Origin of the sequence: Thermosporothrix hazakensis (assembly GCF_003253565.1) — a bacterium.
Lineage (GTDB): Bacteria > Chloroflexota > Ktedonobacteria > Ktedonobacterales > Ktedonobacteraceae > Thermosporothrix > Thermosporothrix hazakensis.
Window position 1 is genome coordinate 57196 of record NZ_QKUF01000006.1, and the last position, 225756, is coordinate 282951.

Annotated in this window: 199 protein-coding genes, 1 pseudogene and 1 riboswitch (1 of these 201 only partly in view); of the genes and pseudogenes, 110 read left to right on the forward strand and 90 right to left on the reverse strand. The window is 53.0% G+C overall.

Annotation, left to right across the window (positions count from 1 at the left end):
* Positions 1-77, reverse strand: partial view of an RNA polymerase sigma factor gene (locus EI42_RS10955; protein WP_346268189.1) — the start only. 820 nt of this gene lie to the left of the window's left edge; 77 of the gene's 897 nt are visible here — the first part of the coding sequence; it begins with the start codon at positions 75-77; its stop codon lies beyond the left edge, outside the window.
* A gap of 165 nt (positions 78-242) precedes the next feature.
* Entirely contained in the window at positions 243-410 is a 168-nt protein-coding gene (locus EI42_RS32445; RefSeq protein WP_170142541.1) for a hypothetical protein, read from the reverse strand.
* 380 nt (positions 411-790) lie between these two features.
* Between EI42_RS32445 and EI42_RS34310 the strand changes: the two genes are divergently transcribed.
* Both EI42_RS34310 and sugE read left to right on the forward strand, forming a co-directional pair.
* Complete coding sequence (locus tag EI42_RS34310; RefSeq protein WP_281279027.1) at positions 791-922, forward strand: hypothetical protein; 132 nt, start codon at positions 791-793, stop codon at positions 920-922.
* 259 nt (positions 923-1181) lie between these two features.
* Complete coding sequence (gene sugE / locus EI42_RS10960; RefSeq protein WP_111321798.1) at positions 1182-1505, forward strand: quaternary ammonium compound efflux SMR transporter SugE; 324 nt, start codon at positions 1182-1184, stop codon at positions 1503-1505.
* A gap of 58 nt (positions 1506-1563) precedes the next feature.
* Here sugE and EI42_RS10965 read toward each other — a convergent pair whose 3' ends face one another.
* Both EI42_RS10965 and EI42_RS10970 read right to left on the reverse strand, forming a co-directional pair.
* Positions 1564-3711 carry an argonaute/piwi family protein gene (locus EI42_RS10965; RefSeq protein WP_211326119.1) on the reverse strand — a complete coding sequence of 716 codons (2148 nt, stop codon included), beginning with the start codon at positions 3709-3711 and terminating at the stop codon, positions 1564-1566.
* 113 nt (positions 3712-3824) lie between these two features.
* A complete protein-coding gene (locus tag EI42_RS10970; protein ID WP_111321801.1) occupies positions 3825-4799 on the reverse strand; it encodes a helix-turn-helix transcriptional regulator in 975 nt (324 codons plus the stop codon).
* 169 nt (positions 4800-4968) lie between these two features.
* Between EI42_RS10970 and EI42_RS33850 the strand changes: the two genes are divergently transcribed.
* Together EI42_RS33850 and EI42_RS32450 are read left to right on the forward strand one after the other, a co-directional pair.
* The gene (locus EI42_RS33850) at positions 4969-5889 is read left to right on the forward strand and encodes a Rid family hydrolase (protein WP_246046531.1); all 921 of its coding nucleotides are present in this window, start codon (positions 4969-4971) and stop codon (positions 5887-5889) included.
* Between the two features lie 251 nt (positions 5890-6140).
* Positions 6141-6350, forward strand: coding sequence for a hypothetical protein (locus EI42_RS32450; RefSeq protein WP_211326120.1), 210 nt, complete (start codon positions 6141-6143; stop codon positions 6348-6350).
* A gap of 2 nt (positions 6351-6352) precedes the next feature.
* On the opposite strand, the gene EI42_RS10990 is transcribed toward EI42_RS32450, so the two are convergent.
* Complete coding sequence (locus tag EI42_RS10990; RefSeq protein WP_111321807.1) at positions 6353-7579, reverse strand: cytochrome P450 family protein; 1227 nt, start codon at positions 7577-7579, stop codon at positions 6353-6355.
* A gap of 284 nt (positions 7580-7863) precedes the next feature.
* Complete coding sequence (locus EI42_RS10995; RefSeq protein ID WP_111321809.1) at positions 7864-8604, reverse strand: GNAT family N-acetyltransferase; 741 nt, start codon at positions 8602-8604, stop codon at positions 7864-7866.
* Between the two features lie 236 nt (positions 8605-8840).
* Between EI42_RS10995 and EI42_RS11000 the strand changes: the two genes are divergently transcribed.
* Entirely contained in the window at positions 8841-9077 is a 237-nt protein-coding gene (locus EI42_RS11000; RefSeq protein ID WP_111321811.1) for a hypothetical protein, read from the forward strand.
* A 99-nt stretch (positions 9078-9176) separates the two neighbouring features.
* Here the strand turns inward: EI42_RS11000 and EI42_RS11005 are convergent, their stop codons facing one another.
* Together EI42_RS11005 and EI42_RS11010 are read right to left on the reverse strand one after the other, a co-directional pair.
* Positions 9177-10064, reverse strand: a complete 888-nt coding sequence (locus EI42_RS11005; protein ID WP_111321813.1) for an LLM class flavin-dependent oxidoreductase — start codon at positions 10062-10064, stop codon at positions 9177-9179.
* Positions 10065-10234: 170 nt separating this feature from the next.
* Positions 10235-10669, reverse strand: a complete 435-nt coding sequence (locus EI42_RS11010; RefSeq protein WP_111321815.1) for a hypothetical protein — start codon at positions 10667-10669, stop codon at positions 10235-10237.
* A gap of 236 nt (positions 10670-10905) precedes the next feature.
* On the opposite strand from EI42_RS11010, the gene EI42_RS11015 reads away from it, so the two are divergent.
* Together EI42_RS11015 and EI42_RS11020 are read left to right on the forward strand one after the other, a co-directional pair.
* A complete protein-coding gene (locus EI42_RS11015) occupies positions 10906-12267 on the forward strand; it encodes a hypothetical protein (RefSeq protein WP_111321817.1) in 1362 nt (453 codons plus the stop codon).
* Between the two features lie 200 nt (positions 12268-12467).
* The gene (locus EI42_RS11020; RefSeq protein WP_211326121.1) at positions 12468-13535 is read left to right on the forward strand and encodes an AI-2E family transporter; all 1068 of its coding nucleotides are present in this window, start codon (positions 12468-12470) and stop codon (positions 13533-13535) included.
* A gap of 3 nt (positions 13536-13538) precedes the next feature.
* Here the strand turns inward: EI42_RS11020 and EI42_RS11025 are convergent, their stop codons facing one another.
* From EI42_RS11025 to EI42_RS11035, 3 genes are all read right to left on the reverse strand, one after another.
* On the reverse strand, positions 13539-14477 hold the full coding sequence (locus tag EI42_RS11025; protein WP_246046529.1) for an ADP-ribosylglycohydrolase family protein: 939 nt from the start codon (positions 14475-14477) through the stop codon (positions 13539-13541).
* Between the two features lie 119 nt (positions 14478-14596).
* Positions 14597-15301, reverse strand: coding sequence for a DsbA family oxidoreductase (locus EI42_RS11030; RefSeq protein ID WP_111321820.1), 705 nt, complete (start codon positions 15299-15301; stop codon positions 14597-14599).
* A 230-nt stretch (positions 15302-15531) separates the two neighbouring features.
* Positions 15532-16692 carry a serine/threonine-protein kinase gene (locus tag EI42_RS11035; RefSeq protein ID WP_137686398.1) on the reverse strand — a complete coding sequence of 387 codons (1161 nt, stop codon included), beginning with the start codon at positions 16690-16692 and terminating at the stop codon, positions 15532-15534.
* A 693-nt stretch (positions 16693-17385) separates the two neighbouring features.
* Between EI42_RS11035 and EI42_RS11040 the strand changes: the two genes are divergently transcribed.
* The 3 genes from EI42_RS11040 (at position 17386) to EI42_RS11050 (ending at position 21393) form a co-directional block, all read left to right on the forward strand.
* Complete coding sequence (locus EI42_RS11040) at positions 17386-18855, forward strand: APC family permease (RefSeq protein WP_170142544.1); 1470 nt, start codon at positions 17386-17388, stop codon at positions 18853-18855.
* A 148-nt stretch (positions 18856-19003) separates the two neighbouring features.
* Positions 19004-20446 carry an APC family permease gene (locus EI42_RS11045; RefSeq protein WP_111321826.1) on the forward strand — a complete coding sequence of 481 codons (1443 nt, stop codon included), beginning with the start codon at positions 19004-19006 and terminating at the stop codon, positions 20444-20446.
* Between the two features lie 14 nt (positions 20447-20460).
* Positions 20461-21393, forward strand: a complete 933-nt coding sequence (locus tag EI42_RS11050) for an acetamidase/formamidase family protein (RefSeq protein ID WP_111321828.1) — start codon at positions 20461-20463, stop codon at positions 21391-21393.
* Between the two features lie 52 nt (positions 21394-21445).
* On the opposite strand, the gene EI42_RS11055 is transcribed toward EI42_RS11050, so the two are convergent.
* On the reverse strand, positions 21446-22282 hold the full coding sequence (locus EI42_RS11055) for an aminoglycoside 6-adenylyltransferase (protein ID WP_111321830.1): 837 nt from the start codon (positions 22280-22282) through the stop codon (positions 21446-21448).
* Positions 22283-22555: 273 nt separating this feature from the next.
* Here EI42_RS11055 and EI42_RS11060 point away from each other — a divergent pair, with 273 nt between their 5' ends.
* The gene (locus tag EI42_RS11060) at positions 22556-22972 is read left to right on the forward strand and encodes a hypothetical protein (protein ID WP_111321832.1); all 417 of its coding nucleotides are present in this window, start codon (positions 22556-22558) and stop codon (positions 22970-22972) included.
* A gap of 326 nt (positions 22973-23298) precedes the next feature.
* Here the strand turns inward: EI42_RS11060 and EI42_RS11065 are convergent, their stop codons facing one another.
* Positions 23299-24630, reverse strand: a complete 1332-nt coding sequence (locus tag EI42_RS11065; RefSeq protein WP_111321834.1) for an alkaline phosphatase — start codon at positions 24628-24630, stop codon at positions 23299-23301.
* A gap of 191 nt (positions 24631-24821) precedes the next feature.
* Here EI42_RS11065 and EI42_RS11070 point away from each other — a divergent pair, with 191 nt between their 5' ends.
* Complete coding sequence (locus tag EI42_RS11070) at positions 24822-25277, forward strand: GNAT family N-acetyltransferase (RefSeq protein ID WP_111321836.1); 456 nt, start codon at positions 24822-24824, stop codon at positions 25275-25277.
* A gap of 53 nt (positions 25278-25330) precedes the next feature.
* Here the strand turns inward: EI42_RS11070 and EI42_RS11075 are convergent, their stop codons facing one another.
* Both EI42_RS11075 and EI42_RS11080 read right to left on the reverse strand, forming a co-directional pair.
* Positions 25331-25960: a hypothetical protein gene (locus EI42_RS11075; protein ID WP_137686397.1), complete on the reverse strand. Its 630-nt coding sequence runs from the start codon at positions 25958-25960 to the stop codon at positions 25331-25333.
* Positions 25923-26345 carry a response regulator gene (locus EI42_RS11080; protein WP_111321840.1) on the reverse strand — a complete coding sequence of 141 codons (423 nt, stop codon included), beginning with the start codon at positions 26343-26345 and terminating at the stop codon, positions 25923-25925. The genes EI42_RS11075 and EI42_RS11080 overlap by 38 nt, the downstream gene beginning before the upstream one ends.
* A 184-nt stretch (positions 26346-26529) precedes the next feature.
* On the opposite strand from EI42_RS11080, the gene EI42_RS11085 reads away from it, so the two are divergent.
* The 5 genes from EI42_RS11085 (at position 26530) to EI42_RS11105 (ending at position 30708) form a co-directional block, all read left to right on the forward strand.
* A complete protein-coding gene (locus EI42_RS11085) occupies positions 26530-27705 on the forward strand; it encodes a helix-turn-helix domain-containing protein (protein WP_111321842.1) in 1176 nt (391 codons plus the stop codon).
* Between the two features lie 2 nt (positions 27706-27707).
* Complete coding sequence (locus EI42_RS11090) at positions 27708-28814, forward strand: NsdA family TPR-like regulatory protein (protein WP_111321844.1); 1107 nt, start codon at positions 27708-27710, stop codon at positions 28812-28814.
* Positions 28815-28827: 13 nt separating this feature from the next.
* Positions 28828-29298 (forward strand): GNAT family N-acetyltransferase, encoded by a 471-nt coding sequence (locus tag EI42_RS11095; RefSeq protein WP_170142545.1) that lies wholly within the window; start codon positions 28828-28830, stop codon positions 29296-29298.
* A 129-nt stretch (positions 29299-29427) separates the two neighbouring features.
* A complete protein-coding gene (locus tag EI42_RS11100; protein ID WP_111321848.1) occupies positions 29428-29958 on the forward strand; it encodes a flavoprotein in 531 nt (176 codons plus the stop codon).
* 114 nt (positions 29959-30072) lie between these two features.
* Entirely contained in the window at positions 30073-30708 is a 636-nt protein-coding gene (locus tag EI42_RS11105; protein ID WP_111321850.1) for a histidine phosphatase family protein, read from the forward strand.
* On the opposite strand, the gene EI42_RS11110 is transcribed toward EI42_RS11105, so the two are convergent.
* Entirely contained in the window at positions 30650-31417 is a 768-nt protein-coding gene (locus EI42_RS11110) for a type 1 glutamine amidotransferase (RefSeq protein WP_111321852.1), read from the reverse strand. The genes EI42_RS11105 and EI42_RS11110 overlap by 59 nt on opposite strands.
* Positions 31418-31596: 179 nt before the next feature.
* Between EI42_RS11110 and EI42_RS11115 the strand changes: the two genes are divergently transcribed.
* Both EI42_RS11115 and EI42_RS34315 read left to right on the forward strand, forming a co-directional pair.
* Positions 31597-32382, forward strand: a complete 786-nt coding sequence (locus tag EI42_RS11115; protein ID WP_111321854.1) for an SDR family oxidoreductase — start codon at positions 31597-31599, stop codon at positions 32380-32382.
* Positions 32383-32442: 60 nt separating this feature from the next.
* Positions 32443-32574 carry a hypothetical protein gene (locus EI42_RS34315; protein ID WP_282957318.1) on the forward strand — a complete coding sequence of 44 codons (132 nt, stop codon included), beginning with the start codon at positions 32443-32445 and terminating at the stop codon, positions 32572-32574.
* Here the strand turns inward: EI42_RS34315 and EI42_RS11120 are convergent.
* The 3 genes from EI42_RS11120 to EI42_RS11130 form a co-directional block, all read right to left on the reverse strand.
* On the reverse strand, positions 32553-33647 hold the full coding sequence (locus EI42_RS11120) for a threonine aldolase family protein (protein ID WP_111321856.1): 1095 nt from the start codon (positions 33645-33647) through the stop codon (positions 32553-32555). The genes EI42_RS34315 and EI42_RS11120 overlap by 22 nt on opposite strands.
* An 88-nt stretch (positions 33648-33735) precedes the next feature.
* Positions 33736-35109 carry a leucine-rich repeat domain-containing protein gene (locus EI42_RS11125; protein ID WP_111321858.1) on the reverse strand — a complete coding sequence of 458 codons (1374 nt, stop codon included), beginning with the start codon at positions 35107-35109 and terminating at the stop codon, positions 33736-33738.
* A gap of 522 nt (positions 35110-35631) precedes the next feature.
* On the reverse strand, positions 35632-36765 hold the full coding sequence (locus EI42_RS11130; RefSeq protein WP_111322157.1) for a carboxylate-amine ligase: 1134 nt from the start codon (positions 36763-36765) through the stop codon (positions 35632-35634).
* A 539-nt stretch (positions 36766-37304) separates the two neighbouring features.
* On the opposite strand from EI42_RS11130, the gene EI42_RS11135 reads away from it, so the two are divergent.
* From EI42_RS11135 to EI42_RS11155, 5 genes are all read left to right on the forward strand, one after another.
* Complete coding sequence (locus EI42_RS11135; RefSeq protein ID WP_111321860.1) at positions 37305-37859, forward strand: 3'-5' exonuclease; 555 nt, start codon at positions 37305-37307, stop codon at positions 37857-37859.
* Positions 37860-38000: 141 nt separating this feature from the next.
* Positions 38001-38861 (forward strand): class I SAM-dependent methyltransferase, encoded by an 861-nt coding sequence (locus EI42_RS11140; RefSeq protein ID WP_111321862.1) that lies wholly within the window; start codon positions 38001-38003, stop codon positions 38859-38861.
* Positions 38862-38923: 62 nt separating this feature from the next.
* The gene (locus EI42_RS11145) at positions 38924-39868 is read left to right on the forward strand and encodes an LLM class flavin-dependent oxidoreductase (RefSeq protein ID WP_111322159.1); all 945 of its coding nucleotides are present in this window, start codon (positions 38924-38926) and stop codon (positions 39866-39868) included.
* Positions 39869-40203: 335 nt separating this feature from the next.
* Complete coding sequence (gene nagB, locus EI42_RS11150) at positions 40204-40959, forward strand: glucosamine-6-phosphate deaminase (RefSeq protein ID WP_111321864.1); 756 nt, start codon at positions 40204-40206, stop codon at positions 40957-40959.
* Positions 40960-41273: 314 nt separating this feature from the next.
* Positions 41274-41945: an O-methyltransferase gene (locus EI42_RS11155; protein ID WP_111321867.1), complete on the forward strand. Its 672-nt coding sequence runs from the start codon at positions 41274-41276 to the stop codon at positions 41943-41945.
* A 304-nt stretch (positions 41946-42249) separates the two neighbouring features.
* Here EI42_RS11155 and EI42_RS11160 read toward each other — a convergent pair whose 3' ends face one another.
* Positions 42250-43779: a glycine hydroxymethyltransferase gene (locus EI42_RS11160; RefSeq protein WP_111321869.1), complete on the reverse strand. Its 1530-nt coding sequence runs from the start codon at positions 43777-43779 to the stop codon at positions 42250-42252.
* Positions 43780-43823: 44 nt separating this feature from the next.
* Positions 43824-43915: riboswitch (ZMP/ZTP riboswitch) on the reverse strand.
* A 118-nt stretch (positions 43916-44033) separates the two neighbouring features.
* A complete protein-coding gene (locus tag EI42_RS11165; protein WP_111321871.1) occupies positions 44034-45251 on the reverse strand; it encodes an aminotransferase-like domain-containing protein in 1218 nt (405 codons plus the stop codon).
* A 467-nt stretch (positions 45252-45718) separates the two neighbouring features.
* Here EI42_RS11165 and EI42_RS11170 point away from each other — a divergent pair, with 467 nt between their 5' ends.
* Positions 45719-48013 carry a PAS domain-containing sensor histidine kinase gene (locus EI42_RS11170; RefSeq protein ID WP_111321873.1) on the forward strand — a complete coding sequence of 765 codons (2295 nt, stop codon included), beginning with the start codon at positions 45719-45721 and terminating at the stop codon, positions 48011-48013.
* Between the two features lie 54 nt (positions 48014-48067).
* Here EI42_RS11170 and EI42_RS11175 read toward each other — a convergent pair whose 3' ends face one another.
* The 6 genes from EI42_RS11175 to EI42_RS11200 form a co-directional block, all read right to left on the reverse strand.
* Complete coding sequence (locus EI42_RS11175; protein WP_111321875.1) at positions 48068-48325, reverse strand: DUF6755 family protein; 258 nt, start codon at positions 48323-48325, stop codon at positions 48068-48070.
* Positions 48322-48855, reverse strand: coding sequence for a QcrA and Rieske domain-containing protein (locus EI42_RS11180; RefSeq protein ID WP_170142546.1), 534 nt, complete (start codon positions 48853-48855; stop codon positions 48322-48324). The genes EI42_RS11175 and EI42_RS11180 overlap by 4 nt, the downstream gene beginning before the upstream one ends.
* Complete coding sequence (locus tag EI42_RS11185) at positions 48852-49475, reverse strand: 4Fe-4S dicluster domain-containing protein (RefSeq protein ID WP_111321879.1); 624 nt, start codon at positions 49473-49475, stop codon at positions 48852-48854. The genes EI42_RS11180 and EI42_RS11185 overlap by 4 nt, the downstream gene beginning before the upstream one ends.
* Before the next feature lie 17 nt (positions 49476-49492).
* A complete protein-coding gene (locus tag EI42_RS11190; protein WP_111321881.1) occupies positions 49493-51787 on the reverse strand; it encodes a molybdopterin oxidoreductase family protein in 2295 nt (764 codons plus the stop codon).
* Positions 51788-51809: 22 nt separating this feature from the next.
* Positions 51810-52907, reverse strand: coding sequence for an MFS transporter (locus EI42_RS11195; protein WP_111321883.1), 1098 nt, complete (start codon positions 52905-52907; stop codon positions 51810-51812).
* Between the two features lie 322 nt (positions 52908-53229).
* Entirely contained in the window at positions 53230-54525 is a 1296-nt protein-coding gene (locus EI42_RS11200) for an MFS transporter (protein ID WP_111321885.1), read from the reverse strand.
* Positions 54526-54967: 442 nt separating this feature from the next.
* On the opposite strand from EI42_RS11200, the gene EI42_RS11205 reads away from it, so the two are divergent.
* From EI42_RS11205 to EI42_RS11220, 4 genes are all read left to right on the forward strand, one after another.
* Positions 54968-55162: a hypothetical protein gene (locus EI42_RS11205; RefSeq protein WP_111321887.1), complete on the forward strand. Its 195-nt coding sequence runs from the start codon at positions 54968-54970 to the stop codon at positions 55160-55162.
* A 15-nt stretch (positions 55163-55177) separates the two neighbouring features.
* Positions 55178-55714 (forward strand): hypothetical protein, encoded by a 537-nt coding sequence (locus EI42_RS11210; RefSeq protein WP_246046527.1) that lies wholly within the window; start codon positions 55178-55180, stop codon positions 55712-55714.
* 77 nt (positions 55715-55791) lie between these two features.
* Positions 55792-56235 carry a hypothetical protein gene (locus EI42_RS11215; RefSeq protein WP_211326122.1) on the forward strand — a complete coding sequence of 148 codons (444 nt, stop codon included), beginning with the start codon at positions 55792-55794 and terminating at the stop codon, positions 56233-56235.
* Positions 56236-56337: 102 nt separating this feature from the next.
* Positions 56338-56526 (forward strand): hypothetical protein, encoded by a 189-nt coding sequence (locus tag EI42_RS11220; protein WP_111321892.1) that lies wholly within the window; start codon positions 56338-56340, stop codon positions 56524-56526.
* 128 nt (positions 56527-56654) lie between these two features.
* On the opposite strand, the gene EI42_RS32455 is transcribed toward EI42_RS11220, so the two are convergent.
* The 3 genes from EI42_RS32455 to EI42_RS11230 all read right to left on the reverse strand — a co-directional run bounded on the left by EI42_RS32455 (position 56655) and on the right by EI42_RS11230 (position 61241).
* Positions 56655-56828 carry a hypothetical protein gene (locus tag EI42_RS32455; protein ID WP_170142547.1) on the reverse strand — a complete coding sequence of 58 codons (174 nt, stop codon included), beginning with the start codon at positions 56826-56828 and terminating at the stop codon, positions 56655-56657.
* A gap of 280 nt (positions 56829-57108) precedes the next feature.
* On the reverse strand, positions 57109-58074 hold the full coding sequence (locus EI42_RS11225) for a quinone oxidoreductase family protein (RefSeq protein ID WP_111321894.1): 966 nt from the start codon (positions 58072-58074) through the stop codon (positions 57109-57111).
* Positions 58075-58283: 209 nt separating this feature from the next.
* A complete protein-coding gene (locus EI42_RS11230) occupies positions 58284-61241 on the reverse strand; it encodes a winged helix-turn-helix domain-containing protein (RefSeq protein ID WP_111321896.1) in 2958 nt (985 codons plus the stop codon).
* Positions 61242-61516: 275 nt separating this feature from the next.
* On the opposite strand from EI42_RS11230, the gene EI42_RS32460 reads away from it, so the two are divergent.
* On the forward strand, positions 61517-61681 hold the full coding sequence (locus EI42_RS32460) for a hypothetical protein (protein WP_170142548.1): 165 nt from the start codon (positions 61517-61519) through the stop codon (positions 61679-61681).
* A gap of 59 nt (positions 61682-61740) precedes the next feature.
* Entirely contained in the window at positions 61741-62784 is a 1044-nt protein-coding gene (locus EI42_RS11235) for a Gfo/Idh/MocA family protein (RefSeq protein ID WP_170142549.1), read from the forward strand.
* Between the two features lie 549 nt (positions 62785-63333).
* Here the strand turns inward: EI42_RS11235 and EI42_RS11240 are convergent.
* Complete coding sequence (locus EI42_RS11240; RefSeq protein ID WP_111321900.1) at positions 63334-64560, reverse strand: S41 family peptidase; 1227 nt, start codon at positions 64558-64560, stop codon at positions 63334-63336.
* Positions 64561-64857: 297 nt separating this feature from the next.
* Between EI42_RS11240 and EI42_RS11245 the strand changes: the two genes are divergently transcribed.
* The 6 genes from EI42_RS11245 (at position 64858) to EI42_RS33180 (ending at position 71363) form a co-directional block, all read left to right on the forward strand.
* Positions 64858-66093 (forward strand): agmatine deiminase family protein, encoded by a 1236-nt coding sequence (locus tag EI42_RS11245; RefSeq protein ID WP_111321902.1) that lies wholly within the window; start codon positions 64858-64860, stop codon positions 66091-66093.
* A gap of 215 nt (positions 66094-66308) precedes the next feature.
* A complete protein-coding gene (locus EI42_RS11250) occupies positions 66309-66596 on the forward strand; it encodes a hypothetical protein (RefSeq protein ID WP_111321904.1) in 288 nt (95 codons plus the stop codon).
* A gap of 302 nt (positions 66597-66898) precedes the next feature.
* Entirely contained in the window at positions 66899-67414 is a 516-nt protein-coding gene (locus EI42_RS11255) for an RrF2 family transcriptional regulator (RefSeq protein ID WP_111321906.1), read from the forward strand.
* 24 nt (positions 67415-67438) lie between these two features.
* Positions 67439-68998, forward strand: coding sequence for a hypothetical protein (locus tag EI42_RS11260; protein WP_111321908.1), 1560 nt, complete (start codon positions 67439-67441; stop codon positions 68996-68998).
* A 153-nt stretch (positions 68999-69151) separates the two neighbouring features.
* Entirely contained in the window at positions 69152-70939 is a 1788-nt protein-coding gene (locus tag EI42_RS11265; protein WP_111321910.1) for a protelomerase family protein, read from the forward strand.
* A 142-nt stretch (positions 70940-71081) separates the two neighbouring features.
* The gene (locus EI42_RS33180; RefSeq protein ID WP_174843965.1) at positions 71082-71363 is read left to right on the forward strand and encodes a hypothetical protein; all 282 of its coding nucleotides are present in this window, start codon (positions 71082-71084) and stop codon (positions 71361-71363) included.
* On the opposite strand, the gene EI42_RS11275 is transcribed toward EI42_RS33180, so the two are convergent.
* Entirely contained in the window at positions 71354-72601 is a 1248-nt protein-coding gene (locus EI42_RS11275) for a citrate synthase family protein (protein ID WP_170142550.1), read from the reverse strand. The two genes, EI42_RS33180 and EI42_RS11275, sit on opposite strands and share 10 nt — an antisense overlap.
* A gap of 130 nt (positions 72602-72731) precedes the next feature.
* Here EI42_RS11275 and EI42_RS11280 point away from each other — a divergent pair, with 130 nt between their 5' ends.
* Positions 72732-74141, forward strand: a complete 1410-nt coding sequence (locus EI42_RS11280) for an MFS transporter (protein ID WP_111321914.1) — start codon at positions 72732-72734, stop codon at positions 74139-74141.
* Positions 74122-74643 carry an isochorismatase family protein gene (locus EI42_RS11285; protein ID WP_111321916.1) on the forward strand — a complete coding sequence of 174 codons (522 nt, stop codon included), beginning with the start codon at positions 74122-74124 and terminating at the stop codon, positions 74641-74643. The genes EI42_RS11280 and EI42_RS11285 overlap by 20 nt, the downstream gene beginning before the upstream one ends.
* 348 nt (positions 74644-74991) lie before the next feature.
* Here EI42_RS11285 and EI42_RS11295 read toward each other — a convergent pair whose 3' ends face one another.
* Entirely contained in the window at positions 74992-75744 is a 753-nt protein-coding gene (locus EI42_RS11295; RefSeq protein WP_111321920.1) for a carbon-nitrogen hydrolase family protein, read from the reverse strand.
* Between the two features lie 266 nt (positions 75745-76010).
* On the opposite strand from EI42_RS11295, the gene EI42_RS11300 reads away from it, so the two are divergent.
* Together EI42_RS11300 and EI42_RS11305 are read left to right on the forward strand one after the other, a co-directional pair.
* On the forward strand, positions 76011-76820 hold the full coding sequence (locus tag EI42_RS11300; protein WP_111321922.1) for a uroporphyrinogen-III synthase: 810 nt from the start codon (positions 76011-76013) through the stop codon (positions 76818-76820).
* A 176-nt stretch (positions 76821-76996) separates the two neighbouring features.
* Complete coding sequence (locus tag EI42_RS11305) at positions 76997-77863, forward strand: effector binding domain-containing protein (RefSeq protein WP_111321924.1); 867 nt, start codon at positions 76997-76999, stop codon at positions 77861-77863.
* A 48-nt stretch (positions 77864-77911) separates the two neighbouring features.
* Here EI42_RS11305 and EI42_RS11310 read toward each other — a convergent pair whose 3' ends face one another.
* On the reverse strand, positions 77912-78949 hold the full coding sequence (locus EI42_RS11310) for an FTR1 family iron permease (protein WP_111321926.1): 1038 nt from the start codon (positions 78947-78949) through the stop codon (positions 77912-77914).
* A gap of 1021 nt (positions 78950-79970) precedes the next feature.
* Between EI42_RS11310 and EI42_RS11315 the strand changes: the two genes are divergently transcribed.
* From EI42_RS11315 to EI42_RS11345, 7 genes are all read left to right on the forward strand, one after another.
* Positions 79971-80813 (forward strand): PadR family transcriptional regulator, encoded by an 843-nt coding sequence (locus tag EI42_RS11315; RefSeq protein WP_111321928.1) that lies wholly within the window; start codon positions 79971-79973, stop codon positions 80811-80813.
* A gap of 61 nt (positions 80814-80874) precedes the next feature.
* On the forward strand, positions 80875-81873 hold the full coding sequence (locus tag EI42_RS11320; RefSeq protein WP_111321930.1) for an LLM class flavin-dependent oxidoreductase: 999 nt from the start codon (positions 80875-80877) through the stop codon (positions 81871-81873).
* A 157-nt stretch (positions 81874-82030) separates the two neighbouring features.
* Positions 82031-83113, forward strand: a complete 1083-nt coding sequence (locus EI42_RS11325) for a hypothetical protein (protein ID WP_111321932.1) — start codon at positions 82031-82033, stop codon at positions 83111-83113.
* 445 nt (positions 83114-83558) lie between these two features.
* Positions 83559-85223: a ribosomal protection-like ABC-F family protein gene (abc-f, locus tag EI42_RS11330; protein ID WP_111321934.1), complete on the forward strand. Its 1665-nt coding sequence runs from the start codon at positions 83559-83561 to the stop codon at positions 85221-85223.
* 193 nt (positions 85224-85416) lie between these two features.
* Positions 85417-85872 (forward strand): MarR family winged helix-turn-helix transcriptional regulator, encoded by a 456-nt coding sequence (locus tag EI42_RS11335; RefSeq protein WP_111321936.1) that lies wholly within the window; start codon positions 85417-85419, stop codon positions 85870-85872.
* 259 nt (positions 85873-86131) lie between these two features.
* Positions 86132-87964 (forward strand): asparagine synthase (glutamine-hydrolyzing), encoded by a 1833-nt coding sequence (asnB, locus tag EI42_RS11340; RefSeq protein WP_111321938.1) that lies wholly within the window; start codon positions 86132-86134, stop codon positions 87962-87964.
* Between the two features lie 235 nt (positions 87965-88199).
* Positions 88200-89576 carry a sugar porter family MFS transporter gene (locus EI42_RS11345; protein WP_111321940.1) on the forward strand — a complete coding sequence of 459 codons (1377 nt, stop codon included), beginning with the start codon at positions 88200-88202 and terminating at the stop codon, positions 89574-89576.
* A 33-nt stretch (positions 89577-89609) separates the two neighbouring features.
* On the opposite strand, the gene EI42_RS11350 is transcribed toward EI42_RS11345, so the two are convergent.
* The 4 genes from EI42_RS11350 to EI42_RS11365 all read right to left on the reverse strand — a co-directional run bounded on the left by EI42_RS11350 (position 89610) and on the right by EI42_RS11365 (position 93601).
* Positions 89610-90755 (reverse strand): site-2 protease family protein, encoded by a 1146-nt coding sequence (locus EI42_RS11350; protein WP_111321942.1) that lies wholly within the window; start codon positions 90753-90755, stop codon positions 89610-89612.
* 172 nt (positions 90756-90927) lie between these two features.
* A complete protein-coding gene (locus tag EI42_RS11355) occupies positions 90928-91218 on the reverse strand; it encodes a hypothetical protein (RefSeq protein ID WP_111321944.1) in 291 nt (96 codons plus the stop codon).
* Between the two features lie 19 nt (positions 91219-91237).
* The gene (locus EI42_RS11360; RefSeq protein ID WP_111321946.1) at positions 91238-92569 is read right to left on the reverse strand and encodes a pentapeptide repeat-containing protein; all 1332 of its coding nucleotides are present in this window, start codon (positions 92567-92569) and stop codon (positions 91238-91240) included.
* A gap of 126 nt (positions 92570-92695) precedes the next feature.
* Entirely contained in the window at positions 92696-93601 is a 906-nt protein-coding gene (locus EI42_RS11365) for a hypothetical protein (protein WP_211326124.1), read from the reverse strand.
* 298 nt (positions 93602-93899) lie between these two features.
* On the opposite strand from EI42_RS11365, the gene EI42_RS11370 reads away from it, so the two are divergent.
* Together EI42_RS11370 and EI42_RS11375 are read left to right on the forward strand one after the other, a co-directional pair.
* Positions 93900-94997 carry a DmpA family aminopeptidase gene (locus EI42_RS11370; protein ID WP_111321948.1) on the forward strand — a complete coding sequence of 366 codons (1098 nt, stop codon included), beginning with the start codon at positions 93900-93902 and terminating at the stop codon, positions 94995-94997.
* Between the two features lie 235 nt (positions 94998-95232).
* Positions 95233-96249 (forward strand): LLM class flavin-dependent oxidoreductase, encoded by a 1017-nt coding sequence (locus EI42_RS11375; RefSeq protein ID WP_111321949.1) that lies wholly within the window; start codon positions 95233-95235, stop codon positions 96247-96249.
* A 57-nt stretch (positions 96250-96306) separates the two neighbouring features.
* On the opposite strand, the gene EI42_RS11380 is transcribed toward EI42_RS11375, so the two are convergent.
* Positions 96307-96684: a winged helix-turn-helix transcriptional regulator gene (locus EI42_RS11380; protein WP_111321950.1), complete on the reverse strand. Its 378-nt coding sequence runs from the start codon at positions 96682-96684 to the stop codon at positions 96307-96309.
* Positions 96685-96908: 224 nt separating this feature from the next.
* Complete coding sequence (locus EI42_RS11385) at positions 96909-97412, reverse strand: tetratricopeptide repeat protein (RefSeq protein WP_111321951.1); 504 nt, start codon at positions 97410-97412, stop codon at positions 96909-96911.
* Between the two features lie 394 nt (positions 97413-97806).
* Here EI42_RS11385 and EI42_RS11390 point away from each other — a divergent pair, with 394 nt between their 5' ends.
* The 3 genes from EI42_RS11390 to EI42_RS11400 all read left to right on the forward strand — a co-directional run bounded on the left by EI42_RS11390 (position 97807) and on the right by EI42_RS11400 (position 100972).
* Positions 97807-98700 (forward strand): class I SAM-dependent methyltransferase, encoded by an 894-nt coding sequence (locus EI42_RS11390; RefSeq protein WP_111321952.1) that lies wholly within the window; start codon positions 97807-97809, stop codon positions 98698-98700.
* A gap of 189 nt (positions 98701-98889) precedes the next feature.
* On the forward strand, positions 98890-99810 hold the full coding sequence (locus EI42_RS11395; protein ID WP_111321953.1) for a zinc dependent phospholipase C family protein: 921 nt from the start codon (positions 98890-98892) through the stop codon (positions 99808-99810).
* Positions 99811-99823: 13 nt separating this feature from the next.
* A complete protein-coding gene (locus EI42_RS11400; RefSeq protein ID WP_111321954.1) occupies positions 99824-100972 on the forward strand; it encodes a glycosyltransferase family 4 protein in 1149 nt (382 codons plus the stop codon).
* Between the two features lie 3 nt (positions 100973-100975).
* On the opposite strand, the gene EI42_RS11405 is transcribed toward EI42_RS11400, so the two are convergent.
* Positions 100976-101914 carry an ester cyclase gene (locus tag EI42_RS11405; RefSeq protein WP_111321955.1) on the reverse strand — a complete coding sequence of 313 codons (939 nt, stop codon included), beginning with the start codon at positions 101912-101914 and terminating at the stop codon, positions 100976-100978.
* Between the two features lie 227 nt (positions 101915-102141).
* Here EI42_RS11405 and argJ point away from each other — a divergent pair, with 227 nt between their 5' ends.
* Entirely contained in the window at positions 102142-103305 is a 1164-nt protein-coding gene (gene argJ / locus EI42_RS11410; protein WP_111321956.1) for a bifunctional glutamate N-acetyltransferase/amino-acid acetyltransferase ArgJ, read from the forward strand.
* Between the two features lie 45 nt (positions 103306-103350).
* On the opposite strand, the gene EI42_RS11415 is transcribed toward argJ, so the two are convergent.
* Complete coding sequence (locus EI42_RS11415) at positions 103351-103839, reverse strand: DinB family protein (RefSeq protein WP_111321957.1); 489 nt, start codon at positions 103837-103839, stop codon at positions 103351-103353.
* A 261-nt stretch (positions 103840-104100) separates the two neighbouring features.
* Here EI42_RS11415 and EI42_RS11420 point away from each other — a divergent pair, with 261 nt between their 5' ends.
* The 3 genes from EI42_RS11420 to EI42_RS11425 are packed head-to-tail and all read left to right on the forward strand — an operon-like array spanning position 104101 to position 107574.
* A complete protein-coding gene (locus EI42_RS11420; RefSeq protein WP_111321958.1) occupies positions 104101-104322 on the forward strand; it encodes a hypothetical protein in 222 nt (73 codons plus the stop codon).
* Positions 104323-104351: 29 nt separating this feature from the next.
* Positions 104352-104486 carry a hypothetical protein gene (locus tag EI42_RS34320; RefSeq protein ID WP_281279026.1) on the forward strand — a complete coding sequence of 45 codons (135 nt, stop codon included), beginning with the start codon at positions 104352-104354 and terminating at the stop codon, positions 104484-104486.
* Between the two features lie 25 nt (positions 104487-104511).
* Complete coding sequence (locus tag EI42_RS11425) at positions 104512-107574, forward strand: FAD-binding and (Fe-S)-binding domain-containing protein (RefSeq protein WP_111321959.1); 3063 nt, start codon at positions 104512-104514, stop codon at positions 107572-107574.
* A gap of 64 nt (positions 107575-107638) precedes the next feature.
* Here the strand turns inward: EI42_RS11425 and EI42_RS11430 are convergent, their stop codons facing one another.
* Both EI42_RS11430 and EI42_RS11435 read right to left on the reverse strand, forming a co-directional pair.
* On the reverse strand, positions 107639-108787 hold the full coding sequence (locus EI42_RS11430; protein ID WP_111321960.1) for an NADH-quinone oxidoreductase subunit D: 1149 nt from the start codon (positions 108785-108787) through the stop codon (positions 107639-107641).
* Positions 108787-109311 (reverse strand): NADH-quinone oxidoreductase subunit B, encoded by a 525-nt coding sequence (locus EI42_RS11435; RefSeq protein WP_111322163.1) that lies wholly within the window; start codon positions 109309-109311, stop codon positions 108787-108789. Before EI42_RS11435 ends, EI42_RS11430 begins: the two co-directional genes overlap by 1 nt.
* Before the next feature lie 289 nt (positions 109312-109600).
* On the opposite strand from EI42_RS11435, the gene EI42_RS11440 reads away from it, so the two are divergent.
* A complete protein-coding gene (locus EI42_RS11440; RefSeq protein ID WP_111321961.1) occupies positions 109601-109966 on the forward strand; it encodes a ChaB family protein in 366 nt (121 codons plus the stop codon).
* Positions 109967-110032: 66 nt separating this feature from the next.
* Here the strand turns inward: EI42_RS11440 and EI42_RS11445 are convergent, their stop codons facing one another.
* From EI42_RS11445 to EI42_RS11470, 6 genes are all read right to left on the reverse strand, one after another.
* Positions 110033-111337 (reverse strand): MFS transporter, encoded by a 1305-nt coding sequence (locus EI42_RS11445; protein WP_111321962.1) that lies wholly within the window; start codon positions 111335-111337, stop codon positions 110033-110035.
* Positions 111338-111583: 246 nt separating this feature from the next.
* Positions 111584-112963, reverse strand: a complete 1380-nt coding sequence (locus EI42_RS11450; protein ID WP_211326127.1) for a MurL-like N-terminal domain-containing — start codon at positions 112961-112963, stop codon at positions 111584-111586.
* 60 nt (positions 112964-113023) lie between these two features.
* On the reverse strand, positions 113024-113884 hold the full coding sequence (locus EI42_RS11455) for a hypothetical protein (RefSeq protein WP_137686395.1): 861 nt from the start codon (positions 113882-113884) through the stop codon (positions 113024-113026).
* A gap of 165 nt (positions 113885-114049) precedes the next feature.
* Positions 114050-115534, reverse strand: coding sequence for an APC family permease (locus EI42_RS11460; protein WP_111321967.1), 1485 nt, complete (start codon positions 115532-115534; stop codon positions 114050-114052).
* A 16-nt stretch (positions 115535-115550) separates the two neighbouring features.
* Positions 115551-116798, reverse strand: coding sequence for a protein kinase family protein (locus EI42_RS11465; RefSeq protein ID WP_111321969.1), 1248 nt, complete (start codon positions 116796-116798; stop codon positions 115551-115553).
* Between the two features lie 371 nt (positions 116799-117169).
* Positions 117170-118666 carry an APC family permease gene (locus tag EI42_RS11470; protein WP_111321971.1) on the reverse strand — a complete coding sequence of 499 codons (1497 nt, stop codon included), beginning with the start codon at positions 118664-118666 and terminating at the stop codon, positions 117170-117172.
* Between the two features lie 817 nt (positions 118667-119483).
* Here EI42_RS11470 and EI42_RS11485 point away from each other — a divergent pair.
* The 5 genes from EI42_RS11485 (at position 119484) to EI42_RS33190 (ending at position 124727) form a co-directional block, all read left to right on the forward strand.
* Positions 119484-120209, forward strand: coding sequence for a TetR/AcrR family transcriptional regulator (locus EI42_RS11485; RefSeq protein WP_170142551.1), 726 nt, complete (start codon positions 119484-119486; stop codon positions 120207-120209).
* 19 nt (positions 120210-120228) lie between these two features.
* Positions 120229-122856 carry a PEP/pyruvate-binding domain-containing protein gene (locus EI42_RS11490; RefSeq protein WP_111321979.1) on the forward strand — a complete coding sequence of 876 codons (2628 nt, stop codon included), beginning with the start codon at positions 120229-120231 and terminating at the stop codon, positions 122854-122856.
* 128 nt (positions 122857-122984) lie between these two features.
* Positions 122985-124199: a cytochrome P450 gene (locus EI42_RS11495; RefSeq protein WP_170142552.1), complete on the forward strand. Its 1215-nt coding sequence runs from the start codon at positions 122985-122987 to the stop codon at positions 124197-124199.
* Positions 124200-124314: 115 nt separating this feature from the next.
* Positions 124315-124587 carry an ACT domain-containing protein gene (locus EI42_RS33185; RefSeq protein ID WP_211326128.1) on the forward strand — a complete coding sequence of 91 codons (273 nt, stop codon included), beginning with the start codon at positions 124315-124317 and terminating at the stop codon, positions 124585-124587.
* A complete protein-coding gene (locus EI42_RS33190; RefSeq protein WP_211326129.1) occupies positions 124584-124727 on the forward strand; it encodes an ACT domain-containing protein in 144 nt (47 codons plus the stop codon). The genes EI42_RS33185 and EI42_RS33190 overlap by 4 nt, the downstream gene beginning before the upstream one ends.
* Before the next feature lie 59 nt (positions 124728-124786).
* Here the strand turns inward: EI42_RS33190 and EI42_RS11505 are convergent, their stop codons facing one another.
* The 5 genes from EI42_RS11505 to EI42_RS11525 form a co-directional block, all read right to left on the reverse strand.
* A complete protein-coding gene (locus EI42_RS11505) occupies positions 124787-127765 on the reverse strand; it encodes a hypothetical protein (protein ID WP_111321982.1) in 2979 nt (992 codons plus the stop codon).
* Positions 127762-129219, reverse strand: a complete 1458-nt coding sequence (locus EI42_RS11510) for a coiled-coil domain-containing protein (RefSeq protein WP_111321984.1) — start codon at positions 129217-129219, stop codon at positions 127762-127764. Before EI42_RS11510 ends, EI42_RS11505 begins: the two co-directional genes overlap by 4 nt.
* Positions 129197-129592, reverse strand: a complete 396-nt coding sequence (locus tag EI42_RS11515; RefSeq protein WP_111321986.1) for a hypothetical protein — start codon at positions 129590-129592, stop codon at positions 129197-129199. Before EI42_RS11515 ends, EI42_RS11510 begins: the two co-directional genes overlap by 23 nt.
* Positions 129593-129993: 401 nt before the next feature.
* Entirely contained in the window at positions 129994-131001 is a 1008-nt protein-coding gene (locus tag EI42_RS11520) for a phosphotransferase enzyme family protein (RefSeq protein ID WP_111321988.1), read from the reverse strand.
* A complete protein-coding gene (locus EI42_RS11525) occupies positions 131001-131642 on the reverse strand; it encodes a class I SAM-dependent methyltransferase (protein WP_111321990.1) in 642 nt (213 codons plus the stop codon). The genes EI42_RS11520 and EI42_RS11525 overlap by 1 nt, the downstream gene beginning before the upstream one ends.
* A gap of 232 nt (positions 131643-131874) precedes the next feature.
* Here EI42_RS11525 and EI42_RS11530 point away from each other — a divergent pair, with 232 nt between their 5' ends.
* The 4 genes and pseudogenes from EI42_RS11530 to EI42_RS11550 all read left to right on the forward strand — a co-directional run bounded on the left by EI42_RS11530 (position 131875) and on the right by EI42_RS11550 (position 134944).
* The gene (locus EI42_RS11530; protein ID WP_111321992.1) at positions 131875-132258 is read left to right on the forward strand and encodes a MerR family transcriptional regulator; all 384 of its coding nucleotides are present in this window, start codon (positions 131875-131877) and stop codon (positions 132256-132258) included.
* Between the two features lie 178 nt (positions 132259-132436).
* A pseudogene (locus EI42_RS34675) lies at positions 132437-133145 on the forward strand (SDR family oxidoreductase).
* 48 nt (positions 133146-133193) lie between these two features.
* A complete protein-coding gene (locus EI42_RS11545) occupies positions 133194-134015 on the forward strand; it encodes an LLM class flavin-dependent oxidoreductase (protein ID WP_111321998.1) in 822 nt (273 codons plus the stop codon).
* A gap of 86 nt (positions 134016-134101) precedes the next feature.
* Entirely contained in the window at positions 134102-134944 is an 843-nt protein-coding gene (locus EI42_RS11550; RefSeq protein WP_111322000.1) for an ADP-ribosylglycohydrolase family protein, read from the forward strand.
* Positions 134945-134986: 42 nt separating this feature from the next.
* Here the strand turns inward: EI42_RS11550 and EI42_RS11555 are convergent, their stop codons facing one another.
* Positions 134987-135865 (reverse strand): TIGR03621 family F420-dependent LLM class oxidoreductase, encoded by an 879-nt coding sequence (locus tag EI42_RS11555; protein WP_111322002.1) that lies wholly within the window; start codon positions 135863-135865, stop codon positions 134987-134989.
* A gap of 303 nt (positions 135866-136168) precedes the next feature.
* On the opposite strand from EI42_RS11555, the gene EI42_RS11560 reads away from it, so the two are divergent.
* Positions 136169-139378, forward strand: coding sequence for a hypothetical protein (locus EI42_RS11560; protein WP_111322004.1), 3210 nt, complete (start codon positions 136169-136171; stop codon positions 139376-139378).
* Positions 139379-139686: 308 nt separating this feature from the next.
* Here the strand turns inward: EI42_RS11560 and EI42_RS11565 are convergent, their stop codons facing one another.
* The gene (locus tag EI42_RS11565) at positions 139687-140541 is read right to left on the reverse strand and encodes a PHP domain-containing protein (protein WP_111322006.1); all 855 of its coding nucleotides are present in this window, start codon (positions 140539-140541) and stop codon (positions 139687-139689) included.
* A gap of 273 nt (positions 140542-140814) precedes the next feature.
* Here EI42_RS11565 and EI42_RS11570 point away from each other — a divergent pair, with 273 nt between their 5' ends.
* Positions 140815-141999, forward strand: a complete 1185-nt coding sequence (locus tag EI42_RS11570) for a cytochrome P450 (RefSeq protein ID WP_111322008.1) — start codon at positions 140815-140817, stop codon at positions 141997-141999.
* Positions 142000-142049: 50 nt separating this feature from the next.
* Here EI42_RS11570 and EI42_RS31895 read toward each other — a convergent pair whose 3' ends face one another.
* The gene (locus tag EI42_RS31895; RefSeq protein WP_137686393.1) at positions 142050-142343 is read right to left on the reverse strand and encodes a hypothetical protein; all 294 of its coding nucleotides are present in this window, start codon (positions 142341-142343) and stop codon (positions 142050-142052) included.
* Positions 142344-142588: 245 nt separating this feature from the next.
* Here EI42_RS31895 and EI42_RS11575 point away from each other — a divergent pair, with 245 nt between their 5' ends.
* The 3 genes from EI42_RS11575 to EI42_RS11585 all read left to right on the forward strand — a co-directional run bounded on the left by EI42_RS11575 (position 142589) and on the right by EI42_RS11585 (position 144822).
* Entirely contained in the window at positions 142589-142969 is a 381-nt protein-coding gene (locus EI42_RS11575; protein ID WP_111322010.1) for an ester cyclase, read from the forward strand.
* A 66-nt stretch (positions 142970-143035) separates the two neighbouring features.
* A complete protein-coding gene (locus EI42_RS11580) occupies positions 143036-143737 on the forward strand; it encodes an SDR family NAD(P)-dependent oxidoreductase (protein ID WP_111322012.1) in 702 nt (233 codons plus the stop codon).
* Between the two features lie 11 nt (positions 143738-143748).
* Positions 143749-144822 (forward strand): S-adenosylmethionine:tRNA ribosyltransferase-isomerase, encoded by a 1074-nt coding sequence (locus EI42_RS11585; protein WP_111322015.1) that lies wholly within the window; start codon positions 143749-143751, stop codon positions 144820-144822.
* A gap of 51 nt (positions 144823-144873) precedes the next feature.
* Here EI42_RS11585 and EI42_RS11590 read toward each other — a convergent pair whose 3' ends face one another.
* From EI42_RS11590 to EI42_RS11600, 3 genes are all read right to left on the reverse strand, one after another.
* Positions 144874-145260 carry a nuclear transport factor 2 family protein gene (locus EI42_RS11590; RefSeq protein ID WP_111322017.1) on the reverse strand — a complete coding sequence of 129 codons (387 nt, stop codon included), beginning with the start codon at positions 145258-145260 and terminating at the stop codon, positions 144874-144876.
* 20 nt (positions 145261-145280) lie between these two features.
* Complete coding sequence (locus EI42_RS11595) at positions 145281-146819, reverse strand: FAD-dependent oxidoreductase (protein ID WP_111322019.1); 1539 nt, start codon at positions 146817-146819, stop codon at positions 145281-145283.
* 141 nt (positions 146820-146960) lie between these two features.
* Complete coding sequence (locus EI42_RS11600) at positions 146961-150065, reverse strand: winged helix-turn-helix domain-containing protein (protein ID WP_111322021.1); 3105 nt, start codon at positions 150063-150065, stop codon at positions 146961-146963.
* A 550-nt stretch (positions 150066-150615) separates the two neighbouring features.
* Between EI42_RS11600 and EI42_RS11605 the strand changes: the two genes are divergently transcribed.
* Positions 150616-151482 carry a hypothetical protein gene (locus EI42_RS11605; protein WP_111322023.1) on the forward strand — a complete coding sequence of 289 codons (867 nt, stop codon included), beginning with the start codon at positions 150616-150618 and terminating at the stop codon, positions 151480-151482.
* Between the two features lie 50 nt (positions 151483-151532).
* On the opposite strand, the gene EI42_RS11610 is transcribed toward EI42_RS11605, so the two are convergent.
* Complete coding sequence (locus EI42_RS11610) at positions 151533-152273, reverse strand: alpha/beta fold hydrolase (protein WP_170142553.1); 741 nt, start codon at positions 152271-152273, stop codon at positions 151533-151535.
* 217 nt (positions 152274-152490) lie between these two features.
* Here EI42_RS11610 and EI42_RS11615 point away from each other — a divergent pair, with 217 nt between their 5' ends.
* The 3 genes from EI42_RS11615 to EI42_RS33210 are packed head-to-tail and all read left to right on the forward strand — an operon-like array spanning position 152491 to position 153095.
* Complete coding sequence (locus EI42_RS11615; RefSeq protein ID WP_211326131.1) at positions 152491-152760, forward strand: low affinity iron permease family protein; 270 nt, start codon at positions 152491-152493, stop codon at positions 152758-152760.
* A gap of 22 nt (positions 152761-152782) precedes the next feature.
* Complete coding sequence (locus tag EI42_RS34680) at positions 152783-152878, forward strand: hypothetical protein (RefSeq protein ID WP_346268191.1); 96 nt, start codon at positions 152783-152785, stop codon at positions 152876-152878.
* A 37-nt stretch (positions 152879-152915) separates the two neighbouring features.
* Positions 152916-153095, forward strand: coding sequence for a hypothetical protein (locus EI42_RS33210; protein WP_111322027.1), 180 nt, complete (start codon positions 152916-152918; stop codon positions 153093-153095).
* A 199-nt stretch (positions 153096-153294) separates the two neighbouring features.
* On the opposite strand, the gene EI42_RS11625 is transcribed toward EI42_RS33210, so the two are convergent.
* Positions 153295-153978, reverse strand: coding sequence for a magnetosome magnetite crystal formation protein family (locus tag EI42_RS11625; protein WP_111322029.1), 684 nt, complete (start codon positions 153976-153978; stop codon positions 153295-153297).
* Positions 153979-154133: 155 nt separating this feature from the next.
* On the opposite strand from EI42_RS11625, the gene EI42_RS11630 reads away from it, so the two are divergent.
* Both EI42_RS11630 and EI42_RS11635 read left to right on the forward strand, forming a co-directional pair.
* Complete coding sequence (locus EI42_RS11630) at positions 154134-155006, forward strand: ABC transporter ATP-binding protein (RefSeq protein ID WP_111322165.1); 873 nt, start codon at positions 154134-154136, stop codon at positions 155004-155006.
* Positions 155007-155009: 3 nt separating this feature from the next.
* Positions 155010-156590 (forward strand): hypothetical protein, encoded by a 1581-nt coding sequence (locus tag EI42_RS11635; protein WP_111322031.1) that lies wholly within the window; start codon positions 155010-155012, stop codon positions 156588-156590.
* Here EI42_RS11635 and EI42_RS11640 read toward each other — a convergent pair.
* Positions 156585-157463, reverse strand: a complete 879-nt coding sequence (locus EI42_RS11640) for a LysR family transcriptional regulator (RefSeq protein ID WP_111322033.1) — start codon at positions 157461-157463, stop codon at positions 156585-156587. The genes EI42_RS11635 and EI42_RS11640 overlap by 6 nt on opposite strands.
* 104 nt (positions 157464-157567) lie before the next feature.
* Between EI42_RS11640 and EI42_RS11645 the strand changes: the two genes are divergently transcribed.
* Positions 157568-158326 carry an SDR family NAD(P)-dependent oxidoreductase gene (locus EI42_RS11645; RefSeq protein ID WP_111322035.1) on the forward strand — a complete coding sequence of 253 codons (759 nt, stop codon included), beginning with the start codon at positions 157568-157570 and terminating at the stop codon, positions 158324-158326.
* Positions 158327-158445: 119 nt separating this feature from the next.
* Here EI42_RS11645 and EI42_RS11650 read toward each other — a convergent pair whose 3' ends face one another.
* Positions 158446-158769 carry a VOC family protein gene (locus tag EI42_RS11650; protein WP_111322037.1) on the reverse strand — a complete coding sequence of 108 codons (324 nt, stop codon included), beginning with the start codon at positions 158767-158769 and terminating at the stop codon, positions 158446-158448.
* 722 nt (positions 158770-159491) lie between these two features.
* Between EI42_RS11650 and EI42_RS11655 the strand changes: the two genes are divergently transcribed.
* Positions 159492-160994 (forward strand): amidohydrolase family protein, encoded by a 1503-nt coding sequence (locus tag EI42_RS11655; RefSeq protein WP_111322039.1) that lies wholly within the window; start codon positions 159492-159494, stop codon positions 160992-160994.
* Positions 160995-161109: 115 nt separating this feature from the next.
* On the opposite strand, the gene EI42_RS11660 is transcribed toward EI42_RS11655, so the two are convergent.
* The 3 genes from EI42_RS11660 to EI42_RS11670 are packed head-to-tail and all read right to left on the reverse strand — an operon-like array spanning position 161110 to position 163760.
* A complete protein-coding gene (locus tag EI42_RS11660; RefSeq protein WP_111322041.1) occupies positions 161110-162168 on the reverse strand; it encodes an ABC transporter substrate-binding protein in 1059 nt (352 codons plus the stop codon).
* A gap of 15 nt (positions 162169-162183) precedes the next feature.
* Positions 162184-162987, reverse strand: a complete 804-nt coding sequence (locus tag EI42_RS11665) for an ABC transporter permease (protein WP_111322043.1) — start codon at positions 162985-162987, stop codon at positions 162184-162186.
* The gene (locus EI42_RS11670) at positions 162984-163760 is read right to left on the reverse strand and encodes an ABC transporter ATP-binding protein (RefSeq protein WP_111322045.1); all 777 of its coding nucleotides are present in this window, start codon (positions 163758-163760) and stop codon (positions 162984-162986) included. The genes EI42_RS11665 and EI42_RS11670 overlap by 4 nt, the downstream gene beginning before the upstream one ends.
* Positions 163761-163927: 167 nt before the next feature.
* On the opposite strand from EI42_RS11670, the gene EI42_RS11675 reads away from it, so the two are divergent.
* The 3 genes from EI42_RS11675 (at position 163928) to EI42_RS32465 (ending at position 167429) form a co-directional block, all read left to right on the forward strand.
* Positions 163928-165751, forward strand: coding sequence for a hypothetical protein (locus EI42_RS11675; RefSeq protein ID WP_111322047.1), 1824 nt, complete (start codon positions 163928-163930; stop codon positions 165749-165751).
* Between the two features lie 66 nt (positions 165752-165817).
* The gene (locus EI42_RS11680; protein WP_111322049.1) at positions 165818-167101 is read left to right on the forward strand and encodes a protein kinase family protein; all 1284 of its coding nucleotides are present in this window, start codon (positions 165818-165820) and stop codon (positions 167099-167101) included.
* Between the two features lie 175 nt (positions 167102-167276).
* Positions 167277-167429, forward strand: a complete 153-nt coding sequence (locus EI42_RS32465) for a hypothetical protein (RefSeq protein WP_170142554.1) — start codon at positions 167277-167279, stop codon at positions 167427-167429.
* Positions 167430-167585: 156 nt separating this feature from the next.
* Here the strand turns inward: EI42_RS32465 and EI42_RS11685 are convergent, their stop codons facing one another.
* Both EI42_RS11685 and EI42_RS11690 read right to left on the reverse strand, forming a co-directional pair.
* The gene (locus EI42_RS11685; protein ID WP_170142555.1) at positions 167586-168962 is read right to left on the reverse strand and encodes an endonuclease/exonuclease/phosphatase family protein; all 1377 of its coding nucleotides are present in this window, start codon (positions 168960-168962) and stop codon (positions 167586-167588) included.
* 100 nt (positions 168963-169062) lie between these two features.
* Entirely contained in the window at positions 169063-170238 is a 1176-nt protein-coding gene (locus EI42_RS11690; RefSeq protein WP_211326133.1) for an MFS transporter, read from the reverse strand.
* Positions 170239-170552: 314 nt separating this feature from the next.
* Between EI42_RS11690 and EI42_RS11695 the strand changes: the two genes are divergently transcribed.
* From EI42_RS11695 to EI42_RS11715, 5 genes are read left to right on the forward strand one after another with little or no spacing between them, the layout of a single operon-like run.
* On the forward strand, positions 170553-171632 hold the full coding sequence (locus EI42_RS11695; protein WP_111322053.1) for an MFS transporter: 1080 nt from the start codon (positions 170553-170555) through the stop codon (positions 171630-171632).
* A 19-nt stretch (positions 171633-171651) separates the two neighbouring features.
* The gene (fdhF, locus tag EI42_RS11700) at positions 171652-173931 is read left to right on the forward strand and encodes a formate dehydrogenase subunit alpha (RefSeq protein ID WP_111322055.1); all 2280 of its coding nucleotides are present in this window, start codon (positions 171652-171654) and stop codon (positions 173929-173931) included.
* A 13-nt stretch (positions 173932-173944) separates the two neighbouring features.
* Complete coding sequence (locus tag EI42_RS11705; protein WP_111322057.1) at positions 173945-174559, forward strand: 4Fe-4S dicluster domain-containing protein; 615 nt, start codon at positions 173945-173947, stop codon at positions 174557-174559.
* A complete protein-coding gene (locus EI42_RS11710; RefSeq protein WP_111322059.1) occupies positions 174547-175077 on the forward strand; it encodes a Rieske (2Fe-2S) protein in 531 nt (176 codons plus the stop codon). The genes EI42_RS11705 and EI42_RS11710 overlap by 13 nt, the downstream gene beginning before the upstream one ends.
* Positions 175074-175349 (forward strand): hypothetical protein, encoded by a 276-nt coding sequence (locus tag EI42_RS11715; protein ID WP_111322061.1) that lies wholly within the window; start codon positions 175074-175076, stop codon positions 175347-175349. The genes EI42_RS11710 and EI42_RS11715 overlap by 4 nt, the downstream gene beginning before the upstream one ends.
* 188 nt (positions 175350-175537) lie before the next feature.
* On the opposite strand, the gene EI42_RS11720 is transcribed toward EI42_RS11715, so the two are convergent.
* From EI42_RS11720 to EI42_RS11735, 4 genes are all read right to left on the reverse strand, one after another.
* Positions 175538-176266, reverse strand: a complete 729-nt coding sequence (locus tag EI42_RS11720) for a ClbS/DfsB family four-helix bundle protein (RefSeq protein ID WP_111322063.1) — start codon at positions 176264-176266, stop codon at positions 175538-175540.
* A gap of 201 nt (positions 176267-176467) precedes the next feature.
* Positions 176468-177253, reverse strand: coding sequence for an aminoglycoside phosphotransferase family protein (locus EI42_RS11725; protein ID WP_111322065.1), 786 nt, complete (start codon positions 177251-177253; stop codon positions 176468-176470).
* 18 nt (positions 177254-177271) lie between these two features.
* Positions 177272-177487 (reverse strand): hypothetical protein, encoded by a 216-nt coding sequence (locus EI42_RS11730; protein WP_111322067.1) that lies wholly within the window; start codon positions 177485-177487, stop codon positions 177272-177274.
* Positions 177488-177534: 47 nt separating this feature from the next.
* A complete protein-coding gene (locus tag EI42_RS11735; protein WP_111322069.1) occupies positions 177535-178410 on the reverse strand; it encodes a PP2C family protein-serine/threonine phosphatase in 876 nt (291 codons plus the stop codon).
* Positions 178411-178891: 481 nt separating this feature from the next.
* On the opposite strand from EI42_RS11735, the gene EI42_RS11740 reads away from it, so the two are divergent.
* Together EI42_RS11740 and EI42_RS11745 are read left to right on the forward strand one after the other, a co-directional pair.
* Positions 178892-182614, forward strand: a complete 3723-nt coding sequence (locus EI42_RS11740) for an ATP-binding protein (RefSeq protein WP_111322071.1) — start codon at positions 178892-178894, stop codon at positions 182612-182614.
* A complete protein-coding gene (locus EI42_RS11745) occupies positions 182614-182973 on the forward strand; it encodes a response regulator (protein ID WP_111322073.1) in 360 nt (119 codons plus the stop codon). Before EI42_RS11740 ends, EI42_RS11745 begins: the two co-directional genes overlap by 1 nt.
* A 10-nt stretch (positions 182974-182983) precedes the next feature.
* On the opposite strand, the gene EI42_RS11750 is transcribed toward EI42_RS11745, so the two are convergent.
* Positions 182984-183190 (reverse strand): hypothetical protein, encoded by a 207-nt coding sequence (locus EI42_RS11750; protein ID WP_111322075.1) that lies wholly within the window; start codon positions 183188-183190, stop codon positions 182984-182986.
* A gap of 408 nt (positions 183191-183598) precedes the next feature.
* On the opposite strand from EI42_RS11750, the gene EI42_RS32470 reads away from it, so the two are divergent.
* The 3 genes from EI42_RS32470 to EI42_RS11765 all read left to right on the forward strand — a co-directional run bounded on the left by EI42_RS32470 (position 183599) and on the right by EI42_RS11765 (position 185028).
* Positions 183599-183763: a hypothetical protein gene (locus EI42_RS32470; protein ID WP_170142556.1), complete on the forward strand. Its 165-nt coding sequence runs from the start codon at positions 183599-183601 to the stop codon at positions 183761-183763.
* The gene (locus EI42_RS11760) at positions 183742-183948 is read left to right on the forward strand and encodes a hypothetical protein (protein ID WP_111322079.1); all 207 of its coding nucleotides are present in this window, start codon (positions 183742-183744) and stop codon (positions 183946-183948) included. Before EI42_RS32470 ends, EI42_RS11760 begins: the two co-directional genes overlap by 22 nt.
* 198 nt (positions 183949-184146) lie before the next feature.
* A complete protein-coding gene (locus EI42_RS11765; protein WP_111322081.1) occupies positions 184147-185028 on the forward strand; it encodes an aminoglycoside phosphotransferase family protein in 882 nt (293 codons plus the stop codon).
* 145 nt (positions 185029-185173) lie between these two features.
* Here EI42_RS11765 and EI42_RS11770 read toward each other — a convergent pair whose 3' ends face one another.
* Positions 185174-186376 (reverse strand): amidohydrolase, encoded by a 1203-nt coding sequence (locus EI42_RS11770; protein WP_111322083.1) that lies wholly within the window; start codon positions 186374-186376, stop codon positions 185174-185176.
* Positions 186377-186696: 320 nt separating this feature from the next.
* On the opposite strand from EI42_RS11770, the gene EI42_RS32475 reads away from it, so the two are divergent.
* Both EI42_RS32475 and EI42_RS11780 read left to right on the forward strand, forming a co-directional pair.
* On the forward strand, positions 186697-188061 hold the full coding sequence (locus EI42_RS32475; RefSeq protein ID WP_111322085.1) for a LuxR C-terminal-related transcriptional regulator: 1365 nt from the start codon (positions 186697-186699) through the stop codon (positions 188059-188061).
* 354 nt (positions 188062-188415) lie between these two features.
* On the forward strand, positions 188416-190350 hold the full coding sequence (locus EI42_RS11780; protein WP_111322087.1) for a S9 family peptidase: 1935 nt from the start codon (positions 188416-188418) through the stop codon (positions 190348-190350).
* A gap of 125 nt (positions 190351-190475) precedes the next feature.
* Here the strand turns inward: EI42_RS11780 and EI42_RS11785 are convergent, their stop codons facing one another.
* Complete coding sequence (locus tag EI42_RS11785) at positions 190476-193382, reverse strand: serine/threonine-protein kinase (protein WP_111322089.1); 2907 nt, start codon at positions 193380-193382, stop codon at positions 190476-190478.
* A gap of 784 nt (positions 193383-194166) precedes the next feature.
* On the opposite strand from EI42_RS11785, the gene EI42_RS11790 reads away from it, so the two are divergent.
* The 6 genes from EI42_RS11790 to EI42_RS11810 all read left to right on the forward strand — a co-directional run bounded on the left by EI42_RS11790 (position 194167) and on the right by EI42_RS11810 (position 200011).
* The gene (locus tag EI42_RS11790) at positions 194167-194814 is read left to right on the forward strand and encodes a phosphatase PAP2 family protein (RefSeq protein ID WP_111322091.1); all 648 of its coding nucleotides are present in this window, start codon (positions 194167-194169) and stop codon (positions 194812-194814) included.
* Between the two features lie 222 nt (positions 194815-195036).
* Positions 195037-195267, forward strand: a complete 231-nt coding sequence (locus tag EI42_RS11795) for an MbtH family protein (RefSeq protein ID WP_111322093.1) — start codon at positions 195037-195039, stop codon at positions 195265-195267.
* Between the two features lie 690 nt (positions 195268-195957).
* Positions 195958-197058, forward strand: a complete 1101-nt coding sequence (locus EI42_RS11800; RefSeq protein ID WP_111322095.1) for an aminopeptidase — start codon at positions 195958-195960, stop codon at positions 197056-197058.
* Positions 197059-197151: 93 nt separating this feature from the next.
* The gene (locus EI42_RS32480) at positions 197152-197292 is read left to right on the forward strand and encodes a hypothetical protein (RefSeq protein WP_170142557.1); all 141 of its coding nucleotides are present in this window, start codon (positions 197152-197154) and stop codon (positions 197290-197292) included.
* 280 nt (positions 197293-197572) lie between these two features.
* Complete coding sequence (locus EI42_RS11805; protein WP_111322097.1) at positions 197573-198730, forward strand: GDSL-type esterase/lipase family protein; 1158 nt, start codon at positions 197573-197575, stop codon at positions 198728-198730.
* 318 nt (positions 198731-199048) lie between these two features.
* Complete coding sequence (locus tag EI42_RS11810) at positions 199049-200011, forward strand: aldo/keto reductase family protein (RefSeq protein ID WP_111322099.1); 963 nt, start codon at positions 199049-199051, stop codon at positions 200009-200011.
* Between the two features lie 126 nt (positions 200012-200137).
* On the opposite strand, the gene EI42_RS11815 is transcribed toward EI42_RS11810, so the two are convergent.
* The 5 genes from EI42_RS11815 to EI42_RS11835 all read right to left on the reverse strand — a co-directional run bounded on the left by EI42_RS11815 (position 200138) and on the right by EI42_RS11835 (position 205457).
* Positions 200138-200674, reverse strand: coding sequence for a GNAT family N-acetyltransferase (locus EI42_RS11815; RefSeq protein ID WP_111322101.1), 537 nt, complete (start codon positions 200672-200674; stop codon positions 200138-200140).
* Between the two features lie 222 nt (positions 200675-200896).
* Positions 200897-201304 carry a hypothetical protein gene (locus EI42_RS11820; RefSeq protein ID WP_111322103.1) on the reverse strand — a complete coding sequence of 136 codons (408 nt, stop codon included), beginning with the start codon at positions 201302-201304 and terminating at the stop codon, positions 200897-200899.
* 18 nt (positions 201305-201322) lie between these two features.
* Positions 201323-201865, reverse strand: a complete 543-nt coding sequence (locus EI42_RS11825) for a PPOX class F420-dependent oxidoreductase (protein ID WP_246046525.1) — start codon at positions 201863-201865, stop codon at positions 201323-201325.
* A gap of 178 nt (positions 201866-202043) precedes the next feature.
* On the reverse strand, positions 202044-202256 hold the full coding sequence (locus EI42_RS11830) for a hypothetical protein (protein WP_111322105.1): 213 nt from the start codon (positions 202254-202256) through the stop codon (positions 202044-202046).
* Positions 202257-202337: 81 nt separating this feature from the next.
* On the reverse strand, positions 202338-205457 hold the full coding sequence (locus EI42_RS11835; RefSeq protein WP_111322107.1) for a winged helix-turn-helix domain-containing protein: 3120 nt from the start codon (positions 205455-205457) through the stop codon (positions 202338-202340).
* A gap of 209 nt (positions 205458-205666) precedes the next feature.
* On the opposite strand from EI42_RS11835, the gene EI42_RS11840 reads away from it, so the two are divergent.
* Positions 205667-206365 carry a TetR/AcrR family transcriptional regulator gene (locus EI42_RS11840; protein ID WP_111322109.1) on the forward strand — a complete coding sequence of 233 codons (699 nt, stop codon included), beginning with the start codon at positions 205667-205669 and terminating at the stop codon, positions 206363-206365.
* A 204-nt stretch (positions 206366-206569) separates the two neighbouring features.
* Here EI42_RS11840 and EI42_RS11845 read toward each other — a convergent pair whose 3' ends face one another.
* Both EI42_RS11845 and EI42_RS32485 read right to left on the reverse strand, forming a co-directional pair.
* Positions 206570-206998, reverse strand: coding sequence for a VOC family protein (locus EI42_RS11845; RefSeq protein ID WP_111322171.1), 429 nt, complete (start codon positions 206996-206998; stop codon positions 206570-206572).
* 379 nt (positions 206999-207377) lie between these two features.
* On the reverse strand, positions 207378-207551 hold the full coding sequence (locus EI42_RS32485) for an FDLD family class I lanthipeptide (RefSeq protein ID WP_170142558.1): 174 nt from the start codon (positions 207549-207551) through the stop codon (positions 207378-207380).
* Between the two features lie 345 nt (positions 207552-207896).
* Here EI42_RS32485 and EI42_RS34335 point away from each other — a divergent pair, with 345 nt between their 5' ends.
* Complete coding sequence (locus EI42_RS34335) at positions 207897-208022, forward strand: hypothetical protein (protein WP_282957319.1); 126 nt, start codon at positions 207897-207899, stop codon at positions 208020-208022.
* 164 nt (positions 208023-208186) lie between these two features.
* On the opposite strand, the gene EI42_RS11855 is transcribed toward EI42_RS34335, so the two are convergent.
* Positions 208187-208642, reverse strand: a complete 456-nt coding sequence (locus tag EI42_RS11855; protein WP_111322113.1) for a hypothetical protein — start codon at positions 208640-208642, stop codon at positions 208187-208189.
* Positions 208643-208802: 160 nt separating this feature from the next.
* Between EI42_RS11855 and EI42_RS11860 the strand changes: the two genes are divergently transcribed.
* Positions 208803-209270, forward strand: a complete 468-nt coding sequence (locus tag EI42_RS11860) for a DUF5946 family protein (protein WP_111322115.1) — start codon at positions 208803-208805, stop codon at positions 209268-209270.
* 365 nt (positions 209271-209635) lie between these two features.
* Here the strand turns inward: EI42_RS11860 and EI42_RS11865 are convergent, their stop codons facing one another.
* The 4 genes from EI42_RS11865 to EI42_RS11885 form a co-directional block, all read right to left on the reverse strand.
* A complete protein-coding gene (locus EI42_RS11865) occupies positions 209636-210529 on the reverse strand; it encodes a dienelactone hydrolase family protein (RefSeq protein ID WP_211326134.1) in 894 nt (297 codons plus the stop codon).
* A gap of 11 nt (positions 210530-210540) precedes the next feature.
* Positions 210541-210969: a MerR family transcriptional regulator gene (locus EI42_RS11870; RefSeq protein WP_111322119.1), complete on the reverse strand. Its 429-nt coding sequence runs from the start codon at positions 210967-210969 to the stop codon at positions 210541-210543.
* A gap of 477 nt (positions 210970-211446) precedes the next feature.
* Entirely contained in the window at positions 211447-211893 is a 447-nt protein-coding gene (locus EI42_RS11880) for a DUF6069 family protein (RefSeq protein ID WP_111322123.1), read from the reverse strand.
* Between the two features lie 115 nt (positions 211894-212008).
* Positions 212009-215014, reverse strand: coding sequence for a winged helix-turn-helix domain-containing protein (locus EI42_RS11885; RefSeq protein ID WP_111322125.1), 3006 nt, complete (start codon positions 215012-215014; stop codon positions 212009-212011).
* A gap of 1703 nt (positions 215015-216717) precedes the next feature.
* Here EI42_RS11885 and EI42_RS11900 point away from each other — a divergent pair.
* Positions 216718-217632: a LacI family DNA-binding transcriptional regulator gene (locus EI42_RS11900; RefSeq protein WP_111322131.1), complete on the forward strand. Its 915-nt coding sequence runs from the start codon at positions 216718-216720 to the stop codon at positions 217630-217632.
* 114 nt (positions 217633-217746) lie between these two features.
* On the opposite strand, the gene EI42_RS11905 is transcribed toward EI42_RS11900, so the two are convergent.
* Positions 217747-218088 carry a hypothetical protein gene (locus tag EI42_RS11905; RefSeq protein WP_111322133.1) on the reverse strand — a complete coding sequence of 114 codons (342 nt, stop codon included), beginning with the start codon at positions 218086-218088 and terminating at the stop codon, positions 217747-217749.
* Positions 218089-221302: 3214 nt separating this feature from the next.
* Between EI42_RS11905 and EI42_RS11925 the strand changes: the two genes are divergently transcribed.
* From EI42_RS11925 to EI42_RS11940, 5 genes are all read left to right on the forward strand, one after another.
* A complete protein-coding gene (locus EI42_RS11925) occupies positions 221303-222196 on the forward strand; it encodes a hypothetical protein (RefSeq protein ID WP_111322141.1) in 894 nt (297 codons plus the stop codon).
* Positions 222197-222801: 605 nt separating this feature from the next.
* A complete protein-coding gene (locus tag EI42_RS33215) occupies positions 222802-223191 on the forward strand; it encodes a hypothetical protein (protein WP_174843963.1) in 390 nt (129 codons plus the stop codon).
* A 6-nt stretch (positions 223192-223197) separates the two neighbouring features.
* Positions 223198-223932, forward strand: a complete 735-nt coding sequence (locus EI42_RS33220) for a hypothetical protein (protein ID WP_174843961.1) — start codon at positions 223198-223200, stop codon at positions 223930-223932.
* A gap of 416 nt (positions 223933-224348) precedes the next feature.
* Positions 224349-224687, forward strand: coding sequence for a hypothetical protein (locus EI42_RS11935; RefSeq protein ID WP_111322143.1), 339 nt, complete (start codon positions 224349-224351; stop codon positions 224685-224687).
* Between the two features lie 157 nt (positions 224688-224844).
* Positions 224845-225210, forward strand: a complete 366-nt coding sequence (locus tag EI42_RS11940; protein ID WP_111322145.1) for a hypothetical protein — start codon at positions 224845-224847, stop codon at positions 225208-225210.
* Positions 225211-225756 lie beyond the last annotated feature (546 nt).

Genomic DNA, 225756 nt, shown 5'->3' on the forward strand with positions numbered 1-225756 from the left:
CATCGAAAATGACCAATTTTGGAAAGAAGCAAAAAATTTGTTTGCGGGTGCTCGGCTTCGTGGACAGAAAGAAGCAATGGGAAGAAATCCGCTATAGAAGATGGGCCGCCCTTTCCCTCTGTTTCTCATTCCCGAAGGATGCTTCGGGCGGCGGCAGTGAGAAACGTTTTCTCTACAGAGGCGTGCTAACAACAGATAAAAGAACGTGATTTTGTGAGCATGTAGAGAAAATAGGCTGATGGTTAATGTTGAGAACCGCGTTCTCTGTTTGGTTGTCTGGTAGAACCATTCCGAGAGGTGTTGTCTTCCTGGTTCTGTGCTTCATTGGCTTTCATGCGCAATGCCGCTTCTCTATTGATGGGAATAACTTTCGATGTTTTCCCTCGACTCCCTGACTGGCGTTTTGCCATAGGAGACCTCCTTTCTCTATAGTAGATAGTGTGAGTCAACTATCTCTGCTTTTACGATACTCATCGTGCCAAATAGGCGGTTCTATTGGCCGTGCCTTTTTCCTTTATGGTGGAAAAGGGATGGATCATTGTTCTCTTATGAGACGGAAAACGCTCACAGAGTTGTTAACGGTCATCAAAATGCGACATACTGATTTTTAGTGTAAGAAAGAAGAAAAAGTTATTTTGTTGTATAGAAAGCAATAACGAGATCAACGTATCATTCCTCTGGCCCATTGCCTGACTGCACCCTCACATCTACCGCAATAGATGTAGAAGAAGAATGAAACTCTTCTTGTTGATTTGCGTGTATAAGAAGCTGACAGAGATGGAGCTGCTTCATGCCCGCTGATACAATCTCTTGTGAACTGGATATCCTTGTTGAGCCGTGCGCTGGCGACGCGGTGCGCCTGCATTTGCTTGAGGATAGACGCTCTGTGAGCTGGCTTCAGATCAACCATCATATCATGTGAGTGGGCAAGTGCTCTGTTGCCAGTTGGCTGATGGATGTAGAAACCAGGCAAGGGGCGCTGTGTCCGGGAAGCAGCCATACGCTGGATGCGTGTTCTTGCCTTGCTTCACGGTATCACCGATTTGTACCCGAAATTTGGCTATATCGGAGTCGATAGTGCAGTGTTTTGGCTGAAGGGATTCAATCATTTTGTGTGACTGGGACAATACCTGTAAAGATCATTGTGACTCGAGAGATGGTATGAAAGAGATACAATTGCTATGGCTTGGATTATCCTTATCATCGCAGGACTGTTCGAGATTGTTTGGGCGGTTGCTTTGAAAGAGAGCGCGGGCTTCAGTAAGCTGGTTCCAAGCATTATCACCGTTATCGGTATGGCTATCAGTATCTGGCTGCTTGCTCTGGCAATTCGATCGCTTCCTGTAGGAACCGGATATGCTGTCTGGACGGGCATTGGAGCCCTGGGAACGGCCATTATTGGTATTCTCTTTTTGCATGAAAGTACCAGTATCCCGCGACTCATTTTCCTGACTCTGCTGATTACCAGCTTGATCGGACTAAAACTCAGTACGCCCGAAGGCTGAAAGCGGAACACATCCGCTATAGCGTAATTGTACTTCTGCTATAGAAGCGCTCCCCACATTAGAAGGGAAACGCTTCTTGCTTCTGTACGGGCTTGATGCCTCGCAGGAGAAGGGACGCAAAAATGTCGCTATAGTGGATTGTGACCGGGAAACGTGATCGCGTCTGAACATCAGCGTGCAACAGAGTAAAGGAAAGGACGGAATGAAGCGCTTGTTCTATGGAAAGAGGCGGCTCTGTTCGGATGTGAAGTGGCTCTACAGGCGCTTCCTGTGCGGATGGCTGAGCAGTCACAAGCAAGGCCTGTTGCTCATCAAGCTTCAACGCGCATCCTGCTGATGGGTGTATTGCCTGTGCCTGCCTGTCTGCTGATAGCTCGTCTGCGCTGAGCTCGACACCGTAGAGATGTGGTATCCCGGTTCTGAGAATCTCGACCGACAGAAATTGGGCCTGAATATGGGCTCCCCAGGCCTGTAGCGCCTGTTTTTCATTTCCTCGGAATGGACCATCACGATGTATAACAACTCGCTTCCCCTGAAAGAGCGTTGCCGGGAAGAGTGCCTGTATTGCATCAGGTATAGTTTCCTCTCCTTTGATGCTGCAAAGTTCATAACGGAGAAACTCACCGGTATTGCGGAAGATGCGTGAAATTGCAGTCATCGGTATTTCATCGTCCGGTTGCTTGCTGGTTGGGCGAGCGACATCAAAGCCAACGACCATATCGGTGTAGGAAAGCGGCGTTCCAAGTGCGTGTGGCGTACCTCCAAGCTTGTTCAGGATCGAGAGCGCGATAGCGTTTTCTCCATGTGTAAGTGTCGCCTGGTGCACGATTTGTCCTGAAACGCCCAGAGCGATCGTTAACGCGGTAAAGAGATCTGCCAGACCCCATTGTTCCGCCTCCCGTCCTGGCTCATCGGGCAGAAGCGCCAGGATGAGATCAGCACCGCGCTCATGAAGATAGTGTAACGCTTCTTCCAGTGATTTGCGAGAGAAAGTCTGTAAAGAAGCAACTCCGTTATAGCGGGCAGGAACTCGATACAGGCGTAACGTTTGATGGAGCTTTTCGAGAAATTTCCGATAAGGACTATCTGGAAGCGCGTTCAGCACTCCAATTGCAACAGGCTTTTTGAGTGAAGCGTGCTTGTAAACACCGTATTGCTGGATCTGCTCCTGTAGTGCACTGACTTCACAGGTATGATTCTGACCGACACGAACAGTGGGCGTAAAGTGAAGGTCCGCCGTATCCAGAAAGGACGCTGAGTGGCGCTGTGAGCTATATGCGGGGCCAAGCAAGCCGCGTTTGCGCCCGATCCTGACAACCTCTTCCAACATTGTCGAGCTGCCTGCTGGCGTAAGACGAAGAGCGGCTTCAGCCTGCTCTGGATCGATGCCGAGGCGCTCATAATCCGCTGGTCGAGCCAGGATGCGGAGCGCTCTGGCAACATAATCATAGGTTCGGCGATGGGTATAGATTCGGACGACTATTTCATCATCTGCTGCTTGCTCAATAAATCGTTTTGAACGCTCTTTTGGCTTAAAAGCAAGCAGACGTTCGCGATGCTCTGCAACGGGACCGACAATATCCATAACGGTTCCCTGCATGGTGGAAGCCCGATCAGCGACCATAAAATGAAGGATTGCATCGGCAGAGTCGACATTTTTGAGATATGATTGAAGATCATAGATCGTTTGTAGTCGCGAACGAATCGAGATCGAAAGAGCCGGTTGTCCCCAGATAGTCCAGCCGCGAACCTCACATTCTCGCGTAACCAGCGTTCTGTTGAGATTATGCGCAAACCGGGCTAAAGCAGCGTCTACGTCATCTCTCAGCTCGGGCCAGAGCGCCCGTGCCGCGAAGTCGGCCTGAGCTTGCGGCGTTGGCTGCCAGCCGGGCACCGGTTGAAGTGCGAGCAGGCTTGCGAACGCCTCTGAAGGATCATTCCGAAGTGTTTCTACAAATGCTTGAATATCCTCTACGGGAGTATCCGTCACAATGTATGGCGTGGACCATGCCCATCGTCCTGAGAATGCTTTTTTCAAGCGATAGGGAAGTTTTCCGCCAATAGCGGCGAGCTCCTCGTCTGCTGTCTGCAATTCATACGCCAGCAGCTCCGGGATTGCCTGAGGCTGAACGGGAAAGAGTTCACTGATAACAACCGGCTTCATCTGCATGCTATACCTCTCCCACTTGTAAATAATGCTATGCATCCCCTGCGTGAGGAAGCGAAGGCAGATATCTGCCTTCCTCTTCTCTATTCTGAAATGGCCGCCAGAAAGTGGAAATGTTTTTGCCTGTTGTCACTATAGAGGAATTTTTCTTCTCATTCTCGCTGTGGCTCGGGAGGGACGGTATCGGCGATCTGCAACAGGTTTTGTCCGAGCTTGCGTATAGCGTCACGTAGCTCCGGAGGCTGATGGACGACAAAAGGAAAACCTATAACAAGCAGGTAGCGAGCCAATTCATCCAGGCTAAAATACGTGGTTTCAAAGAGCGTTCCCGCTTTCGTCGGCGTTAAGGTACCATAGGACGAGGGGATTTTATGTCGCACCAGATGCAGTGCAGCCTGAAACTCAACCTGGACGTGCCAGCGAGCCGGGACGGCCAGAAAGTGCTTGTGAATAAACTCCTGATAATCGAAGCTCTCATCCTTCGCGAACTTGTCTGCAAGGACCTCCATGCGCTGGATGCGGTCAAGGCGAAACTGTCGATAATCTTTTCGTAAGCGACAGTAGGCGACAAGGTGCCAGTGCCCGCGCCAACCAAGCAGGCCATAAGGCTCAACTTCCCGTTGAGTGATAACATTATAATGCGAACAATATTCCAGCGCGACGATATGTTGTTCGTGGATGGCTGTACTGAGTTTCACTAATAGTGAGGCATCAGGGCGTGTCTCGTTTTGATGAGGGGAAAGCATAATGTTTGATGAGATCGCCTGTAGACGCTCGCGACCATGAAACGGGAGGACGCGATAGACCTTTGCAAGCGCTCCTTCAACTGCAACTGGAGAGATCTCAATCTCAAGCCAATGTGCGCCCAGGAGACCGAGAACTACTGCTGTGGCCTCTTCTTCTGTGAAAAGCAAGGGAGGAAGCTTAAAACCAGGACGTAAACGATAGCCGCCGCCCGGTCCCCGAGCCCCTTCAATGGGCATACCCATATCTTGAAGCATCTGAATATAGCGGCGGATGGTGCGAGGTTCGACCTCAAGGCGCTGTGCCAGTTCCTCTCCACTCATAGAAGGGCGCGTTTGCAGTAATTCTAGAATTGTCAGCAAGCGAGTTGTTGGGCTATACATTATTTCTATCTCCATGCTCTAGATTGCGCAGGTATATGGCTCATCTCAAGTATGCCTGAAATGGTCCCATTTCTGCAAGAGGAACGAGCAACCTCGTGCAATCAGGGCGGAATATGCCCTCTTTCTTCTGTATACTTACATACAGAAAACACCCAACAAGGAGACTATTATGATCGAACATTTGAACCCTGAGACACTCCATAGAAATATGGCTTTTACGCAGGCTGTAAGTGTGACTGGACCGGTGAAAATGGTGTATATTGGTGGGCAGAATGCAGTAGATCAACAAGGGAATATTGTTGGAAAGGGCGATGTGCGGGCTCAGACTCAACAGGTGCTGGAGAATATAGAGAAGGTGCTGACTGCGGCTGGAGCGCGGCCAGAGCATATTATTAAATGGACCGTCTTGCTGGTTCAGGGGTGTCCGCTTCAGCCCGGTTTCGAGGCCTTTCAGCGCTTCTGGGGGGAACCGTCCAAACCCGCCAATCATTTCGATGTGTTATGTCGCTGGTCTGGCGCATCCCGATTTCCTGCTAGAAATAGATGCTGTCGCTGCCGTTCCTCTATTGGACGAATCCGCGAAGTAGGACTATTGCTGAAGGATTGTGAGGCTATAGTGAACACGCATAATGAACAGAAAGAAGTATATCTATACGAACCCTTACGCGAACAGCGTGTTGTTGGGCAGACAAAAAAAGCAGGCTTCCAGATAGGAGTACGGAGAACGATTGCAGTATCAGTTGAGGATGCGTGGGCAATGCTGACATCCGCTGAAGGGTTAGGGCTCTGGTTAGGAGCGCCCCTTCAACTGGAGCCAGGAGCTTCCTATCAGGCGTCAGATGGGGCTACAGGCACGGTAAGCGTCGTCAATCCTGAAGAGAACATCCGGCTGACATGGCTTCCCCGGCTTCATTGGCCGCGTGCGTCAATAGTTCAGGTGCGTGTTATTCCAAATGGTGCAAAAACGGTGATCAGTTTTCATCAGGAGCACTTGCCCGGTCCCTTCGAGCGGGCTCGGATGCGCGAGCACTGGACGAAGGTGCTTGATGCTCTGCAAGCCTCTCTGGGAAAAAACAGGGAAAGCATATAAGCTATATCAGCATTCACTTGTGCCTGAAAAAATAGCTCTTCTCCTTTCAAAATCGATAGTAAGGAAAAACTCGAAGGGGAGTGAGATATGTTATACCGATGTACAGTCATCAGCTTGATAAGAGTTTATATAGCGAGAAGAAGAGAGATAACAGGATAGCTCTTCCGAACAGGGAAAGTGGCTTCTGGAGCGGGTCACAACCGAATCGACTCGAAAAAGAGAGACGTCCGATGCGAGGTTGCAAGCTGCACTTGTCATTACACTATGAACCTGAATTGTCCTCTTGTACCGATGATAGGTCTCCTGTGGCTAATGAAGATGTTGAAGATCTGTTGTCTCTCTTGCAGGAGATACTGGAAATGCTGCTTTTTGAGCAGGAAGCGATCGGCTTTTCTCCTCGCTCCTTATTGAGAACAAGCAGGCAAGAGAACACGATGGACGAGCTTTCCTGCCTGCTTTAAAGCTAGAATTCGAGCGGTAGGCTGCGAAGCGCACGGAATTTTGACCCGCTCCATACGAGTTGTTCAGGAGGGACAGCCAGGCGCAAGTGAGGGAGACGCCGAATCAGCGTTCCAATCGCAATCTGACTTTCCTGGCGGGCTAAAGGCGCTCCCAGACAAACGTGAATGCCTTTGCCAAACGCGACATGTTTGTTTTCTTCCCGGGTAATATCCAGCTTTTCGGGATGCTCGAATACATCAGGATCAAGGTTAGCCGCTGTCAGTCCGACGAGCACGATATCACCCTTGCGAATCTGCTTGCCATAGAGTGTTGTGTCTTCCATTGCCCAATGGGATCCGGCTGCAAAGATTGGTCCAGTATAGCGTAATAATTCTTCTATAGTGGATGGAAGCAGCGACGGGTCTTGCTGAAGCAGTTGTAATTGATCCGGGTGCAGCAACAATTCGAGGACGCCGTTTGCAATCAGATTGACCGTCGTCTCATGCCCGGCAACGATAAGCAAGAATATGCTTGAAATGAGCTCATTTTCACTTAATTTATCTTCCTGTTCCCGGGCCTGAACCAGTACACTGATGATGTCATCCCCCGGATTCTGGTGTTTTTCCTCGATTAAGCGCTGAATATAGCTAATAAATTCTTCTAAGGGAGCATTCAGAGCTGCGAATTCCTCGGGCTTTTGAGGTGGTACGATTAATAGTTGTGTCCAGTGGCGGAACTGCTGGCGGTCCCTGGCAGGAATGCCGAGCATCTCACAGATGACTGTAATTGGGAGTGGATAAGCGAACTCAGAGATCAGCTCGATTTTCCCTTTGTCCTCAACAGCATTGATCAATTCATCCACAATTTGTTGCATTCGTGGTCGCATCTGCTCGATCATGCGTGGAGTAAAGGCTTTCGCAACCAGCTTACGCAGACGTGTATGATCGGGAGGATCGACCGCGAGCATATCGCGCCGTTGCAGTACATATTGCTCAAGCGCAGAATGGTACCTGGTTGTCTGTTCCTTTTCTTCTGGCGACAGGAGTTTCAACCTGTCCCTCGTGAAGGGATGAGGATCTTTAAGCAGCGCAATAGCGTCCTCATAGCGAGTGAGCAGCCAGAATTTGCCTATACTCGGGTACTCACCGAGGTCGATAATTGGCCCCTGTTCGCGCAATTGCTTGTAAAACCTGATAGGATCTCTCTTTGCTTCGAGAGAAAACAGGTCGTTAACTGTTACGTTCCTCATTTTTTCCTTCTTCTGTCGGACCTTTTGCATCCGGCAAGCGTTCTCATCTGATCTTGTTGACTGAATGAGTTTATTCAGTCATATCGTTTTGATACTCGAAGTATAGTCCGAAAGAGGAAGGGCTGTCAAGAGAAAAGTGAGTACTATCCTCCTAATTTGGAGGAGCTCGTTTCCTTGCAGAGTGTGCTTGCGAGGTAATGAAGACTTGGAGAAAGAGGATAGGCTGAGCCCGAGAATAGCCGGACTCAGCACCAGAAGAGGATGACTATGTATTGATTTATAGATCAGGAGATCTGATGCTGCATCCACACGTTTGGTTCGATATAGATGCCTTCGTTGCGCTCATGCGAGAGCTCAAGCGGGACGAGCGCCTCGGGGATAATATAAGCACCGCTTTGTGGAAGTTTCATCCCGCTCCAACGCTCCCAGTCTTGCACCGTGCCGGGAATAACCATCGAGCGCGGCGCAACTTTGAGTATACGCGCTCCCAGACGGGCATGAACCCGCATCCAGGGATCGAAGGGCAGGCCATCTTCTCGTGTCCATCTGATATAATCTTCCATCGGGATAAGCGGGTAGCGGCTTTTGAGTGAGGGCCGAACTGGCGCGATGAGAGAGGTATAGCCATAGTGTTGCGCCAGTGCTCGCATGCCCTGCACTATCTGTGTACTGAGCTTTTGTCCTCGGAACGAAGGCCGAATCACAATCGCCAGTGCTGAGAGTGTGTTCGGTTTCCTGTTCTGATGCGGGGTTGTTCCTTGAATGAGCGCGTCTTCCCAGCTTTCTGGAAGCCCTTCAATGGTGCCATCCCAGTAGAGCGGGACCGTATAGCCCGCGGCGATTACCTGATTCTCCTTATTAGAGAGCATGAGCTGATACTGAGGGAGTGTCTCGCACAGGAAAGGCCAATGTTTGTCGGCGACCGGATCGTTGGTCATGAAGGGGGGCCAGCCCTCGTTATCAAGCGGGCCGAGCTGTGCACGAAGATGCGGGCTATCGCGTATCGTGGTTAGCGTATAGTTCATATTCTATCCTTTCTTGAATGGGTTCTCCTGTTATTATGCGCGAAATCAGTGTGATAGTGCAAGAGAGTATTGCACTATTTTACATTTAGAGTGACTTATGCATCTTTCTGTTGAATTGAGCGAGACAGGGAGCCTGCCATGCTTTATAATGAGGGTGTGAAGCCTCTTCAAATGTTGCGATACGGAATGGAAGGGGTTGTGCAAGCGGTACAAGAGTAAACGAGGAGAAGATATATATGAATCATGAAGAGATTCAGAGGTTCTTTGAACATCTGGTTGAAACAAAGGCAATCTGCCAGCTTACACCGGGCATTCGGATGCAGGTTGAGGAGGTCGATATGCATTACGACAAAGAGAAGAATCTTCATGTCGTGATTACAGTAGGAGACGAAGATTATAACGACTATTTTGAGATGATCTTTCCTGCGCAGGAGAAAAAGCAGGCCCCTTCCTCGAAGAAGCCTCGCCGTTAAATGATATTCTCTCTGTAAAAGAAGGAGCAGGCTCCTTCAGGAAAAGTCGTGTAAAAGGGATGGAGGAGACGCAAGATATACTTCGCCTTCTCCACTTTTTTATTGAAAGCGAGGTAATACCTCTTTTAGCAGTAATTCTGCTGTGGTCATATCGTCGAAAGAGTTGCACCCAAGCATAAATGTATCAATACCGAGATCGATGTACTGCTGAAGCTGTGCCGCGATCTGGTCGGGAGTGCCTGTTAAGCCACGATCATGTAGCGTGCAGGCCTCTTGTTCGGTGGCCACGCAGGTGCAGCGTCCGAACCAGCTCCGCTGCACGCTGGAAGGATCACGTCCGACTTTCTGGCATTCCTGTTCAAGTACCTTTGCTCGCGCGGCATAATCTTCGGGGGTGAGCCAGGGAGCATTCCAACCGTCTGCATAGCGAGCAACAAGGTGTAGCAAGCGTGTGCCCTTGCCTCCTATAATGATGGGTGGAATGGGGTCCGGCTTTGGCTCGCAGTACGCCGCCTGGACTGAGAAGTGTTTTCCCTGGAAGGTTGTTTGCTCCTGGGTCCAGAGCGACTTGACGATCTGCAAAGTCTCTTCAAGCTGCTCAACGCGCACCCGTGGGGAAGGAAACGGATAGCCGTACGCACGATATTCTTCCTCATGCCAACCTGCGCCAATGCTGAGGAGAAAGCGCCCGTTACTCATATATTGCAGGGTTGTAGCCATTTTTGCCAGCAGTGCAGGATTGCGGAATGACTGGCAAAGGACCATATGGCCTACTTGAAATTGAGGATATTGGGCAGCAAGATAGGTCAGGGTTGTCCATCCTTCAAGAACCGCTGACGAGCCGAATTGCAGGTGATCGACAAACCAGAGCGAGTCAACGACGCCATCCGCAAGTTCGATTTGCTTCTGTATCATCTTATGGAATTGCTGCTGAGAGATACCCTCGGTTGGTCCAACAGAGAGAGCCCAGCCGAACTTAACTGTCATATTAACCTCCTCGTGATGACTGCCTTCCTGCTTGTTTCTTTTGTGACTCAGAAAGCAAGAAGGCAGACGGAATATGGAGTCTCAGTTCCCTTTATGGTGTATTCGGGCTGTTCGATTTTTATTATACTCTATGGACCTGTGCTGCTGCGAGAAGAAACGCGTCTCTTCTCTTAATGTGCTTGCTTGTAGCGTGCCAATTCCCGACGCTGCTGCAAGAGAGTGGAGAACTGGAGCAGTGCGAACGCCTCGACGATAAGGGCGATCAGGATGACAAAGCCCTTACCCCAGAGCGTGAGCGGTGGTAGTTGAACAAGCAGCAGAATGATACTCGCGAGCACCCAGGCATCATTGATGCAGATCGTTATCAGGCCGTTTCGCGGGTGTACTTCGGGCCCTCTGCTGATGAAGAGCAACCAGGCAACATAGAAGAACAGGCCAATTCCTACAATGATTGGGAAGATAGGATCTGTGAATCCCAGAATGGAAGCAAGCGGGCTGATGCCGACACCCAGAAACAGGAATGCGCCTAGAAGAGAAGTTGCGGCATCAAGTTGTATAAAGAGTTTCAGCCTGGAAGATGTGGAACGAATAGAGTGCTGTGCCATCTATCGAAGTCCTTTCCTGTTGTATACTTGCTCAGAAGCTTTCATTTCGCTTGGTCACGCTTCTGATCTACAATCAGCATAGTGGTAAAAGCACTGCCATTCCCAGTCAAAGCACTGCCATATACTGCCAATTTTTTAGGTAGTACCAGAAAAAAACTCATACTTGACAGATTTCATACAGACTGCGATAATCGGAGAAACGTTTGTACTAAGTTTGTGATGTGGGAGCGTATGGTATGACGGGTTATTTTGCCGCAGGCGCAGGAGTGCTCGAAATCCTCTTTTTCGGTCTGTCGCTCTGGCTTGGAACTTACCTCTTCAGTCGAAATGTGAAGAGCACGCGTGTCGGGCTGGTTGGGGCAGCACTGATCTCTTATGCACTGGCCGCTGGCTGCATGTACCTCGAACCCATTGCTCCCTTTTCACATGCGATATTGGCTGTTCCCGCACAATTGTTGCTGTTGTTGCCTTCCTTACTCTGTGCTGCGATGCTGATCTGTACTCGCGTCGAGAATCTGTTTGGGGTTGCTCGTCAGGCCTTTTTCAGCGGGCTTGGTGTGCTTGGCTGGTTTGTGGCGTGCGGCGGTATATTCTTCTTTTTGCATCCATTGATAGCTCTGGGCGCTGCTTTGTTGCCTCTTGTGGCTGCGCTGGTGCTCTGCTGGCGGCACCTCCGGGACAAGCAGCCGCTTTTGTTCGTGCTGCTGGCTCTGATCTGTACCTCTGCTTTTCTTGCGGTATCGTGGCCCCTTGCTTGCTTGCCAATGGGGATCAATCTACTGATGCTTGGCTGGCTGGTTGCCGCGCAAGACGCTGTAGAGCAAGGGGAAGCATTCCTGCCCGATGTGTTTCGGTCGTTTGATTATTCATTGTTGCTGGCCCTGCTCTTTGGAGGACAGGTCGCGCTGCTCTTCTGGATAGGAGAGAAGGTAGAGTTCCCGCTTGCGCTGCTCCTGCTGAGTATCATTGCAACTTCTATTCTGGTACAGGTGTTTTCTCGTTCTGCTCGAAAAATAGCAGAGAGAATTGCTTTCAGTACATTCCCACAGGTGCGTGAGGCGCGGGCTGAACTGCATGATGCTGCCGATGCTCTCCCGCGAATCAATCAGCAAATAGACATATTGAACACTGACTCCGAAGAATTCGTGCGTTTGACGCGACGAGCGTTGAGCAACTTTGGTGATCTGCAACGGCTGGCAAGCAGCCCCCTGACGAGGCTTCCACAGGTGCAAGAGCGGCTCGCTGCCCGGGGGGCGAAAGATGATGTGCTGGAGCGAGCTACCGAGCTGAAGGCCCTGTTAAGTGAGAGCATCGAGCGGCTGAAACCGCGTGCGAAGGGCGACTTTGGCACCAGCGACGAATGGCGCTATTATAACGCGCTCTATTTCCCCTATGTAATGGGTATCAAGCCGTATAGTCGGCGTGGTTCCTCCGATCCGCCTGATCCCACGACTCGCGAGGCGCTTGAGTGGTTTCGGTTGCAGGTCCCCGAGCGCACGCTGTATAACTGGCAGAATAAAGCGGCCCGGCTCATTGCTGCTGATCTCCGAAATCAATGTAAGTTACTATTGCCTGAAGCAGCTCGGGAAGCCGGGTGAAGCCTCTCTAACCTCTTCTTTGAGAAAAGCGCTCCCGTTATTGTATTCCCTTGCTCGTACAATGGAAAAGAAAAGAGAAGCGCGACCGCTAGACAGAAAAAATCAAGTAGGTCTGCCGTACTCTCCTGGATGCGCGAAGAGAAAGAGGGGATAGAAAGGTGAATGCGTCACAGCAAGAAGAACCATACACTGATTCAACTGTGTTCTGGTACCATCGATTTGTAAAAGGGGCAGCTCTGCTGGTCTGGATCGCAATAGCCGGAGTGGTGTTCTGGCTGGCCGGGCGTGTGGGGCAGGCGCTTCTGTTGCTCATTTTGGGTGCACTGATCGCTCATATTTTGGCGCCGCTAGTTCGCTTTTTTCAGCGTTGGTTACCGCGCTGGCTCTCGATCGTGCTGGTGTATATCTTGATTCTCTCGTTTGTCTGTGTCCTGCTCTTCTTCATTATTAGTGCAGCCATTCGGGAACTATCGCTTTTCATTGGCTGGATGAAAGCGTACCTGTCTTCGGGGCGCGGCCTGATTCCTCAGCCGATACTCAATTATATGAGTAAACTGGGTATCTCGCAGGAGCAACTCCAGCGTATGGGAGAGCAGTGGTTCTCACAGATCCAGGGGATTTTGAGCTCGATTTTCCCGTTGTTGAGCAATACGTTTGTACTTTTTATCAATACTGTGCTGGTTATCATGCTCAGTATCTATTTCCTGTTAAGCGGTCCTGTTATCACACACTGGTTGACGAGCCGGACGCCGAACCGCCATCAGCGCAACATTGCTTTTGTGCTGCAAACAACCGGGCGTATCATCGGTGGCTATATACGTGGGAATCTCTTGCTTGGTGCTGCCATGAGTATTCTGACGGGAATCGGACTCTTTCTGCTCGGCGTTCCATACGCATTTTTGCTAACAGTGCTGGCTTTTGTCCTGGAATTTGTGCCGGTGGTTGGTGTCTATATTATGGGTGGAACAATTGTCCTGGTTGCCCTGACAAAGAGCCTGCAAACGGCGGTGCTGGCGCTGGTGCTGGTGATTCTATTGCAGAATATTGAGAATAACATTCTGGCACCGCGTATTATCGGGCGCGTTGTGGGTCTGAATCCTATTTTGACGGTCTTTGCGATTGTGGCAGGGACCAATCTTTTTGGCGTTGCGGGCGCTTTTCTGGCTGCTCCGGTAGCGGCAGTGCTTCAGGAGCTGCTGAAGGCAGGCTGGAACTACTGGCGTGAAACGCATCCCGAACAATTTCAGAATGAGCAACCGGGCAACTGAGCGCTACTCGGCCTGTTCTTGGAAGGGCCAATCAGGGAGCGGCTCGCGTACCTGTCTCCACGCCTCAGGAATGCCCTCAACGCCGGTTGCAAGCACGACGATGCCTCCGACAATCGCGCACGTGGTGTCAACATCGCCCCCGGCACTGGCTGTCAGCAGAATGGCTTGCTTATAGTCTCCGAGGTGCTCGCCGGCACACCAGAGCGTAAACGGGACAGTATCCTGTGCCGAAACCAGGCTGCCGTTACCAAGCATTGCAACCACTGCATCAAGCGCCGTTTTTTCCGAGATATCTCGGGCCAGCCGTAGTTTTCGGCGCAGTTCGCTGGTTGGCACAAAGGGAAGGACAAGGTCAATAAATTCGCTACGTGTTGGCAGTTGAGCCTCATCACGTAGGCTCCATGCGTGTGCGGTGGCAACCGCGACGGCAATGGCTCCCGCGACACCTTCCGGGTGCGTGTGGGTGACTTCGGCAGAGCGTGCGGCCTGGATGACGACCTCCTCCATTGATCCGGCAAAATAGGCACCAACCGGCGCAACACGCATTGCTGCCCCATTTCCATATGATCCCTGACCTTCAAACTGGTTGCTTGCTCCATCTTTCCAGGGAAGCCCGCTCTGAAGCGCTCTGAGTAGCTGGTGCATGGCCGGACCATAGCCGCGCCGGGGATCATAACGCTGTGCAAAACTGCGGGCCAGTTGATCCTGCTGGATATACCCGTATTGCCGGAGTATCGACACGATTGAGAGTGCCATCAGCGTATCATCGGTGAATGGCTTGGGTGGCGTTTTGGCCTGGTAGGCTGCTTCCACATGTTCGAGGATAGACGGATTGGAGAAGAGGCGTTCCCCAAAAGCATCCCCAACTGATAGCCCCTCAATTGCGCACAGGACGCGTTTCATTCGTTCATTATGGTTTGCTGGTAGTTGTACCTCGTGCATCTTTCACTCCTTCCTCTACCATCAACACTGTAAACCACCCATCAGGCGGCTGTCAAGCTTTTCCGATTTCTCAACAAAAGGAGGCTGCTTCAGCATCGTGAAGCAACCTCGGCTGCTTGTTAGAGTGGGCAGCTTCCGCCTTCACAGGTTCCTTCTGCCTCAGAAGCGAGTTCAAGTCCGGTCGACGGGTGTGTTTCGGCCCATGCAGTCTCAAGTACTTTCAAGAATACTTCGGATGTTTGTGCTCCAGAGATGCCATACTTTTCATCAATGACGAAAAACGGAACGCCGGTAATACCAAGCAGCAGCGCCCGCTGCTTATCGGCATTTACCTCATCCATATAAGCGTCACTATCCAGCACAGCCTGTACCTCGTCGGGGTCAAGGCCTACCTCAACCGCGAGTTCAAGCAGCGTCGTAGGGTCGCTGATAGAGCGGTGTTCAGAGAGGAACGCCGTCCAGAGTCGATCCTGCATTGCTTCCTGTTTCTTCTGTCTGGATGCCAGGTGGACAAGCCGATGAGCAGTTCGAGAGTTGACCAGTCGTATCCCTTCAAGATGATAGTTCAGCCCTTCTTGTCGCGCGAGCTCTGTGACATAGGTGAGCATTGCTGAAACCTCTTGAGCACTTCTACCGGTACTGCGTGCTGTACGCTCTTCAATGGTTTCCTGCGAATCAGCGGGAAGACTCGGATCAAGCTCGAAGCTGCTGAAACTGATCTCTACCTGATCCCGGTATGGAAAACGTGCAAGTGCCGAGCGGAGACGCTGTTTCCCGATGTAGCACCAGGGGCAGAGAATATCTGAAAAAATCTCGATTTTCATATTTTCTGCTTCTTTCTGTGACTGTGGTGGTAGCAGTGAACCGGTTCTTGTTCTTAACTATACGGAGGTGAGGGGTCTTTTACAAGAAGGCACTTTTTAGTGGTATAGGCACCTGGAAGATACTATCTCTTTTGGTAGTGGAGAAAACAGGGAGAGAGCCCGGACAGCACCGTGTACCTGGCTCTCTTTTTACTGAAAAAAAGGCTATATCAGGCTATTCCTCTTTTTCGTTACAGGAAGAACACCATCACAAGGATGCTCAGGAACAGGCAGCCTCCCCAGAGGGCGGCGAAAAGATAGTGATTGCGGTTCGGTATTGGGGGCAGGCTTTCCGGTTCGGGAAGAATGCTCTTTTCGTCCTTCCCTTCTTTCTCCTCTAATGGTGCAATATTTTGTAAGTATTTCGCAAAAAGATCCTGAGTGGCGTCTCCTTGTGGTGTAACTGGTGGGACGCTGATCGGCGTCGGTATTGGGCCGGGGGCTACCGGTGGGATGGAAACGCTGCGCAGGGCGCGTGCACAAAGACGAAGCTGCTGTGCCAGATCGGCGGGTGTTGTGTAGCTTCGGGGGTCATGCAGTCCGCGCATAATGACAGCCTCCGTTTGCTCTGAAATGGCAGGATTGAGCTTGCGGATTGGTTGAAGCATATTTTTATCTGGCTGTTTGCCTGTCAGCGCGATATATGCAGTGACCAGTAACATGACAAGGTCGGTCTGGATGAAGCCGGGCTGAGGCTGCTGCTGAAGGAAGCTGAAGAGAAGCGGGGAGAAGCGAAGCAATTGCCAACCGCTCCCCTTTGCATCGGAGAACAAATTGATGGTGTTTGGCTTGATACGGCCGTGCGCCAGCGGTGACTGCTGACGTGCAAGCAGCTCAAGCACATCGAGAATCGCGAGACAACCATCCAGCACTGTGAGCTCAGGGAGCACGCCACCTGTTGTCAGGCGCAAGGACTGGCTGAGCAGTGTGCCAGCCGGTTGCTCAAACACGAAATAGGTATGATTGTTCTCAAGAAACATGTCGTGCAGTGCAGGAATACGTGGGTGTGCTGAAAGCGCGACAATGCTTTTCATCGCTGCCTGCACATATGCTTGAGGGACATTGTTTCCTGCCGGAAATGAGGCTTCACAAATAGTGACATGCTTATTTGTCTGTAATGTATCTTGTGCAAGCAACCATACTTCCGTAGAGCCATTTGTCCACTGTTGTTTGTCTATCTGGTCGATGACTCGGTAACGACCAGAGCCAAGCAGCCTGACATCAGGCTGCAACGGTGTCAGCGCCTTTTTTTGATGAGTGAGTGGCCGGGATCTGGGAGCCTGGGTGTATGTACAGCGCGGGCATGGCTCACCAACACGATACCCCTCATAGTGGCATTGTGGGCAACTCATACTTTCTCCTGAATAAAGAACTGTCGGGTGCCCGTTGCCTTTCTTCAGGAAGAATTCGCTTTTTACTCAATTGGTCATGGCTTGCACCGACAGGGAGGGTGCAGTCATGGTCGTAGAAAGGGATGCTTTTTCTATAGGGACTGGAAGACAGGGTATGAAGTGAGGGTACTCGATTGCTCTCTGCATGTCAAGGAGAGTAGGTAATGATTCCTGTATGCAGGGATTTGTTCCTCTGATATATGGGTACTTTATCCCTGCTTTCTCATCCTATAACCTGGTATTTCTAGAGGCGTTGTCGTCATCTGAGAGAGAAACAGACAGCTTTAGTGCAAGAGAGATGTGACAGAGTGACCTTAAAAAAGGGTAGGTAATTCTTCCTAACATATATTTTCTTCTTAAAATTAACTGTTGTAGTTCTTTACAAAAAGGTACTAATATGTTTATATACAGGAGAAAGCATAGTAACAAGGGTGCCAGCAAAAAAACAGGTAGATTTTATCGTCTCTGGACTCTCCTGCTTAATATGAGTATGCTTGAAATAGCAGGCTGAGGGTCGGTCCCGTGTGCCAGTAGGGACGGCGATACAAATCAGCAATCGCTTTGGTGAAAGGGAAACGCAGGAGAATCAACGCGGGGAATGAGAAGGCAGGGAATAGTATTGTTCTTTTTCCCATGCGAAGAGGCCTAGTGTATATGCGTGAACGAATTCCTACTTTAACATCAGAAAACTACGTTCGGCGTGTTCTGCCGCCCGTATTGACGAATTTTGACTTCACCATGTCCTTTATGATGGTGATGTTTTTCGTCTCGAACCCGGTCGGTACCATCGCTTCTGGGGCGGTCTCCCTCCTCTACTGGGGGATCGGAGCGCTGATCTTTTTCATTCCCTGTGTGCTGGTTGTCGCTCAATTGTGCGCCTGGTTTCCTGTTAATGGTTCATCCTATAACTGGACACATAAGGCACTTGGTGGCTTCTGGAGCCTGTTTGCTGCTGTGACGTTCTGGATACCCGGTGTTGTGGCGATGGTCAGTGCAGCCAGTATCGGGATCACCATTGTGCAGAGTATCAATCCGCATTTATTAGTAGAGCCCTGGCAACAGGGACTCGCTGTGATCGCGATTCTGATTTTTGCCTGTCTTATCTCTCTTCAACCGCTGCGAACGTTTCAGCACGTTGTGAACTTTGTGACGCCTCTAACCTATGCAGTGGTGTTACTGCTGGGTATTGCGGCGGTCGTCTGGCTGCTTGGTGGCCATTCCAGTGCTACCCCGTTGTTGAACCCGGCAACCTGGGCGATCACGCCAGATAACTTCAAGCTGTTTGGTATTGTCGTGCTGGCGTACCTGGGTGCAGACGTGCCTGTGATTGTGCTTGGCGAGGCGAAACAGCCAGAGAAGGGCTATCGTCATTTCCTCTGGGGCACGCTTGCTGTGCTAGGGGCTTATTTTATTCTGACAATGGCCTTGCTGGTTGTGATCGGTCCCGAGGCGGCAACGCTCAGTAACGCGTCGATTCTGATTGCCCTTGAGCGCCTGTTTGGCCCGGTGGTTGCACGTATTGCTGCTGCTTGTCTGCTTGTGTTCTTTCCATTATTTGTCGCACTGACCGGGAGCCTGTTCGCTCGTTTGTTGATGACGATTAGCGCAGATCGCCGTTTGCCGATCGGTCTGGTTCGCCTGAATAAGCATCGAGTGCCTGTCAATGCCATTCTCACACAAACTGCCATTGCTATCGGGTTTACGCTCTTGCTGTACTTCGTGCCTTATGTTTTTTCAATGGCTGAATCCGCAAATCTTGCGCTTGAAGTGCAGGTGATCACGCTTTCGGTGCTGGTGTTGATCTGGGCTGTTTCTTCCGCTTTTCTCTTTATCAGCTTGCTCGTGTTGATGAAACGCTATCCTGAGCTGTTGAAGAAAGGGCTGATTGTGCCGAAATGGCTGCTTCAGACCTGCTGCTATGTGGCGCTGATTGCCTGCGCGGTTGCAATAGTCAACACGCTTGCCTATAACCAGCTTGCTCCGTTGATTAATGACATGATGTGGCGTGTCTTTGTGGGCAGTCTGACGGTGGTGTGTCTGTTTGTGGCGTACTTTGGCTGTGTCTTTGCGACCACCGAGGCGGCATGGCAGGACAAGATTCATGAGGTTGAATCTGGTTTTTAGCGAGAAAAGATTGACAATAGATAGTAAAAGCAATGGGGAACTCTCCATGCTCTCTGGCCGCACAGGGAGTATGGAGAGCTTACAACGTTATACCGGCAATATTGCCTGTATGATATATTATTTATCTTGAACTCGAAGGGAGTTTGCGATGTCTGCTGATTCTACGCTTGGAAAGGGTGAATCCGGGCAATTGCGCCGAAATACCATCGGCCTGCCGGGGGTCCTGTTCCAGTCGATCACCACGATGGCCCCTGCATCTGGCCTTGCTGCCAGCCTGACTCCGGCTGTCGCTCTGACTGGTCCGGCGCTCCCGCTGACAGCGTTTATCGCGTTGATTGTCTGTATTTTCCTGGCCCTGACCATCGGGTCAATGGCGAAGCACCTTCCCTCTGCGGGCGGCTTCTACACATATATCAGTAATGCTCTCGGACAGAAGGTCGGTTGGTTGACCGGGTGGGCTTTCAACCTTGCCTACTTGCTGATTATTCCGTTCCAGTTGCTGGTGCTGGGGCCAACCGCGGATCAGCTTGTGAGCCAGTATTTCCATATCTCGCTTGGTTGGTTCACCTGGGTTATCATTTTCACCGTTATCCTCTTCCTGCTGTCGTATTTTGGTATCAAGGTTTCTGCTGACGCCGGTGTGATTCTGGGTGCTATCGAGATCGGCGTCTTTGTGCTGTTGAGTATCTGGCTGCTTGTTACCAACCCCGGTAACATCTCGCTGGATATTCTGAATCCTGCTCACAGTGGCGATCCTGCCTGGGGTGGCTGGAAAGGCATTCTGATGGGCATGACGTTTGTCCTGCTCGCCTTTGCTGGATTTGAGTCTTCTGTTCCTCTGGCAGAAGAGACTATTAATCCTCGCAGAACTGTACCTCGTGCTATCTTGCTCGCTGCTGTGTGTATCGGTCTGTTTTATGTCTTCTGCTCCTTTGCCGCAATGGTAGGCTGGGGCCCGGCAAATGCTGCCCTCTATGGTTCGCCCGATCATGCAGATCCGTGGGCTGAGATGGCTCAGCGAGCCTGGGGACCGGCAAGCGTGATTATTCTGCTGGCGATCCTCAATAGTGCTCTGGCGAACGCGAACGCCGGTGTGAATGCCGTGACGCGTGTGCTGTTTGCGATGGGTCGGGTTGGCACGCTGCCGAAGAGCTTCGCGCACCTGAACAAGTACGGCACGCCGGATGTCGCTTTCATTCTGGCGATGATCGTGGCGCTGGTCTGTTCACTGGTTCCGGGCTTTGTTTATGGTCCATCGCTTGCTTTCGGCTTCCTGGGAACGATCCTGATTCTCCCGATTATCTTGATTTACATGTTGACCTGTATCTCTGTGGTGGTGTTCTATCTGCGCAAACACAAGGATGAGTTCAACGTGTTCCGTCACGTAATCGTGCCGGTGATCCCGTTCCTGGTGCTCCTGGTTGTGTTATATAATCAGTTTAATCCGTTGCCTGCCGCTCCGCTGTTGTATGCTGGCCCGATTGTGCTTGCATGGCTGGTTATCGGCGTGATTATTCTGGCAATACTGAGCGTGAAAGCGCCTGAGACGCTGGCAAAAAGTGATGAAGTATTTGTTGAAGGAGAGGAGTAAATAGAAGAAGAGCTATGATTCCTGACGTGAAATATCATCTGCACCATACACATAACTGCTGGGACCAGAGCATTCCGCCTCTGGTTACAGTGCAATCTGGCGATGTTGTTGAGCTGGAAACGCGCGAGGCTTCAGCCGGTCAGTTGAACCCTGGCAGCACCAGCGATGCCCTGCGCTCGCTGGATTTTAGCGCGGTCAACCCCGTTACCGGGCCAATCGCGATTGATGGCGCGAAACCTGGTGACGTGGTTGAGGTTGAGATTCTTGATGTGCGCCCAAAAGATTGGGGCTGGACAGGCGTTATTCCCGGCTTTGGCTTGCTGGCCGACGAATATCCCGAGCCGTATTTGAAGATCTGGGAGCTGAACGGGGATCATGCGTATTTCAAGCCTGGAATTCGCATTCCGCTGGAGCCGTTCTGTGGCATGATCGGCGTCGCTCCGGCTGAGCCCGGTGCACTGGATATGGTCCCGCCTCGTGCCAATGGCGGCAACCTGGATACCAGACAACTGGTGAAGGGCTCAAAGGTCTATCTCCCGGTTCTCTATCCCGGGGCGCTGCTCTCGCTTGGCGATACGCATGCGGCGCAGGGTGATGGCGAGGTCTGTGGTTCCGCAATCGAGGGCCCGATGGTGGTTAAGATTCGTGTGAACCTGCTCAAGGACGCCGATCTCAGCTCTATCTCCTACTATACGCCAGGCAACCAGGCTCCGAAGCAGAACCAGAAGGGCTACTATGCGACAACTGCCTATGGTCCTGATCTGTTTGAGGCGGTGCGCCAGTCTATCCGGGGCATGATCAAGCATCTGACGAAGAACTATGATCTGACGCCGCACGAGGCCTACGCGCTTTGTAGCGTTGCGGTCGATGTGCGCATCGGCGAAGTGGTAAACGCGCCTAACTGGCTGGTTTCCGCCCAATTGCCGCTTGATATCTTCGAGGGCTAAAGCAGTTTCTTCTCATTATTGGGAGCGGGTCAAAACAACCTGCTCCCACTTTTTATGTACATCTATCTGAGGGGAGCCAGAAAAGGACGATAGCCTCAATGCGCTCCGCAAGCGCGTGGGGCCAGCGAAAGCCGTGAAGCGCGGCAATGGAGCGGCAGACCTCCGATCCCAATTCGATGCTCTTTCTCAGCGCTCTGGCGGTCCCTGCAAGTGTTGCCGCGGTGGGCAGACAGGCATTCAGCCTCGCCAGTCGTTCCGCAGGAAGGGCCGGTTCAATGCCACTATGGTGGTTGTACCATTGTGAGATAATTGTGGCTTCCAGCCTCAGGAGCCGGATCAGGGCAGGTAGAACACTGACATGAAAAAGCTGGCAAGCGTTCCATTGATCGCCACGCAACAGCTTGCAAAGGGTGTCGAGCAGATCATACCAGAAGGTGCTGGCAAGTTCTTCAAACGTTGCCTGCTGATCGGTCGGGAAAGCATCGGCTGCTTGATGAAGCGCCGTTGTAAGCTGTCCGGTTGCGTCATAGAGCACGTTGGCCTCAAGGGCCGGTCTATCCAGGGTGAGGTGCATGGAATTGGCGGGCAGGCAGATTGCTGTGAGGTGTACAGGAAGCGGCTGCGCATCATAGACAACGCGAATGGTGTTCTCTGCCTCTCGTAACAGCAGGAGGGGAGGTCCAAACCGGGTGAACCAGGCCTCAAGCTCCAGCACAAACGTGTCAAAGTAGGTATCTATGATAAAAAGCGTCAGGGCAAAGTCAGTTCGACTCTCCAGGATGCGTTCATCTTCTGCACTGTAATCGACCAGGCCAGCAATACGCTTGTCTTGCCGGCACATATCGAGTAGTTGCGCCTGTAGAGCCTGACGCGCTGTCGTTTTCCCCATATTCCTCCTCTTCTTTCCCCCATTTGTCACCCCTTATTCTAGCGCTTCCAGACCAAGATGGACAAGAGAAAAGAGAGAGGAGGGGGTAGTATTTATCATACCTTTTTAAAAATGGCGCTCTCTTTTTGGAAATAACTGGCGTAGTTCTATTGCCCGGTACAGTTGACAGGTACAACATATGAATAGCATACTGTAAAGGATATGGGAAGGAAGAAGCGATAACAAGAGAACAACACGCATCCGCTGAGGAGCGTTTTGCACTGATTCGTCCGTTTGTGGAAGAAGGGGTGCCGCCGCCTGAACGTCCCGGTATCGCTTCCCGAGAGCACGCTTACCCGGCTCTACGAGCAACTTGAGGGCTGGCCTGCTGGTCTGCGTCTCTGGGCGCGGCGCTGGCAATCTGGTGAGGTGCTCTCGCGTCCGCTGCTGGATTATGTGCGAACGGAAGTTGTACAGCGGCTCCCGGAGTCACTTCTGCGCTCTCTTGAGCAGATCTGCCTGTTGAGCCGGCTGAATGCGGCTTTTGTCTTCCTTGCGATGGTGCTTGCTTTGTTGTTTTTGTTGCCTGGCAGCGATACGAAAATCTTCCTTGCGCGCAATTCATTGATTCCGGGTGTATTCGGGCTCCTTTTACTGCTCTCGTTGGCGCTGCCTCGCTCGATTATATTTTATAGCGTTCTCAAATTGTGACGGGTGGCGTGAGGGAACGGGTTGCCCGATTTGAGGAGGAATGGAAAAAAGAGGCTTCGGTACGCTTCTGGATTGTCATACTCTCACTGATATGAGGCGTCGGGATGCTCGTTGACGCTGTAACGGGAACGGCGCTGGCGTTTTGGCTCAGGAACGAACACTTTTTGCTGGTATCACCTTTGGTACAGCTAGCACTTTATGGACTGCTACTACTGTTCTCTCTGGCACTGTGTCGGCGACGGGGATGAAAGAAGAGCATCTTCTATAAGAGAAGTGAGATCTCTATAGAAGATGCCCCTTTTCTTCAAAGAAGGAACATTTCCGCTTTAACGGATGGAGAGTGCCCGCTTGATGATCTGAAAGATGTCGGTCTGGTTGATCACACCCATGACTCGCGGCGCTTCAGGACCCATTGCAGCGATACGTACCTGTGTCCCTGTGTGCGACTGGGACTCCCCAGAAGGAGCCGTCGCATAGCTCACGTACATGGTAGAACCTTCCTTCGTGATCAGCTTGCTGAAGACTCCAGGCTGCTTGGCGCTGGTTGGCTCTTCGATAATCTGGGAAGTATGGCCGTGATCGGCTGTGACGATGACCAGCGTGTCCGGGTGCTGGCGGGCGTAATCCATGCCTACCTTGATTGCTTTATCGAACGCGATGGTCTCACCAATCTGAGCGCACGGATTGGCAGCATGGTCCTGCTTGTCGATGGATGCGCCTTCAACCTGTAAGAAGAAGCCTTTGCGGCTATTTCGCTGAAGGAGCTCGATCGCTTTGCTGGTCATGTCGGCCAGGGCGGGTTCATTGCTCGGTCGATTGTTCTCCTGGCAGGTCTGTGGCCCACTTCCAGGGAAGGGCTGCGCGGGAGTGCCAGTCCATTCGGTCGTCATATTACTCTGGTTGAAGAGACCCAGAACATGCTGACTGTTCACCTTCTTGAGCCCGTTGGCATCGGTCACGACGGTATATCCCTGGGCCTGAGCGGCTTCGAGGACCGTCTTACCGGTATATTTGCCAAAATCGATCTTTTGGTCAAAGCGCTGCTTCCCGCCTCCAAGCAGGACGTTGACCTGATGGTCAATCTGCTGTTCCGCGATCGAGCCGGGGCCGCCTGCCGACTTCTTGTCCTGCGGGCAGCTCTTCATGTCTGCGGGGCCCTGGCAAGAGCGGCTGCTGACATGCGAGGCCAGCACTGCCGGAGTCGCGTCGGTCAGTTCAGCGGTGGTGACGTCGCCAGTCACGTAGCCCGCTTTCTGAGCCAGTTCAAGGATGGTCGGAAGATCTTTGTCTGTCCCGGCTGTGGTCGAAATGCGCCCGTTGCTGGTTTTCGTGCCAGTCGCCCAACCAGTACCGCTGGCTGCCGAGTCGGTCACATAGTCCGGCTGCTTCGGGTTGTTTTCGAGCACCGAATAGGTCGTGCTTGCGCCGACATAAGGCAGCTTATCCATGTTGAGACGCCCGTTCGCACCAACGAAATAGTTGCGTGCGAGGGTGATTTCGGAGTCGCCCATACCGTCACCGAGGAAGAGGATGACGTTCCGATAGCGTCCGTGCGTCTCGGGGACCGAAGTTCGAGCGAAAGCTGCGGTAGGAATTAAGAGTAAGAGTAAAACAAGAACTGAAATACCAATAGAGAAATACTGCTTTTTACCTTGCATATCTGCCTCTCTTTCTTTCTAGCGGGGTTTGTCTCATTGTATGTTCAATGTTGTTAAAGGAGTTTTAAGCCCGGGTAAAGCTTTGTCAATTTTTCTTGTAAAGAGTGTTAACACGCGGTTAAGAAATACTTGTAGAGACAGATGTTCCTCTCGTAATATAGGGAGAAGAAGCAGACTTCGATGGAGGAGAAATGATGACTATACGGACAATTCGTCGGGCTCAGGAAGCGGAACGAGAGGCGATCGAGACCTGTGTGCGTCGGGCCTATGCTTGCTATCTTGCTCGTATGGAGCGTGAACCTGCTCCCTTGCATGCTGATTATCTCTCTCTGATAAAAGATGGTACTGTCTACGTCCTGCCAACGACAGAAGGCATTTGTGGGGTCCTGGTGATGATGCCAGAGCGTGACGCCATGTTTGTTGAAAATGTGGCGATCGATCCTCGTTTTCAAGGGCAGGGACTTGGGCGGCTGCTCTTCTCGTTTGTGGAGCAAGAGGCGCTCAAGGCAGGTTTAAAGGCGATTCGGCTCTACACGAACGCTGTAATGGTGGAAAATTTCCGCTTTTATCGACGTCTGGGATTTGAAGAAGTAGACAGAAGACTGCACGAGGGATATCAACGGGTTTTCTTTCAGAAATTGCTCTAGCTGCTCTGTGGGCCTGTGGAAAAGGCTGACTCTTCGACAGGCCCTGACCTGATCTATGCCTCGCTGCCCTGTTTCACTGTCGTATCGATGTGCCGAACAAACACATCTCGGTTGAGTGTGTGAGGTACAAGTGCTTCCAGAGCCAGTTCGTATGCTTCTGCTTTTGTAGATGCGATCACTTTGACGTGTGTTACGAGCGTGCAATCAAAGAAAAAGAACTGTTTCCCGGGAAAAGAATCGATTTCAAGCGCATCTTTGAGATTGCGTGCAGGCACCTCTGTCACTCCCTCCGCGTCACAATAGTAGATGTCACGCTGCATGGTAGCGACAACGTATGGGTTTTTGGAACTTTCGGGGCAATATTCCAGTATGTGAACGTAGAGGCCGCCGGCTGTCTGGTACCAGCAATCGAGCCGGAAGGGAGGATACGCCTTTTCAAGGAGCATATATTCGTCAATATCTCCATTATAGCGGAATTGTACCCCTTCTCGGTAGAGTTCTGTATAGGCATCTCGAAATGTCTCGTTTGCAGCATGTCGCTCGGGGGTTTCAGGTGGAAGCGAGCGAAAGCGGTGCCATGCTTCATTCAGCCTTTTGAGCTTGCGACGGCGTTCCTCTTTCGAGAGCTGGCAGGCTGACGGTTGGCTAGTGGACAATTGGTCCGGAGTTTGTCTGTTCGTCATTATGTATCTCCTGAAAAAGAGTTGAGACAGTAGCAGTGATACAGGTCGTTGTAAAAGGCTTGGTGAGAAATGAGTGTGCTCCAAGAAGCCGCGCCTTGAGCCGCTGGACGACACCGCAATGACGTGAGATGAAAAGAAGCGGAACTTCAGAGAGCACTGGCTTCTTCTTGAGGTAACGAGCGATCTCAAAACCGTTCATTTGAGGTAAGTCGATATCCAGGATGAAAAGCGAGGGTATCGGCTCTACAGGCTCATTGAGGAGCGTTTTGAGCGCGAGCACTCCATCCGGAAATGTGGTCACAGGATAGCCTGCGCGTCGCAAGGTAACCTCAAGGATCTTGCGGATAGTAGGCGAATCGTCAATGACGACGATCGGGCGCTGCATGGCATTTTCCTCCCTACAAACATGACGTCTACCATACTTAAAAAGGGAACTGAAGAATGAGTAGCGTAGGACTTTATGTAGATCCTATTGAAGTGTAGTACGCGTTAGTGGTATTATCAAGGAACGGGATGTTCCTGGAGAGGAACATATTGTTACGAAGCGAGCTGTGAAAAAGGGAGGTTTTATGTCGGAGAAGCGTCATCTGGAATTCAATAGCAACGAGTTTGGGAAACTGGTGCGGTCGTTTCGTTTACAACGAGGATGGTCGCAGGGGGATCTTGCTGAACGGTGGGGACACACCCGAGAATATGTATCTCTGATTGAAAGAGGCAAGCGAAAAGTCGACAAGCTGGAACAAATCAGCCGCCTGGCAGAAATTCTAGAAATACCGCAGGAACGCCTCGATGCGATAGGGAAGACAAGACCTCCGACAAAGCTCCTTGCCGATAAACCGTCTGAGGCCAATGATATTCTACTACAGACGCTCCTGGAGCCTTCTCTTGCAACTGCAAAGTTATCCTGGTTGCTTTGGCTTGCTGATGGGAAGAATCAACCTGTTGTAGAGAGTCTGGAAGGGATGATAGAGAATCTGGAGGGTGCTCTGACGAAATATCATGGTCAATTTATGAAACCCGCGCAAAAAGTACTGGCATATGCGCATGAGATGATGGGACGGATTGCATATGATCAACTTCGTTTTACGCAGGCATCAGGCCATTTTCAGGAAATGTTTGATTTAGGGGAAGAGTTGCATGATGTCGATATCATGTGCCTCGCGCAAATCCATCAGGCGGATGTGCAGAGAAAGCGGGGGCGATATGAAGCAGCGGTCAAAATTCTGCATAGAATGCAGCCGATCATAGATGTGGCAAGCACGCTTGTCCAGGGAGTACGCTGGCAGATTCTGGCGCGAGCGCACGCTGCTTATGGTTTCTCGGCTGAGTTTCTCGATGCAATTCAGCGAGCAGAAGAATGTGCACATCTTGTGAAAGATAATTTAGATACTCAGTATAATCAGTTTAACCGGATTGAGGTATTACAGGAGAAAGCGCAGGGGCATACGTTGTTATGGGAGCCTGAGAAGGCGCTTGAGATCTACGCCTATCTTGATAACTTGAAGCCATTCCGTCCTATGCGTGCGCTCGGCTCCTATACTATTATTAAAGCTCAAGCATATTCCTATAGTGGGGACATGGAAAAAGGAGTCAAGCTAGCGGTTCGGGGAATAGAACTTGCTCGACATTATGGTTCACAACGCCATATCAGCAGAGTTCAAGCGATGTATGATAGACTGAACATCACGAAATTACGGAATCATAAAGCGATGAAGGAATTACATGCAGTTTTAATGGGTGGGTAGCTGTGTCTGTTGCGGTGCGAGATATGGAGCGGCGTGACTCTGGTTTCTCAATCGAAAGACGGCGATTTTTAGCTGATCTCTTCAATATCCCGCCGATGCTTTTAGGTATCGTGACGGTAGATGAGATTCTGCAAAAGCTGGCAAAGGATGAAAAGATAGAACAGACCTCCCATATAGGTAATAAGAGGATTGTTCTTAATTTTAATGAATACGAGTGTATACTACAAAATTACTGGGACTTGCATCATGTGCAGTCGATGCACCCTGATATTCAGGCAGTTGCGCTACATGTTGCTGTCCTTCAGCAAGCTGCTGAGAACTACAAGGGATCGCAGAAGGAACAGTGCTATACATTGTTAAGTTGCTATTATCAGGTGCTCGCGATGATTTTTCGGGATCTCGGGCTATTTGACGAGGCCGACAGCCATATTCAGCGGGCAGTTGAGTATGCTCGTTTAGTAGACAACCACGAGCTGCTTGCGATCTCGCTCTATCGTCGGGGCGTTCTCCTTTTTGATCGTGGGCGGCTTGTTGAGGCTCCTCGGTTGTTTTACGATGCGTTGCGAGATTTTCAAGAAGCGCTTTCCTTGAAGACACGCCTGCCTGCTCTTCTCATTGCTGTATTGAAGCTGAAAGAAGGTCATTCGCTAGCACGCATAGCGAGAACTGAATATGATAAAAGAAGTGTTGTACAGACTATTGATGAAGCAGGCGCTCTTATCCGGTCTTTGAGTAAAGTAGAGAGAGAGCAAGAAATATATGCTTTAAAGACAGATCTCAACCATTATCACATTGATAAAGGGGCAGCCCTGATCGTGCTTCAGCGGCCGGATGAGGCTCTTGATGAGCTCAATATGGCCCTTGAGCGATCAGGCTTCAAGCGACGAAATATCTATCGCGATATCTTGCTTGCGACAGCAGCTCTTCAGAAAGGTGAATTTCTGCTGGCAACTACTTTAGCGGAAGAGGCGCTTGTTTGTGTGAAGCACATGCGTTCGGAGGTGAATGTTCAGCGCATTGCTCGGCTTTATAGCAGATTGAAAGAGAGCCCGTATGGTAATGAGCCAGAGGTTACGAGACTTGGATACTTGCTGCGACGGAAGCGGTAAAGGAGAAGAGAGAGTGGCTGAATATACAGTCCGCAAAGCAGGAATGCAGGATTGTGATGCTATCGTTCAACTGAGAATCCGTCTATTTAAAGAGGTCGATTTCCGGGAGGGTGGTGAGCCATCACAAGCCCTGTTTGAGCAGACAAAACAGTATATACAAGAAAATATAGCTTCTGGAAAATTTCATTCATGGATAGCGGAAGCAGCCGCAGGAGAAATAGTGGCGATAAGTGGAATGGTCTTGCTGGAAAAACCGCCCTCGCGTTTCTGCCCATCTGGCTTAGAGGCATATATTATGAATATGTATACTCTTCCGGGATGGAGGGGAAAAGGGATAGCAACTGCACTTATGAACCGTATTATTGAATATGCGAAGCAAGTCCGTGCCTCTCGCGTTTTTCTCCATACAACCGATGCAGGACGCCATGTGTATGAGCGTTGTGGTTTCCGACCGACCCATGATGATCTGGAGTTACTGTTATAACCGGCTTTTCGCGAACACATCAAAAAGTGGCCGGAAAAATTTCCGCTTTTTCGATTGACCGGGGTATTAAATAACACAGATGGCATATTGCCTGAAAACTCTAGAAAGAAGAGGAGCGAATCAACCGAAATGAATTCGCAAACCATGAAAAGAGTGCTGTACCTTGTTATCTGTGCTGCCGGTGCAGCGCCGCAGGCCTATGAGCTGATCCCGCTTCTGATCGCTGCTGGTTGGAATGTCTGTGCGATTCTTACCCCGAGTGCGACGGCATTTGTCGAGCAAAAGCGGCTGCACTATCTGACGGGAAATCCGGTTCGCACCAATTACAAACAGCCCGGAACGCCGGACCTTCTGCCTCCTCCTGATGCATTGCTGGTGTTTCCCGCGACCTTTAACACGGTCAACAAGTGGGCGCTTGGTATCAGTGATAATCTGGCGCTCGGGCTTCTCTGCGAGCATACCGGCATTGGAACGCCGATTCTGGCCGTACCGGTAGTCCGGCGCGGAAAGCTGGCCGAGCATCCCGCATTTCCGCAAAGTCTCAAGCTGCTCACCGAATATGGCATTCATGTTCTCTACGAGCCCGAACAGTATCCACCGCGGAACGAGGTGCCCGGGGAGATCATCGTGCAGGAACTCTTGCGGATTACGTCCCTCTAAGACGTTTCTTATAGTTGGAAAGAAGCATGCTGATGCCGTGTGTGGGTGGTACTGTTCGGCCTTTTATTGTACAGTTATCTCTAGCGAGACAACTTATGGAAGAGGTTCTGAACAATGAAAACAACACTCTATATCACACGGCATGGAGAGACGCAATGGAACATTGAAAGGAGGCTGCAGGGCTGGCAGGATTCGCCGCTGACTGCCCTGGGGGTCTGTCAGGCGCAATGGCTCGGGGAAGCGTTGCGTGAGGTCGCGTTCACCGCTATTTATACCAGTCCGAGCCAGAGGACGCGCACAACAGCGGAGCTGATCGGCGCTCATCATTCCTGTGATATTATTCCACATGATGCATTGCGTGAATTATATATGGGTGATTGGGAAGGAAAGACGCGTGAGGAGCTTCAACAGCGCGAGCCGGAGATCTTCGCTGCTTTTTGGAGCCGTCCGCATCTCTATCGGCCCGTCAACGGGAGCGAATCCTTCTACGATCTGCGGGAACGCGTGCTCCCCTTTCTCCAAAGCGTGCTTGAGAAACAGAAAGGGGAAACGCTCCTTCTCGTCACGCATGCAGCGACGCTGAAGACCATAATGGCCTTCTTCGATGAGCGCCCAATGGAACGGCTCTGGGAGCCGCCGGCCGCGTATCCGACCGGATTATGCAAAGTCGTGATCGAGGAGCAGAAGCCGCTTATTGAGCTGTACGGCGATATCTCCCACTATCGTGAATGGGCGAACGTGCAGGGATAAGCTGACCAATACGAAACAGATTGTCAAGGAAGATCCGAGAATGTTCCTCGTAGGTGGGGTATATCGTTCTCCATGCTTCCTTGATATGCTGATACGTTTCTGGCTTGTGCTGGAAGGCGCGGCGCGTCGTTTTGTCTGAAAGTTGCTCCTCGAACATCCTGGGAGTGAGCTCAATATGATACTGAATGCCATAAGCGTTCGGTCCAAAGCGGAAGGCCTGATGCTCTCTGCCTTGCGAGGTGGCGAGGAGAACGCCGTCCTGAGGCAGATCGAACACATCATTGTGCCATTGAAAGGCGAGCTGATGGGCTGGCATGCCGGTATAGATCGGGTCGCGGCGGCCGGCATCGGTGATATGGACATTGAGCAGGCCAATTTGTGGAGCAGCCAGGCGTCTGATCCGTGCTCCCAGTGCTGAAGCAAGCAATTGACCGCCGAAACAGATTCCCAGAAAGGGGAGCCCGCGGGCAAGGGCTTTGCGGGTTAGCTCCTTTTCCTTCGTAATAAAGGGGTAGCGATTCTCGTCATACACGTGTTCCTGCCCCCCAAAAATGATGAGCATATCATAATCATAAAGAACGTCCGGGAGTGGTTCATGAGAGGAGGTGCAAATGTCGATCTGGATATGCTGCTTCCGGGCCATGTCAAGCACAAGGCCGGGTGGGTCCTCAGGTGTATGCTGGAGGGCCAGAATGCGCTTCGTTCCCATAGTTTTCCTTCTGATAGACTAATGCAGCTTTGTGCGTATCGAATGTTCGAGTAGAACACGATGAGCGATGGAGGTTGGTGACGGTTGAGCTCTGTGATGGAACCAGGGTGATAGCTTTCACGTGAAAAAGGCGTTGCTCTATTATTCCAGTTGCAGTGTAGAAGGGGAGAGAAACGTATATGTCTACTATTCTTGTAACCGGGGGCACAGGCGGAGTGGGTCAGCTCGTCGTGCAGTTCCTGATTGACCATGATCATAATGTGCGTGTCTACACGCATCAGGAGAATCCGCCCGTGCCTGAAGAGATCGAGGTCTGTCGCGGTGATATTCGTACGGGGAGCGGGTTGAAGGAGGCAACAGCGGATATTGATGCAATTGTGCATTGTGCCAGTAACTATCAGGAAGAGGGCTTCACGACCGATATTCGTGGGACTCAACATTTGCTGCAAGCTGCCCTGCAACATGATCTGCCGCATATCGTCTATATCTCGATTGTTGGCATTGATAAGAGTCCATATCCGTACTATAAAGCGAAGCTGGAAGTTGAGCACATGATTGAGCATTCCGGCTTGCCCTGGACCATTTTGCGCGCGACCCAGTTTCACGATCTGGTCCTGAACCTGATCAAGCAGGGCGAGAAGCCGGAGGAGAAGAAAATTGTCATCCCGGCGGGAATGCGCTTTCAGTCGATTGATAAGCTGGAGGTGGCTCATCGGCTGGTTGATCTGGTAGAACGGGGGGCCTGTGGGCATGTGCCGGCGATGGGTGGGCCGCAGGTGCTGACCATTGAAGAGATGGCCGATATCTATATGCGCGTCTATCAGCGAGAATGTGTTATCCATCCGATGCCGCTCAAGAGCCCACTGTATGACGCTTTTCGGTCTGGTGTCAATATCGTGCTTGACCGTGCGGTTGGCCATATTACCTGGGAGACCTTTTTACGTAATCGCCTTCAAAATGGCTAGACCTTTTCCGCTTTGACAGCGAACCGGGGTATTCAAAAAGAGAAGAGAAAAAGCAGGGAGGTGTGTGATAGACGTTTTCTGGCGGAATGTATTATGCCTGCTGATGTGGTTCCCTGGCTGGCAGCAGTGGGCAGGCATCGAGTGGCCTGTCACTGCTGCTGTGTGGCAATCTATGCATCGCGGGCAAGCTGAAGGAGCTTTTGGAGCGCTTCCACTACCTCGGAAGTGGTCCATTGCTCGGTTGCCTCGCCAACCACCACTTCAACCATTGTCAGAGATGGGAATTGCGTTTCGTGGAGCGTGCCGAAAAGCCAGATATGTTCGGTTTCTGCCAGGTGCTCGATCCCCTTCTGAAGTGCCTTTGCTGGTGCTGGAAGGTAGAGCTGAAACGAGTTGATATGCGGCGGATCGGGAACAAGCTGTACTCCCTCGATCCGGGAGAGCGCAGCCGCTATTTCCCGGGCTCGTGCCACATAGGAAGCCATTTTAGGCAGGTGGTGTTGTAGTCCCTCATAGGCGGAAAGCACATAAGGGAAAACTGTGAAGATGTTGCCTCCAAGCCGTGTTTGCCATGCTTGTGTTTCCTCAATAAAGTCTTTTGGACCAGCCAGAACACAGCCTGCAAGCCCGCCGAGCCCTTTATAGAAGGAGACATAGACCGAGTCGGCAAGCGAGGCAATCTCTGCATAGGAGCGCCCATAATAGGGGCCGCACTCCCAGAGCCGGGCCCCATCGAAGTGGAGCGGTATGTGCTGCTCGCGGGCCCAGGTGGAAATAGCATACAGCTCGTCCCACGGCAAGAGCGTAAAGCCTGCATTGCGCAATGGAAGCTCAATCGTAATACTGCCGGGAGGCTCGTGAAGCGCCTTGAGCTCCTGGAGCGTAAACATGCTATGCTCCGAGCCGACACGCAAGCCAATCAGTGGGTGAAGGCGTTCATAGGCATTTCGCTCGTCAGCATCAATATGGCTTTTGGGATGAAGCGCGACAGTATAGCGGCGCGTTCGTTCTGCCCATGTGCGGAGCGCCATCTGTTGGGCAACCACCCCTTTATGCACAAAAACAGCGGCTTCCTTGCCTAATATCTCGGCGGTTTCCTGCTCTAGAAGCTGAATCGCAGGCCCTTGTCCATATCGATCAATGGGCATATCCAGAAGCGGTGATAGTGCCAGTTGCTTGAGCTGGTCGCGCTGCGTCAGAGGAGTATGTCCACAGAGGAAGCGATCACACGTGGTGCGAAGCCCTGTGTTCGCAAATAACATCATACGCTCATTTTCCTTGCTTGTGAGCTCATCTTGCGAATGAGAAAGACAGTTGTAGCTGGTTCAGTATATCTCGACTATTTCCAGACTGTCAAAGCGGTCGTTTGCCCGGGAGCGTCTGGCCGGGACTATCGAAGGAAGCGCCCGGAGAGGCCAGACCGTCCGTGTCTCCTGTGAAGGTCAGCGCAATGCCGCGCTTCCGAAGGGCAGTTGCCACGCTGCTTCCCTGCCACGACTCGTGAAGCGTCACCGTTTTGAGTTCGGGTAACGAAAGCAGAACAGAGATATCGGTCAAATGGTCGCACCACGAGAGGTTGATATGTTGCAGCCTGGTCAGCCGGGAAAGCGGTGTGATATCAGTCAGGTGGCCGCACCATGAAAGATCGAGCGCGGTGAGTTGCCCGAGCGCGGTAAGCGGTGTGATGTCCGTCAGGGACCAGCACCACGAAAGGTTCAGTGCTGAGAGCTGCGGCAGTGATGCCAGAATGGACAGGTCTGTAAGCTGAGAGCACCACGAGAGATTGAGCCGCTGAAGCCGCTTGAGCGCTGTGAGTGGAGTAAGGTCTGTGAGTTGTCCACAGGATGAGAAGCCGAACGCGGTCAGGTTTGCGAGTGGTGTGAGATCGGGCAAGCCTTGCAGCGTCTTGCAACTGGAAAGCATGAGGGTGGTGAAGTGCGGCAGTGTCGCCAGTACTGAAAGATCAATCGCCTGAGAGCAGTTGGAAAGCGAGAGCGTGTGCAGGTGTGAGAGCTCTGCCAGCGGCACGAGATCAAGCAGGTTGACGCAATCATTGAGAGCAAGCATGCGCAATTGAGAGAAGCGGGCAAGCGGTGTGATGTCGGTGAGCTCGTCACAGTGTGTCAGTGTGATGTCGACAAGCTCGGGAAGTTCAACGAGTGGCTTCAAGTGTGTCAGCTCTGAGCGTGCTGGCAGGGTCACGGTTGTCAGATGGGGAAGGTAGGCAAGAGGTGAGAAATCATGGAGTGCCCTGCAATCTGAGAGGGTGACCTTTCTTACCTCTGGTAGATCGGCAATCGCTGATATGTCGAGAAGATAATAACCATGGTTGAGTTTGACTGTCTGTATATGTGTAGGATTCACCTGGCTTGAAAGTACTAATACTGGATAATCCAGCGTTTCCAGAGTATAAAGATTGCACTCTATGGTCTGTCGGTCGTCCTGAAATTGAAGAGATGGTACAAGCGAGGGGCGAAAAAGTGTTTTCGTCCCAAACTGATGCAGGCGCCGATATTCGCGTTGTATCGCGTCTCGTGGGTCTTGCTTGTACGTGTGAAGGAGGTTCCAGGCTTCATCGGTGCCGATGAGGGCCAGCGTACGCATGCTGGCAAGAGCTGACTTGCTTGTTCGCTCGGCATCATAGCGAAGAAGAGGAAAGGCAGCGGAGCCTGCTGTTGCCAGAAAGAAGGCTTCTGGAAGCGTTTGAGGTGGTTTGGCTGGAAACATGGTTCTCCTTTCACATGCCTGAATATGAAGTGCAAAAAGAAAGCAGTATAAGCTCTTCCACTATGATCGAGAGAAAGAGTATTGAGTAGCTTCCTGGCAGTGATATGCGGGGCGATCGGTACGGGAAGTTCTGTTTTCAAGGTACCATTTTTTGCGCCGGAAGAGCGCTGTCCTGAAGAACGGTTTCTTCCCTGTCCAAAGGGACAGGTAGAAACTGGCCGATTGCTACGAGATCTTCTTGTTCCGCTCTGATACAATGAAAACGCAACGAAGAAGAGGTATTGAACATTCCTGCCTATTGAAGAGACACTTCCATACAGTACTGCTTTAGCGTTGTTGCGGTTATTTTATTGCCTGTGGCGATAAGCGTTGAGGGGCGAGGAGCACCAGTGTGTGTTCTTCGCTCTCTTTTTTATTGAAGCAGCTTGCTCCTCTTCATCTTTGATCGATGATCTTCAAGAGAAGGTGAACAGGAAAGGCTCGCTGAACAGGGAAGAAGAAAGAGCCTTTCCTGACACATGTTTATTGGGAAGCTACGCCAGCACTAAATGAAAGAAGAGACTGTTTCAATAAAAACTGTATAACCTGTTGCACGTCGCCTGTGCGTTCGTAGATAGCAATCTGGCGGTCTGCTCCTGAGCCTGCCGGATCCTGTAGCAGGTGACGCAGAAAGTCAAATTCTGGCTGACAGCCCAGATCTTCTACAACATCTTGAACGAAATCGAGGAGTTCATGAAGCGCATCGCGCATAGTTAAGCGACGCCCTGTGAGAAAATCAACAATAGATGCATCAAGTCCGTAACGAACGGCTTTCCATTTATTTTCTTCGATGAAATGGCGTGGCAGAATCGGATAGGGGCGGTTATGGGCCTGCAACCAGGTCAGTTTCATGACCAGGGCCTGAAAGAGTGCTGCCAGCGCTAGCGTCTCCTCGGTAGTGGTGGGCATATCACAGACGCGCAGTTCCAGCGTTGGGAAGAAGGGATGTGGGCGGATGTCCCAGCACAGCTCTTTTCCATTTTCGATACAACCGAACTGTATAAGCTCATCGACTGTCTGTTGAAACTGCGTCCAGGATGAGAGCACGTCGGGGGTTCCGGTACGTGGAAGCATATTCCAGATGATGGAACGATAGGATTTCAGGCCGGTATAGCGTCCCTCCCAGAAAGGGGAGTTGCTGGAGAGAGCAAGGAAGTGTGGGAGCCAGGCCCGGAGCTGGTTCATCAGATCAACGGCAAGCTCGCGGCTTTCAATACCTGCATGAATGTGTAAACCAAAGATAACCAGCGCCCGATCAACATCTTGAAATTCTTCTTCAAGCCGCTGGTAGCGCTCACCCACTGTTGTTTTTTGTTGCTGCCAGAGGGCACCGGGATGGGTTCCAGCACGGATCAGGGCGAGCCCCTCACTGGCGATAAGATGGCTGAGCTTTGTTTGTAATGTCATGATCTCGTGACGAGCGTCTTCGATCGTGGGACAGACGCCGGTTGTGAGCTCAATACATGCCTGTTTCGCCTCCAGTTTGAGGTGTTCGCCTAATAGTTGTTGTCCTTTTGCGACAATAGCTTGATTGCATGAGCATAAATCGCCGGTTTGTTGATCTACCAGTTGAAATTCTTGCTCAATTCCAAGAGCACAGGGTGCTCTCAATGTCATAGTATTCTCCCTTTCTGAAAAAGAGCTTTGCAATTCCAGACATGTGCTGGCGGTGGCTCCTCTTTCAGCCTCTGGAAGCGGAAAACAGCAGCCGCTTCCGTAATGAATACGATGCCAGTGCAAGTAATAGGCAAAAAGCATTTCCCCCTTTAGATGGGGCTTCCTCGGGTAAACTGCTTCTTTGCCGCTTTATAGGTGTAAAGCGTCTTGCTTTTTGAGAGCTCACTTCTTTGTGAGTGGGAACTGTCTGCTGTCTCTCTTATAGTATACACAAGAAAACTCGGTAGAAAGAGGAGATTCAGTAACTATACTTAAAAACGATATAGAAATATTTTGCGAGACAAAGCTGTGGAGGCCATTAAAACCAGCGGCTACGATCGCTTTTCGATCATATCTTCTGTCGGAGATCTACCCTTTTCTCGTTTATCTTGAAATAGAATTCGATGCGATTACAGTAGCACTCTACTGCATGTATATGCCTTGCATGTAACCACCCATTCTGTTGTAGAATTGCGTAAGGACGCTATAAGGAGGGACAAATGCGCTTACTGGATCAAATACTTGTGATAGATGTTGAGGCGACGTGCTGGGATGGACCGACACCGGAGGGCCAGGAATCGGAGATTATCGAGATTGGACTGTGCCTGCTAGACGTGGCGACTCGTGAGCGACATGGGAAACGAAGGATTCTGGTGCGGCCCGAACGCTCGACTGTCAGTCCGTTTTGTTCCCGGCTAACCGGACTAACACAGAAATTAGTAGATACCGGTATTTCATTTGAAGAGGCATGTTCTTTGCTTCGGGATGAATATGCCTCTTCACAACGCGTGTGGGCCAGCTATGGTGACGCCGATCGGCTGCGTTTTGAGCGTCAGTGTCAACAGCGCCAGATTGCTTACCCGTTCAGCCCGAAACATATCAACGCGAAGATTCTGTTTGCAGTGCAGCATGGTCTGAAGAAAGAGGTCGGAATGGCACGGGCGCTCCAAATCCTGGAGGTGCCGCTTGAAGGGACGCATCATAGTGGTGCGGATGATGCGTGGAACATCGCGCTGATTCTGGCCTCGATTTTACAGGGAAGTTCGCTCAAGTAATAATGCAGAAGAGTTAGCGCATTGAAGAGATAGACTTTTCGAGTAAAATAAGAGTAGAGAAGTGATGAGCGTATTGTCATCGGGAAGAAATGACAGTATGATAAAAATAGAGTAAAGAGAACAAAACGAGGAGAGGGTGCAGTGCTGGATCAACCTGACAACGCCCATTCTTTCTACTTTATTGACGTCGAGAATGCCGCGGAGATTGCTCGATTGATGAAGCAAGCCCGGTTGCTCAGTACCGCGTTTGATACGCTTCCCGAGGCGCTTCAGGCGGTGGAGAACTGGCATATCCTCGATCTTGCATGTGGTCCGGGGGAGTGGGTTTGTCGTATAGCACAGGGGCATCCTTCCTGCCAGGTAACAGGGATTGATATCAGTCAATTGATGATCGACTACGCGACGCATATAGCGGAAACGATGCAACTGCACAATACTCATTTTCGAGTAATGGACGTGCGGCAGCAACTCGAATTTTGTGATTCTTCATTTGATGCTATCCATGCCAGCCTTCTTCTCAGTTTTCTGGTAACGAAGGACTGGCCCTGGTTATTAGGGGAGTGCATGCGTCTGCTACGACCAGGTGGTTACATGATAAATATAGAGCCCGAAAGTATGGGTTCAACAAATAGTGATTCTCTTGCCCGATACAGTTGTAGGCTGACCGAGGCAATGCGCAAAGCCGGATGCTGCTTTACGAGTTATGGCGAACACTATGGTATTTCTGCTGTGCTCCCGCGCCTGTTCCAGCAAGCGGGCTTTGAGCAGATCAGGCAAGAGGTCTTTGTGCTGAACTATTCCGCTGGCATGCCCGCTTACAAGCCTTTCTACGAAAACATGAAAACGTTCCTGAAACTACTGCAACCTTTTATTGTGCAAAATGTCCTCTGTTCCCGTGATGAAATTGAAACGCTCTATGCCCGTGCTATCGGTGACATGGAGGCGCCAGATTTCTGTGGTGCTGCCTACTTCCAGCGGCTCTGGGGGCAGAAGCCCACGTGATTTCTCGCTTTGTGAGCAAGATCTTCGAGCGATTATTTCAGAAGAAAGGAAACTATGCAGGGATGACTACATTTCCGATTGGTCTCGTCCTCTTTCCCCCGCCTGCACAACGTGTCCTGAGTACGATCAAGCTAGCCGAGCAAGCAGGTATTCCGATGGCCTGGGTGCCGTCCTGGCCGGTTGGTCCTGATGGACTTGCGATTGTGACAGCGGCGGCAGCGCAAACCAGCAGAATCGGCCTGGGAACCTCGATCACGATTACGTACCCGCGTCACCCGTTGACGCTCGCGAATGAGGCGCTGGTGCTGGCGGAGATTGCCCCGCAACGGATCCGCCTGGGACTGGGCGCGAGCCATCGTCCGGAAATCGAGGGGACGTACGGACTGGATTTCGCGAAACCACTTGGACACCTGCGCGAGTACATCACGGTGCTGCGCGGGCTGCTCTGGGAGGGCGCTATTGATTTTGAAGGAGACTATTACCGCGTACATGCTCGCTACCCGCAGGGAACGCCGCTCCCTCGTTTCCCGATCTGGCTGGCGGCGTTGCGCAAGAACATGCTGCGGCTGGCGGGCGAGCTCTCGGATGGGGCAATGTTAATCTGGTCGCCTCCTTCCTATATCCGGTCGGTGGCGTTGCCCATGCTGGAAGAAGGAGCCCGGCAAGCGGGACGAGCGCGTCCACCGCTCATGGTAAGCGCTCCCTTGCTGCTGACAAAAGATTTCGGTGTCGTGCGCAGGCTGGCTCAGGAGTCCTTCGCCGTCTATTCGCGCTTCCCGACCTATCGGAAGCTTTTTGAGGAGGCGGGTTATCCCCTCCCGTCTGATGGCAAGCTGCCCGAGGAGCTGATTGACTCGGTGTTTGTGTATGGTGATGAAGACGAGATCAGGCGGCGTATGTATGCAAAGCGCGAGGCCGGGGCTGACGAGATTATGGCAACCGTCAGGCCGATACACGATGCAGAAAAAGAAACACGGGCTCTGTTAGAAGTGCTCGCCAGCCTCTAGCGCGCACTCCGCTTATGAGAAAGCGTTCCCTGTCCGGTGGCTTCAAATCCGGCGGGAGCGCTTTTGTGTTCTGCGGAAAAGATGATACAATGTGTCTGAGGATAGGATACTCTTTTCTCCCGGAGCCTCTGGAGCCGCTTTTCCTCCTGTTTGTCTGGTCTGAAGTCGAACGGTTTCTTCGGCTTTTTGTGCAGCAAGCCCGTTACTGTCCGCTTCTGTGAAACGTTTCTGTATTGGACTAGATATACAGTGGTCTATACCAATAGGCCGGATCAGGAACCGGTGGCAAAGGTGAGAGCTCTCATCGACTGAAAATGGAGAGGATATACGTAATTATGACACATATACCTTTTGTTGTTGCAGAAAATGCTCAGGAGATTGCGCAGACAGTTGCGGCAGAAATTGCAGCCCTGATTCGCGAGCGGAACGCTGAGGGCCGTTCGACCGTGCTTGGATTGGCAACCGGGAATACGCCGATCCTGCTCTATCGCGAGCTGGTGCGCTTGCATCGAGAAGAGGGCCTTGATTTTTCACGTGTGATTACGTTCAATCTGGATGAATATTATCCGATGCAGCCTGATTCTTCGCAAAGTTATCACTATTTTATGCACCATCATCTTTTTGATCATGTCAACGTTCCTGCCTCTCAAATCCATATTCCCGATGGCTTTTTGTCGAGAGATGCAATTGCTGATTTTTGTGCTGCATACGAGCAGAAGATTCAGCAGGCGGGCGGTCTGGATTTCCAGCTCCTGGGTATCGGTGAGAACGGGCATATCGGTTTTAACGAGCCGGGATCTGCACGAGACAGCCGCACACGCCTGGTGAGGCTGGATGCCACTACGCGGCGCAACGCTGCGGGTGATTTTGGTGGTGAAGATTTAGTGCCCCGCGAGGCGATTTCGATGGGTGTTGCCACGATCCTTGAGGCCCGTCGAATTGTGTTGATCGCCACCGGGAGCAAGAAAGCGACGATTATGCAGAAGGTGTTGCATTCAGCGGCAAGCTCCGATATTCCCGCAACCTTTCTTCAACTGCATGAGAACGCGACTATCTATGTAGATACCGCGGCACATGCATCATTGGTATAATGGGTGTGCCGAAAAAGGGGCCGTTTCGCTCGACTCTGAATCGGGCACGGTCCCTTTTCTCTTGCTCTTTTTCAGATATACTCTGCCCCATCGATTGCTGAAAATCCCTGCTATGTTTGCTTCAGAGCGCAAAGGCATGGTATGCTCTAAAAAGAGAGGGCCTGATGATGAGGCGGACTCCATTTTGATGGTGAAACATGCTTCTTTCGGTGTTAGAGAGAATTACGTATGCTGTGGGACAGAAGAAGATATGTGTCCCTATTCTCAGGGAGGAGACTGTATAGTGCTCCATATTTTTGTGAAAGGAAGAAGCAATGTATCCATCTGAGTCTGAAGCGCGTGCTCGAATCAATCATGAACTGGCGATTCGCTTTGCCCCAGAAGATGAGGCGCTACGGGCGTCTGTTGCCAGCACGGAGGCGGCTGGACTGCCTGGAAATCAGGTTTCACCTCTTCAGGGAAAACTTTTGCATGTACTGGCGCTGACCTGTGGCGCTCGCAAGATCCTGGAAATTGGCTCGCTGGCGGGCTATTCAGGCGTCTGGCTGGCGCGTGCATTGCCGGAAGACGGCAAACTGATCACGCTGGAAGTCAATCCCGAGTATGCGGCGCTTGCCCGTAAGTCGTTCCACGCGGCGGGGCTTGATAAGCGAACTGAAGTGCGAGTTGGTCCCGCGCTCGACCTGCTCCCTGCGCTTACCGATGAGGCGCCTTTTGACCTTATTTTTATTGATGCCGATAAGGTAAATAATAGCCATTATCTGGAATGGGCACTTCGTCTGAGCCGCCCGGGCTCGCTGATTATTGCTGATAACATCGTGCGCAGCGGTCGACCGTTTCAGACTCCACCACCCGATGAGAGCGCTGCTGGAGCTGCTGCATACATTCACAAAATTCTTGAACATCCGCGCCTCGTCAGTGTAGCACTTCCCTGGGATGACGCAGTGAACGGCCTGGATGGTTTCTCGATCTCTGTAGTACGATAAAGTTTGAGGAGTATGACGTGAAACAGGCTTGTTTGTTTGCTCGAACGGAATTTTTATGCAAAAGCAGACGTACTGTTTTAATCCTCCCTACAAGCTGTTTTACGCTCTCTTCCGCTTACATGGTTTTTAGACTGTATAATGCGCTCTGAATGGAGAAAAGCCGTTCCTGCATGTTATGGGGCGGCTTTCCTTTTTTTGAAGGGATTGAGAGCATCTTTTCCTGCGAAATGCAGCAGCTACTCGTCATTGAGTGCTGCTGCTTGAAAACACCAGGAGGAACATTCGCGAGAGTCGAGTTTGTCTGCTACTCGCCCTTGTCCGGCTCGGGAAGCTCTACCAGATCGAGATTGATTTCTGGATAGAGAGGGAAGCGGGTCAGAAGCGCCTGTACGCGCTGGCGTGCCTGCTGCACAATGCGTGGATCAAGCGTATACTTCGCCCGGCTTGGCTTGCCACTGGCGGCGGTTGTTGGTGTGATATTTGAGAGCACCAGCTTGAAGATGCGGGCAATCTCCGTCATCTCGTTGGGGCCCATGCCAAGCGTCGTGACAGCAGGCGTGCCGACGCGCAGGCCGCTGGTATACCACGGACCATTAGGATCGAAGGGAAGCGAGTTGCGGTTAAGCGTGATGCCACATTCGCGTAATGCTGTTTCTGCCTGCCTGCCGGTCAGCCCGAAGGTTCGCGCTACATCAAGCAGGAGCAAATGGTTATCGGTGCCGCCTGTGAGCACGGTGCAGCCCTCAATGTGGAACGCTTCAGCAAGCGCCTGAGCATTGTCAACAATCTTCTGTGCATAGGTCTGGAATTCGGGCTGTGAAGCCTCGCGAAATGCGATCGCCTTTGCCGCCATGACATGTGGAAGCGGACCACCAAGCACAGAGGGACACCCCTTGTTGACCCACTCCGCGAACTCTTTGGTACAAAGCACCATACCCCCACGTGGCCCGCGAAGCGTCTTGTGCGTTGTTGTGGTTACGACATGGGCATGTGGAATCGGGTTATAGTCTCCTGTAAAGACTTTTCCGGCAACAAGGCCGGCAAAGTGTGCCATATCAACCATCAGAACTGCACCGACTTCATCAGCAAGTTCGCGCATCTTTGCAAAGTTGAGCTTGCGCGGGTAGGCGCTGTAGCCAGCGAGCAAAATCAACGGGCGAACAGCGTGCAGTTGCTTTCGCAGTTGATCCAGATCGATCAGCCCGGTCTCGCGATTGACACTATAGGTGTAGCTCTCGAAGAGGTGGCTGGAAATATTATGGCGATAGCCGTGGGTCAGGTGGCCGCCGGAATAGTAATCGAGTGAGAGCAAGCGCTGATTGTGAACTGCGTGCCGCACTTTTGCCCAATCCTCGGCTGAAAGCTTCGCGGGGTCTTCCTGTCCCAGTTCGCTGAGCAGCGGCTTCTGAATTTTCGCCGACAGGATCGCGAAGAAGGCGACCAGGTTCGCATCTGCACCGGAATGCGGCTGAACGTAGGCGTGTTCGGCCCCGAAGAGCTCGCAGGCGAGTCGAACAGCTTCACTCTCGATCGTGTCTACATTGTCGCACCCGCCATAGAAGCGGTGCTGCGTGAAGCCCTCGGCATACTTGTCGGTCAGGAGGTTGCCGGTGGCAAGTTGGGTTGCGAGCGAGCTGTAATTCTCGCTGGCAATGAGTTTCAGGTTGTTACGCTGGTCATGCAGCTCTTGCACGATAGCTCGGGCAATACCGGGAGAGACCGCGCTGATCTGATCCAGCGAAGCATAGAATGCGGCTGCACCGGGATGTGGAGCGGCTCCATTCAAGCTGTGCAGGTAGCGGAGCAGAGAAGATGAGGCCGTGGTGATAGTCATAACGCGTTCGCCCTTTCCTATCAGGTTTTCAAGCAAAAGTCGATGTGACCAGCCCAGGCGAACGACTGAGGATTGTATATATGCTGTGGGCTCCCTCGTGGTTTTTTCCACTGACTCGCCAGTCACCCGCAGCAGTTCAGCCCTTATTATACATGATATCTTGTCCGTTTACAATCCCAAAAAATGAGTACAGGGAAGGCGGTGTTAGCGGGGCTGATCGTTAACACCGCTTTTGAATCGAGAGAGATCAAGATTTAGAGCGTGTCTTTGAGCAGGCTCCCCAGGCGCTTGATGCCTTCATCGATCTGTTCCGGAGAAGAGCTTGAGAAGCTCAGGCGCATGGTATTCTGGCCGCCGCCACAGGGATGGAAAGCCGCACCCGGCACGAAGGCGATCTTGTATTCGAGTGCTCGACTCAGCAATTGAGCGGCGTCGATGTGCTCCGGCAGCGTGACCCACAGGAACATACCACCTTGTGGGCGTGTCCAGCGAACACCCTCAGGGAAGTAGCGCTCAAGCGCATCAAGCATGGCATTGCAGCGCTGTCTGTAGGTTTCACGAATCAGCGGAATGTGTGACTCAAGGAAGCCGTCGCGCATGAGTTCGTAGGCTACAAGCTGATTGAAGGTTGAGGTGTGCAGATCGGTTCCCTGCTTGGCAAGTACCAGCATGCGAATGACTTCGGCTGGCGCGACAACCCAGCCCAGACGCAGGCCCGGGGTCAGTATCTTGGAAAAGGTGTTGAACTGGATGACATTTCCGGCATACGGGCGCTCTGGAGGCTGCTGGACGCGCTGCTGTTCGAGCGCAAGCAGAGAAGGCAGATGTTCGCCCTCAAAACGCAGCTCGGAATAGGGGTCATCTTCGAGAATAGTGACATTGTAGCGGCCGGCAAGCTCAACAAGCTGCTGACGCCGTTCCAGTGTGTATGTCACGCCACTCGGATTCTGGAAATTTGGTAGGGCGTAGAGACACTTCGGGCCTTGCTGTAGAGCCGCTTCAAGCTCTTCGGTAACGATGCCCTGATCATCGGAGCGAACGGCGATATAGCGCGGCTCGTAAGGATTGAAGGCCTGAAGCGCGCCCATGTAGGTTGGCTCTTCGACTAACAGCCTATCATTCGGATCAACAAGAATCTTGGCAATCAGATCAAGTCCCTGTTGCGATCCAGAGACGATTAAGATGTTATCAACAGTCGCATGAATGCCTTTTTGGCGCATTCGCTCTATAATCAGTTCACGTAACGGGGTGTAGCCTTCGGTGGTGCCGTATTGGAGCGCCTGGGCGGGATTGTTCTTCAGAATACGCTGCGTGGCCTCGGCAACCTGCTGGACGGGGAAGATATCAGAGGCGGGGAGTCCTCCAGCAAGCGAAATAGTTCCGGGGATTTCGGTCACTTTGAGTAGCTCGCGAATGGCAGAACCTTGCATGCGTTCTGTGCGTCGGGCGAAGCGCTGGTCCCTTGTATGCATATGGTTTGCAATCCTCCTGACTTAAACTCTTTCATGGTACTGTATCTGATGTATACAGATTTGTCGAGAGGCAATGGACTATTTTGTAAGAGCCAATTCGCTTTTCTTTGCAGGCAAACGGGCGTGCCATTCAAGCGATTTGATGATGAATCTACGGTTGAATTTCGTACACCGCTTAGAAAAAAAGATTGGAAAAGAACTTGCACTTGAATGGGGGTTCGGCCCGATATTCGATATTAGATGGAGAGAGCTGCATAATGGGGCGAGGTGCATCCCGAGGCTATCACATTTTGGTTCAAACCAGCGCTAAAGCATGAGGAGGAGTAACAAGCTTCAGTGCATGGCTCATGTTTATCTGGCTTTAACTCTACTATAACACGATTTTCTGCCCTTGACGCATGTCTATAGTATATGAGAGAATCGACTAGCATTCCGTGATTTTTTTGAGTGTAGAAAGGGTATGCGCGGTGGAACAACACGAACTTTCCAGAAATGTTACTGGTTCCGATGTGCAAGATCATCCTTACTCTATAGATGAAGACACCGGTGTAGATGCAGTGCATACTGAAGCAGCGCTCCTCGATATTATTCAGGATGCTGTTTTGATGTATGATTCACAGTATCGTCTCTCTTTTTGGAGCAGGCAGGCAGAAAATCTCTATGGTTGGACCGCTCAGGAGGCTATCGGGCGCGATCTGCGGGAGCTTTTTCAGGAGCAGATTATTAAAGAGAACGCTCCAAGAGAAAGACGTATTTTTCAGGATGAGGGGGTATGGGAGGCAGAATTGATGCTTAAAGCGAAAGAAGGCAGAACGGTTATAGTGGAAAGCCATGCTCGCTTGCTTCGATCAAATAAGAGACACCTGGCGCTGGAAGCACATCATGATGTGACCATGCAGAAGCAGCGTGAGGAGCTTCGTGCGGAGTATTATCAGGGGGTACAGAAGGCCATCGATATCGGTGTCTGGCGCTGGGAGATCAGCCGGAATAAACAGGGTCAACTGTATGCCAGAGGGATTATTAATAGCAGCGTTGCCCATTATCTGAAACTACCCTCAAATACGTTATTAACAGAAGAACAGTTTTTTACGTTTGTCCACCCAGATGACCGACCTTCTGTGCGGAAGATATTTGAAAGGGTAATTGAGACAGGATGCGACTATAACGCAGTCTATCGGATGCTTGATCCTGAGCTTGGGACGCGTTGGGTCGCGTCGCGTGGCAGTGTCGTGACTGATCAGCAGGGGATGCCGCGGTATGCTATCGGCATAACGCTTGACATTACCGAACAAAAGCGAATAGAAGAGGCACTACAGATAGCAAACCATCGAATTACGTCCATACTGGAACAGGTCGCTGATGGCTGTATTCATATCGATAAAGAATGGCGATATAGCTACATCAGTCGAAGCACGGAAAAAATGGCCGGAATCAACCGTGAAAGCTTTCTGGGTCATTCTGTATGGGAGGTCAGGCCGCCGCTCTGTGGTGATGAAGGTGAGCGCTTTTTGCGGCTCGCCAGGGAGACACAGCAGCCCATTCAGTATGAGATGTTCTATGCGCCTGCCCGGCAGTGGTGGGAAGTACATGTCTACCCGTCCTCCGATCGGCTGGCCTTCTACTATCATAATATTACCGCGTTGAAGCAGATAGAGTCGCTCTACAGGGAGCAGGAAGAGACATTCCGCCGTCTGTATGATGCAAATCTGGTTGCGGTAGCATCCTGTAACGAGGCGAACGATATTCTTGATGCGAATGATGCTTTTCTTTCACTTATAGGTGCTACACGAGAGGAGCTGCAAGCCGGGCAATTAAACTTTCATACGCTGACACCTCAGGAGTATGCCGCGCTTGATAGAGAAAAACAGGTAGAAACAAAAGTTGTTGGTGTTTGCTCGCCATATGAAAAGGAATATTATCACAAGCAAGGGCATAGGGTACCTGTTCTGGCTGCTGTTGCCTACATGGAAAAGACAAAACATTATATATCGATTATCCTGGACCTTACTCGACAAAAAGAACTTGAGAAGCAAAGAGAAGTGTTTCTTGGTATTATCAGTCACGAGCTACGGACGCCGCTGACGGCTATTGGTGGGACGTTGCAACTGGCGCAGCGGCGGCTCAAGCGCTTTGGCGTGCAATCTGGTCTGACAGATCCAAAAGCAACCGAGCTGTTACAGAATACCGAGCACTTGCTTGAGCAGGCACTCAGGCAGACACGCGTCCAGAATCGCCTGATCGAAGATTTGCTGGATGCCTCGCGGATAGCGGTTGATAAGCTTGAGTTGCACATGACGGAAACAGATCTCCGCTCGCTTGTTCGGGAGACGGTTGATGATTTGCGGGCCACAGCTTTTGAACATAATATTGAGTTGATCCTGCCTGAGAAGCCAGTTCCAGTGTGCGTCGATAGTATGCGTATTGCTCAGGTTATCGGGAACTATATTACGAATGCGCTGAAATATTCGCCGCGGCAAATGCCCGTAACGGTTGAGCTGACTGCGGACGAGCATGAGGCGCGGGTGTGGGTGCATGATCGCGGGCCGGGACTGTCGGAAGAGGCAAAGCAGAAGATCTGGAGCCGTTTCCAGCGTGCAGCCGATGCCAGAGAGCATAGCCGCCTCGGGGCGAACCTGGGGCTGGGATTATATATCAGTCAGTCGCTCGTGCAGCGGCATCAGGGGCGGGTCGGCGTGGAGAGCGAGCAGGGGAAAGGCGCTTCTTTCTGGTTCTCGCTGCCGTTGCGCACTTCCTGCTCCTAGCCGGCAGAAAGCGCCCGTCCGCTTGCTCTGGGCAGGCGCTTTCACAATGAGAGCTTACGCTTTTTTGCCGAGTGCCCGGAAAATGAGCAGGCCGCCGAGAAAGATCAGGCCGGAGATGAGGACCACAATCCACAGGTGCACGTGCTGGCCCGCAAGGTACTGCTCAAGCGAGATGGTGAGCAGCCAGAGCTGAATTGCCATCAGCAACAAGCCAAGCACCAACGCGCTTGACGCAATCGCCATCTGCCCGGGAGGCAAGGTTCTTTTGATATTTGCCGTATTCTCGCTAAGAAGCATATGGTCTTGATTCATGCTGGATTCACCTCTACTGCATAGAGCATGGAACCGTCCTGCCGAATGCTGATGCGCGGAAGCGGGCGCTGTGGCGGACCGCCGATCGCTGCGCCAGATTGCGGATCAAAGTAGCCATCATGGCAGGGACAATGCAATACCTGCTCTTTCTCATCGTAGTAGACTGCACATGAAAGATGTGTGCATCTCCCACTAAAAGCGGTGAAACGACCATCAGGAAGGTGAAGAAGAATAGCCTGTTCATCGGCTGCCGGGTAGTTAAAGTAGTGCACGCCGCCTTTAGGGATATCTGAGGCGCGAATGATTGGCTGAAGCTTACTTTTTAATCCGCGCGGCTTCAGATATGAAAGACCTACTATCCCGGCTGTTGCGGCGAAAAGTGTTCCAGAAGCGATAACTGCAAGCCGAAGTACCTCACGGCGTGATACGTATTCGTCTGCATCCCAGTGATAGGGGAAAAGGGCCTGCCAGCGCGATAGGCGCCCGTTCCGCTGAAATTGATGATTTGACGCGTCCTTCCTGCCTATCATAGAACCCATGCCTCCTCTTCCTCTTTTGCCTCTGCTTGCATCTCAGAGCCATATTGATCTAAAAGTGCTGTAATATCCAGCTCTGGTGTCTCTGCTGGAAGCACCCATTGCACTCGCGTTCGTACTGCCTGCGTGCCAAAGTCTGTTACATTGACGACGTTGCCGACGCGCTGGTTTGCGAACTCCTCATAATCGCCGTACCAGAGCGCCTGTGTGGGGCAGACCTGAGCACACCACGGCTTGAGGCCCTGGCTGGTACGGTCGTAACAGAGATTACATTTTTTCATCAGGCGTTGCTTGATGTCGAACTTGGGCACACCAAAGGGGCAGGCATACACACAGTTGCGACAGCCAATACAGCGCGACGGCTCGGCCATTTGCACGACTCCATCATCGGTAATCAGGATTGCCATCACCGGGCAGACCTGCGCACAGGGGGCCAACGGGTCCTGACAGTGCATGCAGACGGTCGGTTGTGTGGCGACGCTAAAGCCACGATCGATAAAGTCGACCATGACCATACTTTCGCCCTTGTGCGAGTCGCACTCACGGCAGGCGGCCTCACAAGAGCGGCAGCCGATACAGCGCGATGGATCGACAAAGAGCGTTTTTACTGCCATTCTCTACCCTTCCCTTTCTAATAGGCTTTTGCGTGTTGATCTCCCTCGGGCTTGGTTTCACCCACCGTGTAGGGGAACATTTTCGGTGAGTCCTTCGCCGTATAGTTGACTTTGTAGCCGCCTTCAAGCGGCTTCTCGGGCGTGTCCAGCTTCTCAATCCGGGCGACGCACGCCTTAAATTCTGGAATTTTCACAGTTGGTTCAACTGCCTGCACTGTCAGTTGGTTGATTGCTTGCTCATGCCCATAGTGGTAGGGGACAAAGAGCGTATCGGGCCGGATGGAGGGCGCAAGCAGGGCCTTGAGCTGCATCGAGCCGCGTGGCGTACGCAGGCGAACCACTTCGTTGTGTGTGATGCCGAGCTTGCTTGCTGCCTGTGGATGAATCTCGACCCAGGGTTCGGGGGCCTGCGAGTTCAAGAAGCCAATGCGGCGCGTCTGGGTGCCGCTGAGGTAGTGATAGACCACGCGCCCGGTTGTCAGGCGGAACGGGAAGTTTTCACCGGGCTCTTCCACAGGCGGCTGAAATGGAATCGGGAACATTCTCGCCTTGCCGTCGGGGTGCCCGAAGCGCTCGGTATGCAGGCGCGGCGTGCCCGGGTGATCCTCCGTCGGACAGGGCCAGAAGACGCCTCCTTGCCTGTCGATCTTTTCCCAGGTAATACCTGAATAGTCAGCAATGCCGCCTTTTGTTGCCAAACGAAGCTCATTCCAGATGTCGAGTGGCGAAGCGTATGAAAAGATCTGCTCTTTCCCGAGACGCCTCGCAAGCTCTACCAGAATGACCCAGTCATGTTTTGCCTCTCCTGGAGGATCTGCCGCTTTATTCGTTTTGATGACCCGTCCCTCAAGGTTCGTGGTCGTGCCCTCATCCTCAACCCAGACCGAACAGGGAAGCACTACATCAGCCAGCTCAGCCGTCTCAGACAGAAAGAAATCCACGACGATCAGCAGTTCGAGATTATTGAGTGCCTGCTGCACAACTCGGTTGTCGGGCAGCGAGACCATCAGATTCGAGCAGGCAACCATGCAGCTTTTGATCTCGCCTTTCGCCATCAGGTGGATCATCTCGGGCGCTGCGGCCCCTTCCCAGGGCAGTTCATCGACCGGGATGCCCCAGACACTCGCAGTATACTGGCGATGCTCAGGGACATCGATATGTCGGTAGCCGGGCAACTGATTGGCCTTCTGCCCCATCTCGCGCCCGCCCTGGCCGTTCCCCTGTCCGGTAATCATGCCACTGCCTCCGCCCGGCTTGCCAAGCTGGCCGCGGGCCAATGCCAGATTGATACAGGCCAGGCAGGTATTGACGCCGTGGGTGCTATGCTCGATGCCACGGGCATGCAGGATCATCGAGGGGTCAGCTCGCCCGTAGAGTCGTGCCGCAGCCAGAATCCGCGAGGCCGGGACGCCAGAAAGTTCCTGTGCGCGTTCTGGCGTGTACTCTTCAACTAACGCTTTTACCTCTTCCCATCCATGTGTGCGATTGCGTACATATTCTTCATCGACAAGCCCATCATGAATGATTTGCCGCAAAATTGCATTCAGAACTGCGATATCTGTGCCGGGACGCACCGGGAGCCAGAGATCAGCCGTGCGAGCAAGTGGCGTTTCGCGAGGATCAAGCACGATCAGGGCCGCGCCGTTGTCGCGTGCCCGCCAAACCCATTGCATCATCACCGGAAAGCATTCGCCCATGTTGGAGCCAACGACAAGCAGGCATTTCGTTAAGGGGATGTCGGTCATGGGGAAGGGGCAGCGGTCGATGCCAAGCGCCTGAGCATAGGAGACGGCGGCAGAGGACATGCAGAGGCGACCGTTATAGTCAACGTGACGTGTCCCGAGGACGGCCCGGGCAAATTTGCCCATTGCGTAACACTTTTCATTGGTCATCGAGGAGCCGCTATAGAGAGCGATCGAGTTGCGTCCATACCGGTCCTGTAGCTCCTGCCAGCGCTGGACGATATAGCTGAGCGCCTCATCCCAACTGACGCGCTGAAGCGGCTGCCCCTTGCCTCGTCGCATCATAGGATAGCGCAGGCGGTCGGGATGCTCGACCTGTTGATAGGCCACGACGCCTTTCGGGCAGAGTGAGCCGCGATTATGCGGAAAATCACGCGCCTCCACGCCGATCACACGCCCCTCCTGCACCTTAATATTCATACCACACTGCACGCCGCAAAAGCAGCAATGTGTGGGGACCAGTTGTTCAGGAATGCGGCTTGCGCTCTCCCATTCGACCGGCGGCCTCCCGACGCTCTGGAAGTCGTAATTGAAGTCCCGCTCCTTAAAGAAATCTTTATTTACTGACATTGCGTCTCTCCTTTTGCTCCTGTTACAGGAAACGCTTCTTCATGAGCGCATAATATGCCTGGCCTCGCAAGACGCGTTTGCAGGTGGGGCAATATTCCTGCAAGGTGCCGCGGTCGTCACCGAGGTTGTATTCCTGCCCCACATCGCGAAGAATTCCCTTCAAGTCTGAAACAAACTGGCCCGAGGGCAGTTTTTCATTACAGCGTCGACAGCTCGTCGGGGTGGCCTGTGGGTCGTGAGGCATATGCTCTCCGTAGTGCTCTACATCCTGGTTAACGGTTTGATAGAGCGTGACGCCGATACTGGCCGGACGCTCGATGATATGGAAGAATTTGCCGAATGGCAACACAAGCAACCAGGCAACTACAATCGCCTGATGTGTCAGCGAGATGAACCAGTAGTAGCGCCCGTTCCACCAGAGTTCAGAGGCAGTGAGCGCCAGACCGGTAATAGCGATGGCGAACAGTAATATCAGCGGCAACAGATCAAAGCCGAAGCGCTGAACGGCTCGCAGACCGGCATCGGTAATGCGGCGCCAGAAGGCGATAGCAAGGCCGATAATCAGCAACAGGGCCGTGAAATCCAGGGCGTGATAAATGGCGAACCCGGTTCCTGCCTCTATCGGGAACGTGAAAAAGGGAATGCCGAAGACCCATACTCGATAGTCGCGCGGCGGAACCAGTGTGAAGCGGAGCCAGCCAAAAGTAAGCGGCAACACAACCAGCAGCGAGAGAATCACACCCCAGAAGATCGCCATATGCATGATCCAGCGCAAGACGCCGCGTTGGAAGATGAACGTCTGGGCAAAAATGTCCGTCCACCACGCCTTTGGGATCAGGAAGGTGTAGCGCTGGAAGTTTCGCCAGGATAGAAAGTTAACCCATCCTCCCCGGAAGTAGCGCCAGGTCGGCGAGCGATGCAGCCAGAGCGTATAGCGGTAGATGAACGCACCAATGCAGAAGACCGTTCCCACTGCATAACCGATCAGCGCCGAATCAAAGTCGCGAAACTCGCGTGAGCCGATAAAAATGAGGATGAGCAGAATAAGGGTTACGATCGCAGTCGTGATGCCTGCGTGCCAGTACGCCCGGCTGCGCGACTGCTGTGTTGGATGCACCACTGTCTTGAACTCCTTACCTCTTGTTGCTTGATGGCGACAGAGAAATGAAATGGTATCTACTTTTCTTTGTACTCGGCGCTACAAAATATCTGGTGTTCGATTTGCAGAAATAGGCGCAAGAGGTACTCTTTTTCTTGTAGAAATTGCGACCTGCTCTGAGAAATGCTGAAAAAGGGTCCGGACAAAAGAGCGCAACTTGTTCTTCATATACGCGAAGTGGTGGGGTGAAAGGCTGAGTATTTCTGCATATGGTCTCTTTTCAAGGGAGGACAAAATGAGGAAAGAGCCCGCTTTCTGTTTGCGGGCTCCGATTTGAGGTTCCTTAGCGTACCGATTTAATGTTGCGTACCAGCAAGGCGCTCAGCAGCACCAGCACGGCGCTCGTCAGGAAGAGGAACGAATAGTTCTTTTGTGAGAGCCAGAGAACGGATGAGCCGATCATGGGCGAGAAGATCTGCGGCAGGGCCATTGCCATCGCGATAATGCCGATATCTTTTCCCCGGTCGCTCGCTTTCGGCAAGACCTGGGTTGCCAGGGCAGTATCAACGGCGAAGAAAGAGCCATAGCCCAGACCCAGGATTATCGCCCAGGCAAGTAGCGCGTTCCAGCTCGTGGAGAGGGCCGGGAACAGACAGGCAACCATGACGATAAGCGCAGAAATGGCGACGACCGGCTTACGGCGCTGGATTTTGTCGGAGACAATACCCCCCACGAACGAGCCGATCACCATCGTCACGGTCATGAGCGTTTCGACCGTAAGTATACCCTGATCGACCGTTTTCCCGGGGAAGAGCGCTTCATAGTGTAACGCGTTCTCCATATATAGTTTTAAAAATGCTGTTATAGCGAAATAGCCAAGCATAAAGAGGAGACGCGTCAGGAAGGTCCACGCGAAATCGGGATGTTTGCGCGGCGAGATCCAGAAATTCTTCAGGAAGTCGACCCACCTGAACGGCGGCACTTCCGCCCGGCTGATTGGTCGCTCTTTATAGACCAGGGAGAAAAACAGCGTCAGGAGCAGGATCGCACCCATGAAGACGTAGTAGGCAGTGAGCTTATTGTTCTTCAGAAAAACGGCAATGATGATGCTGCCAACCATCACGGCAAGCGGGATCGCAAGCCCGACATACACTGAGAGCAGGCCGCGCTGCTTTTGAGGGATGCGGTCGGGAATGACGGCCTGAAGCATGGCCGTGACGGTATCCGCAAAGAATTGCAGCAAGAACCAGCCCACGGCAAGCAGCCAGAGGGTCGATGAGCGCGCCAGCAGGAATAACGAGAGTGCGGCACAGACGGCACTCAGCAGCATCCAGAAGCGGCGACGGCCCAGGCTGATCGTCGTGCGGTCGCTAATCGCGCCCATAATCGGGGCTGCAATGACCGAGGCGATGCCGCCTACGGCCTCTACCCATCCCAGGCTGAATTCAGCGTTATGGGGGTCCATCAACTTGATTTGCATGGGCAGGAGAAAGATAACGGTCGGGATGATGGTTAGATGCCCGCTCAGGTTGGCAAAGAAATAGAGGAGCTGAAAATACCAGGGTACTTTGCGCTCGGCGTCGCTTGTGTCCTGCGGCGAGGAGGGCACAGGCTGCGATGGAGCAAGCATATCAGCCATAGTAATAAAAACATCCTTTCTGGTGGTGGGTCCAGAGTGTGAGCAAAAGATGAATCCAATTCACGCTTGATCGCTGCCCTCAACAGGCAGTACAGGCACGATGAGGAGTATCTATTGACCCCTTCGTGTATTGCTCTCTGTTTGGCTGGTCGGCGGATGCATCCATATCCGACCTTTTCAGTAAGATATTAGCCTATCCTAATATTGCTGTCAAGCAAGAAAGCACCCATTTCTTCCGCTTTTTCTGGGATGCAAGCTGAGCAGTGGAGTCGGGAGGCGCTGTCCCGCGCAAAGTTGAGCGTGTGCGGTGTGATTTTCGGGTGAAAAATGGGGAGTTTTGGGCGATTTGGCAAAATAGCTCGAAAATGATGTCCCCTTTTGCGAAAAGCATCGTATTATTGAGAGTAAGGCGAAATTGTGCGAAAGGAGCTATAGAAACAGCATGACGCTATTGCACCTTCTTCTGGTGTATGTTAGAGTGGTGATGCCTCCGCAGGTGAGCCTCGCCTTGCTGCTGGCCTTGCAGGCCGCTGACAGGCAAGCGAGTATATGGCCGTGGATGCCACGTTTGTCGCTTGCTCCCTGCTTTCAAACACAGAATGGTCTCTATCGTCTGTATCAACAACTGCGAACTTGAGTGGTGAACACGTCTATGATAACTCCTCAGGATATTGATATGTATCTGCAAGCCCTGGCTGAAGAACTGGGTTCGCGTCGAATTGGCAAGCCGGTTCAGTTACTTCTGGTTGGGGGTGCGTATATGCTGTACTTTGTGCGCAATCGTTCGGTGACGAAAGATGTCGATGTTGTGCCGGTGAGCTTTCCCGACACGATGAACGCGGATAAGGAGACGAAGGCTTTTCGTTCGGCTGCGAATGCGGTTGCACGCCGGTTTGGTCTGCGGCGGGATTGGGTGAATGATGTGGTTGCTGCGTTTGCACCGGAGCCCGGGCCTACGACGCTCTGGCGCGATTATGGGGCCTTGCAGATCTATGTTCCCGATGCTGCGTATATTCTGGCGTTGAAACTGCTTTCCGGGCGTGATCGTGATGCTGATGACATTGAGGCACTCTGCGAGATGCTGCATATCGAGACGCGTGAGCAGGCTCAAGAGCTGGTTGATCGTTATGCTGACAGTGCATGGCAGTACGAGTGTAATCTTCAAGCAACACTTGATGATCTTTTTTAGTACTGCCTGTGGCTACCCGTCTTCTCATGATATAATGAAAAAGAAGACAGGAGGTGAAAGCAATGCTGTGGCCTGAGATGGAAACTATCAATGATGCATTTCAACGTATAGTGTATGGGGAGCGCCTCTGGACGGCAATTGGTGATTTTCTGAATTACTGGCACGTCTATGCAGCGGATCGGCGGGAGCAGCTTGTACAGCAGCCGCTGGTGCTGCCTCGTGAGATGACACCCGAGGTGCGGCGCTGGGCGGCCTTTTGTGCAGCGACCGTTGAGTATCTCTGTGAGCGCTTTGAGGTGCCCTGTCCGGCGTGGGTACATCATCCTGTGTATACGCTTCCAGAGCCCTGGTATACGGGTCTCGGTGCGAACAAGGAACATGTGCAGGCGCGTCTGCGGCAGGAGGCTCCCGAACCATTCCGCAAACGGAACGTGTTCTGTCGCGAGCGCTCTTTCTCGACAAAGTACGAAATTGCAGCAAAAGTGCAAATCATGGCTGTACCGCAGCCCGAGCTTGTCTGACAGAAGGCGTAATCAGGAATCTGTCTGCTCGTTCATTATTGCACTTATACGCGAGCGAAGATTTCAGTGAGCCAATCATACACCAGTGCCGAGGTATAGGCAATGGTGTTCAGGCCACAGTGGCCGTCGGCCTCTGCCTTCTATCTGCACTATCAGGATACGTATGTCCTTGTGCGCAGCATCTTTCGAGAGGCTATTGATGCACTGGTGCTGCATCTGGAGCACCCGCAGGCAGGCCCGGGACGCGTTGCCCTCGGCGGTCCGGGCCCGGCTTTTCGAGCACTTTGTTGACCGTGCGCGGATGCATCGGGCTTTGTTCGGGAAAAAAGGAAGCACATGGTTTATTGTGGGAGATGCAGGAAAAATGGGGAGAATTGAAGGCAAGAGGCAACAACGTCCTCTCACCTTCGTGCATCTGGCTACTGCTTTTCCGGGTCAAGTGCTTCCTGCACTTCTGCCTCAATCTGACAGAGAAAGTCGATCAGCATTTCGACCTGCTGAGGATAGAGTTCATACTGGCCCTGTGGCGTGATAAGAAACAGCTTGCCGTCGCGCCAATCACAGGTCACTTCGCCGAAGTTGATAAGTGCCATGCTTTTTCCTCGCTTTCTTCTGGCTTGTTGTATGCTCTCTTAAGTACAAGAATGAGAGGGCAGAAAGGATACAGTTGAGGAAAAAGTGGCTAGCGGAGGAATCTTAATATGTTTTTAATACCATCCCGCTCACTTTCTGCTATACTATGACTGTCCAATTTTCATCCACACGAAACATTTTCTGATGTGGTCGCTCAACGCTCGAATTGGGCGACCTCTTTTTCTGTTGTGGGATGCAGTAAGGACGAGAAGAGGCAAAATCCCCTTCTCTGTGAGATGGCTATGGTTTGATAACCAGGCGAGCGTTATTGCTATTCTGGCGCATCCAGACCTCTTCAATGGCAGAAAGCGGTGCTTGCTCGGCCTCGATGTGGAGCTTGCCCGTCGTGGCATACTCAACAAAGTGAGGGATCTCGGCAAAAACTCTTTTCGGTGAGATCGTGCCCCCGCCGCTACCGGAGATTTCGAGCCCCGAACTGCGTAAGACGGCTGCGGGAAGCGAGATGGTCGGCCCGGCCATGCTACCAATTTCAATCAGGCGTACCCGGGGAGCAGCGTGTGTCAGCCCTTTGCGGGTAAGCGCCATGATGGTTTGCTCGGTTGGATGCCCGTACAGGTAGTCGAGGATCACGTGAATTCCTGTTTCACCGGCAGCTTGCATTAAGGCGTCGCGGTACTCCTCGTCGGAGTTCCCAAGCGCAATGATGGTATCTGCTCCAAGCGCAGGCAGCGTGTTCAGGATTTGCTGATTGCGGCCAACGGCGATGATTTTTCCGGCACCGAGGTGTTTCGCGATCTGGATAGCCAGCTTGCCTGACGAGCCGGTCGCGCCGAGGATCAGGATAGTTTCACCTGGCTGTATCTGCGCTCGCCATTTTAGCGCGAGCCAGCCAGAGAGGCCGGGATTGAAGAGGGCAGCAGCCGAGACATCATCAAGACTTGCGGGAAGTGGCAGACAGGCCTGACGGGGAACAACCGCACGTTCGGCCAGTGTTCCATAGGGCGGGCGTGTCATGCCGAAGTAGACGCGCGTTCCGTCTTCAAGCTGTCCGACGCCATCGATGCCGGGAATGAGTGGGAGAATATCTGTACTACCGTAGTGGGTGCCATTTGCCAGCGCTCGAACGATAGGATGAATACCGGCGGCACGTACATGTACCAGAACATCGCCTTCGGTCAAGGTGGGTTCAGGAAATTCTTCAAAGCGGGGTGTTTCGCCAAAAGCATGAATAACGGCAGCTTTCATAGCACATTCCTTTCTGAATACGCATTTGTATACAAGCGCATAAAGAGCGCAAATCTTAATACGATTTTTATTGATCTTTTTACCGGATCGCGATATGCTTGAAGAGCACTGACAAGCAGTATGTTCCTGCTGTGTCTCATGAGGGAAGTATAGAGGCCTGGGAAGGTTTTTGTCCCCCAACGGAGGTATGGTTTTTGAGGATGGGATTGCTACTCGTCAATCAGCTTGAGCTCGCGGGCTCGTGTTACGGCCTGCATACGTGTGCTGACGGCCAGCTTACGATAGATATTCATAATATGCCATTTGACTGTGCTGAGGGCCAGAAACAGCGCTCTGGCTATTGCATCGTTTGATTTGCCACTTGCCAGGAGCTGAAGAATTTCCAATTCTCGCTCTGTAAGCGCTTCGGGTAAGGGAGCTGGGGCTTCCTGGGAACTCAGCATGAGAAGCTTGCGGGCATAGCGTACCACTGTTGGGCTCGTGAGAAGGCGAGCCGTGAGGGAGTGTGAGAGGAGGTCTAGAAGCGGTTGTTCCTCGTCCAGAAAAAGACGTATAAAGCCTTCCGGGGCGGCCAGATCCAGTGCCTCTGTCAGCAGGTGTGCTGCCTGTTCTGGCTGGTTGTGTCGCTGCTCGAGCAGTGCAAGCAGAAGGTCCGCTTCGATAACAGTGCGCCAGCGCTTGAGCTCGCGGGCTGTTTGCAACATCGTATGCAACAGTGTGTGAGCGGCTGTATCGTTATTTTGGGCCATATAGATGCGTGCAAGTGTGAAGTGGCTGAACTCGATCAGTGGAAACGGAGGCTGTGCCTGCTTGAGAGATGCAACATAGGCTTCACTCCACTGTTTGGCTTCAGTATGCTGCCCACGCACCAGCAGTATACGGGCACGGCATGCCTGTACCTGCCAGGCGGTATGAGGGGCAAGCCGATCAAGCAACGACATTGCCGTCTCTATGGTTTCGTCGGCCCGCCGGGGCTCGTCAAGCTGCTCATAGACGCGAGCGAGCGCGATATAGCCATCAACAACGATTTCCGGGTACGTATAGGGGCGGTCCAGTGTAAGCCCGGTCTCAAGCATCTTGCGGGCACGTTCTGGCTGGTTCCACTCGCGATAGAGATCACCCAGATGCAGGTAGGCCCAGTGGGTAAATGAGATGAGATTTGGCGGGGTGATGCGTAGCGCTTCCTGACACGTTCGCTCAATTTGATGCAAGCGGCCCTGACCAAGCTCTTTCAAGGAGCGGTTTTCCAGCGCGAAGGAGGCTATCAGGTAGTTCCCATGACGCAGGCTGGAATGAGCCAATGCGGTGAGCTTCTGAAGTGCTTCATTGCTCCCTCGAAAGAGCAGGTCTATTGCTTCGTGAAGCAGTGTGGCGATATCACGCCAGATGGTCTGATGTGCTGGCAGGAATTGGAGCGCCATAGTGCTGTGCTCCATTGCCTGTTGAGGCGTGCCTTCTTGTATCAGGAGTATAAGGGCCTGGAGAGTTGCCAGCTTCCCTTGTTGAGCTTTTTCGGCTAGCTGTGCTTGCTCAAGACGTTGCAATGTGGCACTTGCCTGCTCGATTTCACCTGTGATGAATTGCGCCAGACCAGAGGCAAGGGCGAGGTTCGGGTGATCATCGAGCAAGATATGCGGGAGCTTATGAAGCCATGCAAGCAAGGTTGTTGTTTCACCCCGTTGAAGCATCAGTTCTGCTTCTGCTTCAAGCAAAGCGGCAGCCAGTGGATAAGCCTGAGCAGCCTGAGCATGTCGAATCGCGTCCTGCGTCTCGCCTTGAGTTGCAAACCAGCGGGCGGCGCGTTCGTGGCTCCGCGCCAGAAGTGCTGAGTCTTGTTGTGCAAGCCGCTCCCGGAGCGTGTCGGCAAAAAGATGATGATATCGATACCACTGCTGGTCGAGCGCGACAATGAAGAGATTCGCGGTCTCAAGCTTTTCGAGGGTCCGCTGTCCATCACTACGGCCCGTAATCGCGTCACAGAGCGGTCCGCAAAGACGAGAAGCGACAGAAGTGAGAAGGAGAAATTCCTGTAACTCGGGTGGCTGCTCGTTCAGCACTTCATCTATGAGGTATGCTGCAATATAACGATTGTGGAGAGAGCGATTCTGCTCGTCAAATGTGTGCAGATAGGTGTCGATATCGGATTGATGCCGAAGCGAGAGGGCGGCAAGCTGCAAGCCAGCAACCCAACCCTCAGTTTGTGCTTCCAGTGTCGCAACTTGCGTTGGCGTCAGATGCAGTCTCATCGTTTGTTGAAGGAACTGCGCTGCCTCGTTTTTTGTGAAACGAAGATCTGTTTGCTCGATCTCTGCGAGCTGTCCACGGACATAGAGCCGTGTGAGCGGCCATGCAGGTTTGGTACGTGAGATGACAACCAGTCGCAGGCTATCAGGCATATGCTGAATAAGGAAGAGTAGCCCGGCGTCAATTTCGGGGGTCGTGGCCAGAAAGTAATCATCAAGCACAAGGAGCAGTGGTTGTTGTGGTTTGCTCAATGCGTTGATAAGGGGCATCAGTAGTTCGTCGACTGGCGGGAGAGGTAGCATTTGAAGCGCCTGGAGGGCTTCACGTGCGGTTCCCGGGACGATACGCTCGATTGCGTTGAGCAGATAGTACCAGAAGCGGGTGACATCCTGCTCGCTACTTTCCAGGGAAAGCCAGGCGAGCCGCCAGCCTTGCTTTTGAAGGCGCTCGCCTGCCTGGGTCATTAGCGTAGTCTTGCCCGAGCCTGCGGGGCCAGTGATGAGCGTGCAGGGACGTTCGAGAGCTCGCTGTAAGGACTCAAGCAGACGGGGGCGTGGGACGTATTCTGATAGCAGGCGCGGGATAGCGAAGCGCGTTGTGATGAGAGGGACAGGTTGCGGTACTGGGTGCTCGGGATGCATATGCAGCAATTGGGATATTTTCTGCATATGGGCGGCGGTCAGGTCTTTGGTACGTCCGAGATAGCGCTTATAGAGCCTGCCCTGCATGCGCCTGTACGCGTACCAGTATTGGCCGCCAGGACGCTCCTCGCGGCGTGCGCTAAAACGAAATGGAGGTTCTTGATAGGTGAAAGCGGTGTGTTGTTCGACCCAGGTAAACCAGTCGGCCGTGTCCAGGGCAATCGGTTTCGCTTCTGAAGCTGGATAGAGTAATCCCTGTGTAATGTATGGGTAATGTGGCATAAGACCTCCTCATTGTGCGCTTTGAGGTATCGTACCAGATCTCTGGGTAACTTTCCAGAGTGACCCATCCTCGCTTGCAGTATTGCTCGCTGAAGATCCTGTGATAGAGGAAGAGGCCATGATTTTCCTCTTAACAAGCTTGATATCGTTATTGGCAGGTGGTAAGGTAGAAGAAGTCCACTGTGTTGTGACGGAATGAGGGCGATACGAAAATTTCGCCTGAAATCCCGTTGCTTTCTCAGGATGGTATACGTTTTCTACTGCAAGGGGAAATAATGCTTGATAGCTTTCTCGTTCAAGCAGAGAGCCCTCTTGAGCTACCGGGCTGTTCCTCGGGAAGTGATGCCTGTGGACAGGGTGGCGCTGACACGCTATGCGATGGTTTGAGCGCCCTGACGAAGCAGGAACTGACCCTGCCGGGTTGGAGAACGGCAGAGTAACGGAGTTGTGCTCTGTATATCGAGATGCAAGAATAAAATCATTGGAGAGAGGTTTTTTCATGGCCTTGCGTTTCATTCAAGCTGGATTGGGAGGTTGGGGGTATAGTTGGGCCCGCGATGTCCTGATGAAAAATGAGCAGGTAGAGCTGGTCGCTTGCGTTGATATCAGTGAAGAAATCCTGCAACGCGTGCGGACCGAACTTGGTATCCAGCAGACATTCACCTCATTGGAGGAGGCGCTTGATACCGTCGAAACAGATGCGGTGCTGATTACATCGCCGTTGCCCGCACATGCTCCTCTGGCTCTCACAGCCCTGCGAGCAGGAAAGCATGTTTTACTTGAAAAGCCATTTGCCGCGACGATAGAGGAAGCGCGCCATCTGGTAGAGGTCGCTGAGCAGCAGAACGTGATTCTCGCAATCAGTCAGAACTATCGTTTCTATCCGGCGGTGCAGGCCGTCAGGAAGCTGATTCAGAACAATACGCTCGGTCCCGTTGCATCCGTCAATCTGGATTTCCGCCGCTATGATAATACAGCTCCGGTTGAGACGTATCGTCACTATCATATCTGGCAGCCGTTGCTCGTCGATATGTCGATTCACCATTTTGACCTGATGCGCTATGTCCTTGGCCAGGAGCCGACGCAGATCAGTTGTACTACCTGGTCGCCGTCCTGGAGCCGTTATAAAGAGGACCCGGCTGGCGCTGCGACTATTTCCTTCACGGGAGGCGCGATCGTATCGTATCGCGGTAACTGGGTCAGCACCGGGCCTGAGACACCGTGGGCCGGTGAATGGCACATGGAGTGCGAGCAGGGTGAAATCGTGTGGACCTCGCGTGGAGCCGGTCCAGAGGATGAGCGTGTGACTGTCCGCCCGCGTGGCAAGCGCCCGTATGGCCTGCGCCTGCCCGAAGTGTCAAAGCAGGACCGCCACGGCAGCCTGACGAGCTTTATTCAGGCCGTTCAGACAGGTGAGGAGCCGAGTATCTCCGGACGAAACAACCTGCCTACTCTGGCTTTGATGTTTGCCTCGGTTGAGGCTGCAACTTCCGGCAAGCCCGTGACGTTTGAGCAGCAATCAACAACCATATCTCAACAGTAAACGTTGAGCGGAGGAAAGCGTATAGATTGACAATTGCATCTATACGCTTTCTCTGCGTTACCCTCTTTCCACAAAAAGTATATCCATGCACCTGACGATGGAGCGCCCGGACATCACGGCTCTGATTGGCAAGCATGGTGATGTTGTCATACAGGGACACCTGTGCTCACTCCCTCTTTGAACGTACTCATGATCTTTTGCTCCTTATTTATGAGGAAGCTATACGTCTTTTTGTTGCCATTCATTATCACTGCCTGAACGTGCGGGCGCATGATCTCAACGGTTTGAGCTGGCGCAAAAAGAGGTATTCGACGGGTGAAGACTACAGGTGGAAATGAGTAGCTGTTTTTGCTTAAACTGATTGGATAGTTGCACTCGTCTTCGGGGGCTGCATAACCTTCGGTGACATTTTTATGTATCCTCTATCCGGAGCAAGTATGTTGCCTATCGTAGAGAGCAGCCCCCAAGTGCGGGCTTCCGCGTGAAAAGATGTTGCTCTCATAAGAGTCGAACGGCGCTGCAAGCAGGGACAGCGCCGCTCTCGTTCCCTTATTGTTGTAGCCACTCTTGAGCGGCCTTGATGACGTTATCCTGTTCGGTATAGAGTTCGGCCCAGTTGATAGTGACCTCCTGATCGGGCGCGATGGGCCCTTCGTAGACCCGTCCGGTACGATCGGCGTCATTCGCGACGGTCAGGTAGAGCTGTGCGCCATCGCTCAGGATTTCAAGCGTGTTCGCTGTTGGCAGACCATAGGTGCTTTCACCAAAGAAGCGCGTTGATGGGCGTCCGTGGAAGGCGATTGCGACCGCTTCGCCAGAACTCGCCGTCAGGTTACTGGTCAGCACGGCGACGGGCGGTAGTGGCTGCTTGAGCCGGTAGGGCTGCTGGACCTGAGCAAGCATGTAATCGTCGCTCATAGCTTTGCCCTCCTGATATATCCAGGTGCCGACCTCCTTCCCGTGACTAACGAACGCGCCCAGCTTTCCTTCACCCAGAATGGGCCCAATACCGGCGAGCATCGGCCAGCAGTTACCACCGATATTATTGCGCAGATCGATAATCCATCCTTTAATAGTGTATTGCTGATCGAGCTTACGAATTTCGTCATGCACTATATCTGCATAGTGCTGTTCCATTGTACCACCTATCACGGCTGGGAGTTCGATATAACCGATGTCGGGCTGAACAAGTTTTCCCCACGGGCGCTTGTTGCTCTCGTATGGCTTGAGCGCAAGCGTGACCGTGTAGGGTTGCTCATTGCGAGTCAGCGTAAGTGTGGCTGTCCCGGGGTGTTTCTTGAGGCTGTCGCGGATCGCATCGGAGTCGTCGCGATCGAATCCGTTAATCTGTGTCAGCACATCGCCGCGCCTGATCTGCCCTGAGGCGTCGGCGGGGCTATCGGGTAGAATATCGGTGATAATGCCATCCCGCGTCATACGCAGGCCGAAGGGGTTGCCATGTCCATGCTGCTGTTTCCGGGCCGCCTGAGGATCAAGGAAGAAGCTGTGATGGTCACCGAGCTGCTCCAGAAGCCAGCGGATAGTGGGGTAGGTATCGGCAGTTGTCCGGGCGTTCTGAATGCGGTTCATGGCTTCCTGCCGGATTTGAGGCCAGTTCAGCTTGTCTGAGTTCACCGAGTTGGCCTGGATGTAATCAAGGACGAAATTGAGGTAGTCGGTTGCTTCCTTGCTTGCGGGAGCGCTCCGGGCGTGGACCGGGGTCAGCGTGCTGCAAGCAAGCAACAGGAGCAATGCAACGCCTGTGAGGTACTTCATAGGTACGTCCTTTCCATCTGAATACTACCACTACTTATATAGTGTACTCGCAATGTGTTGCATTTCTATAGCAAAAATGGCAGAAAGCAGTCTCTTTTTTCTAAACATATTGAGTGCAGTGGGATGAGCTACTTCAATCTCTGATTTGAGAAAAAGCATGCGGAAAAATCAATAATTCGAGTGATGTATTTCTGCTGTATTCGGACTAAACTCTTGATAGACGTTGCATAAAACATTTTGCTTCAGGATGAGTAATGCTACGCTCATGCTTGTTTTGCTTGAAAGGGGTCATATCATATGGATTATTCTGGATTTCGTGTACCTGGAGAATTTGAGAAACAACGAGCTGTGATGATGATCTGGGCGCAACATGAGAACATAATCGGTATGTCGCATCAACCGCTGCATGTGGAAATGGTACGGGCAATCGGTGCGCACGTACCGCTGATTATTGTTCCCGGACCTGGCTTGCATACTGCGCATGATATCCAGCTTTTGCTTGAAGAGTGTGCTATACCTCTGGAGAATATCACCTTTCTTGCGATTGAGTGCGCGGCGGTATATCCCCGCGATTTTGGGATAGAAGTCATGATTGATGATAGAGGAAATGTGATACATGTAGATTGTGATTTCAGCATGTATGGTTATATGCCTGTATGGGACCGGCGCTGTCGCGTTACGGAGCGCTTCGACCGTCGGACCGCGGAGTATCTGGGAATCACTGAGAGCGTAATGACGCGTCTCATCAGTGAGGGAGGAGATCGCGAGTTCAACGGGAAAGGAGTGCTGATGACGATTGAAGAGACAGAGGTGTGCAAGCGTAATCCCGGGTGGACAAAGGAAGAGGTGGAGCAAGAGCTAAAGCGTATCTTCCAGCTAAAGAAGCTTATCTGGCTCCCGAAGGGCCTGCATGAGGATGAGAGTATGATGAGTGGACCTATTCCGGGACCGGATGGGCAGCTTAATGCTTATCGTGCTGCTTCTGCAAATGCACATATAGATGAATTTTGTCGTTTCGTCGCCCCGGATACGATTCTCCTGGCAGAGGTGACGGAAGAAGAGGCGCGTCGAAGTCCGCTGCTGGCGCTCAATAAGCCGATGCTCGACCAGGCTTTCGAGCTTTTGCAGCATGAGACCGACCAGGATGGGAAGCCGTTTCGTATTGTCAGGATGCCAGTTCCAGAGCCTGAATATTATATGGTCAAGGCGGGCGATGACATCTATGAAGTGTATCAGGAATTAAAACGTTTTTATAAGGTGATGCAGGACGGTTCCGAATTCCCCTCCGGTTCCTCTTTTCCGGTTGTGCCTGCCGCGAGCTATTGTAACTTTTTAATCACAAATGGCCTTGTTGTCGGTCAGCACTACTGGGAGCCGGGAAAGAGTGAGCTGATCCGCGAAAAGGATAAACGGGCAAAGGAGGTACTACAGGCCCTCTTTCCTGAGCGAGAGGTAGTAACGCTTCCAGTGACGGCGCTTAATCTTGGTGGTGGCGGCATCCATTGCAATACACGACACATCCCGGCCTGGTAGCAAACAAGCAAATAGTGGGGCCTCCAATACAGGGGGCTCCTCTCCCGGACACAGGTGTCAGCCGCTCCGGCGGATACTGTTTCTTCCACTATTCTGGAACATTGTTGAATATGCATTCGTGATATGAGAGAAGAGAGGATCTGCGATTTCAAGTGTTTCCGTAGCAAACCTCAACACTATCCCTCGAGCTGAAATAGAGCGCGAAAGGAACAACAATGGAATTACGGGATACACTCCGAGTCTGTTTACAAGCGATCCTGAGCCGCTGCCCTCATTGTATGATAGAGGCCGACAAGGAGCTATTAGGGAGGGATGCGTTCGAGCCGCGTCTGCTTCCTGTAAAAGATGTTATCAGATGGTATGAGCAGGAAGATCCGAGCATACTTGAAGAGATGGCCTGTTTGCGGGTCGATGCTCAGCGTTGCGAGATTGCACTGTGTGATCGCTGTCTGGAACCGGTTTTTCGGATCTATAAACGGGACAAGGCGGCGTGCCAATCGTAATGACAGGGGAGCTTCTGGTGTCTACGATCACTGGCATCAGCGAGCCTGTTTGTTCTAGATACGAACAAATGCGATAGCAATTCCTTGTCGTTAGTGGTACGTCATAAAATATACGTAGTAAAAAAGAGGAAGTCCTTTTTTCTCCTTTATGGTAGAGCCTCTTGTATCCAATTCCTCTCCTTTCCCCACTTTTGAGATATCATACAGGCCATCAAGGGAGACATTGCGTTTGCTATCCGGACAGGCTATACTGATCCTGGATACCTGTTGTCCTGAATAGATCTGACAGAGGAAGGAACGCAATGAGACTGAGTGAAGGGGTTGAATGGGGCATTCATTGTACTATATCGCTTGCTGGCTTGCCGGAAGGCGCCACCTTACCGACAAAGGCCCTTGCAGAGAACTATGGGCTTTCAGAGACGTACCTTGCCAAGCATCTACAGGCGTTAGCGAATGCAAAAATACTGGAATCGGTCCCCGGGCCGAAGGGTGGCTATCGGCTGGCACGGCCTGCTGAGCAAATCACGTTGCTGGATATTGTCGAGGCGATCGAGGGGCGCGAACGAGTGTTTCGCTGTACCGAGATTCGCCAGCGTGTGCCTGTGCAGTTGCCTGATTCGCTCTATCGGATGCCCTGTGAGGTGCATGTGGCGATGTTGCGAGCTGACAGGGCCTGGCGAGAAGCGCTGCGCTCTCAGACGGTTGCTGAAATAATCGCTAACTATAAACAGAGGGTTGCTGCACAGCTACGGCAACCAGGCGAGCAATGGATTGCTGAACGGATACGACATGCTCCTGAGAAAAAGGAGCGCTCATAGCCGCTTTCAAGAAAGGGCAGGGATGTGATTGTATCTTCAAATGGCTTTGCAAATGGATTTGAGGGTGATCGTGACTCCTCATTGGTAAGCCTGAAAAATGGGAAATTGCAGTATAGGATGTATGCCAATGAGGGCGAGAGCGAGGCTATCCATACTATTCCCGATTTTTCCTACTGCGGCTATAGAGGCGGCGGCGTACGGCTTCCTCAGCTCCCGGTCCGGCAGGTGCTTACCCCGGTGCCTGGTGACAATCGAGCACGCATTCAGCAGGCTATTGATGCGGTTTCGAGCTTGCCTGCCGATAACGATGGCTTCCGCGGTGCTGTGCTCTTGAAAGCAGGAACGTATACTGTAGATGGGCCGCTTTTTTTGCGAACTGGCGGTGTAGTGCTGCGTGGCGAGGGGCAGGGGCCCACCGGTACAGTTTTAATCGATACGTTGAGGGAGCAGCATGACTTTATTCAGGTAGGCGTGCTGAAGAAGAAGAAACCCTGGAAGCCGCTTAAGGAGACGCGTCAGCCAATCACTTCGCCTGTGGTCCCGACTGGTGCTCGGCGCTTTGCGGTGACCTCAACGGAAGGTCTGAAGCGGGGTGACAGGATTATTGTGCAGCGTACACCCGATGAGGCCTGGATTACCGCTCTTGATATGGCACAATATGGCTGGAAAGCGGACATCTATAAAGTCGGGTATGAACGCGTCATTACCGATATCGCAGAAAATACACTTTTGATCGATGCACCGCTTGTGCAAGCTATCGTGCACAGATATGGTGGCGGGATGATCTTCAAGTACACTGTGGAGCGTATCAGTGAGGTGGGAGTGGAACATCTACGCCTTGAATCGGTTTATGGGAGTGAGACTGATGAGGAACATGGCTGGCAGGCGATTTCGATGAATTGTGTAGAGAACGGATGGGTTTCGGGTGTCACGGCGCGTCACTTTGGCTTTGCGGCGGTCGGCCTGAATACGTCGGTGCAGCAGGTAACCGTGCAGGATTGCGCCTACCTTGAGGGAAAATCGAAGATTCGCGGCGGGCGGCGCTACTCTTTTTTCATCGATTCAACAAGTAGTCGTAATCTCTTTCAGCGTTGCTATGCATCCAGTGGGCGGCATGATTTTGTAACTGGCTCGAAAGTTCCCGGGCCCAATGCCTTCGTTGATTCTTTCGCGGAGCAAGCGCACAATGATACAGGGCCCCATCATCGCTATGCAACGGGGATTCTGTTTGATAACGTCAGCGCGCCTCTGATGCGCGTCTGGAACCGAAAAGCGATGGGGTCGGGGCATGGGTGGGCGGGCGCACAGGTGCTTTTCTGGAACTGTCATGCCGAGCAAGAGATGTGCGTTGATAGCCCACCGGGAGCGCGTAACTGGGCAATTGGCTGTACAGTGGGGAAAAGGAGTGGAGCGGGATATTGGGAACGTATGGGGCAGAAAGTGAGCCCGCGCAGTCTCTATTATCAGCAATTGCAGGAGCGACTGGGAGCGGCGGCACTGGATAATGTAATGCTTCCTCAACAGAAACGAGGCTCTATCTGGGAATTACTACAGGTCTGGGCCGGCAATGGCTTGCTCTCCTGAGTGGACGCAGCGGCTGCTATCTTATGCCTCTTCATCTGCGTCTCTCTTGACATAGGAGCGCTCTGGATACCCCAATATGTCTGTTCCCTTGACAGGAACACGGGAACATCTTTATACTGTTCCCAGATGCTATAAAGAGGAGGAGCGCGTGCTATGGCGAAGGTCTTAGGTTGGGTACTTCGGCGCTGGCAAGAGGAGCTTGAACCGGTGATCCGACCGGCTACAGTCGCTCAAGAGGCCGAATTGCAGGAACTCTGGGAGCGTGAACTGAACTGGTGGAAGCAAGGGCGCGGGTTGGAAGGCGATTCCTTGCGCAAACCGATCACACAGGTACGGAACCTGATTCGAGATTTACCGGTAACAGAAGAAAATAGTTGGTTTAACCCGCGTACGAAGGAGCGTGAGCATATCGCGCTGAAGGTGTTTAACCTGTCTGAGGGTGAATGGGTACGCCTGAACGATCGCAGTCGTGGGGTAGCTGAAACGCGGTTGGAACATCAACAATTGCTGCAAGATCCTGATACGATCGTGCAGCGTGCGCTTGCATTATTGCTATCGGATGAATGGCCTGATCTGGTGGTCGGAATCGCGGTTTGCACAGGGCGGCGACTTGCGGAGATCATGAAGACGGGCCGTTTCGCCGTGAAGGAGCCATATACGGCCTGGTTTTCGGGGCAGGTCAAGGGGCGCACGCGCTTTGATGAGCGGTATGAGATCCCGACGCTGGCTCGCGCTTTTCTGGTCGTAGACGCGGTCGAGAAGCTTCGTTCTCTGGTTGATTGCTCTGAACTGGAAGTGGAGCAGGTCAGCCAGCGCTACGGGCGAGCAGTCAATGAGGCGGTCGATCAGCACTATGGCGATCTCATTCCGGTGCGCGTGACCCGGGAGAAATTGACCGTTCACGCCCTACGCGCTGTGTATGCGCAAATTGCTACCTTCTGGTATGCACCACCTACTGTTGCTTCTATTACGTATATGGCACAAATTCAGGGACACCGTTTTGTGCTGGAACCAGAGGCTGAGTTAGAGGGTGAGCCCGCTGGAGAGGTCGAGCAGGTGCGGCGCAATTATGCCAGCCATGCCCATTATGCCGATTATAAGATTGCGGACCGCAACGGGAATATTGATGGAAGGCAGGGCGTCAAGCTTGACCAGCCGGGCGTGACGGTGCTCGATGTCTTTCGCAAAGAGGCCGGAATTGAGGAGCCGCAGAAGCCGTCGCGGCGGAAGCGCAAGAAAGCGTCCGAGAACAAGACCGGCTATTCGTCGCTCAAGCCGCGCGTTGCTACACGTGATTGGGTCGACGAAATTCGTACAGAGCTTCAGAATCGCCTGGGACATGAGGTGAGCGATGATGAGGTGTTGCGTCATCTGCTGGTTGCCTATGTGCAGGGGCGTACTGCTGTGGAGACGGCTGCACCGCCGACCTCTATTGCGCTTGACACGCTTGACGTCCCGGCTCAGACGCGTGAGCTATTACGTGAGGGAATCGCGCTCTCGGGAGCTGCTGATGTGCTGTCGTTTCTGGTGGCGGCAGGCGAGCGAGAGGCGCGGCAGTTGAAAGGGCAGGCGCGGCGGCACGATCAGGAACGCTATGCGGCCATGCCAACCTCTCAGTTGATTGGTATGAAGGTCGTGGAGGCGGCGAATGAGCGCTTTCGCCGTGCCGTCTGGACGCTTATGCGCTGGAATGAGCAACACCGCCCGCTTGAGCGCTGGTATATCACCACGCTGTCCATACAGAAGCTGGTCGGTGGGCGTAAAGACGCGATTAAAACCTATCTCGACGCGCATCGGGAGGAGATTGAGGCGCATCATCGCGAACTCGATATTCGGCCCTCTTACAATCGAAAACCTGAGGCGATTCAAGATATGATTCAGGTTCCGGAGGAAGCGGAGGCGTTCCCGTGGGGTCATGCACCTGCCGAGAGTGCTGATTAGGTTCTAGCGTACATGCGCAGATTTCATGTTCGACATGGAGAACAGATATGCGCCGCGAAGCACTATAAACTGATGGGGCTGGATGGTCAAATCTCTGAAAGCTCGATGCCGGGCGGATATACAGATGAGAAGCTCGGCATCTATGGACGCCTGGATTGCCTGGCGCGTTGCGATACGTCACACGAGGACAGTATGTCGAGCACAGGGTCTTTTCGCCAGCGAAGAGGTTGCGATTGAGGCCGGCTTTCGACCCTGTGGCGTTTGTATGAAAGAGCGCTATCAGCTCTGGATGCAGGCGGTAAGCCGCACGAAGGACGGAAAGGAGCAATGCAAAATCTACCGCGAGCTGCTTGCACGCTACCTTGAAGCGATCCCGCGGGTTGCGCTCTGGTTTCGCGAAAACGAAGTGCTGTATCAGGGTTGAATTCCGATATAACGGGCACGTGGCCTGATTTCTTGCTTGCTCTGGTATTGCTCCAGCGCGTGCCCGATAATGCCCACACTTCGGGCCAGCGTGAACAGCCCTGAGATCTGCTCGTCTTCAAGCCCGAGCACCATGCCGAGCACTGCATAGGCAAGGTCCATGTGGGGATGCAGACCAAGCTGGCGCTCTACCTCCTCGATAAGTGTCCATGCAAGCTTGATGACGGGCTCAGCCGGATAGGCCTCTCGCAGCATCTGAAGCAGCTTGATCGGTCGTGTGTCGCCAACAGGGAAGAGGCGATGCTGAAAGCCCGGGAGCCGCTCGCCCTGTTTCAGATAGGCCTCAAGTACCGTGAGAGGGCCTCGGGCGCGTTGTGGTGCGCAGACCTCGCGTAAGAACTGAAGTGCCCGTAGATAGCGCCCACCCCCATTGATACCGTGAAACGCCGCCAGTGCAGCCTGCATAACCGCATACAGTGGTGCATTGGTTGAGCTGACACAGCGGGCCGTGAATGCCGGGACGGTCAGTTCGTTGTCGGCGTTGAGAATCAGTGCTGCATTGAACAAACGAGCAGCCTCTTGATGATCCGGTGCCCAGGCCTGTTGAAGTGTTTCGGCAATGCTTGCTTGTAAGCTGTTGATCCGGGAGAGACAGGCCGTGAACAACCAGAGAAAACGCGTCCCTGTCTCGATGATTGCTTCAGGCCGCATATTATATGCTGCGAGATCCCCGGCGGCCAGACGGGGCAGTGCAGCCTGAAATTGCTCAAGCAGGGGCAGATCGCAGAGGAACTCGCTGGTATAGAAGCGCCTGAGGAGCTGTAGCATCTCTTCCCCTGGTTTCTGCTTTTGAAAAAGATCTTGCGCTGTATACCCCTCTTGCTCTTGAAACCCCCAGAGAAGCGCTGCCACCTGTTCGATGGTATGAGTTTCGGCCAGCGAAATGGCGTCCTGCCCACGATAATACACATGATCATCTTTGATGAGCGTCAACGCCGAATCGAGGACGGGATCACCCCATTGTAATGCCTGGCTTGCTGCTTTTTCAGGGTTACGACGCAGCTCCTTGCGCTCTTTGAGCCGGTAAATATCTTCCGCAAGATAGGCCCGCGACTGCCGTGAGCCGCCTGATGCCTCTGAGCGAATTTGTCCCCGACTCACATATGCATACAACGTCTTGAGATTGACCCCTAGCTCTGCTGCCGCTTCTCGTGCGCTCAGATATCGTTTGGTGCTCATGGTTCTCACTCCTTTCTTCGGTATCATACACTATGTTGATTGAAAAATCAACCAGTTGACTACTTATTGGTTGTGCCATATACTTTGAGGCAGGGAAGACGAGAGGCAGCTATGAAAGGAGTTATGGCCTATGTCTTTACGTCAAGTGGTGGTGATCGTCCTGGGGGTGCTGCTGAACGGCTTAAATTCGTCGATGATAGCAGTAGCCCTGGTACCGATCAGCGCCACCTATCATGTCAACTCACAGGCGACAGCCTGGCTGGTTTCCGGGCTTTATCTGGCGACCTCGGTAGCGCAACCGACAATGGGCCGCCTGGCTGATTTGCTCGGACCAAAACGCGTCTTCTGTTTCGGATTAGTGCTGACGGGTCTTGCAGGCCTGGGTGCCTGGTTTGCTCCTGACCTCGGTTGGTTGATTGCTGCGCGGGTCGTTCTGGGGATCGGCACCTCTGCCGCGTATCCTTCTGGACTTGCCCTGGTGCGGCGTAACGAGAGGGATGGCGAGGGTATCAGAACATCTGTTGTTCTGGGCGCCATCACGATTTCAAGCCAGGTTTGCACGGCATTTGGGCCAAGCGTGGGCGGGTTCCTCATCACCTGGTTTGGCTGGCAGTCAATCTTTCTGGTAAACGTGCCGGTGACGCTGCTCGGGCTGCTCGGGGCGCTGTTCTGGCTTCCGGGCGATCAGCAGGCGATCAGGGGTAATCTCAGGAGCGTGCTGAGGAGTCTTGATAGTCTCGGCATCGCTCTTTTTTGTGCCATGATGATCGCGCTGCTGTTCTTTTTGATGCGTCTGAGTAGCGGCATTGCATGGGGGCCACTGGTGATTGCTTTGCTGGCAGGAGGCCTGCTTTTCTGGCGTGAATGGCGCTGTACGACGCCCTTTATTGACATCCGGATGCTGGCGTCTCACGGAGGGCTTTTAATGACATACGGGCGCTATATTGCAACCTATCTGGTGTTCTACTCGGTGTTTTATGGGTATTCGCAGTGGCTCGAGCAGGGGCGAGGGCTGGCACCGGATATGGCGGGACTGGTAATGTTGCCTGTCGCGGCTGTGGGAGCGCTGACCGCCGCCTTGATGACAAAGAAGCTTGTCATCTGGCGCGGGCTGCTTGGAGGTGCGTTGTTTATGCTGATCGGGACCGGACTGTTGCAGCTTGCCGGGAGCACGGCATCTCTCTGGCTGCTGGCTCTTATAGCTGCGGTTCTGGGTATCCCAAACGGGCTGAGCAACGTGAGCAATCAGAATGCGCTGTATCTGCAAGCGCCAGCCTCACAGATGGGGGCGGCGGCTGGCCTGCTCCGCACATCGCAATATGTAGGCGCGATTCTGGCATCGAGCCTGATCAGCATAAATTATCATCAACAGGCTACTGATGCTGGCTTACACCACCTGGGGCTCTACCTGACAGGAGTCAGTATGCTGGTCTTGATCGTCGTGCTGATTGATCCGAAATTGCGGGCGCTGTCTGATCATCTCGTGAAGAAGGTATCTACGCAGAAAGGAGAAAAGGAATATGTCCGTTCAACTCGATAGAAAGACGGCTCTTGTTTTGATCGATTTACAGCAGGGCATTGTGCGTTTTCCGACTGTGCCGCATCCGGCTGATGGAGTGGTGGAGAACGGAAGACGGCTTGCGGAGGGCTTTCGTGCACGCAATCTTCCAGTTGTCCTTGTGCGTGTGATAACCGGGCAGATCGGCCCGGAGCAAGCGGAGCTGGTGCTTGAGAAGCATAAAGAGGATATTGTGGTGACAAAACATAGCTGGGGCGCATTCATCAATACGGAATTGGATGCGCAATTGCGGGAGCGCGGGGTGACGACGATTGTGCTTGGCGGCATCGCGACGGCTATTGGTGTGGAGTCGACGGCGCGGGAGGCGTACGACCTCGGCTATCAACTGATCTTCCCTGAGGATGCAATGACCGATAGAAGCGTTGAAACGCATAAGAACAGCGTACAGAAGATCTTTCCCCGTATGGGGCAGGTTGTGACGACAGATGCGGTGCTTGAAGCGTTAAAACAGTTTGATGAGTAAGCGGGGCTCCGTGGGGGCCCCTTTCTTTTTTTCTGGCACATCCAGGAATGCGGGCATCCGGGTCCCCATCTGGCAGGGATGACGCCAGATATTGTCAGAAAAGGAACGCCATTTTGCAAAAAGGATGACATACTCGATTATATGACTCCACTGCCTGAACTGTAATGCGGCCTGGGAAGCCAGATAGCGTACCATACCAGGGAGATTCTTTGTCCGGTGGGTTGCTCTCGAGCTCTATTACTGAAATAGGGCAGGCTGAATAAAAAAAGGAGAGGTTTTCTCTATCAGAAGTATGCAGTATTTCAGGAGAGAAAGAGCTATGAAGGGGCTCCTTCTCTCACAGAACGATTATTCCTGAACGTCGCGAGGGTAGGTTTTCTTTGCCTGTGCGCTTACTTCCAGATCGATTTCTGCTGTAACAAAGGGAGTTTGATGGGATGTCTCGGCCAGGATCTCACCATCTGGATCAATAATCAGGCCTCGGCCACCAAAGAGCTGATTGCCAGCATGATTCGACGAAATGACGAAGGCGCCCGAGGAGATAGCGGCCATGCGCGGTGCAACCTCCCAGCGTGCATGAGGAGGTGTGGCGCGTGGTACTGCCAGGATATTCACTCCCTGTCTGCCATAGTGGCGGGCCCATTCTGTGAACATGACCTCGGTGCAGATCATGAAGCCGATAACCATATCGCGAACGCGAACGGGCGTAAAGTCCTGCGGGCTGCGATCGAACCAGCGGCGCTCGTAAAACAGGTCTTCGTCAGGGAAATAATATTTATCGTGAACGCCGGTGTAGCCGTGCTCTGGGGTCCAGACGAAGCCCCGGTTGAGATGTCGCCCTTCTTCGATTAGCAGGTGCGTGCTGAGGACAGTAGCAGGAGCCAGCTCCGGCAGGCGTTTCATCATGGCATCGTGCTCTTGCTGGACCCTCTGCCAGATGGTCGCGTCAAAGTCGGGCGTGGTGGCAAACCAGGACGAGAACGGTAGCTCGGGTAAAAGAACCAGATCACTCTTTTGTTCTTTGACATAAGCTACCAACGCTTCCCAGGCGGCTTCAAAGGTACTACGCTCGTCCGGAAGTTCGCAAACGGTCACGCGCATGTCTCTTTACTCGCTTTCCTTGTTCTAAAGCATTATAATCTGAACCACATCATACAATATCTATGGATACGAAGGAAATAGGACGATTGGCCAGTTGCTTTCCGGAGAGAAGAAAAAGCCTGATAGATGCAGAGATACTGAAATGGGAAGGGGAGAGCATTCTAGTAATAGCGTATTTCCGGATGGCTGCTGTACGCGGTACGACAACAGAGGTTATACTGTGGATAAACAGAAGTAGTGTTGTAACCAGACAAGGAGGTTAGCACATGGTGGGTTTCCATGAGGCGACGGTTGCGCTCCTGGAATCGCGCATGTCAGACGAGATGGCGAATCTGATCCGTCGCTTTGGAGGAACGCCGTACAGCGTAGCGTCTGTGCGTGAGCTCCCCGTGCAGGATGAGGGTCAGATTGAGGCTTTCATCCGCTTGCTGCTTGATAAAGAGGCAGATATTGTGATTTTTTCGACCGGGAAAAGCGCTTCGTTGCTATTGCAGGCGGCTGAGGAGCGCGGTCAGCTTCCAGCGCTGTTGGAGGCGTTGCGACAAATGCAGGTGTTCTGCCGTGGTCCCAAGCCGTATGCAGTGCTGAAAAAGCATGATGTCCCGGTCGCATTGCAGGCTCCAGCTCCCCATACAACTGAGACATTATTAGAGGCTATGAAGGGGCTTGAGATGCGGAGTAAGCGTGTGGCATTGCTCCATCATGGAGAACGAAACGAGGCGCTGGTTCGGGCGTTGCGGGAACGCGAGGCAGCAGTGAACGAACTCTGTCTCTATGTCTGGCAGCTTCCTGAGGATACCGGGCCGCTTCGGAAGCTGGTTCACGAGCTGATAGCGGGTGATATACATGCGATCGTGTTTACCAGTCAGGTGCAGGTGCGGCACTTGCTGCTGATCGCGCAAGAAGAGGCACGGGAGAATGAACTGATACAGGCGCTTAATGAGCGGGTCATTGTTGGCTCCGTGGGTCCTGTCTGTACCGCTATGCTGAATCAGTATGGTGTGAGACCGCATGTCGTCCCGGATCATCCCAAGATGGGGCATCTGGTGAAGGCGCTGGCTCAGTATATGGGGTAGCGATTATCACATATTGTAGAAAAAGCATCTGTTTATTCAAAGAGCAATAGGGCGTGGCATGCTTTCGCAAGAGGGAAGCATGCTGTATTTTTTTCTCTTCTTTCTTTCTAAAAAGAGCACGGATTATCAAGCGAAGCGCTGCGGTATCTGGGAAAATGGGCACAGGGAGGGCAACGATGGATTACTTTCGACGAATACAGAACGCGATTGATTTTATAGAGGAGAATTTGCAGGAAGAGTTGAAAATCACTGATATTGCCTCAGCCGCCTGCTTTTCAGCATTTCATTTTCAGCGACTTTTTCGGGCTATATCGGGATTTTCTGTCTATGCCTACATTCGTGAAAGGAGGTTGACGGAAGCAGCAAAAGCGTTGAGAGAAACAAAGAGAACGCTTTTGGATATAGCGATTACTTATCAATATGGATCGCAAGAGGCCTTTACACGAGCATTTGAGCGTTATTTCTCGTGTTCTCCGTTGGCATATCGCAAGATGGATGTGCCTTTGAGGGGGAGGGAGCGAGCCCGCTTTCTGGATTATCGGCAGTATATGAGAAAAGAGGTTACGATGCACAAGCCTGAAATACTTCTGTTGGATGACATACAGCTTGTTGGTCGCGAGTACAGAACGACGCTGGATAGCGATCAGTATTTCCGGGACATTCCCCGATTCTACAAGGACTTTGGCGCTAACGAACACTATTTACGTATTCCGAACCGGGCAAAACCCGATCTGGCATATGGCGTGGCGTGTCATTTTGCGGATGATGAGTCCTTTTCTTTTCTGATCGGAGAAGAGGTATCAAGCGTTGATCCAGAGCCGGTTGAGGGCCTGGTTCCCTTTGTCGTTCCCGGGGGAAAATATGCAATGTTCAAGGTTGGTCCGCTGGATGAGGCGCAGGATGTACGACGCTATATCTATGGGACGTGGTTGCCTCATTCTCATTATGAGCGAAGAGAGGGGCCCGATTTTGAGGTAACAGACGTCTGTCACAATTACTTCTCGAGTGGAGTGCATGTGATTATCTATATACCGCTTCAATAAATAAAAAGAAGAGGATGAGCGAGCGCCCACCCTCTCCAAAGACTGTCTTTATGCACCGGTTGCGTTGGCTGTGTCTGCTGGCGCAACCTCGGCTGTACTCTGCTGACGAAGCGCTGCGAGCTTGCGCGGTCGCCAGATCTGAACATATTGCGAGACGAAGTAGGAGCCGATGACCAGAATTGCGGCAACCGCCTGAGCACAGAGCGATTCTACGTTTGGGAAGACGGCGAACCAGACGCCCATCCACTCGGGAATGGGAAGATTGACCGGCGTTGTGGTAATCCAGTGGGCTTGTTGCAGCTCCTGAGCGCTCTCGCCGACCATCACAATAAGCACCATACCAAGCAGGATACCAGTAAAGATCAGCATTTTCTTGTAGGGGAGCTTCTGATTTGCCAGGAAGGTGAGACAGCCGACGATGATCGTGAAGAACAGGCCGACAGCAACCCCTTCAAGGACGACCAGAGAGCCGACCTGAAGCCGCAGACTTTGCAGGAACAGCACCACTTCAAATCCTTCACGATAGACCGCCGAGAAACCGAGCAGAGCCAGACCAAGCATCGTGTTGGTCGGTTGCTTCTCTGCCTGCCCGACAAGCTCGCGGCGGCGCTTGTTATGCATGGAGATCCAGCCTGTCCAGTAAATCTTATGGAAGAACCAGTTCATGATGACGAGGAGAACAACAATGGCAAGCAGGCCCGTTGCCGCTTGAATATCGAGTGCAGGAGCATTGATAGAGCTGATAACAGCGATTGCAATAAACCATGTGGCAATTGAGGCGATGAACGCGATACCGGCGCCTGCTGCAATAGGGCGGCGGTACCCCTGTTTTTTGCCAACGAAACTCGCGGTAATGGCTGCCAGCACCAGAATTGCTTCAAGCCCTTCACGGAAGACAAGCAGGCCGGTGTTCAAGATGACTGCACCTTCACTCAGGTGTGCGGCTGTAGGATCAGGGACGCCACCGGCATTGATACCCTGCCAGACAAGCGCGCCGACAATGATAAGACCGGCAACAAGCAGAACAAGTTGAAATACGGCCTTCCAGGGCTTGTTTGTAAAATAGTTCTTCAAGAAAGCGCTCATTTTTTCGTTTCTTCCTCTTACCGTTTATGATCCTGTGCCAGAAGCTCCTTTGACTCCTGGCGAACATCCGACGATCGAATACGACAACCGTATGTGATGACGTAAATATGTGCGCTTCTGAATACTCCATAGACAGGATCGAAGCGCCTGTGTGTATAGCCTCAGCTTTTGAACCGGCTGAAAGCATCTAGGTGATGTCCGGACGTGCTTCAGGGAGTTTGAGGTTACTCTATACCTCTCTCTTTGGTCCGACTTTCTCTTCGGTTCACTGATATCATACCTGACAGGTCGGATATTAGCAAGACCTAAAGTGACCAATTTTTCCCATTTCTGAGAAGAAACTGAGAAATTACTGAACCCTATCTGTGGGCTAAACACGCTACAGAAGCGCGTTCAGCATTATTATAAATAGCAAGAAAAAGATGTACGCATTTTGGAGAATATGTCAAGCTCTTTGCTGGAAAAAGAGATACCTGCCTGTGGTATAGTGATTTGTGCTATAAATAGCAATATGTATGGAAGAAGTAGACTTTTACACGTACAAGTTCGGTTTCTGGCAGAGCTCCACGCTATGCACCGGCTGTCGGTGAGTATCGGAGCATCTGGGAGCAAGAAGGCGAGCATATAATTGCTCAAATGGAGGAGGCAAGCGGCCTGCTCATGTTAGAGCACGAGATTGAAGCAACCGTTTATGAGGGATAAGCTATTCGCATCCGTTGCATCTGAGTGACTATCCGTATGATGTGAAAAAAGGCGACACTCATTCATGAGCTCGGGCATTGCTTGCTTGTTTGGAATAGTGAACGCTTCCGCTCCGAATGGCGGTTTCGGAAGTCTTTAGGGCTGGAAGCGTCCGACGCGGGGCAACCTGCGTAGAAGCCCCGCTCTTCTAGGGCCGGAGTACTTCACAAGATAGGACCCTTGACAGCAGGGCCGCCGGTAGAGTAAAGTATGTGAAGTATCAACAAACTGGTTTGGGCAAACCAGTCAGAGCAAATCTGTACAGCAAAGGGAGGATGTTATGAGCTATCGTCTGGTAATCCTGGGTGTGCTGGCTGAACGGCCTCAATATGGCTACGAACTGAAGCAGAGCATCGCACGTCAGCACTTTGCGGATTATATCAGATTGAGCGGTGGCGGGCTGTACTATCATTTACGCAAACTGCGTGAAGAAGGGTATATAGAAGAAGAAACGGTAGAGCGGGAGGGAAATTATCCTGATCGGCACATCTATCGCATTACCGAGAGTGGGCGCTCATATCTGTTCGAGCTGCTTCGGAACGCGCTGGACGACGCCGAGGCTCGACGTACCTATGACCCGATTGATGCCGCGCTTGCCTTTGCGTTTCTGCTTCCACGTGAGGAAGTGCTTGCTCGCTTGCAGCATCAGCTAGATATGATGAATGCTGCGTTGATTGCAATGGAAGCCACGCAACGGTTTCATCGCCGTGTCGTCGAGCAGGCGCATAAAGAGGCTGATAGCGCTGCGAGAAGTGAGAGCCTCTACGCACAATTGATGATTGATCACAATGTTGTGCGGCTCCAGGCTGATATCTGGTGGCTGCGCGAAACGATTCGGCGTATTCAGGGTGACAGCCGCTATGAGTGGCGAGAAAAGCAGCACTCTACGGCCAGTGAAGCCTTGCGAGAGGCATATGACACGTTCAATGCGGATATTGCGAAGGTGGAGAAGGCTCATGCTGCCTACGTACGGCAGTTGGAGCATGCATGGGAGGAGTTCGAGCATTTGCTTGCGTCTGGTGTGGATGCGGAACAGGCTCGGGGCGGCTATCAAATGCGCGTTGATACTATCGAACGTGCCTATCAGGATGCTATTCACATGCTTGATCCCGATCTCTCCTGAATAATTTTTTTTACCGTACTAGTTTAATCAAACTACTTTGCACAAAGGAGTTCTATAGAGTATGACACAACGAAATGCACGCTTTGGCTTGCTTCTGACCAACCGAGGGGTAATGATTGGAGCCTCGAACGTCAATGAGATGCTGTCAATGGCACAGCAAGCTGACAGGGCCGAGGTGTGGGCTTCGGTCTGGGTAGGTGATTCGATTCTTGCCAAGCCGCGTGTTGATGCGCTGGTGCTGCTTGGAGCGCTGGCGGCGGTGACAAAGCGTGTTCGGATTGGCCCTGCCTGCTTTGCCAGTACGCCGCTGCGCCCCCCTTTGCTGCTTGCGTATCAATGGTGCAGTCTGGACGTACTTTCGGGCGGACGTACGATCTTCATTGCTTGTCAGGGGCGCAATGTGCATGGTGGTGGCAAGTTCAATGAGGAATATGAGGCTTTTCACATCGATCCAGCAACGCGTAGCAAGCGCATGGAAGAGGCTGTTGAGATCCTTCGGCTGCTCTCATCGCAGGAGCAGGTCAGCTATGAGGGCGTCTACACGCAGTTTCGGAACGTGACGGTACAGCCGCGCCCCATTCAACAACCTGTCCCGGTCTGGATCGTTTCGGATTTCAATCTCTCCAGACCAAAATTGATGGAGCGAGCCATGCGGCGGGTGGCGAAGTTTGCGGATGGCTGGATGACTGCTGTCGGGACACCTGAGACGATCGCTGCCGGGTTGCAATCCATTCGCCAGTATGCGGAAGAGGAGGGGCGCGTGCTGCCCACCGATTTTGAGGTAGGTTTGACCTATAATATCCATGTCAATGAGGATCGTGACGCGGCCTATGAAGAGAGCCGGGAGTTCTTGAAGCGCTATTATGGTGAAGATTATCCACGTGAATTCCTGGAAAACTACTGGCTGGCCTCTGGTTCGCCTGAACAGTGTGCCGAGCGGCTTCAGACGCTGCTTGATGCCGGGGTCACTCACCCCATTTTGCGGATTACTGGCTTTGAGCAGCAACGACAATTTGAGCGAATCACGTCTGAGGTGCTCCCACTGCTCCAGGCAAAGTGAGCGCTGAGAGCAACCAGCGAGCGATGCGCTCGGAATACAGCCCATCGCTCGCTGGTGCGTGTCTTCTGAAGACCGAAATGTGCTATACTTACGAATGGAAGAGGCTTCATTCCACATTTTTGACTATCCAATTTTGAAGTAGGTAGATGGTTGGTCTATGGTAAAACTACGGCCTTATGAGCCTGTACCCGCTGCCATTCAGCAAAAGCCGCGCTTTCCGTTTGTGACAAGAGTGCTGCTAGAGCTCTTTACTGCTGGAGAGCTCCCAAACGTGCGGGAGATTGATCTAGAGCCCGACTATGGCTATGTCGGACGCATTGTCTATCACTCGGGCGCTGTTGTGCTGTTTCGGGGGGCAAGGCTGCACCTGAACTCGCTTGGCGCAAGCGAAATCGCGCTCGATAAGGGGTATACCAAATATTTTCTCAGGCAACTGGGCTACCATACCCCGCAAGGCCGTGTTTTCCTGTTCCCCGATTATTTTCAACAGATCGAGAAGCAGGCGTTTCAGGGCGACTTTCAAACCTTTATTGATGAGGTAGGAGCAGCAATTGAGCAGGAAATAGGTTTTCCATGCTATCTCAAGCCAATCTCGAAAGGACAGGGAGAAGGCGTCAATCGATGTGCCAGGAGAGAAGATCTCGCTGAAATAGTAGGCGAATATCAGTCTGCTGACTATCAACTATTTCTGGTAGAGCAGGCGGTGAACTGGCCTGATTATCGGGTGGTCGTGTACAAAGATGAGGTTGTGGCCTGCTATCGCCGTGTCCCGCTTACCGTGCAAGGTGACGGCGTTTCTCCTATTCGGGCGCTGCTTCAGCGCAAACAGGCTGAATGGCTTCAGCTTGGACGAGCGCGGCGCTTTGATATCGAAGACAGTCGGATCATACGGCGCTTGCAGCGTGATCAGATGAGCCTGGAGACGATTTTACCTGTGGGTCAGCTCTATCAACTGCATGATGTCTCGAATCTCTGTGCAGGTGGTGAGGTCGAGGATTACACCGAGCGGCTGCATCCTTATTGGCGCGCATTTTGTGTGCGATTGGTGGCCGATATGGGACTGCGTTTCTGTGGGGTTGATCTTGCCTGTGCTGATGTGGAGCGGGCCGAGACCGATTACAGTATTCTAGAATTGAATGCTGTTCCCGGTTTGAGTAATTATGCGGCAAGCGGTGAAAGACAGGCGCGCATTGTACGCTCGCTCTATCAGCGGATCTTTAATGAGGGCGATCAGGGATAAATTTCTCGTATCTGGCGCTTGATTGGTTCCATCCCGTATGGGGCGAAGCCGCTTCTCATAGGTCATCAGCAGGGTATGCAGTGGTTTCACGAATTGCCTCTTGACAAAGATCAGCATTTTGCGTATACTGTATAGCGAAATAGAACTTCGGCGTATGTGTCGTTGTCGGCACTGCGCTTTTTATCCTCTCTAAAAGGAGCGTATCACTGTAAACATGGATTACACAGTCAGGTAAGATCTACGCAACTCCTCTCATTTGCACATATTGTCTCGTGCTATGCTGGTTGCTTGCGTTTGATACCTGGTTCTGTGCTCGTGTTTACGGAAAAAACGCGCCTGTCCACTCAATAACCATTTCTTTCCCCACAAGCAGCATGAGCACGGAACCTCAAGATATTCCTTTTTTCTCCTGATGAAGATGTACGAAAAGCTTGAGGTGCAATAGATGTTGTTAACTGTTCAGAATTTGAGCAAGTCGTATGGGGCAATCACGATCTTGCAGGATGTGTCATTTGTTGTCAATGCAGGTCAGCATATAGGGCTTGTTGGTCCGAATGGCGTGGGGAAATCGACGCTACTCCGTTTGCTCATGCGGCAAGAGGAGCCGGACGAGGGCTCTATCACTTATGGACCTTCTGTTGAGGTTGGCTACCTGCCTCAGACGACCCCCGATTTTTATGGCCAGAGCATCGATGATCTGATTTATGAGTCGCTTGGCAGCTTGCGTCGCCTGGAAGAGCGGATGCACGCGCTTGAGGCTGAGATGACGGTTGCGGACGAGCAAAGGCTTGCGGAGCTGCTGGAAGAATACAGCCAGGTGACGACGCGCTTTCAGGATCAGGGAGGCTATGAGCTCGATCATAAGATCTCCACTATTCTGGATGGGTTACGCCTTTCCTATCTGCCGCGTGATCGGGATGTAAGCACCCTTTCAGGCGGCGAACGCGCGCGGGTTGGGCTGGCGGCGTTGCTGCTTCGTGCTCCAGATATTGTGTTGTTCGACGAGCCGACAAACCATCTGGATGTCACGTCGTTGGAATGGCTTGAGAGCTACCTTGCGGCCTATCATGGAGCGGCATTGATCGTTTCACATGATCGCCAGTTTTTGAATCGAGCTGTGAATGCGATTTTTGAGCTTGATGAATATAAAAGAACCATCAAGACATATGTCGGTAATTATGACGCCTATGTCGAGCAAAAGGCGGCAGATAGGCAGAAGTGGCAGGAAGATTATGAGCAACAACAGGAAGAGATAAAGGAGCTGCGCAAGCGGATCAAGGAGAAGGGGAAGCATATCGGGCATAGCTATCGACCGAGGCGAGATAACGATAAGTTCGCGGTGCATTTCTTTTCACAGCGCGTCGATAAGGCGGTTTCTCGTGATATTCATGAGGCGGAGGAGCGCCTGAAGCGGATCGAGGAGAATCCTGTCCCCAAGCCGCCCGAACTGGTGCGCGTCACTTCATACTTTAAATCGAAGCCGATGGAGTCACAGGAGGTGATCCGGTTTGAGGGGGTTGGTAAGCAGTTCGATGGGCGTCTGTTGTTTCGCGATCTTACAGCAAGCATCGGGCCGCGGGCGCGCATTACGCTTGTTGGTCCAAATGGGATCGGTAAAACCACGCTCTTCAAGCTCATTCTGGGCCTTGAGCGGCCTGATATGGGCTCGATCAGTGTGGCTCCAGGAGCGCGTATCGGTTATCTTCCTCAGGAACCGGATTCGCTCGATCTGAAGAAGACGGTGCTTGAGAGCTATCGCGAGGGACAGGTAGGTTTTGAGGGTGAGCTGATTGGCAAGCTTATCGGGTATGGGCTGTTCAGGCTGGAAGATATGCAAAAACAGATAGGACAGCTCAGTATCGGCCAGCGGCGCAAACTGGAAATCGCTCGCTTGATGGCGACTGATCCTAATGTGTTGTTGCTGGATGAGCCCACCAACTTTATCAGCCTTGATGTGTTGGAGGCTTTTGAGGAAGCAATTGTCAGCTTTCCGGGCCCGGTGCTGGTGATCTCACATGATCGCTGGTTTTTACAGCGCTTTGGAGGTGAAACCTGGACGATTGCCGAGCAGCGGGTTTCGCGTCAGGAGGCCGTATCGGTGCTTGAGTAGAGGCAGGATTTCCTGCCCCTGCTCTTTTTTTACGGCTACTTTGTCGATTACTTATGCAGCTGGTATAAGCTCATCCTTTAGTTGAGGTGAAATAGTTTGGTTTCTTCTAACTACTTGACAGAAACTAATGAATAAGGTACGATTCTTTATACAGTATCGATGATCGTAGGCTCGGTTGCTTAAGGAGTCGTATATGAATCCCCGTTCTGTGGATGAGCTTATACACCTGTATCATGCTGTGCTACGTATGATGCAGCGTCCCACGCTTCAAGATTGGCTGGCGCTTGATATTACGCTGGCACAGATGAAGATGCTTTTGTTGCTCTTCCATGAACGTTCGCTCCCTGTCAGTGAGGCGGCTCAGGCCCTCGGGGTGAGCGCTCCGACAGCAAGCCAGCAGATCGATCGACTTGTACAGGCTGGACTGGTGCAGCGTATTGAATCTTCGCTCGATCGGCGCTATACGCTGGTTTCATTAACTTCGGCTGGTGAACAGCTTATCAGCAATCTGCGGCAAGGGCAGAAGGAGCATGTAGGGCAGTGGATAGAGTCGCTAGGGAGCGACGAGCGGCAGCAGCTCTGTATGGCGCTTGAGGTGCTGGTGCGCTTGCTGACGCCAGCGAACGACGAGACAAAGCAGGACCAGTAGAAAGATCGGCGAAGGAGCGGCGATCTGATACACTCAGGGAAGAGAAGGAATATTATGTTGACTGAAGCATTTTCTACTTCTTAGAAGTGTTTACTCTATTTCTCCCTTTCTATTCTTCTTCATATTTTTTTCTCTTCGCGATTGGCAGTCTGGATAGCGCGAACTATCCGTGTGGGAGGCTGTCGAACCTACATAAGCTCGTCAGGACGAGCGTTACGAAAAGAGAGCTTGTAGAGAGACTGTAAGAAAGGATGAGATTATGTGTGGAATTGCAGGCTGGATTGACTGGGAACGAGATCTCAGACAGCAGCATGAAATGCTTGAACGGATGGTCTGTACCCTGGAACCCCGAGGCCCGGACGCAGGCGGTACCTGGCTTTCCCAGCATGCCGCGCTGGCTCACCGCCGCTTGATCGTGATCGACCCTGCCGGTGGCAAGCAGCCGATGCACTACGCAGTTCACGGCCATAAGTATGTTATCACTTATAATGGAGAAATCTACAATTTTCGTGAACTCCGCAGTGAGCTGGAAACCCTCGGCCACACCTTTAAAACGCATTCCGACACTGAAGTTATACTGCATGCCTATGATGAGTGGGGGACCGATTTCCTTGATCGCCTGAATGGTATCTTCGCTATTGCTCTCTGGGATGAGCCGAAGCGCACTTTGTTGCTTGCGCGCGACCCGCTCGGGGTCAAGCCGCTCTTCTATGCACAGCGTGGGAGTGCGCTTCTCTTTGGTTCGGAACTCAAGGCACTGCTTGCAAACCCGCTTGTGAAGCCAGAAGTGGATAGCGAGGGGCTGAATGAGTTGTTCGGGCTGGTGAACACGCCAGGACAGACCGTCTTTCGCGATGTGAAGCAGCTTCGTGCGGGATATGCGATGCTGCATAGCCCTGAGCAGACGCGAATCTGGCAGTTCTGGAAGTTGCAGAGCGCTCCGCATACCGATGATGTGGATACGACAGTTGAACGCTTGCGTTCGCTGCTTCAGGATACCGTGAAGCGCCAGCTCATCGCTGATGTGCCGGTCGTCTCACTGTTGTCGGGCGGGCTCGATTCCAGTGGTATTACCGGACTGGCACAGCGTTTCTTCAAGCAGGAAGGAAAAACGCTGCATAGCTATTCGATTGATTTTGTAGAGAGTGCGCAGCATTTCCACGGAAGCTTGATTCGGCCAAGCCTTGATACGCCATTTATACAGCAGATGGTTGATTATTTAGGGACAGAGCACCACAATATCGTGGTTGATAATGAAGCATTACTGGAAAACGCACTCGTTCCTATGTATGCGCATGATCGGCCTGGCATGGGGCAGATGAGCACATCGCTCTACCTCTTGTTCAAGGCCATCAAGTCTCAGGCGACTGTTGCTCTCTCGGGCGAGTCTGCTGATGAGGTGTTTGGCGGCTATCCCTGGTTCCATCATGAAGAAGCTATAAAGGCAGATACGTTCCCGTGGATGGCGCTGCGAGGACGTCAGGCAAATCTGGGACAGATTTCGCTCTTCTCGCCTGCTCTCGAAGCGCGGCTGAAGCTGTCTGAGTATCGTAAGCAGCGGTATGAAGAGGCACTGGCAGAAGTGCCACGCCTGCCAGGTGAGGACGCGGAGAATGCTCGTATGCGCGAGATATTCTACCTGAATCTGACGCATTTTCTACCGTTGCTGCTTGATCGAAAGGACCGAATGAGCATGGCGGCGGGTGTCGAGGTGCGTGTCCCCTTCTGCGATAAGCGCATTGTCGAGTATGTCTGGAATATTCCCTGGAAGATGAAGACTATTGATGGACAGGAGAAGGGCATTCTGCGTCGTGCGCTGGCCGACGTATTGCCGGAAGAGGTGCGGAAACGCAAGAAGAGCGCCTATCCTTCCACCTTCCATCCCGGGTATGTGCAGGGAATTCAGCAGCGTTTGAGCCAGGTACTCGATAATCCTGAAGCGCCGCTGCTCTCGTTGGTGAACGTGCCGCTGGTTCGTCGTCTGGTTGAAATGCCTGCGGAGAACTTCCAGAGCGATATGGGCCCGGCATTCCTGGAATACCTGCTGCAAACGAATGCCTGGTTGGACTCCTACCATGTGACCATTGTCTGATTTTCGGAAGCGAAGGCCGGAAAGCTTCAATCCTTTTGAGACTTCCGGTCTTTTTTATTTCTGCTGTTTTTGTCGCGTAAGAAAGCGAGCTGACAGGTGGTGTTGAGATGATAGCTATAGTGAAGATAGGAAACCATTTTTCCTGGAAGAATGCAAGTGGGCATGGCAGATGTTCAGAAGTGAGAGCGAATGCGAGAATAGAAAATGCTTTATTCATAGTGGAGGCAAAAACACAATGAGTAGAAATGTAACCCGGCCTGCTCGTACTGAACGACCCATATCTGCGACTTTTGTGGCGCTGGTGGCCGCGCTTGGTGGGCTGCTTTTCGGTTATGATACGGGAGTCGTTTCGGGGGCTTTGCTCTTTCTCAAAGACACGTTTCATTTATCGTCTGGACAGCAGGAGATTGCGGTCAGTTCTGTGCTTGTTGGTGCGATTATAGGTGCGCTTGGCGCAGGACAAATAAATAACATATTGGGACGACGCAAAACATTGTTACTACTGGGTGTCGTGTTTACTATTGGTGCAATACTGATTGCTGTCGCCCCGAACTTTCCCTTCTTCCTTGTCTGGCGTGTCATCATTGGGCTGGCTATTGGAGCGGCTGCAAGTGTGGTGCCGGTTTATATTTCGGAGATGTCGCCACCAAAGTCGCGCGGCGCTCTGGTTTCACTGAACCAGTTAGCGGTTACACTGGGTATCGCTATCTCATACTGGGCTGATCTGGGCTTTGCTCGCGCCAATCTGGGGTGGCGTCCGATGTTTGCGACATCCGCTCTACCTGGCATCTTTCTCTTTCTGGGTATGCTGATGAGCCCGGAAACACCGCGCTGGCTTGCCAGCAAAGGGCGCTGGACGGATGCCGAACGAGTGTTGAGGCGTATCAAAGGTATAGATCCTGAAAGAGGTATAGCAGAGATTCATCAATCCTTGCTTGAGGAGGAGCAGCGGGCTATAGGGGCAGGAGAGCTCTTCAAACCTGGCCTGAGACGTGCGTTGCTGGTCGGGATGGGGATTGCAGCTATACAGCAGCTTGTTGGTATCAATACTGTGATTTATTATGCACCGACTATCTTTCAAGCGGCGGGAGCCCCTAGTGCAAGCAGTGCAATTCTGGCAACGAGTATTGTTGGAGTTGTCAATGTCCTGGCTACTATCGTTTCGCTCTTTCTCGTCGATCGCTTGGGGAGGCGCCCCCTGTTGCTCATCGGCACAGCGGCTCTTGCGGTCGTCTTGTTCTTCATGGGACTCTTCTTTACACCGCAGTTTGCCGCCCATGTGCGCGTGCTGATTCTCGTTGCGCTGATCTGCTACATTATTGCCTTCGCGATCAGCCTGGGACCGGTTTTCTGGCTGATGAGTGCGGAAATCTTCCCGACGCGTGTGCGAGCCATTGGCGCGAGCCTTTGTTCATTTACGAACTGGTTGTTAAACTTTGTTGTGAGTATCAGCTTTCTTTCACTTGTGAATGCAATCGGCCAAACGTGGACTTTCTGGATTTACGCGATTCTCAGTGTGCTTGGTTTCATTTTTTGTTTAAAGCTCGTTCCCGAGACGAAGGGACGAACGCTGGAACAGATCGAGCATTACTGGATGCATGGGCCTCGCTGAAACCTGTCTTCTTGCTATGGCGGTGGAATGTAATTATCCGCTTGCGTTTTCAGATCGTTCAAGGCCGAGCTGCTGACGGATTTCAAGCGAGCGTATTACTGCATCTCGGGTCAGCATGCCAACAAGCTGCCCATTCTCGAGCACAGGGAGCTGGTTGACGTCCTGACGAGACATGAGTGGAAGTGCATCTTTGATACCGTGTTGGGGGGTCACCGTGTGAAGTTGCTCTACAGGCTTCATGACAAGGCCCACGGGGATACGCTCCCAATCGTCACGAGGGACACGTTGAATGTCCTTGAGGGTAATAAGGCCGACAAAGCGATCAGCCTGCATTACGGGTGCACTGCGTAACCCTTGTGGAAGAATATACTCGTCAATGAGTCTGCGAAGCGATATATTTGCAGGAACGGTAATCGGATCTTTTTTCATGAATTCTCCTACTGTCGCTCCTTGTACCAGTGTGTCGAGCGTGGCCTGACTGCGTGAAGCATGCGCGGCTGTGAGCAGGAACCAGCCAATAAAGCCAAGCCAGATCCCGTTGAATGGGTCACGCGAAAAGAAGAAGATCCATATGCCGACGAGAATAAAGAGGTAGGCGATGAACGCACCCACGCGTGTTGCAATTTGTGTGGCCCTGTAGGCGCTTCCCGTCGCCTTCCAGACGATCGAACGGAGCACGCGCCCGCCGTCCAGCGGAAAGCCCGGGAGCAGATTGAAGACGCCTAGCAGTATGTTTGCTAATCCCAGATAGGCCAGCATCGGCACAAACGGCGAGTGTGCTCCACGAAACAGGTAGAAGAGCCCGTAACAGATCGCGCCGATAATCAGGCTGACGAGCGGGCCAACGACGGCCATCAGAAACTCTGTGCCGGGGGAATGGGGCTCCTCCTGGATGTTGCTGACGCCGCCGAAAATGAAGAGGACAATATTTCGGACGGGTAAGCCTCGCGAGCGAGCAACCAGGGAATGTGCCATCTCGTGGAGCACGACGGAGACAAAGAGCAGGAGTGAGGCGATCAGTCCCAAAAACAGGTACGAGATGATTGACTGACCGGGATAAAGGGCGGGAAACCAGCCAAATGCCAGCGAAAATGTCAGCAGGAAAAGGATAATAAACCAGCTAAAGTGAATATAAAGGGTAAGTCCTGCGATAGTGCCAATGCGAAATGATCCGGGCATAGAAAAACTCCTTTGTTGAGCTTATGCACTTTTTCTCCTGTCGTCATTATACTCATTGAGGTATGATGCATGGGATCATTCGAGAGCAGATCGATTCGCTTTGCCCTTCATTGCATAAGAAATCACAATGCCTGAGTGAAGAGGAGTCGTTTCACCAGCATAGACAATGCATCTATAGCGTAATCATAGGAGTGCGATGAGCCACCATGCAGGGCAATTGCTTCTGATCCCCTGCTTTTGTGGCTGTGATACCAACTGCCTGCACTATTTTCAGCCCGCTGTCATCGCCGTCGATAGCAAGCAACATTGAGGAGAAAGCTCGATACAGCCAGCAAGCGCATAGATACGCGAGTCTGCTTTGATGATGCCCTCCTGAAATGAGAAGAAGCATTGCATCAAAGCAAGGCGCAATCCTGAGCCACTCAGGCACATGGAGAATCGAGTTGAACAAGCAATATGACATACAAACGGGTTCCTGCGAATTATGGGAATACTGGACAGGTCGTCTGTTCAAGAGGTGGTTTATGAGTTGAATGTGTGTACGCGAATCCACAAATGCTGTCTCGCAAGGTGTCGGTCTGGTTAAGCTGTTCGATACTCAGATCTGTGTGGAACAGATTCGCCTGTTGTATATTAGCGCCGGTCAGGTCTGCCTGCTGGAATGTGGCGCTGTCGAGGTTTGCCTTTCTGAGATCTGTATCCTTCAGTTTTGCATGGGTGAGATCTGCGTAGGAGAGGTCAGCTCTGGTGAGGATCGCGCCCTCAAGGTCGACTCCCTGAAGCTTTGTACTCGTCAACACGCTTTGTGACAACAGGGCTCGCTGCATCATTGCACCCGTAAAGATGGTGGAGAAAAACTGAGCATTGCGAAGATCTGCATCAGTAAGTGTTGTGTGCGAGAAGTTACTGTAAGATGCACTTACATCCGTGAGACGAGCATACTGCATGTTCGCACCTTCACATTTCGTATAGTTTAGATTTACATGTAAAAGCTCTGCATGGTTCAGGTTAGCTTTGGTGAGATTGGCCCCACTGAGATCAGCCGTGCTCAATAAGGCAGAGGTCAGATTTGCCTCGCTCAGATTCGCTCCCGAGAGGTCAGCTCGCTCTAGTTTTGCATTGGCGAGATCCGCCCGCGAAAGATCTGCTTCGCGGAGCGAAAGAATAGGCGCTTCTTTATAGATAAGGTTCGATTCATAGAGGAAAAGCACAACCTGCCCTTTGTATTCCTCGTGATGTATCTTGTCCAGGAGTCTCAGCGTGAGTAATGTGATGCTAAGCGCGCTGTGACGTGCAGGCTCGTTTGCTTGTAGCAGCCCCTCATGCGAGATCAGGTCGTAAATATTGTTCTTGAATTCCTGCAGTATTTCATTTTGTACCTGCTCTTCCTGCACTTTTACCTGAAACGTCTGTATCTCGTTCTGGGCAGTAGTAACGCTGATGGCGGCGACGGCCAGGATGATGGGAATCGAAAAATCCTTCAGTATATCCCAGAGTGTTTTGTCGTGAAAGCCAATCCAAAGATGCCGCTTGCCAAGCCATTTGAGCACGAAAAATAGAATGATGATAAGGGATGGAATGAAGACGACAGATAAAGACTGATAGATACGCCAGAGAACAAAGCTGATGAGCCCTATGATGAGCAAGATGACAAGAAAAGTCAAGAGCTGCTTAGCTGCGACGATGCTGTTTAAGTATAAGAAGTCTGTTTCCTTCTTTAGCGCTTTCTTTGGCTGAATACTGAGAAGATATTCAGCAACGTCATCAGGATTCATTCTTTGAGCTTGTTTGTGAGTTGTCATGCGTTTCTGCATATATCACTCCTTAGACATCATGGAAGAGGGAAGAATGCTTTTACGCCTAACAGAGTAATAAACGTTTCCTTTTGCTCTTTCTCAAATGAGAATGAAAGGAGTTGAACAGGAGAGAAGGAAGAACCGTTAGTTGTGGAAGAAGGAAAGAAAATTGCGCTCGGCCAGCTCCTCATGTGAGAGCTCGCGTACGATCTCAATACGTGCTTGCAGCGCTTCATGCAACACTGGATACATGTTTGCCGGATCCCATTGAAAATGCATGCGTTTTGGTTCAATGATGAGAAATGGCATACCACCCAGCGTTGGAACCTCTTCAAAAGGAGCGGAGCCGGGGAAAAAGAGGCCGCCGGGGTAGGTGAAATTGAAGCGCTGATAGTCTGAAAGCTCCCGCGCTGCTTGATAATCAGCGGGTGTCAGATGATCGTTTTTCGCATAACGGACAGCCTGAGGATCAGTCGGAGCTGCATTGAGATAGCCCGGCCCGACATATTGCAGAATGGCATCTTGCAACAGGGCATAACAATGGTACATGACGTTCTGAACACCGATCAGACGAGTCAGGAAGGCGCGGCGGTTGGTAGGATCGAGGATCAGCAGCTCTTTATCATCCAGCAGCGTAAAGACGCGTTCCAGATAATATGGGATAAGACCGGCCTGCTCCAGTCCAGTGACAAGCTCGACAACATCCGTGCGCTGCTGCCACTGCTTGCGACGTTCTTTATCACGACATAGCATGGTCATTGCCGCTGGAATGGTTAGCGGAAGGGCTTTCTCTGCGCGTACCTCTTCTGCGTAGCGCCTGAACGTGTCTTCGGGGCTGAACGATTCATTGCGCTCTGCAAGTGCTTTAACCAGTCTCAACTGATGGACGAGCAGGTTCATTGTGTGCTCGAAGGGGATTGAGAGATCTCCCCCGCGTTCAACCGTGCTACCACACAGCAATGCAAGCATGCCAGCATGGAACGTGTCGATACGCGTGAGATAAGGCGCAAATTCAGCAAGAAACGCGTCGCAGTCACCTTTCGTGCGCAATGGTCGCGTAGAAAGGAAAGACTGTATGCTCTCATGCGCGAATGCGGACTGAGGATCTTGTATCTCGCTAAACGTGCTCGTTTGTTGCATAAAAGCAAGGAAACGCTCTTTGCCTTCGATCTCCCTCACCTCTTCCTGTGCTCACTTTTTCGCTTAACGCTTAACGACTTGCACAAGTCGCTATAACTGCATGTGGCTCATATTATAGCCGTTGGTATCGATTTTTGTCAAGAAGGAACCTTCACAACAGCCAATTTGTCGTATACTTGATGGAAGAAAAAACGAAAGGAATGGCTTTATGAGACGATTGAGAGCACGTGAAGCCGGTATTGCACTCGGGGGAATGCAACCGGGTGAACACAACGCGATCACTGATGTGAAGGGTGTGCGGGTAGGCCACGCGACTATCATCCGTGGTGAAGGGGCGCTGGTGCGAGGCGTCGGGCCGGTTCGTACCGGGGTCACAGCAGTTATTCCGCATCCCGGCAACCTCTTTGCGGAAAAAGTACCAGCAGCAGCGACCGTATTTAACGGGTTTGGAAAGACGATCGGGCTGGTGCAGATTGAAGAGCTTGGTCAACTGGAGACGCCTATTCTGCTGACCAATACACTGAATGTTGGAAAAGTCGCTGATGCTCTGGTTGAATATATGATCGAGCAGCACCCGGCGATCGGCGTGACGGCGGGCTCAGTGAACCCGGTCGTGTGCGAGTGCTATGACGGTTATTTGAATGATATTGGCGGTCGGCATGTGGGACGTGATGAGGTGCGGAAGGCGCTTCAAGCGGCCTCGGAAGCTGTCCCGGAGGAGGGGAACGTTGGCGCGGGAACCGGGATGATGGCGTATGGCTTTGCCGGAGGGATTGGTACAGCCTCGCGGCGGCTTGAAGAGCGGTATGGAGGCTATACACTTGGTGCGCTGGTGCTGGCAAATTTTGGACGTCGAGCTGATCTGTTGATTGGTGGGGTTCCAGTCGGGCGCGAACTGGGACGAGCTCCCGGGCAGGCGCGGGAACAGGGCTCAGTGATCGTGCTGCTGGCGACTGATGCGCCGCTTGATGCACGGCAACTGGCTCGCCTGACGCGCCGCGTGCCGCTTGGGTTGGCTCGCACAGGGACGCATGGTGGACATGGAAGCGGTGATCTTGCGATCGCCTTTTCGACTGCTGATCGCATTCCATGTGAACCAGAACCGCCTGTGCGCCTGGTACATGTGTTAAACGAGCAAAGCCCGATTCTGGACCAGCTTTTTGCGGCTGTGGTGGAAACAACCGAGGAAGCAGTGATAAACGCGCTGTATGGAGCAAGGTCGATCACAGGACGCGATGGACATGGAGCGGAGGCGCTCCCGCTGGAATTGGTGGGCGAGATCTTGCAGCGCTACGGAGTGGAGTAATCGGGGAAGGGCAGCAGGAGCGCCTCCGCTGCCCTTTTGGTTTCGCTATCCTGTTGTTTTTTTGTAGAATATATTCTGCTCCTGTCTGCATGTTCACTTCCATCAAATCCTTGTGCTGTTTTTCTTTTTATATGGTTACTTCCTCTTACATCTGCATATCTATTCACTCTTTTCTGTTTATCTGTTATACTTCTAAATGTGTATGTGTTACAGATGATTGTAGGGGGAGTAGGTAATGAGGCTTTTTTCTCGTGTACGGGCTCAGAATGTGCCTCATCCCTGGGTAGCACAAATGTCTGAGCACCCCCGGTTTGGAGTCCTGCTCAACGATCCCGGGGCCGATTGGAGCCAGTATCGGGACTTTGCGCAGGCTGTTGAGGCGCTTGGGTATGACGCGTTCTGGTTGAGCGATCATCCTGGCCTGGGTTTTATGGATTGCTGGACGACGCTTGGCGCGCTCTCGCAGGCGACGAAAACGATTCGCCTGGGTGTCGCTGTCAGTTGCGTGCTGTTCCGGCCGCCCTGGATGCTGGCTCGGCTGAGTGCTGATATCGATCGCTTGAGCAATGGTCGCCTGATTCTGGGCGTCGGCATTGGTGACATGGAGGAAGAAATCAGGAATTTCGGTCTTCCTTTGCCAGGGGTGCGTGAGCGACAGGAGTGGCTTGAAGAGACAGTCTATCTTGTGCGGCGTCTCTGGACGGGTGAGCCGGTGACATTTCAGGGAAAGACCGGCCATCTGGAGAATGCAATCATCCAACCAGGGCCTATACAACGCCCTTCTATCCCGCTCTTGATTGGTGGTGGTGGCGAGCAGACAACCCTTCGTCAAGTTGCATACTATGCCGATATGTCGAACTTTATGGCACATGCCCTTGTTGGCAAGGCATTCACGCTTGAAGATGTGAAACGAAAGCTGAATGCGCTTCGGAAGCATTGCGAGAGCGTCGGGCGCGATTATCGTACGATTCTGCGGAGTTATATCAGCCTGCTGCTACTGGCGGAATCGCCTGAACGGGTTAAGGCCAAACGAGAAGCCGACCCGCTCGGTTATCGGGACTTCATGCGCTCGGCGACAATGGCTGGAACGCCGGAGGAGATTATTCCCTCTTTTCAGGCACTGGTCAATTGTGGCATCCAGTATTTTATTGTGATGTTGTACCTGAACGATTATGAAACGTTACAGGTACTTGCAGAGAAGGTCATACCATTCTTAAAACTGCCTATGCGCGAAGTTGAAACCCCCTCATAATGCTCGTGTCACGAATGAGAAGCCGCTTCTCCCTTCACCGAGAGAGGCGGTTTCTCATTATTGTGGGTACTCTTCTACAAGGGGACGGATGGAGTTCATTTGTAGACCGTAGGTACGTGCCCAATCAAGCAAGCTCTGGATTGGCTCAACAAGCGTTTTGCCGAGTGGCGTAAGCGCATATTCGACCGTTGGCGGTGATGTTGGGTAGACAGTGCGTGTGGCGAGCCCTTCATCCTCCATTTTGCGTAATGTCTGGGTCAGCATTTTCTGGGTGATGCCACCAATTTGCCGCTTGATATTCATGTAGCGACAAGGACCAGTCGCAAGAATCGAGATGACAAGCGGCGTCCACTTATCTGTAATCAGATCCAGCGCTCGACGAGATGGGCAGTCCTGACTTGAGAAATTGAGCGAAAAAAGGTCTCTGGTTTCCATACGATATCTATAGCACTTCACAAAACCAATCTGCAAATAGATAGTGGTAATTTTATTGAGTTAAAAAAACGATAGGGAAGAAATAAGTATGTCTCCCCTATTTTTTTGTCTATGGAGATGCCCGTGTGCTGGAGCCTTTTGCACCTGTTGTTGCTCATCTAACCTGAGAAATCGTGACAAAAAAGGGGAGAGCTCCCTTTTTTACCGGGAAGCCTCCCCCTTTTTTACCATGTTTCATCGAGATGCTGAGCGTAGTACAGGAGTCCACGCTTGAAGTACTGAAGCTTCTCATCAGTTGTGGTTTCCAGCAGGTTCGTTAACACAATCTCCATCGCCTCGCGATAGGCTCCTGTGTTATACAGCGCCATTGCCAGGAACGTCTGAAGCGCCCGGTTTTCGGGGAATTCGCGGACGCCCCGGCGAAGCGTCTCTACCGCTTTTTGATATTCTCCCAATCCTCTGTAGGTGCTTCCCAGGCCGAGTAACGCTCGTTCAAGGTCTGGGCCAGCGAGCCCGAGATCAAGGGCTTTGAGATAGTAGGGAATGGATTCGCGTTCCAGACCCAGATTGTCATGAACCACGGCTGTTTGAAATATGATTTCTGCATCATCGGGATACGCTTCAGCAAGCTCTAGAAGCAACGTTTTGGCCTGTTCCAGAATGGCCTGATCTTGCTTTGCACGGCCTGTTTCGCGGAGCTGAATAGCTTCAGCGAGGCGTTCTCGCATTGGGTGTACCCCTTTCCTGGTATAGTTTGCTTATTGTACCATGCCACGCAGATACTGTCGATGTTTCTGTGTAGGCCGCATGCGTATTAAAAAAGTATTAAGATTTCCCCTGTTCTTGCGCGAAAAAATGAGTAGATAAGGTATTGAATAGAATCTGTTGGTGTACTTTGAAATAGTGAAGAACGAACACAAGCCTGCGTAGAGGTAGTATACTATTTTCTATTGAGTATGAGGCTTTCGTTCCAGACTAGTACCAGGCGTAGGCCCGTTGTAATGGGGAGAGAGCTACATGAGAAGCTCTTTGCCGAAAGATTAGTGCGAAAAACCTGCCGTCTCGGGTGGCTTGAGAAGCGGCAGCTCAGAGTATTTGCTGCTCGTTGAGAGGAGTGAGAACATGTTTTCTTTTTTTCGTAAGAAGCAGACAGGTGGTATTTCATCTCGTCTTGCGGAACGCCTGAAGCCGCTGGACTCCGTGATTCAGCAGCGGCGTTTTCGTTCTGATGTCCCGTATTTCTTTCCTAAAGACCTCTCAGAACAGGATCGTTTGAACTTTCAGCACTATGCCCTCCGCTTTTTGTTGAAAGGGAATTATGTAGCACCCTTACCAGAAATGGTAAGGGATATTCTGGATGTAGGAACCGGTACCGGCATCTGGGTGCGTGAGATGGCGAAAGAGTTCCCTGAGGCGAAAGTTGTGGGCATGGATATTGAGATCCCGGCAACCGCGCGGATGGGAGCGCCGAGGAACAGCCAGTTTGTTGAGGGCAACGTCCTGAAAGGGTTGCCATTTCAGGATGGGGCGTTTGATTTTGTGCATCAGCGCTTGCTTGTGGCGGCGATTCCCGGTTCGGCCTGGCCTGCTGTTGTGGCAGAACTGGCACGGGTGACGCGTCCAGGTGGCTACGTCGAGCTGCTGGAGACGCTTGATGTGTTTGAGAATGAGGGGCCGAACACCGCTCGTTTGATGGAGTGGTGGCGCGAGGCCGGGCGACGTTCGGGGTTTGGCTCGCCGCCCATTCAGGAGCTGGATCAGCTTTTTGAGAGCGCCGGGTTGACCAATGTCACGTTTACTGCGGTCCCGGTGCCGCTGGGTAAGTGGGGTGGCCGCGTGGGTGAGATGATGGGGCGAGACATCCACCTTGTGTTCAACAATTTGCGTGTTGCCTGTGACCGCCTGGGTGTGGTCCCCGAAAAGGAGTACGACGCTACCTGGAAAGCGCTACCCCAGGAATGGGAAGAGCTGCACACGAGCTCAATCTTCTTCCTTGTATATGGGCAGAAGCCATAGTAATAACTATGCGGATCCACTCTCTAGAAAAGTGAAAAGTGAGGGAAGGGTTACACCACTCTTCCCCTTTTTTATCCCCCATTTTCTGTCCTCCTCATTTTTGAAAATCACCCGGCAGTGTGATGTCTCTTCACCCGCTTCCCCCGTATACTTGCTCTTGTAGGATTTCTTCACAAGGAGGTACAGACAATGCATTTTAGCGGAACGATGCAATCAACCGAGCTGTTAATGAAGGCGACAAAGAGCGCCTACCATCTTCTTGACACAACAGTCCTCCCTATTTTGAAGCAGGAGCAGGAAGAACAACTTAACCCTTTTAGTGAGCGCGAAAGTACACATTGGTGGATGGTTTCATGTGCCGCCGATCTGCTGCGGGATGAAGGAGAAGCGGGCCGGCGCCTCTATGCTCTGGTGAAACCGCATCAGGGCAGGTGTGGAGCCGCTTTTCACGATGCGCTCTGTCTTGGGCTGCTGGATGCTGACAAGAAAGCGCCGTTCAATGATCCTCTGCTGCCCGGTGGGCTCATGCCAACCTGGAAGAGCCACTTTTATGATCCTGATACGGGGACAAACTGGCTTGGCGAGACCGCTCCGACGGCTGTTACGAATGGCGAATTGTATTATCATCTTGCACATGCAACCTGGCTGAACGGAGATGTGGAGCGAGCTGGCTACTACTTCGGGTTGTCGCTGCACTATATGACTGACGTGACGCAACCGATGCACGCTGCCAACTTCACCTGGCTGAGCTCCCGCGATTTTGGCTATCATACTGATTTTGAAGTATACGCTCGTGAGGCGCGGCTATCGATCGCTCCGCCGACGGGATATCACCCGCTCATGACGGGGGCTGATGTTCGGAGCTATATCGCGGCGGTGGCCCGATATATCAAAGATGGCTACTATGCGCAGGTGTGCCGCCCGGAATGGACATATACCTATAAACGTGACCTTATGACTACGCAATTATGGGACGAGCGCGTTGGATCCTGTCTGCCAGCTCTCTTCTCTGATGCTATTCAACTGACTGCCGGTTATATGCTTTTATGGATGAAACATCTTATTAAACTTACTCATTATGAAAAAGCTGCTTTTGCAATGAGCTATTAAAAGGGGTGTATATATGCGTGTTGCGATTATTACTGAAAATTTTCTGCCAAAACTGGATGGTGTTACCCGAACCCTAGCTCGTTTGCTCGAACATTTGCAGCAGCAAGGTCATCAGGCGCTGGTGCTTGGCCCGGAGAGCGGCATGACACGCTATGCCGGGGCCGAGATTGTGGGCACGCTTGGTTTGCCGCTGCCATTCTATCCTGAGTTGAAGATGAACATGTTCAGGCCGCTCTTTTTGCAGCGTTTGCATGATTTTCGCCCGGATGTGATTCATCTGGTAGATCCGGTGTTTCTGGGGGCGACCGGGCTTGCGGTGGCACATCTGATGCATGTGCCCTTTGTCTCGTCGTATCATACGAATCTGGCTGAATACTGTAAACACTTTGGTTTTGCACCACTTGTTGAACCGGCCTGGTCTTACATGCGCTTTTTACATAATCAGTGCGCCCTGACATTTTGTCCGTCGCCATCGACGGCTGCACGCTTGCGAGAACAGGGTTTCTCTAACCTGCGTATCTGGCCGCGCGGGGTGGATACGACGCTGTTTCGGCCTGGAAAGCGTGATGAAAGTCTGCGTGCTCACTGGGTTGGAGGCGAACAGAAGGTCGTACTGTTGTATGTAGGACGCGTCTCATATGAGAAGAATCTGCGTCTGCTTATTGAGGCATATCGTGACATGGATCACGGACGGTGTCACCTGGTGATCGTAGGAGATGGTCCGGCTTCGGAAGGGGTGCGAGCAGCTTTATCTGGCGTGCCTGTCACCTTTACCGGCTATCTGAGTGGCGAGGCATTGGCACGAGCGTACGCCTCGGCGGATGTCTTCGCGTTCCCCTCGGAGACAGAGACGTTCGGGCAAGTGGTGCTTGAAGCAATGGCATCGGGTCTGCCGGTTGTCGGTGTGAGGGCCGAGGGGGTCTGTGATCTCGTAACGCATGAGCAGACGGGGCTTTTGCTGGATAGGCGGCGGAATGAGCAAGTAGCCGCCTATCGTTCGCTGCTTACTCGATTGGTAGAGCGCCAGCAAGAGCGTGAGTGCTTCGGAGCAGCAGCCGTGATCGAGGCACAACGGCAGAGCTGGTCTGAAGCAATGGAACGGCTTCTAGACGGCTATCGCGAGGTTATCCCGGCAAACAGAACGCTGCTGTATGCGTCATAGCGTTTACCGATCACCCAGGATGAGCAGGTCCGGGCCAACGCTGGTGATGGGCGCGAATGGAACCGCAGGTACGGCGTCAAGCTGGCGGAGCAGCTCCATACGCGAACCATCAATCCAGCGCTCGGTGATCCTGCCATTCTCGACGGCATAGATGCCGATGGTCATCCACGATACCTGCTTGTTTGTTGCGGGAACGCCGAAGATCTCGCCTTTGTGGGTGCCCGTGCCGATCATCCTGAGCGTGACGTGCTTCTCGCTTGCAAAGAGGTGTGTGACCTCAAGCTCCAGATCGGGGAAGGCACGGCGCAAGATGCGGACCTCTTCTTTTAAGCCCTCGGGGCCGTCTGGAAGCCCGTCGATCCATCCTCCATGATCTTTATAGGTCGGAGCAACGACACCATCAAGCAGGGAGATATCGCCGCTTCGATGGGCATCAATGAGCCTGTGAAGCGGTTCGAGCTGCTTAGCCTGATCGAGCGCGGGTCGGGCATCGAGCGCGTAATGCGGCGTGTATGGCTGCTGAGACTCAATCTGCTTGAGCGGCGGAATGACCCCATAGTGAAGCATATAGGACAGATAGTCAAAGGCCATCCAGCGCTCTTTGATTTTGCCCTGCTCTACACGCCAGATCATAGTAGCCGTCCAGGTAAGTGGTTTTTCCGGGGCGGGTCTGTCGAAGAACTCCGCACAGGGCTTTCCTGTTCCAATTACCCGTACTGCTGAATATTCATCTGCTATAGTAAATGCTTCGATTTGATCGGTGACATTCGAGACGATATCACCAATGCGTTGCTGCTTTGCAGGTGGCGGGAAGAGGCCAGGTTTGAACTCATGCTCGACAACATCGGGCGCGAATATCTCACGTATGCCTGAAAAATTCTGTTGATTGACAATCTCATCAAAGAAACGAAGTACAGTCTTCTTTGTCTCTTCGGTCGACATAGATAACACTTCTTTCCAGTTATACTGAAAGCGACGGCTGTAATACCAATCGCCTGAGTATGAGTAACAGAGAATCCAGAAAAAACTGGATTATGGCGATACTATATTGCAGTTTTTCCTGGAATGTCAAGGGTGGGAGAAAAGAGAAAAAAGAACTATTGGACTCTACAAATGGCATATGGACATTGTATAATTGGGGATAAATACTTCGTCAGGGAGGGAAGTGGATGCAAGCGTTACCGTTCTCACCGCGCGGGTTTCGCTCAGTTGCGAAAAATGTCGGGATCCGGGATGAGACCCTTGATTTTACCGTGATTGTCTCGGATGTGCCTGCTTCCGCCGCTGCTATGTTCACGCAAAGCCGCTTCTGTGGCGCTCCGATCATTGTGGGCAGGGAACATGTCGCCAATGGGCAGCTTCAGGCATTTGTCATTAATAGCAAGAATGCGAACGTGGCCACCGGAGAAGAGGGACTGGCGAACGCGCGTGAGGTCGTGCGGCTGGTCGCTGAGGAACTGGGGATTGATCCGACCGATGTGCTGCCATCGTCGACGGGCGTGATTGGTTGGCAGCTTCCGATGCATAAGATACGTCAGGGGATTCGGGGAATCGCGAAGGAACTGCGCGAGGGTGAGCTTCATATAAGCGCGCAGGCGATTATGACGACGGACACGCGCCCGAAGATTCGCGCGTGCAAGATTGGTAATGCAACTCTCGTCGGCATGGCGAAGGGTGTCGGCATGATTGAACCCAATATGGCAACCATGCTCAGTTATTTTGTAACTGATGCACGGATCGATCCGAAGACGCTCAAGGAGTGCCTGCATGAGGCGGTAGCGGTCTCCTTCAACTGTCTGAGCGTCGATACCGACACCAGCACCAGCGATACCGTGGCGATTATGGCGAACGGACTGGCTGGTGATGTGCCTTTAGGGGAATTCCGCCGTGCTCTGCGTGAGATGGCGATTGAGCTCACGAAGGATCTGGCAAGCGATGGTGAAGGGGCGACCAAGCTGCTGGAGGTGACGGTGCGTGAAGCGGCTTCCTATGAGCAGGCAAAGCGTGTAGCCAAGTCAGTTGTGAACTCGCCACTGGTGAAAACAGCGGTGTTTGGCGCTGATCCCAACTGGGGGCGCGTCGCGATGGCGATCGGCAAGTGCAGCGAGCAGGAAGACATCATGCCCGAAAAGGTCACAATCGCCTTTGGTGATCTGGTGGTTTATCAGGGGCAACCGTTGCCACAGGACCGTTTGCCGGAGCTCAAGGCCTATTTGCAGCGCTCCGAGGTCGCGATTCGGATTTCACTTGGACTGGGTGAAAGTGCGGCTACCGTCTGGGGTTGCGACCTATCGTATGAATATGTGCGCATTAACGGAGAGTATACGACGTAGAGCGAAGCCTCTCCCCGGGCTCGGGGAGAGGTATCAGCATTGCTTTTATTGATGTCCTTCGGGCCAGGTTCCCATCACCTGCCGTAAGATGGCGAACTCGCCGATATGGTACGCGTTATGATCGGCCACAGTCAGGATTTCTTGCAGGATGTTCTGACCATCGCCATGCGGAATAGGCGCATACAGGTCGGTTTTGGGATCATCGATAATGGCGACCAGTGCTCGCTGATCGGCATGAAAAGACGCAATCGTGGCTTCCCAACCCTCCCGGTCGGTCAGGGCATCGGGGGCAGGCCAGTAGCCCGAGGGCCATGCAGGCGCAATATAGTTCGGATTGCGAATGAAATCCAGAATATCCCATTGAGTAATGCGAATATGCTCAAGGAGATGCCACGGTGTATAGGAGACATTGGGCGCCCTTTGATTCATCTGTTCTGCTGGAAATGCGGCGACAGCATCATCAAAGGTCATATGTGCATTGCCTTTGAGCAAGAGTGTGCGAAGTTGCTGGCGGAGGATTTCATCACTTGACATACGTTCTCCCTTTCTTTCTCAGAGCCATAGTATGTGGGCAAAAAGGCGGGTGTGTCGGCTCTATTGCTGACCTCGGCCCTTTCCCCTCTTTTTCTTATCATACAACACCCTGAAGGCATACGGCTGCTTCTTCTCTCGCGATAAAAGGAGTAGTATACATCAGGATAGGAGTTACAGGTTCATTGCTTGCAAAAATTTAGAGAGTACAGTATACTCTGACATAGAGAAAAGTGGTGCGATGAATACATTTTGGGGGTGTATATGGATATTCTCTTAGAAGCAGCGTGGGTGGCCGCCAGGGCAGAGGACCAATGGCGTGAATATCAGGTCAATCGCTGTATTGCTGCTTTTGTAATGGGTAACCCGAGGGTGCTTGAGGAGGTCAAGAAGCTGGCCCAGAACGACAACAGACTTGCTGCGCTGGCTCAAGTGAAGCTAGAGCAGTATTTTCCTGACGTGTGGGGGCAAGGGGAGGAGGAATAAAGTTGTAATCTTTCCGGGAGGCTGTGGCGGTGGGGCTCATTCTCCTGAAGACGCAGATACAGGCGTTCGCAAAAGCAAGAAAGAATGCTACAGGCATTTCCCCACTGAACGCGACACATGCGTCACTGAGCAAGCAGGTAACGTTTCAGCGCTGGATCACGTGATACCCTTTGAACTTTGAATGCTCCGATGCCGGAGATAGCTGTTCTGCTTGTGTTTTGGGAGGACGCTGTGAAACGTGTTGCTGTTCTCAATCGGAAGGCGGCGCTCGGGCCGCAGGTGACGGATGGAGCTGCGCTAGAACGAGATTTGCGGGCGCGGGTGCGTGGCGAAGTGCGCTTTGACAGAGGGAGCCGGGCGCTTTATACAACCGATGCGTCCAATTATCGACAGGTGCCCATCGGGGTTGTGCTTCCTCGCGACGCTGATGACGTGGTGGCAACGGTCGAGCTTTGTCGACGCTATGGCGCTCCAGTGCTTGCACGCGGTGGTGGTACGAGTTTGGCGGGGCAGTGCTGTAATACTGCCGTCATTATTGATATGTCAAAGTACATGAATAACCTGCTCGAACTTGATGTAGAGCGACGTCGAGCGCGGGTGCAGCCCGGGCTGATTCTGGATGATTTGCGAAGTGCGGCGGAGCGCTATCATCTGACGTTCGGCCCCGATCCTGCTACCCATAATCATTGTACGCTTGGAGGTATGATCGGGAATAACTCATGCGGGGTGCATGCGTTGATGGCGGGAAAAACCGCTGATAACGTGGAAGAGCTTGAGATCCTGACCTATGATGGTATTCGCATGCGGGTCGGGAAAACCGAGGATGACGAGCTTGAGCGTCTGATACAGACGACTGATAGACGAGGGGAGATCTATGCACGGCTTAAGCAGTTGCGTGATACCTATGGTGGCTTGATTCGCGGGCGCTTTCCAGATATTCCGCGGCGCGTTTCCGGCTATAATCTGGATCAGCTTTTGCCGGAGCATGGCTTTCATGTCGCGCGGGCACTGGTGGGAAGCGAATCGACCTGTGCGCTTGTGCTGGAAGCAACCGTGCGTCTTGTCAGCAGCCCGCCTGCTCGTACGCTGCTGGTGCTCGGTTACCCGGACATCTATACAGGGTGCGACCAGATACCGGGGATGCTGACCTTCCAGCCGATCGGGCTTGAGGGCTTTGATGAGCTGCTGATCCATGATCTGGAGAAAAAGGGGCTGCATGCGGAGGAGGTCGCGCAGTTCCCGCGAGGGCGTGGCTGGTTGCTCGTCGAATTTGGCGGGGAGGACCAGCGGGAAGCAGATGGCCGGGCACAGCGGCTCATCGAGTGGCTGCAAGGTCGGAGCGTGACACCAGATATCAGATACTTTCGTGATCCCACCCAGCAAAAGCTGGCCTGGTCCGTGCGTGAATCGGCTCTGGGTGCGACCTCGTTTGTTCCAGGGGAAGCGCCGACATGGCCCGGTTGGGAGGATTCGGCTGTCCCTCCCGAACGGCTTGGTGCGTATCTGCGTGAGTTGCGGCACTTGCTCGATTCCTTTCACTACAGAGGGAGTTTTTACGGGCATTTCGGGCAGGGCTGTTTGCACTCGCGTATCAACTTTGATCTTGAGACAAAGCGAGGGATAGAGACGTTTCATGCTTTCCTTGAGCGTGCAACCGATCTGGTGCTGAAATATGGCGGCTCGCTGTCGGGTGAGCATGGTGACGGGCAGGCGCGGGCCGAGTTTCTGCCGAAGATGTTCGGGAATGAGCTTGTAGAGGCTTTTCGTGAGTTCAAGGCGATCTGGGACCCGGATTGGAAGCTGAACCCGGGCAAGCTGGTTGATCCGTACAGGGCTGATGAGAACTTACGGCTTGGCACTGCCTATAATCCAATGCCCGTCAAGACGCATTTTCAGTTTCCCGATGATGAGGGGAGCTTTGCACATGCGACCTTGCGTTGTGTGGGCGTGGGCAAGTGCCGCCGCCTGGAAAGCGGGACGATGTGCCCGAGCTTCATGGTAACGCGTGAAGAGGAGCACACGACTCGCGGACGGGCGCGGTTGCTGTTTGAGATGATGCAGGGTGATCTGCTGTCGCAGGGCTGGCGGAGCGAGAAGGTACGCGAGGCACTTGACCTCTGCCTGGCATGCAAGGGCTGTAAGGGCGATTGTCCCGTCAATGTAGATATGGCGACCTACAAGGCAGAGTTTCTCTCGCACTATTATCAGGGGCGGCTTCGACCCCGGACGGCGTATTCGATGGGGCTGATTTACTGGTGGGCGCGGCTTGCCTCGCATATGCCCCGAATCGTGAATTGTGTGACGCACGCGCCCGGGCTGAGTTCGCTTGTGAAGCTGGTCGGTGGTTTTGCTCAGGAACGGCACGTGCCTCTGTTTGCCACGCAGACGTTCAAGCGCTGGTTCCAGCATCGGGGCACGCGCAGGACCGAGGGCACGCGTGTGGTGCTGTGGCCGGATACCTTTCACAATTATCTGAAGCCGGAAGCTGCTCGGGCCGCTGTAGAGGTGCTCGAAGCTGCTGGTTGTCAGGTTGTGGTACCGCGTCAGTCGCTGTGTTGTGGGCGTCCGCTCTATGATTATGGGTTTCTCGATCAGGCGAAGCGGTTGATGCGTCAGATTCTCGATACGCTTGCGCCCGAGATCGAGGCCGGGGTACCTGTGGTCGTGCTGGAGCCGAGTTGTGCGGCTGTCTTTCGCGACGAATTGCGAAATCTCTTTCCGCATGATGAAAATGCGAAACGGTTAAGTCAACAGATGATGCTTCTAAGCGAGTTTTTAGAGCAACAGGGATACAACGTGCCGAAGCTCCAACGGAAGGCGCTTGTTCACGGGCATTGTCATCATAAGGCGATTATGAAGTTGCGCGATGAAGAGGCCATTTTGCGGAAGCTCGGGCTCGATTTTCAGGTGCTTGATTCAGGCTGCTGCGGCATGGCGGGCGCATTCGGCTTTGAAAAGGATCACTATGCGATCTCGATGAAGGTCGGTGAGCGGGTACTGTTGCCTGCGGTGCGTCAGGCCGAGGATGAGACGTTGATAATTGCTGATGGTTTTAGCTGTCGAGAGCAGATAGAGCAAACGACTGAACGTCGCGCCTTGCATCTGGCCCAGGTAATCCAGATGGCGCTGCATGGGGGGCAGGAAGTGCATGAACCTGCTCCTGAACGCTCGCGAGTGCTTCCGCTGGCGTTGTTGAGTGGGGCACTGGCCCTGGGTGGCCTGCTGGTATGGAGACAATGGCGTAAGCGGTAAGAGGTGTTCTCTGGCTCCTGGAGCGGGGCCAGAGAACGTGTGATGGATGAATCAACGTACCAGTCTACCGATCGACACAGCCTAGCACTACGTCGGTACTGCCGATAATGGCGATTGCATCGCTGATCTTGTGCCCGCGGAGCATCTCCGACAGGATTTGCAGGTTCACAAATGATGGAGCGCGCATTTTCATTCGCCACGGATATTCACTACCGTCGCTGATACAGTAAAAGCCGTACTCGCCACGACTGTTTTCGATGGCAAAGTAGGTCTCGCCGCGTTGTGGGCGCAGGGCGACGGGGACACGAGCGGAGATCGGCCCCGGTGGCAATCGATCAATTGCGATCCGGCATAGGCGGATGCTTTCGCGCATCTCCATCATCCGTACCATATTACGGGCAAAGCAGTCACCTTCCTGCCGAATCTGCACATTTACTGGTATCTCGCGATAGGCCATGTAGGGCCGGTGGACGCGCAGATCCCAGTTAATGCCACTTGCGCGGGCCATCGGGCCGGTCAGACCGTAAGCAATGGCGCGATTGGCATCAATGAAGCCGATACCCTGCGTGCGAGCAAGAAAGATCTCGTTGCCGTTCAGCAGCGTATCCAGCTCGTTGATGTTCTTTTCCAGACGCTCCAAAAAGGCTTCACATTCCTGAAGCCAGCCCTTTGGAATGCCATGCAACACGCCGCCGACACGATTGTAGTTCACGGTGAAACGGCTGCCTGCTAGCGCTTCAAACAGGCCCAGGATACCCTCGCGATCGCGGAACGTCCAGAGGATCGGTGTGAATGCGCCAAGATCCATCCCGTAGGTGCCAATTGCGATCAGGTGGCTGGCAATGCGTTGAAGCTCTCCCACGATCAGACGAATATACTGCGCTCGACGGGGGATCTCAAGCCCCATTGCCTGCTCGACGGTGCCTACATAGGCAATTTCGCAGAGCATGGGCGAAAGATAATCCGAATTATCGGTATAGCGAATGCCCTGCATGTAGGTACGATTCTCGAAGATTTTTTCCATGCCGCGATGCAGGTATCCGATGATAGGTGTGCATCCGACGATCGTTTCTCCCTCCAGCTTCACAATCAGGCGTAACACCCCGTGTGTGCTGGGATGCTGCGGGCCCATATTCAGCAGCATCTCTTCTGAAGGCGCCTCGGTGATAATGCCTGAAGGAACCTGACCGTATGTTCCTTTTTCTTCTCGCATTAACGCACTCCCGCAGTATGGATAGCGAGTCCCTGTTTCAGGATCTTCTCGCGCAACTTGAGAATACCTTCAATTAATTGTTCGGGCCTGGGCGGACAGCCGGGCACATAGACATCAACGGGCACAATAGTATCTACACCTTGAACCGTGTAATAGCTGTCATAAAACTCTCCTGCCGAGTTGGCGCATTGTCCCATACTGAGCACCCATTTCGGTTCAGGCATCTGCTCCCAGAGCAGGCGCAAACGAGGCCCCATCTTGATTGAGACGGTTCCGGCAACGATCATCAGATCTGCCTGACGCGGGCTCGAACGGAACACCTCGGAACCGAAGCGCGAGAGATCATAGTGTGACTGTGCCGCTGCCATCATCTCGATTGCGCAACAGGCCAGGCCGTAGCTCAGAGGCCAGACGGAGCGCGCGCGCGGCCAGTTCTGTGCCCATAAGAGCATGTCGGCCATGCTGGTTAACTGGACATTTGGTTCCTGGTCGCCTGGTTGGTATTCATAGGGACCGCGGGCCATGCGTAAAGGGACAGGCTTTCGTTGTCCCGGATAGGTCACCGGATCCTGATCGGGATGGTGCTGGGTCATTGAATAAGCTCCTCCTTACAAGAAAAGGGGAAAGATGAGATAAAAGGCATAAGATTACTTCTCACACGCAAGGGAAGGGTAACATGTAACACCCTGATGGCGGGGAAGGGGAGACACGCGGTTGAACCTGCCATGCTCTGCCAACGTGTGAAAGAGTGTGGGGTCATCTCCTGTTGAAAGGGAAAATGAGCGAAAGTGAAGTATTCAGGAGGTACGTTCTATGCCTGTTCCGAGGACAATTCAGAACTCAGAGGAATATGCACAGCGAATATGGGAAGAAGCCCATAAGAATGCTGTGAAGACATATGGAGAGGGAGGGCGTGCATATCGTGTGGCCTATGCGGCGCTGAAACACGAGTATGAGAAGCAAGGCGATCGTTGGGTACGAAAGGCGGAAAAGGGGCCTTCTGATCCTCAAGCTGCGCGTGGGCCGACGACCGAGCATACATCCTATGGTGAACCGCCTGCCCCGACGGCACGAGGCAAGGTAGTGGAGCCGAAAGAGACGCCAAAGGCTAAGAAGGAAGCGAAGGCAAAAGCAAGAGAGGCGCAGAAAGAGGCTGCCGAAGCCAGAAAGCATCGTTGAGCCCGGAAGGCAGGGCGTCGAGAGAGCTCAGCGCCCTGCTGTTTGCCTGGTTTCGCGAAAACACGCTTATTTTTCGGGCTTATGGCTGGCTGATGGTAGGGCTCTGTGCAGCGTGCCATAGGATGGTGCGCTTATGGCCGCACCCGGCGCAGACTGCGTTTCCAGCACTTGCCGCTGCATACGGCGTACGGTCGGCGAAAGCAGTCCCCCGATGCCAAAAAGGACGCATCCCAGGCCGGAAATGGTAAGCAGCCAGGATGATGAGAGCGGACCGAGTAAGAAACTACTGGCGACCGCTCCAAGCGGCTTGGCTGCTGCTGCGAGTGCCCAATAGGTGCCGAAGACCTGCCCTTGAAGCTCTGCCGGGATCAGGCGCTGTAGAAAAGCTGTCTGCACCGGCTTAAAGGGTGCCCAGCCCGCGCCAGCCAGAATCAGCAGAGCGATAGCAATTGGTTGCGAGATCATCGGTAGCAGCAGAGCAGTAAATGTGCCCCAACTGATCGCGACAAGCATCTGAATGGTTCCAGGTTTCATACGCGTAAGCAGGTAGTCCGTAAAGGGGAGAGCAAAGAGTGTGCCAATGCCCATACTTATCAATAAAAAGGCGTATCCAGTGGCCCCGGTGTGTAGCTCTTTATCACAGTAGAATGGTAAGGCCAGCTCGAAGGGGCCAAAAAGGAAGTAGAGACCCAGGGTAAAGAAAGTGAGCCAGCGGGCCTCTTTGAGGCGCATGAGCGGCCCAAAACCAAGCCAGTACTTGTAGAGAATCTGCTTTAGTGGCACTGGCTGGCGCTTCAGCGAGGGGAGCAGCCAGCTTAGCAGGGCCATCATCAAGAAGCTGAGTATGCCCGGGATCAGAACCCAGGAACTCCCCGGACCCGCCAGCGCGCTGACCCCCAGAAGCGGCCCGACCAGCGCGGCCAGCGGCACGTTCATCTGAAGCCAGGAATAAGCGTTTTCAAGCTCGGCTTCCGCCACCAGGTGCGGTAACAGAATGCGCATGCCGGTCTCGGTGGCAGGTGTCAGCGCGCCGAAAAGAAACGCGATCAGATAGATGTACCAGAGATGCAGGCAGCCGAGAGCCGCCAGAAGTGGGATTGAACCCATACATAGAGCCAGCATCAGATTATCCAGCATGATAATGACACGCGGCTGAAAACGATCAAGGAGTAAACCAAGCAGCGGGCCTGTAACAATACCCGGAAGTAAAAGACAGAGGAAGATAAAACCGGTAGAAACGCCAGAGCCAGTAAACTGCAACACGTACCAGGGCAGTGCAACATGCATGATCTTGAATCCCAGATGAAACATGCCAAGCCCCAGCCATAAGCGCCTGAATGGTCGATGACGCAGCGGCTCCATTTTTAACATCCACAACACCACAACCCCTCACTTTCCACCACACCTCGTCCCCATTGGAACACCGCTTATCTACGATATGGCTTTGAGGATTTCACATAAAACGATTGCGTACACTTCACTTTTTATTGATCAGGTGACACCTCTGGAGCCTATGCGAAAGCTAGCTTCCAGGCTCTTCTCTCTATTATAAAATCAACTGCAAATACTGTATCTTTATCTATTGATTGAGTAATGATTGATTACAATTGCCCGGGCTCACCGCTTCAGGAATTCCTGCTCATTCACACGGACAGCGGCAAATTGTAATAAAACCGGTTCAGCAAGTCGAGGCGGTATTGCGTGCTTTTCAGAGAACACTGTGTTATATCTGGAAAGAAGCGCCCCAATATCGATGTAGGGCAGGATCTCCTGCCGGAAGATATCAAGGATCTTGCCCTGATATCCCTGTTGGAGACACGCATAAAGCGCCAGTCGCGTTTCATCTACTTCTCCCACGCATTCAAAAGGGCGGTGCCCGGATTTCCCCATAAGCTGAAAGAAGATGTCCTGCACCTCTTGCTGATCGAACAGGTTCTCGTTAAAGAGGTTGACGCGCAAATAAGCGAGCGTGCTTAACCAGACATAGATGCACTTCGGGCACCGTTTACACCAGGGCTTAGTGATATTACAGGAGTGGGTGGTGCGAATGTGCTGCTGCTCATCGCGGAGCAGTTGGAAGATCAGAAAATCGTAGATCGGCTTCAGGATGCTGAAGACGTGCAGGTTGCTCAGAAGGTGGCGCTGAATGTAGCGATTCAGGACGTGCTCGGCTTCCAGGCTCTTGCCCCATTGATGGTTGACGAAGCGCTGTTCTTCCTCCCAGAAAAAGTTCTCGCTGTCGGCTCCCTGTTCATGACCCAGACAGAGGAAGGTATAGCCATAGTTGAGCAGTATAGGAAGCGTTGCAAAAATACTGCAAGGCGTTTCAGGGGCGCAAAACGTGGTAACAGGGCCCGGAAACTGTTCCAAAACGTGCGGCTGATGCAGAAAGGTATCATGCAGTGAGAAGCGGTGCTGACGGGCCACGGAACAGCAACGAACCATCTCGTCAATCAGCGCGTGCTGAGGCTGCGTGGGCCCATAGCAGGAATGGGCGTACTGGGTCACAGCATAGGGTTCGCCGATGCGCTCCAGCAGCTTCATGACTGCAAGACTGTCTTTGCCACCGCCACAGCTCACAAGAAGCGATGGTTCGTGTGTCTCGATGGGATGCGGCATGCGTGCTGAGGGCGCGGAGTCGGGCACAATGGTCGGCCCGGGATAGTGAGCAAGCCCGTTCTCCCAACGGTGCTGTGCGAAAATCTCCTGATAGAGCAGTTTGAACAACGCAATCGTCTCTTCGGCGCATGTCCAGGGCGTAATATCATAGATGTGAGGGGCCAGGGAACAGTATTTCATCCCCTCAAAAAAGGCGATATGAAAGGCTATTGCATCGATCAGCCGTGCGCCGTACCTCTTTTTAAGAGTATCCAGTTGTACATCATGATAGTGAATGGTCGTTATAAAGGGGCGAGCATCAAGGCTGTGGCGAATGATGATCTGATCTGACGTCAGTTGAATAGCTTCCAGCCGGAGCAGCGGCATCCGATACCTCATTTCTCTGTAGGAAAGAGCCTCCCTTTTTTGCTTATACAACAGGAAAGGGGACAACAATAACTATCGTTTCAATTGAAAATTCTGAAACGTTCGCGGCTTTTGTTCGGGCAGAAATGGGCTATAGGGGTCCGATTCTTCGGATACGATGCGAAGAGAAAGTTCATAAAGGGGAATATCAGGCATTCGGAACAGGGAAATGATGCCGCGCCAGTGTGTGCCGTTGGTATGCTGGAACCGCCAGAGGCTGCTTGCGCTGTATGTCCGGCTTTCAGCAGCGAGCAGGTGCCAGCCGTTCTGCTTGAGCTGCTCGTTAAAATGCTCAAGCAGCGAAGGCGTGTCGTACGTTGGGGCTTCCGGAAGTTGCAACGTCATCGAAGAATGGGCTTCATAATCTGACCAGCCCGAGCCGTTCTGCCGAATCTGACTGCCAGGAGGCGCCAGCAGCACGGGAAGCGGTGAGGCATGATCTGTATGGTGAGGTTGATATGGGCGCATGTGTAAATCGAGGAGGAGACGGACAGGCGTTGGTGGCCCTTGCCTTATGATGTGAAGCGTGAGTGAGGGGCCTTGTGGTCCTTGAAGATATTGAAGGTTCAGGGCAGGAGAGTCACCAGCAAAGCCGCCTATGGGGAAGTGTGATGGGGCCTCTTGCCAGCCCGCTGCTTGCATCTGCTCTCGATAAAAGGTGAGCGTGGCATCCGGGGAAAGCGGTGAATCGAACAGAATGGTAGCTGTCTGCTCGTCTGCCTGCGCTGAACCGAACACCCGGCTCTTATCCGGTAGGGGAAGCTTTTCCTGTAAAGCGGGTATTACCGTGCCGACATACAATTGAGAAGCTGTTCCTCCGAAACTATAGAAGCTGCTTGCCAACCGCTGAGCCAGCTCCAGCAGCAGCGTTTCGCGCTCATTATTCTCCATCATAGCCTCTCTTTTGGTTACTATAGTGATAGGTTTAATTGCATTTCTTTCTATGTATTATATCATAATGGTGAGGTTAGATCCTTCTCCTGATTTTTGCAAGTGAGGCTTCACGCAAACGGAAGGATAGGGCAGAGAGTACCTCCGCTCTATCCTCCTTTTTATGGATCACACCTCTTTTTCAAGTACCTGCCATGATGCCTCACTGGTCGCGAACAGGCTGCCAATTGTCGCGATCGCCAGACAAAAGACCGTCATTCCGCCTACCAGCAGCCACCAGTGCGCATTGCTGATGAGCGGAATCCAGGAGAAGAACAGGCTATCGATAATAGCGATGAGGCAAGCCAGCGGGCCTACAATACTCGATAGGACAAGTACCCACATTGGAAAGATGCGTTTTTTGTGAAATGCGGCTTTATCGCGGAAATAAAGCAACATCAGGTTAATGAAGAAGAAGGCCGTCGAAATAGCCCAGATCAGCGTGACACTGGCCTGCGAAATATTGTAGATCTCAAGGGCCAGACTCGCGGGACTGCTCAGGCTAAAGATGTAGGGTATGACCATAAACGCAATAAGCGTAAAAATGATGGATGCAGCCGTCTGCAAGACAATCGCTCGAGCCGGGACGCGATGCCGATTCAGGAAGCTAATTTTTGGCGGGAGCCGCAGGTCAACGCCGCCCACGAAGAGCAGGCGCGAAAAGCTATGGTTGTAGGCGACGACGATCACGATGAAGTAAACCATGATGCAGAGGGCAACGATTGTGCCTGCCCAGGATCCCAGGACGGTTTGTACCGTGCTAATCAGTGAGAAGCCGCCAACTGCACCCGCTTCGGCTCCCTGAACGATCAGCAGAGAGGCGGTGGCGATCAGATAGAAGACGATCACAAGTAGCGTGCCCCAGAAGAGATGACGGGTAATCGCCTTCTGCTCGCGCACCTCGCCAGCCATGTTGAGCGGAACCTCGGTTCCCAGGTAGGCCAGCGTGACGAGCCCGAACAGGTTGATATTACCGTGCGCGGGATCCCAGTTGATGGCCCATTGACTCGGGTCGGCAAAATTGGTCGCCGAAGCGTGGCCAGTAAGTATCCAGATTGGACCGGAAATACCTACCAGAAAGACGGCCACAAAAATGAGGAGAACCGCGCCATTAATCAAATACTGTACCATTTTCAGGCGTTGCATCGCCAGAAAGGCACTCAGGAGCAAGATGCAGATCAGAACAAGGCCCTGCTGCCAGGGCTCGGTGAGCCAGTCGCTATGGAGTCCTTGCAGTAACGTAATGACAGTATCGGAGGCCGACACCATCACCAGCGAGGCAGGCATCCAGGAGCAGAACCCTACAAAGAAGCTCCAGTAGCCGCCTAGCGTGTGGTGCGTCCAGTTATACAATGAGCCCTCATGCGGAAACATGTGTGCAAGCTGAGCCGTTGCGATCGCACAGGGAATGAAAAACGTGATCGCTCCAAGCAGCAAATAGGTAAACGCTGAAGCGCCACCAGAGGCCGCGATAGCAGCGTTGACGATGAAGAAGATAATCACAAGATAGGTTGCCGTCATTCCGAACGTGGTGAGCACGGGCGGCATGACCTTACGTGTATACTCTTCCGAGTAGAGCGGTTGGGCTCTTTCAGGGGTGTGAATTTGGGCCATAGCTCCTCCTTTTGGGCTACTTCCAGAGGGTAAGCAGCGTCAGACAGGCTGTGATCCCGGCCAGCCAGCAGGATGCAAGCAGCAGATCGTTCCCGCTCGAAATGGGAGGGAGGTCTTCCGGGCGAGGAATCAGCTTCGCTCGACTTTCGTACTCATCCTCTTCTGCGAACTCGGCGAACATCTGAGCCATCGGGTCAATGGCGGGCTCATCCTCATGATTGAGCAGGTAGTTGAGATCGCGCACAAGCGCTGTCGCGCTCTGATATCGACGGTTAATATCGGGATGAAGGCCCTGCATCAGGAGATCGTTCAACGGAACTGAAAGCGTTTGATTGAGCTTCCGAGGCGAGATGAGATGTCCTCTTTCGGGTGCAAGTCCTGTCAGGGCATGATAGGCCGTTGCCAGGAGCGCATAGAGGTCGGCACGGGGATCGAGCAGCGTTCCCTCGGGCATTGCGTAGGGTGGGAGCTGTTCTGGCGGCATCGGTGAAAGGTAACGGTGCGCTCTTCCGGCAAGAAAGGCGGAAAAGTGTAACAGGTGCCATTGTCTGCTTTGTTGTTCCACAATGATGGTATGTGGCGAAATGCGTCCGTGTATCAGGGAATGGGATTCCAGTTTTTGAAGTTGTTCTGCTACCTGTAGACAGCCCTCAAGCACCTCCTGCTCGCTCAGGTGCCGCTTGCTCTGAATCTGAGAAGCAAGCGTCTCACCAGCGGGTGCATGAAAGACGAAGAAGGTGCGCCCATATTCGCTAAAGGCATCGATCAGCCTGGCAGCGCCTGTGAGCGTCCCTGCCAGTGAGAGCATGCGGGCCATCTGCCGTGTGAGGCTTTGCAGGGTATCGCGGTTGCTCTCTGGAAGCATGACCTCGGTGATGAAGACATGCGTATTGATGCCCTGCGCCAGCCAGTTTGTTTCGTAGCTGTTGTAGAGCCATATCTGAGTGCTGAGAGATGAGAGCAGGCGATAGCGACTATTGTGAAGATAGGTTCCCGGTTGTAGCTTCGCTTCAGCCTGAGAGCCAGCGAACATGCCAGAGCCTGGCTGCAAGCCGCTTGGCGAGGCCTGCCAGATGGCTTTAGAGTCACCTGGTACCATTTGCATCAAAGAATCAGGTTGTGTGCTTGTCCTCTGGACCTTCTGTGGTGGTGCTTCAAGAGCCGTCAATTTAGGACGGGCCGGAAAGCGAGTTGCCAGGCCACAATGAGGGCACGCGCTTCGTTTGTCTGGCAGCTCACGTCCGCAGCGTGGACACATCGTCATAGTTCTTCCTCTTTTCTCCTGGCTGGAATAGTGCGTAGTAGTAAGAAAATCGAATGAGAAAACCAGGAACAGACCTCGAGGCTGCAATCACATTTTTTTACTGGTAATAAATGTGTAGTGCAACGGTGATAGCGAATTCTCTGTTTCTTTAAATAAATATATGCATAGGGTGTAAGCCCTGTCAATGGATGCTACCACTTTTTGCTACTAAAGAAGTAGAGAAAATTACGTAGATAGCTTGTATGTTTGAAATGTGAAAAAGAGTGCACATTTGTTGCTCAAATGTAATACATATGGAAGGAAGGAACCCACAACCAGAAGAGTTGCTTCTTCCGGTTGTGAGCATAATACATCCTGTTCGAGATGCGCGTTTAACTGGTAATTTGCTGAAGGAGTTCTTTGTCAGAGATGTCGGACTTGATGGTCTTCTGACCAATGAAGAAGATCACGACCCCGACCAGCATCGAGAGGATTGCAATCGCTGCAATCAGTATTTGCCATTGAGTGAGCTCAATATTGCTGGCCCACGGGGAGATAAAAATGACGACCATACCGACAGCGCTGGCAATGGTGCCAAGAACCGAACAGAGGTAGAACACCCAGTCGGGAGCCAGCTTCACCCGCTTGAACTCTTCGTGATACATACGGCGAATAATGATGACATCAATAAAGAGGATCATCATTGAAATGCACCATATAACAGTGACTGCTGCCTGAAGAATCCAGTAAATGGATGATGAGAGGTCTGCCGGTGACGCGGTTTGAATAGCATAAGGGATGATCAGGAAGACCAGTGCAGCGATAACGGCGGCAATGATGCTCTGCACCAGCACTGCCACCCAGGGAACTTTGTTTGCGTTCACCTTACTGATGACTGCTGGCAGGCGGCGATCAAGGCCAGAGACAAACAGCAGGCGACCAAACGAGTAGTTGTAGACGGCAGTGTTAAAGAGAAAGAAGCCAATAAAGATGATATTGACTATGGTGCTCACGATCTGACCGGCTGGTCCGAATCCGTTGCGAACCGCTTCGACCATTGCTGCCGGACTGTTCTGGTGCTCGACGGGCACGGCAACCATAACGCCGAATGTACCGATGAGGTAGCCAATCATGACTACGGCGGAGCCCCAGAGCAGATAGCGTGTGATGGAGCGAGTATTCTGGACCTCGACACCCATGTTCAGTGGCACCTCAACCCCGAGCAAGCCCAGAATAACTGTGCCATAGAAGGTGAAGGTGTGCACCTGTGGGAACCAGTTTGAGGGCGAGTAATCAACGTGAGCCGGTGTGCCACCCAAGAGCGTCAATATGCCTGCAATGCCGATAAGCAGGATTGCGCCGCCATAAGCAACAAAAATGATGTTGACTACGTTCTGCGTGGCACGGAAGCGCAAAATAGAGAGCAGAAACGAGAAGGCAATAACGGCAATAATGACAACGCCCTGTTGCCACGGCTCGGTCAGGAAGGCCGGGTTCATTTGCTGAATCAGAGTGACGACTGCATCACTTGTGGCGATCATAACCAGCATAGCAGGCCACCAGGCACAGAAGCCTGCCAGGAAGCCCATAAAGGGACCAAAGGCTTTATGTGTCCAGACGTAGATAGAACCCTCGCCCGGGAACATCAGGCCAAGCTGTCCGGTGACGATAGCGCCGGGAATAAGGAAGGTCAGAAATCCCAGAATCCAGTAAAAATATGCTGCTGGTCCAGCCCCAGAAGCGAGACCGGCTGAGTTACTGATAAAGAGGACTATGGCAACAAAAATAGCGATCATATCGAAGGAGTTCAGCACTTTTGGCAAGATTCCTCCTGCGATACGCTCTGAGCGCAGCTCGTTCTCGGCTGCACTACTCACAGGTGTTTCCATACGTGATACCTCTCTCACTATATTCTGTCCGCTTGCTTCATTCCTTCAGGTGAGATGAAGCGATAGTGATACAAGCGGGTGTGGCGTTCTCTCACGAGAAGAGTCAGCATCTCCTTCAGGTACATGCCCCCACTGAAATGAGCGACTTTTTCTTATCTACAGTCCTGACATAACTACTCATCCCTTCCCAGAGAAATCGCCAATAGACAGAAATATCATAAATGGATATTTCTATCATGTCAAGTACTTCTCTCAAAGAAGAGAGTACATTGTATAGAAGTACCGTCTTTCCTGTTCCTTTCTATTGTAATGAAACTTATGCCTATTATAATACCCTGTTGTGTACATATGTGAAAATCTGTGATAACAATGTTTCTCCATTGTTGCTTCTCCTGGCTGATCGCTTTTTGCAAAGGCATGAAAGGGTAAACAAGCTTCTTTTACCGAAGCAGGTGTAGAGAGAAGAAATGGGGAGATATCTTCTTGTTATTGAGGAAAGCCGGGCTTTCTGGGTCTGAGAAGAAGCTGTATCCGGGAATTGCCGGGCGAAGAACAACGTTTTGTTGCCCTCAATATACACTTGAGCGTGAATAGCCCGCATTGTGCTGGATATTTGGGTCAGGCATGGGGCCTCTTTTTTGCGTATGTGAAGCAAGAAGAAAGCAGCAGAAATGCCTCTCACTTCCTCTTTTTTGAGCAGGGAAAATACGTTGTTTTCCCCTTGACTTTTGGCATCGGTTCACTGTATAGTTCTGAGAGGATAGATAAATGACTGTTTACAATCAAATAGTCATATAGTTAAAGGAGGATAGACGGTTTGACTCCGCAGGGGGGAAATGGGCGCGAACGTTCAAAGAGACAAGAGAGGGCTTTGCGCATCCTGGATGCAGCAGCAGCACTGATAGAGCGTTGGGGCTACCAGAAAACCACACTCGACGATATCTCGAAGCAATCCGGCGTACCGAGAGCGACAATGTATCTGCACTGGAGAACTCGCGAAGACCTTTTGCGGGCGCTGATACAGCGTGAGCGTATTGCTATGGGCGAGGAGCTGAGAGAGCGGATTCTCGCTGATCCCGAGGGCGCGACAATTTCAGGTGGACTGAAACATACGGCGTTGCTGATCATGCAGCGTCCCTTGCTTCGGGCGCTCATCATGCGTGATATTGAGATGCTGGACAAGATGGCACACGAAGGGGTGAACGGAGAGTCGCGGGTGAAGCGTATGGCTGGCTTTCAATTTTACCTGGAATTTCTGCGAGATCATGGCCTGGTGCGCAGCGATATGGATGTGAAGGCTCAGGTATACGCCTATAGTGCAATCTGTTTGGGATTTTTCCTGGCACAGTCATTTCTTCCTGAAGGCTACCAGTTACCAGATGAAGAAATAGCTGAATTGTTAGCGCTATCGGTTGAACGTGTGCTTGGCTCTATGGATCCCGTTGCCCCTGAGGAACTCGAAGCCGCGACAACAACCTTTATACACTATCTCGATAGTTCACTTGCAGAAGCAAAAGAACGATTTCAACAAGAACTAGAATGAGCATACTGGAGAAACGACAATGAACGGTGAAGTACATCTTCCCCTGGTTTTAGCCCTTGATGATCCGGCGGCCACGCTTGAGCGGGTTGGCGGAAAAGGGGCTTCACTGGCTCGTCTGGCCGCGGCAGGGCTGCCTGTACCCGCTGGTTTTCATGTGACCACGACGGCCTATCAGCGCTTTGTGCAGGAGCAAGGTTTGCAGGGGGAGATTCTGGCGGCAGTTTCTTCGATCTCAATCGATCAGCCGTCGACGCTTGAAGCCGCTTCTCAGCGCATTTCGTTGCTGTTTGCGCAGCATTCCATTCCGGCTGATATTGCTGCGGCCATTCGTCAGGCCTATGCCGAACTTGGTGGGGGAGCGGTTGCAGTGCGTTCGTCAGCAACCGCTGAGGATCTGCCTGAGATGTCGTTTGCCGGTCAGCAGGAGACCTACCTGAACATGCAGGGTGAGGATATGGTGCTTGAAGCCGTGAAGAGCTGTTGGGCCTCGCTCTGGACTGCTCGGGCGATTGGTTATCGGGCCCGGCACAATATCGCACCTGAAGATGTGAGCCTGGCTGTGGTGGTACAGAGGCTGGTTCCAGCCGATGCTGCAGGCATTCTTTTTACGGTAAACCCGTTGACCGCAGCTCATGAACAGGTAATGATAAATGCTGCCTGGGGACTGGGTGAGGCAATTGTTGGCGGGCAGGTGACGCCCGATACCCTGGTTGTCGATAAGGAGAGCGGGGAAGTTGTAGAGCGGCAAATTAGTTCAAAAGATGTGATGACGGTGCGAACTGCTGAGGGCACCCATGAAGAGCCTGTTCCGCTTGAGAAGCGCACTCAGCCGGTGCTCAGCGCGAAACAGGTAGCAGAATTGGTCCGCCTGGGCATGCAAGTTGAGCAACTGTACAAGCAGCCAATGGATATTGAATGGGCGCTGCATGAGGAGCATTTCTTCCTTGTGCAGGCTCGACCGATTACTGCTCTACCGGAGCCTGCCGCGCCCCGTGAGTGGAAGCTTCCCAAAGCAAACGGGCGTTATATGCGCAGTAGTGTGATTGAACTGATGCCGGACCCGCTTTCGCCGCTCTTTACCACGCTTGGCCTGCCTGCCTGGAATCGGGTGTACAAGCAACTGGGTGAGGAACTGGGCCTGAGTTTTCTCTACAATGATTCGTTTCTCACGACTGTGAATGGATATGCGTACTATGATCTTTCCGCTTTAAATGTCCGTTTTAAAGACGGCGTGCGGATCATAACTCTCTCGCTGAAGGAGCTTTTTAAGCTGCTCAAGACCGCCCAAAAACGCCTGGAGGAAGACGCGCGACCCAGGTATGCAGCGTTGAGCCAGCAATGGGAGGCGGTTGACCTCCAGCAGGAGTCGGCTGCACGTTTGCTGGAAGGAGTGACGGAGCTGGTGAAGGTAGCATCCGAGTATTACCTGACGATCCAGAGCGGTGTGCTCCCAGCAGCATATATGAGTGAGGCTGCCTTTACAGCTTTCTATGAGCGGCTGATCCGACGGCGAAATGATCCGCCCGCTTTGACCTTTCTGTTAGGCTTTACAAGCGAGCCGATACGGGCCGAGCAAGCGTTGTATGATCTGGCGCGTTGGGCCAGTACGCAGCCTCGCCTTGCTGATGTGTTGTTACAATTATCAAGCGAGCAGTTTCGTGAAGTCTACCAGGCGGATGCGCTGGCGGGCGTCGATACCGACATCTGGCAGTCATTCCGTGAGCGCTTCATTGCGCATCTGAAGCGCTTCGGGCACGCGATCTATGATCTTGATTTCGCGAAACCAGTTCCGGCAGATGATCCCGCGACGCTGTTTGAGACGCTGAAGTTTTTCTTGAGTGGTGAGGCGCCGAACCCGTATGATCGACAGAACGAGGCGCAGATGCGGCGTGAACGGGCAACACTGATTGTGCTGACACGCTTGAAGCGCGGTCCGCGTCTGGCGGCGTTCAAGAAGTTGCTGAAGTGGGCGCAAACGCTTGCTCCGTTGCGTGAAGATGGGTTGGCTGATGTCGGGCTTGGCTGGCCGGTTGTACGAAAGATGTTACGGGAGATCGGGCGGCGTCTGGTGCGGTCTCGCGCGCTGGCTACCGAGGATGACGTGTTCTGGTTGACCCTGTCTGAACTTCAGCAGGCCGTCAGCTTGCTTGATCACGGCCAGACACCAGAAAGCTATCAGGACATCGTGAGCAAGCGACGAGCGACATGGAAGAGTCAGAGTACAATGAATCCGCCTGTGGCGCTTCCTCAGAAGGGAGGCACGCGTGTTCTGGGTATGGATTTTGCTCGCTTCATGCCTGCTCGAACTGAACAGGAAAGTCATGATGTATTAAAAGGTGTGGGAGCAAGCCCGGGGCGGGTCACCGGCACTGCACGCGTGATTCATGGTCCGGATGAGTTCCAGCAGATGCAACAGGGGGATATTCTGGTTGCTCGTATCACAACTCCGGCCTGGACTCCACTGTTTGCGCTGGCAAGCGGGGTGATTACGGATGTCGGCGGCCCGCTCAGCCATAGCTCGATTGTGGCGCGCGAATATCATATCCCTGCTGTGCTTGGTACGGGCATGGCTACCGAGCGGCTACGCAGCGGGCAACGTGTGACCGTGAATGGTGATGTCGGTACAGTGACGATTCATGAGAAGTAGCGCTCTATTCTGGCTAAAAACGAGGGGACCTTTTCTGAAAGAGGCCCTTAAAAGTGCGTAAAATGGTCCTGATTGAAGGGGAGCTGCTACCCCATTTTTGTGATGCTCAGTTTGGAAAGGTCAGTTTCATGTTAGACAAACTTTCGACTATACAGGATGTTGAGCATTCGTACAAATATTACCAGATCATGCGTGATACTCAGCCTGTCTGGTATGACGAGCAGACTCGTTCATGGAATGTCTTTCGCTATCAGGATGTGTATACGGTCGTCACTGATCATCAGCGTTTTTCTTCGCAGATGAAGGCATCGCGCTCGCTCGATCGGGTGCTTGAGAACGAGAGCAGAATCAAAATGGGCAAGGCGCTTACCCGGTTGGATCCGCCGCTGCATCGTCGGTATCGCAATCTTGTTTCTCCTGCGTTTACACCTCGGGCGCTCTCCCGGCTCTCCGGGCGAATCGAGGCTATCAGTCAGGAATTGCTGGATCAAGTGCGGGCGGCGGGGAAGATGGAATTTGTCGCCGATTTTGCGTATCCGCTGCCGACAATTGTGATTGCTGAGATGATCGGCGTTCCGACTTCTGATCGTCCGCTGTTCCGAGGTTGGGCCGATGAACTGCTGAACAGCCAGATCCAGAGAGCGGAGGAGCCTCATGATGGGGACTCAAACGTGCGGCGCATGGTAGATGTGTTTGCGGAGATGAGCGAGTACTTTGATCGCATGCTGGAAGAGAGGCGGCGTCATCCTCGCAACGATATGATGAGCGAGCTCCTGGCGGTCGAACTTGATGGCGAGCGGCTGAGTACCGAGGACACCATCAGCTTTTGTATCACGCTGTTGTTAGCGGGCCATGTTACAACGCTGAACTTGCTCAGTCTGGCGATCTATTGTTTCCACACACATCCAGATGCGATGGAGCGGCTTCGCAAGCAGCGCGAGCTGATGCCTGGTGCTATTGAAGAAGTCCTGCGCTATATGTCGCCGGTGCGTGCGCTCAGGCGAGTCACAGCGGCTGATGTGACGCTTGGTGACGTGACGATTCCGAAAAATGCCCAGGTGTTTGCCTGGTTGGCTTCGGCCAATTACGATGAGCGCCAATTTGCTGAGCCAGAACGTTTTGATATTACGCGTGAGCCGAATAAACATCTGAGTTTCGGGCATGGCGTGCATTTCTGCATCGGTGCTCCGCTTGCACGAATGGAAGCAGGAATTGCTCTGCCGATGATCCTACAGCAATTGCCTGAACTTCGCATTGAGACAGATCAGCCACTAGAGCTGCTGGAAGGCTCGGGTATTCTTGGTTTTAAGCGCTTGCCTGTTACCTTTACCGCTTCGGCGTAGCCCGGAAAGCGCAACGAGTCTGCGGGAGGGGGAAGGGATCCCTTCTCCCGCTTTTTTGTTGACTCTTGTGAATATAAGGCAAATCAGGGTACACTACAGGAAGATCGTTTGTCGTATGAATAACAAGAAAGAGACGATTATGACTGTTGCATTGACCCTCTCGCTCCTTCCCGAAACATTTGCGATTTGCCGTCTGGAGCCGGGAACGCCTCTGCACGATTTGCAGAAGGGCGGCTCGTTTTTCTCTATCACCAGCACTATGGACGAGCTTTCGGTGGTCTGCCCGGTTGATTCGATTCCTTCGACGGAGATCAAGGCAGACCGTGATTGGAGCTGCTTCAAGCTGCATGGCCCGTTCCCGTTTGATCTGGTTGGCTCAATTCGGTGACCGCGCCACTGGCTGAAGCGAAAGTTGGCATCTTCGCGATCTCAACCTATGACACTGATTATGTACTGGTCAAGCAAGAGCTGCTGGAAAGCGCTATTGCCGCTCTGAGAAAGGCCGGACATACGGTGTACACCGATTGATCGGTAGGTTTCTATAAGGCTGCCTGCTTATACGCTATCTGTAATAGATCTTCCTCCTCTTAGACTTGTTCTGCGAGATATTCCAGCAATGATGCATCAGAGAGCCCGAGTCCTGCCTCCAACCACGAGGATGGTATGTTTGGATGCGCTGCTGTATCGATGCGCCAATGAAAGCCCGTTGCCTGTTTGGTCTGGTTGCTCAAGAGGTAAGAAGCGATAAGGGTGCAGTAGCGTGTCTTGACGCGGTCTACAGGAATATCAAGTATAAAGGTGTGCTTTTTGAGTGAGCAGGAAATATACTGATAGTAGTGCGATCTGTCGTGTTCATCAAGCAGGCTGAGTTCTACACCTGTTCGTGGTGGACCTTCCAGTGTCAATGTGAGCTTGTTTGCTTGCAGATGGCTCTCAAGGATGCGCGGTGGTCTATGGACCTCAAACGAGAGCGCTTTTTGTCCGCTTGTGAGTGTGAAGGTGGTGTACTCAGACAGGCAACAAGGTGCAAGTATTTGAAGGTCATTGAGAAGCGCATTCCCTGCACTATTTGTGTGATATGTGCCGAGCAATTGTTTCCCGGCGTATAGTCGAATCTCACTTTCGGGAACTGAAAAGATATATAGAAGGGAATGAGCAATGTAATAATACTGTAATCTCTCGACGCGTTGCCATGTTGTGCCCGAACTCCGCTGATAGAACCGTATGCCGAAAAGAGGCGGGGAGAAACAAAGATCGATTGTTTGTGCAAGGGTTGGAAAGGACAGCGGCACCGTGAGCCGGGGCGCAGTGAGCTCTTGCACGCCTTCAGGAAAGTGTTGTTGTGTATCGATGGGCGAGGCTGGCGTGACTGCTTCGGCTGTTACCTGAATGCTTGTTTGTCTGGTGGGCCGCTCGGGAGGCCCGAAGAGCGGGTGTGAGGCACTGATTTCGAGCGTTGTCGGCTGGCCCTCGATAAGCGGATAGGATGATGCACTGATTTCGACCGATGGGATGAGGGAAAATGTGCATTGCTCTATAACTTCATCTTCCTGAAGAAAGTGAAGCTGCCATTTGCCATAGCGTGCGCGGGTGAAGGTGTGCAAACTGCGCAGCGTCTTCTGATCGAGCCTGTAGCACTGTTCTGCGATCTCGGTCAGGGTGATGGGAAGCGTGACCTGTTCATCCCGGTAAGCAAGCTGACAGCGCAGTCCCTCTAGAGAACGATTTGTGTTGATCTGAAGCTGATTGAAGGCATAAAACTGACCATGTTTCAGGTGCACGGAAGAGCCATTTTCCGGCTGAATACTGATCGAAAACTTGCCTGGTTGCTTGAAGGTCCAGCGACATAGGCCCGCAGAGAGCTGAAACGGTTTCTCGGTCTCTTTCCAGATGACGCGATAGACTCTATAAGAAGTAGAGTAGGATTCTACATTTTCGAGTGCAATATGCGGTGCGTGCCAGATGCTGCATCCCTGCTTCACGAAGAGATAATAAAGCGTATCTCCCCATTTTCTCCTTGTACCGGCAGGAACATTCTGACGGGTACTGGAGGCGAAGAGAAGCGCATCATCCAGCGTTTTATGCATATATTTGGATGGAAGTGTCTCGAAACTATATTCGATAGAAAGGTCGCAATCAATGCGCTTGAGCAGCAGGCCGGGCATGTGGGACTCACTCTGGACCCCGCCTGTGTCGGTAGGATATAGCGGCCACTGTTGGGTATCACCTTGCGAGGTGCGGACGGTGAGAGTGCGTATAGTCTGATTCCAGAACCCAACTCTGACCCAGGGAAAGGTAAGCAGAATAGCCGGGCGCTGTTCCTCGAATGTCAGCTCCAGCGCTATTTTAACGGAGAGGCCCTGGGAGGCTTGCACTTTTTGTGTATCTATGAGCAACAATTCCCCGGGCGTTATCTCATCGACATAGAGGTAGAAGCTATTTCCCTGCTCATCATAACATCGTCGGGTGACATGAATGCGCTGCTCTCCTTTCCGGACCTCGAACGGCTGTGCCTTTTTATAGGCGATGTAGTGATTCTGCCGAAGCGGGATCAGTCGGTTGATGGGCCATTGCTGGATTGCTTCCAGCCAGAGCCAATCAAACGGCACTACCTGATAGCGGGTCTTTCCTATCTGATAATATCCATAGTGTAACATGTTCGACTGATAATGTACCCGGGATATATTTACGACGCGGTGTGCAGGTGTACTGATCTGCGTGTCGGACGGCAAGCTGAGCAGAAGTTCCAGAAAGCGTTCAGGCCTGAGGGCGTTGCGAAAGCGCTGGTAGACGCTCAGGATAATGTCTTTCTGGCGGCGGAAAAAGGATGGCGTTTCATTTTGTTCGAGCAAGGCTTTCAGGCTCTCCTGATCGGGGTATGTTCCTTCTGCGATCCGCTCTATAAGCTCTGCGAGCTTGAAAAGATCTTCCCGGAAACGCGGGTATGCTTTGTGATGGATTGGCAGGCTGTCTCCTGTTTGCCGTTGATATCCCTGAAGTATCGATTGCACTTCCAGCGAGTACGGATTCTGATGCGAAACAAAACGATATTGATAAAACCAGCAAAAGAAGTCAATAAACTGCTTGCGTTCAAGGCTGGCAACACCGGGGAGAGCGTCTGTCAGCGACTTGATAATCAGGCGGCGAGTTTGATCTGTGTGCTGCTCGTAGCGCTGTTGCCCGCGCCGGGGAATATGAGCCTGTGCATACGTGAGCCAGAGAAGCTCGGCGAGCGGGTAGGAGTACGTTATGCCGGACGCGCCAAGCTCTGGTAAAAAATCTTCCCAGAATTTGTACTCTTTGAGATAAAGCGTGTGCCGGATGTATTCGCAGGCATAGGCAAGCAGGATGTAGCCTTCCTTGAGGTAAGCCTGAAGGAGATTTGGGCGTCTGGCTTCGAGGTCATCGAGGGCTGCCAGTTGCTTGAAAATGGAGCGAGCCAGCTCTTGCAGCACTGCGTATTCCTGCTCGTCGAACTCGACCTGAGCAAGCGAGCCGCCGGCACGATATTGGCGCGAGACGAGTTCGCGATACACTCCCAATCGGTTCTGCTGTTGAAATGTCATGCCATATGCTCCCCTTCAATTTCTATCGGATCGAATACAGCCTGCTCCCTGAGCCATTCGAGGAGATACCAGCGTATCATCAACAATTGTTGCGCTTTGTTGATAGTGGTGATATGTGGGGATGGTGGCGTGTCGATGGAGGCAAGGAGCGGCTCAACGAGCGTGGATTCCAGGCGGAGCCAGCGGTTCCAATCCTCCCATTTGCTACCGGTGTGTGTGGTAGTGTGAGGATGGATGTTCAATTGTTGTGTCAATTGAGCTAAAGCCTGTCGCCAGGCGGGGTCAAGCGTTGAAGGCTGCTCCTGCTCGCCGTCGAGAGTGAAGAATATCTTATCGAGTAGCTTTTTGGCCTGGTTGAGCCTGTATTGTCGGAAGATCGATTTTCTGCGGTCAGCGAGCGGAAGAAGTGCTCGCATCTCTGTCAGATGGCTACGTAACAGTGCATCGTGCTCGGCTGTTTGGCGCTTCAGGGCTTCATATTGTTGCCTCGCGCGGTGAAGGATCTCGCTGTTGTTCTGGCTCATAAGTTGAAGAGTGGTCTTTACTTCCTGTAATTCCTTTTCTGACTCTTCAAAATTTTCCAGCGTTATTGTGTAGCAATCGTTAGCCTCAGAAAGCTCCTGACGGAGAAGCTCCTGTTCTTCTTGATGGCGCGTTTGTAGCTCAGTGAGCTTTTGTTGCAAGTCATGAGATTGTTTCTGTAGCTGCTCGATCTTTTGTTGCTGCTGCTGAACACATATAGTGAGTTCGTGAAGCCGCTGTTTTTGATTGTTCAAGGTAGATTGATCAATATGCAGAGAAGCGATTTTTTGTTGAAGCGTAAGCGCATTTTCGCGCTCGGTTGTGAGCTCCTGTTCCAGTTGCAAGATGCGCTGCTGTCGCTCCTCAAGTGTGGTCTCGAAGCTCTGATGCTGCTCCTCAAGCGCCGTGTTTCGCGCTTCAAGCTCCTCTATTTTATGCTGGAGGCGATGAATCGCCACTTTTTGCTTGAGCTTGCTGTCAGCTTGCAGAAGCTCCTGCAATAGTTCAGGAGTGCAGGCAGCGCTCAATTCTTTATGCATTAATAGTGCAAAATAGAGCGCGATGCTGATTCTTTCATCGTCCTTTTGATGAGCGAGTAAACGAACAACATCGTCTTCTAGATGTTCGGTTGAAGTCCGCTCCCAGGCCTGAATAACGAGGTGCCCATATTTATTGAGCCAGTGACTGTATAGCAGGAATTGCGCATGTTTGCAGCCGGTGCAATGGGTAATAAGCTCCTGTATTTTGCTCTCCGGGACATTGCGACCGCGCTCAAAGCCTTTTTTCCAATAGCGATCCTGCGGCTTGCGGTGATCATCCTTCTGAATTACCTCTTGAACGGCCTCCTTGCCGAGAAAGTGGACAAACGTGTCCCAATCGTCCCGGGTAAGCAGTTCGAGGGCGACGTGGTCATGCTTCTGCTTTTTGATCATGAGAGATCCCTTCTATATTCTGTTGAATAAAGCGGCTTGCTGCCTGCCATACATCATCGAAAGAGGGACGCGAAGGGCTGGAGAAGTGAAGATCTTCGATCAATTGCCCGGTTCCGATGATGACGTGTTTCTGACATGCTCGATGAATCCGAATGGACTGCTGTTCGAGCGTCCAGAAGGGAGAGGGGTTGTGCTGAAGCCAGACGCAGAGCTGAGGCCAGGCACCAGGGGAGAGGCCCAATGCGGTACCATCGTAGAGGCCTGGAGGACGATTGAACAGGGCGCTGATGGTTGCAAGCAGTTGCAGACGTTCCTGAGCGGTCGTAGCCAATGCGGCATAGTGAAGAAAAAGTAGCTCTTCAGGCTGATTCATGTGCTTTCTTTGCCTTCTCTCTATTGTGCTGTCTGAAATGCAAAAGAAGTACATCTACCACAACATACACGACACATATAGCAAAAACTGTGGAGACGAGGGCATCCTACACACTCCGCACCTGTACGCCTCCCAAAACCCGTAAGTAGAAAAGCGATGTACGAGATAGCTGCTTTTTTGAAGAGTTGGTGCGTCCGAAACGCGGTAAGCATATCTTACGAAGAGATTATACAATACTTGATCATTTTATGGAAAGGGGATAGTACCGACGGTTTCCCCATTTTATGGGATATCTCTACTTACGGCCATATCTGTAATAGGAGAGGAAGCAATTGAAGAAGCCCTCACGCCTTAAAGAAGCAAGAAGTGAAACATGATCGTTTGCTGGATAACCGTTTGCTTTATTGCTGCAATAGTTGAGGACAGGTCAGGAGCCATTCGCTCAAATGAAGAAAAGGGAGGCGGCCTTGAAGCTGCCTGGCAGGATTATAACTGAAGCCATCAAGTGCGGCTGCGTAGAGCGGTATTGCTGCCGTGTACGGTGTCAGCGCTTTTCGTTCTTGCTCCGATAGACGCGTATGGGCGGTTGTCTCGTATGCGTTGAGCAGCAAGGCAATGCGGTGCCATGCGAAGTCTTGCGGCTTCTGGGGCCCGTTGAGAGCAAGCAGCATAAAAGCCAATGCGTAGGTGAGGTCGTGGATGCGTGGGCGATACGCAAGAAAGCCAAAATCCAGATAGATCGTTTGCTTGTCTGGTGTCTGGCAGACGTTGCTCAGGTGGATGTCGCCGTGAATGAGCTGTTGTGGCAGATGTGAGGCGGGATGCCACTGCCGACGGAGCTCCCGAACGAGCTTTCCCAGATAATGAGCGATCTCAAATGCCTGTGGATGATCGTGAAGCGCCTGTTGTGTCACCGTTAGCCAGCGTCTCAAGCTGCTCGGAGGCGCATATGTTGCGACCAAGGGACGGGGAACCGTGTTGTCACAGGTCGAAAGCGCATGATGCAACCTGCCGAGTGCCTGAAAGAGCCAGCAATACGCCTCAAAGGTATGAGGTAGCCGTTGATGCGGCCTATACACTTCGATTTCTGCCCACCGTTTCCCACAGCGAAGCACGGTCGCGTTCGGCTCGGGAAGCGGAACCTGAAGCCCCTGTGCTGTAAGCGCTTGTCGAACACGCTGAATGGCAAGCAGGCGCTCACGTGATACGAATGGTTGATGTACACGTAAAACGATATTTTCCGGTACCACGTGTATATTCAGGCTCATGGTGCCGCCGAGATCGATCGCCGATGAGGTGGGATAACGTGACATGAGAAGCCGCTTCACATCTGGATTATTCAGGGTAGGGTGATCCGGATTGGCTGGATTGTCCTGCCACCATGAACGTAGACGGCTATGCTGTCCCATTATTTCTGATATTCCGCGAGGAATGTGCGCGTGCCAGAAGAAAGAGGCCGATCTTGAAACTGTACTTCGTGTAAACCACACTGTTGTATATGGTCAAGCTCGAAGCGGGCAAGCGGCCAGGGCGGACCGTCAAACTCCTCTTCCGGCTCACGTCCATGACAGATAATGAGCAACGTGCCACCCGGTGCGACACAGTGTGCAATAGCTTCTATGGCCTTTGTATGCAGATGGGGCGGAAGCGATTGAATGGTGAGCGCGTCAAAGACAAGATCGAAAGCCTGCTGATATCCCTCGGGAAGCGTGAAGAGATCCGCGACCTCATAGTTGACAGGAGAGCCCGGGAAGCGCTCGCGACACCAGGCAACGGCGTTCGGCGACACATCGAAGGCAGTGACGGTAAAGTGCTGATGAGCAAGTGCCTCTGCATCGTCTCCAAGCCCACAGCCGACGACAAGCGCTCGCTGTTTGTCTCCCTGGCGCTGCTGTAACCAATCGAGCAGGAATGGATGAGCGCTCTGACGGGCCCAGGGAACCATTGAGGGGTTATGTTTAGCATGAGTGTAAACGGCGTCAAACCATGCTGAAGGATCAGTGTAAGGCTGCCTCAGCGCACGGTTTTGGGTAGGGCCTTGCTGTTCCATACTTTTCCTCTATTTCTCGTCAATGTATGTAATCTACACTGACTGTACACGATGCTACACGAAAGTGCAAGGGGACCCTTTCTTTTTGTCAGGTAAGTGGGAAGAAATATGGTATGCTGATGAGTATGCTGGTGTAGAACGAATACACAAAATAAAGGACGAAATTTGCTTGACCCTGACACGGTGTCATACTTTACAATATCAGTGAAGATCAAACAGGAGGCTTAAACATATGAACATTGGCGAATTGTCGCGGCGCACTGGTGTCAGCATTCGATCATTACGCTATTATGAAACAAAGCATTTGCTATCGCCACAGCGGCGCGAGAATGGCTATCGCTTTTATGATGAATCAGCGGTTGAACGAGTGAAAGCTATTCAATTTTACCTGAAACTTGGTTTGACTACTACTGAAATAGCTGCCGCTTTAGGGGATTGTGATCTTGATATGTCATCATTTTCCCCTGAGTCGAACTATCTTTATGAGTGTCCTGAGGAACTGGCGCTGTATCGGAAGCGACTTGCAGAAGTGGAAGAGCAGATTGAAGCTCTCGAACGAGTCAGAATGTACCTCAAACGTAGTCTCTCAAAGGCTCAGGAAACGGTGTCCATCTAACCAGTGACGGACACTACAAGCGAAATAGTAGAAATAATCGTCCCTCATTATGTGAGCACTGATTGATCTTTGCCTGAAATACAATAGATTGCCTCCAGTATAAGAGTAGAGGGATAGAAATAGAATGGAGGAGAAGTGTACAGGGAAGAAAGCTGTCATTATCGGTTGAACAATTGGTATGGGGCTGGAAACAGCCCGCTTGCTTGTTGCAGGAAGTGCTAAAGTCCTGTTGACTGGTCGAAACGAGGTAAATCTAGAAGCAGCGCGGCAAGAATTCGGCTCGAAAGCACATGTAGTGCGTTCTGATGCCACTATCATGGCAGATATCGATGCACTGAAGCCGATCGTTGAGGAGAAGTCTGGTAAGGTAGAGCTGCTCTTTATTCATGTCGGGACCGCGCTGTTTGAGCCATTCGAGCAGGTAACAGAAGAATCGTATGCTCGACAGTTTCAAGTCAATACAAAGGGGCATTTTTCACGATGCAACGCTTGCTTCCTGCATTGCGGGATGGAAATGCAATCGTCTTGACGTCATCGGTGGCTGTAGGTGGGGGAAGATCGGGTGTGAGTGCCTAAGTAGTCACAAAAGATGTGATTGATGCATTTGCAAAGCTAATCGAGGTAGGTTACTGCTGCGAGATATTCGGGTAAGTGTGATCAGATCCGGTTTTATCGACATACCGACAATAGGTGTGGTTGGGTTGACTGAAGTTGTCAAAGAGATACTCAAGCAGCGAGGAGATAAGGTGACCCCGATGAGACGTCATGGTTTGGCCGAAGAAGTGGCGCGGGCGGTGCTGTTTCTCGCGTTCGAGGCCACGTTTACAACTGGCAGCACGCTTGCTGTTGATGGCGGGTTGGGAGAGCGGCTTTCTCGACCCCAATAGAGCTTGAGAAATGTTGTATTCTATAGATAGAGGTAGGAAACGTTAAAAATGCATTATGGTATAACTCTTCCGAACGTCTATAACTTCGCTGAGCCACATCTGCTGGCTGATCTGGCTCATACCGCAGAAGAGGCCGGTTGGGATGGAGTTTTCCTCTGGGACACGCTGCACTATCTGGCTGATGGGCAGCCGGTAGCCGAGGCCTGGATTTCCCTTACGGCAATGGCAATGCGGACCAGGCGCGTGAAGCTTGGCACGATGGTGACTGCGCCAACACGGCGGCGTCCTCAGAAGCTGGCTCGGGAGGCGGTAACGCTGGATCATGTCTCGAATGGCCGCTTTATTCTGGGTGTAGGAATTGGGGATATTGAGGATAAGGGCTTTACCCATTTTGGGGAGGTACTGGATGCAAAGCAGCGAGCAGGCATGTTAGATGAAAGCCTGGAAATCATCCAGGGGTTATGGAGTGGTGAGCCATTCAGTTATAGTGGAAAATATTACCAGGTCGATGAGATTCAATTCTTGCCAACCCCACTTCAGAAGCCCAGAATTCCGATCTGGGTGGCCGGGACATGGCCAAATAAGGGGCCTATGAAGCGGGCTGCTCGTTGGGACGGTGTGCATGTCTTCTCTTCACCGGAGGGCATTGCGCCAGTGAAGCGCTTTATGGATGAGCATCACACCGCCGGGGCGCCGTTTGATATCGTGGTGTCCGTGCCGCTGTTTGAGGCTGCGAGAAATGCTCAGGCCCGGGCAGCACTTCGTGAGGCTGAACAGGGGGGTGCAACCTGGCTGCTGGAATTTGTAATGCCGAATCAAGATGTTGACGCCGTTTATGCTGCGCTGCGTCAGGGGCCGCCATCCTTGTAGGAGACGAAGGCATAGTCACTTTATGCTTGCCCGCTTTGCTCGTTGTATGAAATAACAGCAATTTTTTAGCAAACGAGGAGGCGGGCATGCTTATTGAACTTGCAGTTGGTGACGCCTACGGTGCCGGCTTTGAGTATGCGGAGCGTGCATGGGTCGAGCAACACAACACGCTGGATCGATATGTATTGCATCCCAGACACAATATCGCTCCGGGTTCGTATACCGATGATACACAAATGACGCTTGCCATTGCAGAAATAATGGTATCTGGCGTTCCCTGGACAAAAGAGACACTGGCCGAAAAGTTCGTCGAGGTGTTCAAGCGTGACCCTCGTGAGGGATATGCGGGCAGCTTCTATCGCTTTCTCAGCAGGGTGCGCGATGGTACACAGTTCTTAGGCGAGATCCGTCCTGATAGCGACAAGAGCGGTGCGGCGATGCGTGCTGCTCCTATCGGGCTGTATACGACTATTGATGAAGTGATCGAGAAGGCGACGTTGCAGGCAGAGCTGACGCACAACACTTTTGATGGCGTGAACGCAGCTGTTGCGGCGGCGTTGATGGCCCATTATTTCATCTATCGTCTGGGGCCGAAGCAGCAACTGGGGCGTTTTCTTGAGCAGCATGTGCCCGGACGCTGGGCGGAGCGCTGGCAGGGACCGGTGAAAGCAAAGGGCTGGATGAGCGTTCGTGCTGCTATTACTGCACTCCTCGATCATTCGCGGATGAGTGATCTCCTGCAAGCATGTATTGCATTTACTGGTGATGTTGATACTGTGTCTACAATCGCGTTGGCCGCTGGCTCCTGGAGTGTGGAAATAACGCAGGATTTGCCTGGACAACTTGTGCAAAACCTTGAGCAAGGGCCGTATGGAAGAGAGTATCTTTTACAGCTCGATGCTCAATTGACTGCGCTCAAGCGAGCATAGACGCCGGGTCTGGTGCGCAGGGGCCAGACCCAGGACGTTGCCTTATCTCCCGTGGAGCCGTGCGACGATGGGAGCGAAATTTTCAATCTGTCCCTCATGCACTTTCAGGTACGAGAAGCCATACTGCTCCCTGAGCGCTAGCAGGTGCTCGATTGCCTGCTGTGTGCTCATCTCCTGGACTGGAACCTGCGGCCCGCCAGGTGCGGCGGTTGCTTTTTGCTTACTATCAGTAATGTGTAGATAATAGACTGTTTTGCTGAGCTCTCGTGCTGGAAAGCGCTCCTGTGCCCCCTCTTTAACCCATTTCAGTTTTTGCTCAATTGAGGTATTTGACTCCTGGAACATTATCGCAACCTCAACTATATCTGCCTCACGTCCCGCCAGTTTCAGTATTCGTTCTCCAGCACCTGCAAGCAGAATAGGTGGGTGAGGCTGCTGTACAGGCGCAGGCGTGCCAGCTACATCTTTAATCGTATAATATTTTCCAGTATAGGTCACGCGCTCTTTTGTAGAAATCTGCTTGATAATATCAATTGTTTCCTGAAGATGCTGGACACGCTCTCCACCACTTGCGAAGGGTAATCCCATTTTTTGGGATTCCTGAGGCCCATATCCTACGCCCAGACCAAGTTCAAGTCGTCCATTGGAAAACACATCCAGTGTTGCGGCTTCACGAGCAAGAAGAAGTGGGTGGCGTAACTCATTGTTGAAGACAAAGCTGCCAATACGAAGCGTGGTTGTGACCGCTGCTGCCATGGTGAGCGCGGAAAAAGGTGCGAGCCCACCAACCGAGGGAACATCGGGCATCAATAGGGATGAGTACCCCAGATCCTCACAGCGGCGTGCCTGGTCGAGCCACGAACTGCGCGTATGTGGTGGTGTGCCCATCGAGACAACGCCAAAACGAAACGGATGAGACATCTTTTTCTCCTGAAATTTGGATGTATCGTATGATAAATTATTTTAGGTAGACATACTATATAATAAAAAAGAAGAGCGTGTCAAGTCAACTTCTTCGCGTGCAAGCAATCGTGCAGGCGCTTTTTCTTCTACTATACCTGATTCTGTTGCACAAGCTGGAGAAATATGCCAATTTTCTTTCTCATTTAAAAACACCAATGGTCCTGTTTTAGATAAGTAGCTTGAAATATTTGTATGGCTGTAGTATCATCTGCGTATATGTGTGTTTTGGTTAGAAGTGTAGTCTGCGAACAGGGACTGGGTATGATGAATAAGGTTGAGCGTAGAGATCTTCCCCTTGCAAAATGTGATTATATGCGTGTACTGGAAGTAATCGAGGAGTTGCTGAAGGCTGATTTCAGGCAGATCGAGACCGGCGACAGGAGCGCGTATTTCTCTGTAGCACTTCTGAAGGCTGCTCAGGAGCATGGACACGCGCCTCTGTTGTCCCCAACGTTTGATGTGGATGCGCTGGCGTCTCAGATAGGAGCGCGGTTCACTGAAAGTCATGCCTCGCCTTTTGAACATCAGGCAGAAACGGCGGATGCTGCTATCTCTATACCCGAGTTTGAGAAGCGAAAAGAGTTCTATAGAACGATTCAGACTATCCTGCACTTGATGCGCAAGTGTCTGCATGCTGAGTTGCAGCGGTCTACTCCTGATGGGCAGCCCATGTCATTGCATGCCCTGATGCGCAATCTGGTCATGAGACCGGGGAAGATCGTCCCTGAGCATGGTGAAGAAAAAGAAGCTCATCTGCGTCGCTTACTGTATGAAAAGCTTGAAGAGACCGTTGAATTACAAAAAAAGAGCGTTGTCATCGGAACAAAAGAGGCGCGAGATCCCTGGCTAATGGGACACAGGCTCACGCTGGCTGTGAAGGGGGTTCAAAACTTCTTCCGGCAATTGGTAGGGAGCATCCAGACACATCTTGAGCGGCTCCGAGCGAAGCATGCTCACGTTACAGAAGCCGATATGCAGCGGGCTCGTGATGCTTTACATGCGATGCAGTTACAGGAGCATTCAGAACTGCAAATTCTGAAGGAAGCTGTTCTCGGACAGAGTATTGCTCGCATTTTTCGGGAGTGTCAGCTACTCTATTTGGACTATCTGCTCAAGCGTATCTGTACCTGTGAGAAGATTGACACGCGCAATGCGAGGCTGCTGGAACATCTGATCGTGCGGTTGCGGGCGCTCGACAGCTTTAGTCATAAACATGACGATGCTTTCTATCAGGTGACACTGAAGCGTGAAGTGTATGACACGAAGCGGCTTCTCACGCTTGCCAGCGCGTTTGATCCTCTGCCGGTGCTCCCCGAAATAGGTGGAATGTTGAGCGAGGCATCTCTGGAAGGGGAAAAGACGTTTGTGGTAGGAGTGAAACTGAAGCTTAATAGTGCGGTCTATACACACGGTGGCAGTGGCGAATCAGTCTATGTCTATAACATGGCGTTGCTTGATGCTGAAGCCGGGCTATACAAGCGGCGCAAAGAGAGCATCACCTATGAGAAGCACTTCTATGAGGAAGTCTTGCGGATCGCGCTGCTCTACCCGGTGCTGTACAGGCTCGATGATGCCTCTTTTGATGTTGTTGCATATCTGGAAGAGAAGGTGTTCCCGGTCTTGACGACAGGAACGGAGGAGGAGAAAACCGCTCTTTTCAAGCAGATCAAGGAGGACATTGACAGGAGCGGCGCTATGAGGAATGTGCAGGCGCTTCGTGAGCTTTTAAAGGAGTTTATGGAACAGGCGCCTGTTGAGCCTGACATGTGCCCGCAAACGCTGGTACTCAGTCTGAAAGAGACCGTGCTGAATCACGATCTGGATACTATTTGTACTGAGCAGCGCTTCTTTCGAGATGTGAACCTTGCGGACCAGCCTGAAACCATCCTCAAGCATATCGCGGTCGAGCAAGAAGGAACATGCCACAATGCGCTCTGTACGCTGCCGCTTCAGGTGCGGTTTGAGCCGCTACATTATTATCCAGCAGATGACGAGGTGAAAGAGTATAGTGTGAAATATGCCTGGGAACGCCTGGGGATGCTTCCCGTTCTGCTGATCCCGCCTGACAAGGAGAATGAGGCCCTTCAGCTTGCTTTGGGGGACCTGAATCGAGTGACGCTTTATTATCGCAAACATGGTCGGCGTTTTGGCTCTGAAGGAGCGTTTGCGTATCGCTTTGCGTATCTCACGCTTGCCTATACCTTTGCCAAAATGCTAGCGACCTACACGAAAGTGGCAGATGCACGGAGGCTCTTTATCCCGATAATCTATATATGTGACCGGAAAGGGGGTGGGCACGAATATAAGGATAATGATGCAAAGAAAAGTATAAAAGAAGCAGGAATGTATAGATTATCTGAAGAGGAGTTTATGTATTCGGTTGCGAGGTTGCTGGAATTTATGCTGAGTCAGGATCACCTGAGCGGCTCGCAGAGCTTCCAGCGTGTTCCGATTCATGGAGTGGACAAAGGGCCATGTATGTCAGGGGATGAGCACCTCTCGCTCTCCTCAATGCTCCCATGCGTATTCAGCAGGAAGGGGCCTGAGCAGCGGAGTCATCAATTGAAGAAGCTTGCTGTGGTGCAGGTCACCAGTTGTGCCTGTAATCGAACAAAAGCTGGCCGTGATGATCATTCCGTCTCGACGCTCTACGGGCAGGTTATCGGGATCGAGCGCCGAAGTGATGGCTGTCTCCATCTGGGCCCATTGACGACATTCTCAACAAATATGCGGCATGATGAGATGTTCAAGCGGCCTCATGCGCTTTTTCGGCAGATCGAACACTGTATCGCGCGAGGCTATCATCACTTCCTCTATATAGCGGATGCTCCTTATAGCCGTTCGCTGCATATCTCTGATGTGGGAAGTGGGCCATGCTTTATGAGCGAGGGTATGATCCGAGCGCTTCGGGAGCTCCTCTATGAGGAGAATGGCAAGATAGCGCGGATCTGGGTATATCCGATTTTTGGCGATACGTCTTATGTGGTCAATCGAAGAGGGCCGCAGAACCCACAAAATGGCTATTCACTTTATGTCGACGAGGGTGGTGAGCTTGTCCATAGAATGGGGGGTGGGAAGGTAGCTACTTTTTTCCATCTGTGTCTGGATAAAAATGAGAGCAAGCCTTTTTCCTATAGAAATGTCACGGCCTATTCAACGCCGCTGCATCTCTATAAGAACGATGCGATCTATGAGCGGTATATCAGGGATGACCTGCTCCACTGCGGGGAACAGTCTCCGTTGCGGAGTGAGCTGCTTGAGATGCTGGCTATGCTGCATTTCTGGCGCTTTGAGCTGAATGGTCGGTACAGGCTTTATCCTGATCAGAAAGCAATCGAGATAGATTCGATTGGCATGCAGGCGACCTATCCGGGCATGCGAAGCGGGATCAATTTTAATGGGCTGGCCTATCTAACAGAGGTTCGTGCGGCGTTGCGCATGGCTGAGGTGCGCAAGAAAGAGGCGGTGTGACGAGAAGAGGTGTACAGAGAGGGAAGTCCGGGCGGCGTTTTGAGCCAGACTTTTGGACTCGCTTGTTGATAAAGGATCATTCCGGCTCTGTAAGGCAGTATGGAGCCAGATCAAGGTGAGAAGTCATTCCGCGCGGTATTGCGGGAAGCGCTCCTGTGTTCCAGATAGCGTGCTGCTGCTTCATCATGGGTGTGATGCGTTTCCTTTTTTGATATTTTGGAGCACGAGTAGCGCTCAAGATCAATTTCAAGAAACACCCGGCACGAAATGACCGCTCTCAATAGGTGCTGATGATAAGCGGAAGAGGCTTATTGGACCTCGATGCCAACACGCTCAAACAGGTGGCGGCAGAGCTCTGCGCGGTATTTGATGGGCATGCGTCCCGGAGGGCCGTGTGAATCTGAGCCCGCACTGACGACAAGGTCATGCTTTTGCGCGTATGCCAGATAGGTGGCGACAAGCTCGGGCGAATGGGTCGGGTAGTAGACCTCGATGCCATCTAGCGGGACTTCGGCGCGAACCTGATCGAGCAGTTCCGGGGTGTAGAAGGTGAAGCCCTCTTCCTGTTGACCACGTCCAGGGTGAGCGATCAGGGCGATGCCGCCACTTTGATGAGCTGCCTCAACGGTCTCTGCAATATCGGCCAGAATCTCGCGGTAACCTGCCTCTGTGATCAGTTCCAGCGCTTGGGGCCAGTCATTGATATAGCCGTGTTCAAGAAGCAGCAAGGCGCAGTCTCCAGCAACGCGCAATTCGCCGTTGCTTGTCTTGAGAATCTCCGCCTGTCGAGGGAAACGATAACCCCGCTGAAGCAGTTCGTTATAGACCTCTTCGGCGTTAGCCTGCTGGCCCTGGCGAACTCGCTGTGTGAGAGCAGCCAGAGGCTCGGATGTGGGATCGATGCCGAAGCAGAGCACATCCGCCATCTGACCACGCCATTGTGCGCTGACCTCAACGGCGGGCAGGACATGAATCTGTTTTTGCTGACCAAGCCGCTGCACGCTGGCGATGGTGTCAACCCGGTCGTGATCGGTGACGGCAACCAGCCCGAAACCCTCCTGTGCGAGATAATCGAAGAGCTGCTCCGCAGTCCAGCGGCCATCACTGTACGTCGTATGCATTTGTAGATCAATCGACGTATCAGATTGAATTGTCAGATGCATTTTGCTAGCCTTTCTCAATATATTTGATACTATGCTTTATTATACCCTGTAGAACGGGATACAGGAAGAAGCTGCGATTCTGCTCTTTTCCCGTTCGTTCAACATCCTGGCTTTGCAGGGTTTGTCCTTTTGTCGAGCTGCCGCGATGGTGGTATGCTTAAAGTAGCGTTTCTCGCTTTATTGTATCCGCTTACGCTTTCGCATGGAAGCAATGGAACGAGAGATGCCTGTTTTCTGTGGGGAAAATGAAGCCTATAGTGAGAGGTAGCTTGTATGGAGAATGCATACAACATCAAGAAGGATGCGGTCCAGGTTGAGGCCGTATCTGAACTCGGATTGAACCCGTTCCCCTGGTATGAGGAGATGCGCAAAAATGACCCGATTCATTTTAACGAGAAACTGAATGCCTGGGAGCTTTTCCGCTATAACGATATTCTGGAAGTGGTGAAACATCCAGAGATCTATTCTTCGCGTCGAAGCCGTTCCGGTGACCCGGCAATGGCGATTCAGAGTGGTGGCAATCTGCTTATGACCGACCCTCCGCGCCACCGACAGTTGCGCTCATTAGTCACGCAGGCATTTACTCCTCGCACTATTGCACAGATGAGCGGGCGAATTATCGAAATAGTTGATTCGTTGCTGCAAAAAGGGCGTGAGACGGGGCATATGGACCTGATTGCTGATCTTGCCTACCCCCTCCCGGTGATCGTGATTTCTGAAATGCTCGGGATACCGCCTGAGGAGCGCGATTCGTTTAAGGCGTGGTCCGATCTCATTGTGAGTCCCTCATATGCCGATCTTGAACGCGGCAGGAAAGAATTGAGGGCCTATTTTCAAAACGTGCTTCAGCAGCGTAAGCAGCATTTGCAAGATGATCTGGTCAGTGGGCTGCTTCAGGCGAACGTCGATGGGGAGCCGCTGCAAGAGACAGAGATCCTCGATTTCTGTGAATTACTGCTGGTTGCCGGGAACGAGACAACAACAAATCTGATCGGGAACGCAGGGCTCTGCTTTGATGAGTATCCCGAGGCAGCTCGCGAGATTCGTGAGGATATTTCGTTGCTCCCGAGCGCAATCGAGGAAGTGTTGCGCTTCCGCTCGCCTGTACAGCGGTTTGGGCGTACCGTCGTCGTTGATACGGAACTCGATGGCCGACAGCTCAAAGTGGGACAGCGTGTGTTCTGCTGGATTGGTGCGGCCAATCGCGATCCGGCTCAATTTCCTGATCCCGGTTCTTTCAACATTCGTCGTACACCGAATCGGCATCTGGCGTTCGGGCAGGGGATTCATTTCTGTCTCGGTGCACCGCTTGCTCGATTGGAAACAAAGCTCGCGTTTGAGCGGCTCTTCCATACATTTAAGGATATTCAATTTCAGCGGGATGTGCCGTTAGAGCCTATCAGCAGCTTTTTCGGCTATGGGGTGGAACATCTTCTTGTACAGGTACAGAACGCGTAGCTCATTTGGGCCCGACAGGTAAGCAGATCTGTCAGGCCCGCTCTCGACCCTCATATCATTAAAAATGGGTAGTACCCCGATGGCGTTACCTGTCCGGGAGATGGTTCGGGAAGCCATTTCAGATCATCCTCATGAATATGAAGGAGCAGGCAGGCCTCGTGAAGCGATGGGAGAAAGCGGCGGACTTGCCAGCTCCCACGGGCGTCATGTAACAGGGAGCATTGCACCCACCAGCCTCTTGAGCCAAACCAGCCCCAACGCCTGCCTGGCCACAACTCCGCCCTGACAAGCCTGAACTGAAGCGCTGCCGCCCGTGGCACCTTCACTGATCGCCTTGTGAACATTATCCCTTTCCTTTCTTTGTCGCATTGCTTCTACCTACTATTACGTATCATGACTCCTGGTGTGACGAGCAAAAGGGACAGACGAAAAACGAGAGAGAACTGCTGTGCTGAGGATGAGTCTATATTGAACTGTACTACATGCGCCTCTTCACTGAACGAATGGACAGGAGACAATCTGTCTTGAAGGACAATTTGTGGTGCGATGGAAGATGTTATGCTTGCTGAAAAGGAGATGGTGAGCCGAGATGAAGAAAAGCGAGCTTGTACGGCTGCTCTACGAAGAGGTGCTGAATAAGGGCCGTCTGGAACTGCTTGATGAGCTGTTCTCGGCGCAGTTCGTGGATCACTCGACGCCTGAACAACCCTGTGGGCCTGCGGGCGTGCGTCAGTACGTCGAAGAGCTGAGAAGAGGATTTCCTGATCTACGGGTAGTAGTTGAAGATGTAATCACGGAAGGGGAAAAGTTGGTTGTGCGAACGACATGGCAGGGAACGCATCTCGGGCTCTATGAGGGCCATGAGCCAGATGGCAGGCAGGCGCTACGCAGTATGATTCAAATATTTGTCGTGCGGGATGGCAGGCTGAGCGAGGAATGGAACGAGGGTGAAGGCCTGCTCGATTCGTAGATGTTCAGGAGTCTAAAACCGGAGTTGCTCCTTTTCTCTTAGCGCTTTATGAAAGGAACGAGATCTATGGTAGACAATGCGACATCCGTAAAAACCGCTGTGATTACAGGAGCCTCACGAGGCCTGGGGCGCGCTCTTGCTCGACAACTTGCCCGGCAGGGCTGGACGTTGATCATTGATGCACGCGGTGCACAGGCGCTTGAGGCGGTTAGAGCCGAATTGGCACAACAGACCGAGGTCGTCGCCATTCCCGGGGATGTGGCTGATTCCGCTCACCGAGAGGCTTTAGCGCAAGCAGTCCAGCGTTTTGGCTCGCTGGATGTACTGATCAATAATGCCAGCGTGCTTGGTCCAAGTCCGCAACCGGCGCTGCTTGAATACCCGCTGGATGTGCTGGAGCAAGTCTATCGGGTGAATACCCTGGCTCCGCTGGCTCTCATTCAACAGCTTCAGCCGTTTTTGCAAGCAGGTGCTCGTATCCTTAATATCACGAGCGATGCAGCGGTTGAAGGCTATGAGGGATGGGGTGGCTATGGTTCGAGTAAAGCGGCTCTAGAACAGCTCTCGCACATTCTGTCGGTCGAGAAAAGCGATTGGCGCGTGTACTGGGTCGATCCAGGCGATATGAATACCGAGATGCATCAGGCGGCTTTCCCGGGTGAGGATATCTCAGATAGACCGCTTCCGGAAACAAGCGTGCCGGGGCTAATGCGGCTGATAGAGGGCGATTATCCCAGTGGACGCTATGCCGCCCGCACTCTGGCGTGAGGAGAAATGGTATGCTTACTTCGCATGTGAGGCCTCTCGATTTCCTCTTGCCAGAGGAATTGGAGGCGGGCGAGCCCCCTGAGGCACGCGGGCTGGCACGAGATGAGGTTCGATTGCTCGTCTCATCGTATACAGATAATCGCATTGAGCATGCTCAGTTTCGGCAGATCCCGCAATTCCTGGCTCCGGGTGATGTGGTGGTGATCAACACGAGCGGCACCATGAATGCCGCTCTGGAGGCCATTGGAGCCGATGGAACGCGCTATGAGCTGCATCTTTCGACCCATCTCCCGGCTGATCTCTGGGTTGTGGAGGTGCGCATTCCCGATGAGCACGGGACGAAACCATACTACGGCATGCGTGAAGGCGAGGTCTTGCGGCTTGCCGAGAATGGGACGGCTGCGCTGCTTCTGCCTTATCTACCTGAACAGCGTGTCCAGGACAGAAGTCAGAAGCGGCTCTGGATTGCTACCCTTCACCTCCCGATGTCTTGGCAGGAGTACTTGAAGTCATATGGTTTCCCGATTCGCTACCGGTATGTACGTAATGCCTGGCCGATAGAATACTATCAGACGGTTTATGCAACGGAAGTAGGTAGCGCGGAGATGCCGTCGGCAGGACGTGCCTTTACACCTGAGCTGATTACTCGGTTGGTCGCTCTCGGGGTACAGGTATTACCGCTGCTGTTGCATACCGGGGTGGCAAGCCTGGAAGCGCATGAGCCGCCATATGAAGAGTATTATCGTGTGCCGGAAGAGACTGCTCAGGGGGTTAATGCCGCGCGGCAGGCCGGCCGAAGAGTAATCGCTGTCGGAACAACGGTTGTGCGTGCGCTCGAAACAGTGACAACGCCAGACGGCGTGACGCATCCCGGAGAAGGCTGGACACAGACCATTATTACACCAGAACGCGGTGTCCGCGCTGTACATGGCCTGTTGACTGGCTTGCATGAACCGCAGGCATCGCACCTGTTGATGCTGGAAGCTTTTGCGCCGAGAGAGCACCTGAAGCTGGTGTATGCGGAGGCGCTCCAAAAGAAGTATCTCTGGCATGAGTTTGGGGATCTGCATTTGTTGCTTCCATAAAAGGCGGCATCAGGACGGGAAGAGTTCCCATCCTGATTGTGGCCTGAAGGTTCAGGCAACGAGCCCTGCAAAATTTTCTGGATCGAGAAAAAATCGAATGCTTTGAATTTTGCCCTCTTCGTTCAGCTCAAACACATCGATACCATCTGAAGTGATGCTCTGGCCGCTCTGCGTCGTCATCTGTGCGGTGTAGAACATAGCTGCTCCGTTCGCGACGAAAAACAGTCGGTTGATTGTTACATGCATCTCCCGAAATGGAATGATTGATTGTTCTGCGATCTGACGGGTAGCGGCCTCGCCGATGATAGGTGATGTTTCAGCGACGTAGTAGAAGGCGGCATCCTTTGCGAACAGGTTCACAAAGCCTTCTGTGTCGAGTGTATTATTTACGTGAATATAGCTCTCGATGATGGCACGAATTTGTTCCGGTGAAAGCATAGTTTGAACTCCTTTTCTTCTTATAAGAGAGTTGTTGTTTTCTCCTGCTGCATTGTTTCTGGATTCTCGCCCTCGGCTGCCGATCCGAAATCGAAGGCAAAGGGTGGAACAGCTTCATCCAAAAGCGTTTCAAGGTCCTGGTTATAGCCCTCGCGCAGATCGGCGAGAATGGCTTCCTTTTCGGCTGGCGACACATGTTGCAGGTACATCTCAAGCATGCGCGGATTGACGACATCACGCGGTGAGATGAAAAGCCAGTTCATCAGGAAGTAGCTCATATATTGCGGCTCGAATTTGCCCTCCTGTGCCAGGCTGTTGAGTTGCTGTGTTGAGATGCGAAGGCAGAGGTCAAAGTATTTGTGCAGCAATGTGACGCCCTTCAGTGGCTCGGGGCCGATATGGGTTACGCCGGGCCAGCGAAGATCCTCGATGGTGCTGCGCCACCATGCCGGAGCGATGGCATCTTGCATCCGTTGCAGCACATAGTGCTCGAAGTTCGGCTGCCCTTTGTGCTCCTGCAAGCAGGTGGCAAGCGTCTCCACTTCAATCGCTGCAAGAGTCATACCCTGCCCGTAGATTGGGTCAAAGAAGCAGAGCGCGTCCCCCAGAACAAGCAGGCCGGCGGGCCAGCGCTTCATCTGCTCGTAATGGTGGCGTAAGCAGACAGGGAGACGGAAGCCACGCGGCTCGGTGAGCGGTTCGGCATCGTGGAGAATCTCAGCCAGAATCGGGTTGTAGAGCCGGGCGAGCCCTTCTTCAAAGCCTCGGGCATCGGTTGGAGGATACTGATCACCTGCGCTGTTCAAGCAGACTGCCCAGGTGTCGTCTTCAATCGCCTTGAGTACGCCGCCTGACAGGTGGCCGCTTGAGGCATGCGGATCGATGACAACAAGGGCTATATTGCGTTTCTCGGGTGGAATGCGATAATTGCGGGTGCTGTAGCCAATTCCGGTAGTCACATACTCGTCTTCGGCAAGCGTATAGCCGAGGTCGCTTAGCCAGCGTGGCGTTCTAGAAGAGCGTCCGGACGTATCGATCACCAGATCAGCCTGAACCTCTATACGCTGTTCGACCTGTCCACGTGGCCGGATGTATGCACCGATCACCCTGGTTCTATCGGGCGTTGCCATCAGCTCAATGACCTCGTGCTGATAGAGAATGCGTACGTTAGGGAGCGCCTGAACCCGCTGACGGATTGCCCATTCAAGCAACCCTCTACTATAAGTGAAACCTTCTCCGTTCCCTAAGGGCAATGCACCAAATGGGTTGAACATCTGGATCGTTGCTTGCTGAAGCTCAAAGGCTCCGAGCTCCTTGATATCGTTGACAAAGTCCGGAAACAGGCGCTGCACGATGGCTTCTCCCCGAGGGATGAACTGATGCAGATGAAAGGATTGCGGCACACCAGCACGCGGTGCGGGCTGCTGAGGCTGCGTATCGCGCTCGATGATACAGATCTCTTCGTATTGTTCAGAAAGGACGCGGGCTGTCAGCAAGCCTGCAATACCACTACCGATAATCAATACTCTTTTACTATTATTTGATTCATTTATGTTCATTCTAATGCTCTTTCCTTCTCTCTATACTGGTGTTTATTCAAGTGCACTTTTTCTTTTGCGACTGTTGAAAGTATAGCCGAGGCAGAGCAGAAAAACACTACCCACATGGATAGTGAAACGGGTAGTCGGGGTGGGTAGGGGTTAGAGGCCGAGCCGGTGCGCTACCTCGCCCGCCTGAGTGCGATTGCTGACGCCGAGTTTTTGATACAGACGCTTAATGTGGTATTTCACGGTATTGACTGATATAATCATTTCGTCAGCAATATCCTGATTGTTCCATCCTGCTGCAAGTAAGCGCAGAACTCGTTCTTCCTGTAGTGAAAGCGGCTCGAGAAGCTGGCTGTCTGTTCGTTTCTCTCCAGAATGTGCTGCTTCTAAGATGCGCTGAATGTATGGGCGAAGGATTGCGTCATGTTGTACAGAAGGTAAGATGACGCGTAATAGATGAAGCAAGGGTGCACCTTCATTCAGATAGAGGCGAATACAGCCCTCATGAGCGGTCTGCAATAGTGTTTGCCGCAACCGTTCAAGGGCTTGCTGTTCCTGCTTACAGGCATTATAGGCCAGAGCGAGCAAAAGCCGAAGCTCGGCGACTCGATAGAGTTGCAGGTGCTTGCAAGCCTCGGGAAGAAGTGTAGTAAACTGCCTGATTGCCTCCTGATATCTTCCCTGAGCCAGCCAGAGACGCCCGAGGAGAATGCCATCTCGCAGATAAAGAGCAAAAGAGGGAGAAGTCTTATCTGGTTCGGGAAGCGCGTGAAGTTTGCCGCTCGCGAGCCGCAGGCGTTGCACCCACTCGTGAACCAGCAGGGGGAGCTGGAAATGATTGGGACTCTCGTCTTGCTGTGGAACGGCTTGCAGCGCTTCCAGATGGGCCAGCGCTGCCTGCATTTCTCCCCGAGCGTACTGAACAAGTGCAAGCGCGAGTTTCGCTCTATCGATGAAAGCCTGTATTGGATTTGTCTGTGCCATTTGTAATGCTTCTGAGGCAAGACGCTCTGTAGCGTCAAGTTCATTACGTTCAAACGCAATACTGGCAAGGTTGAGCAGGATATCAATATGCATCTCAGCATCGCTTATATCCTCACTTACTGAGAGCAGATCGTGAAATAGGTTATGCGCTTCATGCAGTTTCCCTTGCAACAGCGCACATCTTCCCTGCATCAACTGAATATCAGTGGCAAGAAATCGGTTCTCGGGCGGAACGAGATCTTTTTGAGCCAGAGTAAGCAGGCGTTGAGCTTCATCGATAGCGCCGAGGCGAATCTGTTCAATACTGTAAAAATGCTGTACTGATGCACGATACATGAAAAGGCGCGGATCAGTCGTTTCAAATCCCTGGAAGTAGTGAAGTGCTTGCTTCGCATGCTGTATAACAAGTGAGAACGGCTCGTTAAGCGTCAACGCATGGAGGGCCCGGTGCGCGTAAATCGCGCCGATCCAGGGAAATTGTCCCATGTCGCGCCATATTTTCTCAGCCCGCTGAAGAAGTGCTTCGCTACGAGCGCGATCTTGCTCCGTGGCTTGCAGCAGCTCGTCCCTTGAAACGGCTTTTTGAGCGAGACGAAGCTGTATAGGGAAACAAAGCTCGGTTGCCAGAAGCAGACAAAGGAGGGGATGCGCCTGCAAAAGGTTCTCCGGGAAGTGGTGAAGCCAGCGTTGAATAGTGTGTGGCTCGTTATAATTCCGCCTGTTTGCCTGCTCGATCAGCGTCGCGACACGCTCAAGGTCGGATGCCAGCCATGCCGCGTCGATGGCTTCGGTCAGATAGGCCTCGCGTTCGTACCACTCGCTTGCCCGCAACAGAAGAGCCTGTAAGGCGGTTTCACCCAGACGGCGAGCAGCCTCGCGGCGCATTGCCTCGGCGAAGAGCGCATGATAGCGATACCAGCGCCCCGGCCCTTCCAGCTCATCAAGAAACAACCCTGCCCGGTCGATTGTCTCAAGAAGATCGGCTCCCTGTTCGCTTTCGGTTACGGCGTTACAAAGCGGCGCACAGAGCCGATCGAGAATACTTGTTTGTAGCAGAAAGAGCTGTATGGGCTCGGGCTGTGTTGCCAGAATCTCGCTGGCGAAGTAGTCAAGCAGGGAGTGGTGCAGGGTGTCGGCCTCTCCTGCGAGCATGCCCGGTGCGCGTGTGGATGAGGCATAGACTGCTTGCTCGATTGCCTCAGCGGTGCGCCAGCGTGCAAGGGTCAACGAGAGAAGTCGCAGTCCGGCAGCCCACCCCTCAATTGTGCTCTCAAGCCGCTTTAAGAGATCATCTGAGAGCGAGAATGGCAGGATCTTCCGCAGAAAATCACTCATTTCTGCCCGCGAGAAGCGAAGGTCCGCTCCACGCAGCTCGCTGAGTTCCCCTCTGGCGCGCCAGAGGAGAAGCGGTAATTCAGGCTCGGTACGTGAAAGAAGTAGAATATGTGTCGATTCGGGCAGATAGTCGACGAAGAAAGCAAGCGTTTCGTGAACAAGTGGCTCGTTGATTACATGGTAATCGTCCAGCACAAGCAAGCCGCCGGAGGACGGAGCTGCCAGCGCGTTGAGAAGCGGAGTCAGCACAGTATCAAGCGTCGGTAGATCAGCGGGAGAGCGCTGAAGCTGTGCCTGGACTGCCTGTCCGATTGGCTGCTGTTCAGGGCTGAGAAGTTGCTGACAGGCTGCGATGATATAGCGCCAGAAGCGGAGCAGGTCGTTATCTCGTTCGTCAAGCGAGACCCAGGCGCGCGAGATGGGGCGCGTCGCGAGCCATTGGTTGACAAGCGTTGTTTTGCCGAAACCTGCCGGGGCTTGAAGCAAGACAAGCTTGTGTGTCAGGCAGGTGTCAAGCTGCGCGTGCAGGTGCGTGCGCTCAATTAATGAGGCGGGAAGCAGCGGCGGATGGAGCTTGGTTTCGAGGAGCAAACTGGCCTCAGGAGCGGGATGGCCTGGCCTTGTTGTGGGCGAGAAGAGAGCACTGACCGTCTCTAACTGATCACGAGATAGCATGCTCGTCTGGCTCAGGGAGCGCTTCTGTGTGCGACCGTGCAGAGTACGGTACGCATACCAGCGCGTGTCACCATGTTGAAAGTGCTCCTTGCGGATAGTATACTGAGCACCATTTCGATCCTCAAAGAGAAAAGAGGAAAGTGAAGAAGATATATTATTCCACTCTATTGAAGACGTAATAACCTGTAGCTCATGATTTTGTACGAGTTCATATTCATTGGTGTGAGATGAGAAGCGTAGTAGAGGAAGATTTGCGCGAGACATTGTGCTCCCCTCGATTTTTTTGCCGGACGTACACGGAAAGTATAACACATCAGTCGGAATCAGGTAAATGTCTGTCTCATTGCAATGCGAATACAACAGCCTGGCACTTATTGTTGTGTTTTCTACTCTGAGTGAAGTCTGTTGAAAGAAGAAGTGAAAGAAAGAGTAAAATGAGTAAGAGGGAGATGTGTTGCCTCTTTTTTTGCGAACGTTCCTGCTGTGGTTCTGGTATTATTTTGCCTGAGTATTGCGTTTTTCCTCTGGAATCTGGTATTCTTCATACCAAGTATCTGTACTCCTGAGTGCTAGCGCTACCAGGGGAGCGTTAGCAGGACTGTGACAGGGAGCTGAAAGCATGCACTCTCAAACTCATTTTATCTGCTCTGGTATCACCATTTGAGTATACTGAAAGAAGAAATGCCATAAACAGAACCTTTCCGTTCATGGAGAAGAGTTTCTCTTATTTTCATTTTTTTCTCAATAGCCAGATATGGCCTCTATTTTTGCTTTTAATTTAGATGCAGTATGTTAAGAAGGAGAGAAGAAATCTGTGGTAAAGACATATTCTTCAACAAGTGGTGATCGAGTTCGTCTACAAGAATGGTCCCCTGGTACCTGGGAACCACACTTTTACTTTCAAGGAAAACAGCTTTTCTATAATCGGATTCCCTTTAATAATCGAGCGGAACGGGCAATTGAGATCCCGATAGCGCTGGAGTTCTTGCAGCGCCAAAGCGGTTCTCTGCTGGAAGTGGGTAATGTGTTGCAGTATTATGAGACTGGCACCCTGCCGCCTCGACGGATTGTCGATAAGTTCGAGCAGGGAGATGGGATCGACAATTGCGATATTATGGATATGCAGCCGGCTGAGGAACGGTTTCAATCCATTATTTCTATATCAACAGTTGAGCATGTAGGCCAGGGAAGCGATCCCACCGGGGGCTTCGGTGAAACGAGTGTCAGAAGCGACCTGGAAGCCCCCTTGAAGGCGATTGTGCGGCTCTATGAGCTGCTGGAAATGGGTGGGAAAGCGTTGATCACGGTACCGTTTGGCAAACTGCTGGATGGAGGCTGGTATATCCAGTTCAGTAGCGAGTATCTGGAACGGCTTTTCCTGCGATATGGCATGCCACGCGAGGCCGTAACGGTCGGGTACATGAAATGGGTTGCACGGGAAAAGAAGTGGCGCAACCCGCGTCAGTGCTGGGTCGAAGCAACGGCTGAAGAGATGAAAGAGGTGCGCTACGATCATTTATTCAGTGGAGCTCGTGGGATCGCTGTACTTGAACTTACAAAAATAGTGGAAACCTGTGCTGTAATGGAGCATGAGGCGCTGGACCCGCTGGTGTATGAACGCATGTTGCCGTTTCATCGCGTTCTGGCGCCGCTCGGACGCCTGAAAAAGCTTCTCTCATAGGAGATGATTGCAAGGTGGGCCAGGGGTCCTGTGCCCACCTCTCGGCCTGTCTAGCTTGCGGAGCGCATGATAAGGCGGCGCAGGAGCCGTTCATACTCTGAAGGAACCTCAACCATCGGCGTGTGACCTGAATCAAGCAGAAAGAGCTCAGCAGTGGGGAGCCGCTGAGAGAGAAGCTGAGCGTGCGCTATTGGCCGCGCCTGGTCATGGCGACCATGCATCACGATGACCGGGAGCATAAGCCGCGAGAGGGCGTTAGAAAGATCCAGTGCCGCCTGACTTCGGAGCGCCTGTAATGCGGCTTCGGAGGGTACATTTTCTGCATACTCCAGCAGACGCTGTAGCAGGGCGGGCTCAGGTTGATGGAGAAAGCTTCGTTTCATCAGTTGTTGAAAGAACGCCGATCCGGTGGCTCCTTGCTCGATTATTTTGAGAATGCTGGATACGTCCCCATGCCCGTGCATGTTCGCTCCTGTATCAGAGAGCAGCAAACCGCGAAATGACGCGGGATTGGACAGAGCGGCGGCCAGGGCGATTGCACCTCCAGTTGAATGCCCGACGAGCAGGCAGGGACCAAGCTCCTCGGCAAGCTGTTGCACACGCTGTCCGAGGGTTGGGATATCCCAGGGACCGGGCGATGTCATCCAGGAGATGGGAAGCACCTGGATCTCTGGAAATAGGCGCTCGTCAATGAGCTCGAAGACCTCGGGACTGCAATACGTGCCCGGGATGCAGAGAAGTGGCGTACGTCCTGCAACGGGTTGCCGTGTCAGATGAAGTGATGACTGCATAAGCACCTCCTTATGAGAAAGAGCTATTCTGCTCATTTCTCATTATACGTGCTGTAACTTCGATTTGTCTTCAGTAGTTAGAAATGTCTATATATTTGCAGTTCAAAATCCTCTTCCATTGAACCTGTAGTGGCTTCTAGGCCGTATCTATGGTAGGAGTGTGTGTGCAATGACGCTGTTTCCAGCACATTCCTTGAAGGAGGAAGGATGATTAGCCATGTTGCACTTTTCACGTTTTGCAAAGCTGATGTCAAGAATGCTCGGTCATCCACTTGCATTTTGTCTTGCGCTGCTGGCGGTGGTGATCTGGGGCATCACCGGGCCGATCTTCCACTTTTCTGATACGTGGCAACTCGTTATCAACACCGGTACCACCATTATCACCTTTATGATGGTATTTCTCATCCAGAATACGCAGAATCGTGATAGTGAGGCTATGCAGGTAAAGCTTGATGAGATCATTCGTGCATTGAAAAAGCGCGGATAATAGCATGCTGAACATCGAGGATATGACTGAAAAAGAGCTGGAGAAGTTACAGAAGCACTATGAGCATATGGCAAAACAGGCGCAGCATCATCTTCAAAAGAGGAAGGGTACATCCTGAACAAGGAGCTTGTGGGGCTGAAGCAGGCAATCGTGCAGTGGAAAGATCGCTCTTCAGCCCGACAGGCCCCTGTTCAAAGGTCGAGACTCCCTCTCCCGTGACGCGCTGCGAGAACACTGCCTCTCAGAACCCGGTGCAACGCTCATCAGACCGAAAGAAAGCCTTTCAGAAACGGGCCCTGGAGGTGCGGCCCATTCCCCTGGTAGAGATCGCATGAGAAGCGCTGACATCTGGGTCATCATTATTTCTTCCTATCTATCTGCTTCAGTGCAGGTCCCTTTTGATATAGCAGTAAAAGAGTACGCGTACAGAGCAAATAGCTATGCGTAATACTATTGGATGACGTGCTTTCGGGTGCATATTCCGGGTAAAAAATAGTATCTTTTTTTATCTGGAGAAGAGTATGCAAACACGTTTTACTTGCTTCTCTGTGCAAGGGCGAGTGACCGACCAACCAGGCGCTCACTCAAGCTCCCAACGAAAGGGAAGGGGTAGTACTTCCCGCGCCACGCCTGGATGATCCCGACGACCCAGACGATGAATGTGAACAGGTTGAGAAGGAAGAGAAGCAGTGCCAGTGATCCATTTATCAGCGTTTGTGTTGGATTCGCGTACATCTTTTCTACTACTGACATCATCCATAAAATGAGGCATGACAGAATATTAGATGCTCCGAAGAAGAAAAGTGCTTGCAGGCTGTGAAATCTCACAAAGTGGTCCCGATTCAGGAGAAAGAGGAAGAGCCCGCTCAGCCAGCCAAATATATGGCTGACACCCGCCCACCAGCGGGATGCGTTCCCTGGAAGGTCAATTTTAGCATGGGAAACCGGAAGCGGCTGTACCGGAATAACTTCCTCTGCGGTGGCCTGGGAAGCCGATTCGCTGTTCTTCTCTTCGTTTTCCAGAAAGCCGAGTTCGCGGGCATCTTTGCCGAAAAGCAGACAGAGTTTTTCGCGAAAATAGGGTGATGGTGTTGCGTAGCCACGTTCCCACCGGCTAACATTGACTGCTTCGGTTCCGATCTGCTCTGCGACTCGTGCCTGCGACCAGCCCCGTTTCTCCCGTTCCCGCCGTAACAGTTCATTTCGTGCTTTGTCCATGCCTTCTTTTCCCCCCTCCTTTGGCTGAAATGTTCAATATTTGTACAGTATCAGGCTAGAAATCGTTCTCGTTTTTTGGGCACTTCCCTGTCATACTTTTTGCTACGTTCTCAGGAGCATGCTTCTCAAAAATGAATACGAAAGGCGATATATTGATGAGACTCATTATAGAGAATGTAGGAAAAAGATACAAAGGGGATTTCTGGGGATTGCGTCAATTCCATCTGGATCTAGGACCGGGTATTCTGGGTCTGCTCGGTCCCAATGGAGCCGGGAAGTCAACGCTGATGCGGATTCTGGCAACTATTACCCGGGCGAGCGAGGGGCGGGTGCTCTGGGATGGTATCGACATTGCTCGGCGGCCTCATGTGCTGCGTTCGGTGCTTGGCTACCTGCCGCAGGATTTTGGGATCTACCCGCATTTGAGTGCACAGGAATTTCTCGAATATATGGCCGCGATCAAGGGGCTGGATGGTCGGGCTGCGCGGCGGCGGATTCAGGAGTTGCTTGAGAATCTCAATCTGACAGAGGCGCGAAAACGTCCGCTTAGTAGCTATTCGGGGGGGATGCGGCAACGGGTCGGCATTGCACAGGCGTTGCTGAACGATCCGCGGCTGTTGATCGTGGATGAGCCAACCGTGGGTCTGGACCCTGAGGAGCGCGTGCGCTTTCGCAACCTCCTGACCGACCTTTCAGGCGAGCGAATCGTGATTCTGTCGACGCACATCGTGTCGGATGTTGAGGCGACGGCGAGCACGATTGCGATTGTGAATGGTGGTCGGCTGCTTGCTCATGCCACACCAGAGCAGTTGATAGCACGAGTTGAAGGGCGCGTCTGGGAGCTTGTTACCACCAACGTTCTGGACGTGCGTGAGCGGTTCGCGGTTAGCGGTATGTGGAGACGAAGTGATGGCATTCATGTGCGCGTACTGTCGGAGTTGCCGCCTATGCGCGATGCGAGGCCGCTTGCTCCGTCGTTGGAAGATGCCTATCTCTACGCTGTCCGTTTTTCCCGGTTTGGAGGATGAGATATGGTTTTGCGTGCGCTTTTTCACCTGATTCTGGCCGATTTTCGCGAGCGAATGAGGCGCTATAGCTTTTTTGTGATGCTGGTGTTGAGCATGCTTGCTGCCTATTTCTACCTGCCGCCACAGAGCAGCCCGTATCAAACTCTGAACCTGGGTATGTTTCGGGGAACGTATAACTCGGCGTGGGTCGGCATGCAGATTGCGCTGGTGGCCTCGCTCTGGTTGCCGATTGTGGGCTTCTATCTGGTCAAAAATGGGATAGAGCGTGATCAACAGACGCGTGTGGGACAGATTATCGCGTCGACCCCACTACATACATTTGTGTATATCCTGGGTAAAATGCTCAGTAATGTGGCGGTTCTGGCGTCGATGGTTGGTGCAACAGCTATTGTGGCGGGCGGAACCCAGTTTTTACGGGCCGAAGACATGCGGCTTGATCTCTGGGCGCTGTTGAGTCCATTTCTGTTTCTGACGCTCCCCGCAATTTTCATACCTGCGGCACTGGCGGTATTCTTTGAAACGGTGTCCTGGTTACGGGGGAGTCTCGGTAATGGAGTCTACTTCTTTATAAGTATTGTACTTGCGTTTCTCGGGCAGCGATCGACGGGGGCGCGAGTTGAAATGCTTGATCCGTTCGGGATATCGGTACCGCTCAAGCAGGTCCATGCATTTCTACTGCGATCATTCCCGCATTTTACGGGTGAAACATCGCTCGGGCTGACATTTAATGATCCCGGACGACTGCAGGTGTTCACGTGGCAGGGCATTGAGTGGAGCGGTGACATTCTGCTTCAGCGTCTCCTCTGGATCGGCATTGCATGCGCCCTCGTGCTGATAGCATCGCTCTTTTTCTCGCGCTTTGATCCGGCAAGGGCGAGCAATAAGCGTCATATCGTGGAGAAGGTGCCAGAACAGGGAAGCAATCAGATACGTATACCGGTTTCTGTGCCTTTAACGCCGCTGCTACACGGGACAACGCGGGGGCGCTGGCTCAAAGTGCTTCAGGGAGAGCTGGTGTTGTTGTTGAAAGGGCGCTCAATGTGGTGGTATGGGGCGCTTGTGTTGTTGAATGTCATCATGCTGGCCGTGCCATCCGGGCTCTCTCAGTATACGCTGTACCCGCTGGCGACCATCTGGCCGCTGTTTCTCTGGTCGAGCCTGGGAAGCCTGGAGACGCGTTGTGGAACACAGCAAACAGTCTTTGCTGTACCGCATCCGCTGCTCCGTCACTTGCCGATGCAATGGCTTGCCGGGGTGCTCTGCACGCTGCTTATGCTTGCCGGCCTGGTAATACGCCTGGGGATAGAGGGCAGCACTGGAAAACTGATGGTGATATGTCTGGTTGTGCTGTTTATCCCTTCGCTGGCGATGGCATTTGGCATCTGGGTTGGCAACGGGCGGCTGTTTGAGGTGCTCTATCTGGCCTGGTGGTATATCGGGCCCGTCAACCATCTCCCGGGGCTGGATTATCTGGCACCGCTATCGATGGGGATGCAGCTACAACTAGCCAGTATCCTGCTCGGCGGGCTGCTCCTGCTGCTGATACTGATCTTCATCGGGCGAAAGAGACAGTTGCTGCTATGAGAAGCAGGACCTGGCAAGGCGGAGAAAAGCATGCAGCGCCGGAGCTGCTTCATCACGCCGCCACGCGAAGGCAAGCGCAATTGTGGGCGAGGGCTCCTGAAGCTCCTTGTAGAGCACGCCGTCCTGCTGGAGTTGTTGCAGTGAGGCTGGAACCAGGCTGACGCCAAAACCTGCCGCGACGAGCCCGACATGCGTTTCCATCCGAATTGCTTCCTGTGCGACACGTGGATGAAAGCCTGCTTGCTGACAGAGGTTGATGATCGTGTCGTACAGGCCCGGGCCCTGCTGACGTGGAAACAGAACGAATGGCTCGTCTGCCAGCTCGGATAGCGCTAATGCCGCGCGTGGCGCCAGACGATGGCCCTCGGGAAGCGCGACAATCAGGGCTTCCCGGTGAAAGATCTCAACCTGAAGCGAGGGCTCCTGGACCGGGGGCCGAAGCACGCCGAGGTGAAGCTGTTGCTCACAGAGTGCCTGTACCTGCTGGCTGGTTGTAAGCTCACGTAACGTCAGGGCAACATCGGGGTATTGCTCCCGAAAGCGCTTGAAGAGCCGAGGGAGCGTGTAACTTGCGGTCCCGACAAAGCCAATGTTCAATTGTCCGACCTCACCGCGGGCCGTGCGTCGCGCAACTTCGGCGGCGTGCTCAACCTGTGCAAGCGCTTTCAAAGCCTCTTTACGAAACGCAGCGCCGGCCTCTGTGAGCATCACACGGCGTTTGGTACGGGTAAAAAGCGATACCCCGAGTTCTTCTTCGAGCTGACGAATCTGCTGACTTAGCGGCGGTTGTGCGATATGAAGCCGTTCGGCTGCTCGTCCGAAGTGCAGTTCTTCCGCGACAGTGACAAAATAGCGGAGATGGCGTAGCTCCATTTCTGTGATATCTCCTGCATATTAATTGGTCATCATTTATATATTGGACACTCGGCTTTCTTGCTATTATACTTATTTCTGTCATCAATTGAAAGGAGCACGAAGTGAACACGTTAGAGCAACAGACTGTTCTTGTGACAGGTGGAAACAGCGGCATAGGGCAGGCAATCGCACGGGCGTTCGTGCAGCAAGGGGCCGATGTGCTGATTGTTGGGAGAAATGAGGAGACGCTGCGTGATGCCGCCAGGGCACTTGGTGAAAAAGTGTCATGGTATCGTGCGGATGTCAGCGAGAGCGTACAGGTTCACGAGGCTGTCGCGCAGATGATGGGGACCCGACAGAAGGTTGATGTGCTGGTGAACGCGGCTGGCTGCATGGGCTCTGTGAGCGCAGATACCCCTTTCGAGCAGGCAGAGCGGACATGGGATGCAGTACTGAACGCGAACCTGAAGGGAAGTTTTCTGATGGCATTGGCTATCATACCCTACTTGACGCGTCCGGGAGGCCGCATTATCAATATCAGCTCGATAGGTGCCTACACTGGTGGCAGCAGCGCAGGCGGCCAGGCGTATGCTGCTGCGAAGGCGGGTGTGCACGGGTTGACCTTTGCACTGGCTCGTGAACTGAGTCCGCAGGGGATTACTGTGAACGCGATCGCTCCCGGCTTCATCCCGGGGACGCGCTTCTTTGGCGGTGAGGTGCCTGAGGAGCGGATTCAGAAGGCAGTGCGTGAAACGCCGGTCGGACGCGTGGGGCGACCCGAAGATATCGCGGCGGCGGCTCTCTATCTGGCTTCACCGGAAGCTTCATTTGTGACAGGAGAGGTGCTGAACGTGAATGGCGGCTGGCTCTTCGGGCGATAATAGATATGCGCTGTACCGTTTGTCAGGATGAAATGAGAGGGACACGAGGCCTGTCCCTCTCGCACTCGCTCTATTGCGCTTGCAGCGAGTTGTAGAGCTGGATCTTCAGGGTCACAGATCTATGCCTGACGTGCATGCAATGCCGGAAAATCCTGCTGCGAGCGAAATTCCTTTGCGCCGCGGCGGATCAGATCAGCGAAGGTTGTATCGAGGTTCTCCACCTGAAATGAGAGGTAGGTATGACACGATTCAGGGATCTCCATATTGAGCATACGGGAGAACGCTGCCTGCCTAAAAATGGCCAGGGTCGTGCCTCCAGTATCAACCGAAGCATAGCCTATCGACTCATCATAATAGGTGATAGGACGTTGCATCACTTCGCGCCAGAAATGGACCGTTTGAGGTACGTCTTTAACCAGCCGACAGATGAAATTGAGTTTCATGTGCTTGTCCTTTTTGAGGGAGTGCGGCGGCAAAGCTGGCAGGTGCGCGGTGAGTTGTGCGATATGGCAACCTATTCACTGCTTGCTGCTGAGTGGCGCGAACGCTCCCAATCCTGAGCGAAGAGAGGACTGAGGTCGTCATTCTGGTGACTTCAGTCCTCTTTTTTATGTATCCCGGTCCAGTGTGGTGGTGCTGAGATCGAGTCCGGCACGAAGCCCTTTCTCGTATGCATGATAGGGTGGGTGTGTGCCAGCGCCCTCATAGAGCCGAAATGCCAGCGCGTATCGACATGCAAAGGTCTCCGCTGTGTCTCTGAGATGTTCCTGTTATGTAGACTCCTGCTGTATATGAAGGTGTTACTTCTGCGGGGTATATCTTCTCCCGGGAAATACAGAAATACTGGAGACAAGTAAAAGGTGAATATGGCTATCACTGCTCCATCTGCTATGGAGTGTTGTCACTGGCTGCATGACGCTTGCTTGCATTAGTATTACTACAGGCGAGCAGCTACGACTCTGCTTGCAGAAGTGGGGAGCTTCTGGTGTTTTTAAAAAGGGGAAAGCCTTTTTTTGCTCCTTGCGCCTTGTCGGTAGGTGTCAAATCTGCGGGCGACCAATAGGTGTATTGTCCCTAAATACTTGCTTCTCAGTTCGGTTTGTTACACAATAGATGTACGTATTTCCATTCCTATTTCTACTACCATACGTATGGAGCTTTACATATGTTTTCTCTTTCACCTGACGAGCAGCCGACCCTGTTGTTACAGAACTGCACTCTTCTGCCGGATGCAGGGGGGCAGGGACTGCGTGCGTCGCTTGATATTTCGATTGTTGGACAGATGATTCAGCAGATCGGACCCGCGGGTAGCATACCAGTTTCGGACCATACCCGTGTAATCGATGCGAGTGGCATGCTGGCTGTGCCCGGGCTGCTGAACGGACACACGCATTCGCCCGAGAACCTCTTGAAAGCCACTATTCCGCCGCTGCCGCTTGAGCTGTGGGGGCTGACACTCTTCAGCTCCTTTGTGGAGTGGACCCCGCGTCTGACCTACCTGAGCACGCTGCTTGGTGCGATTGAGATGCTCAAAGGGGGCACGACGGCGACTCTTGACCACCTCTGGACTGCTGACGGCATCGCCGGGGAGCACCTTTCGGCTGCCATGCAGGCGTATCGAGATGCCGGTATTCGTGCTTCTGTTGCACCTATGATTGAGGATCGAGATCTGTTGATCGAGTTCGGGCAGGAGCACGGTATTGAATTCCCGTCGCACCCGTTCTCGGACCGCTTCGAGCTCTGGTCGTCGATGGATGAGCAGCTCGCGACTCTTGAGGCATTCATGGATCAGTGGCATTTGCAGGGCGATGGTCGGCTGCGCTGTCTGCTTGGGCCGAACGGCGTGCAGTGGTGCAGTTCTTCGCTGCTGGAATCCTGCCTCAAGCTGGCTGATCGCTACGAGACGGGACTTCATCTGCATGCGCTTGAAACGCAGCTTCAGACGCGCATTATCAAGCGGATGCTAGGTACAGGTGGTATTCGCTACCTCCATGATATGGGAGTCCTGCGTTCCGGTACCTCGCTGGCCCATTGTATCTGGGTGGAGCCGGGCGATCTCGAAATCATTGCGGAGAGCGGTGCTACGGTCATTCATAACCCGGTCAGCAATATGCGGCTTGGAAGCGGCATCTTCCCGCTTGAAGAGGCGCGGCGTGCGGGTGTACGCGTGGCACTTGGAAGCGATGGGTCCGCCAGTAATGATACCCAGAATGTGTATGGGGCGTTAAAACTGGCGGGTCTTCTCCATAATAATGCGTATGTCGATTATGCACAGTGGCCGAAGGCGGAACATCTCTGGTCAGTCGCGACAATCGGCGGTCGTGAGGCGCTCGGGTATCACCGGGGAGAGATCGGTGAACTGGCTCCGGGACGGCTTGCAGACCTTGTGCTGCTTGATCTGAATGCAATGCCGTTTTTCCCGCTGCGCGATCCGTATCTGCATCTGGTCTACTGTGAGCCGGCCCAGGCCGTACACACCGTGATTGTGAATGGTCAGGTGGTGGTTGAGCAGCAGCGCATGGTGACCGTGGACGAGGAAGAGGTTAAGAAGGAGATCAGGGAGCGCTGTGCGAACATCTGGCCCGGTTTTGAGGCGAATCTTGAGAGCGTGCCCAATACGCGCGAACTGATGCAGGCTTTTGACCGGTTGCGTGCGCTGGATATCTAAGCGATACCTCTTACGAAGAAAAGGTCCCTGTCCTACGTAAGAACAGGGACCCAATTTCAGGGAATTGGGAGGCAAAAAAATGGGTATCAGCCATTCTTGCTTGTTGATAATCCCGTTATTTCACAAATTCGTTGGTAAAGAGCTTTGTTGAATCAAGTGCTTTGACTGGCTTTTCCTTATCGTCGGTGACGGAATTCGTCTTCAAAATGAAATCAACGTACGCTTTCCAGATTTTTGCGTCCTGCACACCCCACTTCATTCCCTCATCCTCATAGTGAGAGCTGGCGAAGCGCTGCCCCTGCTCAAGCTGCTTCTCATCGCTGAAGGTACCCTGTGGAGCGCCCGCGATCAGCAGCTTGGTGGCCTCTTCGGGGTTCTTGCTGGCGTAGTCATAGCCGCGCTGCGTGATTTCCATGAAGGTTTGCAGCAGGTCATGCTTCTCTTTGATGGTCTTCTCGCTGCTGACAAGGTTTGGTGCGTAGTAATCGGGTACGCCATACTCTGTGACTGAGAAGGTCTTGAGCTTGGCACCCTGAGCCCGCGCCTGTTCGACATCGAGGCCAAACACCCAGGCGAAGTCAACCTGCTTGGTGATGACAGCCTGAATCGCGTCGGTTCCAAGAATAATGTTCTTGAAGTTGCCTTTGCCGCCGTCATGCTTGATGGCCGTGCTGACTATGGGCACCTCATAAGGAGCGCCGTAACTACCGAACTTCTTGCCATCCAGATCTTTTGGACGCTTGATAGAGCCATCATCGCGCGTGACCAGCACCGAGGTATTATGTGAGAGAATAGCGGCAAGCGAAACGATAGGCTGATTTTTCGCTGCGTCGAGCACAATGGTTTCGGTCGAGCTAAACGCGACGTCTGCCTGACCCTGTGTCACGAGGGTGTCAGGGAACGAGTTTTGCGAGAAGGGCAGAATATGCAGGTCAATTCCTGCCTCTCGGTACCAGCCCTTCTGCTGCGCGACGTAGACGCCGGTATGGTTTGGATTCGGCGTAAAGTCGAGTGCCAGAGTCAGCTTGTTAAGCGGCTTCGGTGTCGCTGTCGCCTGAGGCGCTTCTGCTGCAGTGTTGAGTCTATTCTGTTGCCAGAAGAAGAGCGACACCACGAGCAGGATAAGCACCAGCGGCAGCACGAAGACTAATATCATTCGTGAGCGGTTACGCATAGATCATCCTTTCATCTATTTCGATTTACGCGAGACGTTGTCTCCATCCCTGTTGCTGGCGGTCGTTGAGTGGTACCAGGGCAGTGCCAGGCGTTCGAGCAGAATAACGAAGCCAAAAAGGAACAGGCTGAGCAGAGAAAGGATGACGATTGAAGCAAATACTTGAGCAGTAGCACGTGCATTCAATGAAAATTGCATAAAAATACCCAGTCCCTTTTCTGCTCCAACGATCTCACCAAAAATAGCCGCAATTGGCGCATAGGTAGCAGCAATTCGGAGTCCTGAAAAGAATGAGGGTAGCGCTCCCGGCAGGCGCACAAACCAGAGTTGTTGCCAGCGCGATGCTTTCATACTTCTCAATAATTTGATGAGATCACCTGGAGTACCTTCAAGTCCGTCGATACAGGCAACTGTGATCGGGAAGAAGCAGAACAGGATCACGACCAGAATTTTGGGGCCCATATCGAAGCCAAACCAGATGCGCAGCAATGGAGCCAGCGCCACGATAGGGATTGTCTGCGAGAGGATCAGCAGGGGATAGAGTGCGCGGCGCACCACTCCCACCAGATCCATGATCAAGGCCAGCACCAGGGCACAGATAGTCGCCAGGGCAAGGCCGAGCACGGTTTCCATCAGCGTGTACACCGTGTGGTCGAACAGCGTGTCCCACGATTTCCCAAGTGTGGTGATGATCTCAGTCGGCGCCGGAAGAACCAACGGGTTCACGTTGCCAATCCTGGTGTACATCTGCCAGCCAAGCAGGAGGACAAGGGCCAGAATCATCGCCGGTCCATAGAGCGATATCCATGAGCGCTTCATACCTTTTCCTCCTCCATTAATTGTGCAAAGATTTTTTGCTCCAGTTGAATTACATGTTCCTGTGAAAGATCTTCAATTTTGCGAGGTCGAGGTAAATCGACATCATATCGTTGAAGTATGCGTGCTGGCCGGTGACTCATTACATAAATAGTGTCAGATAAAAAGATTGCTTCTCGAATATCGTGCGTCACCAGGAGCACGCTGGCCGAAATCGACTCCCAGAGATCCTGTAGCCAGAGATGCATGGTCTGGCGTGTCAGAGCGTCGAGGGCGCCGAATGGCTCATCGAGCAGGAGCAGCTCGTTCTGAAACAGAACAGTACGAAGTAAGGCGACACGCTGCTTCATGCCTCCCGAGAGGGTCGCGGGGTAGTTTTCCGCGAAGTCAGCAAGGCCAAATCGTTTCAGCAGGTCGCGTGCCTTTTCCAGCGCCTCTTTACGCGGCGTTTTGCGCACGTCGAGGCCAAGAATCACATTCTCTTCAACAGTCCTCCAGGGGAGGAGCAAGGGCTGTTGTAGCATGTAGCCACACTTGCCCGCGCGCGAACTCTTGCTATCGCCATGAAGGATGATCTCGCCCTCGTCTGGCTCATCGAGTCCGGCGATGAGATGAAGCAGGGAGCTTTTACCGCAACCGCTGGGTCCCACAAGAGAAACGAATGCTGCTTGAGGAACAGTCAAATCAATCTCTTGTAGTACTGGGACCTCACGGCCCTGATGTAAATAGCGTTTGCTTACTTTTTTTATAGAGACCGCAATGCTTCTTTGTTCCATAGATATATCTATCCATTCAGTGGCTTGATTTGTACCATTATAGCATTTACCTTGTATTGCATCAATAACATTGCTATAATTATATGAGCCGCATTGATAGAAAGAAGAAAGAGCCACAGAAATATCTATTTTCTTTGTAACTACCTTTTTATTATAGGAGAAATTTAATGTTACAGAATGAAGCTATTAGAGATACTCCTTCTCCGGGAACTCTAATAGATGAGACGTATGCGAGAAGCAGGCCACTTGAACGCGTCGGTCTCTGGATTGTGATCGGCTTTAGCGTCGTTTTTGCTCTGCTGCTGATCGTGCTAACGCTGTCCGGACAGAAACCGGGCGAAAGTACCGCTCTCAAGTCGGTCTCAGATATTTTTCAGACCGGTGGGCAGTGGATCGGCTGCGCGTTCAGTGTGGTCATCGCGGTGCGCCTGACGCGGGTTGCACAGATGATCCGCCGCCAGGCAATGCAGGTCTCATCGAAGCAAGAGCAGCGACAGATGTTTTTGAATTATAAGCGGGAGATGCGTACTGCGGTTGCGTGGTGGTTGTTGGCGGCTGGTATCGCATGTTACGGGTTGGGCGGTATTATCTGGACCTCTTTTGATCTCAGAATGCCTACGTCTGAGGTGCCGTATCCCGGTCCGTACAATATCTGTTATGTGCTGGCGTATCCTTTCTTTATTGCAGGAACCGCGCTTTTTGCTCGCAAGAACTCGGGCAATGTCGAGCGAATGCGCCTGCTGCTGGATGCGGGTGTGATTATTGGTACGGCTTTTGCGCTGTCGTGGCCGCTGTTGCTGGCTCCGACGCTTGGTAGCCTGCCTGGAATCACCGATCCCCTCGCTGCATTCCTGGCTGTCTATTTTCCTGTTGGCGATATTCTGCTGCTGGCTGTCGGTGTGTTGCTCTATTTCAGCCCGTTCTCTACGAAGCAGCAGGAACCTGTGCTCTTGCGCCTGATGCTCGGTCTGGGCTGTTTGGGCTTCGCTGATAGCTTGCTCGGGTATTACAACCTGCTTGGCGGTTTTAAGACCGGCACTGTGCTTGATCTGTTGTGGCCATTGAGTATGCTGCTGGTCGGTCTTGCCGCAATCGAGCAGCCAAAGCGTGCGGGCCAGGAAAAGGAGCGCGCGGGAAGTAAAAGCCTGTCGCAAACCAGCACGATCTTTCAGGCAATGTTCCCGTTTGTGCTGGCAACTGCCGCCAGTGCCGCGCTGCTGCTAATAGTCGCGCCGCGTGGGCAGGGCGATCTGCTCTTCTCAGCCGTGAGCGTAATTATTATCACGGTTCTGGTCGTTATCAGGCAGACGCTGGTCCTGCTGGAGAACCAGAAGTTGACAAGCCAGATTCGTGGTGAGCTGGTGGTGACGCGCCGCGCCGCGAAGGCCGCCGAGATGGAGGCTGATGAGGCATCACAGATTCTCAGCTCGATGCAGCAGCTTGAACAGGGTATTCAGGTACTTCAGGATGTGCATGCAAGTGTCGCACGAGGAAACTTCTCGACGCGGGCTCCGGCGATGGAAGGTCCGCTGCTGCCGCTGGTTGCCAGCTTGAACCTGATGCTTGACCGCTTGCAGAAATACTCGCAGCGTGCCGAGGCATACGATCAGGTGCAGCGTGAGGTGCATCAGCTCTCGCAGGCAATCATGTTGTTAGGAAACGAGCAGGGGACGGGGCAGCTTCAGTCGCTCCCTGTGCGTGACCTGCAGCAGCTCAAACAGGCTATTCTGGCGAAACAGCGTACTCTGCTTCAGCAGAAACAGCTTCAGGACGCTCAGCAGCAGCGGATTCAGGCGACACTTCAGCGTGTGCAGGATCAACTGCTCATTCTGAAGGGGACGGTTCCGCCTCAGTCTGGTGCAGCCGATGCGTTGGATACCGTGCTGCGTACATTGCAGTCGCTGGCTTCGCTCTGGAAGCCAGCGCGTGCCAATCAGCAGCACTCAACGCAACAGCCGTCACCTGGAGGGAGCCCGCGAACGCTTGCCTAGCTATTCGTTGTTCTAAGGAGGAAAGGAGGTCGCGCCTCCCAATTTTTGAGGGGAGGCGCTCTATTTATGCAAGCGACATGTCTTGGTAATCCACCTCACCCGATGGACCCAACCGAGGTGTTATGTAGACAGTGTGGCGCTTTACGAGCGGGGTTTGCACTCGGAAGCTATCAGGTACAATCCCTGCTTGGTATGAGGCCTGGCTGTCAGGCGTATGCCGCAAAGGACCAGACCGGACGTACGGTGGTACTCAAACTGTTCTCGTCTCATCGGGTGCCGCTTCATAGCTGGTCGGTGGCGGAAAATATCGCCTGGCAGATCAGGAAGTGGCAGCATCCCGCCATTCACCCGATTCTCAACAGTACTCAGTGGACCCCTGATCGTTCGGCCTCAATCTTCTATTATGTGTCGATTCATGATTATGTTCCGGGAAACCTGCTTCATCTGCTCGCCTTTTATGCCCGCCAGCAGAAACAACAATTTGTCAATCAGCAAATGTTGGTATCAATGCTGTTCCCATTGCTCCACCAAATAGGGCAGGCTCTCAGTTTTGCCCATGAGCAGGGGGTATGGCATGGCGCACCGATGCCGACGAATATTCTGACCGATGGCAAGGGACAGGGCAAACTGGCTGATTTCGGCTTTGCGCGCCTGATCCCGCCGACTTCCCCTTATCTTCCACCGGAATGGGGACAGGGCGGCCCGCGCTCCGCAGAGGAAGCGATTCTCAGTGATCAATACATCTTTGCGTTGTTGTGCGCTCAGGTGCTTGTTGATTTCTGTAAGCTTCATGATCCAATGCTGCGCATGATGCTGCAAAAGGGCTTTCATCGGCAACCGGAGCAGCGCTACCCGACTGTGCAGCATTTTCTTCAAGAGCTTGATGGGCAGCTTCGTCGCGGCACACCGTCACAATCAGGAGTTTCGTTCTCGCAGATGTCACCGTCGATGTCGCAGATCTGGCAGTGGTCTCCGTCGCGCTCGCTCTCGCTCGATACGCCGTCAATGGAACGGAAGGCTCCGCAGGCGGCTTCACCCACTCATCGTGAACTGATGATTGAGGGCAACAAGCTGTATCGTCAGGGACGTTTTGAGGAAGCGATCAAGCGCTATCAGCAGGCGCTCAAGCTGGATCCGCGAAACGCGACCCTCTGGACTTCAATCGGTGATGCCTCCTTCGCGCTCGAACTCTACGCTGAGGCGATTCATGCATACGATCAGGCGTTGATGTATGCGCCGCGAGATCGAGATATCTGGATGAATAAAGGGGCGGCTCTGGAAGCGATGGGACGGAAATCTGACGCCAACAAGTGCTATCAGCAGGCACAGCTTTTAGAGGAAAATGAATAAATGGTCCGATCTTCCGCTATTCCCCCGGGCGGTGGATGGATTTCTCTTTCTGCTTTATCTGGATTGGAGTTTACGCAGTCATAGCCCTCTATGAGAGTAGATAACGTACATATTTTTGTATACTTTCTTCAAGTGAATCATGCTTATTTTCTATAAAAAGATAAGGAAGCGCATCATGAAATGGGCACTCAATATACCGACAACTGGTGTGTATGCGGATGCCGCCCGCAGGTTCGGTTGGCTCAGGAAGCGGAAGCAGCAGGCTGGCATGGCTCCTTTCTCCGGGATGTGTTGCCAGGAGGTGGGGCTTGATCCCTGGATCGCATGAACAGCAATCGCACTTCAGATCTCCTCGATCACGTTCGGGATGCTGGTTCATCGAGGAGTTTCATGAGCGGATTCGCAGTAGATCATTCGCCATCCAGTACAGGAGAGACGCCCGCAAGCGCCTCTCCTTTTTTCTACCCGGTGTACTCTAAAAGAGCTATGCGTCCCCATCAATTATACGGAAGGTGGTCAGTACGGCCCCGTGATCGGAGGGATATCGTTCCGGATGGCTCTCGATGACGAGCGAGGCAAGCGGTTGCAGGGTTGCGCCGCGTTGAGTTGTATTGCGATAGTAGATATAGTCGATGCGGTCATGCGGGTCGGCGGGCGCAATGGGTGACCAGGTGTACCCTGGCTCTGCAAGCGGGTCGGGATGGATTTCACGATAGGAATCGCGGAACCCGGCTTGTTCCATTGCCTTGCTGACTGGCCAGGGCAGGACGTGACCTCCATGTTGGGGCGCGGTTGTGTCAATCCAATCCAGATGTGAGCCGCTGTTAAAATCGCCGCCGATCAGGATAGGCTCGGGCAGCCTGTGAGCGGTGCGGAGTATCTGGGTGATCTCTGGAAAGCGGTACTGATTTTCTCCGGCCAGAAATTGTTGTATGGTAAACGGGCGCCCGGCCTTGATATCGCCAAGATAGTCGGGGAGGTAATGCAACCAGATATTCAGGCAGTGCAATGAGAGGTCGGACCGCAGCGCGATTCGAGCACATCCACTGAAAAAGGGGTCAAAGACCGGTACCGTACTCAAAATAGGGTAGCGACTCATGATAGAGAGGTTACGACTCCGCAAATAGAAGTAGTAGCCAAGCGCCTCCGCGATGCGGGGACCGGAGCCATAGGTCTCCTGTATGGTGATAATGTCGGCGTTCGCTTGCTGAATCAGCTCGATGGTGCGATCAACTCCCTGTTCCTTCCCGGTTTCGCGGCCCCCGTTCCAGATGTTAAAGGTCATGACATGGAGCGTGTCACCACAGATCGGCGGCTGATGTCGGGGCGCTGCAAGCTCTTCTGCGCCGAGCATCCGGGCGTAAAATGAAAGCTCATATTCAAGCCCCTGATGCTCGTCTCCGATCAGCAGATATTCGGCGCTCGTCAGGTTGGGAAGCGCGTCCAGATGATAGATCGCCACATTCAGGCCGTCGTAATAGAGCCAGATTTCAGCGCGACGAGCGGAAAAACAGCAGGCGAGCTGATGCCATTCCTCATCAAGGATGGGCTGGCGTGCAGGCGTGGGATGATAGCTATAGGCGCTCTCACCCTGTCTGGCCTCCCAGAACCATGAACCGTTCTCCTGTATGCCAAGCTGCCAGCGGATCTGTTCGTCAATGAGGGTGGCAAGAAGCGGGTGTTGGCGGGCCTGTGGTGCGCCTCGAAGCCGAAAGAGAAGGGAAAAGTCCTGACAACCGTTGAGGGGGTTGACGATTTTGAAGGGAAGTGATGAGCGGGTTGTGAGATGTCCATAGGGGACGTGAATCTGTCCGGTACGATCAATTTGAAGCTGGAGTACGGGCCCGGGTTGCTGTTCCATCGTTGTTCTCTTTCTTCCTTGTCTGGATGGGTTGCTATGCAGGCAGTATATCATACTTTCTAAGGAAAGGGAGGAGCTCCTTTCCTCCCTTTTTTGCGTATTACGAGGCACTCGCGGCGCGCATCAGGTTGTTCGTGCCGCGCAGGCTGAAGAACAAACAGAGCGCTGCTAGAAGCGCCAGTGGGATGTAACCGAGCGTGTACGCTCCGGTCATCGTTTTGATCATGCCCATCACAATTGGTGGGAAGAAGCCTCCCAGGCCGCCCGCGGCACCGACCAGCCCGGTAACGGTGCCCGCCTCTTTGGGGAACTGTTGTGGAACAAGCTTGAACACCGCGCCATTCCCGATACCGAGCAGCAGCGCGATCAGCAGGAAGCAGATGGTCAGAATGGGCATGGTTGGCTGAAAAGCAAGGATCAGCGCCAGCACGGGCAGGCCAGTGAAGACGATTCGTACAAGCAGTCGGGCGCTGACTTTGTCGGAGAGCCAGCCGCCAAGCGGGCGGGTAAAGGTCGCGGCCATGACGAAGATTGCAGTGCGGTTGCCTGCGTCGATTTTATCCAGGCCGAAATTGTCGATCAGCAGCTTGGGCAGGTACAGGCCAAAGGCAACCAGGCCGCCGAACGTCACGAAGTAGAACAGGCTGAGCAGCCACACCTCTTTGCGCTTGAGCAGCGTTAACTGTTGCCTGGCTGACTGCTTTTTTGCTCCGGCCTGGGGGGCGTCGGAGACCAGCAGGTAGAAAGCAAGCGCCATCACCAGAATAATGATTGCGCCGGCCCAGAAGTTCGGGCGCCAGTTTCCGGCCAGCTTGCTGATCTGGGGCGCAAGCGAGGCGCTGATAGCACTGCCTACATTGCCAATACCAAAGATGCCGATGACGAGTCCCTGACGTTCGGGCGGGAACCAGGAGTTCACCAGCGGCACGCCAACAGCGAAACTACTGCCCGCCACGCCAAGGAGGAAGCCCCAGAGCAAGAAGCCCCACAGGCCAGTGCTGGTCGTCATGCCAAGCAGGGGAGCGGCGGTGAAAAGGAGCAGGAATGTCATCACGCGGCGGCCTCCGAAGCGGTCGGTGAGCAATCCCATCGGGATACGAGCCAGAGACCCCAGGATGACCGGAACCGCGAGCATAATGCTTACTTCTATTTCTGATAAATGAAATTCCTGCTGAATTTGGGTGGCCAGGGGTGACAACAAAGACCACACAGCGAACGTGATCGTAAACGAGAGCGTCGCCATGAGTAAGGCTATCCAGGCTTTATATTTTGGCAAGATAATAATCTCCTTTTCAGGTACATTTTTTTTAGTAAACGGCGGGTTGTGCTGGTTTAGAGTATAAAAAATGGTGATTACAAGAGCGTCACAGGAATACCGCTGTTTCTCTCAAAATGCTCACATGTATGGGAATCGCGCTGATACGGGTCTGTGATCTGGTTGTGATCATGGTGTGAAAGGCTGTGACCATAGCGTGATCTCTTTCGATTATTGTTATAAGTATCTTATCTGGCTTTCCCGGTAAAACTGATTGTAACTTAAAATAGAAGTATGTGCATCTCTTTCTGAAGAATAAAGGAGATTAGAGAAGGATGGAGCCAGAACATATTGCTCCCCCTCCACGACCGCGGATGCATAAGGGCGCGTTTGCGGTTGCGACCCTTGTGACTGGCCTCGTGGTAGCTTTGATTATCGTAGGCTCAAGAGGGCTGCGTGATTTTGACTCAGCTCTGATCGGGTATGCAGTGGCGTCGTTATTCGCGATTGCAGTGCTGCTGTATCGGTATGTCCTCTGGATCCTGCGCCCGCCGACAGGGCGGTACTTTCGTGCCGGTTGGTCTTCCTTTTTTTCGTGGCAGAACTTCCGGCGCTTTACGACGCTCGTGCCTCGGGCGTTATGGACCGATATCTTCGCACAAACGTTTATTCTCAAGCGTAGCCTGTATCGCTGGGTTATGCACATGTCGCTCTTCTGGGGCGTGCTATTGTCGCTGTTCGTGACGATTCCGCTGACGTTTGGTTGGCTGCATTTCACGCTTGAGGGGGTAGATACCTATCGCATCTGGTTTTTCGGTCTGCCGTTGTTCACCTTCCCGGTTGAGGCGGGTATTGGTTTCGCCTTTTTCCACGCGCTGGATATCACCGCTTTTCTGTTGATGGTAGGAGTGGTGATGGCGCTCTGGCGGCGGCTTCGTGACTCTGGTCTGCTTGCAACACAGCGCTTTGGCTTTGATATGGTGCCGCTGGTGTTGCTGGCGGCGATCGCGATCACTGGACTGGCTCTAACGGCGTCCTCGATGTGGTGGGGCGGTCGTTTCTACTGGTTCATTTCGTTGACCCATCAGGTAACAGTGGTTGCCTGGTTCCTGACGCTCCCGTTCGGGAAGTTCTTTCATATCATCCAGCGTCCCGCGAGTATTGGCGTCACCCTCTATCAGAAGGTAAACCAGGACAGGGAGCGCGGCGAGCAGCAGACGGTGGGCGTGTGTAAGCGCTGTGGTGAGGAACTGCCCTCGCAACAGTTTATTCGAGATCTCAGGGCTGTGTTGCAAGATTTAGACCAGAACTATGATCTGGGAGCTCATGACAACCTGCATGAGTACTGTCCTCGCTGCAAGCGGGTGTTGCGCGGTCAGGCGTATTATGCAATGATGAAAAAGCGCTTTGTGTGATGGAAGGAGAAGCAGGAGCATGTCTGTTAATAAAGATGTTTTTCAACAACGGAACACAAATACTGACTTTCAGTCTCATGGGCTGAAAGACTGGGATGCTCACTCGCGCACGCCTGAGACCTTGATCCCCACCCATTGCAGCTTTTGCGGTGTGCAGTGCGGTATGTATCTGAAGGTGCGTCAGGGGCAGGTGATTGGCGTCGAGCCGCGCAACTACGCGCACAATCGTGGCTCGCTCTGTCCGAAGGGCGTGGTAGCCTACCAGCAGGCAAATCACCCGGACCGTCTGCGCTACCCGCTGATACGGCGTGGCGGCAAGGGGTCGCCGCTGGAACGGGCGACCTGGGATGAGGCGCTCGATTATATCGTGAGCAGATGGCAGGATCTCCAGGGGCAATATGGAAAAGATGCTATCGCGATCTACAGCGGCTCATCGATGACAAACGAGAAATGTTATGCAATGGGGAAGTTTGCGCGTGCGGTGCTTGGAACGCGGCACGTCGATTATAATGGACGTCTGTGCATGTCTTCGGCTGCTGTGGCATATGCGAAGGCGTTCGGTATCGATCGCTCTCCCATACCGATGACCGATATTCCTAATGCGGATTGTCTGGTTGCGGTCGGCGTGAACATGTCAGAGTGTTTTCCGGTGATGATGCAGTGGGTCTGGCGGGCGCGGGATCGTGGCGCATCGTTGATTGTGCTTGATCCTCGGGAAACGCCACTTGCTCGTACGGCTGATCTCTGGCTCCCGGTGCGCTCGGGCACTGATATGGTTGTGCTGAACACGATGCTGAATCTGCTCATTCAGGACGGCATGATTGACGAGGAGTACATCCGCGAGCGCACTGTTGGATGGGAGCAGGTACGCGAGACGGTCGCGAAGTACACGCCAGAGGAGGCGCAGCGTATTTCGGGCGTCCCGGCTGAGCGCATTATTACGGCAGCCCGCATGTATGGCCGGGCGGCGACCTCGCTGATTATGCATGCACGCGGCATTGAGCATAGCTCGCATGGGGTCAATACCTGCCTTGCCTGTACCAATCTGGCGCTTGCTCGCGGGCAGGTTGGCAAGTTGGGCGGCGGCACAATGATGGTGACAGGCCAGGGCAACGGGCAGGGCGGTCGCGAGATGGGACAGAAGGCCAACCAGCTTCCGGGCTATCGTCATATCGATGTTGATGAGGATCGTCGCTTTATTGCTCAGGTGTGGGGCATTCCGGTTGAGGAGATGCCGTGGGAAGGTGCGGCAGCCACCGAGATGATTCATCTGATGGCGAAGGGCGACATTAAAAGCTGCATGATCGCCTGCTCGAATCTGATGGTCTCGCTTCCCGATAACCAGACAGTCAAGCGCGCTTTGCAACAACTGGATCCATTGATTGTGGTCGATTTCTTCATGTCTGAAACGGCTGAACTGGCTGATGTAGTGCTGCCGGCGGCGGTCTGGTGCGAGGATGAGGGCACGACGACCAATCTGGAAGGCCGCGTTGTGAAGATCAACAAGGCGGTTGAGCCTCTGGGCGAGTCAAAGGCTGACTGGGAGATTCTGGTTGAGCTTGCAAAGCGCATGGGGAAAGAGCGCATCTTTTCCTATCGTTCTGCACGCGACATCTGGAACGATCTGCGAAAGGCGACGAAAGGTGGTTCTGCCGACTATTCAGGTATGAGTTGGGAGAAGATAGATGAGGAGCAAGGAATGTTCTGGCCCTGCCCCGATGAAGGGCACCCGGGCACGCCGCGCCTCTTTACCGAGCGCTTCGGCCACCCGGACGGCAAAGCGCGGTTCATCGCGGTAGAGTATCAGCCGCCCGCAGAGGAGCCCGGCGAAGACTTCCCCTTCCGCCTGACAACCGGGCGCGTGGTCTATCACTACCTGTCGGGCAACCAGACACGCAGACTTGGCTTCTTGAATGCGCAGGCTCCGGAACCGTGGGTTGAGATTCACCCGCAGGCCGCCGCGAAACTCGGGATTCAGAATCATGATCGGGTGCGCATCACCTCGCCCCGCGGATCGATGGAGTTGCAGGCGCTGGTCGTGCCGACGATCCGCCCCGATACGCTGTTTGTACCCTACCACTACGGGCATGCGGAAGCAATCAATCAGCTTACCAACCCTGCCGTTGATCCGACGGTTAAGATCCCTGAATATAAGGCCTGCGCGGCTCGCATTGAGCGCATCGACGCGCCTGAGAAGGAGGGCGGTACAGGGTATACGGTGAACTATAACCCGGAAAATATGCCTGCGATGTTCCCTTATGCCGTTGGCGAGACTGGTAACAAGAAGATCAAGGAATGAGAAGAGGTACAAAATGGCGATAAAGACCATGTTTGTCGATCCCTCACGTTGCATCGGATGCCGTTCTTGTGAGGCCGCCTGCCGGGAATGCGAATCGCATAAGGGCGAAAGTATGGTCATGGTCGACTTTATTGACCGAGAACTCAGCGTGGCGACACAGCCCACGATCTGTATGCATTGTGAAGATCCGCTGGCCCCGTGCGCACAGGTTTGCCCGGCGCTGGCGATCCTGGTGACTGATGAGGGTGTGGTGCAGATGGCAGAGCCGTCGCGCTGCATTGGCTGCCAGAACTGCGTGTATGCCTGTCCGTTTGGTGTGCCGAAATTCGATGCGAAGGCGCGACTGATGAAGAAGTGCAACCTGTGCTATGATCGCACCTCACAGGATCTCACCCCGTGGTGCGCGCAGGTCTGCCCGACTCAGGCGCTCTGGTACGGGACATATGAGGAGTTTATGCATCAGCGACAGGGCAAGCCGGTAAACATCACCAATTTTGGCCCGCAAGAGGTCAAGACGCGCGTGTACTGGGTGCTGCCCGACGAGAGCGAGCCGCTCAATATTGCTGATCTGCTGGATCAGGTGACAAGTAAGGAGAAACAGACAGGAGAGGAACCGTGGGTTTTATAGAGGACAAGGAAGCTGAGAAGCGCCCTCGGCGGAAGATTACCCGCTGGCAGGCATTGTTCCCCTTTCACTGGGATGCCGATGCGTTTGTGATGCGCCGTGACCTGTTGAGATTGGCTGTGCAGGCATCTGGAGCCTTTTTTGCTGTCACTGCCGGGCTGGCCGGACTGGGAACCCTCTGGCCACGGAAGGCCCGGGGAGCGCGACGCCCTATTATTGAGGCTGCGAAGCTGAAGCCGGGAGATGTCCATTACTTCTCCTATCCGACGGAAGAGGATCCGGCGATGCTGCTCCGTCTCAAGGATGGAAAATTCGTCGCCTATAGCGGACGTTGCACTCATCTCTCCTGCGCTGTCTACTATTCGCCGAAAAAGGAACAGTTGATCTGTCCTTGCCATGATGGCTGCTTTGAGGCGCGGAGCGGGGTGCCGCTTGCCGGACCTCCTCAGCGACCGCTGCCACGTGTGGTGGTGCAGGAAGATGGTGGCATGATCTACGCTATAGAGGAGCAACCACGATGAAGAAATCTGTGCTGCCTTTAAGTGAAACAATCGGGGGCAGTTCGGCCCGACCTCCGCACGGAATGGGGGCGATCCTGCTGGCTGCTCTGCTGCTCGGGATTCTGCTGATGGGCCTGCAACTCTGGCTGCTGACGATCGCGCTGGATCTCTACCTCTCGGGTCAGACCGCAGGCATCTGGGAACTGGCGGCGTTGTCCGGGGTCATTTTTCTGGGCGGCGTGCTGTTACAGATGGCGCTTCGGAAGACCATTACAGGCCCCTGGAATCGGTGAAATGCACAGGTGTGCTGCTGTGACATGCAGCGGCGCACCTGCTTTTTGTATTCTCATCAGCGTCGTATTTTGCAAGTAGGCGTATAGCAAGAAACAGGTACGCGTCAGTGCTCTGGTGCAGGCTGTTCCTGGTAGGGCTCGCTCTTTAGCTATCGCTCATTTCGGCTGTTCGGTTGTCGGCTCGCCGCTCATAGCGCTTGCAGGGCCGAATCAGTGCGGAATGGCTCAAAGGTGTGATTCTGCTGCACCCAGGTGGCGACCTCGGGTTGAAGGCGACGCGCTTCATGCAAGAGGGTGACAGCTTCTCGATCTGCGCCTGCTTTCATGGCGATCTCGGCCTGCTGGTAGATTGCACGCCCAAGCTCGTTGGCGGGCAGGTCGCGGCGGCGCATAATGCCAATCATGCGATCGTAGAGGTGAAGGGCGTCGTCACATTTGCCCTGCTGAAGCAAAAATGCAGCTATGTGCCTGTATGAATGTTTGACGCCGGTCGACAGGATCTGCGGCCAGAGGGGTTCGCCCTGTAACGAGGGAAAGTGCACAGGATCGCTGAGCTGCTCTTCAGGCAGATATTCAACCAGCATCAGCAGCTCGCGGAAGGCATTTTCTGCCTGCATTGCAACCGTCTCCCAGGTGCGCCGTTGAGCTGCGGCAAAGATGCGAGCATTCAGCGCGTCTGTCTGCTCTGCTGAGTTGAGGGAAGTGGGAGGGTCTCCGTGCTCGGCCTGCTGGATGTGCTCGCTTGTACGCTCTTTCCAGGCCGAAATGTGGGCCAGTACTTCCTTCGCGGACCAGCGTTCCACCGTTCCGAGGGCCTCCTTTTCGGAATCGCTCAATGTGCTGATCCAGCTTAATTCCTCTTCGCGAGCCAGATGCAGGAGGGTAAGAAGGGTGGCTTTCGGGAAAAACGGTGGCATTATTTGGAATGTCCTTTCTGCTGTCCTGTTGCTGTGTTTATTGTATTCTGGAGGTACAAGCAGTATATCATAGAGAAGCAAGAGAATGCGAATTATTTCGTTGTGTATCAGTATGTCTCACGCGGGTTCGAGAGGCGTAATGGGCGCTTTCAGGCTGGATAAAAGCCTGTTCTGAGCAGAGATGTCGGTAGCCATTCCGGGCTACTGCTGTGCGATGAGCGCGCGAGCCGTCTGTTCGACGCTCTCCAGGCGGTCAAAACAATGATTCTCGATCATATCCAGATTGTTCAGACGCTGGACCTCGTTGAGTGGCTCATGAAGCAGGCTGTGAAGCCACGCCGCCAGATTGCGCAACTGGAGGCGATACGTATAGTAGGCGAGCAGGGCCATATTCCACTGAAAAGGTGCCTCATAGCCTGCCGCGAACGCGCTGAAGTCGGGCTTGATGAAACCGCTGTAGAGGTATGCGTCCCGCTCTGGTGGCGCGATAATGGCTGCTTCCCAATCCAGAAAGGTGAGTCGCTGCGAGGACGTACGAATAATATTGCCGCCCCAGGGATCACCATGACAGAGCACTCTGTGTGTGGGCTTCTGGCGCGCCTTCTCGGCATACGCGTCGCTCTGTTCGAGGAAGGCGTCTATCTGTGTGCGGCGTGGCTCGACCAGTGCTCGGAGCTGTTGCAGAAAGGGCGGGCTCGCTGTCGTGATGGCGTCCAGCGCGGCCAGGTTTTCGCGTAGCTCCTGATCGAATGGGGCTGTGAGGTCGTCGGGTGGGACATGGAGCCCCTCGGGAGGCCTGACGGTATGGAGTTGTGCGAGGGCGCGCCCGATCTGCCCGACCAGTTCGCGCGACATGGGATAAGCATTCGCGAGCGTTTCGCCCGGGATGAAGGTGTAGAGCGCGAAGAGCAGCGGCCCTGTATCTGCCTGGAGGGTGCCGCTTGTGGTTGGCAGAGGAAGCGGCGCGTCAAGCGCTTCGAGGTGCATACTGGCGATGGTGCGCTGCTACGGAAGCGAGAACTGCATCCGCTCGGCGGTTCGACGTCCGGTTGCGGTGCGCCGATCAACGATTTTCAGATAGGTTGTGGAGTCCGCTTCTACCTGATATGAATAAGCAGAATCACCTATCGGGATGAAATGCAGGTCGATTGGCTCAAGTTGCCAGTACTCCCGCAAGATGGAGCGAATCAGCTCATTACCTTCAGGCAGCGGTTGTTTCACCGGGGGCCTCTTTCAAACGAGCCATGCGTGATGACTCAGGGACGTCTTCAGGCGTGATAATCGATGACGATCGCGGTCATGTCGTCGGGCTTGGCGCGGAGGATGACACGATTCTCCGCGCGTGAGCGCTGAATAGCGGCGTCCACGAGTGCCTGCGCTGCCTGCGCGATCTCGGTATCTCGCAAAATACGCTCTATTTCCTGATTGGTCAGGTTGTCGTGAATGCCATCAGTGCAGAGCAGGAGGCGCATGCCCGGCGTGAGTTCGCGGGTTCCAGTGTGCACACCCAGGTGCTGCGCGTCGCCTAAGGCCTGTGTGATGCCGTTGCGGCGCTGAAAATAGAGATATTCGGCGTCGGAGAGCTGATCACGGCTTGTGGCCTGTTCAATGCGCTCGGCATCTTCTGCGGTGACGTAGCCCTTCTGAAGCAGGAGGGTCAGATAGCTGTCATCCTGAGTCAGGCAGGTGAGCGGCTGATCCGGCGAAAGGAGATAGAGCCTGCTATCACCGACTGAGGCATAGGCCAACGTATAGCCATCAGCATGAGGGCATAGAGCTGCAATCGTGGCTGTAGTCGCCTGACTCTCAAGGCGTTGAACACCGGCACGTTGCAGACCATCCTGACGGATTTGTTCGTGCGCCTGTTCAAGGAGCTCGCGGAGCCGGGTGGTGACATCGTCCGGTGCTGGCGAGGTGGCGTCTGTTTGCCAGTGCGTAAAAAGGCGTTCCCAACCCTCCTGGATGACGCGAGCGGCGATCTGTGACGCGATCTCTCCGCCCATGCTTCCACCGACGCCATCAAAGACGGCGGCAAAACCCCGCTGCTGATCGGCGATCAGTTGATCTTCGTTGCGTTCCCGGTGCGTATCGCTTGCGACGCTGTGTGCTGTAAATAGAAAAGTCGCTTGCTCAGGTTGGTTCATGCCCCTCTGCCTTTCTGTTCCCTTTATACTTGTTCTCTTGAGAAAGAGCCAGCCTTCTCTGTCTTTCCGGGGTTGATTGCGGCGTGCGATAACAGGGCTACTGTTCGTACTGTTCAGACGTGAGTAGCATGTTCTATTCTCTTTATGAATGTGTTCCCATTTTAAAGCGAGCTACAAGAAATGTCAATCGTTTTCTGGTTGTGCCTTGAAAAGCAAGCTGGCAGGCGGGAATCTTCGTTGATTCCTGTCGCGGCGATCTGCTTTCTTGCTTTCGAGTAATACTGAAGCCGAAACGAGGGAATTCCAGGCTTCCCTGAAGCGAGATGTAGAACTCATCCGTATTCCTAACAAGACCAGGGATGCATACTCTGCCATACCAGTATATAATGAAAAGGCTTTTATGGAGAATGCGTATTTTTCCTGCCGGTGAAAAGGAATAATAAAGAAGCATCATGGTCTAAAAGGAGGCGGTATTGATCGTATGATGCGCAATGAACACCCTGCATCCTCTCTTGATTTTCTGGCAGGTGGGGGCGAAATGGGAGAGCGTATTCGCTCGTTTGATTGGGCCTCGACGCCGCTTGGGCCTGCCGAGCAATGGCCACAGAGTTTAAAAACGATTGTCCAGATTATGCTTACGTCGAGTCAACCGATCTGGATTGGGTGGGGACCTGATCTGATCAAGCTCTATAACGATCCTTATAAGGCGATTGTTGGCGGCAAGCATCCTGAGGCTCTTGGTCAGCCCGTTCGCGTGGTGTGGCGCGAGATCTGGCCTGATATTGCCCCTAAACTGCGCACCGCAATGGAAGATAATGTCGGAACCTATGATGAGGCGGCACTGCTCATCATGGAGCGCTATGGCTATCAGGAAGAGACCTACTATACCTTCTCGTATAGCCCGGTTCCAGGTGATAATGGGGGCGTGGGTGGCATTATTTGTGCAAATACCGACGATACTGCCCGGATTATTGGAGAGCGGCAGGTGAAGCTGTTGCAGACACTTGCCGCCGAAACATCGGACGCACGTACGATTGGGGAGGCCTGCCGCTTGAGCGCCGAACTGCTGACCCGAAATCCGCAGGATATTCCGTTCGCGCTGCTCTATTTGCTCGATCAGGATGGGAAGCAGATGACGCTTGCGGGGACCAGCGGCATTGAGCGTCAGCATCCTGCGGTGTTTGAGCAGGTGGCGCTCGATCAGGATGCTCCCTGGCCGTTTGCTGAGGTGATGCGAACGCAGAAGCCCTGTCTGATTGACGATATCCAGCAGCGCTTTGGGGCCCTGCCTACCGGGGCATGGAAGAAAATGCCGCATCAGGCCGCTATTCTGGCGGTTGCTCCCTCGGGCCAGACTGGCCAGGCGGGCGCGTTGATCGTGGGCCTTAATCCCTATCGGCTCTTTGATGAGAGCTATCAGGGCTTCCTGAAGCTGGTATGCAGCCAGATCTCAAACAGTATTGCAAACGCGCAGGCATATGAAGAGGAGCGGAAGCGTGCTGAGGCGCTTGAAGAGATCGACCGGGCCAAGACGCTCTTCTTCAGCAACGTGAGTCACGAGTTCCGCACGCCGCTGACCCTGATGCTTGGACCAATCGAGGAGATACGCGACGATCCGAACACGGCGCCCGCCAATCGCGAACGAATTGAGGTCGCGCATCGGAACGCGCTGCGGCTGTTGAAGCTGGTCAACACACTGCTCGACTTCTCGCGGCTGGAGGCGGGTCGCATTCAGGCCAGCTATGAGGCGACTGATCTGGGCATCTATACCGCCGAACTTGCCAGCAATTTTCGTTCCGCGATTGAGAAGGCCGGAATGAAGCTAACGCTGGATCTCCCCGCGCTCTCGGAGCCGATTTATGTGGATCGCGACATGTGGGAGAAGATTATCTTGAATCTGCTCTCCAATGCATTTAAGTTTACCTTTGAAGGCGAGATCGCTGTGCGGCTTGAGGAGCGGCGCGACCATGTGGTGTTGCAGGTGCAGGATACTGGTGTTGGCATTGCGCCCGATCAGTTGCCGCTCATTTTCGAACGCTTCCGGCGCGTTGAGGGCGTACGGTCGCGCTCTTATGAAGGATCGGGAATCGGGCTTTCACTGGTGCAGGAGCTTGTCAAGCTGCATAAGGGTGAGGTCGAGGTGACAAGCACCCCGGGCAAAGGGACCACGTTCACCATCACGCTGCGGAAAGGGACGGCGCATCTGCCTGCGGACCGCATCGGAGCGACACGTACCCTGCAATCGACCGCCCTGAGCGCTGCCATCTATGTTGAGGAGATGAGCCAGTGGCTGCCTCCTGAGGAAGAGGAGCCGGCAGGCTTTCCGGCTGAAATTCCTGCCGGGGACCGCCCGCGTATTGTGCTGGCCGACGACAATGCGGATATGCGTGACTATATCTGCCGCCTGTTGAGCGATCGTTTTACGATTGAGGCCGTCGCGAATGGTAAGCAGGCGCTGGAGGCGATTCGGCGCGCTCGCCCCGAACTGGTGCTGACAGATGTGATGATGCCCGAGATGGATGGGTTCCAGCTTTTGCAGGCAATAAAGGCACATCCCGATACTGCTCGTATTCCCGTGATTATGCTCTCGGCTCGCGCTGGCGAGGAAGCAACGATTGAAGGGGTGCGTGCGGGTGCTGATGATTATCTGGTGAAGCCTTTCTCGGCGCGTGAGTTGCGGGCCCGCGTGATCACGCATATCAAGCTCGCCCGAAGCCGCTACGAGTCCGAGCGCAAGCTATTTGACCTGTTTATGCAGGCTCCGGCGGCCATCGTCATCTTGCGTGGACCGACATATGTGGTGGAACTGGCGAACCCGACAACGCTCGCGATCTGGGGCCGAAGCAGTGAGGATGTGCTGCATAAGCCGCTCTTCGAGGGACTGCCGGAGGTTCGCGGACAGGGCCTCGAACCGCTGCTAGAGGTCGTCTACACGACGGGGGTTCCCTACGTTGGCAATGAACTGAAGGTGGCGCTTGATCGAACCGGGAGCGGACAACTTGAGGATGTGTACTTTACATTTGTCTACACTCCTATGCGCGACGCTGTAGGGACGATCGAGGGGGTGATGGTTTTCGCGTTTGATGTCACCGGGCAGGTGCTTGCGCGACAGCGAGCCGAAGAGAGCGAGCTGCGTTTTCGGACGCTGGCCGATAACATCCCTAATCTCGCCTGGATGGCAGATCGAGGCGGTCGGATCTACTGGTACAACTCGCGCTGGTATGAGTATACCGGGACCACGCCCGAGCAGGTGAAGGATCAGGGTTGGGAGCAGGTTGTTGACCCGCAGGACCTCCCAGCTGTTCGGCGGCGCTTTCACCGGGCTCTCTATGAGCACGAGCCCTTCGAGATGGTGTACTCCCTCAGGGGCGCTGATGGCACCTATCGCCCGTTCCTCACACGTATGGTGCCGATTCGCGATGCAGAAGGTACTATTGTCCAGTGGTTTGGTACCAATACCGATATTACCGAGCAGAAGAGACTGGAGCGGCAGAAGGATGAGTTTCTCGGCATTGCCAGTCACGAACTGAAGACGCCTGTGACCAGTATCAAAGCGTATACGCAATTACTGGAACGTCGTTTCCGCAAAGCAGGGGATGAACGCGCCTCTGAACTCCTCAAAAAGATGGATATGCAACTGAATAAACTCACCTCGCTGATCGCCGACCTGCTGGATGTGACCAGGATTGAGAGCGGCAAGCTGCTGTTCCATCCCGCTCCGTTCGACTATAACTCGTTGATTCAGGAGGTGATAGAGGAGGCACAGCGCACGACCACTCGCCATACTATTCTGCAAGAGCTCGGGCCCTCTGTCACCCTGACCGGAGACCGCGAGCGCATCGGGCAGGTGTTGACCAACTTGCTGACCAACGCGATTAAATATTCGCCAAAGGCTGACACTATTTATGTGAAAACCGAGCTGAAGGACAATATGGTGATTACATCGGTGCTCGACTTCGGGATCGGTATTCCTGCCGAAAAGCAGCAGCATCTCTTCCAACGTTTCTATCGTGTAGAAGGTGAAACACAGATGACGTATCCAGGGTTGGGGCTGGGCCTGTATATCTCGGCAGAGTTCGTCAAACGCCATCACGGAACGATCTGGGTTCAGAGCGAAGAAGGGAAGGGGACGACCTTTTCGTTCTCGCTGCCGCTCTCGCTCGCGCCTGAGGAACACCTACTTGAGGGAGAACAGAGTGCATAATGTCACAGAAGAAGCGTATTCTGATTGCTGATGATGATCCTGCTATTCTTGATTCGCTTGAACTTATTCTTGAAGATGCAGGCTATGAGGTGATTACAACCGGCGATGGGGCAATTATTCAGGATCTGGTGCAGATGGGGCCTGATCTCTTGTTGCTTGACATCTGGCTTTCTGGCTGGAATGGAAAGGATATTTGCGCCACATTGAAACACAATGAACAAACGAAACATCTCCCGGTTATCCTCTTTTCGGCGAGCCGGGAGACGGAAGCGATTGCCCGAGACGCGGGCGCAGATGCGTTTATTACCAAGCCGTTTGAGCTAGATGATCTGCTCGATACCCTGGAGCAGCATCTGTAGCGGGGAGATCTCAACGGTCTCCCCATTGATCGCAATAGTCAAGCGAGATGCGGCTATCCTGAGCTTGCTGCCGATCGGAGTCACGGTAGAAGAAATAGGTATCGGCATCGAGTAGTAAGAAAGAGGTAGTAGGGTGTGTATGATCCACGGAAATCTGACAGAGAATCCCCTGTAGCGCTGCAAGCGCATGTCCATCGTATTGTTGATGTTTCTGCATAACGTGGCCCCTTTCTTCTGGTTGCATGCTTTTCTCTGAGTCTACCATGAAGCGGATCGGGCGGAATGGGTCATGTGTCCCATTTTGTCCTCAAGCGCAGGGTTGAGGCGACAATCAGCCAGAGGATAGCCCGTGAGTTGATGTGTCGCGCTGACTTTCCGGGTACACTGGCTCTCATGAAAGGGTACGTGTTGCCCCGTTCGTCCTGCGCAGGCGACGGCATACCCAACAGATCGTCAGGTAGCAAAGGCAATGCCGCCGCTTCGGAGCTCGACGCACGCCGGGATTACCGGAATACGCCACTCATGCAAATAGCTCGTCGGAATGCCTCCTGAGAGGTATGCGGGCGCTTCTGAAGCAGTGTACGCTATGGGTGAAGATGAAATAGAAAAGAAGGAGATCAGAAACATGGTCCATTTGCATGAGTTGAACTCGCAGGAGACAAAGCGTCACCCACAGGTGTTTTTCGGTCAGTTGCGCGAGGGGCGCGGCCCGTACTTTGTTGAGGGGCTGAACGCCTGGGTAACGCGAGCTATGAGGATGCGCTGTTCGTGTTGCGCGATCCCCGGCTGACGAAGGATCGGCGCAAGCTAGAGGCCGCACGTGACAAAGTATTAGCGGAACAGGCGCTCGAATACCCGCATCTGTTGCTGGTCGATCCGCCCGATCACTCGCGCTTGTGGCGGCTGGTATCCAAAGCCTTTACGCCAAAGATGATCGAGCAGCTTCGCCCGCGCATTCAAAAGAGGCCTGCTTGATGCCGTGGAGGGGCGCGACCATATGGATCTTATTGCTGAGTTTGCCTATCCGTTGCCGATCACGGTCATTTCCCGCAGTGAAACGGTGAAAAAGGGGAAATGCTGAGTGTAGTACTTCTGCATTGTTGCTATACAGAGAGCGAATCTGCTATGCTTATGGAATCTGGTTCGTTTTGTCGATGAGAGAGGAAAGATAGAGTGAATCTCCAGGCACTTTTTTCCGCACCCATTCTTGAACAAACGTATCTTGATCCCGGCTACTCGGGCCATGCAAGCGATGTCTGGCGTGTGCGGACAGCAGAGGAAGTGGTAGTTGTACGAATGCTGCGTCAGGGGCTCCCTGAGGTGCCATTCTGGTATGGGTGTCATGTATTGTTTGGTCTCGATCAACGGGCAATCTTTCAGCTTGAGCCGCTCAATCGTCTGCTTGCTCGTTTCTGTTCGCTGCCTGTTCCGCAGGTGTTGCGCAAGGGCACGCTGGAGGATCGACCGTATGTCATCGTCGACGCGATGCCCGGCGTTTCCTTTGAAACTTTCTCGGAACTGCCTGAAGAGGCACTGGAAGCTATGGGAGAGGAGTTCGCACGTTTGCATTGTGGTCGCTTCGACTGGTTTGGGACGCCCACTGGCAGTACGCGGTATGACCTCGCGGACTTTCAGACGCGATTGCAGGAAACACTGCGCCTGCTGGTTGAGCGATTTTATCAGCAGGATGAAGCGATCAAGAAGATGCTCCCCGCCGCCTGTGAGGCTGTGACACAGCTTCCGCCTCTTCACTATACCGTGCCCGTTCTGATGGATATGGATGCATCCCAGTTTCTGACCGATGGGAAGCGTATCACTGCCTTTGTTGATACAGAAGGGTATGCGATGGGACCGCGTGAGCTTGACTTTATCGGGCTGGAATATGTCTTTCAGCAGCGTGAGGCGCGGGCCTTTGCCCGGGGCTATGAGCGCGTTCTGAGCCTGCCCGAGATCGCGCCTGTACGCTTCGTCTATCGCTACCTGTATTGTTTGATGGAGGTGCAGGGCTCGGTCGCATTAGATCCCTGGATGCGCTATCCCGCTCTTTTTGCGTAATTGGTGGTATAAAAGAGTACTCCTGAAAAGAAGTGGTAGGCAATGGAATACATATAAATTATATAGAAATTATCAGGTATTCCTGAAATACGCAGAAGAGAGGTATGTTGATACTTCCCCCGCTTCAATGCGGGGGATTCTTCTTTCAGCCGGCAACCGTCTTGCCGCGATGCAGAACGGCTCGACGAGGTGCACGACGGGCCACGGCTTCCGCCGAGCAACTTGCCTCAACCAGTACCAGATCAGCCGGTTGACCGAGGCGCGGCCATTGTTGCTCACCCTGCGCGTTGACGGGCGTGAGGCCTCCAGTGATGAACGCAAGGGCTTCCGCAAGGTCTTCTTCCTGAACCATGCCCTGGGTCTCAGCGAGTCGGTTTGCTCGCTCAAAGATATCGCCGGTGCCGAATGGAGACCAGCTATCATAGACGTTATCACAACCAAGCGCGACATGGACCCCCGCTTTATGCAGCGTGTAGAGCGGCATCGGGATGCTCAAGGGGACACTTGAATTGATGCTGATGCCAAGCTCGACGAAGCGTTCGGCCAGGGACGCCAGCTCGCGGGTGTCGGCATCGGCGAGCGCGAAGGCATGGCTGATTGCTACTTTTCCCTGAAGCCCTGCCTGCTCGATCATATCGGCGAGCGTGCGAATCGTGTAGAGGCCCAGTTGTCCACGATCGTGCAGGTGCAGGTCGATGCCCGCGCCAAACTCAACGGCTATAGAGACCATTTCTTCTAGTGAGCGCTCAAGCTTGAGATCAACGGTGCCGGGGTCAACGCCACCGACCAGCGTCGCACCGAGCTTCATCGCCTCGCGGGTAAGCTCCTGAGAGGAGGAGCGGAGCAGGCCGTGCTGAGGGAAGGCGACTATTTCATACGTCAGGTTGTTCTCGTTCTCTGTCAGCACTCGCTTGACTGCTTCCAGATGGCGTAGCCCGTACGCCGGGGCAATGTCGACATGTGTTCTGACGTGAGTGGAACCGGCGCGCTGGATCATGCCCAGGAACTGCCGGGCGCGCTCCTCGATGGGAACCGGGTGATTGTTCAGGATCTCAGCCTCGATCGCGACACGTTCAAGGATGCTGCGAGCCGGTCGCGTAGGCATCCAGGGGCCGCCTAACAGCGTCTTATCGAGATGAATGTGGCGCTCAATGAAGGCCGGGAGCGCGAGGGCCCCCTGCGCGCTGACGCGCGGGTGCTGATCGTGTACGGTATCATTGGGCTCGATAGCGGCGACGTGCCCATCTCGCAGTAGAAGCTGGAACAGATCAGTTTTTGTGCGTATGCGATTTTCTTCTTGGACGCGGCCTGTTTCCAGTAAAACATCTGTAAGCCAATAGGCTGTCATAACAAACCTCCAACCAGAAATAGGGATGTGGTGGGCACATGGTATCACCCGATGAAGTTCCTCCTTAGTTGCCTGGAGGGGCCTGAGAAGCGCTTTCAAGCGAGCAACCACCGGCAAGCACTATGAGGAAGCGGAGGCGCTTGCCCTGTTCTTACTTTATCATACTCACTGAGAAAAAGCGAGCAGGCTCTATTTTGGATGTGACGTATAGGGGACAAGTGTTGTTCTGTTCCTTTGAGATAGAGTATAATGGCCTTGCCTGATGTGCTCCCTGATTCGAGGGAGTGGTCAGAAGAGCCTGTGCGTAAAGGGGGAATGCTGTGCCGAGACAGACTGCCTTCAAGCTGCTCTGGGAGCCTGCGCGTGAGCGTTACGTTGTTGATATAGCTGTTGATATTGCTATCAATATTGCTGGTGATATGACTGTACCATGTCAGCAGATAGAGGTAGAGAGTCAGGATTGGTTTCAGTGGTTAGAATATGTTCCCTCGTTCTCGTTTCAGGATCGACGCGGCTACACGTGTACTCTGCGGAAAGAGCGTGTCCAGCGCGGCGGAGCCTACTGGTATGCCTATCGTCGTCAGCAGCGAAAGATGGTCAAGCGCTATCTGGGCCATAGCAAGAACCTCACCGTGGCGCGTCTGGAGCAGGTCGCCGAGCAACTCAATATCCCGACAGAGACTCCCGAACTGACAGCAGAGCATGTGCAGGAGCTGCTGCGACAGGGGCGGCTGCACCAGGCGGCTGCGCTGTTGCGTCGGCTGCTGGAGGGCGCTGAGGCCGAGAAGAGCCGTCTCTTGCTGGCACAGAGCGAGATCGCATATGAATGGAATGATCTGTCTGCCGCCCGGCGTGCGCTGGAAGAGGGAATAGCCTGCGGTCGGCCAGAGGAGCAGCTTGACGGCTATGTTCTGCTGGCGCGGCTGGCTCTGGCTGAGGGGCAGATGCAGGAAGCCGAGCAGGCGCTACAGCAGGCGGAAGCACTTGCACAGCAGCTTCATGCGGCGTCGCTGGCACGGGTTGCCGGCATGCGGGCGCTGCTGGCGTTGAAGCAGGAGCAAAGAGAGCAGATGCTGCTCTGGGCGCAGGAGCAGCAAGCTGACGAGAACACCTCGCTCTTTGAGTCTCTGGTGCTGGCTCGCGTGTTGCTGGCGCAGGGGCGCATTGCTGATGCCACTTCCCTGCTCAAGCAGTTGGCCGTGCATCAGGAGGCGCGTAACGGCTCCCTGATCGAGATTCGGATGCTGCAAGCGCTTGTGGCCCATGCACAGACGCGGAACGAGGAAGCGGTATCGTTGCTGATGCAGGCGCTCTCACAGGCTGCTTCCGAGGGCTATATGCGGCTTTTTGTCGATGAGGGGCGAGTTATGCAGGAGCTCTTGCTGCGGGTGCGCGAGCAGCATGGACGCAAGCCCGCCAGCTTGCTACACTATCTTGATCGTCTGCTTGCTGCCTTTCCTCCCGCACCTCACCAAGCGAGCACACACGAGTCATTGAGCAAGCGAGAGCTGGAAGTGCTTGCCTTGCTGGCTCAGGGCTGTTCCAATCAGGAGATTGCCGGCAGGCTGGTCGTTGCTGTCAGCACGGTGAAGTCACATATCAAGCATCTCTTTGCCAAACTGGGCGTGCAGCGCCGCTCGCAGGCTGTCAAGAAGGCGAAAGCGGCGGGGCTCCTCGATGCGTGATCCGTAACGCAGAAAAGGGGAGGCGTCCGTTCCTTGTTGCGTTGCTTGAACAAGCATCCAGCGAAGCAAGGTTTGAACGGCGTCTCCTCCCATTCTCAAGCTGGCTCGACAAGAGCACTTCAGTGTCTCTACACCTGTTTTCCTACTTCTTCCTGTTCTTCTACTCTTGAGCCGCTCAGGCTGTGCTCCCTGTCACGAACCTCCAGATAAGGAGTATGTTTGCTCGCTTCTGAAGCAGGGAGAGCGTATTTCCCTTGCTGTAAGAGATCGCTTGACACCTCTTTGAAGAACGCCTATAGTAGGTGCAAAGCGCTCTATGCGTATTTCGTGCTCTTGGTTTTGGAAGGAGGTAGTATGAACGAAGCATGGATGCCGGTATCAGCGCCGCTGCTGAACCACAGTGATGACCCTCATACGCGTCGCGCCGCACTTGCTGATCTCCTCATGCAGGAACGATCCCCCTCTGCTGTCGCGCTCGCACCCGATGGGAAGCGGGTTGCGTTTGTTGTCACTGAGCCTGTCCCCGGGGCTCAGACGTTCAGCCGTCGTATCTGGCTTACCGATCTGGAAGGCAATGCCCGCCCGCTGACCACGGGCAAGCAGAACGAGCGAGAGCCGCGTTGGTCTCCTGATGGGCGGTGGCTGGCCTTTGTCGCGACGCCCGAAGGGCAGCAGAAGCCGCAACTATATCGAATCAATCCTGATGGTGGTGATCCCGAGCAGCTTTGCTCGATGCCGAACGGCGTCATGAATCTCGCCTGGGCGCCGGATGGAAGCCGTATTTCCTTTCTATCGCTTGAGGGAGAAGAGCCGAAGAGCGATCCGAAGGTTCTGGGCCCCGAGCGCTATTGCCGACTCTGGGCAGTGCGTCCCGGACATACAGTTCCGGAGCCAATCACGCCGCCCAACGTGACCGTTTTTGAATATGTCTGGTCGCCTGATAGCAAACAGGTCGCGCTGTATTACTCGCATGGTTCCGATTACACCGACTGGTATAACAGCGAGATCGGGGTGGTTCCCGCGAATGGCGGTTCTGTGCGGCAATTGACGCTGCTTCAGTGGCAGGCGCGGGCACTTGCCTGGTCGCCTGACAGCACCAGAATTGCCTATCTCTCAGGTCGATGGAGCGACCCCGGGCGTGGCTGCGGCGATATCTTCACGGTATCGGTTGCGGATGGGCAAACACGCAACCTGACGCCGGGGATTGATTGCAGCCCGGCCTGGTGTCGCTGGCTGCCTGATGGGCGCTCGCTGCTTTTCACTGCGGTCAAGCATGTGACGCATCAGATATGCCTGCTTGATAGCCAGAGTGGCAGGGTGACTGTTCTTGACGATGATTTTGCGATGTACTGGGATCAGCCGAGCCTCTCAACGACGCCGGATGGCCGGATGATGGCAACCACCCACTCGACGCCACAGAAGCCCGCTGATGTGTGGTATGGCACGCTGACCGAGCAGGGTATCAAGTGGCGACAGCTTTCGCGGCTCAATCCGCTGCTGGAGGCGCTAGGCGAGCCAGTGAAGACGGAGCGCATTCGCTATAAAAGCGTGGATGGTCGGATGATTGATGGCATCTTTATGCATCCGCTGAAGCCGCCCGCTGATGGCATGTTGCCGCCGCTCTTTGTGCAGGTGCATGGTGGACCTTCCGGGGCCGAGTGCGATTCCTGGAAGGGAGGCTTTTCCTTTATGGCCGCTACGGAGGGCTTCGCGGTCTTCCGGCCCAATTATCGAGGTAGTTGGGGACAGGGTGCGGCCTTTGCTGATGAGGTGCTGGGCGATATGGGCGGCAAAGACTTTCAGGATATTATGAGCGGTGTCGAGTACCTGGTGCAGCAAGGGGAAGTTGATGGCGAACGGGTGTGTATTGGCGGGTGGAGCAATGGCGGCTTTCTGTCTGCCTGGGCAATCACGCAGACCGACCGTTTTAAGGCGGCAATGGTGGGAGCGGGCATTATCGATTTCCACAATATGCATGGGCAGTCTAATATTGCGGATGCCGATGAGCTCCTGCTGAATGCCAACCCGCTCGATCAGCCTGAGGTGTACCGCGCATGTTCTCCGCTGACCTTTGCCGGGCGTGTAAAGACGCCCACGCTGATCCTGCATGGCGAAGCTGATGAAGCGGTTCCGGTAGCACAGGCATATATGTTCTATCGGGCGTTGCGCGAACGAAAGGTGCCCGTCGAGTGTGTTATCTATCCGCGTGAGGGGCATGGTTTCCACGAGTTTGATCATATGCGTGACTCGGTGTTGCGTGTAGTCGAGTGGTTCCTGCGCTACGTGTAGCCGGGAAGCGCGGGCTCACTGCTGCCCTGTCTCAGCCGGGAAGGAAAGCGAGCGCGCGCTAGCAGAAGAAGAGCCGATCTGATCCGGTCGGCTCTCCTGTTCAGCAAGGGTGATAGGCGCTGTGTTTAGCCTTGCAGTTCGTTGAGGATGCGACGCGCTCTACTGTGGTTCGGCTGAAGCTGTAAGGCATGCTCAAGAGCTCTCCGGGCCTCGCTGATCCTGCCCAGATCGCGAAGCAGCTCCCCTTTGTTGCTCCATGCCGAAACATAGTTCGGGTCGATCCGGATTGCCTCCTCATACAGCGGGAGCGCCTCGCTATGGCGTCCAAGCTCGGAGAGGGCCAGGGCCTTGTTATTCAGGGCCAGGGTATAGCGCGGGTTATACCGAAGCGCTTCGTCATAAGCAACGATCGCTTCCATGTAGCGTCCGAGCGCATAGAGTGCGCGCCCTTTATTGTTCCACCCGTAGACATAGGTGGAATCGAGCTCAAGCGCCTTTTCGCAGGCGTGTAGCGATTCGAGATAGCGTCCGAGCTCATAGAGGGTCAACCCTTTGTTGTTCCATGCATAGAGGTAGCGCGGGTTGAGCCGGTTTGCCTCCTCATACATCGGAAGAGCTTCTTCATAGCGCCCCAGATAATAGAGCGCCAGACCTTTATTGTTCCACGCATGGACGTAGCGCGGGTCGAGGCGCATCGCTTCCTCATACATCGGAAGAGCCTCTTCATACCGTTTGAGCGCCTGTAGCGCCAGACCTTTATTGTTCCACGCTGAAACATAGCGTGGGTCGATGCGAAGCGCTTCGTCACAGGCTTTCAGTGACTCTTCGTAGCGCCCGAGATCATAGAGGAGCGTGGCTTTATTGTTCCAGGCCGTGGAATAGCGTGGGTTGAGCCGCAGCGACTCGTTGTAGAAAGAGAGCGCCTGTTCGTACTGCTTCAAATTATGGAGAATACTCCCCTTATTGTTCCATGCGTAAAAATATGTAGGATCCTGGCGCATCGCTTCCTCGTACGCACTGAGGGCTTCATCATAGCGTCCGAGGGCCTGTAGTGCTCGACCTTTGTTGTTCCACGCGTAGACGTAGTTCGGATCGAGATAGAGCGCCTCATTGCATGCTTGCAGCGACTCGTTATAGCGCCCGAGATCGTAGAGTGCCAGCCCTTTGTTATTCCAGGCGGCGACATAGCGCGGATCAAGACTGAGAGCCTTTTCATACATGGGAAGCGCAGCGGCAGCTTGTCCCGAGTCGTAGAGAGCCAGCCCCTTATTGTTCCACGCATAGACGTAGTTCGGGTTGATGCGGATAACCTCATCATAGGCTGTGATCGCCTGCTCGTACTTCCCGAGATTGTAGAAAGAGCGTCCTTTATTGTTCCATGCCGAAACATGAGTCGGATCAACGCGTAGCGTTGCTTCACACGCCTGGATGGTCTCTTCATAGCGCTTCAGATCGTAGAGAGCCAGCGCCTTATTGTTCAAGGCGTAGACGTAGCGCGGATTGAGGCGTATGGCCTCTTCGTAGGCTTCCAGCGCTTCGTTGATGCGACCCATATCGTGCAGGGCCAATCCTTTATTATTCCAGGCAGCGACATAGCGCGGACTGAGGCGTATGGCTTCTTCGTAGGCTTCCAGCGCTTCTTCATAGCGACGTGAATCCGCGAGAGCCAGCCCCTTGTTATTCCAGGCATGCACATAGTTGGGGTCGAGGCGGAGCACCTTTTCATACATGGCCAGCGCCTCATCATACTGTTTGCGGTCGTAGAGGATATTGCCTTTGCCGTTCCAGGCATGCACGTAGTTGGGGTCGAGGCGTAACGCTTCATCGAAGGCAGCCACGGCCTCTTCATAGCGCTTCAGATCACGCAGGGCATTGCCTTTGCCATTCCAGGCATGGACATAGGTTGGATCGAGGCGTATGGCTTCTTCGTAGGCTTCCAGCGCTTCCTGGCTGCCTCCCAGATCACGCAGGGCATTGCCTTTATTGTTCCACGCGTAGACGTAGTGTGGATCACGACGCAGGGCCTCGTCGTAGGCGCGTATGGCCTCTTCACTGTGACCGGCATCGTAGAGGGAGAGCCCTTTGCGGTTCCATGCAGCGGCATCGTAGAGCTGCTCGCCGGGCCGGAGCGATGGTTCTTCTCTTGGTTGTGAGGTTTCGCGAGGCGGCGACTGCATGGTTTCCTGCTCTGGCGGCGCGGGTGGCGGCTGAATGCGCACGGCCTCCGGTTTGAGCGCAGCCAGAAATGCAGGGATATCCTCAAAACGGTTGTGACGCTCTTTTGAGAGAGCCTTTAAGATCGCTTGCTCAAGATGTGACGGAATAGATGGGTTCAGTATGCGTGGAGAGCGGGGCGGCTCGTAAATATGCTTGTAGCCGACCGAGAAGGGATCGGGAGCCTCAAAGACTTTGTTCCCGGTCAACAGTTCAAAAAGCATGCAGGCCAGCGCATATTGATCGCTCTGGGCGCTGACTTTGCCCTGAAACTGCTCGGGAGCCATATAGGTGGGCGTTCCCGCGACCGTCGTTGATACCATGCTCTGGGTTGTGAGCAGTGAGGCAATACCAAAGTCGGTGAGCAGCGCCGTTTCTTCGTCGGCAAGGAGAATGTTTTCTGGTTTCAGGTCGCGATGGACGACTTGCTTTTGATGCGCATAGTGCAGCGCTTCCCCGATCTGAAAGACGTACTTGAGTGCCTGTTCTGTTGGTAGTGGCCGTCTCAGGCGCTCCCGGAGCGAGCCGCCCGCGATCAGAGGCATAATCAGGTAGGGTATGCCTTGCAGCAGCCCGGTGTCGAGCAGAGGGACAATATGCGGGTGTTTCAATTGTTCCAGTAGCTCGGCCTCGCGCAGAAAGCGGACTTGCTCGCTTTGATCCACGGCATGCCGCATGATCTTGATGGCAGCGATTCGCGACGGCAAATACATATGCTGTCCTCGGTAAACCATCCCGAATCCGCCCTGAGCAATCCGTGCGACAATGCGATAGTTGCCGATTTGTTGTTGCAGGAAATAATCGTCGCGTGGTTCCATGCGTCTTTGTTTCCGTTGATTTCTTGGTTTTTTGCTTTCATCCCTCAGCCGCTCGTGAGAGGTGCTGTCGTACCCGCACAGATGATTTTGTGCAGCAGTAGCGCGGGTATCTCCAAGTATAACAGATTTCGCCTTATGATACTACCCCTTTTTGTGCGCATTTCATGGTGGCAATGGGATGCTCCAAAATGATAGCGTAGAAGCAACCAGGCGCTCTATGTGCGTGCTCACTGCTGAAGATTGGCGTTCGTAAGGGGGAGCTGTCTGGCTGCCTTCCATGTGTATGATGATTGCTACCCTTTCGTGATTCTCGCTATCTTATACAGCACTGTTTGCTTTCAATCTCGATGCTTGTGAGTATGAGAGTAGCCCCTTCATTAGAAGAGTACTCACTTTGATAGGGTAAGAAACTGGTAAGAGGGTGTATATCTCTGTCTGGCTGCTTTGTAATAGAGCAACATCGCTATGCTATCGTTTCCTGAATGAGTGAAGCTGTGCTACAGTTTCACATTCTATAAGTGGTGATATGTGAGAGAGAAGCAGCAGGATGAGTAGAAATTTGTGTCTATCTATGTGGAAAGAGGCTGGTTGTCTGGAATGGTGGAGTAGCTCTTTATAGGGTGGAGGGTGAAAGGCTTCGAGTGCTTGCTGAGATGGAACCGAGGCAATGTGAAAAGGGTCCTGAAACGTTGAGTTTTTGCGCGTTTCGTTCTATTCTGAAAGGATAGGTGGAGAGGGAAGACACATTCTTCACCTGATTCTTGAGAGGATAGAGGAGAAATGGATGCTGTTAACGCTTAATGCAACGCTGTTTCACCTGGTCAATCAGTTGGCCGGTCGCTTCCCCTGGCTTGACGATGTGATGATATTCTGTGCAGAGTGGTTGATTTTCTGCTGGCCGGTGTTGCTGCTGGTGCTCTGGGGGCTGCCGCGGCGGTCCATGCAGTCGACGGACGAGCAGCAGGCCGCCTTTGAGCGTCGGTCATTGGTGCTCTGGGTTGCTGTCGCCTGCGCGCTTGCCTATGGGTTCAATGTTGTGATCGGTCACCTTGCGTTTGAGGAGCGACCTTTTGTTGCCATGCGTGCGCTGGTGCTGGTTCATCATGCAGCAGATGCCTCATTCCCGAGTGATCATACTGCGTGGTCGTTTGCGGTCGTGGGGATGTTGCTGTTTGCTCTGCCACGGCTGTTCCGGCTCACGCTTCCACCAAAGAGACAGATCTTTCTGATTCTATTGACAGGGGCGTTCCTGGTAGTAGGGGCATTGGTAGGATTTTCGCGTATCTTTGTTGGTGTGCACTATCCAGGTGATATTCTGGGTGGAATATGTACAGGGTTGGGTTCTGCGAGAATCGTGACATGGCTGCGGCACCGCCTGGAAAGGCCGACGCGGGCTGTAATCGCGTTTGCCCATCGCTGTTATCTTGCCTAGCAGGGGCAAGTCAGTACGACGGTGACACGATGTATCAGTTAAGTGAAGTCTGGTAGAGCTGTTACCGTCGTCCCGATTTTTGGCGGGTTGTGAGAACAGGTGTATCCGATAGGTGCTTGCTTGCTGCCGATGTTCAAGTAGTATATCATTTGAAATGACTTTATGGAAACATTTATAATAGCAATAGATAAATGTTGTTTAGCCAGGAAAAGAGGTTCTGTTATGAGTTGGAATGACAACGAGGATAAAACACAGTACAAAGTAGTTGTGAACCACGAGGAACAGTACTCTATTTGGCCCGCGGACAGGGATAATCCGCTTGGCTGGCGTGATGCTGGCAGGACTGGAACAAAGGCTGAGTGTCTGGAATATATCAAGGAGGTCTGGACGGACATGCGACCGCTGAGCCTCCGCAAGAAGATGGAAGAGGCTGCGGAGCGGAATCGGGAATAGGTCCGGCTGCCCTTGAGTGCCTTCTTCCAGCTAGAGGGCACTCGATTGGCTTTGTGAACGGGCGGATTGTCCGTTTTTATGCCCTTGTACGGAGGCATCGGGCTCCTCTGCTCTTTCGCGCGAAGGCTGTGTATCCCGTACCGGAGCAGGCTCAATCCTCTCTCAGGAGATGACAGCAGCGCCTGCATCTCGTCGCGCATCGTTCCCGGTGACTCGTATAAGGACTTCATCTGCTTTGCTCTTCCCATTTTTGAGAAGATTGTGTGTTCGCCCTTTATCCTTTTGCTGATAACAAGGAGCTTGCTTCAGGCGCCATTGCAGGCCAATATTACCCGGTTGTTGAAGATCGGGTGTGGCGTAATGTGGGTAATAGTTCAGCGAAGAGAGGTGCGATGCAAGTGGCTTGAAGGGTGGGGAGAGAGAAACGTATTCATTTTCTTTGCTTCCCTGGCATCATCACTAGAGAGTTTTCCCTTTTCCGCTCCAGGATAGTGTGGCTGCCTTCTCTGTTTTATGTATGCTTCATGTATGAAGTGTTGCAAGTGCTCAGAAATGAAGAATTGTTGCTACTCTTTTCCTGTTTTTGCTGTTATACTTTATTACAGGGTAAGTAGAGAAAAAGAAGTAGTTTATTTCCTTATAGAGCCGTTTCTGTTTTTTTCTGATTCAGAAAGAAAGGGTGTCATTCACATGGCAGATGTCTATCTTCAGAAGCTCGCTCGGGTACTTGTTCACTATTCGTTCAAGCTGAAAGCTGGCGAGCGGTTTGTGATCCGGGCTCCTGAGGTTGCCGCTCCGCTCGTTCGTGCTGTGTATCGTGAAGCGCTCCGGGCGGGCGCTCATGTGTATCCCATCATTCATCTGGATGGCATGCGCGAGATTTTCTTTCAGGAAGCAAATGACGAGCAACTCAGCTACACTGCCCCGGTTGAGCAGTTCGTGACGGAACACTTTGATGCTGGCCTGACCATCTGGGCCGAGCAAAATACCCGCGCTCTTACCCGCATCGATCCCGCCCGGCTGGCGCTCTATAAGCGGGCGCATGCCACACAGATAAACCGCCAGATGCAGCGTGAGGCGGAGGGAGCTTTTCGCTGGTGTGGGACGCTGTTTCCGACGCATGCTCACGCGCAGGATGCGGGTATGTCGCTTGCGGATTTCGAGGCGTTTGTCTATCGGGCGGAGCTACTTGACGAAGAAGATCCGCTGGCAGCCTGGCAGAAAGTGCACGATGAGCAAAAAAAGCTCGTCGATTTCCTGATGCAACATGATGAGATTCATGTGGTGACCCCTGACACTGATGTGACGTACCGCACGGGCGGGCGCAAGTGGATTAATTGCGATGGTCGATACAGCATGCCAGATGGAGAGGTGTTCAGCTCGCCTATCGAGAACTCGGTCAACGGAACGGTTCGTTTTCGCTATCCGGCAAACCGTGACGGTAATCTTGTTGAGGACATTCGGCTGACGTTCCGTGATGGCAAGGTCATTGAGAGCTATGCAAGCCGTGGGTTGGAGTATCTGAATATGATGCTGGATCGGGATGCGGGCGCTCGCTATCTGGGTGAAGTCGCTTTTGGCACGAATTATAACATTCAGGAAGCGACCGGGCACACGCTCTTCGATGAAAAGATTGGTGGGACGATGCATATGGCGCTTGGGGCCTCGATCCGCTTGACGGGCGGCATGAATGAGTCTGCCGATCATTGGGATCTGGTTTGTGATCTGCATGAGGGCAAGGTGTACGCAGATGGAAAGCTCTGCTACGAGAACGGGCGCTTTTTGATCTAGCCTCTCGCTTGAACGCTCCGGTATGGCGCGCTTGCGGGGTGCCGGAGTGTTCGTCTGGGTGGATGTGGCGCGTTGTCCGGAGAATAGAGCAGGATGAAACAGCAGGAAAAACGGGTGAAAAGGCTTGTGTGGGGAAGAAGAAAAGTGTATACTGTGGACAAGAATAGCGAGCAGGATGTGCTTTCGGTACTGGCTGATCTGGATGTTGTAAGGGAAATCGCTGATACCCCGTGACGCACGACGCGAGAATCTCCTGCGGAGGAAGCTGTATAGAAATATTGACCCCGCCTCATCTATCTGTCGAAGAGGAATGTAGTCAGAATGAGTATCTGCATTGTGGAGGCCGAAAGTCCATTGCGAAGTTTTATTTTCAGCTATTTTACGTATTTTGCAGAAATCAGGACTTCCGCGACTCGATCTATCAGCAGGCGCTAGAAGCCATGTGAGTGCCTCGCCCCCAAAAAAGGGAAAGAGCCCGAAACGGGGATTGAAGAACAAGGGAAGGATTGAAAGAATGGATTTGTCAAACTGGGTCGGGGCGTGGTATACAGCACCTTCACGGGTCCTTTCGGCTAATATGCAGGGACGCACGTTGCGTCAGATCGTGCATCTGCATGTGGGTGGCGAACAGCTTCGGGTGCGCCTGTCGAATCGATATGGGGATGAGTCGGTCACGCTCGCTTCGGTGTGTGTGGGTGACGTCGCCGGGGCGCCGATTCTCAGTACGAAAACGCGACCGGTCACTTTTGGGGGCAGACCAATGCTGACTTTGGAGCCGGAGCAGGAGGCGGTCAGCGATCCGGTGGCGTTTCCTGTTCAGGCGTTGAGCGATCTGGCAATCTCCTTTTTCGTGGAGCGGGGTGAATGCGTGACGGGCCATTTCAGCGCCCAACAAACCTCGTATGTTTCGAGGTTAGGAGATGTGGCCGCTCTGGAAGTGGATGCGGCTTTTCTGGCCTATCCGCTGCTTACCACGTCGTGGTGGCTGCTGACTGGTATCGATGTTTTGCCCTCGACTCCGCTCAATGCTGTTGTCGCATTTGGCTCCTCGACAACAGATGGGTTTGGCTCAACCACGAACGCAAACAAGCGTTGGCCCGATTATCTGGAGCGTCGCTTGCAGGGGGCGGGCGGACAGCGCGTGATGTCGGTCCTGAACGCGGGGCTTTCGGGCAATCAACTGACCGGCGAATTCCCTCCGTCCTATGAAGGGGAGCCGTCCCATCTGTTCGGAGAGCCGGGCATACAGCGGATGGCCTGGGATGTGCTGGCACAGCCGGGAGCAACCGACCTGATTGTGCATATTGGATCGAATGATCTGCGGGCTGATGTGCCGGCTGCGACGGTCATCGAGGCGCTACACCGGGTGGCGAAGCAAGCAAGACAAACGTATCGGCGCGTGTTCGGTACGACAATTCTGCCCGGCGGCTATACTCCCGAGCAACAAGAGCAACGTCTGCTTGTCAATGCGTGGCTGCTCGAACAGGGCTCGCAGTGCTTTGACGCTGTCTTCGATTTCGCGACGCCGCTCTGTTCTCCTGATGATGCTGCGAGGCTCCATCCGGCCTATGATTCCGGCGACGGCGTTCATCCCAATGATGACGGCTATCGGCGCATGGCTGAAGCTGTAAACATCGCGCTCCTGACCGGAAGCCCGGAACGCACGGCGTAGGATGCTGTGTCTCCTCTGGCGGTACCAGGGCTTTCCGGGGAAAGCAGGGTGAGAGACGGCGGTTGTTTCCCTCTTCGGCTGAAGAACCCGCTTGATTCCCTGCCTCAGCAGGATAAACAATATAGACAGGGATCTTCTGTGCCTGTATACTGTATGAACAAGCAAGGGAGCGGTCAGAGTGAAGATGTTGCGCGAACGCGGTTATTGAGCCTTGTGAAGGCAGTATGCTCTTTTCTATAGTCCTGACTGCATCTCGCTTGGATCTTTTGAACAGTAGATCTGGATGCGCTGAAGCGTCGAATGAAAGGATGTGTTGTAATGGAGTATCGTCGCCTCGGACGAGCTGGCGTCAAGGTCAGTTCTATCGCGCTTGGAAGCTGGCTGACCTACAGTCAATCTGTGGGTGAAGATGTCACGACGCGTTGTGTTCACAAGGCCTATGAGCTTGGCGTGAACTTCTTTGATACAGCGAACGTCTACAATAGTGGAGAAGCGGAAAAGGTGGTCGGGCAGGCTTTGAAAGCTTTTCCCCGAGACTCCTATGTGCTGGCTACAAAGGTCTTCTTCCCGATGGGTGATGGCCCCAACGATAAAGGGTTATCACGCAAGCATATCATGGAGCAGTGCCACGCGAGTTTGAAGCGTCTGGGCACAGATTATATCGACCTGTATCAGTGCCATCGCTATGACCCCGAAACCCCGATTGATGAGGTGGTGCGGGCTCTTGATGATCTGGTCACACAGGGCAAAGTGCTCTATGTCGGCGTGTCGGAGTGGTCAGCCGCGCAGATCTCGGATGCAGTGCATACGGCGAGAGCGCTGAATGCAGATCCGATCGTCTCCAACCAGCCGCAGTATAACATGCTCAATCGTCGCATCGAGAACGAGATCATTCCGCTGTGTGAGCGCGAGGGCATCGGTCAGGTGGTCTTCTCTCCGCTGGCGCAGGGCGTGCTGACCGGCAAGTATCGACCGAACGAGCAACCGCCCGCAGGAACGCGAGCTGCGAACAACGAGATCAACTATTTCATCAATCAGTTGATGCAAGATCGCATTCTGGAAGCGGTGCAGCGCTTGAAGGATCTGGCGGCTGAAGGGGGCTACACGCTGGCACAACTGGCCCTGGCCTGGACCTTGCGTCAGAAGAACGTCAGCTCAGCGATCATTGGAGCCTCGCGCCCTGAGCAGATCGAAGAGAACGTCAAAGCCAGCGATGTCCATCTGAGCAGCGATGTGCTGGAGCGGATTGATGCCATTCTGGAGGGGCTCATTAGCTACTAGAAGCCCGGCCTGTGAACCGGCACGAAGCTGCATGCCAGGGTGTGCAGCCACAACAGAGGCGGCTGTCTGATTGGTCGCCTCGTTGCTGTGCTGCCCATCGCGGTACAGTCTCTTATTCAGTTGCGGCTAGTCGCTTGCAAGGAGATCGAGACGCCAATCATTGCACCGCATAAAGCTACCTTTCGGGTATTCGAAATCGCATTCCTCGATCAATGTGAAGCCAGCTTTGCGACAGAGCGCATTGGAGGCGTGGTTCTCAACCGAGGGGAAGGCGTGCAGATAGCGATGCTTGCCTGCTTTCCTTGCGTGTGCTATTGCCAGAGCAACCGCTGCGCTTGCAATGCCCCGGCCCTGAAACCCGGGCAGGACCAACCACCCTGTTTCATAGATCGCTTCCCCATTGTGGACGCTCTCCCAGTACCCGACCGAGCCGACCGCCTCTCCCGTGTCCTCAAGGACAATTTTATACATGCGGCCCTCTTCTGGCTTCGACATCTGCTCATAGGTGGCCTGGCGCTTGATCAGCTTCTCCTCGCTTTCAGGGCCGCCAAGATAGTGCATCATCGCTGGATCACCGAGTAGTTGTTTGAGCAGGGGAAGGTCGCCTTTCCCCCACGGCTCAAGACGTACAGCGTTTCGGTTGGTGTTGCTCTCTGTTGACATCGTCTGTTTTTCTCCCTCTCGCTATTTCAGCGTAGCCAGAAAGCAAAGAGCAGTCGAATGTATACGGAGTTTTAAGTATACCACCTTATGGGCTCTCGTATGTTGTCCGGGCAGCTTACCCACTGCCTGTAGTGGCGGTATTTGCCCATCTCAATGCGACCAGCACAGACGCGGAAGTGCTCTCCCAACACAACTCGCATACCTTTTATAGATAGATGGGTATTAGCCGACGACCCGGGGGGTAGACAGTTGAGGTGTCTCCTTTCCCTCAGCCCGCTTGTGATAGTACCCACTCATGATACCCACAAACGCCATCGCTCCGGCGCCGACCAGCAAATGTGCTCCTTGCACAAGCCAATGCCACTCGCCAATGAGAAGCTGAAACTGATTCATCCCAAAGAGAGGGATGATAATTGCGTATATGATGCCTAACGCACCTGCGACCCTCAAGCCTCTGGTCAGGAGCAAGATGACACTCAAGGCAAGCAGAGCCAACGTGACAGTCAGGCCGAACCACATATGCACGGAAAGGAAGCTGATATGCGCGAACCAGTGCAAAAGTCCTAACACCAGTGCTCCCGCGCCCGCAATATTGCTGATCCAATGAATGACACGAACTGCTGTTATCATATAATCCCTCGCTTGTTTCTATTGCCAGATGATTTTTCTGGTAACAAATTGCCCATCTTGAAAGGCCGGTGCGTCGACCCCCCAGCTCCATGAGACTTCTGGCGTTATGACAATGTAGGTCCCGGGCCCCCGATAGCCTTGCTCAAGGGTGACAATCTCAGCCTTTCCATGAAGCTTGATGGCGCGTGGCATCAGTGGTTCAAGTGAGACCAGATCATCGATGATGAGCGAGATCTGCTTCTGTCCGGCAGCGATATTTTTATACTTGCGTGTACGCTCCAGGGCATAGCCGCTGATATAGAAGCGCTCCCCATCAAAGCCAAAGCCGACCGCATCAACATCGGGCTGACCATTGACTGCTACAGTTGCAAACCGAGCCAGCGTCTGGCTGTCAAGAAATGCACGTTCACGCTCTGAAAACATATGCTCCTCTTTCTCTTTAATAGATCTACTGGTTGCGGATCCGGCCTGCACGACCATCAGCGCTCCTCTCTCCAGGAGCGAGCCGTAGGCCAGCTCGACGCTCTCGGCCCCTCGAATGGACCGCAGCGAAGGCGCCATGCCCCACTGAAAGTATCTGAGCAGGATAAAGGCTTATCCTGGCACAACAGATGTACTAAGGACCACAGACAGGCATGCACAAAGTGTTCGCGCACATGACTTTCGGCGGCCTGCAATGCCTTCTCGGTACGGTCACTGTTAAGGGATACCGAGGTAAGGTAGGGCACCTGACCGGTCCTCAAGTGCTTTCCTTCTCGTCCTCGATTTCAAGAAACAGCAGGGTCAGGCCGAGACGACGAATAGTCAGAAGCACCCCGTAGAGTGCGGCCTGATCTGCAAGCTGACCTGAGAGAAGCGACGTGCCATCTGGCTGATGAGTGATATGTAAGTCCTCAATTTCGGGTTGCCAGATCGCGCCGAGATGCCCTCTGATACGGATCTGCACATGCATTGTGCTTTCTCCTTCTCTACAGGTTGTCTGAGGGAAAGTATAGAGGAGATCGGGGGAGAAACATCACCCTTGTGCGTGATTTCAAGGGGTGATATTCTCCTGGAGCAGAGAGAGCTGCTGTGCCAGCGTGAGCGCCTCAACGCGCCGACTGACGCCGAGCTTGCGATAGATACTGCTGACCTGCGTTTTAATCGTGTTACGAGAGACAACAAGCCGCTCCGCGATCTCGGCGTAGGTCTGTCCGGCTGCCAGCAGGCGTAAGACGCGCTGTTCCTGAGCGGTCAGCGGATTGGAAGAAGCGGGCGCTGAAGCGTTTCTTGACGCTTTGTTGGCGGATGTGCCTCCCACGCGCCTTTGTTCCTCCCGGGCGAATGCGGCAAGAACAGATGAGGCAAAGGAGCGTAGCGTTGCGTCCTCGTCACTATTCAGGAAGCGGGTGAGGATGTGCCGCATCGGTTGGCCCATGTTCAGGAGAACCCGAAGACGCTTTTCTGGCTCGCAGAGGGCCAGGAGACGCAGCAGGGTGGTATGCACCTGTTCTCGTTTTCCGGTCTGGTGCAGTGCGACAACAAGGAGCGCCAGAAACTCGGCCTTATTCTCGGTATTCTCCATTTGCTCAAAATACTGCTCTCGGAAGCGCTCCAGCAGCTCAAGAGCGGCGGGGTAGCGCTGAAGCACGAGAAAGATGCGAGCTACCAGCAGCACTGTCGCTGTGTCATTGTCCTTCCAGGTTTCGGATGTGTATGAGGTGGCCCATTGAGCTGCTTGAGCGAGATCACCAGTTGCCAGCCAGTATTCAACACAGACCGGGATGATTCGTTCTGCATGCAGAGAAAAGCCCTGGCTCTGGACCAGCGCCTGCACCTGTTGTAGCATGTCATGGGCACGAGCATGCTCACCTGCTGCCAGTTCCACTTTGATTTGATAGATCCGCGCTGCGATCTGAAGATCAACTTGCTGGAAGATCTGGGCATCATGAAGCATGGATTGCAAGAGAGGGCGAGCCTCTTCTACCTGATTTCGGTGATACAGTACATTGACGAGGCAGAAGAGAAAATAGCCCTTGAGGAGCGCATACCCGTCGAACTGCTCAATCAGGGCGAGGGCCTCAATGCTCTGCTGATACGCCAGGCTCAACTGACCCACGCCCAAATACAGGAGGGCCAACCATTGGGAGATCTTGAGCAGAGCAAAAGGGTTTCCGGACTGCCTTGCGCGCTGCCAGGCTTCCTGGTACTGAGGAATCAGAAAGCCACTCTTTTGCAAGAGCGACCAGTGAAGAATGAAGGCGACGGAAAGTGGGATTGTGTGCCACACGATCTCATCATCCAGGTGAAGCGCCTGCATTTGCTGCTGAACCTGTGTGAGACGCCTGATGAGCGTCTCGATATCATCGCTCGTGCTTGCCATTATTTCTATATGCTCTATCCCAAGATGGAGCAGGGAAAGTCGCTGCTGCAAACGCTGTAGGTTCTCTGGTTCCGGGAGATCAGGCTGCCTGAGGTTGGCTTCAACACGTGTTATCATCTGTTTGACCCGGTCGAGTGTGCTCCGATGTTGTGGGTGGCTGACTGAAGCGGCAGTATTGAGCAGATAGAGGGTAGCGGTCAGGACGAAATCCGCATGTGCGCGAATGTACGTTTCGGGTAGCGCCATAATCCAGTGATAGAGGTTCTGGGCCTCACCGCGAAGCCAGGCGACTTCTACGCGCTGCTGCATCAGGGCAATGGCATAGTCATAGTCGGCCCCGTCCAGCGCGTGGGCAATCGCTTCCTGCCTGGCTCCTTGCTCCTCATACCAGCGTGCCGCTCGCTGATGGAGAAGCGGCACCAGTTCCGGTTGTGTGGCCTTCAGGCGCCTCTGAAGTGCCTCGCGAAAGAGATCATGGATCCGATACCAGCGCCGTTCTCTGTCCAGAGGAACAACGAAGAGGTTCGCTCGCTCGATTGCCTCAAGCAATTCCTGGCTTCTCGTCTCGTGCGTGACGGCCTGACAGAGAGGGGCGGTTATGCTTTTCAGCAGGGAGGTTTGAAGCAGAAAGTCATGCAGCGCCGGAGGCAGGCCGGTCAGAATCTCTTCTTGCACATAGTCCAGCAGGGAGCGATGCCCGCCGGTAAAGGCACGGATGAACTCCGAGCGATCCTCATAGTGCTGCATGGAGAACGCGGCCAGTTGCAGACCCGCAACCCATCCCGCTGTGCGGCGAACAAGCAGGTGTACGTCGTTGGCTTCCAGTGTGAGTCCCATCGTTTGTGAGAGGAAAGAAGCGGCCTCATCTTCAAGAAACCGGACGTCAGCGTCTCGAAGCTCCAGGAGTTGGCCGTGAAGCCTGAGGCGGGAGAGCGCAAATGGTGGATCAATGCGACTGACAAGAATCAGGTGCAGATGAGGGGGCAGATGTTCCAGCAGGAAGAGCATCGTGTCATGGATGCTCTGCTCGGTGATATGGTGGTAGTCGTCCAGCAGGAGAAAGAGCGGCTCTGCAAGCGTTTCCAGATCATGCAGGAGCGTCATTATGATGGTAGTGAGAGCCGGAGGTTGTTGTGCGTTGAGCATCATCTGTGTGTGCTTCCCGATAGCGGGCAGGCGGGTTCGGAGCGCCGCGAGCACCGAGAGCCAGAAGCGTACGGGGTTATTGTCCAGCTCGTCCAGCGACAGCCAGGCGACGCGTTCAGGGGCCTGCGCAGCCCATGCCGAGAGCAGCGTTGTTTTCCCCCAGCCGGCGGATGCGCTGACCAGCGTGAGCCGATGGGATTTGGCGGCATCCAGGCGTGTGTGCAGGCGCGCTCGCCTGATCGCCATTACCGGCAGGTGTGGCGGGGAGAGTTTGGTGCGCAGAATGACAGGCTGCTCGACGGGTTGTGGTGGGCTGGTGGTTTCTGGCGAGCTGCTGTTGAGCGCTCGGGCGGTCTCTTCTAGCCGCTCGAAGGTAAGGTTGGCCGTTTGCCCGAGATAGCGTTTTCGAGTGCGTTTTGAGGCGGGGGCATACGCGTACCAGTATGTTCCTCCTCGGGCCCGAGCCTCTTTATAGACGTTGAGACGCCCCGATGCTCCTTGAAAGGAGAACGACGTTGCGGTTTCGAGCCATAGGAGCCATTGATGTTCCGTGTGAAAGTGCTGTTCGAGATGGTGCTGCGTCACGAGTTCATACTGATGGCGCTCTGAGGACCAGCGAAGGATGTGAAGGGGTGATCTGGGCATAGGACCTTTCTCTTGTGTGTTCTTCCCAACGATGTTCTTTCTTCCCAACAGTTAGAGTATAGCAAGAAAAGGGGAACAGGTAAACCTGTTTGCCCGATCAATAAAAAGAGCTACCTATTTTAGCGGGCTGGCCGTTCTCCTTGACAAGCCATCAGTTCACGCCGTATACTGAAAAGTAAACGTGTTTACTTCTGGTGAGGGAGGAAGAGATGAGTGAAGCGGCAGAGAGCAAACGGACGCTGAAGGGCGAACAGGCGCGTCAACGTATCCTGGAAAGTGCCCTGACGCTCTTCGCCTCGAAAGGCTATGAAGAGACCACGATGCGTGAAATCGCGGCGCAGGCTGGCTATTCGCCGGGCCTGACCTATCGCTACTTTGCGAGCAAGGAAGAGCTGGTCTTGCAGTTGTATCGCGATCTGTGCGCGGAACTGGATCAGTTCACGCATGATCTGACCGTCAGTTCGCTGCCAGAGCGCTTTCAGGTCTTGATTACAAAACAACTGGAATTGATGGCTCCCCATCGGGAGGCGCTGAGCGCGCTGTTTGGCACGGCGCTGAATGCCCGGTCGAATGTGGGCGTGTTTGGTAAGCAGACAACTGAGATTCGACGGCGGGCCCGCCTGACCTATCGCGAGGTGATTGCAGGGGCGAAGGATGCGCCAAAAGCGGCACAACACGACGATCTGGCGACGGTGCTCTATGCGATGCATATGGGAATGATCCTGTTCTGGCTGATTGATGAGAGCCGTGATACAAGCAGAACATGGCGGCTCATCGCGTTTTTGCGCGATATGCTGAAGCTCTTGCTGCCGATACTCTGGCTTCCGCCGGTGGCTCATGCCCTTGTCCGGCTGGCTGCTATTCTGGGTCCGATGTTTGGAAAGGATGAGTCTCTTGACGAAACATAAAGGCTCATTTCTCTTTTGGCGGGTTGAAGAGGCTGAAGATGTATGTTTGATGATGAGATTTTTCAAGCAAGAGAAGTAGCAGGATATGTTCTCATCTCAGAAGGTGGTGCCTCCAGCAGAGAGACGTAAAGCTGGCAAGCTGCGGACAGGCGATACGTGCTGCATGAAAACACGTACAGCACGTATCCATATTTTTACCCGGTATCATGCCGTCTCTTCGGGCAAGAGCTGGGGATTCCAGAGGATTTCCCATACATGCTCATCGGGGTCTTGAAAGTAGCCCGCATAGCCGCCCCAGAAGGTTTCTCGGGCCGGTTTGAGAATCCTGGCGCCTGCTTTTCTTGCCTGTTCCATCACGATGTCAACTTCGGCTTTGCTGCTTACATTGTGACCGAGCGTGAATTCAGTCGGGCCGGGTGCTGTTTTTGCGAGGGCGGTGTCATGGGCAAGGTCATCCCGATTCCAGATGGCGAGCTTCACGCCAGCTTGCAGATCAAAAAAGGCGACAGCACCATGCTCAAACTCTGTCCCGACAATGCCTTGTGTTGGAAGGCCAAGCCCATCACGATAGAAGGCAAGCGACCGTTCCAGATCATCGACGCCCAGTGTGATAACGGTAATTCGTGGCTTCATAGCAATCGTTGCCCTGCTTTCTTTCCAGATGTGTTTCTCCGGGATTGAGCTGCCCTGAGAGAAACAGTACAAGTGGGAGCGCTTCTAAAGCGGTGCCATGCTCTCCCTCTGAGCATAGATTACTGCCGAATGTGGTTAGAATCGGTCCTCATTAAAAGTGTGAGTAGTAGAAAGGGGAAAGGTGCTCGGAACCATACGGGGAAATGGCAGGGTATAGCTTATGGGGGGCGTGTGAGAGCTATACCGTGGTCAGGAATGTCTTTGAAGCAGGGACAACCCGCTCTCGTGTGAGAAGAAATGATGGTGAGTTGTGCAGCCATACATCACGACTGCACAACCGACTCTTCCATGATCGGAGGAGAAGATAGCAGTTCGGGTACTATTCCTGCTCGTCGAGGCAGAAGCACGTAATTGCGCAGCTCTCGTAGCAGGTATTGATAGTTGCCAGCGCACTCGGCTGAGCATTGCTGGACGGAGTACTGACCCGAATGTCAAGCTCGAACTCGTCCTCAAAAGTGGCATCATGGCGCAGTTCGATAAGGGCTTGTTCCATAGCGTTTCTCCTTTCTCCTTTAAGAGAACATCTATTTTGAGTAAGTATACACTGTTTTTATGATTTTTTCCAGACTCAAATATATCTGGATTGAAATTAAAGAGATACAGGAGCAAAATGCCTTTGAAAACCAGGCCGTTTGTTGCAGAAATAAAGCTGGCTAACGCTATAAGAGCGCGATCGGCCTGTGCAGAAATGAGCATTTCTATGAATTGTAAGTGCACACAACGCTCTGACGAGAGCACAAGAGAACCCGTGGTGCAGGATGAAGGGTAGCGCGTCTCCTGTGGTATTGGGTGAAGAGGACAAGCTGCGCTATACTGATGCTCATTCAATATCATTCCGATGCTGGAAGGCAAGGGGCTGAACATCTTGCTCGATACGGAGCGCTATCGGTATAAGTATGTACGCCTTCTGGACTTCAAGTCGCCTGGTGGGGGCGTCGTTCAAGTACACTACGCCCTCGATTAGAGAAGCAGGAGAGCATGCGGCGTGAGCTTGCAACCGAAACGCTATGTGCTCTCTTTGCAGAAAGGCCATGAAGGGGCATAGCGCTTGCTCCGATCCCCTGGTCCCTCGATCAGAGGCGGCTCAACACCGCCTCTGCTGATCTGTTATTCAGAGAAACGGTTGCCCTATTCGAGATACCTCCAGCGTGAAATGATGAGCCCGATCAAGATAGCGGGAAGAATGAGCCCGAGAATGGTTGTTCCAACCGCTGCGGAGGCCACTTCCGGGGTCGCAGCTCTCACAATGTCGAGGACTGATAGTACTCCACCTATTGCATACGCCACGAAGACAAGGTATGCTCCCCATTTCCGAAGCTTAAGGACCCCGATGCAGCCAGCGACGGCCATAAGCCGCACAGCAGGCGCAATGATCGGGTAAGGGATATCATTGGGAAAGGCCACCGGATTCAAGATATCCACAAGAGAGATCAGGATATGGCCGATCATCAGGAAGACGAGCAGAGCGATGAGACAGCCCCCCGGGTCGCGTGTACTGTTTATGTGCGCGGTTGGTGATGGTGCAGAGGTTGCCTGCGGTGATGTCGTGGATGACGGGCGTGAGTTGGGCTGATTGGTTGACATAGATGTTCCTCTCGGTTTTTCCAGGAGGTCTTTTTTTGTCGACGCGCTCAGAGGATGCCTGTGCCCTGACTGTTATTGTGGCTGACCGGGCGTGGCACAACAACAGTGAATACCTTGAAGTGTTGCGTGGAATGGGGTATCATTGAACGGAGATCTCACGATGGAGGAAGGTAATCAGATGCCAGAACGGTGTACAGAATGTGGAGCTCTTCAGCTAGAGGGAAAGACGTGTCAGGAGCTTTTCGACGAGTTTACGACCCTGAAATATCTCAACGAAGACTATCTTCGTGTCCACTTCTTTCTTGTCTCCTGTTTTATGATCCAGCATAGACGCTACAGTCAGGAAGCGCTTGCTCAGGTAGAGTCGGTGTTGCGTGCCGCTCTAGAAAAACCGATGACCCTGCAACAGCTTCGTCAGATGGCGGCTCCGGGTATGAACAGCCATACTCGTTCCTGGCGTATGGAGCATGCTGAAGATGTGCCGCCTTTCCCTGAGGTTGCCTGGCGCATGACGATTATTGATGTCGCCCGGAACTCTCAGGCGGGGCAGGACGTCGAGCAGTATTGTGCGCTTATCAAACAATGGGCACAGAGCACCCTGGAGCAACTGTCTGCTTTGCGTCGCTAGAGGACGGACTTCTCTGCAATCCCCTTTTTGCTGCGGGTGCGTTGTGGTAAGAGAGGCGGGTTCAAACGCTTTCCTGGTCGGCTGCGGGCCGACAGAGCTTACGATGGCAAGGCCATCCGCTCCTTATGGAAGAGAAGGAAGCTCTTGTCAGCCCTCAAAGCCTACCCGGTTTGCTATAGGCTCCCCGTTGCGAAGCGAGTTTATTGTCTTCTCCGTCGAGGACAACACGAACATAATAGTGTTTGCTCGATCAGACATAACATTCTGTGATGCTCTTCTCCTGCCAGCGATCTCTGCTGAACGATCGAGTTATACACCTGTACTCAAAGCGTATGCCTCTAAAATAATCAAATATTTCAGGAGCATCAGAAGGAGAGGAGTGTATGTCGAGCTCTGACTTCATGCGCTGCTTGTTTCTCCTGTGTTAAGCGTTTGGGGGGCCGGCGCTCATTTACACCAGGCGTTTCAATGAGATAGCCTCGCCCCCCATGCGAAGCGAGTTCAGTGGCAAGCACCTCACGAACACGACGCCAGGCATCAACCGCTACCTCCTGGCAAAAACTCTCACCTGCTTCGTAGAAGAAACGGTGAGAAGTATCGGGGTAGACGACCAGCTCATGTCTGACACCGGATTCCCGCAGTTCTCGGGCAATCAGATCACGCTGCTCAGCCGGGATAAGGGGATCTTGCTCCCCAACAAGCAATAAGAGATATCCATTGCGTTCAGCTATTCCAGGAGTCAACGCGAGAGTCGGGGTGGGCCTGCTGAGAGGAATATCCTGAGTGGGAAGCCAGCCCGGATAAAAGGCTACAGTCGCTTGAAGGTCCAATTGGGTAGCGGCAAGGTAGGCAATATGTCCGCCGACGCTCAAGCCCATTATACCAACCCTGGTGCACTTCTTCTTTGTACGTAAGTACGTAATTGCAGCCTGTACGTCATGGAGTGCCTGCTGCCGGGTCAACTGATGCAGCAATTCAAAACCACGGGCCCGCCCCTCGGCTGTTGCTTCCAGCTCCACGCCGGGCGAAGAGCGGTGGTAAAAATCAGGGGCCAGTGCTACATAACCAAGCTGAGCAAGACGATCTACAAGAGTGCGAACATATGCGGTCAGCCCAAAAAGCTCAAAGCCGACAATCACGCCCGGAGCATTTTCCAGGTCCTGAGGATATGCCAGATATGCACCCATAGCCGAGGCGCCAGACTCCTCCTCTACCGGAATATGAATATGCTCTGTTGTGATCTGATGGGTTTCAGTCATGTATGACATTATTATTCTCTTGCTTTCTCTATAGATGACCAATAAAATTGTTCTTCGTCCTGCTGCTCATCCGACAGAGCGAGGAAGGCCTTTTTATGCTCTATCTTACTGTGCAGTGCTGACATATGTTGTTCTAACTTCTGCATTTGTTGCAGGAGTGCTTGTTGATGCTGTTCAAGGATATGCAGGCGCTCTGATGCCGTGGCCTTTCCCTGACGGCGAAGCATAGCAAAGTGGCGAATCTGCACGAGGGGCATTCCCGTTTCGCGTAGATTGATCACCAGTCCAATCCAGTCAATATCCTTTTGCCTGTAGCGCCTGTGACCGCTTGTTGTCCGACTTACCGGCTCAAGCAGCCCGATGCGTTCATAGTAACGCAGGGTATCGATAGAGAGCCCTGTCTTTTCTGCAACTTGCTGTATCGAGAAATCTGTTTCCATGCAGGAACTATACAACCTGGAGTCCACTCCAGGTCAAGAGAGAAGCAAGGTCTTTTCCTGCCCAGCGAAAGAAGCCTGTCACGCTCCCTGGTCAACCGTTCCACTGATATTACAGGGAATACCACAAGGATTTTATCACTTGCTCCATAGAGTTTCGCCAGGACCGAGGAGGAAAACCTGTGTTTTCATCTTCTCTTTCGTTGTTTCATGCAACACCAGGGGGAAAGTGTCGAGTGAGTTGGAGACTAGTGATCGCAAAGCGATAGAGAAACAGTGGCTCAAAAAGAGCCACCGCGTGTTAACGAAAAGATTTTTCAAAGAAGCAGAACAGGTTATGAAGCATCATCGTGAGGATAACAGCTAGAAGGACTCCGATAACGAAGCCGCTCCAATGGTTCAGGGTTTGCCAGAGCAAGTAGGGAAAAGCCCAGAATGCCACACGAATGCAATAGAAGGTGCTGTTGAAATGGGATCGCATTAGTTTGTCCTTTGCTTTGAGGAGCCATGCGTTAGCGTTGTTAGCAGGCTGACGGTGATGGCCGCAGAAACAACGTGCATTGCAATCATTACCCAGAAGATGCGCATGCTCATACCAGGAATGGGCATCAGTCCACTCAGTGCCAGAACAGGGGTGAGCAACGAAATCAGTAAGGCAATGAGTGCAAGGATACGATAGAAATGAAAGGGTCTTCGGGCGAAACGACAGACCAGGACAAAGGCGAGCAACGCCAGCAGCAGGTAGGTGATAGTACTGCCAATGATCGTTGTGCTCTGAAAGTACTGGAATGTTTCCGGGACCCCCAGAAAGGCAGTTGCAATGGTTCGAATGATCAGGTTTGCGATTATCGCGCAGACAATAACCAGTGGGCCTACCCACAAGAGCTTGCGCAAAGCAACGACGTCGCGAGAGCGGACTGAATCCATGTGATGAGGTCTCCTTTGGGTGTTGAACATATGATGCTCTTTCTCTTCATGGAGTTACTATAGCAGGTGGGGAAGGAAAGAGCCTCCTCCTCGGGGGTAGTGTATGGGTAGTCGTTCAGATGAGCCTGAGATGCTGGGCTACCTTGCTGGCCTGAAGCCGATTGTTGACGCCGAGTTTGCGATAGAGATGCCTGGTATGGTACTTCACCGTGTTGACCGATATGACCATTTCCTGCGCGATCTCCTGATTACTGCGCCCGGTTGCCAGTAGTCGAAGGATACTCAATTCCTGTGGGGTGAGTGGCTCGATCAGTTGATCTGCTGCTGAGCTTGTCTCTTTGTTGGCAGCTTGCGCAAAGGCACGAAGCAGTATTTTTGCATATGACCGTGTGGGCTCCTGAAGGGTTGGGAGCAGGTGGCGTAGCAGTTGAGCAAGCGGTTCTCCTTCTGCAAGAAAGGGACGCACAATGCCTGCATTCCGAGCCAGTTCAAGTGCTTGCTGAAGTTGTTGCTGTGCTGCTTGCTCTTCCTGAAGGGTAGCGTGAACCAGCGCGTACAGTATATGGATCTCAAGGGCGAAGGGCCATTCCCGGGCGAGCGAAACCAGAGATCTGAGCTGCTGTAGAGCCTCGTGAACGCGCTGCTGAGCCAGTAGAAGGCGTGCGCGAAGTAATCCGAACAGCAGCGCTTCGTCCTGGTCGTGGGGCTCATTCGCAAGCAGCAGGCGGTTCACTGTTTCCTGATCATCAATTTGCAGTGAAAGCTGAGCTGCATATATCTGTACATGGCGACGCTTTTGGGCGGCCTGTACAGTTGTCTGTAGCTGAAGGCGGGCGAGTACGACCGAAACCTGTTGCTGTGCTGAGGTCAGGTGCCCACATGCATGCGCTATTTGCGCAAGCTGAAGAGTTGCCTCATCGCGAATGTCCGGGTGCTCATTGCCAGCAAGGGCCAGAGCCTCGTTTGTCTGCTGTTCTGCGAGCGAGAGGTTATTCCACATGAAGGTAATGCCGGCCATTCCAAGCAATGAGCGGGCTGCTATCTCGTTGTTCTGCTGGTCCCTGGCTCCGTGAAGGGCCTGCTGATAATACTCGTATGCCTGGTACAAATCCCCGAGGGTATAGCTACAGAACCCGATCAGGAGAAGCAAGCCATCGGTGAAATGCCTGTGGTTGGTTGCCAGTCCATAGGTGTACGCCTCCAGGAGAGCAGTTCGCGCTTCTGTGAAGGCTTTGTTATACAGATGCCCGACACTGATGATAAACAAGCACATGCCACGCCACATCTGAAGGGAAGATGGCTGCTCGACAGGTGGGAGCAGTGGAAGCGCTTGCTGTGCATAGTGCAGGGCCTCAGAGAAATGGTCGCCTTGCCAGGCGATCAGGGCGCGAAGAGCGGTGATATGCCCGGCGGGCATGTTTGCCTGTTCGGCCCGTTGGAGCAGCGCTTCAGTACGCTCCTGGATCGGAGCAGAGGGCGCTGTCTTGTTCTCTGGCACTTGAAGTGTCAATGCCGCAAGCCAGCAGAGTTCAGGGTGTGCGTGAAGCAGCGGTTCAGGGAGGCATTCAAGCCAGCGGCGGACGGTATAAAGCTCGTTGAGCAGGCCTTCCTGGTTGATCTGTTCGATCAAAAAGGCGGCGCGTTCAAAATCATGGCCCGCAAGAGCTGTCTCGATTGCTTCCATCGGTAGCGCATTGTGTTCATACCAGTGGCTTGCTTGTAGCGATAAACGGCGTAGTGCCTCTTCACCAAGTTGTATAGTGGCTTCTCGGCGCATCGCCTCTGCAAAAAGGGCATGAAAACAGTACCATGTTTCGTCCAGCGCTTCGAGAAAGAGCCCGGCCTGTGCGATTGCTTTCAATTGAGCTGCTCCGTTCTCGATCCCGGTTACCGCCTCACAGAGTGGCCCGTTCAGGCGCGAGAGAACGCTTGTTTGGAGAAGAAAATGTTGCGTTGGCTCTGGTAGTGTTTTGAGAATCTCGGTCACAAAGTAATCCTGTAGTGGGCGATCCAGCGAGGCCAGCGCTTGTTCAATACTCTTCTCGGTTGCTTGAGAGGATGCGGGAAATGAGAGCATCAGTAAGCGCAGACCGGCTATCCATCCCTGTAAGGTCTCGTGAAGCCGGCGAAGCGCTTCTTCAGAAAGGGAGGTGGAAAGCGCCTGACGCAGAAAATGTGCTGTTTCTTCCTGCGAGAAAAACAGGTCTGTGTGATGTAATTCGGAGATATCTCCTCTGGCTCGCCAGCGAAGCAGCGGTAATTGAATTGGCTCTGTTCGGGATAGAAGAAACACGCTGAAATGGGGTGGTATATGCTCAAGGAAGAATGCCAGCATTTCGTGAATACGTGGCTCCTCGATAGTATGGTAATCATCAAGCACAAGGAGTCCGGGGCGACTGAACTGTGCGAGGTCATTGATGAAGTGAGACAGGGATGTTTCCAGTGGTGGAGCGATGAACGGTGGCTGTAAAGAGCGCGAGAGATCCTCGAGGCTCGCCCGACCCAGGCCCGGCTGAAGTGTCTGGCTGGCGGTAATCACTGCTTTCCAGAAGCGAAACACATCATTATCGCCTCTGTCGAGTGAGACCCAGGCAACCGCATGATCACGGGTCTGTAGCCACTGGTTTACAAGGGTTGTTTTGCCAGAGCCGGCAGGAGCGACAAGCAGAGTGAGTTTCTGCCTCGATGCGCTGTCAAGCCGTTGGAGCAAGTGCGGGCGGTCGAGAAGAGATGCGGAGAGGCGTGGAGGTCGTAACCTGGTCAGGAGGAGAGGGGGCGTGTCCCTCTCCTCTGATTGTACCTGATACAGTTCGCGGGCTATCTTCTCGAGCCGCGCGATGGTTACTCTAGAGGAGCTACCGAGATATCGTTTGGTGGTGCGGCGGCCCGCTGTGCGGTACGCATACCAGTATCCTGCGCCCCTCGGGCGTGCCTCTTTGATGATCGATAGGCGTCCTGCTCTTCCCTGAAATGCAAAGGAGGTCTGGCTTTCCAGAAACTGAAACCACGCTGGCGGCTCGCTTCCCTGCACGAAACAGCATTCGATATGTCCATTTCTCAAGAGCTGGTAGGTTTGCTGCTCCTCTAACCAGAGGATCTGGCAGACAGGCTGTTTCGGCATTGCTTCTCCTTTACGGGCACGTTTTCACACCCAACATACCCAACATCTCCCCCCGACTATAGCAGAGAAGCGAATGAAATGCAAGATCAGGTATGACGCCGGGTTCCTTTTCGTGGCCGAAGGAAGGCACGGCTCAAAGCGAGTCATGCAAACAAGGGCGCTTGAAATTCAGCCCTCTGTGGGAGAGCCGTATTTCCAGGGAAAAGAACGGAAAGGCGAACAGGGCACGCTCCCCTTAAAGAGGATGGGACTGCCCGCGTACCTTTTGTTAAAGCGGTCAGGCATGAGCCGTGCCAGGCGATGAACGACGCTCTACCGTCAAATTCCCTGGATGCGCAAAGCCATCGCGACGAGTGCAGGAATAAGCACACCATACACGAAGCTCTGAATAAACGCTTCCCTTCTCTATAGGTGAACCGTTGCTACTTCTGCCTGTAAATGTTCGATGAACTGGTTGACGTCAATAGCACCAAGGTCTTGACTGAGACGAGTACGTACAGAGAGAGTGCCAGATCATCGGAGTTGGTCACAAAGCCCGTCGCCTGGCCATCTATCGGAGCAAGAAAGGAGAGTTCAGGCGGGATCATCGGCGTTCAGCGGCCCCATTGTTCCTCGCTCCATCCCGGGAAAGCCCGGAACAGATCGAAGAAGGGAGAGGGTAAGCGCTTGCCCTGGGCTCCAACACTGCTGCCATACAACACGAGATGCGTAGGATGTAAGTGGAGCCTCGCAAATAGCTGATGCTCTCCGAGATCTCTTTTATGAGCAACGGGTCAATAACCAATTTCCTGCTGCTTTCAGTCCCGTCTCAATGCGATACGTATAGGGCAGGCCTGATTGCTCGTTCTGGAAGGGCAGGCGATCAAGCAATTGACCGCCTGCTTTGCTTATGATGACCTCTCAGGGGAGGAGACACCGAACAACGAGAGCATACACCCGAGCAGCAGGGCGACTCCGGCGGCACCAAGTGCCACAAGAGTGCAGGGGAGAGATGTAATAAGGAGGTGTCGCCAAAGAGCATGGCCCGGTGACGCGTGTATGATGGAGCGAAGGGCAGGAGGAAGAAGTCACCAGCAAGCAGGCAGAACGGTATCTGGCTCGTGGCGTGTGCCAGTCCTTATAAAACTCATCTCGGCTTGAGTATGATCAATAAACCTGTCACCCTCTCCTCCGTTGAGTATGAATAGCATTGGGCTCATAAGAAAAGGTTCCCTTTGGCTGATTTCATTGTTGTTCTTGAAGAGATGAAGGCGATTTCCAAACCAACCATCTGGACGAGCAGGAGTGAGCTGCACTCTCACTCCATCTCCTCAAGCTATGCCTTTTTGTATTGATAAGCTCCTTTTGCAACAGGTTTTAGCAGAACCCGAGTAAGTTCAGATGATGCGGGTGGCTGATTGGCGTGAGTGAACGCCGTTATTTTAACAACACATCAATCCCTATAGCACCTTTCGTCTTGACACGGATGACCATTGAGGAAGAGCATCTTGCCTGAGAACCTTGATCAGGAGCGGCTTGATGGACCGACTGATACGGTCGAAGTGCTTCGACAAAAAGCCTTGACGGACCATGAACACATGTGTAGGATAGATCTGTCTGCTACGAGAGGAGGAGGGTGACGTGTCCAAACCGAAAACCATCTATGATGTTGCCAACCTGGCCGGGGTCGCATTTCTACTGTATCGCTTGCACTGAACGCTTCAGTGCGTGTCAGCGCGGAGACGAGACGTAAGGTATTGGAGGCTGTCGATGCACTCGGCTTTGTCCCCAAGCCAGAGGCGGTTGCTAAGGCACGCCGAGGCGTGGGACGCGTCGGCGTCGTTGCACCATATACCTCCTACCCATCTGTGACCCGACGCCTCAACGGGATTCTCCACATGGTGAGTCAGCGCCCGCTGGAAATCGTCTTGTTCGACCAGGAGTCAGCGGCACAGAGTTCTTCCCCGTTGCTCTCCAGCTTACCTATCACCGGTCGGCTGGATGGACTCATCATCATAAGCCTGCCGTTGGACGAGGCGATAGCCAAACGCCTCATCGACCTGAGGCTTCCCACTGTGCTGATCGATATCCAACACCCCGGATTCGACTCTGTCTTTACGTCAGACTTCACTGGTGGTCAGCTCGCAGCTTCGCATCTTGTGGCTCGCGGATATCGCCACTTTGGCTTTCTTGGTGAGGAGCAACAATCTCACCTGTATGTCTCACCTGTACAACGGCGGCTCGCAGGCTTCCGTACAGCGCTGACAGAGGCTGGCTATCCCCTCACAGAGAACAATGTACGCTTCGCTGCATATGGAGTTGGGACCGCTTTTGAGGCGGCAAAGGACCTCTTGTCGATGGAACATCGTCCAACTGCTGTTTTGGCGAGCTCCGATACGCTGGCAGCGGGGGTACTGAGAGCTGCACATCACCTGGGACTCGCTGTTCCAGACGACGTGGCTATTGTTGGCTTCGATGACGGAGAACTGGCTGAAGCTTTGGGTCTCACGACCGTACACCAGCCTCTGGAAGAAACTGGTCGGGTTGCCGTGGAACTTCTCCTCCAACGACTTGACAGGCCTGCTACAGCTCGTGAGGTGGTCCTGGGTGTGGAATTGGTTGTCCGTGAGACGAGCTAACGAACATACCAGCCTCATTGGTGTTGGTCCACTCGCCCAAATCACGCAGAGAAGAACAGCTATATGATTGCTTGCTACCCTTTGCATTGCAACCAGATAGCCGTATCAGAGGAATCATCTGACCATGAGTTGTCCACGTGCAAGGTGAAGCTTGTTGTAGGCAGGGAGAGGAACCGAGGCAGTGGTAAAGTTGACTATCCTCTCCACGCTTGAAGGCCAGCACATGCGAAGGTGCCTCCGCCCAGCGCTACAACGAGGCTTCGATGCTCCTCGATAGAGCAAGAGCATCGAGCCAGGATTGTGCGTCTGAGACGTCATGCAGAGGTTGGCCCATTGCGGGAGAGTGGCAGCCTGTGCTGAGTACTCCAGGCGATTCTCTCCCTTCATCGAGATAGTACTGGTAAGAGCGAGAGCGGAGCTGCGTGCCCAATATGTATCAATGAGTGCCTGCGACATTTGATGCTCCCCATCCCTATCGACCAGAGACGACTGTGGGGCTGTCGATAACACAAGCATGGGCAGTAGATACGAGGCGAGTTGGGGGCCTTGTGTACATTGAGACGCCTGAATGCTTGTCTTCCTCCTTGTTTGCTTCTGCCTTCCCTGCTCTTCTGCTACCTGCCTGGTTTCCGCTTCTCCTCCTTGCATGTTGTGCACGTGGCGCTGGAGACTGCACTACGCTGAAAGCGGTACATGATACAGTGAACGTTCACGATCTGCTAAGCGCTTCTCATTCACGAGGTTGGTGAATCATACAGTTATATTACTCTGAGAGGGCTTTCTCTGGTATTATCCATTCGAGATCAAGTTCCTCACAGCCTCTAGAGCCATATCTCAAGCTGCTTCATCAGTTTCACCTGGAATACTTTTTGTTTGCTATAAAGAGAAGCAGACTAGTCCCTAAAGTCCCTAAAGCAATCCCGCCGAGAACAATCGATAGAGGTTGAGCTGGAAGTATCAATGTTCCTAGGAGTGCTGATATACCAAGTACCAAACTAAGTATCGGTATAAATCTTTTCACCAGTATGTCCTTTCGTGCTAAATTCTACCTGCGGGTTTATCTCTCTGCCCTGATACCGGGTGGCTGAGCGCACCTTCCGTTTGATCTCCCGGTGATGTCGCTGCTGCCGCGATCATAAGGGTTTGTCCCAAACCAGCGAGGCCTTTATTTCCTTTGCCCATGAGCCAATGGGTGCTTTTGTGGCTGGCTCCTTTCTCCTCCTCAGCGTCGGCAATCATAAGGTACAGCCTGATGTCAAAAGGCCGAAATCTCCTGCCCACTGCAGGTCAACCAAATGCGATTTGGTCTGTCTACAAGCAGAAGCCAAAGACATTCTATCCCTGTATGAGTCTGGTCGCTGCCAAAAGATCAATGCCCCGCTTGGAGATTCCTGGAAGCGGATTACCGGTTCTCCACAGATCATCGTTATGCAGAAGTCAAGCATGGATGCGACTTCCAGCAATAAAAAAATCAGGCACTTTCTCTCTTCCTGTCTCTGTTTCTTTTGTCACTCTGTAAAGACAGAGATCTTGTAAGGAAATGAAAAAGGAGAGCAAAGAGCAAGGAGCAACCGAATGCTATCCCTATCCAGAGCCACAAAGTCATTGGGGATGTGAAAAGAGGCCAAAGAGTTGGATATACTCCTGTTGCGTTCAGAAAAGAGATTTGATACCAGATGGCTCCTGCTCCCAGCCATATTGCGGCATGAATGCTCCAGTAAGCTCTTCGAGTAGGCAGCATACTTATTCCAAAAAGCAGAAGAGCAAGGGCACCATACAACAAAAAGCGAAGTAAGAAAGCAAAGAGGATTAAAGAAGGAAAAGGAAGATAGGAAACCCTTGTAAAAGCGTAATAGCCGTTTAGTCCAAACACCTCTACAGTCTGGGAAGAGAGAACCATCCACATTTGGTAGGCTCCCCAGCAGAGAAGGAGGAGACTCATCACCCACAACATAGAGATAACAATTTTTCGTTTCTCTCGCATGTAACCGCTCCCTCGCTTCATGCTTTCAAATTCCAAAGGTAATCCTATTATAATGCGCAGACTAAAGGAAATACAAGAACAAAAAGAGCAAAGCAATCGAAAAATTCCTGCTATTAAAAAAGTGCCAGCAGCTCTCTCAAGCAGGTTGAAAGGTATCTATTCTCCTCTATCCTCTCAGGCGTAGAGACCTTGCTCCTCGCAGTCAAGCCGGAGAAAAAGGCTTCGTAGGATGCAAGGGGGCACTGGGCTGCTGGAACCCTTCCTATGCACTGCCCCCCTTACTTTATGAAAGGATACTATTTTGCAGAGCTGTAAAGAAGAAATTATTGTTATGACATTAAGTGTTTAAGAGCCTTACTTCTTTCCAATCTTGTTTGCAGTTCTTTCTTTTCACGGTTGGTGTGAATGAACATGGGGCGAGACAAGCAACGCAGCAAAGGCCAACAGGGACGACGAAGCAGCTATTGAGCCAGGGAGAGGCGTTGTGCTGTGCGATTCTAGCCGCCAGCAAGACATGCAAGCCCAGAGAGGGTATGCGGTCGCCCCTGCTGGAGGCAAAAGAAGACGACATGCGACCTGGGAAAGACCGTCTCGACCTATTGCCGTCGGGCTTGCAAAGATGTGCTGCTCGGCCACTCTTCAGGGACGAGGACTGTAACATAGCTCAGGAGGTGTCACCACAATCAACCCAAAACGTGCATAAAGCCGCTGCTGCATCTGTTCCTCTACAAAACAGTGATCAGCCAGATACACCTCGCTATGTTCGCTCCCCGCCTCTTGAGATCAGTACATTGCGCATGGCGTGCGAACAAGAAGGTGTCAGCCAAGATCTGATCAGTGCGGTTAGCTGCGGCAATTCCATCGCTAGTGATGGTCCGTTTGCTGTGACGGCCCATTGTGGCTTTCCCCCAGCCCCAGCCGCAGGCGGTTAGCAGATGGCCCTGTATTCTCGCCCCCTCAACCCGCTCTCCCGCGCTTGCTGTACCGAGTGGGGACCGCCGTTGAATCGTGCACCTCGTAGCCGTTGTAGGCTTCCTGCAGGCGCACGAGGTCGGGCCAGGCAGCACGCATGAGTCGGTTCAGCTGAGCGATGCGGCAGGATTGGGAAGGCCGGGTGTACATACACTACGGGAAAGCGGAAGAAGTCTCGCTGGATCGGAAGCGGTCCTACTGGCTCAAGAGGGCTAACGTGAGCATATTGGCGCTCGTGAGACTCGGCTTGCGCCCAGGTTTCACAGACTCTGCTGGCACATGGGCTTGACAAAGCTCATCAATTACGACGGATAGGATGGTCAGAAAAGGATCCATGTCAAGCATCATGCATTCCTTTCTTGTAATTTGTTGTATTTTGAAGGCATTGCCGACAATATATGCCTTAATTCTATGTGCTTCATAATTCACAATAAAAATTTAAAAAACAGAGTTTGACTTTACAGTAAAAAAAGTTTATAATTATATCAATAGCATTATTGTCATTATAGTCCTCAACAGCGTGATTATAGAGAAAAGCAGGTATCCTGGCTTAATTGAGAAAGTTCCTGTTACCATCAGATTTGCTTGGTAATTAGGGAAGGGAACAAGTTTACTCTTTGCAGTTGAAAAGAAAGATGTCAAAATCAGCTTTGAGGATTTGCCGTGATGCAGAGAGAAAAGGAACTAAAAAAGTAAGAAAGGACTCTTCTGGCTATGCTACATCGCGAAGGTGTATCAGGAAAATGTAGACGTCTTGCTCTTGTCGGAATAACCTCCCTTTTGTTTGTCGCATGCTTCGTATTTATGACGTATCATGCGCAAGCAGATTCACAAATCGCCATAAAGCAGGAGAAGAATTATTCTTCACAAACTACTCCCTGGTCTAAGCTTCCATCCGATTTTACTGGAAAAACAATTCATTATACGTTCATTCAGTCTAGTTACTATCATCAGGGGCCCGCTTCCGAGAAGAAACTCAATCTTTTAGGTGATGCATGGAGTACATTTGATTCCACAGGGAAATTGCAAGTTCACCATGTCGTCTACACCAATCTCGATACTCACTCATTTTTCCAAGAGACATATACAGATCAAACAACAAGTCTCATCGTATATGGGAAAAATGCTTCAAACCGACCCGTGAACGTGAATAATCCTGCTTCATCTTCATGCGTTGAGATCCTTTCTGGTAGAACAGTTGCAGATCTAAATAGTGACGAAGTCATTCCATTTGCGAATACGAATACCTTACGGCAGAAAGGATATGCTGTTGAACAATTACTCAATCGTATGTCTCAGTCCGTTCCAGAATCCACAGTTTCTATAGTAAGTAAGCCTGTAAAACAGTATACTGCAGGTTCATCAATTCAAGTTCTAACCAAAACAGATACTTCCGAAGAGAAGAACACGAAGGCTGTAGCAAGGATAGAAGTAGATCAATTTAATCGAGTATTGGTTTATAACACCACATTACTTGATAACGATGGAAAAATTATTGCAAGCACCCAATTTGCCTATGGTGGTGTAAAGCTCTATAATTCACAAGATATTCCAGCTTCTATCCTTTCAACTCCCAAAAAGATTCAGCAAGGAGGTTGTACACGATGAAGAGATTTCAGCTTCTGCTTATTTTTATGCTCTTGACCGGATCATTTCTCTTCAGCATAGGGCCAAGGAAACCGCTTCAGCAAAAGCGCTAGCCCCCCAATGTGATCAAGGGGCAAATTATTATGAATATCCGAAAAGATATGTCGGTGGTGGCTACACTCTTTGGGGAGCTTTGTGTATGTTCTATCCAGGAACAATGCAATGGGGAGGCATAGCTGAAACCCGATCAGAACCCTGGGGCCAGCTTAGTTCCCATATCCTTGGGCAGGATCATTGTGGAGCCAATGGGGCATGGATAGTACAATTTGAGCAGGCTTCCGGTTTTGGCTATGCTAACTATAGAACTGTTAAGGCCTATGGAGGAATGCTCGAATGTGGTAGCTTAGGCCACGACTATTATGTAAGTACCCAACACTATGTGAAGGCTGGTTCAAGTACTGTAGGGTTCTGGGAAAACCAATGGAATCCCTAAGGAACTGGAAACATACTGACGTGTTTTCCGTCTAACGCTGATCGAATAGAGATTGGTTAACTACTAAACTAAGAGTGAAGAGCAGTGTCATTTTAGTCATGCTGCTCTTCTTTGTCTAACAAGGGTGTGAGAAATGGTTCTACCTAAATGGGTGTCGGGAGCAGCCATAAAAGTGGCGCGAGCGACCGGAAAAAGAGGCAACTGCGACCTGATCGATTTCGTTGCGGTGCTGATCGGCTATGCTGTATCCGACGAAGCAAGCTTGAAAGCGTTTTACGAACGGTTCATTCCCTGGGCCTCGCCATTCATGGCGCTCTTTGGACGAAACCGGTTGCCCCATCGCTCAACCCTGTCTCGTTTTCTTGCCGCCCTCGACCCACCTACAGTGGAGGCCCTGCGCACGCTCTTTCAAGAGGATCTGCTGACTCGCAAGCTGTTTTCCTCCTCTGGTAGCCTGGTTGATCGAACTGGCGAGCAATGGCTCGTGGTCGATGTGGACGGAACGAGACAAGCTGCCCGCTAACGAGCGTTGCCACAAACAAAAGCACTGCCCGCTCCCTTCCGCCGTTTTGATCGGGTGTGCGCACCAGGGTATCAGGGACGCAAACGAGGAGAAATCGTCCGCACCGTCATCCTGCAGGCGCATACCCACCAGTTTCTGGGCACGTTTGGCGGATCTGGCAATGAGGATTATCGTAGTGAACTGCGTCGGTCCGTCCAGGTGATGACTGGCTATGCCTCCCAGCTTGCGCTTCCTCTCGCCTCGGTGGCACTGCGGCTGGATGGTTTGTATGGTGATGCTGCTCCGCTCCTCGACGTTGTGGCTACGGGACTTGGAGGAATCGCCAGAAGCCGTGCCTATCACTTGTTGGAAGTGGAGGCAGTCAAGCAGATGCTTACTCATGCCCCCAATCATGTGAGTACACACTCAGAAAGCGGCATGACGCGAGCTGGACCAGACGTGCGTTTAGTGGTTGCAACGCATGGTGCCCCCTCCTCTCCTCCTGCCATCGGCGTCGAGCGGGATGGCACGGTCTATGAATTATTTGTCAGTACCCTTCTCTCCCTGCAGGTGTTAGCGAGAGGACAGCATATGCATCGATCCTCACTGTTGCGATATGACATCGTGGTGGTGATCGGCCCCCTTTCTTGTGAGCGGGTTCATGTCGGGCTGGGAAGTCGCACGCTTTGTCTGATGCTCTCTGCCTCAGATCGCACGGGCCTGCAACGAGTTCGCAGACCATTGCACCAGTCTTGTGAGTAGCCCGCCCGAGAGCGTCCTCAGCTTGAGCAGGTCCTCCCTGGTTGCCAACGCCCGTCTGCTTTCTGACAGGGCAGGAGGAAGGTGTTCCTCATCGGATGAGGGTTCAAGGTCTGTGTTCTCTTATGGGAATGCTCGTGTGCTGGTGGTCTGAGAGAAGGGCTCTTCTCGGCGGGAGGTGGCTGACGGGGTAACAGTATCCGCGTTGGCTCGCGCAGGGAGCCGCATGAAAAGGGTCTTGTGTGGCCTCTGCTGGGGTGGTTGAGGTGGAACCACGCTGGCTCGGGTCAGTGGAGCAGGGGCGCGAAGAGGATCTGTGGCGACCGAGCAGTAGACGCTCTGAAAGGTGGTGGGTGTGCCGTTGTGGTAGGGAGCGGAAGGGGGGAGAAGAGCCCTCAAGAGCAAGAGGAGGAAAGGCGGTGCCGCTGTGTCCTGGCTCATCGAAACAGGGGGATGTTCCCGTGAGGCTGGAACAAGCTGAACAGGAGATGTGCGTCCTGCCAGGCAGTATGAGCGGCGGTCAGGAAAAGGCGCATTGGCATGGGAGTGAAGGGGAAGAGGGCATTGTCATGCCTGGAAGAGAGCGGGATGGAGGAGTCATGCGTTCCCTCCTTCCAGGGGCATGTTTCGATGCGCAAACCCGATCGAAAAAAGAGAAGCTGCGCTGGTGGCTTGATGCGTCTGGCAAGACGATTGAGTGTTTCGCGTTCGTGCAGCGCTTTTGGGAAAAGCAGGGGGAAAAAGGCTGGATGTGGTGATAAAAAAAGAGCTTTTTTGGCTGCTTCTCAGCAGGATGCAACGGAGGGACCTTGCGGGAACAGCACCTCTGTTCCTGGATGGGGCTTCATCGTTTCGACCTGACACGTGAGGGGATCGTGTGACGAGTGTTCTCAGTGGATTAGGAAGGGGGGACATGTGGATCGTATCCCGTTCCTGCTGGATCTGGAAAGCGACGGGGTGCGCCCGGACGGCTCCCCAGCGTTGGGCGATGAGCAGGAAGTGCTGCCGACTGAACACGTCAATTGTCACGAAGGACAGCGTGTAAAAAAACAAAAAAAGGGACAGAAGACGGTCTGTTCCTTTCCCTTTGCAAGGGGCTGGCAGCTCAGAGCGAAGGGGGCCAGCGCGGCTCTGAGCAAAGAAGCAGGCTGCTCACCAGAAGCAGCAGCCTTCGCTGTGAGAGGCATGAGCGATGGCAGCATTCACCTTCTCTTTCCCAAGATCATGAACCAGGGAATGGGAGAAACAGACCAGCCCGCCAGGAGGCAATGGCTCGTGTGAGAAAACGAATGAGCAGCTCCCTGCTGAAGTGAATGGCACGGCAAAAATCGTGCGACTCTCAAAACGATCTCTGACCCTGTGCACGAAGATTGTTGAGGATGTCTTCGATACTTCTTTGCATCTTGGCCATTCCAAAGAAGCCCTACAGACATGGTATCTCCAGCGAAGCTCAAGAGTGAGAGCTGCTGGCCATTTCTCGCCAGCAGCGTGTAATCCTCACTCTTCAGCAATTCCGCGAGGAGCAGCGCGGTAGAGATCAGGTGCTTGACTCGAAGAGCTGCGGTCAACCGGCCTGGAGCGCTGCTCCGCAAGGCTCACATCACCCACCTGGGAGGGAGGAACAGTTCAGAGATGCAGCGACGCAGGCGTGTTGTGGGGTGAGTGGTTGCAGTGGTGGAACGAGAACGCTGTGAGTGCGTTTTGTGTACGTTTTGTGTCGGTCTTCATGCAGGTGATGGGGAGATGACAGACACAAAAAGGACACAAAACGGTCCTGATGCGTCCTTGAAAGGGGACAGCGCCTCTCGAGGCTGGTGTGAGGTGCCT

Bases quoted from the DNA above. Each gene is read 5' to 3' on its own strand.
- EI42_RS11825 (WP_246046525.1), bottom strand. From the start codon at position 201,865: ATGGCGCCTTCGCTGCGGTCCATTCGAGGGGCCGAGAGCGTCGAGCTG.
- EI42_RS33215 (WP_174843963.1), top strand. From the start codon at position 222,802: ATGGTTCTACCTAAATGGGTGTCGGGAGCAGCCATAAAAGTGGCGCGA.
- EI42_RS11790 (WP_111322091.1), top strand. From the start codon at position 194,167: ATGCTGTTAACGCTTAATGCAACGCTGTTTCACCTGGTCAATCAGTTG.
- EI42_RS11635 (WP_111322031.1), top strand. From the start codon at position 155,010: ATGGTTTTGCGTGCGCTTTTTCACCTGATTCTGGCCGATTTTCGCGAG.
- EI42_RS32480 (WP_170142557.1), top strand. From the start codon at position 197,152: ATGAAACAGCAGGAAAAACGGGTGAAAAGGCTTGTGTGGGGAAGAAGA.
- EI42_RS32485 (WP_170142558.1), bottom strand. From the start codon at position 207,551: ATGGAACAAGCCCTTATCGAACTGCGCCATGATGCCACTTTTGAGGAC.
- EI42_RS11215 (WP_211326122.1), top strand. From the start codon at position 55,792: ATGGAAACTATCAATGATGCATTTCAACGTATAGTGTATGGGGAGCGC.
- EI42_RS11400 (WP_111321954.1), top strand. From the start codon at position 99,824: ATGCGTGTTGCGATTATTACTGAAAATTTTCTGCCAAAACTGGATGGT.
- EI42_RS34310 (WP_281279027.1), top strand. From the start codon at position 791: ATGCCCGCTGATACAATCTCTTGTGAACTGGATATCCTTGTTGAGCCG.
- EI42_RS11660 (WP_111322041.1), bottom strand. From the start codon at position 162,168: ATGCGTAACCGCTCACGAATGATATTAGTCTTCGTGCTGCCGCTGGTG.
- EI42_RS11395 (WP_111321953.1), top strand. From the start codon at position 98,890: ATGCATTTTAGCGGAACGATGCAATCAACCGAGCTGTTAATGAAGGCG.
- EI42_RS11350 (WP_111321942.1), bottom strand. From the start codon at position 90,755: ATGCCCGGATCATTTCGCATTGGCACTATCGCAGGACTTACCCTTTAT.
- EI42_RS11295 (WP_111321920.1), bottom strand. From the start codon at position 75,744: ATGCGCGTGACCGTTTGCGAACTTCCGGACGAGCGTAGTACCTTTGAA.
- EI42_RS11780 (WP_111322087.1), top strand. From the start codon at position 188,416: ATGAACGAAGCATGGATGCCGGTATCAGCGCCGCTGCTGAACCACAGT.
- EI42_RS11310 (WP_111321926.1), bottom strand. From the start codon at position 78,949: ATGAGCGCTTTCTTGAAGAACTATTTTACAAACAAGCCCTGGAAGGCC.
- EI42_RS11210 (WP_246046527.1), top strand. From the start codon at position 55,178: ATGATAACTCCTCAGGATATTGATATGTATCTGCAAGCCCTGGCTGAA.
- EI42_RS11415 (WP_111321957.1), bottom strand. From the start codon at position 103,839: ATGTCAAGTGATGAAATCCTCCGCCAGCAACTTCGCACACTCTTGCTC.
- EI42_RS11305 (WP_111321924.1), top strand. From the start codon at position 76,997: ATGGATTACTTTCGACGAATACAGAACGCGATTGATTTTATAGAGGAG.
- EI42_RS11720 (WP_111322063.1), bottom strand. From the start codon at position 176,266: ATGCCACCGTTTTTCCCGAAAGCCACCCTTCTTACCCTCCTGCATCTG.
- EI42_RS11180 (WP_170142546.1), bottom strand. From the start codon at position 48,855: ATGATAGGCAGGAAGGACGCGTCAAATCATCAATTTCAGCGGAACGGG.
- EI42_RS11175 (WP_111321875.1), bottom strand. From the start codon at position 48,325: ATGAATCAAGACCATATGCTTCTTAGCGAGAATACGGCAAATATCAAA.
- asnB (WP_111321938.1), top strand. From the start codon at position 86,132: ATGTGTGGAATTGCAGGCTGGATTGACTGGGAACGAGATCTCAGACAG.
- EI42_RS34680 (WP_346268191.1), top strand. From the start codon at position 152,783: ATGACTGAAAAAGAGCTGGAGAAGTTACAGAAGCACTATGAGCATATG.
- EI42_RS11905 (WP_111322133.1), bottom strand. From the start codon at position 218,088: ATGTCGCAGGCACTCATTGATACATATTGGGCACGCAGCTCCGCTCTC.
- EI42_RS11040 (WP_170142544.1), top strand. From the start codon at position 17,386: ATGCGTGAACGAATTCCTACTTTAACATCAGAAAACTACGTTCGGCGT.
- EI42_RS11070 (WP_111321836.1), top strand. From the start codon at position 24,822: ATGATGACTATACGGACAATTCGTCGGGCTCAGGAAGCGGAACGAGAG.
- EI42_RS11550 (WP_111322000.1), top strand. From the start codon at position 134,102: ATGCTTATTGAACTTGCAGTTGGTGACGCCTACGGTGCCGGCTTTGAG.
- EI42_RS11685 (WP_170142555.1), bottom strand. From the start codon at position 168,962: ATGGAACAGCAACCCGGGCCCGTACTCCAGCTTCAAATTGATCGTACC.
- EI42_RS11385 (WP_111321951.1), bottom strand. From the start codon at position 97,412: ATGCGAGAACGCCTCGCTGAAGCTATTCAGCTCCGCGAAACAGGCCGT.
- EI42_RS11515 (WP_111321986.1), bottom strand. From the start codon at position 129,592: ATGAATCAGCCTGAAGAGCTACTTTTTCTTCACTATGCCGCATTGGCT.
- EI42_RS11025 (WP_246046529.1), bottom strand. From the start codon at position 14,477: ATGCACGAGGTACAACTACCAGCAAACCATAATGAACGAATGAAACGC.
- EI42_RS11055 (WP_111321830.1), bottom strand. From the start codon at position 22,282: ATGGGGAAAACGACAGCGCGTCAGGCTCTACAGGCGCAACTACTCGAT.
- EI42_RS11715 (WP_111322061.1), top strand. From the start codon at position 175,074: ATGAAGAAATCTGTGCTGCCTTTAAGTGAAACAATCGGGGGCAGTTCG.
- EI42_RS11510 (WP_111321984.1), bottom strand. From the start codon at position 129,219: ATGATCAAAAAGCAGAAGCATGACCACGTCGCCCTCGAACTGCTTACC.
- EI42_RS11135 (WP_111321860.1), top strand. From the start codon at position 37,305: ATGCGCTTACTGGATCAAATACTTGTGATAGATGTTGAGGCGACGTGC.
- EI42_RS31895 (WP_137686393.1), bottom strand. From the start codon at position 142,343: ATGTTCACAAGGCGATCAGTGAAGGTGCCACGGGCGGCAGCGCTTCAG.
- EI42_RS11435 (WP_111322163.1), bottom strand. From the start codon at position 109,311: ATGGCCCGCGGTCCCTATGAATACCAACCAGGCGACCAGGAACCAAAT.
- EI42_RS10995 (WP_111321809.1), bottom strand. From the start codon at position 8,604: ATGAACTATACGCTAACCACGATACGCGATAGCCCGCATCTTCGTGCA.
- EI42_RS11265 (WP_111321910.1), top strand. From the start codon at position 69,152: ATGGCGAAGGTCTTAGGTTGGGTACTTCGGCGCTGGCAAGAGGAGCTT.
- EI42_RS11080 (WP_111321840.1), bottom strand. From the start codon at position 26,345: ATGCAGCGCCCGATCGTCGTCATTGACGATTCGCCTACTATCCGCAAG.
- EI42_RS11115 (WP_111321854.1), top strand. From the start codon at position 31,597: ATGTCTACTATTCTTGTAACCGGGGGCACAGGCGGAGTGGGTCAGCTC.
- EI42_RS11230 (WP_111321896.1), bottom strand. From the start codon at position 61,241: ATGCCACATTACCCATACATTACACAGGGATTACTCTATCCAGCTTCA.
- EI42_RS11205 (WP_111321887.1), top strand. From the start codon at position 54,968: ATGACGCTATTGCACCTTCTTCTGGTGTATGTTAGAGTGGTGATGCCT.
- EI42_RS11675 (WP_111322047.1), top strand. From the start codon at position 163,928: ATGTTACAGAATGAAGCTATTAGAGATACTCCTTCTCCGGGAACTCTA.
- EI42_RS11805 (WP_111322097.1), top strand. From the start codon at position 197,573: ATGGATTTGTCAAACTGGGTCGGGGCGTGGTATACAGCACCTTCACGG.
- EI42_RS11795 (WP_111322093.1), top strand. From the start codon at position 195,037: ATGAGTTGGAATGACAACGAGGATAAAACACAGTACAAAGTAGTTGTG.
- EI42_RS32460 (WP_170142548.1), top strand. From the start codon at position 61,517: ATGCTTGATAGCTTTCTCGTTCAAGCAGAGAGCCCTCTTGAGCTACCG.
- EI42_RS11130 (WP_111322157.1), bottom strand. From the start codon at position 36,765: ATGACATTGAGAGCACCCTGTGCTCTTGGAATTGAGCAAGAATTTCAA.
- EI42_RS11725 (WP_111322065.1), bottom strand. From the start codon at position 177,253: ATGCACCTCGAAGCGCTTGACGCGCCGCTTCCTCTGCCAACCACAAGC.
- EI42_RS11815 (WP_111322101.1), bottom strand. From the start codon at position 200,674: ATGTCAACAGAGAGCAACACCAACCGAAACGCTGTACGTCTTGAGCCG.
- EI42_RS11460 (WP_111321967.1), bottom strand. From the start codon at position 115,534: ATGGCCCAAATTCACACCCCTGAAAGAGCCCAACCGCTCTACTCGGAA.
- EI42_RS11455 (WP_137686395.1), bottom strand. From the start codon at position 113,884: ATGATGGAGAATAATGAGCGCGAAACGCTGCTGCTGGAGCTGGCTCAG.
- EI42_RS11105 (WP_111321850.1), top strand. From the start codon at position 30,073: ATGAAAACAACACTCTATATCACACGGCATGGAGAGACGCAATGGAAC.
- EI42_RS11030 (WP_111321820.1), bottom strand. From the start codon at position 15,301: ATGAAAATCGAGATTTTTTCAGATATTCTCTGCCCCTGGTGCTACATC.
- EI42_RS32445 (WP_170142541.1), bottom strand. From the start codon at position 410: ATGGCAAAACGCCAGTCAGGGAGTCGAGGGAAAACATCGAAAGTTATT.
- EI42_RS11015 (WP_111321817.1), top strand. From the start codon at position 10,906: ATGACGGGTTATTTTGCCGCAGGCGCAGGAGTGCTCGAAATCCTCTTT.
- EI42_RS33850 (WP_246046531.1), top strand. From the start codon at position 4,969: ATGATCGAACATTTGAACCCTGAGACACTCCATAGAAATATGGCTTTT.
- sugE (WP_111321798.1), top strand. From the start codon at position 1,182: ATGGCTTGGATTATCCTTATCATCGCAGGACTGTTCGAGATTGTTTGG.
- EI42_RS11065 (WP_111321834.1), bottom strand. From the start codon at position 24,630: ATGCAAGGTAAAAAGCAGTATTTCTCTATTGGTATTTCAGTTCTTGTT.
- EI42_RS11655 (WP_111322039.1), top strand. From the start codon at position 159,492: ATGTTTTCTCTTTCACCTGACGAGCAGCCGACCCTGTTGTTACAGAAC.
- EI42_RS33185 (WP_211326128.1), top strand. From the start codon at position 124,315: ATGAATAACAAGAAAGAGACGATTATGACTGTTGCATTGACCCTCTCG.
- EI42_RS11615 (WP_211326131.1), top strand. From the start codon at position 152,491: ATGTTGCACTTTTCACGTTTTGCAAAGCTGATGTCAAGAATGCTCGGT.
- EI42_RS11440 (WP_111321961.1), top strand. From the start codon at position 109,601: ATGCCTGTTCCGAGGACAATTCAGAACTCAGAGGAATATGCACAGCGA.
- EI42_RS11630 (WP_111322165.1), top strand. From the start codon at position 154,134: ATGAGACTCATTATAGAGAATGTAGGAAAAAGATACAAAGGGGATTTC.
- EI42_RS11000 (WP_111321811.1), top strand. From the start codon at position 8,841: ATGAATCATGAAGAGATTCAGAGGTTCTTTGAACATCTGGTTGAAACA.
- EI42_RS11155 (WP_111321867.1), top strand. From the start codon at position 41,274: ATGTATCCATCTGAGTCTGAAGCGCGTGCTCGAATCAATCATGAACTG.
- EI42_RS11845 (WP_111322171.1), bottom strand. From the start codon at position 206,998: ATGAAGCCACGAATTACCGTTATCACACTGGGCGTCGATGATCTGGAA.
- EI42_RS11575 (WP_111322010.1), top strand. From the start codon at position 142,589: ATGAAGAAAAGCGAGCTTGTACGGCTGCTCTACGAAGAGGTGCTGAAT.
- EI42_RS11705 (WP_111322057.1), top strand. From the start codon at position 173,945: ATGGCGATAAAGACCATGTTTGTCGATCCCTCACGTTGCATCGGATGC.
- EI42_RS11300 (WP_111321922.1), top strand. From the start codon at position 76,011: ATGGTGGGTTTCCATGAGGCGACGGTTGCGCTCCTGGAATCGCGCATG.
- EI42_RS11375 (WP_111321949.1), top strand. From the start codon at position 95,233: ATGAGGCTTTTTTCTCGTGTACGGGCTCAGAATGTGCCTCATCCCTGG.
- EI42_RS11160 (WP_111321869.1), bottom strand. From the start codon at position 43,779: ATGACTATCACCACGGCCTCATCTTCTCTGCTCCGCTACCTGCACAGC.
- EI42_RS11870 (WP_111322119.1), bottom strand. From the start codon at position 210,969: ATGGAAACAGATTTCTCGATACAGCAAGTTGCAGAAAAGACAGGGCTC.
- EI42_RS11420 (WP_111321958.1), top strand. From the start codon at position 104,101: ATGGATATTCTCTTAGAAGCAGCGTGGGTGGCCGCCAGGGCAGAGGAC.
- EI42_RS11555 (WP_111322002.1), bottom strand. From the start codon at position 135,865: ATGTCTCATCCGTTTCGTTTTGGCGTTGTCTCGATGGGCACACCACCA.
- EI42_RS11450 (WP_211326127.1), bottom strand. From the start codon at position 112,963: ATGAGGTATCGGATGCCGCTGCTCCGGCTGGAAGCTATTCAACTGACG.
- EI42_RS33180 (WP_174843965.1), top strand. From the start codon at position 71,082: ATGGACGCCTGGATTGCCTGGCGCGTTGCGATACGTCACACGAGGACA.
- EI42_RS11380 (WP_111321950.1), bottom strand. From the start codon at position 96,684: ATGGAAACCAGAGACCTTTTTTCGCTCAATTTCTCAAGTCAGGACTGC.
- EI42_RS11525 (WP_111321990.1), bottom strand. From the start codon at position 131,642: ATGGAACAGCAAGGCCCTACCCAAAACCGTGCGCTGAGGCAGCCTTAC.
- EI42_RS11600 (WP_111322021.1), bottom strand. From the start codon at position 150,065: ATGTCTCGCGCAAATCTTCCTCTACTACGCTTCTCATCTCACACCAAT.
- EI42_RS11770 (WP_111322083.1), bottom strand. From the start codon at position 186,376: ATGACAGCCTATTGGCTTACAGATGTTTTACTGGAAACAGGCCGCGTC.
- EI42_RS11405 (WP_111321955.1), bottom strand. From the start codon at position 101,914: ATGTCGACCGAAGAGACAAAGAAGACTGTACTTCGTTTCTTTGATGAG.
- EI42_RS11190 (WP_111321881.1), bottom strand. From the start codon at position 51,787: ATGTCAGTAAATAAAGATTTCTTTAAGGAGCGGGACTTCAATTACGAC.
- EI42_RS11390 (WP_111321952.1), top strand. From the start codon at position 97,807: ATGTTTTCTTTTTTTCGTAAGAAGCAGACAGGTGGTATTTCATCTCGT.
- EI42_RS11595 (WP_111322019.1), bottom strand. From the start codon at position 146,819: ATGAACATAAATGAATCAAATAATAGTAAAAGAGTATTGATTATCGGT.
- EI42_RS11585 (WP_111322015.1), top strand. From the start codon at position 143,749: ATGCTTACTTCGCATGTGAGGCCTCTCGATTTCCTCTTGCCAGAGGAA.
- abc-f (WP_111321934.1), top strand. From the start codon at position 83,559: ATGTTGTTAACTGTTCAGAATTTGAGCAAGTCGTATGGGGCAATCACG.
- EI42_RS11735 (WP_111322069.1), bottom strand. From the start codon at position 178,410: ATGAACCAACCTGAGCAAGCGACTTTTCTATTTACAGCACACAGCGTC.
- EI42_RS11565 (WP_111322006.1), bottom strand. From the start codon at position 140,541: ATGCATCTGACAATTCAATCTGATACGTCGATTGATCTACAAATGCAT.
- EI42_RS11005 (WP_111321813.1), bottom strand. From the start codon at position 10,064: ATGACAGTTAAGTTCGGCTGGGCTCTCTCTGTTGGACCAACCGAGGGT.
- EI42_RS32470 (WP_170142556.1), top strand. From the start codon at position 183,599: ATGGTCCATTTGCATGAGTTGAACTCGCAGGAGACAAAGCGTCACCCA.
- EI42_RS11075 (WP_137686397.1), bottom strand. From the start codon at position 25,960: ATGACGAACAGACAAACTCCGGACCAATTGTCCACTAGCCAACCGTCA.
- EI42_RS11425 (WP_111321959.1), top strand. From the start codon at position 104,512: ATGCCGGAGATAGCTGTTCTGCTTGTGTTTTGGGAGGACGCTGTGAAA.
- EI42_RS11045 (WP_111321826.1), top strand. From the start codon at position 19,004: ATGTCTGCTGATTCTACGCTTGGAAAGGGTGAATCCGGGCAATTGCGC.
- EI42_RS11050 (WP_111321828.1), top strand. From the start codon at position 20,461: ATGATTCCTGACGTGAAATATCATCTGCACCATACACATAACTGCTGG.
- EI42_RS11225 (WP_111321894.1), bottom strand. From the start codon at position 58,074: ATGAAAGCTGCCGTTATTCATGCTTTTGGCGAAACACCCCGCTTTGAA.
- EI42_RS11490 (WP_111321979.1), top strand. From the start codon at position 120,229: ATGAACGGTGAAGTACATCTTCCCCTGGTTTTAGCCCTTGATGATCCG.
- EI42_RS11695 (WP_111322053.1), top strand. From the start codon at position 170,553: ATGGAGCCAGAACATATTGCTCCCCCTCCACGACCGCGGATGCATAAG.
- EI42_RS11740 (WP_111322071.1), top strand. From the start codon at position 178,892: ATGATGCGCAATGAACACCCTGCATCCTCTCTTGATTTTCTGGCAGGT.
- argJ (WP_111321956.1), top strand. From the start codon at position 102,142: ATGCAAGCGTTACCGTTCTCACCGCGCGGGTTTCGCTCAGTTGCGAAA.
- EI42_RS11860 (WP_111322115.1), top strand. From the start codon at position 208,803: ATGGAGGAAGGTAATCAGATGCCAGAACGGTGTACAGAATGTGGAGCT.
- EI42_RS11560 (WP_111322004.1), top strand. From the start codon at position 136,169: ATGATGAATAAGGTTGAGCGTAGAGATCTTCCCCTTGCAAAATGTGAT.
- EI42_RS11670 (WP_111322045.1), bottom strand. From the start codon at position 163,760: ATGGAACAAAGAAGCATTGCGGTCTCTATAAAAAAAGTAAGCAAACGC.
- EI42_RS11370 (WP_111321948.1), top strand. From the start codon at position 93,900: ATGAGACGATTGAGAGCACGTGAAGCCGGTATTGCACTCGGGGGAATG.
- EI42_RS11855 (WP_111322113.1), bottom strand. From the start codon at position 208,642: ATGTCAACCAATCAGCCCAACTCACGCCCGTCATCCACGACATCACCG.
- EI42_RS11465 (WP_111321969.1), bottom strand. From the start codon at position 116,798: ATGACGATGTGTCCACGCTGCGGACGTGAGCTGCCAGACAAACGAAGC.
- EI42_RS11885 (WP_111322125.1), bottom strand. From the start codon at position 215,014: ATGCCGAAACAGCCTGTCTGCCAGATCCTCTGGTTAGAGGAGCAGCAA.
- EI42_RS11625 (WP_111322029.1), bottom strand. From the start codon at position 153,978: ATGGACAAAGCACGAAATGAACTGTTACGGCGGGAACGGGAGAAACGG.
- EI42_RS10965 (WP_211326119.1), bottom strand. From the start codon at position 3,711: ATGCATAGCATTATTTACAAGTGGGAGAGGTATAGCATGCAGATGAAG.
- EI42_RS11835 (WP_111322107.1), bottom strand. From the start codon at position 205,457: ATGCCCAGATCACCCCTTCACATCCTTCGCTGGTCCTCAGAGCGCCAT.
- EI42_RS11220 (WP_111321892.1), top strand. From the start codon at position 56,338: ATGGTGTTCAGGCCACAGTGGCCGTCGGCCTCTGCCTTCTATCTGCAC.
- EI42_RS11285 (WP_111321916.1), top strand. From the start codon at position 74,122: ATGTCCGTTCAACTCGATAGAAAGACGGCTCTTGTTTTGATCGATTTA.
- EI42_RS11520 (WP_111321988.1), bottom strand. From the start codon at position 131,001: ATGGGACAGCATAGCCGTCTACGTTCATGGTGGCAGGACAATCCAGCC.
- EI42_RS11145 (WP_111322159.1), top strand. From the start codon at position 38,924: ATGACTACATTTCCGATTGGTCTCGTCCTCTTTCCCCCGCCTGCACAA.
- EI42_RS11445 (WP_111321962.1), bottom strand. From the start codon at position 111,337: ATGTTAAAAATGGAGCCGCTGCGTCATCGACCATTCAGGCGCTTATGG.
- EI42_RS11280 (WP_111321914.1), top strand. From the start codon at position 72,732: ATGTCTTTACGTCAAGTGGTGGTGATCGTCCTGGGGGTGCTGCTGAAC.
- EI42_RS11925 (WP_111322141.1), top strand. From the start codon at position 221,303: ATGCTACATCGCGAAGGTGTATCAGGAAAATGTAGACGTCTTGCTCTT.
- EI42_RS11245 (WP_111321902.1), top strand. From the start codon at position 64,858: ATGGATTATTCTGGATTTCGTGTACCTGGAGAATTTGAGAAACAACGA.
- EI42_RS32465 (WP_170142554.1), top strand. From the start codon at position 167,277: ATGAAATGGGCACTCAATATACCGACAACTGGTGTGTATGCGGATGCC.
- EI42_RS11580 (WP_111322012.1), top strand. From the start codon at position 143,036: ATGGTAGACAATGCGACATCCGTAAAAACCGCTGTGATTACAGGAGCC.
- EI42_RS34335 (WP_282957319.1), top strand. From the start codon at position 207,897: ATGCTGGAAGGCAAGGGGCTGAACATCTTGCTCGATACGGAGCGCTAT.
- EI42_RS11495 (WP_170142552.1), top strand. From the start codon at position 122,985: ATGTTAGACAAACTTTCGACTATACAGGATGTTGAGCATTCGTACAAA.
- EI42_RS11430 (WP_111321960.1), bottom strand. From the start codon at position 108,787: ATGCGAGAAGAAAAAGGAACATACGGTCAGGTTCCTTCAGGCATTATC.
- EI42_RS11530 (WP_111321992.1), top strand. From the start codon at position 131,875: ATGAACATTGGCGAATTGTCGCGGCGCACTGGTGTCAGCATTCGATCA.
- EI42_RS11840 (WP_111322109.1), top strand. From the start codon at position 205,667: ATGAGTGAAGCGGCAGAGAGCAAACGGACGCTGAAGGGCGAACAGGCG.
- EI42_RS11810 (WP_111322099.1), top strand. From the start codon at position 199,049: ATGGAGTATCGTCGCCTCGGACGAGCTGGCGTCAAGGTCAGTTCTATC.
- EI42_RS11110 (WP_111321852.1), bottom strand. From the start codon at position 31,417: ATGGGAACGAAGCGCATTCTGGCCCTCCAGCATACACCTGAGGACCCA.
- EI42_RS11120 (WP_111321856.1), bottom strand. From the start codon at position 33,647: ATGATGTTATTTGCGAACACAGGGCTTCGCACCACGTGTGATCGCTTC.
- EI42_RS11235 (WP_170142549.1), top strand. From the start codon at position 61,741: ATGGCCTTGCGTTTCATTCAAGCTGGATTGGGAGGTTGGGGGTATAGT.
- EI42_RS11610 (WP_170142553.1), bottom strand. From the start codon at position 152,273: ATGCAGTCATCACTTCATCTGACACGGCAACCCGTTGCAGGACGTACG.
- EI42_RS11545 (WP_111321998.1), top strand. From the start codon at position 133,194: ATGCATTATGGTATAACTCTTCCGAACGTCTATAACTTCGCTGAGCCA.
- EI42_RS11315 (WP_111321928.1), top strand. From the start codon at position 79,971: ATGAGCTATCGTCTGGTAATCCTGGGTGTGCTGGCTGAACGGCCTCAA.
- EI42_RS11275 (WP_170142550.1), bottom strand. From the start codon at position 72,601: ATGAGCACCAAACGATATCTGAGCGCACGAGAAGCGGCAGCAGAGCTA.
- EI42_RS11745 (WP_111322073.1), top strand. From the start codon at position 182,614: ATGTCACAGAAGAAGCGTATTCTGATTGCTGATGATGATCCTGCTATT.
- EI42_RS11165 (WP_111321871.1), bottom strand. From the start codon at position 45,251: ATGCATACAAGGGACCAGCGCTTCGCCCGACGCACAGAACGCATGCAA.
- EI42_RS11590 (WP_111322017.1), bottom strand. From the start codon at position 145,260: ATGCTTTCACCGGAACAAATTCGTGCCATCATCGAGAGCTATATTCAC.
- EI42_RS11505 (WP_111321982.1), bottom strand. From the start codon at position 127,765: ATGACATTTCAACAGCAGAACCGATTGGGAGTGTATCGCGAACTCGTC.
- fdhF (WP_111322055.1), top strand. From the start codon at position 171,652: ATGTCTGTTAATAAAGATGTTTTTCAACAACGGAACACAAATACTGAC.
- EI42_RS11035 (WP_137686398.1), bottom strand. From the start codon at position 16,692: ATGAGTTGCCCACAATGCCACTATGAGGGGTATCGTGTTGGTGAGCCA.
- EI42_RS11085 (WP_111321842.1), top strand. From the start codon at position 26,530: ATGTCGGAGAAGCGTCATCTGGAATTCAATAGCAACGAGTTTGGGAAA.
- EI42_RS11255 (WP_111321906.1), top strand. From the start codon at position 66,899: ATGAGACTGAGTGAAGGGGTTGAATGGGGCATTCATTGTACTATATCG.
- EI42_RS11880 (WP_111322123.1), bottom strand. From the start codon at position 211,893: ATGGATTCAGTCCGCTCTCGCGACGTCGTTGCTTTGCGCAAGCTCTTG.
- EI42_RS11325 (WP_111321932.1), top strand. From the start codon at position 82,031: ATGGTAAAACTACGGCCTTATGAGCCTGTACCCGCTGCCATTCAGCAA.
- EI42_RS11470 (WP_111321971.1), bottom strand. From the start codon at position 118,666: ATGGAAACACCTGTGAGTAGTGCAGCCGAGAACGAGCTGCGCTCAGAG.
- EI42_RS11100 (WP_111321848.1), top strand. From the start codon at position 29,428: ATGAATTCGCAAACCATGAAAAGAGTGCTGTACCTTGTTATCTGTGCT.
- EI42_RS11010 (WP_111321815.1), bottom strand. From the start codon at position 10,669: ATGGCACAGCACTCTATTCGTTCCACATCTTCCAGGCTGAAACTCTTT.
- EI42_RS11570 (WP_111322008.1), top strand. From the start codon at position 140,815: ATGGAGAATGCATACAACATCAAGAAGGATGCGGTCCAGGTTGAGGCC.
- EI42_RS11830 (WP_111322105.1), bottom strand. From the start codon at position 202,256: ATGCATGTGCAGATCCGTATCAGAGGGCATCTCGGCGCGATCTGGCAA.
- EI42_RS11750 (WP_111322075.1), bottom strand. From the start codon at position 183,190: ATGCAGAAACATCAACAATACGATGGACATGCGCTTGCAGCGCTACAG.
- nagB (WP_111321864.1), top strand. From the start codon at position 40,204: ATGACACATATACCTTTTGTTGTTGCAGAAAATGCTCAGGAGATTGCG.
- EI42_RS11640 (WP_111322033.1), bottom strand. From the start codon at position 157,463: ATGGAGCTACGCCATCTCCGCTATTTTGTCACTGTCGCGGAAGAACTG.
- EI42_RS11665 (WP_111322043.1), bottom strand. From the start codon at position 162,987: ATGAAGCGCTCATGGATATCGCTCTATGGACCGGCGATGATTCTGGCC.
- EI42_RS11360 (WP_111321946.1), bottom strand. From the start codon at position 92,569: ATGCAGAAACGCATGACAACTCACAAACAAGCTCAAAGAATGAATCCT.
- EI42_RS11820 (WP_111322103.1), bottom strand. From the start codon at position 201,304: ATGATAACAGCAGTTCGTGTCATTCATTGGATCAGCAATATTGCGGGC.
- EI42_RS11250 (WP_111321904.1), top strand. From the start codon at position 66,309: ATGGAATTACGGGATACACTCCGAGTCTGTTTACAAGCGATCCTGAGC.
- EI42_RS11240 (WP_111321900.1), bottom strand. From the start codon at position 64,560: ATGAAGTACCTCACAGGCGTTGCATTGCTCCTGTTGCTTGCTTGCAGC.
- EI42_RS10970 (WP_111321801.1), bottom strand. From the start codon at position 4,799: ATGTATAGCCCAACAACTCGCTTGCTGACAATTCTAGAATTACTGCAA.
- EI42_RS11200 (WP_111321885.1), bottom strand. From the start codon at position 54,525: ATGGCTGATATGCTTGCTCCATCGCAGCCTGTGCCCTCCTCGCCGCAG.
- EI42_RS11355 (WP_111321944.1), bottom strand. From the start codon at position 91,218: ATGTCATATTGCTTGTTCAACTCGATTCTCCATGTGCCTGAGTGGCTC.
- EI42_RS11185 (WP_111321879.1), bottom strand. From the start codon at position 49,475: ATGGCAGTAAAAACGCTCTTTGTCGATCCATCGCGCTGTATCGGCTGC.
- EI42_RS11335 (WP_111321936.1), top strand. From the start codon at position 85,417: ATGAATCCCCGTTCTGTGGATGAGCTTATACACCTGTATCATGCTGTG.
- EI42_RS11125 (WP_111321858.1), bottom strand. From the start codon at position 35,109: ATGTTTCCAGCCAAACCACCTCAAACGCTTCCAGAAGCCTTCTTTCTG.
- EI42_RS11320 (WP_111321930.1), top strand. From the start codon at position 80,875: ATGACACAACGAAATGCACGCTTTGGCTTGCTTCTGACCAACCGAGGG.
- EI42_RS11865 (WP_211326134.1), bottom strand. From the start codon at position 210,529: ATGACTGAAACCCATCAGATCACAACAGAGCATATTCATATTCCGGTA.
- EI42_RS32455 (WP_170142547.1), bottom strand. From the start codon at position 56,828: ATGGCACTTATCAACTTCGGCGAAGTGACCTGTGATTGGCGCGACGGC.
- EI42_RS11800 (WP_111322095.1), top strand. From the start codon at position 195,958: ATGGCAGATGTCTATCTTCAGAAGCTCGCTCGGGTACTTGTTCACTAT.
- EI42_RS11650 (WP_111322037.1), bottom strand. From the start codon at position 158,769: ATGAAACTCAATTTCATCTGTCGGCTGGTTAAAGACGTACCTCAAACG.
- EI42_RS11345 (WP_111321940.1), top strand. From the start codon at position 88,200: ATGAGTAGAAATGTAACCCGGCCTGCTCGTACTGAACGACCCATATCT.
- EI42_RS11680 (WP_111322049.1), top strand. From the start codon at position 165,818: ATGCAAGCGACATGTCTTGGTAATCCACCTCACCCGATGGACCCAACC.
- EI42_RS10990 (WP_111321807.1), bottom strand. From the start codon at position 7,579: ATGAGGAACGTAACAGTTAACGACCTGTTTTCTCTCGAAGCAAAGAGA.
- EI42_RS11785 (WP_111322089.1), bottom strand. From the start codon at position 193,382: ATGGAACCACGCGACGATTATTTCCTGCAACAACAAATCGGCAACTAT.